Origin of the sequence: Microbacterium foliorum, from assembly GCF_003367705.1 — a bacterium.
In the GTDB taxonomy this organism is placed as follows: Bacteria; Actinomycetota; Actinomycetes; order Actinomycetales; family Microbacteriaceae; genus Microbacterium; species Microbacterium foliorum.
In genome coordinates this window covers 227,366-455,005 of record NZ_CP031425.1, presented here as the reverse complement: position 1 = coordinate 455,005, position 227,640 = coordinate 227,366, and the positions used below count along the sequence as shown (strand labels likewise).

Sequence of the window (227,640 nt, the reverse complement as noted above, 5' to 3'; positions counted from 1 at the left end):
GCTATTCTGAATGCTACTCTTACCGGCCTTCAGCCGGTGTCGTGAATGACTCGGGCTCTCGTTGCCCGCAGCTTAACTCGTGAGGGGGTCTCGCGCATGGGCCGTGGCCGTCAAAAGGCGAAACACACCAAGATCGCTCGCGAACTGAAGTCATTCAGTCCGTCGGTGAACTACTCGGCGCTCGAACGTGAGCTCGCGCACCCGAGTGACTCGGAAGACGCGTACGTCGACAAGTGGGCCGACGAGTACGCAGACGAAGACGAGGATGAACTAGAGAAGGCCTGATCGCCCCTCTGTTCGACTTCTCCCCCGCACGACCTGCGGGGGTTTCGTCGTACCCGGCGGTCGACGTTCTCGACACCTGAGAGAATCGGCGCATGCCCCGCGTCACCGCCCTCTACCGCCACCCCATCAAGGGTTTCACCGCCGAGTCCGTCGAGGAGCTGCAGGTGCAGTCCGACGGCAGGGTCGCCGGCGACCGCGTGCTCGCCTTCCGGTTCGCGGACGCTGCGACACCGGAACGGCGCGACGACGGTCTGGACCACTGGCCGAAGGCGCGGGGTCTCTCACTGCAGGACTTCCCCTCGGTGGCCGCGCTGCGCACCCGATACGACGACACCTCCGGTCGGGTGCGGATCGGACACGGCGGCGACCTGCTGGTCGAGGCCGGCCTCGATGCCGACGGTCGCACCGCGCTGGCCGAGGCCGTCACCGAGTTCGTCCTCGCCACCCCCGAGGGCCGCAAGCTCTCGCGCCCGGGTCGTCTGCCGCTGGTGCTCGTCGGTGACGGTGAGACGGCGCGTTTCCAGGACCGCGCTCGCGGCTTCATCTCGGTGCATGGACGAGCGAGCACCCTCGCACTGAGCGGCGCACTCGGGATCGACGTCGACGATCGCCGCTTCCGATCGAACATCGTGATCGACGGCGTCGACGCCTGGGAGGAGCTCGACTGGTCGGGCGAGGTGCGCATCGGCGAGGTGACGCTGCAGACGGAAGGACCCATCGTGCGGTGTCTCGCGACGCATGCGAACCCCGACACCGGCCTCCGCGACGCCAAGGTGCTCACGACCCTCACCGGCGCCCTCGCTCAGGAGGAGCCGACGCTGGGACGCCTGCTGCTTCCCGCGACGACAGAGGGCTCGGTCTCGTCCGGCACGATCAGGCTCGGCGACGACGTGCGTCTGCCCACCGTGCAGAGAACTCCCGCGACGGCCTGACCCCGCGACCCCCGGTCTGAGGTCCGATCGCGCGCGTCACCACCGCCCGTATCGGCGCTCCCAGTCCTCCTCGATCGTGCGTCGTCGACCGGCGACCCAGCCCGCGGGGATGACGGCGATCAGCACGCCGACCAGGACCCACAGAGGGATCACCCAGCTGTCGGTCACGTCATGCAGCAGGCCGATCAGCAGGGGGAACACGGCCGCCACGGCATACCCGATGCTCTGCACGAAACCGCTCAGCGCGACGGCGCTCTCGGGTGTGCGGGCACGGATGCTCAGCAGCACCAGCGCGACCGGGAACAGTGCCGGTGCGAGGCCGAACAGCACGACCCAGAGCGGGAGTCCGACGGTCGGGAAGAAGAGGAAACCGGCCAGGCCGATCAGTCCCGAGGTGATCGCGAAGAAGAACACCGGTCGCGTCGCCTGGAAGCGCACGATGAGGATCGGCACGATCAGCGAGCACGGCAGCCCCATCAGGCCGAACAGCGACAGCAGCAGCCCCGCGTTCGACGGCGAGACACCGCCCACATCGATCATGATGGTGGGCAACCACGAGAACGAGACGTAGGCCACGGTCGACGACGCCCCGAAGACGAGCGCGATAGACCAGGCCAGAGGCAGGCGCCACAGTCGACCGAACACCCGGGGGTTGGCGGGCGCTGTGCCGATCGGGCCGGTCGCCAGCGAGGCGGCGCGGGAATCGGCGTCGGCGTCCGTCTCCGCATCCGCATCCGTCTCCGCATCCGTCGACGTCGAATCAGCCGCCGAACCCGACACCGGCACGCGCGCGGCGGGACCGGCCGTGCGGTGCGCGAGCAGCATCGTCACCCACGGCACCAGCGCGATCGCGGCGAACACGCCCCACAGCCCCAGAGACACGCGCCAGCCCGCCGTGTCGGCGATCGGCACGGCGACGAGGGGTGGGACGAAGGTCGACACGGCCATCGTGGTCGAGTAGACCGTCATCATCAGCCCGAGGCGATCGGGGAAGTACTTCTTGACCAGCGGCGGCAGCAGCACGTTCCCCGAGCCGACGCCCGCGAACACCACGGCGGTGGCGGCGAGGAGCGACGTCGAATCGACCGCGAGGCTGCGCAGCAGCAGACCCGCCGCGATCAGTGCGATCGCGACGACCGCGACGCGTTCGAGACCGAAGCGACGCTCGAACAGCGGGGTGAGCAGACCGAACACGGCGAAGCACACCGGCGGAGCGGCCCCGATGAGACCGACGACGACCGACGAGACCGGGAAGTCCTCGGCGACATGGTCGATCACCGGCGACAGCGAGGCGACGGCCGATCGCAGCGAGAACGCGACGAGGACGATGCCGATCAGGGCGAGCGCGCGTCCACGCCACAGCGGCTGCGCACCCGAGGTCACGAGGTCTGCGACCCCTCCACCCACGCGAGGTACTCGTCGGAGACGGTGCCGGTGACGTACCGACCGTCGAAGCAGCTCATGTCGAGATCGTCGAGCACCGACCCCTCGGTGATCGCGGCCTTGAGGTCCTCGACCTCCTGGTAGACCAGGTGGTCGCAGCCCAGTTCGGCGGCGATCTCGGGAATGGTGCGGCCGTGCGCGATGAGCTCGTGGCGCGAGGGCATGTTGATGCCGTAGACGTGCGGATACCGCACGGGGGGCGCCGCCGAGGCGAACGTGACCGACGTGGCGCCGGCGTCCCTGGCCATCTGGATGATCTCCCGCGAGGTCGTGCCGCGCACGATCGAGTCGTCGATCAGCAGCACGTTCTTGCCCTGGAACTCCGTCGACATGGCGTTGAGCTTCTGCCGTACGCTCTTCTTGCGCACCGCCTGCCCGGGCATGATGAAGGTACGCCCCACATAGCGGTTCTTGTAGAAGCCCTCGCGGTATTCGATGCCCAGCTTGCGCGCGACCTCCATGGCCGCGGGACGCGAGGAATCGGGGATCGGCATGACCACGTCGATCTTGTCCATCGGGACGTGCTTCGCGATGGTGTCGGCCAGCTTGTCGCCCATGCGCAGCCGCGACTCGTAGACCGAGACGCCGTTCATGACCGAGTCGGGACGCGCGAGGTACACGTACTCGAACGCGCACGGCGCGAGCGTGGCGTCCTTCGCGCACTGGCGGCTGTGCAGCTCGCCCTCGTTCGTGATGAAGATCGCCTCACCGGGCTCGACCTCGCGCACGACCTCGTAGTCGGCGTTCTCGAGCACGAGCGATTCGCTGGCCACGACCCACTCGTCGCGGCCCTCCGCTCCGGCGACCGTCGACGGACGACGTCCGAGGATCAGCGGGCGGATGCCGAAGGGATCACGGAAGGCCAGCAGACCGTATCCGGCGATCACCGCGATCACCGCGTAGGCGCCCTCGATGCGCTCGTGCGTGCGCTCGACCGCCTCGAAGATCCGCTCGGAGTCGAGGTCGACCGTCGACGTGGTGTTCTGCAGCTCACCGGCGAGCACGTTGAGCAGCAGCTCGGTGTCGCTCGAGGAGTTGAGGTGACGGCGGTCGCGCTGGGCCATGTCGGCGGTGAGCTCACGGGTGTTGGTGAGGTTGCCGTTGTGGATGAGGATGATGCCGTACGGCGCGTTCACGTAGAACGGCTGCATCTCCTCCTCGTTCGACGCGGTGCCCTTGGTCGCGTAGCGCACGTGACCGAGTCCGACGTTGCCCAGCAGCGCGCGCATGTCGCGGGTGCGGAACGCCTCGCGGACCATGCCCTGCGCCTTCGCGTTGTGCATGACGCCGTTCGCCTCAGCGGTCGCGATGCCCGTCGCATCCTGGCCGCGGTGCTGCAGCAGCAGGAGTGCGTCGTAGATGTCCTGATTGACCGGGGCAGAGCCCACCATTCCGACGATGCCGCACATGGACTCTTACTTCGCTCCGTCCGCGTAGGCGCCGACCAGGCGCACCGCTCCACCGTCGACGCCCTTGGCGCCCTGTTCGAACTCGCCGTCCGGGCGGGCACCGAAGCCCACCGTGCCGACCTGCCAGGCGGGCATGCCCTCGGCCGCGAGGGCGGCGATCGCCGCGTCCTTCGCCTCCGCCGAGATGACCGCGAGGAAGCCGATGCCGAGATTCCACGTGCCCTCGGCCGACTCCAGCGTCGATCCCGCGATGTCGCTGAGCACCCGGAAGACGGGGCTCGGAGACCACGTGCTGCGATCGACCTCCGCCCAGCTCCCCTGCGGGAGCACGCGTGCGAGGTTGGCGGCGATGCCGCCGCCGGTCACATGGCTGAGCGCGTGGACCGCGCCGGTTCCTGAGCCTGTCGAAGGGCCCAGCTTCTCGATGAGACGCAGCAGGGGAAGCGTGTAGAGGCGGGTCGGCTCGAGCAGGGTCTCGCCCCATGTCATGCCGAAGTCGGCGGCGTTGTCGCCGTAGCCGATGCCCGCGTTCGTGACGATGTGACGCACGAGCGAGTAGCCGTTGGAGTGCAGACCGCTCGACGCGACCCCGAGGACCACGTCTCCGTCCTGCACGCGATCAGCGCCGAGGATCGCGTCGGCCTCGACGACACCCGTCGCCGCACCCGCGACGTCGTAGTCGCGGGGTCCGAGGAGCCCGGGGTGCTCGGCGGTCTCTCCGCCGACGAGCGCGGTGCCCGTCGCGGCGCACGCCTCGGCGATGCCGCGCACGATGTCGGCGATGCGCTGTGGGAACACCTTGCCGCAGGCGATGTAGTCGGTCATGAAGAGCGGCTTCGCTCCCACCACGACGATGTCGTCGACGACCATGCCGACCAGGTCCTGGCCGATCGTGTCGTGCTTGTCGATGGCCTGCGCGATGGCGACCTTGGTGCCGACGCCGTCGGTGCTCGTGGCGAGCAGCGGTCGGCGGAAGTCGCGCAGCGCGCTGGCGTCGAACAGGCCCGCGAATCCGCCCACACCGCCCAGCACTTCAGGGCCGTGCGTCGCGCGCACGGAAGACTTCATCAGCTCGACGGCGAGATCACCTGCAGCGGTGTCGACGCCGGCTTCGGAATAGGGATTGGTGGGGGAGGCAGCCACCCCTCCAGCCTAGCGCGCGGCAGGCGGCGGGTCTCACCAGGAGTCCTGGTGCGGATCCGGTCCCGTGCCGCGGCATCGTTCCGCGGCGGTCGGCAGGCGGATGCGCGAGCCATCCTCGATCGAGACTGCCGTGATGGCGCGAGCGTCTCCTACGATGGGGCCATGGCCGACAAGCCGCAGTGGTTGATCCGCGAGGACGCGAGCGTTCCCGTCCTCGTCGCGCTCGCGCTGCGGCAGTCACTCGGCATCCGGGTGCCCGACGACCTCCCGAGCCTGCGAGACCTGCCGGTGCGCGCACCGGACGCCGTCGAGGTCACACCGGCGCTCGAGAAGCAGTGGCGCGAGTACTGGGACATGACGATCGAGCCCCGGGCGCATCCGTCCGAGGTGCCGCTCGAGCTCATCGGCGGCTTCGACACGCTCGTCGCCCTGCCCGCATCCGGCGCGGAGGAGCTCGCGGCCGCGATCGCACCGCAGGCGGCATCCGCCCTGCACTTCGCCCGCGGGGCGCACGACAGGTACGTCGCCTCCATCCGCAGCTCGATGGGCAACCGCTCGACGGGCGGCTCCATCGGCGGAGAGGCGTACCGCGCCTACGCGAGCGCCATCGCCGAGTTCGAGCGCGACGTCGGCCGGCGCGCGCATTCGTTCGAGCTGAACGTGCAGGTGCTGCCGTTCTCGCAGCGGGGCATCTGGTGGGTCGGCGCCCTGACGGTCGCGGTGACCGACGGCCTGCGCCGGGACGTGGTGTCGTTCGACGCGGCGATCAGACCGATCATCGCCGAACTGGCCTGACCCGGGACGCGGGTGTCAGTCGCTCTCGATGATCGTCTCGTGCTCGACGTGCACGACCCGGTCGTGCCGACGCGCCGTGCGCTCCAGGATCAGGGCGACGACGCTGCCGAGCGCGAAGCCGATCGGCACCGTCCACAGCAGCAGGAAGCCGAACACCTGGCCGGGAGGGTAGACGACGTTGACCGCGTCGGACGGCTCATAGCTGCCCACCATCGTGAGGATGCCGGCGGCGATGATGCCGAGCACGACGCCGATGCCCATGAACACGCCGAAGCGCGGCACGCGGCGGACGGTCGCCTCGACCGTCTGGGGGGAATCGTGGGAGGCCATGAGTCCATTGTCCCACCGTTGGCGGCCGCGCGCGCCCGTCTGCCCGGCGGAATGCGGCTCCTCGCGGCGTCCGTCGCGGACGGGCCCCGGTGTCTGGTGGGCCTCAGGGTCGCAGCGGCAGCACGTCGGCGAGGTCGGCCCGCGTGCCCGAGGCGCTGACCCGGCCGGACGATGCGGCATCGACCCAGTGCTCGGCGCCCGTGGCGACCGCGATCCAGGTCGCGGCATCCATCTCGACGACGTTCGGCGGCGTGCCTCGCGTATGCCGCGGACCCTGGATCACCTGCACGGCACCGAACGGCGGCACCCGCACCTCGACGCTGTTCCCCGGGGCCTTCTCGTCGAGCAGCTGCAGCAGGTAGCGCACCGCCGTCGCCAGGGCCGTGCGCGCCGGCTTCTCGCCCGCGGCATCCGCTCGTCGCACCGTGTCGAGAGCCGCTCGGCCGTCGATGATGTCGATCTTCCTCGGGGGCATGCGCCCAGGCTACGCCGCGTTGCGCACGAACGAGCGGTCGATCGAGCCGTTCGACGCGCCGACCGCCGTGGCCGGCACGCACGGGAATATGCTCGAGGCGATGAGCGAGACCCCCGATCCCCTGCCCGGCGCGCGCGCCGAGCTGCTGGCCGCCGCCCGACGAGCGGATGCCTGGGCTCGCCCCTTCCCGCCGGTCGTCGGCCCCGCGCACCCGGCGTCGGTGTTGGTGCTGTTCGGCCGGCTCGACAGCATCCCGGCGCAGACCGACGAGCTGACCGTCGCCGCCGACCTCGATGTGCTGCTGCAGCGCCGCGCCGCCACGCTGTCGTCGCATCCGGGGCAGGTGTCGTTCCCCGGCGGCCGGCGTGAGGAGCAGGATGCGGATGCCGTGGCCACGGCCCTCCGCGAGGCCGAGGAGGAGACGGGTCTCGACCCCGCGGGCGTCGACGTGCTCGCGACGCTGACCGAGCTTCCGCTGGCGGCGAGCAATCACGTGGTGACCCCGGTGCTGGCATGGTGGCGTTCGCCGTCACGCGTTGCGGCGGTGGATCATGCCGAGACGGTCGACGTGTTCCGGGTGCCGGTGGCGCAGCTGCTCGACCCCGAGACCCGGTTCACCTCGACGCTGCACCGCCTGGGGCGCACCTGGAAGGGCCCCGCCTTCGACGTCGACGGGACGATCGTGTGGGGGTTCACCGCGATGGTGCTCGATGCGCTGTTCGACGCGACCGGGTGGACGCGGGAGTGGGACCGGTCGCTCGAGCGCCCGATCGACCTCTGAGTCCTCGTCTCTTCCTGTCTGAGCTCTTCCGTCTCATCTCTTCCCGTCTCATCTCTTTCACGTTCACAACTCAGCACGGATGTCGTCACCGCCCCGCGAAGGCGCCGCGCACCGGCCCCGGAAAGATCCTGTGCTGAGTCCTGCACGCGCTCGCATCCCGCCGAAACCCGCGCGCGAGCCTCGGTAGTCTGGATGGGTGAAGATCCTCGTCCTCGGTTCCGGTGCCCGTGAGCACGCGATCATCCTCGCTCTGCGAGCAGAGAAGGCGGAGCACGACGTCTTCGTCGCTCCCGGCAATGCAGGAATGGCGGACGACGCGATCCCTGTCACGCTCGACGTGCTCGACGGCGCCGCGGTGACCACGTTCGCCAACGAGCAGGCGATCGATCTCGTCGTCATCGGTCCAGAGGCCCCCCTCGTCGCCGGCGTCGCCGACGTGCTCCGCGCGCACGGGATCCCGGTGTTCGGCCCCGGAAAGGCGGCGGCTCAGCTCGAGGGATCGAAGTCGTTCGCGAAGCGGATCATGGATGCCGCGGGCGTGCCCACCGGTCGGGCGGTGCGCGCCACCACCACCGCGGAGGTCGAGTCGGCATTCGACGACCTCGGCGCCCCCTATGTGGTGAAGGCCGACGGTCTCGCGGCGGGCAAGGGCGTCATCGTCACGTCCGACCGAGGAGACGCGCGCGCCCACGCCGAGAACTATCTGCCCTCCGGCCCTGTGCTGATCGAGGAGTTCCTCTCCGGCCCCGAGGTGTCGCTGTTCTTCCTGAGCGACGGCGACACCGTGCGCGCGCTCAGCCCCGCCCAGGACTTCAAGCGGGCACTCGACGGCGACGAAGGCCCCAACACCGGTGGGATGGGCGCGTACTCTCCCCTCCCCTGGCTCGCCGAGGACTTCGGCAGCGAGCGGGCGTTCGTCGAGGAGGTCACCCGCGATGTGGCGCTGCCGGTGATCCGTCAGCTCGACAGCGAGGGCACCCCGTTCATCGGCCTGCTCTACGCGGGACTCATCCTCACCCCGGCCGGTGTGCGCGTGATCGAGTTCAACGCCCGCTTCGGCGACCCCGAGACGCAGATCGTGCTGCCGCGCCTCACGACCCCCCTGTCGGAACTGCTGTTCGCCGCGGCATCCGGCACTCTCGAAGACCAGCCCGAGCCGGTCTTCAGCGACGACGTCGCCATCACCGTCGTGCTCGCGAGCGAGGGATACCCCGACGCACCGCAGACCGGCCGCCCGATCGAGGGTCTGGCCGACGCCGCGGCGGTCGAGGGCGTGCGCCTCGTGCATGCTGCGACTGCGAGCCCGGACGCCCCCGGCGGATCCCTCATCGCGACCGGCGGTCGTGTGCTGAACGTCGTCGCCGTGGCGGCGGACTTCCCCACCGCCCGCGAGCGCGCGTACGAGGCCATCGGCCGGATCACGCTCGAGGGGTCGCACTTCCGCACCGACATCGCCGCCCGCGTCGCGGAGTAGCGTCGCCCGGCAGAACGGAGCCGACGAAGGCCCCGTCCGGGAAACCGGACGGGGCCTTCGACACAGAAGACGACTCAGAGCACCTTCGAGAGGAAGTCCTTCAGTCGCTCGTTCTTCGGGGCTCCGAACAGCTCGGCGGGCGTCGCCTCCTCGACGACGACTCCGTCGTCCATGAACACGGTGCGGCCGGAGACCTCGCGGGCGAAGCCCATCTCGTGCGTGACCAGCACCATCGTCATCCCGCCGGAGGCGAGGTCGCGGATCACCTGCAGCACCTCGCCGACCATCTCGGGGTCGAGCGCGCTGGTGGCCTCGTCGAAGAGCATGATCTCGGGGTCCATCGCGAGCGCACGGGCGATCGCCACGCGCTGCTTCTGTCCCCCGGAGAGGGATGCCGGCTTCGCATCCGCCTTCTCGGTCAGACCGACCCTCTCGAGCAGTGCCATCCCGCGCTCGCGGGCCTTCGCCTTCGTGACCTTGCCCAGCTCGATCGGGGCGAGCGTGATGTTCTCGAGAACCGTCATGTGCGGGAAGAGATTGAAGTGCTGGAACACCATGCCGATGCGCTGGCGCACCTCGTCGAGCTTGACGCTCTTGTCGGTGAGGTCGACGCCGTCGATGACGACCTTGCCCGACGTCGGCTCCTCGAGCTTGTTGAGGCAGCGCAGCAGCGTCGACTTGCCCGAACCCGACGGCCCGATGACGGCGACGACCTCGCCGTCCTCCACCGTGAGGTCGATGCCCTTGAGCACCTCGTTCTGGCCGAAGGACTTGTGCAGGTTCTGCACGGCGATCTTGCTCATGCGTTGAACTTCCTCTCGAGGCGGTTCGCGAGCAGCGTCAGCAGCGTGATCACGACGAAGTAGATGATGGCGACGATGGTCAGCACCTGCGCCGACAGGTACGTCGAGGCGATGATCTGACGCGACTGGAACGTCAGCTCGGCGAGGCCGATGACGCTGATCAGCGACGTGTCCTTGAGCGTGATGATGCCCTGGTTCACGAACGACGGGATCATGATGCGGAAGGCCTGCGGCAGCACGACCTTCTGCATGGTCTTCCAGTGGCCGAGGCCCAGCGAACGCGATGCCTCGTTCTGCCCGGGATCGACGGCCTGGATGCCGCCGCGGATGATCTCGGTCATGTAGGCGCCGGTGTTGAGGGACAGCGTGATCGCACCGGCGACGAACGGGTCGAACGTGAGCCCGGGGAACAGCTGCGGGACCGCGAAGAACACGAAGAAGGCCTGCACGAGGATCGGCGTTCCTCGGAACACGAACACGTAGGCGGTGGCGAGCCAGCGGAACGGCAGGAACTTCGAGATGCGCCCGAAGCCGAACACGATGCCGAGGATGAACGCGGCGACGAGGGCGACGAGCGTCGCGAGGATCGTGAGACCGAGACCGCTCATCAGCGCGGGCCAGTACTTGACCGCGACCGAGATGATGTCGGTCGGCTGCGTGGTCGCCTCTCCGTTGCTCAGGTACGTGTCGACGATCTCGTCGTACTCGCCCGAGGACTGGAGGTTCTCGAGGCCGGCGTTGAACATCTCGATCAGCTCGGGATTCATGCCCTTGTTGACGGCGAAGCCGTACTCTCCGCCGAGCTCGGGTTCGCCGATCAGGCGGAAGCCCGATCCCTGCTGGATGCCGTACGCGAGCACGGGGAAGTCTTCGAAGTAGCCGACCGCCTGGCCGGCCTTGACGGCGTCGACCATATCGGTCGTGTCGGAATAGGGCGTGATCCGGTAGCCGAACTCGTCCTGGTTGTCTTCGGCGAAGGTCTGACCCTGGGTGCCGGTCTTGACCGCGACGGCCTTGCCGTCGAGGTCGTCGAGCGACTGGATGTCACTGGCTTCGAGCACGCCGAGCTGGACGCCGCTGGTGAAGTAGGGGTCACTGAAATCGAACGTCTGCTGGCGGTCTTCGGTGATCGACATGCCCGCCATGACGCCGTCGACCTGGTTCGACTGCAGGGCCTGCAGAGCGGCGTCGAATCCGAGCTGGCGGATCTCGACCTCGAAGCCCTGATCCTCGGCGATCGCACGGAGCAGATCCATGTCGATGCCGACGAGGTCGCCGTTCTCATCGGTGAATTCGAACGGCGCGAACGTGGTGTCGGTGCCGATGACGTAGGTCTCGCCTGAGGTCTCGGCGGATGCCGCGGTCGCACCGCCGAGCAGCGCACCGACCGCGATGAACGCCGTGAGCGCCATCGCTCCGACGGTACGTCCGAGCGTGCGCAGGCGCGCGGACGCAGGAGAGGGATGTGGGATCACGACGGATGCTCCTCGGATCGGGTGGGCGGCAGGACACTGCCACCGGGATGGTCGTCGACGATCAACCCTAACCGGCGACCGCGTGGCGCCGCGTCCGAGGCCCCTCCGGCCGGCCCACCCGCTAGAGCGTGATCCAGTACCGGCGCACCGGGGTGTCGCCGTGCTCAGACACGACGCGGATGTCCTGCAGCACCCCGCCTGCGCTCTCGATCGCGCGGAAGGATCCGATGTTGTCGTCGTCGCAGGTCACCAAGACCCGTTCGAGCCCGATCTCGCGCGCCCGATCGAGGCCGAAGCGCAGCGCGGCCGAGGCATAGCCCTGACGTCGCCGGGACTCCCGCACCGAATAGCCGATGTGCCCACCCACCTCCCGCAGGTGGTCGTTCAGCTCGTGACGGAACGACAGGAACCCGACGACCTCGCCACCGTCGACGATCCAGTAGAGGTCGTTGTGCACCATGCCTTCGGGCAGCGACGCCGAGGTGTCGGCCCACAGCGACGACCTCTCGATCAAGGCGTCGAGCGTCGCCCGGTCAGGGGTGACCGGTGCCTGCAGACCCGATCCGTCGACATGACCGTCGCCGAACTCGGCGACGGTCGCAGCCCAGGAGTCGAACAGGTCTGCGGTGGGCCTGAGGAGCTCGATCGTCATGCCCGATGACATCACAGCGGGCACGACCGTCGCAAACCGGTCCATCGCGTTTCGTCTCGCTCGGCTCCGCCGTGTTCGCTCAACGGCCGGTCAGGGTGTCGACACTGGTCATTGAGCGAGCGAAGCGAGACGAAATGCGCCAGCCGAGCGGTGCGTCAGGCCGCAGGTTCGGGGGCCGCCGCGGGAGCGGATGCCGCCGCATCCGCTTTGTCGTAGCGGCCGAGGAACAGCGACGCGACGAGGGCGACGACCATCACGCAGGCGGGCAGCAGGATCGCCTGCGACATGCCGGCCGCGAAGCCCTCGGCGACCTGAGGGGGCAACGACCCGCCGCCGCTGATGCCCGACGGGGCGTCGGAGAGGCCCGGAAGGTTCGCCTCGAGACGCGACTGCATGAACGCGGCGATGGATGCCGATCCGATGACCGATCCGATGGTGCGGGTGGTGTTGTAGATGCCGGCACCGGCACCGGCCTGATGCCGGGGCAGCCTGCGCGTCGCGGTCGTCGCGAGCGGTCCCCACATGCCCGCGTTGCCGAGGCCCATCAGCGCCGAGGGCAGCAGGAACATCCAGATCGGAGTGTCCATGTTGATCAGTGCCGAGTACCAGACCAGGGCGACCCCCACGCAGAGCAGACCCGGGATGAGGATGATGCGCGGATCGACGCGATCGAGCATCTTGCCGGCGAACGGCGCGAGCACTCCCGACAGCACGGCCATCGGGATCAGCAGCAGTGCGGCCTCGGTCGGCGTGAGCTCTCGTGCCGTCTGCAGGAAGAACATCATCGGCAGCGACATGCTCGTCACCGTGAAGCCCACAGCGGCGATCGCGACGTTGGCGCCCGAGAAGTTGCGGTCGCGGAAGAGGTCGAGCGGAACCAGTGCCTCGCTGCGCGTGCGCGCCTGCTGCACGATGAACACCGCGAGCACGACGAGACCGGCGATGATGAGGCCCCACACCGAGATCGGCCCCCAGATGACGCCCCAGCCGAACTTCTCGCCCTCCTGGAGCCCGAAGACGATCAGGAACAGCGCGACCGCACTGAGGATCACGCCGAGGACGTCGAAGCGGTGCGGGGTGGTCTGCAGTCTCGGCACGAGGCGCCACGCGAGCACGAACGCGACGACGCCGACAGGGATGTTGACGAAGAAGATCCACTCCCAGCCGAAACCGTCGACGAGCAGACCGCCGAGGAGCGGTCCGACGAGTGTCGCGACACCGGCCGTCGCACCCCACAGGCCCATGGCGGCGCCGCGGCGCTCAGGCGGGAACGTGCGCGTGATCACGGCCATCGTCTGCGGCGTCATGAATGCGGCGCCGAGTCCCTGCACCGCACGTGCCGCGATCAGCATCTCGAGCGAGTTCGACAGTCCGCACCAGAGGGAGGCGAGGGTGAAGATCGCGAGGCCGATGAGGTAGATGTTCTTGGGCCCGAAGCGGTCGCCGAGACGTCCGGTGATCAGCAGCGGCACCGCGTAGGCGAGCAGGTAGGCGCTGGTGACCCATACGACGTTGTCGAGGTTGTTGGTCGTCGGGTCGAGCGCCGCCTTGATCGCGGGGTTCGCGACCGAGACGATCGTCGTGTCGACGAGGATCATGAAGAAGCCGATGACGAGGGCCCAGAGGGCGGGCCAGGGGCTCGCGGGGCGCTGTCCGGCGGCGAAGGTTCCCGTGTCGGGTCCTGTCGCCTGGCGGGATTCGGTCATTGCTGTGCAGCCTTTCGCTGAGCGAGGTAGCGGTCTGTGTTCTCGAAAGCCGTGGGCCCCCAGGGGAACTCCTCGGACTCGAGGCGTTCGAGGAGAGAGTCGGTCCAGCGCAGCTCTGCCTCGAGCAGTACTGCCTGGCGGTCGAATTCGACGAGGACCTGTTCGGGCACGCCCTTGGTGCGCGCGTCGACGAGTCCGTCTCGATGCGCCACGTACCCCTCGTCGAGGGCGTCGCGTCGGGAGTGGAGACGTTCGATGACGTCGGCCCGTTCGAGGTTGTGCGCCTCGGCGAGCGCGATGCGGAACTCGGCGGGCCGGTCGATGACCGAGAGCTCTCGACGCAGCCAGTCGACCAGGGCATCCGTCCCCGCATCCGTGAGCGTGTAGGTCGTGCGCTCGGGACGATTGCCGTCGCGGTCGATGCCGACCTCGTCGAGCAGGCCCTCCCGCTGCAGCCGACCGACCGTGTGATACAGCGTGCCGTTGGTGATGGTCAGCAGGCGCTCGTCGCGTCGGGAGCGCATCAGACGCACCATCTCATAGGGGTGCATGTCGCCCTCGCGCAGCAGTGCGAGCACCATCACCCCCATCGGGGTCAGCCGTTCCATCGGCCCCTCCCCAGATGGTTCCGTTCAAATAGTCCATGTGGACTATACGCCTCCGGCCGCCCCACGACAAGGCCGGGGATGCCGGGCGCGCACTCCTAGCGCAGGGCCGCCGCGAGCTGGGCAGGCGCGAGAGGCCGATCCGCATAGACCAGCCTGATCACCGAGGGGTCGGGGTTGCCGGCATCCGGCGCACGGTGCACCAGGTCGAGCCCGATCTTCTGCGCCACGTGCGCCGACCCATGATTGTGCTCGACCAGATAGGCGATGACCGGACGCTCAGGGGCGACGATGCGCGCCTGAGCGAGAGCGGCTCGCGCAAGCTCTGTCGCGTATCCGCGCCCATGGTGGTCGGCGGCGATCCGGTAGCCCACGTTCCATACGCCGCCGTCGAGCAGAGTGCAGCCGCCATTGCCGATCACCTCGCCGGTGTCACGCAGACGCACGACCCACGACCCGAGCCCCGCCCGCTCCCAGCTGCGCTCCCACCGCTGCATCATCCGGATCGTGGCCTCGGTGTCGGTATGACGCAGGCTCGGATAGTGCGTCCACACCCGGGGATCGCTCTGGATGCCGAATACCGCATCGAGATCCGCGGGCACGGCCCGCGAGAGCCGCAGTCGGTCGGTGAAGAGGTCGTCGGTCACAGGTCCACGCTAGGCGGCCCCACCGACACTCGGACTGTGCTCGGCCGCTCGCCTCAGCGGCTCAGCCTGCGCAGCGCCGTTCCCTTGTGCGCCGCGGTGTCACCGCTCTTCTCCGACTTCACGATGTAGGCGGGTTCGCCCTCGGACGCGGTGAAGCTCTGCCCGGCGAACCGGAAGTCCTTCGTCCGCTTCTCCTCGACAGTGCCCTGCGTGCGCCCCTGCGAGGTGTTCCAGCTCACCCGGTCCCCCGTGGAGAGATCCTTCGCCATGACTGCTCCGTTCGTCTTCCGTCGAGCCTCGCCCACGCCGCCCTGGCCACACCAGGGCTTGACACGGCATCCGCTCGCGCTCCGCGATAATGGGCGGGTGAGCACACCTTCGGAGAACAACGCGCAGACCATCCCCGGCTGGCGCCACATCTACTCGGGCAAGGTCCGCGACCTGTACGCCTCGGACGATGCCGCCGACACCCGCATCCTGGTGGTCGCGTCGGACCGCGTGAGCGCATTCGACGTCGTGCTCTCCCCCGGAATCCCCCACAAGGGCGCACTGCTGACGCGTCTGAGCCGCTGGTGGTTCAGCCAGCTGAGCGACGTGCCCAACCACCTCGCCGAGGGCGAGATCCCCGCGAGCGTCGCCGATCGGGCCATGCTCGCGCAGTCGCTGGAGATGCTGCCGGTCGAGTGCGTCGTGCGCGGCTACATCACCGGCTCCGGCTGGGCCGAGTACACCGAGAGCGGCACCGTGTGCGGCATCCCGCTGCCCGAGGGCCTGCAGAACGGCGACCGCCTGCCCGAGCCGCTGTTCACCCCGGCCTACAAGGCGCCGATGGGCGAGCACGACGAGAACATCACGTTCGAGCAGACCGTCGAGCTCGTCGGCGCCGACCGCGCGGCCGAGCTGCGCGACGTGTCGCTGTCGCTGTACACCCGCGCCGCCGCGATCGCCGAAGAGCGCGGCCTCGTGCTCGCCGACACCAAATTCGAGTTCGGCACCGATGCCGACGGCATCCTGCATCTGGCCGACGAGGTGCTCACGAGCGACTCCTCGCGGTATTGGGATGCCGAGGCGTGGCGCACCGGCTCGACGCCGACCGAGCGCATGGCGAGCTTCGACAAGCAGATCGTCCGCGACTGGCTCGCCGCCAACTGGGACAAGCAGGGAGAGCCGCCCGTGCTTCCCGACGACATCGTCGACCGCACGGCCGCCCGCTACCGCGAACTCATCGAGCGCCTCGGCGCCTGACCCTTCGTCTCGCTCCGCTCGCTCAGGGAGCGGGGGTCGACTCGCTCAGGGAGCGGGGGTCGACTCGCTCAGGGAGCGGGGTATGAACCGCGGCCCCCTGAGCGAGGAGCGCAGCGACGAGACGAAGGGTGCCCAACGACCGGGCGCATGAACCACGGCCCCCTGAGCGAGGAGCGCAGCGACGAGACGAAGGGCGCCCAACAACCGGGGGCATGAACCGCGCCCTTCGTCTCGCTCCGCTCGCTCAGGGAGCGGCGGTCAGACCGGGGGTCGACTCGCTCAGGGAGCGGGGGTCGACTCGCTCAGCGGCCGGGCGCATGAACCGCGGCCCCCTGAGCGAGGAGCGCAGCGACGAGACGAAGGGCGCCCAACAACCGGGCGCATGAACCGCGCCCTTCGTCTCGCTCCGCTCGCTCAGGGAGCGGCGGTCAGACCGGGGGTCGACTCGCTCAGGGAGCGGGGGTCGACTCGCTCAGCGGCCGGGCGCATGAACCGCGGCCCCCTGAGCGAGGAGCGCAGCGACGAGACGAAGGCTGCCCAACGACCGGGGGTCGACTCGCTCAGCGACCGGGCGCATGAACCGCGCCCTTCGTCTCGCTCCGCTCGCTCAGGGACCGGGGGTCGATTCGCTCAGGGAGCGGGGGTCAGAGCGAGGGCGCCACCCAGGGAACACACAGGAATGGGTAGTGTTGCTCCAGCACTCCCCTCCCCCGATCCTGAGGAGCCCGCATGCCCCTGTGGAAGATCCACGGCAACGGACGCACCGTCGAAGCCGGCGCCGTCGTCACCCCCGCTGAACGCCTGAACTGGCCCGCGACCATCGCCATCGGCGCGCAGCACGTCGTCGCGATGTTCGGCGCGACGTTCCTCGTGCCCACGTTGACCGGCTTCCCCGTCTCGACCACGCTGCTGTTCAGCGGTCTCGGCACCCTGCTCTTCCTCCTCATCACGAAGAACAGGCTGCCCAGCTACCTGGGGTCGTCGTTCGCCTTCATCGCACCGATCACCGCCGCGACGGCGTCGGGCAACTTCGGCTCGGCGCTCGCCGGCGTGGTGGCCGTCGGCATCCTGCTGACCGTCGTGGGTCTCGTCGTGCAGTTCGCGGGCCTGCGGTGGGTCGACGCGCTGATGCCGCCGGTCGTCGCCGGCGCGATCGTCGCCCTGATCGGCTTCAACCTCGCGCCGACCGCGTGGGGCAACTTCGCGCTCGACCCGGTCACGGCGACGATCACACTCGTCGCGATCATCGTGTTCGCCGTGCTCTTCCGCGGGTTCCTCGGCCGGATCTCGATCTTCCTCGGTGTCGCGGTCGGCTTCGTCTGGGCGGCGGTCAACGGGTCGTTCGACGTGCCCAACGCGCTGCGCGGAGGCAAGACCCCGAACGAGCTCATCGCGGATGCGCCCTGGGTCGGCCTGCCCCAGTTCCAGTTCCCCGACTTCGTCGAGCCCGGCACCTGGTCGACGATCGCGATGTTCCTGCCCGTGGTGCTCGTGCTCGTCGCCGAGAACATCGGCCACGTGCGCGGCGTCGCGAGCATGACCGAGGACCCGACCGTGAACAAGCAGACCGGGCGTGCGCTCATCGCCGACGGCGTCGCCACCACGATCGCCGGCGGGTTCGGCGGCTCGGGAACCACGACGTACGGCGAGAACATCGGCGTCATGGCTGCGACGCGCGTCTACTCGACGGCCGTCTACTGGGTGGCGGGCCTGTTCGCCATCCTGCTGGCGTTCTCGCCCAAGGTCGGCGAGGTGTTCAACTCGATCCCCGCCGGCGTGCTGGGTGGCGCGACCACCGCGCTCTACGGCCTGATCGGCATCATCGGCATCAAGATCTGGGTCGACAGCCGCGTCGACTTCTCACGCCCGGTCAACCAGTACACGGCTGCGGTCTCGCTCGTGATCGGCATCGCCGGGTTCTCGATGCAGCTCGGCGACTTCTCGTTCGGCGGGATCGTGCTGGGCACGGTCGCCGCCCTGCTGATCTACCACGTGGGCAACTTCATCGCCCGAGCGCGGCGCACGGGAGCCGACGACCCGCGTCCGCTCGAGGCCGTGGGACCCCTGGGCGGGGACCCCGCCTGACCGACGGTCGCGATCCCGGATGCTGCATGCCGCGGCATCCGGGATCTTCGCGTCTCAGGTGTCGGCACGCGCCGCGCGGGTGCGGGCGTCGGGGTTTCGCGGAGCGAGCCGGAGCGGCAGGGGAGCCTCCGGTTCCGGCAGACCGTAGAGACGGTGCATCCACCGCCGGGAGTCCTCGAGCGGAAACGTGTCGCCGTAGACGGCGTACTTGAGGAAGATGCCTTCGAGCGTCGTGCGCAGCATGATCTCTTCGAGAGGTGGGTCCGCTGCGCGCCGGTCGCGGAAGATCTGGCGCACGATGTCCTCCGACATGGAGGCCTGATCGGCGAACCTGCCCTCCGATTCCGCGAACAGTCGGTGCGTGTCGGGCTGAAGCTGCATGGCGAACACCGTCCGCTGCAGCGGCATGGCGTAGCCGGTCGCGGTGAGGGCTGCGTCGATGATCCCGGCGAGTCGGACGTCTGCCGGTCCCTCTGCCTGGGGCAACGCGAACAGTGTCTCGTACCAGCGATCGATCACGGCCGAGATCAGCTGCTGCTTGCCGCCGAAATGGTAGTTCATCAGGCCTTGGGCGACGCCCGCCCTCTGGGTGATCTCCGCGACGCTCGCGCCGTTCACTCCGCGTTCGGCGAAGAGTTCGATGGCGGCGGTCAACATGGACTCCCGCGCTCGTGCGCTCGCGCCGCGATTGTGCTCTTCGGACCGGGCCATGTCGCAATCACTTCCCCAGGATCGGGTCGCCTTCGGGTTGCGATCCGAACGCTATATATTACACTTTGAACAGACATTCAGCTTATGAGTCCCCCCAGACTCTCACAGTGAGGAGTGTAATGCCCCCCTTGCGGATCGCCACGGCGATCACGATGAACGCCTCGCCGCACTACTCCTCGACCGGCGACGACGCCGAGGGGATCGCGGTGGGCCTGATGCAGATCTGCACCTTGCCGTCAGGCCCGTGGAACGATCCGACAGCCCCCGGTCTGGGACGGGTGGAGCGCGAGATGATCGTCGAGCAGTGGGACGTCGGCTCGCGCGCGGACTGGCTCAGCATGATCGACTTCCTGAGCATCGAGCGGCGCCGTCGCCACGCGTGGATGCTCCATCTCTCGGCGCGCAACCAGCGGGCGGCCGCCCTCGGTCGTCCCCCGCGCACCCAGGAGTGGCTGGCCGGAATCGACCACGAGGGCGGGGACGTGACCGACGCGCGCCCCTTCGTCGCAGGCATCGAGCTGATCGAACGCGAGGTGCGCAGGTCGGTCGGGGAAGACCTCCTCGGCCCCGACCTGTTCGTGCGCACCCTCGACGGCTACGCGCTGGGACAGGCGGTCGCCATGACGACCTGGGGTGTCGCGCTCGGCTACGCCGACGTTCCCGAGGCGCGGCAGATCATCCGCCGCATCAGCAGAGAGGCGAGGCCGTCTTTCGAGTCGTGGGCAGACTTCGGCCTCAGCTACCTCGCCGGGCGGGTCATGCACTGGAGCGACGGCGCAGTGGACGAGGACGCGATCGCGAAGTTCGGCGACGGCTGGCGCGACCTCAAGATCGCGCTGAGCAGCCGGCGCGGTCCGTGGAACACCCTCCCCTGGTCGACGACTCAGGACCTCTCGAGCTCGCAGCGAATCAGCTGACGACACCGACCCGCGGATGCGGACCATGCCGGAGGGGCGTCGGGTCCGCATCCGTGTCGGAGGGTCACTGCGCATGCCGCAGGGCTACCGCACATCCCGCAGGGTCACCGCACCGACGCCGGGGCCTTCAGGACGAGGCGCGGACGACCAGCTCGGTCGGCAGGATCGTCGTATGCGTGGGATCGCTGCCGGCGAGCCGCGACAGCAGCACGCCCGCCATCGCCTCACCCTGCGCGTACATCGGCTGGCGCATGGTCGTCAACGGCGGGTCGGTGCTGATCGCGACCGAGGAGTCGTCGAAGCCGACGAGGGCGACATCGTCAGGCACGCGGATTCCGGCTGCCCGCAGCGCGGTCAGCGCCCCCCGGGCCATGAGGTCGCTGGCGACGAAGATCGCATCCGGACGCCCGACCGCGAGGATGCGGCGCGCCGCCTCCGCTCCGCTCGCCTCGCTGTAGTCGCCGGCCTCTTCGGCGAACGGGACGAGCCCGGCATCCGCCAGCGCGCTGCGGAAGCCCTGCACTCGATCGGCGGAGGAGACCATGGTGATCGGACCCGAGATCGTCGCGATGCGAGTGCGCCCGGTGTCGATCAGGTGCGTCGTCGCGACGCGCGCACCGGCCACGTTGTCGACGTCGACCACGTAGTCGCCCTCGCGCAGCCGCACCGGTCGGCCGCCCCAGACCACGGGCACGGCGTCGGCGACGCGCTCGATGAACGCGTCACTCGTGTGATGCGACACGATGAGCGCGCCGTCGACGCCGCCGTTGCGCACGAAGCTGGTCATCTTGTCGCCCGGATCGTCGCTCGCGATGAGAAGGTTCAGCAGGTAGTCGGAGCCGCGCAGGGCGCCCGTGATGCCCGCCACGATCGCCGCGAAGAACGGGTCGCCGAAGAAGCGCGTGGTGTCTTCGGGCACGATCAGCGCGATCGCGTGCGTCTGCTTCGACGCGAGGGAACGCGCCGCGCGGTTGGGCACGTAGCTGAGCTCCTGGATCGCGCGCTGCACGGCGAGCAGGGCCTCGGGACTGACAGCCGTCGACCCGTTGACGACACGCGACACGGTCGACCGGGACACCCCGGCGGTCGATGCCACCTCTTCGATGGTCGCTCGTGACGACACGACTCTCCCCTCCGCCGGCGGCCACGCCGAATGCTCCCGAACTCCGCCGCCCGGCGTCAGAGAGCGCGAGCGGCGATGATGCGAGCGTACTCCCGCCCGGAGTCCTTCACGCTCCGCTGCTGGGTGTCGTAGTCGACCCGCACGATGCCGAACCGCTTGTCGTACCCCCAGGCCCACTCGAAATTGTCGAACAGCGACCAGTAGAAGTAGCCCCGCACATCGACTCCGGCATCGACGGCGTCGAGCACGGCCGCGAGGTGCAGTCGCAGGAATTCGGTGCGGTCGTCGTCGTGCACGCGGGTCTCGCCGTCGGCGATCACGGCGACGTCGTCGTACGCGGCGCCGTTCTCGGTCAACGAGAGCGCGACGCCCGCGGGCTCCGCGTACTCGCTCCAGATGCGCTGCAGGAGGCGGGTGAGCCCCTCGGGCTGCACCTCCCAGTTCTGGGCCGTGCGCGGCAGCCCGCGCTCGACGGCATGGATGCCCTCGAACGACGGATAGGGGCTGCGCACCGCGCGCTCGGTGTCGGGCACGCTCTCGACGGCGGCGTGCTCGGGGGCGGCACCGGCGAGGAGGTCGCCGTGGTAGTAGTTGACGCCCTGCGTGTCGATGCGCTGCGCGATCGTCGCGAGGTCGCCGTCGTGCACGGCCTCGTCGAACCGCGCCACCGCCTCGGCGTCCACGACGCGGATGTCCTCGACGATGTCCGCCGGGTACTCTCCGCGGTAGATCGGATCGAGGAACCAGCGGTTGAACTGCCCGTCGACGCGGCGGGCGGCATCGACATCGGCCGGATTCGTCGGGTCTGCCGGGTCGGCGACCGTGTGGTTGAGGGTGATCCCGAGGTTCAGGCTCGCGTCGCGACCGCGCAGCTCGCGCACGGTCTCGCCGTGGGCGAGAAGCAGGTGGTGGGCCGAGAGCAGCCCCTCGGCGACACTGGTGTGACCCGGCGCATGCTCCCCTCCGGTGTAGGAGAGGAACGACGAGCACCACGGCTCGTTGAGGGTCGTCCACACGTTCACCCGGTCCCCGAGCGCATCGTGCATGGTTCCCGCGTACTCGAGGAAGCGCGAGACCGTGTCGCGGTTCGTCCAGCCGCCCACGTCCTGCAGCGCCTGCGGCATGTCCCAGTGGTACAGGGTCAGCCACGGCAGGATGTCGTTCGCGAGCAGCTCGTCGACGAGGCGCTCGTAGAAGTCGACGCCCTTGGCGTTGACGGCCCCGCCGTCGGGTCGCACCCGCGACCACGACGTCGAGAACCGGTAGGTCTGCAGCCCCAGGTCTTTCATGAGCGCGACGTCCTGCGGATGCCGGTGATAGTGGTCGCATGCCACATCGCCGTCATCACCGCCGATCACCGCACCGGGCACGCGGCAGAACGCGTCCCAGATCGATGCGGTGCGTCCGTCCTCGAACGCGGCCCCCTCGATCTGATACGCCGCGGTCGCGGCACCGAACAAGAAGTTCTGGGGAAAAGCACGGGTCACAGAGGTCATCCTTTCACCGCGCCCGCCATGATGCCACTGACCAGCTGCCGTCCGGCGACCACGAAGAGCACCAGGAGCGGAAGGGTCGCGAGCACCGCACCGGCGAGCACGATGGAGTAGTCGATGTAGTAGCCCGACTGCAGCTGGCTGAGGGCCGTCTGCAGAGTCGGGTTCGAGGGGGACAGCACGATCAGCGGCCACAGGTAGTCGGTCCAGGCGGTCATGAAGGTGAAGAGACCGAGGATCGCCATGGCCGGACGTGCGGCGGGGATCGCGACCGTGAGGAACGTGCGGAACTGATTCGCCCCGTCCATGCGCGCGGCCTCGATGAGCTCGTCGGGGATGACGTCGACGAGATACTGCCGCATGAAGAAGACGCCGAAGGCGGTGACGAGCGTGGGCACGATGACCGCACCGATCGATCCGGTCCAGCCGAGCTCGCGCATCAGCATGAACAGCGGGATGATGCCCAGCTGCGTCGGGATCGCCATCGTCGCGATCACGAAGATCATCAGTCCGTCGCGGCCCTTGAAACGCAGCTTCGCGAACGCATAGCCCGCGAGGGTCGAGAAGGTCACGACGGAGAGCGTGATGACGCTCGAGATCAGGAACGAGTTGCCGAGTGCGAGCCAGAACGGGATCGCGTCGAACACCTTGGCGGCATTCGCGAGGAAGTTGCCACCGGGTATCAGCGGCAGCGTCTCGCCACGGGTCGAGTTCGTGCCGCTCGCGACGACCAGCGACCACCAGAGCGGGTAGACGCTGCCGATGATGAAGGCGGCGAGGAGGCCGTAGGTGAGGAAGCCGGGTCGGCTGCCGATGCCGGCGGTTCCTCCCGCGACGGCGCGGCGGCGGCGGATCTTCTCCGGCACGCTGAGTGCCTGGGTGGCGGTCATCGCGCCCCCTCCTTGTCGGTCGAGCGGACGCGGCGGCGCGCGGCGCGGTTGCGGCGGTCGTCACCGGTGGAGATCCTGCGGGAGATCGCGAAGTTCAGCAGCCCGAAGGCCACGATCAGCAGGAACAGCAGGATCGCGACGGCCGAGGCCTTGCCCAGGTCGAGGCGGAAGAAGGCCAGCTCCCAGAGGAACAGGACCGTCGTCTGAAACTGTCTGTCGCTGCCGCCGATGCCGCCCGCGGTGGAGACGTCGAACAGCTTCGGCTCGGCGAAGATCTGCAGACCGCCGATCGTCGAGGTGATGATCACGAAGATCAGGGTCGGACGGATCGTCGGGATCGTGATCGAGAAGAAGCGCCGAGCGGAACCCGCACCGTCGATGGCCGCGGACTCGTAGAGCTCGCGCGGCACCGACTGCATGGCGGCGAGCAGGATCAGCGCGTTGTAGCCGGTCCACCGGAAGTTCACCATCACCGCGATCGCGATGTGCGACAGCGCGGTGTCCTCCTTCCACTGCTGATCGGCGATGCCGACGAGGTTCAGGAGGTTGTTGGCCAGTCCGTCGGCCTCGTTGAAGATGCTGGAGAAGATGAGCGCGACGGCAACGGGCGTGACCACGAAGGGGATGAGCACGCTCATGCGCCAGAACGTCGGTGTGCGCAGCCCTCGGTCGAGCAGGTAGGCGATGAAGAGGGCGACGGTGAGCTGAGGGATGGCGGAGAGCAGGAAGATGCTCAGGGTGTTGAAGATCGAGTTCCAGAACATCCCGTCGCCGAGGATCTTGACGAAGTTGCCGACGCCGACGAAGTCGCCCTGCCCCTTGAGCAGGTTCCAGTCGTGGACGGCGACCCAGATCGTGTAGAGCAGCGGGAAGAGTCCGACCAGCCCGAAGAGCAGGAAGAACGGAGAGATGTAGAAGTACGGGGACGCGCGCTGATCGAATCGTGAGACGCGGTGGCGCCAGGGGCGCTTCGACGCGGCATCCGTCTTCTGCTGCGGAGCGGATGCCGTCGACCGGCGCTCTTCAGTGAGGGTCATGAGAGTTTCCTGGTTCCGGAACCGGGGTCCCTGGGCATGTGGATGGAGGGGCGTCTCGTCCCGTTCGGCGCCGCCGAACGGAACGAGACGCCCCGTGGATCACTGGGTGACCAAGTCGTTCAGCAGTCCCAGCGCCTTGTCCCACGCGCCCTTCGTGTCGACCTCACCGAGGTCGAGGCTCTTCAGAGCGGGTCCGAAGACGTTCTCCTGGATGACCGAGTCCTCGGCGCCCTTGAACTGCGCGACCACGCCCTTGGCGCGCTCGGCGAGGATCGCACCGGTCGGAGCGTCGTTGAAGAACGGGTTCGGCGTCGCCTCGGCGGCGAGCGTCTCCTGCGCCTTCAGCGTCGAGGGGAAGTTGCCCGCGGCCGCGGACTGCTTCACCTGCTGCTCGGGCTGCGTCAGCCAGTCGGCGAGCTCGGCCGCGGCCTCCTGGTGCGTCGAGCTCTCCGGGATCGACAGGAACGCGCCACCCCAGTTGGCGGCTCCTCCGGGGAACACGTCGGCGAAGTCCCAGCCGGTCTCGGCGTCGCCGCCACCGGCCTCGACGGAGCCCTTGACGTTGCCCAGCATCCATCCGGGGCAGACGAACACCGCGAAGGTGCCGTCGACGAACGACTTTCCGCCGTTCCAGTCCCAGGCCTTCTGCGCGGCGGACTGGCCGCCCTCGGTCGCTGCGCCGAGCAGCGCGAAGCGCTCCTCGAGCTCGTCGTTGCCCTCGACGTTCAGCTTTCCGTCAGCGGTGTAGTACCCCTCGTCGAGCTGGTTGACCATGGCGTTCCAGACGAATCCGGAGTGGTCGTACCAGGCCTTGCCGGTCTTGGCCGTGTAGTCGGCGCCGACCTGGAAGAAGTTCTCCCAGTCGCCGTTGAGCAGTTCGGCGACGCCCTCGCGGTCGCTGGGGAGTCCGGCCGCCTCGAGAGCGGGGCCGTTGAAGCAGATGCCGCTCGGACCGATGTCGGTGCCGTAGCCGATGACGCGACCGTCGGCATCCGTACCCTGCGCGTACTTCCAGTCGACCCAGTCGGACTTGCGGTCTTCGATGCCGAAGTCGCGCAGGTCGACGAAGGTGTCGGAGACGTCCATGATGGCTCCGAGCCAGCCCTCTTCGATCGCGACGATGTCGCTGAGTCCGGAGCCGGCGGCGATCTTGGTGAAGGCGTCGGTGCGGGCGTTTCCGCCGGTGTCGATGTTGTTCGCCTCGATCGTGACGTTCGGGTGCGCCTTCTCGTACTCGTCGTAGAGGTCCTCGTAGCCGAAGGTGCCGAAGGTCGTGACGGTCAGGGTGACGTCCGCGTCGCTCGCTGCGCCGTCGCCTCCGTCGGCGGGGGCGCAGCCGGCGAGGGCGAGGGCGGCGACGGATGCTGCGGCAGCCGCCGTCAGGATCCGGGTGCGGGCACGTGTGTTCACAGTTCACTCCTTTGTGGTGGGTCGTGCGGGGGTGCAGGTGGTGCGACGGTGCGAGCGCTGACGATCTGTGGGAGCGCTCCCACGCTTGATGAGCGACTCTATGGGAGCGCTCCCACGAAAGTCAACCCCTCTTGTCGCGTACCCTTGTCCAGTGCCCGACACCGAACTCTCCCCCGCTCTCGTCCGCGCCGCATCGCTGATCCGCAGCATCCCGGACTACCCGGAGGCGGGGATCATCTTCCGCGACATCACGCCGCTGCTCGCCGATGCCGAGGCGCTGCAGGCGACGACCGAGGCGATCATCGCCCCGTTCGCCGGGCAGTTCGACGTCGTCGCCGGCATCGAGGCACGGGGGTTCATCCTCGCCGGAGCTGCGGCGATCGCAGCGGGTGTGGGACTCATCCCGATCCGCAAGGCGGGCAAGCTGCCCCGCCCCGCGGCATCCGTCGACTACGCCCTCGAGTACGGCACCGCGACGATCGAGATGCATGACGATCTGCCCGCCGGATCCCGCGTGCTGCTCATCGACGATGTCCTCGCCACGGGAGGCACCCTCGCCGCCGGCCGCCAGCTCGTCGAGCGCCTGGGCAGCCACGTCGTCGGCATCTCGGTGCTGTTCGAGATCGACGGACTGGGCGGTCGCGACGCCATCGGCGACCTGCACACCGTCTTCCACGCCTGACGACGCACCCCAGGGAATCCGGCGAGTCGCGAGCCGGTAGACTGGTCGCGCCCGTCCGCCCGCGACTTCCGGAGCCGTTCATGCCCACCATCGTCGTCGACGTCATGCCCAAGCCCGAACTGCTCGACCCGCAGGGGAAGGCCGTCTCCGGCGCCTTCGCCCGCCTGGGCGTCACGGGGTTCTCCGATGTCCGCATCGGCAAGCGCTTCGAGCTCACCGTCGAGGGCGAGGTCACCGACGAGGTTCTCGCCGAGGCCCGCCGCATCGCCGACGAGGTGCTCTCCAACTCCGTGATCGAAGACGTGGTCGGCATCGAGGTCGCTGAGTGAGCGTCCGTATCGGGGTCGTCACCTTCCCGGGGTCGCTCGACGATCGCGACGCGCAGCGCGCGGTCCGCATCGCGGGCGCCGAGCCCGTCGCCCTGTGGCACGGCTCCCACGACCTCGAGGGCGTGGATGCACTCGTCCTCCCCGGTGGCTTCAGCTACGGCGATTACCTGCGCGCCGGAGCGATCGCGGCCCTGTCGCCGATCATGTCCGAGGTCAAGGACGCCGCCGCCAAGGGGATGCCCGTGCTCGGCATCTGCAACGGCTTCCAGATGCTCGTCGAGGCGCACCTGCTGCCCGGCGGCCTGATCCGCAACGATCACCAGCACTTCGTGCGTCGCGACCAGAAGCTCACGGTCGAGAACTCCGACACGGCCTGGACCAACCGGTTCCGCACCGGCCAGGAGATCGTCATCCCGCTCAAGAACGCCGACGGCGGATACATCGCCGACGACGAGACGCTCGATCGCATCGAGGGCGAGGGGCTCGTGGCCTTCCGCTACGCGGGCGTCAACCCGAACGGCTCGCTGCGCGACATCGCCGGACTCACCAACGAGGCGGGCAACGTCGTCGGACTCATGCCGCACCCCGAGCACGCGACCGAGGCGGGATTCGGACCCGACACCTCGGTGGCCATGCGCTCCGGCATCGACGGAGTCGACTTCTTCGCGAGCGCGATCGCCGCCGTCGCCCGCGTCGCCGCCTGAGTACCGCCCGCGTCGATCCCGCCCCCGCCTCGTCCCTGCAGGCGGGGCCAGTTCCGCATCCGCCGCCCTGCAGCCGGGGCCAGTTCCGCATCCGCCGCCCAGCCGGGGCCACTCCCGCATCCGCCGCCCAGGCGGGGCCACTTCCGCACCCGCACGCACAGCCGGGGTCAATTCCGCACCCGAACTGCCCGAATCGGATGCGTTTCTGACCCCGCACACAGCCGAGGTCAATTCCGCACCCGCGCACAGCCGGGGTCACTTTCGCATCCGAATAAGCAACTTCACATGCCATTGTGACCCCGCACCGGGCCTGAATGCGTTTTCGACCCCGCACCGCGCGGAAGGTGCGACATCGACCCCGCAGCGCACCGGACGTCGGAACGACGCCCACACGCACCGAACCGGGCCACTTCCGCACCCGCGCCCCAGACGGGGCCACTTCCGCACCCGAACTGCCCGATTCCGATGCGGAACTGACCTCGCACCGCGCGGAAGGGGCAGCCCCCACCACTCAGTCGGTCGGCAGCGCGAACGGGTTGTCGCCGGCGGCGGCGAGCAGGTACCAGGCGGTCGCTCCGGTGTGCAGGCTCGCGTAATAGAGATCCCCGAGGCCCGAGTCGAGGCCGTCGGTGGATGTCGCGACGATGCCCTTGCCGTCGCCGTTCGCGGCGTCTCGCTGACCGAGGCGGATGCTGTCGAGCAGCGCCTCCGCTCGCCCGGCGTCGCCGTCTGCGCCGCGCAGTTTCAGGGCGAGCGCCAGATGCCCGCTGCCCTCGAACCACACCTTCGACACGTCGCTGTCGCTGATCGAGGGGCCCTGGTATTGACCGTCGGTGGCGACGAGGTGCGCGAGCGCCCAGTCCACGGCCGCGTCGTAGCGGGCATCACCGGTCGCGAGCGAGGTCCACGTCTGCGAGTCGAGTGGCACAGGCCGCGTGTTCACGGTGCTCCCGTCGAGCAGCGTCCCGGTGTCGACGTGACCGTCGCCGCTCTGCATGGCCGCCACGAAGTCGGCCGCGACCGCCGCACGGTCCGCCCAGATCTGATCGCCGGAGAGCTCCGCGAGCTGGGTGAAGAATCCCGCAATGTCGCTGTTGTGCTCGGTGGACTTCCACTCGAGCGAGGTGCCGTCCTCGAGCTGGCCGCCGGTGTACCCGTAGGGTGCGCGCACCATGTCGGCGGTGTTCGTCTGGATCCACTGCGCGGTGCGCAGCGCCCCGTCGAGATACCTCTGCTCGCCGGTCGCGTGGAACAGTCGGGTCAGGGCCATGCCCACCCACGCCTGGTTGCCGGTGAAAGAGCCGGGACCGGTGATCTCGACCCGCCCCTGGAGGATGCCGTGGGGCTCGTACGAGGCCCTGGTGCGCCCGTCGCCGATGGGGTCGTTCTCCTGCACGAACAGCAGCGCGTCGCCGATCGCCTGTGCGCGGCGGATGTCGTCGGGCAGGCCGCGAGCGGTGTATGCGATCACCACGAGTGCGTCGTCGTAGACGAACGAGGGGGTGAAGTCCCAGGTCGGCAGGTCGGTGAAGAATCCGCCCTCGTAGCTCCGTGGAAGACAGCGGCCCTCGCCGTCGCAGAACTGGTCGACGCGCGCGTCGAGGAACTCGTAGGCGAGCGAGACCGAGAGAGTGGGGTCGGGTGTTCCCGCGTCGGTCGACGGGTCCGCATCGGCGGAGGCGCCGATGCCCACGGACACGGCACCCGCCAGCACGACGGCGGCGACGAGAACCGTCGAGACCGTACGTCTCGCCGGACGGCGCAACGACCCGTGCATCGTGACTCCCTCGGTCGGAACAGCGGTCCGAGTGCGGGCCGCGCAGGCGACCAGGAGGTCACACTGAAAATGCTCGCATATCAGCGAGACGCACGGAAGTGGACGAAAGGCCAGTTTCTCGTTTCACCGGCGTGTCGCGTCACTTTTCCGAGCCATGTCGTCGCGACCTCCTCCGGCACGGTCCGCGTGCAGGATCGGGGCACGGATGCAGGGTCGAAAACCGTCACTCATCTCTGCATCCGCGCCCGGGTCCTGCAGACGGCTCGGGGCACGGATGCCGAGCGCCCAGACCCCTTCCCGACATCCGTGCCGAATCGATTCGATCTCAGCCCTGGTGCACCTGTAAGCGTTTGCACTACTCTGAGGTCATGGCACAGCTTGAGCAGATCGCAGCCCCCGGTTCCGAGTGGTGGCGCACCGCGGTCATCTATCAGATCTACCCCCGTTCGTTCGCCGACGCCTCGGGCGACGGCATCGGCGACCTGCCCGGCATCACCAGCCGACTCGACTCCCTCAAGGAGCTCGGCGTCGATGCGATCTGGCTGAGCCCCTTCATGACCAGCCCGCAGCGCGACGCCGGCTATGACGTCGCCGACTACCGTGACGTCGACCCCCTGTTCGGCACGCTCGACGACTTCGACACGATGCTGAACGAGGCGCACACCCGCGGCATCCGCGTCGTCGTCGACCTGGTCCCGAACCATTCATCGGCCCAGCACGCGTGGTTCCAGGAGGCGCTGAGGGCAGCCCCGGGCAGCCCCGAGCGGGCGCGCTACATCTTCCGCGACGGCAAGGGCGAGAACGGCGAGCTGCCCCCGAACAACTGGGAGTCGGTGTTCGGCGGCGGCATGTGGGAGCGCGTGACCGAGGCCGACGGCACCCCCGGCCAGTGGTACCTGCACATCTTCGACCCCACGCAGCCCGACTTCGACTGGAACAACGAAGAGGTGCGCGAGGAGTTCCGCTCCATCCTGCGCTTCTGGCTCGACCGCGGCGTCGACGGCTTCCGCGTCGACGTGGCCCACGGCATGATCAAGGCCGAAGGCCTCCCCGACTACACCCCGCCGGCCGACGCCGACTCGATGGGCGGCGGCGAAGCCGACGTCCCCTACTGGGGTCAGGACGGCGTGCACGACATCTACCGCGACTGGCACCGGGTGCTCGCCGAATACGACGGCGACCGTGCTCTCTGCGGCGAGGCGTGGATGCCCACGCTGACGCAGACCGCGCTGTGGGTGCGCCCCGACGAGATGCACCAGACGTTCAACTTCCCGTACCTGATGACGGAGTGGGACGCGAAGGCGCTCGGCGACGTCATCCGCGAGTCGCTCGACGCCTTCGGCGCGGTCGGCGCCCCCAGCACCTGGGTGCTGTCGAACCACGACGTGGTGCGTCACGCCTCCCGCCTCGCGCTCACCGACGAGAACCCGCAGGGTGACGGCATCGGCCCGAACACCCCGCACAAGCCCGACATCGCCACCGGCCTCGCCCGCGCCAGGGCCGCCACGACCGTGATGCTCGCGCTGCCCGGCTCCGCGTACATCTACCAGGGCGAGGAGCTGGGTCTGCCGGAGGCGATGGAGATCCCCGACGCGTTCCGTCAGGATCCGACCTGGTTCCGCACGAACGGCGAGCGCTACGGGCGTGACGGATGCCGCGTGCCGCTGCCGTGGGAGGCGGACGCTCCGGCCTTCGGCTTCAACGAGACCGGCGCCTCGTGGCTGCCGCAGCCCGCCGGCTGGGCCACCTACTCGCGCGATGTCGAAGAGGTCGACCCCGCGTCCACGCTCGCTCTCTACAAGCGGCTGCTCGCCGGACGCCGCGAGTACGGGTTCGGCAGCGGATCCCTCGTCTGGGAAGACGCAGGAGCGGATGCCGTGGCTTTCCGCCGCGGCACCGTGCACGTCCTCGCGAACCTCGGAACCGAGCCGGTCCCACTGCCGACCGATGCGTTCGTGCTCCTGCAGAGCCAGCCCTTCGACGGCGGATCCGTGCCGGTCGACACGGCCGTCTGGTACACCACGGCGTAACGCGGCATCCCGTTCCTGTCGCCGTTCGCGCAGCCCGGCACCGCCCGCGGCGCGAACGGCGACGGGAACGGCTCCGAGAGGAACCCCATGACGGGCATCGATGAGGTCGCCCGGCTCGCCGGCGTCTCGACGGCCACCGTCTCGCGCGCCCTGAGCGGTCGCGGGCACGTGTCGGAATCGGCGCGCCTGAGGGTGCAGGAGGCCGCCTCGGCGCTCGGCTACGTCGTCTCGTCCCGCGCCTCGAGCCTCGCCTCCGGGCGCACGCGCAACATCGGCGTCATCGTGCCCTTCCTCGACCGCTGGTTCTTCAGCACCGTGCTCTCGGGGATCTCGGCCGCGCTGATGCGTGAGGGCTACGACATCACGCTCTACAACATCACCGCCGACGAGGACATGCGTCGGCACGTGTTCGACACGTTCCTGCGCCGTCAGCGGGTCGACGCCGTGATCGCCGTGTCGATCGAGCTCGACGACGATGAGACCCGGCACCTGCTCGATCTGGGTCTGCCTGTCATCGTGATCGGCGGCCCGAGCTCCCCGCTCGACACCCTGACCGTCGACGATATGGCCGTCGCGCAGCTCGCGACCGAGCATCTGATCGCCCTCGGCCACCGCGACATCGCGCACATCGGCGCGAGCCCCGCGTTCGACCTCGACTTCCACATCCCGACGAACCGCCGGCGGGGTTTCGAACGGGCGATGGCCAACGCCGGCATCCCCCTGGACCCCGCGTTCTTCGAGCCGGCCGACTTCACCGTCGAGGGCGGGTACCGCGCCGCGAAGCAGCTGCTCGGCCGGCCGGGCCCGCGCCCGACGGCGGTGTTCGCGGCGTCCGACGAGATGGCGGTCGGCGCGATCCTCGCCGCGCGAGACCTGGGTGTCGCCGTGCCGGAAGACCTCTCGGTGGTCGGCATCGACGGCCACGAGCTCGGCGAGTTCTTCCGCCTGACGACGGTCGACCAGTTCCCCTTCCGTCAGGGCGAGCGCGCGGCGGAGGCTGTGCTCGCCACGCTCACCGACGGCGAAGCCGGCGGCATCCCCGCCGCGCTCCCCTTCGGGCTGAACGTGCGAGGGACGACAGCGCGGCGCGTGCAGCGAGAGAATCTCCCCGCTCAAGGCGGCATGCCGCCATACTGATGCGATGGACGCGCTCAACGATTTCGTGCTCTCTGCCGGCGATGGGCTGTGGACCTGGGTGGTGCTGCCGATCCTGGTTCTCCTCGGCCTGTACTTCACCCTGCGATCGGGCGTGGTGCAGTTCCGCCTGATCCCCGAGATGTTCCGGACCCTCACCGACCGCACCCCCCGCAAGGAGAACGGCGAGCCGCAGTCCGTCTCCGCGTTCCAGGCGTTCACGATCTCGGCGGCATCCCGCGTCGGCGTGGGCAACATCGCGGGCGTCGGCACCGCGATCGCCATCGGCGGTCCGGGCGCGATCTTCTGGATGTGGACGATGGCGTTCATCGGCGGGGCGTCGAGCTTCATCGAGTCGACGCTCGGCCAGGCCTTCAAGGTCCGCGACAAGGACGGCTTCCGCGGTGGCCCCGCGTACTACATGCAGCACGGATTGAAGGCGCGCTGGATGGGCATCCTCTTCGCCGTCATCCTGATCGTCTGCTTCCCCTTCGCGTTCAGCTCCCTGCAGGCGAACACGATCAGCGCCACGGTGTCATCGAGCTTCGGCGGCGAGGTGGGCTGGATCCCGTGGGTGGTCGGCATCGTCCTCGCCATCCTGACCGCACTCGTCGTCTTCGGGGGCATCCGTCGCATCGCCAGCGTCACGCAGGCGGTCGTGCCCGCCATGGCCCTGGGGTACCTGCTGCTGGGCCTCGTGATCGTCGGCCTGAACTTCGAGCGCCTCCCCGAGGTCTTCGGCTCCATCTACAGCCAGGCATTCGGATTCAACGAGGTCGTCGGCGCTGCACTCGGAACGATCATCATGACCGGCGTCAAGCGCGGCATGTTCTCGAACGAGGCCGGCCTCGGATCGGCGCCGAACGCCGGGGCGAGTGCGGCTGTCACGCACCCGGTCAAGCAGGGACTCGTCCAGACGCTCGGCGTCTACTTCGACACGTTCCTCGTCTGCTCGATCACGGCGTTCATCATCCTCGTCTCCACGCCGGACCTGGCTAACGCGACTCGCGGCATCGGCCTCACGCAGAACGCGATCGTGAGCAACCTCGGCGAGTGGTCGAACATCCTCCTCAGCATCATCATCTTCCTGCTGGCGTTCAGCTCGATCCTCGGCAACTACTACTACGGCGAATCGAACATCGAGTTCATCAGCGGCCGGCCGTGGATCCTCACGGCGTACCGCGTGCTCGTCGTCGCGATCATCTTCCTCGGATCGATCGCGTCGGCGGACATCATCTGGAACACGGCCGACGGGATCATGGGGCTCATGGCGATCGTGAACCTCGTCGCGATCGCGCTCCTCTCCGGCATCGCCTTCAAGCTGCTGCGCGACTACTCCGAACAGCGCCGCGCGGGTCTCGATCCGGTGTTCACCAGGGCGCGCCTGCCCGAGGTCACGGGCATCCAGTGCTGGGAGGACGAGCTCAGCGTCACCGGCCCGATCCCGGTGCAGGGCGAACAGCGCGCGCGACGCCGCTGACCCTGTCCACGGGGGCCGTCACTGACGGCCCCCGTGGACTCAGACGTCGAGCCGCTCCCGTCGGGCGAGTGCGCTCCGCCGCGCGAGGACGAGTCCGCCCACGATCGCCGCGATCAGAGACCCGAGGAGCACGCCGATCTTGACGTGCTCGTCGGCCACCGAACTGGCTCCGAACGCGAGCTCGCCGACCAGCAGCGAGACGGTGAAGCCGATCCCGGCGACGAAGGCCATGCCCGTGAGATCCGGCCACCGCAGCGACTCGTCGAGCCGCAGGGCGGGAATGCGGCTCAGCAGGAACGTCGTCACGAGGATGCCGATCGGCTTGCCCGCGACGAGTCCGACGATGATGCCGATCGCGATCGGATCGGTCAGCGCCGATCGCAGCCCGTCGAGGCCGCCGATCGTCACACCCGCGGCGAAGAAGGCGAACACCGGGACGGCGAACAGCGTCGCGACGACACCCCACCGATCGGCGAAGTGCGGCGCGAGGCCGTCGTAGAGGGGCTGGCCGTCGGCATCCTCGCCGGCCCGGACCCGCGCACGCTCTGTGGGCACGACCGGCACGACGAAACCGAGCAGCACGCCGGCGACGGTCGCGTGGATGCCCGCCGCGTGGATGCACACCCATACGGCGATGGCGAGCGGCAGCAGGATCCACCACGCGCGCACACCCTTCTGCACGAGGAACGCGAAACCGGCGAGAGGCAGCAGGGCGAGAGTGAGCCACGGAAGGCTGATCGTGTCGGTGTAGAACGTCGCGATGATGGTGATCGCGATCAGATCGTCGATGATGGCGAGTGTCAGCAGGAAGACCCGGAGCGCGGGGGGAAGGAACTTGCCGACGACGGCGATCACGGCGACGGCGAACGCGATGTCCGTCGCGGTCGGGATCGCCCAGCCGCGCAGTGCGTCGCCGTCACCCAGGTTGATCACGGCGAAGATGACCGCGGGCACGATGACACCGCCGACGGCGGCGGCGATCGGCAGCGCCGCCTGACGAGGATCACGCAGGCGCCCGGTGACGAACTCCTCCTTGAGCTCGAGGCCGACGACGAAGAAGAAGATCGCCAGCAGACCGTCGGCGGCCCAGGCGCCGACGCTGAGATCGAGGTGCAGCGCGGGGATGCCGAAGGTGAAGTCGCGCACGGACTCGTACCACGACACCGCCGGGGTGTTGGCGAGGATCAGGGCCGCGACGGTGGCGGCGAGCAGGAGCGATCCGCCGAGGACGTCACTGCGGGCGTTGGAGCGGATGCCCCGCCACAGCTCGTGCGGAGCGAGGCGCAGGCGGGGACGGACAGGAGAGATGGACACGGGAAGACCTCACGCGGAAGAAGGGGTGGATGGCGCAGGAGACCACCGCCCCGGATGAGGCGTGGTCTAGGCGCGTGGCGGCGGGCAGCCCGCGATCTCGCCGTGCGAGAGCGTGCCCCACACACTGGTCCAGCCGTTCGTGCCCGGGTGCATCACGACGCGCATCCATTCCTTCATCGGCGTCGCCGAGCGCAGCTCATGCGGAGCGCGCGCCGAACCGGCGATCGAGAGGAGGGCCACATGTCCAGCCTATCCGGGGTCGGCTGGATGCCGTCAGCATCTGCACGCGTCCTCGACCCCGCTCGCTCGCCTACCCTGGAGACATCATGACGACCACAGCCAAGCCCTCCGTCCTCTTCGTCTGCGTGCACAACGCCGGGCGCTCGCAGATGGCCGCCGGGTTCCTGCGCGAGATCGCCGGAGACCGCATCGAGGTGCGCTCAGCGGGATCCATGCCCGCCGACCGGATCAATCCGGTCGCGGTCTCGGCGATGGGCGAGCTCGGCATCGACATCACCGCCGAGCAGCCGAAAGTGCTCACGACCGAGGCCGTGCAGGCATCCGACGTGGTCATCACGATGGGATGCGGTGACGCCTGCCCGTTCTTCCCCGGCAAGCGGTATGAGGATTGGACGCTCGACGACCCGGCCGGTCAGGGCATCGAGTCCGTGCGACCGATCCGCGACGAGATCCGCCGCCGCATCGAGGCGCTCGCGGGCGAGCTGCTCGCCTGACGCCCCCGGCCCGGCACCGGCACCTGCTCCTGCTCCGGGCCCGGCACCGGCTCCGGCACGGATGGCTGAACATTCCCCGCCGGGCTGGCGGATGCCGCGGCATCCGTCAGCCCAGCGGGATTCCGTCAGCCGGATGAACGGCCAACGGGACGTCACGAGTGCAGGTCAGCGGGCGACGATGAGCCCCGCGGTCTTCTCCTGCACGGCCTGGAAGCGGCGCTGCACGTCGGCCCAGTTCACGAGCTCCCAGAACGCCTTGACGTAGTCGGCGCGCACGTTGAGGTAGTCGAGGTAGTACGCGTGCTCCCAGACGTCGAGCTGCAGCAGCGGGGTAACGCCGAGCGGCGCGTTGCCCTGCTGGTCGAACAGCTGGAAGATGACCGGACGAGCCCCGACGCTGTCCCAGGCGAGCACAGCCCAGCCCGAGCCCTGCACGCCGAGCGCGGTCGCGGTGAAGTGCGCGCGGAAGGCGTCGACCGACCCGAACGCGTCGGTCAGCGCAGCCTCCAGCTCGCCTTCGGGGTTCCCACCGCCGTCGGGCGAGAGGTTCTCCCAGAACACCGAGTGGTTGATGTGTCCGCCGAGGTTGAACGCGAGGTCCTTCTCGAGCTTGTTCACGGCGGCGAAGTCACCCGACTCGCGCGCGCCGGCCAGCTGCTCGAGGGCGGTGTTGGCGCCGGTCACATACGCCTGGTGGTGCTTGGAGTGGTGCAGCTCCATGATCTTGCCCGAGATGTGCGGGGCGAGGGCCGAGTAGTCGTAGGGCAGCTCGGGAAGCGTGTAGGGAGTGGTCATGGACATCCTTCTTTCATTTCGGTTCGGAACAGAGCCGGTCGCCTCGGACGCAGCCGCGGGCTATCAGTCGGGGTCCTGCGCAAGCGTGTGGAACCGGCGGTCCAGGTAGACGAGAGGGCGGCCGGGTCGTCCGAGCAGGACCTCGTCGATCTCGGCGACCACGACGGTCGACGATCCGACGGCGACGGTCGTCATGGTGTGGCCGCGCATGGCGGCCCTCGCCTCGCGCAGGTAGGGCTCGCCGGTGGGCAGCGCACCCCAGCCCTGCTCGGGCGTGAACCGCTCGGCGCCGCTCACGGCGAAGCTCTGCGCCAGAGCCGAGTGCTCGTCATCGATCAGGTGCACCACGAAGCTGCCTGCCGAGAGGATCGCCCCGGCGCTGCCGGTCGCCCGGGTCACCGAGAACACGATCGCGGCGGGGTCGACGGCGACGGAGGCGACGCTGGATGCCGTGAGGCCGACGGGCCCGTCGGGGGTCATGGCGGTGATGATGGCGACACCGGCCGGATGCGCGCGGAAGGCGGCCTTGAGTCCCTCCCCGACCTCGGAGGGCACGGGCGGGGACGGGCGATCGGTGTTCTCTGAGGTCACGATGCAACCGTACGACCTCAAGTAGGCTTGAGGTCAAATCGAAACGGGGGTCGACGTGAACACAGCATCGGATCCGGAACGCTCGACCCACGGCCCCGACGAGCCGCTGACGATCGGCGAGATGAGCAGACGCACGGGCGTCGCCCCCTCGGCCCTGCACTTCTACGAGGGCCTCGGGCTCATCGCGTCGACGCGCACGGCCGGCAACCAGCGTCGCTACGCGCGCCACATGCTGCGCCGGGTGTCACTCATCACGGTCGCGAAACGCCTCGGCATCCCCCTCTCCGACGTGCAGGACGCGTTCGCCGACGTCCCCCTCACGCAGACGCCCAGTCACGAGGACTGGCAGCGTGCATCGCGCCGATGGAAGCGCGAGCTCGAGAAGCGCCGCGAGGGCATCGAGCGGCTCGAGCGCGAGCTGACCGGATGCATCGGCTGCGGCTGCCTGTCGATGAAGGCGTGCGGGCTGCTCAACCCCGACGACGCGCTCGGCAGTCAGGGCGCGGGGCCACGGCGCCTGAGCGACGGGGACGCCTGAGCGCCCCCGTCGACGTTCAGGACACGGTGAACGCAGCGCTCAGCAGCACGTCGTCGCGTGAGCTCGGGCCGACCAGGAGGGCGAACTCCCCCGGCTCGACGAGGCGCGTGCCCGCGGCGTCGACGATCGAGCAGTCGGCCACGGGCACCTCGACCCGCACGGAGCGACTCTCGCCCGGCGCCAGATCGATCTGCCGGTAGGTCTTGAGCTCCTTGTCGGTCCAGCTCACGCTCGTCACGACGTCGCGCACGTACACCTGCACGGTCTCGCGCACCGGACGCGCACCGGTGTTCGTCACCGTCACATCGGCCGCGACGGTGTCGTCGAGTCCGAGGGCGTCCGTCGCGATGACGAGCTCCGAATAGTCGACCGTCGAGTACGACAGCCCCTCGCCGAACGCCCAGGCCGGGGACTGGGTGAGATCGGCATAGCGGTCGCCGTGCTGTCCGCGGATCTGGTTGTAGTAGGTCGGCTGCTGTCCGACATGACGTGCGAACGAGATCGGCAGGCGCCCAGACGGCTCGACGGCGCCGGTGATGACCTCGGCGAGCGCGCGACCGCCCTGCATGCCCGGATTCGCCGCCCAGATCACGGCCGCGGCGCCTGAGACCGAGGCCGGGAGCACGAGCGGCTTCGATGCGAGCAGAACGACGACGACCGGCGTTCCGGTGGCGATCAGCGCATCGAGCATCGCGTTCTGGCCGCCGATCAGCTCGAGGGTCGCGGTCGAGCGCCCCTCGCCGACGAGCTCGATGCGGTCGCCCACGACCGCGACCACGATGTCGGATGCCGCTGCGGCAGCCACCGCCTCGGCGATCAGCGCCTCGTTCGCCTCGGCCGGAACGACCACAGGCGGTCGGGGCTGCCCGTCAGGGAAGGTCGCACCGAGCGGATCATCCTCGAGGGTGAGGATGTCGGCGCCGCGGGCGTGGGTGACGGTCCATCCGTCGATGCCCGCGAGGCCGTCGAGCACGGTCGTGATCATCTCGCGCGGCTGACCGTCGAGCCACCCGGCCTGGCCCGATCCGCCGGCCCAGTCGCCGAGCTGCGTCTGCGCGTCGTCGGCGAGAGGTCCCACGACCGCCACCCTCAGTGGCGCTGCGGCGTCGAGCGGCAGCGTTCCGTCGTTCTCGAGCAGCACCAGCGATCGGCGGGCCGTCTCGAGGTTGAGGGCGGCGTGCGCGGGGCTGCCGACGACGGCATCCAGCCCGTCCTGCGGCAGGCGGGGGTCTTCGAAGAGGCCGAGCTCGAACTTCAGGGTGAGGATGCGGGCGACGGCGTCGTCGAACGCGTCCTCGGCCAGCATCCCGTTCGCGACGGCGTCGAGGGCTCCCTGGAAGAAGCCCGGCGTGTTCATGATCATGTCGTTGCCGGCGCGCACCGCCGCGGCGGACGCATGCACGTAGTCGGGCTGCACCTGCTGTTCCCACACCATGCGTCCGACGTTGTCCCAGTCGGTGATGAGGGTGCCCGTGTAGCCCCATTCGCCGCGCAGCACGTCGCTGAGCAGCCAGTCGTTGACCGTGATCGGCACGCCGTCGGTGGTCTGGTAGCCGAGCATGAACGTGCGGCATCCCTCGCGCGCGACCCGCTCGAAAGGCGGCAGGAACCACGATCGCAGCTTGCGTCGCGAGATGTCGGCCTCGCTGGCGTCGCGTCCGCCCTGGGTCTCGGAGTATCCGGCGAAGTGCTTGGCCGTGGCGAGGATCGCCGTCGGGTCGTCCAGACCCCGCCCCTGATAGCCGCGCACCATGGCGGAGGCGAGCTCCCCGATCAGGAACGGATCTTCGCCGAAGGTCTCGTCGATGCGTCCCCAGCGCAGGTCTCGCGCGATGCACAGCACCGGAGAGAACGTCCAGTGCACGCCGGTCGCCGCGACCTCGACCGCGGTGGCCCTGGCGACCTGCTCGACGAGGTCGGCATCCCACGTCGCCGCCATGCCGAGCTGGGTCGGGTAGATCGTCGCCCCTGGCCAGAACGAGTGGCCATGGATGCAGTCCTCCCCGACCAGCAGCGGGATGCGCAGCCGTGTCTGCGAGGCCAGTTCATTCGCCCGGACGATGCGTTCGGGCGAGGTGTGCAGGATCGACCCGACGTGGCGGCCGAGGACATGGTCGTCGAGGTCGTCGCGCGCATCGAGCTGCAGCATCTGCCCGACCTTCTCCTCGACCGTCATGCGGTCGAGGAGGTCGGCGACGCGGGCGGCGATCGGCAGTTCGGGGTCGAGATAGGGCAGGGATTCGGTCAGTGTCTGAGAGGTCATCACTTCTGAGTATTCGCGTTCTGGATCTTCGTCGTCTGAGAGGTCGCCGGGTCGGCGCCCGTGACGGGCACCTCGCGCACCGCAGTGACCGGGGCGTTCACGTCGAGCCCCTTCTTCTTCATGGCGCGGGCGCGCTCACCCGCCGACCGCAGCCTCGGGTTCACGTACTCGTCGATGCCGAAGTTGATCAGCGACAGCGCGACGCCGATGATCGCGATGCAGAGGCCCGCGGGCACGTACCACCACCACAGGCGGGGGAAGGCGCCGTTCTGCTGCGCCCAGAACAGGATCGTGCCCCAGTTCAGGTTGCTCACCGGGATCACGCCGATGAAGGCGAGGGTGGTGAGGCCGAGGATGGCCGCGGTGACCGTGCCGACGAAGCTCGATGCGATCAGCGCCATCAGGTTCGGCAGCATCTCGACCGTGATGATGCGATGCAGCGGCTCGCCGTTGGCCCGGGCCGCCTGGATGAAGTCGCGGTTGCGCAGCGACATCGTCTGCGCCCGCAGCACGCGCGCACCCCAGGCCCAGCCGGTGAGACCCAGCACCGCGGCGATCACGATGAGCGGCGGGTTCTCGAACTGCGAGGCGACGATGATGATCAGCGGGATGCCGGGGATCACCAGGAACACGTTCGTGAGCGCCGAGAGGGACTCGCTCTTCCATCCGCGCACGTAGCCGGCGATGACGCCGATCGTGATCGCGATGACCGTCGCGATGATCGCCGAGAGGAATCCGACGACCACCACGCCGCGCGTGCCGAAGATGAGCTGGCTGAGCACGTCCTCACCCATGTGCGTGGTGCCGAGCCAGTGGTCGAGCGAGGGCGCCTGGCGCAGCGCCGTGCGGTCCTTCTGCGTGGGGCCGTATGGCGCGAGCAGCGGGGCGAAGATCGCGACCAGCACGAAAACCCCGAGGATGATGAGTCCGGCGACCGACTTCGGATTGCGGAACATCGCGAACGCCTGCACCAGCTGCGTCCAGAAGGTCTTGCGCGGCGGTGCGACGACGCCGGGTGCGCGGAACGTCGCCGTCTCCGGCATCCCGGTGGGGATCGGGCGCCCGTCGGGAGCGGTGTTCTCGGTCGAGGTGGGAACGCTCATGTCAGGCCTCCGTCTGGCGCGTGCGCGGGTCGAGGTATGCGTAGACGATGTCGGCGAGGATGTTGGCGACCAGCACCGACAGCGTGATCACCAGGAACACCCCCTGCATCAGGGCGAAGTCCTTCGCATTGGTGGCGTCGAGCAGCAGCTTGCCGACGCCCGGGTAGCTGAAGACCATCTCCATCACGATCGTGCCGCCGACGATGAAGCCGATCGAGAGCGCGAAGCTCTGCACCTGAGGGAGCACCGCGTTGCGGGCGGCATATGCCCAGAGCACGCGTCGGTTGGGCATGCCCTTGGCCTGGGCGACGGTGATGTAGTCCTCGTCGAGCACGGTGAGCATCATGTTGCGCATGCCCAGCATCCAGCCTCCGAGCGACGCGATGATGATCGTCACCGCAGGCAGGGTGCCGTGCGTGATCACCTGGCCGATGAAGTCGAGGCTCCACTCGGGCGACTGCCCCTTGCCGTAGGCGTGCGACGAGGGGAACCACTTGAGGGTCGACGAGAAGATCGCGATCGCGATCAGCCCCAGCCAGAAGTACGGGATCGTGTTGAAGAACGTCGTGATCGGGATGAGCGCGTCGAGCCTGCTGCCGCGCTTCCAGCCCACGATCGCCCCGCCGACGGTGCCGAGCGCGAACGAGATGATGGTCGCGAGTCCGACCAGGCCGAGCGTCCAGGGAAGGGCCGAGCTGAGCACCTCGGCGACGGGGCGCAGCCCGTGCAGGGTCGAGATGCCGAGGTCGCCGCGGAACAGCATGGCCCAGTAGTCGATGTACTGCTGCCAGATCGACTTGTCGGTGTCGATGCCGAGCAGGATGCGCAGCGAATCGGCCGCCTCGGGACTGATGTTGCGGTTGCGGGCGAGGTAGGAGCTGACCGCATCGCCCTTCATGAACCGGGGCAGGAAGAAGTTGATCGTGATGGCGGCCCAGAGCGTGAACAGGTAGAAGCCCGCCCGCCCCGCGAAGAACCGCCAGGGCACGAGTACGCGTCCCTTCTCGGCGGTGGTCGCGGTCGTCCCGACCTCGAGAGCGTCGCGGTCCTGTTGCTCGAACTGCCCGAGCTCGGGCGATGCGGTGGTCACTGTGCACCTCCGTGCGTTCCGGCGGTCGCGAAGTGCGTGTCGGGATCCGGCGACGCCGCCCGCAGCTCTCGCGTGTAGGGGTCCTGCGGGTTGAGGATGACGTCGTCGGCGTCGCCGTACTCGACGACTCGACCCTGGTTGAGCACCATGATCTTGTCGCTGAAGTGCCGCGCGGTGGCGAGGTCGTGCGTGATGTAGAGCACGCCGAGACCCTCCTCGCGCTGCAGATCGGCGAGCAGGTTCAGCACCCCGAGGCGGATCGACACATCGAGCATCGACACCGGCTCGTCGGCGACGAGGAGCGCCGGGCGGGAGGCGAGTGCGCGGGCGATCGCCACACGCTGCCGCTGGCCGCCGGACAGCTCGTGCGGACGGCGGTCGATCACGGCATCCGCGTCGAGCCTGACCCGCTCCAGGAGTCTGCGCACCTCCGCCTCGGTCTGATCCTTGGGCACCACATCGTCGAGGCGGATCGGACGCTCCAGGTGGTACCGGATCGAGTGGTACGGGTTGAGCGAGGCGAACGGGTCCTGGAACACCATGCGCAGCTGCTGCCGGTAACGGCGCAGGCCCTTGCCACGCCGCGGGATCGGCGCGCCGTCGAGGCGGACCTCTCCGCTGGTCGGCGTCTCGAGCTGGGTGAGGATCTTCGCGATCGTCGACTTGCCGCTGCCGGACTGGCCGACGAGGCCGATCGTCTGCCCCGAGGTCAGGGTGAAGCTGACGTCGTCGAGCGCCTTCAGGCGTCCGGCGCCGCGGACGTTGTACGTCTTCGTGACATGGGCGAACTCGAGGGTCGTCATCGCGTCAGTACTCCTCGTGCGCCGGTGAGACGGGGGAACGACGACAGCAGCGTCTTCGTGTAATCGTTCTGCGGATCGGTCCAGATCTTCTCCGCCGAGGCCAGCTCGACGATCTCGCCCTCGCGCATGATCGCGATGCGATCGCTGATCTCGAGCAGCAGCGGAAGGTCGTGCGTGATGAAGATGACCGAGAAGCCGAACTCGTGGCGCAGCTGCGAGATCTGCGTGAGGATCTCGCGCTGCACCAGCACATCGAGAGCGGTGGTCGGCTCATCCATCACCATGAGCTGCGGGCGGAGAGCCAGCGCCATCGCGATCATCACGCGCTGGCGCATGCCGCCGGAGAGCTCATGGGGGAAGGAGCGGATGCGCTGGCGCCCCACCTTGACGATCTCGAGCAGCTCCTCGGCCTCCGCGCGACGCTGCCGGCGGGTCATGTCGGGGCGGTGGATCTCGAACACGTCCTCCAGCTGCGAGCCGATCGTCGCGACCGGATTGAGCGCGTTCATCGCGCCCTGGAAGACCATCGACACCTTGTCCCAGCGGAAGCGCTGCATCGCGTCGACGTCGAGCGCGTTGATGTCGACGTCGACGCCGGAGGCGTCGTGGAAGGTCACGCTGCCTCCGGAGATCACGGCCGGGGCGCGGAGCAGGCGCTGCACCCCGTAGGCGAGGGTGGTCTTGCCGCATCCGCTCTCACCGGCGAGACCGAGGATCTCGCCCCGCCGCAGTTCGAGGGTCACGTTCTTCACCGCCTCGACGGGCGGATCGACGTCGTACACGACCGAGAGGCCGCGCACGCTGAGAAGTGGTTCTGACATGGGGTCTTCCTTCGTCTGGGTCCTTCGTCTCGTCGCTCCGCTCCTCGCTCAGGAACCCGTGCCGGCCCGTAGCTTCCGCCCTGGTCGCGAGACCGAGCACCGCCCCCTGAGCGAGCGGAGCGAGACGAAGGGCGACTTGCCCGCCCCCTGAGCGAGCGGAGCGAGACGAAGGGCTACTTGCCCGCCCCCTGAGCGAGCGGAGCGAGACGAAGGGCGAACCGGGCGTGGGGCCCGGCCCGCTCAGGAGCCGGCACCGAGACACCGGCCCCTGAGCGAGCGGAGCGAGACGAAGGGCTACTCGGCCGGCTTCAGCTTGGTGAGGATCATCACGACGTTCTGCTGCGTCGGGTCGCCCGAGGCGTACGGGTCGTCCTCCGACGGCCACCCCACGTAGTTGCGCGTGTTGTACTCGCCCAGGAGCGGATGCGCACCGAGCGGGATCGCCGGGACCTGATCGACGAAGATCTGCTCCAGCGTGCTGATCGACGACGTGCGGACGTCGTCGGACGAGGCGTTCGCGTAGGCGTTCAGCGCCTCGGTCGCGACCGGGTCGTCGAAGCGTCCGAAGTTGAATCCGGCGATGCCCTCGGGCGAGATCCATCGCGGGTCCATGGTCGACGTGTAGAGGCCGTAGGCCGTGCCGCTGTCCTCGAGCCAGTGGATGATGGCCGAGAAGGTGCCTTCGTCGCGGGGTCCGGCCCAGCCGCCCCAGTCGGGCATGTCGATCTTGACCTCGGCGCCGATGGCCTCGGTGACGTCCTCGGCGATGAGCTCCTGGGCGGTGTTCCAGTCGCTCCACCCCGAGGGGACCGAGAGCGTGAACGAGACGGGCGTGCCGTCGGGGTCGATCAGCGCGTCGTCCTTCCAGGTGTATCCGGCGTCTTCGAGCAGACCGCGCGCCTTCTCGGCGTCGACGGAGTAGTCCTCGCCCTGGAACTCCGGCTGGATCTCGTCTTCGAGGATCGACGAGAGCCCGGTCACAGACCACACCGGCTCGCTGGCGCCCTCGCGGGCGATGTCGACGTAGGCGTCGCGGTCGATGACCCAGGCGAGCGCCTGGCGGAACACGACGTCGTCGAACGGCTTCTGCTGCAGGTTCATGAACAGCGTCGCCGACCCGGTCGTCGGCGCGACGAAGAACTTGTTGTGCTCGGGGTCGGCGTCGAGGAACTGCTCCTGGATCTGCGGGATGAACGCCTGCGCCCAGTCGGCCTCGCCCTGGGCGAGCGCCGTGGTCAGCGCGGTGTTGTCGCCGTACGAGACGTAGTGCAGCTCGGGGACCGCCAGGTCTCCGCCCCAGTAGTCGTCGCGGGCCTCGAGGGTGACCGACTCGGTCGACCAGTTCGACATCGCGTAGGGACCGGTGCCGACGAGATCGTCGCCCTTCACCGGATCGGTGGCGGGCTCGTCGAACTTCTCCCAGATGTGCTTCGGGACGATCGGCACGTGCAGTACGCGGGCCTGGTTCACGAACTTCGACTCGCCGAAGGTGAGGGTCACGGCGTCGCCGTCGACGGTCGCGCCCTCGAACTTGAGTCCCGCGGTGTCGAGTGCGGGCGTGGAGACCAGCTCGTACGTGAAGACGATGTCGTCGGCGGTGAAGGGCTCGCCGTCGCTCCAGGTGACGTCCTTGCGCGGCACGACCGTGACGGCGGTGAAGTCGTCGTTCCATTCGATGCTCTCGGCGAGCCACGGGGTGACCTCGCGGTCGCCGGTCTGGTTCACGAGGCCGAGCGTCTCGAAGATCACCTTGCCGTAGCCGTACTTCGAGGCCGAGGAATCGCCGACGTACGGGTTGTTGGACTCGGTGGTGATCGCCCCATCGGGCTTCGCGATGGTCAGCGCGGCCGAGCCGTCGCCACCACTGTCGTTCGTTCCTCCGGCAGCGCAGCCGGCGAGGGCCGAGACTCCCAGGGCGGAGATCGCCGCGGCAGCGATCAGGGATTTTCTGAGCTTCATTGCTTCTCCTTGGGCACGGGTCATTGTGCTGTGTGATCGTCGGCTGCGCAGGCATCCGACGAGTTAGCTTACTGACGAGAAAGTAAACTGGTGCGAGGTTACTCGTTGGTAAGTAGAGTTGGCAAGTACGATCCAGATCAGGCACCGGTGCAGGAGAGGAGTGACCATGGCGAAGGGATCCGCCGCACCCGCGAACGTGCGACCGGCCACGCGCGAGAAGCGCGAGCTGATCCTCAAGGCCGCCGTCGAGATCTTCGGCAACAAGGGGTCGACCAACGGCACCCTCGCCGATGTCGCCGAACAGGTGGGGATCACCCACGCGGGCGTGCTGCACCACTTCGGCTCGAAGCAGAACCTGCTGCTCGAGGTGCTCGCCTACCGAGATCAGGCCGACGTCGCCGAGCTCGCCGAGAAGCGCATCCCGCGGGGCCCCGAGCTCTTCCTGCACCTCGTCCGCACCGCGATCTCCAACGAGCTGCGCCCCGGGATCGTGCAGGCGTACACCGTGCTCTCGTCGGAGTCGGTCACCGACAACCACCCCGGCCGCGAGTACTTCGAAGAGCGCTACACGACCCTCCGCCGCGAGGTGACCGAGGCGTTCCACCTGCTCTGCGCACAGGAGGGCGTCGACGAGCCCGACACGATCGCGACGGGCGCGGCGAGCATCCTCGCGGTGATGGACGGCCTGCAGCTGCAGTGGCTCCTGCACCGCGACGTCGTCGACCTGGGCGGGGCGAGCGAGTTCGCGATCAGGGCGATCGTCAACGGCGTCATGCACCCCGGACCCGCACTGGAGTCGTACGTGCGCGAGTAGGCTCGGGGCCATGACGATCGACCTCGAAGCGCTCTACACCGACCTGCACCAGCATCCCGAGCTCTCGTTCCAGGAGACCCGCACCGCCGGCATCGCCGCCGGACACCTGCGGGATCTCGGGCTCGACGTGCACGAGGGCATCGGGGTCACCGGGGTGGTCGGCATCCTGCGCAACGGCGACGGCCCCGTCGTCTGGGTGCGCGCCGACATGGACGCTCTCCCGGTCGGCGAGGAGACCGGCCTCGCCTACGCCAGCACCGCGACCGGCATCGACCCCGCCGGGAACACCGTTCCCGTGATGCATGCGTGCGGGCACGACATGCACGTCACCGCCATGATCGGCGCCGTCGAGAAGCTCGTCGCCGAGCGTGATGAGTGGGCGGGCACCCTCGTCGTGCTGATCCAGCCGGCAGAGGAGTACGGTGCGGGCTCGCGCGCGATGCTCGACGGCGGACTCCTCGACATCGCGCCCACTCCCGACATCGTGCTCGGTCAGCACGTCACCCCGCTGCCCGCCGGCACGATCGGCGTGCGCCCCGGTACGCAGATGGCGGCATCCGACGGCCTCACCGTGACGCTGCACGGCCGAGGCGGACACGGATCCCGACCGCACTCCACGATCGATCCGATCGTGATGGCCGCGGCGACCGTCATGCGTCTGCAGACCGTCGCCTCTCGCGAGGTCGACCCGCGTGACGTCGCGGTCGTGACGGTCGGCTCGATTCACGCCGGACTCAAGAACAACATCATCCCCGCCGAGGCGAAGCTCGAACTCAGCCTGCGCTACCCGAACGACGAGATGCGCGACAGGGTGCTCGCGAGCGTCGAGCGCATCGTGCGGGCCGAGGCCGCGGCATCCGGAGCAGAGCGCGAGCCCGAGATCCGCACCGACCACACGCTGCCGCCCACGATCAACGACGCCGAGGCCACCGCTCGCGTGACCAGCGCGCTGCAGCGTGCGCTCGGCGAGGCGGCCGTCATAGACCCCGGCATGTTCACGGGCAGCGAGGACGTCTCGTGGTTCGCCCGCGACACGGGCGCCCCACTGGTGTTCTGGTTCTGGGGAGGCGTCGACCCGGTGAAGTTCGCGGCATCGGCGGCCGCGGGAACGCTCGACAAGGACATCCCGACCAACCACTCGCCGTTCTTCGCGCCGGAGATCCACCCGACGATCGAGGTCGGCGTGACCGCGCTGTCGTCGGCCGCGCGGGAGTTCCTCGCCTGAGGCTTCTCAATTCGTCGTTCGCAATTCAGCATGAACGGGCAGGAACGAGCCGATTTCGCGTGCCGAGCAGGCGGAACGCTCGTTCTCTGCTGAGTTGTGAACGCCGAGTCGCGCTGAGTCGTGAACGCCGAGTCGCGTTGAGTCGTGAACGCAGGAGCGCTGAGTCGTGAACGCGGGAGTGCTGAGACTCAGCCGCCGATGGCGTTCATGCCACGGGCCGGCTGCAGGAACGACGGATCGTTGATCGCGTGCCCCGGCAGCTTGCCGTGCACGCACGAGCGCAGCATGGCTCCGATCGCCGCGGCGCGCTGGGCGGGATCGGATGCCGCCGGTCCGCGGAGCGAGTCGATGAGGTCGTACTCGGCGTTGGAGAACAGGCAGTTGCGCAGCTGACCGTCGGCGGTGAGTCGCAGTCGGTCGCAGGCGCCGCAGAACGGAGCGGTGACCGAGGCGATGACGCCGACCTCGTGCGGTCCGCCGTCGATGCGCCACTTCTCGGCGGGTGCGCCGCCGCGGCCGGGAACGGGCTCGAGGCTCCACCGTGCGCTGAGCTTCTCGAGGATCTCCTCGCGCGTGACCATCGACGCGCGGTCCCACGTGTGCCCGGCGTCGAGCGGCATCTGCTCGATGAAGCGCAGCTGCGCGCCGACCTCCATCGCGAACGCGACCAGGTCGGGCAGCTCGTCGTCGTTCACGCCGCGCATCGCGACCGTGTTGAGCTTGAGGGGGCGGAGGTCGGATGCCGCCGCTGCCGCGATGCCCTCGAACACGTCGTCGATGCGATCCCGGCGTGTGAGGTCGGCGAAACGCTGCCGGTCGACCGTGTCGATGCTGATGTTCAGACGCGTGAGGCCCGCCTCGATCAGATCGGGGAGCTTCTTCGCGAGCGTGATGCCGTTCGTCGTCATCGCGACCTCGACGGGGCCCTCGTCCCCCTCGATGCGCGAGACCCGGCGCACGACGTCGATGATGTCGGCACGAAGCAGCGGCTCGCCGCCGGTGAGCCGGAACGTGCGGATGCCGAGCGAGGCAGCGACCTGCGCCACCTCGACGATCTCGTCGGTCGACAGGATGCTGGTGCGCGCGAGCCACTCGTTGCCCTGCTCGGGCATGCAGTAGGTGCAGCGCAGCGAACAGCGATCGGTGAGTGAGATGCGCAGATCGCGGTGCACACGACCGTGCGTGTCGACGAGTCCCTGCGACGCGGGCGCGGCGTCGGCGAGGACCGCGGCGCTCGGCGCCCGCATCCCGATGACGACCGGCACAGCCGTCATCGCCGTATCCCTCTCCCCGACATGTTCCGAGACTACCTGCGCCGCCGACACCGCGGCCCGTGCGGGCACGACGACCGGCATATTGCCAGGTCCGGGCGCCTCGAAAGGGACCACCTGGCTGACGATTCCCCGTCTGGCGGGTGCCGAGGCCGAATCCGATCAGCCACCCGGGATGCCGTCAGCCATCCGGCGCAGCGGCTGCGGACGTCAGCCATCCGGCGCAGCGGCTGCGGACTCAGGCGTCGCCTACGCCGACGCCGACGCCGACGCCGACGAACCGCACGAGCCCCGGGTCGACCCGCAACCGAATCCTGTCGCCGACCGCCAGGCCTGCGGCGGCATCCAGCGACAGGTCGACCTCCCCGGCGTCGGTGTGCACGCGCACGCCTCCCAGCGTGGGCTCGATGCGCGTCACCGCGGCCGTCCACGACTCCGCGCCTGCCTCGGCGACCCGCACATCTCCGGGACGGAAGACCGCGGCGAGCGCGGCACCGTCGGTCGCAGCGAGCGCACGCGACGCAGGATCCGCGCTCGTCAGCAGCACGTCACGGCTGCGCCACGCGCCCCCGCTCGCGACGCCCACCAGACGGTTTACTCCGGCGATCGAGGCGACGAATCCGGATGCCGGTGCGGCGAGCACCTCGCGCACCGCACCCGCCTGGGTGACGCGGCCCTCCTCGACGACGAGCAGCCGGTCGGCGAGCGCGACGGCATCCGCGGCATCATGCGTGACCGCGACGGTCGTGGTCGACACGAGCTGATCGCGCAGCATCCGCCTGATGTCGCCGGCGGTCTCGGGATCGAGGGCGACGAGCGGCTCATCGAGCAGCACGACGCGCGGCGATGCGGCGAGCGCCCGGGCGACGGCGACGCGCTGCTGCTCGCCTCCGGACAGCTCGTGCGGCATCCGCTCTGCGGAGCCCGGGAGACCCACGCGCGCAAGCCAGTCGTCGGCACCTGCGCGCGCCGCACGAACCTCGACGCCCGCCGCACGGGGTCCGAACGCCACGTTCTCGCGCACCGACAGATGGGGGAAGAGCCGGGGCTTCTGCCCGAGCAGCACGACACCGCGCCGCATCGGATCGGTCCGCACACGCGGAGCCGCGACCCTGTCGACCACGCGCCCCTCGACGGCGATCTCGCCGGCCCCCAGCGGCTCGAGTCCCGCGAGCGCCTGCAGCAGCGTCGACTTGCCCGCACCGCTCGGACCCATCACGGCGACCGTCTCGCCCGGCTCGACGTGCAGCGAGACGTCGACGGAGAAGTGCTCCCGAGGCACGACCACATGGGCGCGCAGGCCATCCGCCCTGCTCATCGCGCGGCTCCCGGACGCCAGCCCCGCACCAGCAGCAGCACGAGGATGGCGGTGGCGAGCAGCAGCAGCGCGAGGGCGACCGCCGCACCCTGGGTGACTCCCGCCCCGTTGAAGGCCGTGTAGATCGCCAGAGGCATGGTCTGGGTGACACCCGGGCGGTTGCCCGCGAACAGCGCGGTCGCACCGAACTCGCCGATGGCCCTGGCGAAGCACAGCACCAAGCCAGCCACTATCCCCGGCGCGGCGAGCGGCAGGGTGATGCGGCGCAGGATCGTCCAGCGGCCGGCACCGAGAGCGGCCGCGGTGCGCTCGTACTCGACACCCGAGGTGCGCACCGCCCCCTCGACCGCAAGCACCAGGAACGGCAGCGCCACGAAGGTCTGCGCAAGGATGACGGCCGTCGTGCTGAACGACAGTCCGAGCCCGCCGAGCCACCCCGCCCGTCCGAAGAGGTAGAGCAGGGCGATGCCGCCGACCATGGGCGGCAGGACGAGGGGAATGGTGACGGCAGCACGCAGCACCGCGGCGAGGCGCGGCCCCGAACGAGCGATCGTCAGCGCCAGGGGAACGCCGATCGCGATGCACAGCAGGGTGGCGACAAGGCCCGTCCCCAGGGAGAGCAGCAGCGCCGAGCGCGCGGCCTCCGACGTGACGTCGGCGATGAAGGTCGACCAGTCGACACGGGCGACCAGGGCCGCGAGCGGGAGGATGAGGAACGCGAGACCGATCAGGGCGGGGATGGCCAGGGCACGCGGCGCGTATCCGCGCGCTCCGGCGGCACTCACGGCGCTCCGAACCCGAAGTCAGCCAGGATGCGCTGACCCTCGTCCGACAGCACGAAGGCGACGAACGCCTGGGCGGCCGCAGAGTTCGGCGCCTCTGCCAGCGTCGCGATCGGATAGTGGTTGACGACCTCGTCGGCGCCCTCGGGCACGATCACCTCGACGTCGTCGCGGTCGACCACGTCGGTCGCGTACACGAGGCCCGCATCTGCTTCGCCGGCAGCGACCTTGGTGAGCACGGCGGTGACGTTCTGCTCGAGGCTCGCCGCGTCGACCGCGACGCCGGCGTTCGAGAGCAGCGTGGCGGATGCCGCCCCGCACGGCACCTCGGGGGCACAGAGCACGGTGGTGACGTCGGCCAGGTCGGCCAGGGTCTCGACGCCGCCGGGGTTGCCCGTCGGCACGGCGATCACGAGCGTGTTCGACGCGAACAGGGTCGGATCGACCGCGGCATCCTCAAGCTTCTCCATGTTGGCCTCGTCGGCCGAGGCGAACACGTCGGCGGGCGCCCCCTCGCGCAGCTGGGTGACCAGCGTGGAGGATCCGTCGTAGACACCGCTGAAATTCACGCCGGGGTTCGCCTCGGTGAACGCCGCGCCGATCTCGTCGAACGCGCCCGAGAGCGAGGCAGCCGCATAGACCGTGAGCTCTCCGTTCACAGTGCTCTCGCCGCTGCCGGATGCGCCATCGGTGGCGGTCGGCGACGGCGACTGCGCACCGGCCGCGCATCCCGTGAGGGCGAGAGCCGCGGCGGTCAGGGCGACCATGACGGTGCGGCGGAGACGGCGGCGCATGGGTCAGCCCCTCGGTACTTCGACGACGACGTTGGTCGCCTTCACGGATGCCGCAGCGAGCGAGCCCACCTCGAGGTGCAGTTCGCGGGCGGCCTCGGCCGACATGAGCGAGACGACGCGGTGGGGTCCGGACTGCAGGTCGACCTGCGCCATGACCCCGTCGATCTGCACACGGGTCACGATGCCGACGAAGCGATTGCGTGCGCTCGAGAGCGCATGGTTCGACTCCTGCGCCTCCTCGGCGAGCGCCACGGCGCGGGCGGCGAGCGCGTCGCCGGGAATCTCGGCGGGGATGGCGTCGGTCGTGGGCAGCAGTCCCTGATCGACCCAGCGCCGCACCGTGTCATCGCTCACGCCGAGCAGCTGCGCCGCGCGCGAGATCCGAAAGCTCTGCATGAGGCAGAGCGTACCGCAGATGCGGATGATAGGGCCGAAAAAAGACGTATTCGCGGAAGCCGCCGAGTCGCCACCGACGGGGCACTCGACGACCCCGTGCGCCATTCAGCACGAATACTCGAGACCGCCCGTGTTTCCGCGCGCCGACAGCGGTTCCAGGGCTTCGGTGCTGAATAGTGAACGTAGCCCCGCCCCGCACGTCCGGGCATAGCCTGGGGGCATGCAGCCGCTCGTCGCCCCCGCGCCCGCTCTCGACCCGGCCGAACTCGTGCGCACCGCCCGGCACGCGGTGCTCGCCGGCATCGGAGAGGAGGGGCAGCGCCGCCTCGCCGCCGCCCACGTCACCGTGGTCGGCGCCGGCGGCCTCGGCTCCCCCGCGCTCCTCGCCCTGGCGGCGGCCGGAGTGGGCAGCATCACCGTGATCGACGACGACATCGTCGAGCTCACGAATCTGCAGCGTCAGCTCGCCCACCGCGTCGAGGACATCGGCAGGCCCAAGACCACCTCGGCGGCACGCGCGATCACCGCGCTGTCGCCCGGGGCAGAGGTCGTGACCGCAGCCGAGCGGCTCGACTCCGAGAACGCCGAGCGTCTGTTCGCGGGGGCCGACATCGTGGTCGACACGAGCGACTCCTTCGCGACCCGACGCGATGTCGCCGCCGCGACCGAAGCCCTCGGCATCCCCCTCGTGTGGGGCGCCGTGCAGGAGTGGCACGCGCAGGCGACCGTGTTCTGGTCGGATCCGCCGACAGCGGCTCCGGTCGTCCTGACCGATCTCTTCCCGCTCGGCACCGAGGGCGAGCCGCCGAGCTGCGCACAGGTCGGCGTGCTCGGAGCCCTGTGCGTGCAGGTGGGCGGGATGCTGGCGGGCGAGGTCGTGAAGCTCATCACCGGCGCCGGCGAGCCGCTGCTCGGTCGCCTCGCGGTGATCGACGCCCTCACGGCGCGACAGCACGAGATCGCGATCCGTTCGGCGGTGGCGGCATGAGCGCCGCGAACGGCAGCCGCCGCACGGTCGAGGAGCAGCTCGCCCTGGTGCTCGAGGCCGTGCGCGTCCTCCCGGCCGAGACCCGTGCCGTGCGCGACGCCGCCCACCGCACCCTCGCGGAACCCGCGACGGCGGCCCACGACATCCCGCTCTTCGACAACTCGGCGATGGACGGCTTCGCGGTGCGCGCGGCCGACGTCGCCGCAGCATCCCCCGAGAACCCGGTGGTGCTGCGCGTGGTCGCCGATCTGCCCGCCGGGGTCTCCGACGACCCGCCGCTCGATGCCGGCGACGCCGCGCGGATCATGACCGGATCCCCCACGCCCACCGCCGCCGACGCGATCGTGCCGTTCGAGGACACCGCGGGAGGACTCGCCGACTCGCTCGGCGAGGTGCGAGTGCTGCGCGCCCCCGCGACGCCAGGAGCCTTCGTGCGCCGTCGCGGCGCCGACCTGCATGCGGGGGACGCCGTCGTGCTCGCCGGCGAGCGCCTCGGTGCGTTCCAGCTCGCCGCCGCCGTCGCCGCCGGCGTCGACACCGTCGCGGTGACGCGGGCGCCGCGCGTGGCCGTGGTCTCGACGGGCAGTGAACTGCTCTCGCCTGGTGAGCCCGCCACGCGCGGCCGCATTCCCGACTCGAACGGCCCCCTGCTCGAACTGCTCGTCGCGGATGCCGACGCCGAGGTCGTCCTCATGACGCGTGTCGCCGATGACGCCGACGCCGTGCGCGCCGTCACCGCGACCGCCGTCGAACGCGGCGCCGATGTGATCATCTTCACGGGCGGCGTCAGCGCCGGGGCCTACGAGCCGGTGCGGGGCGCCTTCGACGGACGGGGCGCCGTCGAGTTCGCGAGCGTCGCCATGCAGCCGGGCAAACCGCAGGCGTTCGGGGCGCTCGATTCCGGAACGCTCGTGTTCGGGCTGCCCGGCAACCCGGTCAGCGTCGCCGTCTCGTTCGAGGTGTTCGTGCGACCCGCTCTGCTCGCACTGCAGGGGCGCACCGAGATCCAGCGCGCCCGCGCATCCTTCACGGCGGATGCGGCGTGGACCACTCCCCCCGGACGCCGCCAGTACCTCCCCGCCGTCGTCGACCTCTCGACCCGCACGGTGCGTCCTGCGACCGCGGGCGGCTCGGGCTCGCACCTCGCCGGCGGCCTCGCCCGAGCGCACGCGTTCGCGATCGTGCCGGCCGAGGTCGAGGCCGTCGCCGTGGGCGACACGATCGATGTCATGCTGGTCGAATGAGCTTCACGCACCTCGACTCGTCCGGCCATGCGCACATGGTCGACGTGACCGGCAAGCAGCCGACCGTCCGCACCGCGACCGCGCGAGGATTCGTGCGCTGCAGCCCCGAGGTCATCGCAGCCCTGCGTGACGGCACCGCCCCCAAGGGCGACGTGCTCGCGGTCGCCCGCATCGCCGGCATCCAGGCGGCGAAGTCGACCGCGGCTCTGCTGCCGCTCGCCCACGTGATCGGGGTGCACCGGGCCGGCGTCGAGCTCGACATCGTCGACGACGGCGTGCACGTCGAGGCGACGGTCGGCACCGCCGACCGCACCGGCGTCGAGATGGAGGCCCTGACGGCCGTGTCGGTGAGCGCCCTGGCGATCGTCGACATGATCAAGGGGATGGACCGCTCGGTGGTCATCGAGGACGTGCGCATCGTCGCCAAGTCGGGCGGGCGCTCCGGCGACTGGCTGCGCGAGGGAGAGACCCGATGACCGCGACCAGGGTGCGCTACTTCGCCGCCGCCGCCGAGGCCGCGGGTGTCGACTCTGAGGAACGCGGCGAGCGCTCGCTGGCCGAGCTCCGCGCGGCGGTCATGGCCGAGCATCCGGCTCTCGCCGACATCCTGCCGCGCTGCGCGGTCATGGTCGACGGCGTGCGTCGCGACGACGACCATGCCCTCGACGACGCCCAGCTGATCGACGTGCTCCCGCCCTTCGCCGGCGGGTGATCCGAGAACGGCCGAGCACCGACCCGGCTCAGCCGCCGATGCCCTTCCACGACGTGGTGCCGTCGGACTCGACCTGACGCTTCCACACCGGCAACGACGTCTTGATGTCCTCGATGACCGCACGGCAGACGGCGAACGCCTCGGCACGGTGCTCGGCGGCGACGGCGATCACGACGGCCGCATCGCCCACATCGAGCCGGCCGATGCGGTGGCTCACGGCCACGACGACCCTGGCGTCGCCGACCGCATCGGCTGCGGCCTTCTGAGCGATCGTCTGCAGCGCCGTCTCGGCGTCGGGGTGCGAGCTGTACTCGAGCCCCACGACCGGGGTCTGGGCGTCGGGGTCGTTGTCGCGCACCCGTCCGATGAAGGTGGTGACCCCGCCGAGCGCCGGGTCGTCGACCGCGGCCAGGTGCGTGTCGACATCGAGGGGCTCGGCGGAGATGGCCGCGATCCGCACCTCGTTCACGAGTGGTCACCGCCCTCGACCTGGTCGACGACGTGTCTCGCGACGGTCAGCACCACGGGCACGCCGGATGCCACGGCCCGTGTGGATCCTGGCAGGTTCACGACAAGCGTCCCGGCCGGATCGACGACACCGGCCAACCCCCGCGAGAGAACGGAGAGCGGAGTGTCGGAGAGGCCGCTGCGCCGCAGCTCCTCGGCGATGCCGGGGACCTCGCGCGTGATCACGCGTCGGGTGCCCTCCGGCGTCTCGTCGCGGGGTCCGACCCCGGTTCCCCCGGTGGTCACGATCAGGCGCACGCCCCGCGCGACCGCACGCCGCAGTGCATCGGCCACGGATGTCTCGCCGTCGGCGATGACCTCGGCGTCGGGACAGTGCCAGCCCGCCTCGCGGAGCAGCCCGACGGCGATCGGACCGCCGCGGTCCTCACGCTCTCCCGAGAACGAGCGGTCCGAGACGGTGATCACACACGCGGGTAGCGACGTCATGGCTCCACGATAGGGGTTGGCCGAACCGGCCGCATCGGGATCAGTTCACCCGGACCAGCGAGCGCTGCCATCCCGACGAGCCGTTCGGCGCGATGGGCGCCCGCTCCTCGATCTGCGTGTCGCCGTTCTTGTTGATCGCGCGCACGGCCACGTAATGGGTGCCGGGGGTGGCATCCCACTCCATGAACCACTGCACCCAGGTGTTCTCATTGATCGGCGCCGACAGCGTCGCCGGCATCCAGTCGCCCTCGTCGATCTTCACCTCGACGCGCTCGATGCCCACGGTCTGCGCCCACGCGACGCCCGCGATCGGGATGCGTCCGGCATCGACCGCTTGCCCGACCTTCGGGGTGTCCACGCGCGAGGCGAACTTGATCGGGGCTTCGGCGCTGTACCCACGCGGCGTCCAGTAGGCCTCATCCTTCTCGAACGTCGTGATCTTGAGTTCGGTGAGCCACTTGGTCGCCGAGACGTAGCCGTAGAGCCCCGGCACCACCATGCGCACCGGGAAGCCGTGCTCGAGCGGCAGCGGTTCTCCGTTCATGCCGACCGCGAGGATCGCGTCGAGGTTGTCGTCGGTGAGAGCCGACAGCGGCGTGCTCGCCGTGTAGCCGTCGACGCTCTTCGAGAGCACCATGTCGGCACCGGACTTCACGCCGGCCTTCTTCAGCACGTCGCGCAGCGGTACTCCCAGCCACATCGCGTTGCCCACGAGTCCGCCACCGACCTCGTTCGAGACGCAGGTCATCGTGATCGCGTACTCGTCGAGACCCATGTCGAGGATGTCCTGGAAGCTCAGTTCGACGCGCTTGTCGACCATTCCATCGATGACGAGGCGCCAGGTGCTGGGGTCGATCGTCGGCACCGTCAGGGCGGTGTCGACCCGGTAGAAGTCCTTGTTCGGCGTGATCAGCTTCGTGAGTCCCGGGATGTCGAGCTCCGCGCCCTTCGGCACGGTGACCTTCGATTTCGGAGCGGGCAGCTTGAGTGCCTCGCGGATGGTCGCCACCGACCCGACGGTCATGCTGACCGTGCGCGAGGCGATGCCGACGATGACCGCCGAGACGCCGGCGATGCCGGCGAGCAGGAAGAACTGCCGACGGCCGAGGGCCTTCGAGGGCTTCGCATCGGTGGCGTCAGCCTCGGTCTTCTCGCCTTTACGATCGACGCCTTTACGGTCGACCATCGCGGCGGGAACGGCGGATGCCTTCCAGGCCGTGAGGCGGCGGATGAGCAGGACGATGATGATCGACCCGGCGATCGTGCCGAGCACCGGGGGCAGGAACGCGAGCGCGGTCACGCCGGCCCTGGTCACGATCGCCGCGGTGGAGAGCGCGCCCGCGACCACCAGGGCGATCACGCCGAGCGGGGGACGCAGCAACTGCAGGATGCCGGCGATCGCCGACGCGATCACCACCGCGAGACCGAGTCCTGCCAGCAGCGCGATCTTGTCGTACTCGCCGAAGGTCGCGATCGCGAACTCCTTGAACGGCTGCGGGACGATGTCGATCACGAACCCACCGACCGCGAGGATCGGGCTGGCCGCGCGCGCGAAGATCAGCGCGAAGAGTTCGGCGGCGGCCAGGAACACCAGTCCGCTGATGACGCCCGAGAGAGCGGCCCAGAAGAGGAATCTCTTGCCGCTGCGTCGCGGGGTCTGTGTGCCGCGCTGTTCCGCGGTGCTGCGCTGTGCCATGGTCTGCTCCTTCGCACCGAGGACGGTGTGGTCGTCGGTTGTTCGGAGCCGAGCCGGGAACGGATGGTGTCAGAGCGTGCGAGCGGTGACCGTATCGCGTCCCTGCGTCTGGCGAAGGGTGCGCAGGCAGCGGGAGCAGAGGATCTCGACCGTCCGCGGGTGATCCTCGGGGCAGACGCAGTCGATCGAGACGCGCCACTTCGCTCGGCGTCCGCACGCGGCGTACGCCTCGTCGTCACCGTGGTCGCACTCGCAGAGCTGACGCCCGCGGTCGAGGCCCGCGATCTCCTCGACGGTGCGGTCGACGTCGACGACTCGTTCGGTTGCGACGTCGGAGGCGTCGTGCGTTTTCACCACCTGCCGATTTTCCCAGGGTCGTGCGGCCGCGCGCAACACCGCCGCGCCCACATCGGTGCCTCCGGTGGCGGTTCACAACTCAGCACGAAAAGGACGGAACCCGCGAGACGGCGACGGGAACAGACAGTTGTGGGCAGCCCCTGCTGAATTGTGAGCGGGGTCCGCGGGTCAGACGCGCCCGAAAGACGCGGGTCAGACCTGCACGACGTGCGGCGGGGGCGGCGGCGCGAGCTGACGCTGCGGCACCCCGTGGGCCTCGCGGTGCAGACGCTCCATGCGGCTGTCCAGCTCGGCCGCGGCCTCGGCCGCGTCAGTGAGGCTGTCGACGAGATGCGAGGGCACCTGGTTCGAGAACTTGTAGTAGATCTTGTGCTCGAGGCTGGCCCAGAAGTCCATCGCGATCGTGCGGAACTGCACCTCGACGGGAACCGCGAGGGCTCCGGTCGACAGGAACACCGGCACCTCGATGATCGCGTGCAGGCTCTTGTACCCGTTGCTCTTCGGCGTCGCGATGTAGTCCTTGACGGTGCGCACGGTCACGTCGTCCTGCGCGGTCAGCAGATCGAACAGACGGTAGACGTCGGCCACGAAGCTGCAGGTGACGCGCACGCCGGCGATATCGGTGATCTCGGAGCGGATGCGGTCGAAGTCGGGTTCGGCGATGCCCTTGCGGGCGATCTTCTCGACGATGCTGTCGGGCGTCTTCAGCCGGCTCTTGACGTGCTCGATGGGGTTGTACGCGTGGTCGTGGGTGAACTCGTCACGGAGGATGGAGATCTTCGTCTCGACCTCCCGCATCCCGAACTCGTACTCACGCAGGAAGCGCTGGAACTCGTCGCGGAGCTCCCGAGTCTGCTGGATGGCGTCATCGGTGACCTGAAGGGACGTCATGCCTTCGACGTTACGCGCCGGTGATCGGAACGGGCTGTGCATCGTCGATGAGAAATCGCGTCGACCGCGGCCGCACGAGGGCTGAGGGGGCGAGCACCCGTGCACCCACGCGTAAGGATTCCGTGAGGGACGCTCGACACACCGTAGGGATTCCGTGAGGAACGCGTGAGGAAGGTGTTGGTGGGCGTAATGTCGCCGGACGTGTCAGATGAAACCAGGGACAACACCGACGCTCCCCCTCGCGTGAAGCGCATCCTCATCGGCGACCCGCTCACGAGCGAGCAGGTCGACGATCAGCTGCTGCCGAAGAAGATGGCGCTGCCGATCTTCGCGTCCGACGCGCTGAGCTCGGTCGCCTACGCGCCGCAGGAGCTCGTGATGATCCTGCTCATCGGCGGACTGACGTTCCTGTCGTTCACTCCGCTCGTCGCCGCCGCGGTCGTGGTGCTGCTGATCGTGGTGGTGCTGAGCTACCGCCAGCTGATCAAGGCGTACCCGTCGGGCGGCGGCGACTACGAGGTCGCGTCGAAGAACCTCGGCGAGATCCCCGGCGTCATCGTCGCGGCCGCTCTGCTCGTCGACTACGTCCTCACGGTCGCCGTGTCGGTGGCATCCGGTGTCGACAACATCATCTCGGCCGTCCCCGGTCTCGACCCGCTGCGGGTCGAACTCGCGGTCGGCTTCGTGATCCTGATCATCATCGTGAACCTGCGCGGGGTGCGCGAAGCCTCGCTCGTCTTCGCGATCCCGACGTACGTGTTCATCGCCTCGGTCGGATTCATGATCGTCACGGGACTCATCCGCACGTTCCTCGGCGACGCGCCGGTCGCGTCCAGCGCCGAGTTCGCGGTGCACTCCGAGAACCTCGGCCAGGCCGCGGTGATCCTGCTGATCCTGCGTGCCTTCTCGAGCGGATGCTCCGCCCTCACCGGCGTCGAAGCGGTCTCGAACGGCGTTCCCGCGTTCCGCACGCCCAAGGTCCGCAATGCGCAGTCGACCCTCGTGCTGATGGGGTCGATCGCCGCCTGCCTGTTCGCCGGCCTCACCGCGCTGGCCCTGATCACCGGCGTGCACTACGCCGAGAACCCCTGCGACCTGATCGGCTTCGACTGCTCGAACCCGCAGCCCAGCCTCATGGCGCAGATCGCGGCGGCGACCTTCGGCGGCGGCAGCATCCTCTTCTTCATCGTGCAGGCAGCGACCGCATGCGTGCTGCTGCTCGCCGCCAACACCGCGTTCAACGGGTTCCCGCTGCTCGGATCGGTGCTCGCCCGCGACGGCTACGCCCCCAAGTCGCTGAACACCCGCGGAGACCGCCTCGTGTTCTCGAACGGCATGATCGTGCTCGGCATCGCCGCGATCGTGGTGCTCGTGGTGTTCCAGGCACGACTGACCACGCTGATCCAGCTGTACATCATCGGCGTGTTCGTGTCGTTCTCGCTGGGCCAGATCGGCATGGTGCGGCACTGGCGGCGCGTGCTGCGAGGCCCCGCCGAGACCACGCCGGGAGCCGGGATCGACGGGGCTTCGGCATCCGATCGCCGTTCGGCCAAGGTGGGTCTGGTCATCAACTCGGTGGGTGCCGCGATGACGGTCGCGGTGCTGCTGATCGTGACGATCACGAAGTTCACGCACGGCGCGTACCTGGTGTTCCTCGCGATCCCGGTGCTGGCCTTCCTGATGATGGGCGTGAAGAGGTACTACCGCGACGTGGAGCACGAGATCGCGATCGACGACACCACGAAGTTCGGGGCGACGGGCGACCTGGCGATCGTGCTCGTCAACCGCCTGCAGAAGCCCGTCGTGAAGGCGATCGACTACGCCGTCGCCGCGAAGCACGGCAAGACCCTCGCCGTGCACGTGGCCGTGGCATCCGATGACGCAGCCCAGCTGCGAGAGGACTGGGCGGAGCACCACGTGCCGATCCCGCTCGTCATCGTCGAGTCGCCGTATCGGTCGTTCGCGCAGCCGGTGGCGCAGTTCATCAAGCACTACCGCGAGAAGAACGGATCGTCGGTCGTGACCGTCTACCTGCCGCAGTACATCGTGGGGCACTGGTGGGAATCGTTCCTGCACAACAGGCGTGCGCGCCGGATGGCGAACCAGCTGATGCTGGTGCACGGGGTGTCGGTGACGCTCGTGCCGTGGCTGCTCGACTCGTCAGAGCTCATCTACGGACGCCGCTCGCGGCCGCTGCCCGGACAGGAGCGCGCAGGCCGCCCGGTCGTCGTGACAGGACGCCGCGCGCACCGCCCCGAGGGACCGCCCGAGAACTGAGGCACGGCGCACAGCCGCTCAATAGGCTGGAGCGATGACCTCCACGCCGCACGCCGATGTCTGGCCCGTCCGCACCGAGCGTCTGCAGATCCGCCCGATGACCGCACCCGACATCGATGCGATGTGGGCGTGGAGGCAGCTGCCCGAGGTGAACCGCTGGCTGGGGCTCGCGCCCGACACGATCGAGGCGTTTCGCGAGCGGTACCGCGACCCCGAGCGCCTCGCGTCGATGCACCTCGCCGAACTGGTCGCGGAGAACGGTGAGGCGACGCCGATCGGTGACATCATGATCAGGATCGGCGACGGGTGGGGCCAGCTCGAGGTCGCCGACCGGGTCAAGGGCGTCGAGGCGGAGCTCGGCTGGGTGCTCGATCCGCAGCACACCGGACGCGGGTATGCGACCGAGGCGATCCGCGCGGTGATCGATGTCTGCTTCGGCCCGCTGGGTCTGCGACGCGTGCACGCCGGGTGCTTCGCCGACAACGAGCCGTCGTGGCGCCTGATGGAGCGCCTCGGCATGCGGCGCGAGGAGTTCAGCCGCAAGACCGCGCTGCACCGGTCGGGCGAGTGGCTCGACGGCCTGAACTACGGCATCCTCGCGGAAGAGTGGCCGGTCACGGGTTCCTGAACACGTCGTGGTCTCCGACCCGACGCCAGCGGATGCGGGGTTCGTCGTCGACAGTGACGATCTCGAACGTGGCTCGGCCGTCGGGCGAGGAGAACGACCAGGTCATCTCGAAGATGCCGGGCGCTGCGCGCATGGACTTCACTCGGAGTGACGCCGGCCAGGGCGTGGACGGATCTTTCGCGAAGGCATCGCAGGCCGGGATGAACTTCTCGCGCAGGACCGTGCGGAATTCAGCGAGATGCGCAGGTTTCAGCCTGCGGACATCACCGTCGAAGCTCGGGGTCGTCTCGAACTTCACTGCTCGGGCTCGAGGGCGTCGAGACTCTCGAGGAAGTCCTCTCCGCTGTCGAAAGCGGACACCCGCCCGGCCGCCACGTGCGCATCGACCTCGCGCTCTCGCTGCTGCCACCTCTCGGTCCAGAACCATGCCTGCTCCGCCGGCACAGGCACGGCGGCCCGCAACTCGACGACTCCGTCTGCGCGCTCGGTCACCTCGAGCTGGGTTCCGGGCTCGTTCAGACGCAGGCGTTCACGCACGCTCGCAGGCAAGGCGATGAGGCCGCGACTCTGCACGCCGACGTATCCATGGAACTCTGCGGTGGACATGTGTCCATGGTACTGCGAGGCCGATACACGGGGAAGCTGTTTTGCAGTATTACTGCATGCCACTTCTCGGAGGGGACCTGTCAGCCCGAGACGAGTGCGAGCACGAGCGTCCCGACCAGCACGGTCGGCACGGCCACGATCGCGCCCCAGAGCATGAGGCTCCCCCAGCGGATCTCGACACCGAGCGACACCACCCTGTGGTGCCACAACAGGGTGGCGAGCGACGCCCATGGCGTGATGAGCGGTCCGAGGTTCACTCCGATCAGCAATGCCATCAGAGCGACCGGATCACCCGCCGTCGGCTCGAGGATCAGATAGGCGGGCAGGTTGTTGACCCCGTTCGCCGCGAGCGCGCCGGCCGCCGAGAGGCGCAACAGCTCGCCGGGGGCATGGCCGCTCGTGGCCAGCACCGACAGGAAGTCGAGGAGGCCGTTGGCATGCGCCGCCTCGACCACGACGAACAGCGCGGTGGCGAGGCCGATCGCCTGCCAGGGCACGAGCGACAGGCGCAGCACGTGCCGGCGGCGGACACCGAACAGCACGATGAGGATGACGGCGGCCACGGTGGCGGGGATCCACACCTCGTGAGTGAGGGCGAGCAGCGGCATGAGCAGCAGCAGCGTCGCGGCAGCGCCCCAGAACAGCACGCGGTCGGAGGGCTGTCCGCCCGAGGGCACCCGGTAGGCGCCGAACAGGGTGCGTCGGTGGCGCAGGGTGAGGATCAGCACGGGCACGAGCACACCGACGAGCGTCGGCGCCCAGCTCAGCGCGAGGAACGACAACGGGTCATCGCCGATCGCGCGCGCGGCCAGCAGGTTGGTGAGGTTCGAGACGGGCAGGGCCAGGGATGCCGTGTTCGCCAGCCACACCGTGACGAGCGCGAAGGGCAGGGGCGGGATGCCGACGCTCTGCGCGAGCACGACGACCACCGGCGTCACGATCACCGCCGTGGTGTCGAGCGAGAGGAACACGGTGCTGATGACCGCGAGCACCACCACCGACACCCACAGCAGGATCACCCGGCCATGCCCCCAGCGCGCGAGGCGCTGCGCGACGACATCGAAGACCGCGGCGTCCCGTGCGAGTTCGGCGACGATCGTGATCGCGATGACGAAGCCGAGCACCGGCGCGATGCGGGCGCCGAGTGCCTCGGCATCCGTGGGAGGAAGGATGCCGGAGACGATGCACACCGCCGCCACGGCGATGAGCGCCAAGACGATGATCGTCCCCGTGCCGAGTCGGCGTCGCGTTGCACTCACTCGCTGAGTGTAGATCCGTCAGGGGGTGAGGCGCGGCATCCGCCACCTCGGCATGCGAAGGCCGTGAGCATCCCGCATGCATCGCGCTCACTGCCGTAGGGGAAGCGTGAGGATCGCACGATATCCCTCTGCACGGGAGTTGTATCGACTCTCGTGCTCGACATCATCTACATCGCGCTGACTCTCGCGCTGTTCGCCCTCGTCTCCTTGATCGCTGCGGGGGTGGAACGCCTGTGATCGTCTTCGAGATCATCGCCGCCGCCCTCGCCGTGGCCGCTGTCGTCTATCTCGTGGTCGCTCTCGTCTCCCCGGAGAAGTTCTGATGGGCGCCGGTATCTCGACAGGCGCCGAGCTCTGGTTCGGCATCCTGCAGGCGGCGGTCCTCATCGTGGCGCTGGTGCTGCTGTACCGCCCGGTCGGCGACTACATGGCCCGCGTCTTCAGCACGCCCCGCGACCTGAAGCTCGAGCGCGGCGTGTACCGCCTGATCGGCGTGAACCCCGAATCCGAGCAGACCTGGCGGGCCTACGCCCGCGGCGTCCTCGCCTTCTCGGCGGTAGGTCTGCTGCTCGTCTACGGTCTGCAGCGACTGCAGGCGTTCCTGCCCCAGTCGCTCGGGCTGCCGGCCGTGCCCGAAGGCCTCGCCTTCAACACCGCGGCGTCCTTCGTCGCGAACACCAACTGGCAGTCGTACTCGCCCGAGCAGACCATGGGCTACACGGTGCAGCTCGCCGGTCTCACGGTGCAGAACTTCGTCTCGGCGGCCGTGGGCCTCGCCGTCGCCGTCGCGCTCATCCGTGGATTCGCCCGCCGCGGGTCGACGACGATCGGCAACTTCTGGGTCGACCTGATCCGCGGACTCGGCCGCATCCTGCTGCCGATCGCCCTGCTCGCCGCGATCGCGCTGATCGCGGGCGGTGTCGTGCAGAACTTCGCCGGCTTCACCGATGTGACGACCGTCTCTGGCGGCACGCAGACCATCCCCGGCGGACCGGTCGCCTCGCAGGAGGCCATCAAGCTGCTCGGCACGAACGGCGGCGGCTTCTTCAACGCCAACTCCGCGCATCCCTTCGAGAACCCGACCGGGTGGACCAACCTGCTGCAGATCCTGCTGATCCTGGTGATCCCGTTCTCCCTCCCCCGGACGTTCGGCCGCATGATCGGCGACCACCGTCAGGGCTATGCGATCGCCGCCGTGATGGGCACGATCTTCCTCGTCTCGACTTTCGCGCTCTCGGCGCTCGAGCTCGCCGGCCGCGGTTCGGCACCCGAGCTCGCCGGCGCCGCGATGGAGGGCAAGGAGGTGCGCTTCGGCATCCTCGGCTCGACACTGTTCGGCAGCGCCAGCACGCTGACCTCGACCGGCGCGGTCAACTCGATGCACGACTCGTACACGGCACTCGGCGGCATGATGCCGATGCTCAACATGATGCTCGGCGAAGTCGCCCCCGGCGGTGTCGGCTCTGGCCTCTACGGCATGCTCGTGCTCGCGATCATTGCGGTGTTCGTCGGCGGACTGCTCGTCGGCCGCACCCCCGAGTACCTCGGCAAGCGCATCGGCCCGAAGGAGATCAAGCTCGCGAGCCTCTACATCCTCGTGACGCCCACCCTCGTGCTGGCCGGCACGGCGCTGAGCTTCGCGATACCCGGCATCCGCGCGGATGTCGAGGCGACCAGCATCCTGAACCCCGGCGTGCACGGCATGAGCGAGGTGCTCTATGCCTTCACCTCGGCGGCGAACAACAACGGATCCGCCTTCGCCGGCCTCACGGCGAACACCCCGTGGTTCAACACCGCGTTGGGCGTCGCGATGCTGCTCGGACGATTCCTCCCGATCGTGCTCGTGCTGGCTCTGGCCGGATCGTTCGCCGCACAGCAGCGCGTACCGGAGAACACCGGAACGCTGCCCACGCACCGACCGCAGTTCGTCGGCCTCCTCACCGCCGTCGCGGTCATCATCACCGCACTCACGTACTTCCCCGTGCTCGCACTGGGACCCCTCGCTGAAGGACTCGTCTGACATGACCCCCCACATCGATCCATCCGCCGACGCCCTTCGTCTCGCTCCGCTCGCTCAGGGGGCGGGAGGCGAGTCCCCTGCGCTCGCTCAGGGGGCGGAGGGTGAGTCCGACTCGCTCACTCAGGGGGCGGAGGGGCGGGACGACTCGGACGCCCTTCGTCTCGCTGCGCTCGCTCAGGGGGCGAAAGGCGAGTCCGCTGCGACCGCTCAGGGGGCGGAAGGGCGGGGCGAACCGCCGCGCTCGTTCGGCTGGGCGCAGCTGACGCAGGCGCTGCCCGGCGCGCTGCGCAAGCTCAACCCCGCCTCTCTCGTGCGCAACCCCGTGATGCTGCTCGTCTGGGTCGGCGCCGCGTTCACCACCGTGCTCGCGACCGCCGAGCCGTTCCTCGGCGGCCCGGCCGACTCGGGCGGAACCCCCGTGCCCGCGCCCTTCACCTGGGGCATCGCGATCTGGCTGTGGCTGACCGTGCTGTTCGCCAACGTCGCCGAGTCCGTTGCCGAGGGTCGCGGCAAAGCCCAGGCCGCGAGCCTGCGCAAGACCCGCACCAGCACCATGGCCCGAAGGGTGGTCGGCTACGACGCCGGTGCGGATGCCGCGGCCGAGTGCACCGAGACGGCGGAGGTCTCGTCGGCCGAGCTGCAGCGCGACGACGTCGTGATCGTCACGGCCGGCGACCTGATCCCGGGCGACGGCGACATCATCGCGGGCATCGCCACCGTCGACGAATCCGCCATCACCGGAGAGAGCGCCCCCGTCATCCGCGAATCCGGCGGCGACCGCAGCGCCGTCACCGGCGGCACCCGCGTGCTGTCGGATCGCATCGTCGTGCGCATCACCTCGAAGCCCGGCGAGACGTTCGTCGACCGCATGATCGCCCTCGTCGAGGGCGCCAGCCGTCAGCGCACGCCGAACGAGATCGCGCTGAACATCCTGCTCGCGAGCCTGTCCATCGTGTTCGTCGTCGTCGTTCTCGCGCTCAACCCGATCGCCTCGTACGCGGCATCGCCCGTCAGCATCCCGGTGCTGATCGCCCTGCTCGTGTGTCTGATCCCGACGACGATCGGCGCCCTGCTCTCGGCCATCGGCATCGCCGGCATGGACCGTCTCGTGCAGCGCAACGTGCTCGCGATGTCGGGCCGCGCGGTCGAGGCCGCGGGAGATGTCACGACCCTGCTGCTCGACAAGACCGGAACCATCACCTACGGCAACCGCCGCGCCCACGAGGTGCTGCGTCTCGGCGGTGTCGATCCCGACGAGCTGCTGCGCATCGCGGCCCTGTCGTCGCTCGCCGATCCGACCCCCGAGGGGGCATCGATCGTCGAGCTGGCGAAGAGCCACGGCATCCATGTCGAACAGCCGACGGATGCCGTCGTCGTGCCCTTCACCGCGCAGACCCGCATGTCGGGCCTCGACCTCGCCGACGGCACGCAGATCCGCAAGGGCGCAGGCTCCGCGATCAGCGCCTGGCTCGGACTCGACACGGATGCCGAGCTGGCCGGCCTCGTCGACGGCGTGGCCTCGAGCGGCGGCACCCCGCTTGTGGTCGCCGTGAAGCATGGCCCCGCTGCCGCTGCTGCCTCCTCGAACCGGATGGCTGAAGAGATCCCGGATGGCGGACCGGATGTCGTCATCCCGTCCGCCGACCGGGGAACCATCAGCCACCCTGCGGCAGCGGCGGGCGCCGGCGAGATCCTCGGCGTCGTCCACCTCAAGGACATCGTGAAGGACGGCCTGCGCGAGCGGTTCGAGGAGCTGCGCAGCATGGGCATCCGCACGGTCATGATCACGGGCGACAACCCGCTGACCGCCGCCGCGATCGCGAAGGAGGCGGGCGTCGACGACTTCCTCGCCGAGGCCACACCCGAGCAGAAGCTCGAGCTGATCAAGCGCGAGCAGCAGGGCGGCCGGCTCGTCGCCATGACCGGCGACGGCACCAACGACGCCCCCGCCCTCGCTCAGGCCGACGTCGGCGTCGCGATGAACACCGGCACGTCGGCCGCGAAGGAGGCCGGCAACATGGTCGACCTCGACTCGGATCCGACCAAGCTCATCGACATCGTGCGCATCGGCAAGCAGCTGCTCATCACCCGAGGGGCGCTCACGACGTTCTCGCTCGCGAACGACATCGCCAAGTACTTCGCCATCATCCCGGCGATGTTCATGGGCGTCTTCCCCGGGCTCGCGGCGCTGAACATCATGCAGCTGCATTCACCGGCATCCGCGGTCACCAGCGCCATCATCTTCAACGCGATCGTGATCGTCTTCCTCATTCCGCTGGCCCTCCGCGGCGTGAAGTACCGACCGGCGAGCGCCTCGCAGATCCTGCAGCGCAATCTGCTCGTCTACGGCCTCGGCGGGGTGATCGCGCCGTTCCTCGGCATCAAGCTGATCGACCTCGTCATCACCCTCATCCCCGGTTTCTGACCGCGTCCACGCCCTTCGTCTCGTCGCTTCGCTCCTCGCTCAGGATGCGGGCCTCCCGCGGACTCCGGTCCCTGAGCGAGCGAAGCGAGACGAAGGGCCCACACACACACTCTCGAAAGGCCACCATGTCCTCCTCCCGCACCACGGCACGCACCGTCGGGGTCGCCGTCCGCACGATGCTCGTGCTCACCCTCGTGCTCGGCGTCGGCTACACGCTCGTCGTCACCGGAATCGGCCAGCTGCTGCTGCCGTTCCAGGCGAACGGCTCCCCTCTGGCCGACGGAAAGGGCAGTTCGCTGATCGGTCAGTCCTTCACGGATGCCGACGGCGAGGCCCTGCCGCAGTACTTCCAGTCGCGCCCTTCCGCCGCCGGCGACGGTTACGACGGCGCGAGCTCCGGCGGCAGCAACCTCGGCCCTGAGAACCCCGACCTCGTCGCATCGATCGGCGAGCGCAGGGCGGCCATCGCTGCGCGCGACGGCGTCGCAGAGGCCGATGTGCCCGCCGACGCCGTGACCGCATCCGGCTCGGGCCTCGACCCGCACATCAGCGTCGCCTACGCCCTGCTGCAGGTGCCGCGGGTCGCCGCCGAACGCGGCCTCGACGAGCAGCAGGTGCGCGACCTCGTGGAGTCTAGGATTCAAGGGCGGGATCTGGGATTCCTCGGCGAAGAGCGCATCAACGTCGCCGAACTCAATCTCGCACTCGACGAGCAGGAGGGCTGATGACGGCAGAGCGGATGCCGCGACGCGGCCGACTCCGCGTGCTGCTCGGCGCCGCCCCCGGTGTCGGCAAGACCTTCGAGATGCTCGTCGAGGGGCGACGGCTGATCGACGAGGGACGCGACGTGGTGATCGCGATCGTCGAGACGCACGACCGTGCCGCGACGGCCGCGCAGACGATCGGCATCCCCGAGGTCCCTCGACGCACCGATCTGCACCGTGGGGTGCCGCTCAGCGAGATGGATCTGGAGGCGGTGCTCGCGCGTCGCCCCGAGATCGCCCTCGTCGACGAGCTCGCACACACCAACACCCCAGGATCCGCGCATCCGAAGCGGTGGCAGGACGTCGACGCGCTGCTCGACGCGGGCATCGACGTCGTCACGACCGTGAACGTGCAGCACATCGAATCGCTGAACGCGGTGGTCGAGAAGATCACCGGCATCGCGCAGCAGGAGACGATCCCGGATGCCGTGGTGCGCGCAGCCGATGAGATCGAGGTCGTCGACCTCGCACCCCAGTCGCTGCGTGACCGCCTCTCGGCCGGTCTCGTCTACCCCGCCGAACGCATCGACGCGGCCCTGTCGAACTACTTCCGGCTCGGGAACCTCACCGCTCTCCGCGAGCTCGCCCTGCTGTGGCTCGCCGACGAGGTCGACAGCGCCCTGCGCAGCTACCGCGCCGATCACGGGATCGAGGGCACCTGGCAGGCGCGCGAGCGCGTGGTCGTCGCCCTCACCGGAGGCACCGAGGGCGAGACGCTGCTGCGCCGCGGCGCTCGCATCGCCGCGCGGTCGGCCGGCGGCGAGCTGCTCGCCGTGCACGTCGCCACCCAAGACGGACTCCGCGACCAGACGCCGGGCGCCCTGGCCGCCCAGCGGGCCCTCGTCGAGTCGCTCGGCGGCAGCTTCCACCAGATCGTCGGCGACGACATCCCCGGCACGCTCGTCTCGTTCGCGCAGGGAGCGGATGCCACCCAGCTCGTCATCGGCGTCAGTCGCCGCGGTCGTGTCGCGGCCGCCCTCACCGGTCCGGGCATCGGCTCCGAGGTCATCCGCCGCTCGGGCGACATCGACGTGCACATCGTCACGCACGCCGCCGCAGGCGGTCGCGTCGCCCTGCCCCGCATCACCGGCGGTGCGCTCGGCTGGCGGCGTCAGGTGCTCGGGCTGGCGGTGGCCCTCGTGTTCGGTCCCCTGCTGTCGTGGCTGATGTTCACGTTCCGCAGCCCGGAATCGATCACCTCCGAGGTGCTCGCCTACCAGCTGCTCGTCGTCGTGGTCGCGCTGATCGGCGGCATCCGCCCCGCGGTCTTCGCGGCCGTGCTCTCGGGCATCACGCTGGATCTGCTGTTCGTCGCGCCGCTGTTCACCATCACGATCGCGCATCCGCTGCACGTGCTCGCCCTGGCCCTCTACGTCGTGATCGCGATCCTCGTCAGCATCATCGTCGACCAGGCCGCCCGTCGAGCCCGCACCGCCCAGCGCGCCGTCGCCGAGGCGGAGCTGCTCGCCGCGGTCGCCGGCAACGTGCTCCGAGGAGACAACGCCGTGCTCGCCCTGGTCAGTCGCACCCGCGAGGCGTTCGGTCTCAGCGGCGTCCGCCTGCTCGCCCCCGACGGCGAGGTGCTCGCGAGCGACGGCGAACCCGTGCCCGACGGTCGCGCGACGACCGTCCCGGTCGGCTCGGGCGGCTCGGCCCCCGCACTTCTCGAACTGCACGGGGAGCCGCTCGACACCCCCGCACGGCGGCTGCTCGACGCGATCGTCGCGCAGCTCGCCGCCGCGATCGAGCACACGGATCTTCGCGCCACCGCCCGAGAGGTCGCCGCCCTCGCCGAGACCGACCAGGTGCGAAGCGCCCTGCTCTCGGCGGTCAGCCACGATCTGCGCCGCCCGCTCGCGTCGGCCGTCGCGGCGATCGGCGGGCTGCGCGGGGCGCACGGCCTGTCGGCATCCGATCGCGACGAACTGCTCGCGACGGCCGACGAGAGCCTCGCCACCCTGTCGTCGCTCGTCACCGATCTGCTCGACGTCAGCCGCGTGCAGGCCGGGGTGCTCGCGGTGTCGAGCATGCCGCTCGACGTGGCCGGCCCCGTGCTCGCCGCGGTCGACGAGCTCGGCCTGGGCCCCGCAGACGTCGAGCTCGTGCTCGACGGCGAGCTGCCGGCGGTGTCGGCCGATCCGGTGCTGCTGCAGCGCGTGCTCGTGAACGTGATCGCGAACGCGCACCGCCACGCCCCCACCGACACCCGCGTGATCGTGTCGACGAGCTCGCTCGCCGACCGCGTCGAGATCCGCATCATCGACCGGGGGCGGGGCGTGCCGGCGGAACAGCGCGACCGCATCTTCCAGCCGTTCCAGCGGATGGGCGACACCGACAACACCACCGGTCTCGGGCTCGGCCTCGCCCTGTCGCGCGGTTTCGCCGAGGGCATGGGCGGTACTCTGACACCCGAGGACACCCCCGGCGGTGGACTCACCATGGTCGTCTCACTGCCGCGGGCAGAAGACCCCGATCCCCTGCAGGAGGAGACGGAGTGAAGCTCCTCATCGCCGACGACGATCCGCAGATGGTGCGCGCCCTGCGCATCACCCTCGCCGCGCACGGATACGAGGTGGTCGTCGCCGCCGACGGCGCCGCGGCGGTCGCGGTCGCCGCGCAGACGCACCCCGACCTGATCATGCTCGACCTGGGGATGCCGCGGCTCGACGGCATCGAGGTGATCCAGGCGCTGCGCGGATGGACGAACGTGCCCATCATCGTGGTGTCGGGTCGCACCGGATCCGCCGACAAGGTCGATGCGCTGGATGCCGGAGCCGACGACTTCGTCACCAAGCCCTTCCAGGTCGACGAGCTGCTCGCGCGTCTGCGCGCTCTGTCACGACGAGCCGTTCCGGTGGGCGGCGAATCGACCGTCGGATTCGGCGACGTCGTGGTCGACCTCGTGACGAAGACCGTGACGCGAGCCGGGTCGCGGGTGCATCTCACGCCGACGGAGTGGCGGATGCTCGAGCACCTCGCCCGGCATCCCGGCGCCCTCGTCACCCGCCAGGACCTGTTGAAGGAGATCTGGGGCAGCGAGCAGGTCTCGGACTCGGGCTACCTGCGCCTGTACATGTCGCAGCTGCGCAAGAAGCTCGAGGCGTCTCCGGGCAACCCGGTGCATCTGCTCACCGAGTCGGGCATGGGATACCGACTGGTGCTCTGACCTCGGTCTCGGCCTCGGAACCGGCTGCCGGATGCGGCGCTGACCTGGCGTGCGGCGCTGACATGGCGTGCGGCGCTGACCTGGCGTGCGGCGCTGTTCGGCGCCCGGCCGCTGTTCGGCGCCCGCCCGTGTTCAGGATTCAGCATGGAATCTCACCACGCGCGCAATCCGCCGTTGCAGACGCCCCGCTCAGAATTCTGTGCTGAATAGTGAACGCGGTCGGGGCGCGACCTACACCGCGACGTCGGCGCGAGGACGCCGCAGCAGTCCCCAGGCACCGGCGGCGACGAGCGCGACGGCGACGATGATCGCCGCGATTCCGGTGATCATGCTCTCGGGCTCGCCGGTGAAACGGCCGACCGCGAGCCAGCCGAGCCCCCACGCCGTCGCGAGGGCAGGGGCGATGCGCTTGGTGACGATCGCCGCGGTGACGCCGATCACGAGCACGACCACGAGCACGGCGACGGCCCAGATGTCGGCCTGATCGGCCCAGGCGACCGGAGCGATCTGCGTGAACCACGCGCTGGCGTTGGCGACGGTCGCGATCGTCACCCATCCGAAGTGCAGGCCGTTGGCTCCGTCGACGACGATGCGCTCCGGCCAGGTGCGGGCGCGGCTGCGGCCGAGGATCACGATCACCCGAGCGAGGGTTGCGAGCAGCAGGGCGATCACGAGAACGGTCAGCGGCAACGACAGGAACTGCGCCGTCACGAGCCAGAGTCCGTTGAGGATCATCGACGCGGCGATCCATCCGCCGACTGCTCGCTGGCGCTCATCCGCTCGCTGCGCGGGCAGCGCCTGCCACACCGTGTAGGCGATGAGACCGACGTAGATCAGCGACCAGATCGAGAACGCCGGGCCGGCCGGGGCGAGGTACGACCCCTGCGCCGAGAGAGCACCGTCTTGCAGCTCGCTGACCGAGGTGCCGCCGAACGCACCGGATCCGACGGCCGCCGCGATCAGCATGAAGGTGGCCGCGGCGATGATGACCGACTGACGCGTGATGTCCTGCATCCGGGATTCCATGTTCGAAACCTACGCGCGCGCGGGCCGATGCGCACGAGCCTTGACACTGCTCAACGAAAACGCTAGCCAAGCTAGACAAATTACATCCCGTGGCGGATACGCGTCGGGCGGAGAACACCCCGTAGGGCGGAGCTTTGCGCAGCATCCGTCCGCCCTACACCGAGAGTTCCGCCCCACGGCGCTCGGGTCAGGACGCTCGGGTCACGGCGCTCGGGTCAGGACGCTCGGGTGAGGGCACCCGGGTCAGGACGCCCAGGTCAAGGCACTCGGGTCAAGGCACCCAGGTCAGGCCGCGACAGCCGCGTCGATCAACACTTCGGCGGCATTGCGCGCCTGCACGGCGACCTGCGGATCTGCGGCGATGGCGGCGGTGCTCTGCGCCCCCTCGGCGAGGATCGACAACTGCGCGGCGAGCGACGCCGGGGCCCCGGCATCCACCACGAGCCCCGCCATGTACGCCTGGAACGAGGCCTTGTGGTCACGCACGATGCCGGCGACCTCGGGATTCGTGCCGCCGAGCTCGCCGAACGCGTTGATGAACGCACAGCCCCGGAAGTCGTCGGTGCAGAACCAGTCCTCGAGATAGCCGTAGACGGCGAGCAGGCGGGCGCGGGGGTCGGCGCCGGCATCGGCCACCGCCCCGGTCAGCCCCGCTTCCCACTCTGCATGCTTGCGCGCGAGGACCGCCGCGACGATGTCGGTCTTCGACGGGAAGAGCGCGTAGAGGCGGCGCAGCGAAACCCCTGCCGCCGTGCGCAGCTCGTCCATACCCACGGCTGCGTATCCCTTGCGGTAGTAGAGCTCGTCTGCCGCCGCAAGGATCTGTTCACGCACCGTCGAGTCGGTCATGGTCTCAGTGTACTTGACATGAGAACGACCGTTCTCTAGGTTGGAGACATCAGCCGAGAACGATCGTTCTCGTCGGAACCGGAAGGATCAGGATCATGGGCTACATCACCGTCGGACACGAGAACAGCACCCCGATCGAGCTCTACTACGAAGACCAGGGTTCGGGCCAGCCCGTCGTCCTGATCCACGGCTACCCGCTCGACGGACACAGCTGGGAGCGTCAGACGCGCGAACTGCTCGCCCAGGGCTACCGCGTCATCACCTACGACCGCCGCGGCTTCGGCCAGTCGTCGAAGGTCAACGAGGGCTACGACTACGACACCTTCGCCGCCGACCTCGACACCGTGCTCGAGACCCTCGACCTGCGCGACGTCGTTCTCGTCGGATTCTCGATGGGCACCGGCGAACTCGCCCGCTACGTCGCGAAGTACGGCCACGAGCGCGTGGCCAAGCTCGCCTTCCTCGCCTCGCTCGAGCCCTTCCTCGTGCAGCGCGACGACAACCCCGAGGGCGTGCCGCAGGAAGTCTTCGACGGCATCGCGGCCGCGGCCGAGGGCGACCGCTTCGCGTGGTTCACGCAGTTCTACAACGACTTCTACAACCTCGACGAGAACCTCGGATCCCGCATCAGCCAGGAGGCCGTCACCGGCAGCTGGAACGTCGCGATCACGAGCGCCCCCGTCGCCGCCTACGCCGTCGTCCCGAGCTGGATCGAGGACTTCCGCGGTGACGTCGAGGCCGTCGCCGCCGCCGGCAAGCCCACCTTGATCCTGCACGGCACGAAGGACAACATCCTGCCGATCGACGCCACCGCCCGCCGTTTCCACCAGGCCGTGCCCGCCGCGACCTACGTCGAGGTCGAGGGTGCACCGCACGGTCTGCTCTGGACGCACGCCGACGAGGTCAACGCCGCGCTGAAGGACTTCCTCAGCAAGTAGTCCTCCATTCGCCGACCGAGACGAAACGTGGCACCACCCTCCGGCCGTTGAGCGCGGAGACGAAACACGGCACCACCCTTCGCCCGTTGAGCGAGGAGACGAGACGCGGCACCACCCTCCGCCCGTTGAGCGAGGAGCGCAGCGACGAGACGAAACGCGGCACACGACCCCGAACAGACAGCGGACGCGTTTCGTCTCGCTCCGCTCGCTCAACGAACGGGACGTGGGGACGGGGCGCGTTTCGTCTCGCTCAACGAGCGGGACGTGGGGAGACGCGTTTCGTCTCGCTCCGCTCGCTCAACGAGCGGGACGTGGGGACGGGGCGCGTTTCGTCTCGCTCAACGAGCGGGGCGGGGGGACGGGGCGCGTTTCGTCTCGCTCCGCTCGCTCAACAAGCGGGACGTGGGGAGACGCGTTTCGTCTCGCTCCGCTCGCTCAACGAACGGGACGTGGGGACGGGGCGCGCTCCGCTCGCTCAACAAGCGGGGCGGGGGCGGGACGCGTTTCGTCTCGCTCCGCTCGCTCAACGAGCGGGACGTGGGGACGGGGCGCGCGCCGCTCGCTCAACGAACGGGACGTGGGACGGGGCGCGCTCAACGAGCGGGACACCACTCCTCGCCCGTTGAGCGAGGAGCGCAGCGACGAGACGAAACGCGCCGGGGCTGCGGTCGCCGTCAGCGCGTGACCGTCACCGTGAGCGTCCTGCTCTCGGTGCTGCCGGCGGCGTTGATGAACTCGACGCGGTACGCGTGCGTCCCGATCGAGCGCCCGTCGACCGCCACCGAGACCCGCTGCGCGGCGGGGGTGCCGGCGACCAGGCCGCCCTCCGTCAGCAGCACGCCGTCTTCGAAAAGGCGGTACGAGGTCGCGTTCGTCCCCCACCACATGTCGGCCGTGAGCGTGTACGAGCCGTCGCCGTCCCCGTTGTCGGCCGACAGCACGGGCATGCCCGGAGCTGCATCCCTCACGGTCACCGTCACGGGCTGCACTGCCGTCAGGCCCCGGGAGTTCACGAGTTCACCGGTGTACACGTACGTGCCGTTCTTCTTACCGGTCACGGCGACCTGGGCGGTCTGCGCGGCTGTCCCGCCGAAAGCCAGCGGCACGGTCTTGATCAGCGTGCCGTTCTCGAACACCCGCAGCGATGTGGCATTCGACCCCCACCACAGGTTCATCGTGATCGTGAAGTCGCCGTCGAGCAGACCGGTGTCGTGACCGTTGTCGTGCGACAGCACTCCGCGCGCCGGCGCCGCCGTCGCGGCATCCCGCACCACCAGGCCTGAGACCGCGGAATCCAGCGCATCAAGCGCCCCGTCGACCGCAGCAGCGCTCGGGCTCGACGCGGCCAGGACGATGTCGGCGCGGGCGATCGCACCGGGAATCGCGGCCGTCGAGGACTCGACGTATCCCGCCAGGTCGAGCGCCGCAGCCGCCTCGCGTCGCTCGCGCAGCAGCGAGGTGTCGGCGCCCGGAACCGGTGCACGCACGAGCTCGAGATCGTCGAGCGTGCCCCAGGCCCCCGCGGGCAGCGTCGCGGCGATGCGCACGACAGCCGTGCCGTCGGCTCCGATCTGCAGCGCGTCGGTGGTCGGCGTCGACCACACACGCCAGCCGTCGAACCCGAAGGCCGCGGCAGCACCGGCCGTCGACGGCGACGAGAGAGACAGAGACGCCCGCCCGTCGGCCCCCTCACCGTCGCCCTGCAGCGATGCGCGCGCCACGTACGACCCCGCCGGCAGCCCCGTGACGGTCTGCGACAGCTCGAACGAGTACGCGGATGCCGCGTAGAAGTGCGCCGAGTGGGTGCCGTTGCGCGGGTCGTCCCAGGCGCGCAGGGTCAGGCCCGATCCGGCCACACTCCACATGCCGGTGTCCACGTCCTCGAACCCGGGATTGTGCAGGAAGTTGCGCGCTGAGACGGTGACGGTGGCGGATGCCACGAGCCCCGCATCCGTCACACCCGCGATCGCGTACTCGCCGACGCCCTCGATGAACTCCGCAGCCGAAGACCACGTGACCGCCTGCTGCTCCGACGACCCGTCGTTGTAGAGCACGGTGACCTCGGCAGGCAGCTCGACGGCATCGCCCTCGGTCACCTGCAGCCCGACCGGCTGCACCGATTCGACGGCACGGGGAGCCTGAGCCCCGGTGCGCACGTACGAGAAGATGTTCAGCGCGTCTGATGCGGTGCCGTCGAATCCGAACAGCGCCTGGTTGTCCCACGCCGAGCCGCCGTACCAGTGCCCGGCGTCCTCCGGCTCGTACTCCCCTGCGAAACTCGACGCCCACCCCGATCCGTCGCGCTCCCACAGCATCCTGTTCTGCTCGATCTGCGCGGGAGCGCCGACCGGCAGCCATGCGGGCTCCCAGTAGTAGACGCCGATGCCGGCCTCGCCCACGTCGGCGACGGCCTGCACGACCGCCCGCACCGCGTCGGCCTGGCCCTGCACGCTCACCGGGTACTGCGTCGCCTCGGCGGGCAGGTCGATCACATTGCCGTGACCGTCTCCGTCGTCGAGGGTGAACGCCCACGAGGTCTCGGCGACCATGACCTTCTTGCCGTAGGTGTCGGCGACGTGCGAGAGCACGGCCGTGAGGTTCTCGGGCGTGCCATGCCAGAACGGGTAGTACGACGACGCGAACACGTCGTAGTCGACGTCGCGGCGATCGAGCTGGGCGGCGACGTCGGCGTAGAACCCGGCGCGCTCGGGATTGGTGAAGTGCAGGGCGACGAGAGTGTCGGGCGCCTCGGCGCGCACGGCGGCGGAGCCGGCCGAGAACACTTTCGCCATGTCGTCCCAGCCGCGCACACCGGCGACTCCGCCGTTGGTCTCGTTGCCCACCTGCACCATGCGCAGATCCACGCCCGCAGCGACCAGGCGTCGCGCGGCATCGCGGGTGAAGACCCCCACCTCGGCGGCGACCTGATCGGCGGTCATGCCTTGCCAGGCCTTGGGCGCCTGCTGCTTCGCCGGGTCGGCCCAGAAGTCCGAGTAGTGGAAGTCGACGAGCACGCCGAGACCGGCATCCGTCGCGCGCCGCGCGATCTCGATCGCGCGATCGACATCGACGTCCCCGCCGCCGTAGCCGTTGCCGTTCGCGTCGAACGGGTCGTTCCAGACCCGCACCCGCACGTCGGTGACTCCCGCCTCGACGAGGATCTCGAACAGGTCGCCCGGCGTGCCCTCGGCATCACGGAAGACCACGCCGGACGCTTCGAGCGACAGCACCGACGACACGTCGACGCCGCCGATGAAGTCGTCGGGCAGGTTCTCGACCCGGGGGACGGTGATCGCGGCCTCGACGGGCGCGGCCACCGAGACGGCCGTGGCTGCGGGGCCGGATGCCGACGCCGGCAGGCCGACGCCGAGCAGCGCGACGGCGGTGATCGTGCCGAGGGCGGTGGAGAGAAGGGAACGTGTGCGACGGTGCATGACGGCCTTTCGAGCAGTGCGACCCTGCGATGAGCTCAGGGACGGAGGGAGGATCAGCCCTTGACGGACCCTTGGGTGAGCCCGCCCACGATGTACTTCTGCAGCGAGAAGAACAGTGCGAGCACGGGAACGGCGGCGACGACGACACCGGCGGCGAACAGCCCCCAGCGCGAGGTCAGCTGGTTCGAGACCCACTGGTACATGCCGACGGCGAGGGTCCAGTTGTCCTCGGAGGTGAGGATGATCTTCGACAGGATGAAGTCGCCGAACGCCGCGAGGAACGCCAGCAACGCGACGACCGCGAGGATCGGCACGACCAGCGGCATGATGAGCCGCCAGAAGATCTGCGCGTGGCTCGCGCCGTCGATCTTCGCCGATTCGTCGATCTCGACGGGGATCGTGTTGAAGAAGCCGTACATGAGGAACGTGTTCGCTCCGAGTGCGCCACCCAGATACACGCAGATCAGCGCGATCTTCGAGTTGATGCCGAGGGCGGGTACGACGTCGCCGATCGTCTGCAGCATCAGGAAGATCGCGATGAAGGCGAGCGCCTGCGGGAACATCTGCAGCACGAGCAGCGTGGTGAGGCTGGCGCGTCGTCCGCTGAAGCGGAACCGCGAGAACGCGTACGCTCCGCAGGCCCCCATGAGCACAGACCCGACGGCGGTCACCCCGCCGATCAGCAGCGTGTTGCCGAACCACACCCAGTAGCGGCTCTCTCCCAGCGCGATGTAGTTCGCGGGATCGAAGGCGCTGAACAGGGCACTGGATGCCGCGAGGCTGCCGTTCGGGTTGAGCGATGCCGACAGCACGTACACGAGCGGGAACGCTGCGAAGAACAGCACCACGACGGCCAGGATGTACTTCCAGCCGACATCGCCCCACCAGCGACGCCGGCGCGCACCGGCGCGGGCCGCCTCGGCATCCTTCGACGAACCGGTCACGACGACTCTGGTCTCACTCATCACTGGTACTCCTCGAGCTTGCGGGTCTGTCGGAAGCTCAGTGCGGAGATGAGACCGACCACGATGAAGGCGATGATCGACAGCGCACTCGCGAGGCCGTAGTCGGCCGCACCCCCCGAGACGCCCGAGACGTCATAGATGGCGGAGACGAGGATGTCGGTCGAGCCCAGTGCGTAGGGCGCCCCGGCGATGGCCGGCCCGCCGTTGTTGAAGGTGTAGATCACGGTGAAGTTGTTGAACGCCACCGCGAACGAGGCGATCAGCAGCGGGGCCGTCGACACGAGCAGCAGCGGCAGCACGATCGCGCGGAAGCGCTGCAGCTTGTTCGCGCCGTCGATCTCGGCGGCCTCGAGCGTCTCGCCGGGCAGCGACTGCAGAGCGCCCGTGCACACGAGGAACCAGTACGGATAGCTGAGCCACACGTTGACGAAGATCACCGCACCGCGGGTGAGCCACGGGTCGCCGAGCCAGTTGATGTGCGAGCCGAAGAACAGCAGGTCGTTGATCACGCCGAACTCGGCGTTGAACATGCCGCGGAAGAGCAGTGCGGCCATGAATGCCGGGAACGCGTACGGGAGGATGAACAGCGCCCGCAGGAACCGTCTCCCCTTGACGCGGGGGTCGTTGTAGACGATCGCGAGGCCCAGGCCGACGGCGAAGCTGAGCACCACCGACAGGATGGCGAACGCGAAGGTCCACACCGTCACGCTCAACAGCGTGCCGGCGAGCCCCGAGTCGGTGAAGAGGGTGATGAAGTTCGCGAAGCCCACGTTCACCGACCAGCCGGTCGGCAGCGCTGTGCCGTCCTCGGCGACGAACGCGCCCAGATCTGTGGCGGTGTAGACGGTGCCCGACTGCGTGTCGGTGATCGTCTGCGCCTCGGCATCCCAGACCAGGGTCGGCTCGTACACCGAACCGGTGGAGCCCTCCCGCGTGCGGATCGAGCCGTCGTTCGGGTCGTCCGAGACGGGGACGCGGAGATCCTTGATGCTCGCCCCGAGGGTGGGGTCGGTGAGAACCGTCGCGCGGGGGACCACGGTCCATCCCGGTACGGTGCTCGGGGCGCCCGTGGCGCCGACCTCGGCCCCGGAGACGTCGGACAGCGGCTCCGTCGCGGATCCGACCTGCACGTCGCCGTCGTCATCGACGATCGCGAAGCCGAGCTCGCCACCGCGCTCGACGACCGAGAGAGGGTAGTCGGCGGACCCCTCGACGCGGCGCTCGCCCTGGATCAGAGCGGCCTCGACCGCCTGCTCCTGGGTGCCGACGTGACCGGTGCCGTAGTTGGTGAACGCGATGTAGGCCGTGTACCCGAAGATGAAGATCTGGAAGACGAGCAGGAAGATCAGCCCCGGCATCAGATACTTCAGCGGCAGCGCTCGACGGGTGAAATACACCCAGTCGGCGATGACCACCAGCAGCACGACGACGCCGAGGACGATCCACGACTCGGCGCTCCATGCCGAGATCGCCGTCATGATGCCGAAGGCGTTGACCAGCGCCATCAGGGCGAGCTTTATGAGGAACCCCCAGCCGAGGCCGCGGAAACGGCGGGCGTGGGAGTCGCGCGACGGCTTCAGCACGGGCGTGGGTGCGGGGGCGGAAGCCGGCGAGGGCGGTGCCTGGATCGTCATGTGTGCGTCCTGTCTGCGAATCTGTGGGGCCCTTCGTCTCGTCGCTGCGCTCCTCGCTCAGGAGACGGCCGCGAACAGAACCGGCTCCCGAGCGAAGGAGACGGCCGCGAACAGAACCGGCTCCTGAGCGAAGGAGACGGCCGCGAAGAGAACCGGCTCCCGAGCGAAGGAGACGGCCGCGAACTGAACCGGCTCCTGAGCGAAGGAGACGGCCGCGAACAGAACCGGCTCCTGAGCGAAGGAGACGGCCGCGAACAGAACCGGCTCCTGAGCGAGCGAAGCGAGACGAAGGGCCCCGGCAGGATCAACCGGCGAGAGTCGTCTCGAGGTCGCTGACCATGGTGTTCCACGTCGACGTGGGGTCGGCGCCGTTGATGATCTGCACCTGGGCGGCGTTCCAGAGATCCCACACCGAGCCCATCTCGGGGATCGACGGCATCGGCACGCCGCCCTGGGCGGAGGCGACGAATCCGGCGGTGATCGGGTCGGATGAGACCTCCTCGGCGAGGCTGGTCCACGCGGGGATGCGCGGGTCGGCCTCGTACAGCGCGCGCTGCGCGTCTTCCGTGCCGAGGTAGTTCACCAGGAACTCCTGCGCGAGGAGCGCGTTCTTGCTCTTGCTCGAGAGGTAGAAGCCCTGCACGCCGACGAACGGTGCGGCGGCTTCGCCTCCGGCCGAGGGGATCGGGTTCACGGCGACGTTGATCCCGTCGAAGGCGCTGATCGCCCACGGTCCCTGGATCGTGTACGGCGCCTTGCCCGAGGCGAACAGCTCGTTGTTGATGTCATAGTCGATCGTGGTCGAGATGTAGCCGGTGCCGTTCGATCCGTTGGCCCCGAGCCAGCTCGCGAAGGCCTCGCCGGGCGCTCCGCCCATGCCGACCTCGGTCGTGTACGAGCCGGTCTCGTCCTGCACGAAGACCGGGGCGCCGAACGAGGTCTGCAGCCCGTACATCGTGTATCCGTCGCCCGTCTCACCGGCGGTGTTGATGACCACCGGACGCTCGGTGCCTGCGGCCAGGCCCTTGGCGATCAGGTCGTCCCAGGTGGCGGGTGCGTCGGCGCCGACCAGGTCGACGTTCTGCACGAGGGCGATCGTCTCGAGCGAGTACGGCATGGCGTACAGCTGGCCGTCGTAGGTCATCGCGTCGAGGGCGACCTGCTCGAACTCCGACGACTTGTCGCCGAGGTCGATCGTGTCGACGACGCCGGCCGCGACCAGTGCGCCGAGCCAGTCGTGGGCGCCGACGGTGATGTCGGGACCTTCGCCGGTGGGGACCTGGGCGATGAAGTCGTTGCGGAGGTCCTCGAAGTTCTTCTGCACGAGGGTGACCTTGGCTCCGGTCTCCTCCTCGAAGGCCTCCGCGGCTGCGGTGATCGCGGCTTCGCGCTCGGCATCCGTCCAGATGACGAGTTCGGCCCCATCGCCGGTCGCGGCGTCGTCGCCGCCGTCGGGTGCGCCGGCCGAGCAGCCTGCGAGGACCACGGCCGCGGCGAGAGCGAGTGCGCCGACTCCGATGTGCTTGCGCATGCGTTTTCCTATCTGTTGTGGTCGACGATGCGCTTCGCGTCATCGCGACCGGTGGTTTTTCGGTGTGCGGTTGTGTTGTGGTCCCGCCCGCGCCCTGAGCGGGCGCAGCGAGACGTCGGGCGGTCAGTGGGAGGTGCGGATGACGGCGACGCCGCCGGCTGTGATCGTCAGGGTGCCCGAGACCTCGACGCCGGTGAGCAGCTCGACACCGGAGGCGTCGAGCTCGACGTCGTCGTCGCGGTGGTTGACGGCGATGCGGTAGTCGGCGTCGACGCCGTGACGCGTGATGACCTCCAGACCGTCCGGCGTGCCGGACGGGGCGATGCCGGCGTCGGCATAGACGTCGTGCAGAAGGGCGCGCATGCCCGCGGGGTCCAGTCGGGTGGCGACGTACCAGCCGGTTCCGGAGCCGTGACGGTGCCGCGTGATCGCGGGCTCGCCCTCACCGGGACCGCCCGAGAAGTTCGCGACGACCTCGGCACCTTCGAGAGCGAGATCCTCCTGCCAGACGTCGGCGACGATGCCCTCGTGGTCGACCCAGTCGAGTCCGTGACTCTCGCCTTCGCGCAGCGGCAGGAACTCCTCGACCGTGAGGCCGAGCGCCTCGCGCAGCGGAGCGACGAAGCCCCCCTCGTGCACGGCGTCGTTCTCGTCGACGATCGCCGAGAAGAACGACACCAGCAGCGTGCCGCCGCCGTGGACATACGCGGTGAGATTCGCGGCATCCGCAGTGCTGAGCAGGTACTGGGCGGGGGCGACGACAAGTCGATAGCCCGAGAGGTCCTGCCCCGGCAGCGCGAAATCGACCGTGATGCCGTCGCGCCAGAGCTGCTCGTAGAAGCGGCGCACCTGGGCGGCGTGCGTGACGTCTTCCGAGGGGCGCCACTCGAGATCCTGAGCCCAGAACGACTCGAAGTCCCAGAGGATCGCGACGTCGGCCTTCACCGTGCTGCCCTGCACCTCGTCGAGGCGGCCGAGTGCCGCGCCGAGGTCGACCACCTCGCGGAAGACCCGCGACTCGGTGCCGGCGTGCGGCAGCATCGCGGAGTGGAACTTCTCGGCACCCGAGCGTCCGGCGCGCCACTGGAAGAAGAGGATGCCGTCGGCTCCGCGCCCCAGATGCGTCAGCGAGTTGCGGGCCATCTCGCCGCGGCGCTTCGCGATGTTGCGGGGCTGCCAGTTGACGGCCGAGGTGGAGTGCTCCATCAGGATCCACGGCTTGCCGCCGCCCACCGAGCGGCTGAGGTCGGCCGCGATCGCGAGGCCGATGTGCGCGTCCTCGTCGGCCGCCCACAGGTAGTGGTCGTCCGAGACGATGTCGACCTCGCGGCCCCACGCCCACAGATCCGTCGTCCAGCTCTGGTTCGCCATGAAGTTGGTGGTGACCGGCTGGTCGGCGTGCGCCCGGATCGCGTCGCGCTCGGCGATGAAGCATGCACGCAGCTGGTGGTCGGTGAAGCGAGCGAAGTCGAGGCGCTGCGCCGGATTCACGACGCTCGGGGCGATCGCGGGAGCACCGACGTGCTCCCACGCCGAGTAGTGCTGGCCCCAGAAGGCGGTGCCCCAGGCGCTGTTCAGCGCCTGGGGCGTGCCGTACTTCTCCTGGAGCCAGAGACGGAAGGCGGCGACCGCATGCGGGGAGTAGTCCTCCCCCACGGGAACGCCGTATTCGTTGTGCACGTGCCAGAGCACGACGGACGGATGCTGCGCGTAGCGCGCCGCGAGAGCATCCGCGATGCGCACGATCGCCTCGCGATAGGCCGGCGACGAGTGCGAGGCCATGCCGCGGGACCCGAAGCCCATCGTGCGTCCCTCGCGGTCGATGACCCGCGCGTCGGGGTGGTTCGCGAAGAACCAGGCGGGCGGCGATGCGGTCGGTGTGCCGAGGTCGACGGCGATGCCGTTCTCGTGCAGCAGGTCGAGCAGCTCGTCGAGCCAGCCGAAGTCGAACTCCCCCTCGGCGACTTCGATGAGCGCCCACGAGAAGATGCCCACGCTGACCAGGTTCACGCCGGCCTCGCGCATCAGCACGACGTCCTCGCGCCAGGTCTCGGGCGACCACTGCTCGGGGTTGTAGTCGCCGCCGTAGGCGATTCCGCGCAGAGCGGGCCAGGCGTGGGGGGAGGTCATCGGCACTCCATCGGGTCGGTGCGGTCGTGGTGCATGTCCCGTGCTGCTGTCGCTCATTCGACTGGGACCGGTCTCAGCCTGTGACATGAACGTGACTGGGACCGGTCTCAGTTCTACCCCAGGTCTCCTCCCGATCACAACACCCGTTACCGAACTGAGACCGGTCCCAGTCCGGACTATCGCCGAAGCGGATGCTGTGGGTAGAGTCACAGGCGATGAGTGATGTCAGCGCCAAGCGCAAGCCGACGATCCGCCAGATCGCGGTGCAGGCCGGGGTGTCCCGCAGCACCGTGTCCCGCGTGATCAACGGCGGGCACTGGGTGTCCCCCGACGCCAGGCAGGCCGTCGAAGAGGCGATCCTCGCCACGGGGTACACCGCCAACCATCACGCCCGCAGCCTGGCGACCGGTCGTGCCGGATCGCTCGCGTTCCTGCTCACCGAACCCCAGCAGCTGCTGTTCGACGACCCGACCTTCGCGCTGCTGCTGCGCGGCGCCGCCGAAGCCCTCGCCCAGCGGGCGATGACCCTGGTGCTGCTCGTCGCCGGAACCCCCGCCGAGCGTGAGAGCGTCGCCCAGTTCCTCAGCGCCGGACACGTCGACGGCGTCATGCTGATCTCGTCACACGAATCCGATCCGCTGCTCGACCAGCTGATCGACGTCGGCATCCCCACCGTCTGCTGCGGCCTCCCCCTCGGACACGAACGCGACCTCTCGACGATCTCCGTCGACGAGATCGCCTCGGCACGCGCGATGGCCGCGCACCTCGTGGCGCAGGGTCACCGCCGGATCGGCATGATCGCCGGCCCCGACGACACCCCCGGAGGGCGCTACCGACTGGTCGGGTTCCGCGAGGAGCTCGGCGACCTCTACGACGAGGCGCTGGTCGAACGGGGCGACTACTCGTACGAGTCGGGACTGAACGCGATGACCCGGATGCTCGAGCACGACGTCGACGCCGTGTTCGCCGCCTCCGACCGGATGGCCGCAGGAGCCATCGCCGCCGCCCGCCGCGCCGGACGCCGCGTGCCCGAAGACATCGCGATCGCCGGCTTCGACGACTCGGGCCTCGCCGCCACCCACGAGCCGCCGATCACCACCATGCGTCAGCCCTGGGATCAGATCAGCGCGCAGATGGTCGCCGTGCTGCTCGAGGTCATCGCGGGAGCATCCCCACGATCCGTCATCCTCGACACCGAGCTCGTCGTGCGCGCGAGCGCGTAGGCCCGAGGCGATTCCACACGCAACACTCGCGCCCGAACTACGGCCGCTCGGCGACGATCGATGTCACGTCCTCCATCGCACGTACCCAGTTCGCGGTGCTCCGGCTTCGCAGCTCGATCAGATCGATGGTGCGTGTCAGATCGTCGAGCAGGTTTCGCGTGAAGACCGGCTCATGGTGCGCGAGACGGTTGCGCAGGTGACGGAGGACGTCAAGGTCTTGGTAGACCCGGTTGCGCAGGCTAGCCGCAGTCATGGTGGGCGCATAGGGGAAGACCGATGCAATGTGAGGCACCCAGATCCGGGTGTCGTTGCGTCCGGTGAAGAGCTTCTGCCAGAACACGAACTTGAGTTCCGCGATCACCTTCCCCGTGGTGGCGTTGCTGAGGCGCGTGGTTACCAGGTCGCGGCGTTGGTTGTATCTCCCAGTGGCGGGCAGGCTGGCCTCGAACGTGGGGTTCCAAGGCCAACTCGGGCCGTACAAGCGCTCAAGGACCTCTGCCGCCGCGTTGCGAGTGGCGATCTCGGCGAAGTGCGCCGGAAGCATAAACGCAGCGGACACGCGTGCGTTCCAGCCGTGCAGCTCGACAGCTCGCAGCGAGTCGCCACCGGCCGCAGCGACGTAGGTGGCGGATCGCGGAGCACTCAGGATCGCAAGAATCTCGACGTCGTCAGGCGGGCTGGCAGCGGCCATCCCTTGAATGTACAATGGGTTACACGAGTCGCGGGACTTGCGGGCTCACGCCTCCCCCCGCGGACATACGAAATCGAAGGCCCCGCCTATGGCGGGGCCTTCTTCGTGCAACGCTGGCGAGCTAGTCGGTGTCGCCGCTGCCGTCGGAGCTACGGCAAGCTGTCTCGAGGAACTTCTCAGCCCAGCAGGGGGAACCAGTGCCGGTCGCGCAGCGCGGATCCACCGCCGACCGCGACCCAGGAACCATCGATGACGGGAGCACCCTCCGACATCCACACGCCGAAGTGGGCGTGGGGCGTCGGCCAGGGGTAGTCGTCCTGGGGTGAGTCGACGACGTTTCGCACCGCGCCCGTGAACGTCAGGGGCTCCCGGGATCCGGTCACCTGCGCGGCGAGTTCGACGATCGCGCTCTCTCCGCACGGGTCGTCGGCGCCGACGATCCGATGCGGCAGATCGAGGCGACCGTCTTCGTGTCTCGGCACGCAGAAGACCCGGTCGTTCTGTCGCAGAAGCAGCCGGACGACGCTCATCGGACGAGGAGGGGTGCGGCGGCGAACGACCTCGGCCCTGCCGTGGCGGGGCAACCACGCGGCATCCGGTGTCATGTGGATGACGGTCTCATCGTCTGCGGTCACCCCGCGAGCGTAACCGCAGAATGCGGAGCGCGTGGCGCGCACGCGTGCGCAGCGCACGGCCTCTAGAGGGGCCGGTGGACATCCGCACGATGCGCGATGCGAAGCACGTATGCGACGTGGGCGTCTTCGTCGACTCGAACGACGACACGATAGGCGATCCCCACATACCCGCTGCGCTGACGTTCGAGTTCCGCCCCGAGCGGCGTCGTGACACGAAGAGGATTCTCCGTCGGCGACCCGTCGAGAAACCGCAAGACAGCGCCGGCGAACTTCGGCTCCAAGCGTTGCAGCGCGCGAAGTGCTGGACGGGTGACCTGGACGTCGTATGGTCGGGGGCTCACCGACGCGCCAGCTGCTCGCGCACCTCGTCGAGACTCAGCGTTCGCCCCTCGCGGATGTCTGCATCCGCCCTCTGCACTCCGTCACGACCCGTCCAGCACCCCGCGGAGCTTCGCTGCGAAGGCCTCGGGCTGGCCGGCATAGCCGAACTCGCCGCCCATGAACCCGCCGTGGTGACTGGGGAAGACCGTCGCCTGCTGCCCGAGCCGCTCGGCCAGGGCGATCGCGGTACGTCCGGTGTAGCCCTTCACCGACTCCTCGCCGACGGCGATGACCACCCTGGTCGGCGCCGCTTTCAGCGCATCGAGATCCGGCACATAGAGGGGAATCGCCCACGAGAGCTCGGACAGCAGTGGGTCGTCCCGTCTGCCGTCATCCTCGATCGGCATGCCGAACGCAGCGGGATCGGGCGCAGGCCGGGAGAGATACTCGTCGGTGACCTCGCCCTCCCACGATGTCATCGCGACGAAGGCCGCCATCCCGGCACCCCATCCGCGCTCCTGGTACGCCCGGGTATAGGCCACTCTGGCGCGATGCACTGCGTCGGCATCCGGCAGCACGCTGTCGATCGGCGGCTCGTGCGCGACCAGGGTCGCGATGTCGTGCGGGTGCGCGGTCACCAGAGCGAGCGCGGTCACCGCGCCGCCGCTGCTGGCGAGCATGTCGACGGGTCCGACACCGAGGGCCTCGATGATCGCATGGACGTCTTCCGCCTGGACCTCGGGCTCGTTCGTGGCCTTGCCGTCCTTGCGCACGCTGCGGCCGAGGCCTCGCGGGTCGTACGTCACGACCGTGCGGTCGTCGAACAGCGCCACCTGGGCCTGGAATCCGCTCGCGTCCATCGGCTGGCCGATCATCATCAGCGGAGCGCGACCATCGGCTGTCGGGAGCGGCCCGTGCACGTCGTAGACGAGGTCGACTTCGGGGAGATCGAGCGTGTGCTGCGTCATGGTGGTCTCCTCGCCCTCGAACCGTTCCAGGGGGATGCTACGCCGCGGCACTCCCCTGCGCCAGGGTCGGAGGAGCGGCGAGCGCTCGCGGCGAGCAGAGGTCGCGCGTCACGCGCTCGGGAAGCGCGGGTCGAGAGCGTAGTCCTGGCGCCGCAGCTCGAGCGCCGCTGCGACCTGGTCGGGAGCGTCGTCGCCGACGAGCACGCGAAGCCGTGGGTCGTCTGGTGCCGCGACTCGGGCGAGGATCACCCGTGCGGCATCCTCGGGTGTCGTGCCGCCGCTCGGCTCGCCTGCAGGCCAGGGAACGTCCGCGGTGCCGAACATCTCGATCCGCTGCTCGTCGTACGCACGCAGGGGCGTACTGAATCGCATGCTCGCACCGGCCCACTCCGTGTCGAGTGCGCCCGGCTGGATCAGCGAGACTCGGATGCCGAATCGCTCGACCTCTGCCGCCATCGCCTCGCTGAATGCGTCGAGGCCCCATTTCGTGGAGTTGTAGAGTCCGAGCATCGGCATGGTCCCGACGGCTCCCACTGTCGAGATCTGCACGATGTCTCCGCCACCCTGGCGACGCATGATCGGGACGACGGCCTGACTCAGCCAGAGGGGGCCGAGCAGGTTCGTGTCGACGATCGTCCGGACGTCCTCCTCCGATGCCTCTTCGAGCGCTCCGATCATGCCGTGACCCGCGTTGTTGACGAGCACGTCGATTCCTCCGAGCAGGTCGGCGGCACGCTGAACGGTCTCGTGCGCCGCTTCGCGGTCGCGAACGTCGAGGGTCATCACGGTCAGCCGGTCATGGTCAGGCAGCGCGTGGTCGCCCCTGACCGTCGCCACGACGGCGTGACCCGCGTCGAGGGCGGCAGTGGTGAGCGCTCGCCCGAGGCCCCGACTGCTGCCGGTGATGAACCATCTCTGCGGTGAAGTCATGGGAAGATCGTAGCGTGAACTGGACGCACCGTCTCGTTTGCTCGAGTATCGTTGTGAGCATGGCCCGTGAACGAACCCGCACCAAGGTCCACGCGGCTGCGCTCTCTCTGGCCGGCGAGCGTCCGGTGGCGGCGATCACGATGGAGGGGATCGCCGCACGAGCAGGAGTCAGCAAACAGACCCTCTATCGGTCATGGTCCTCGACGGGCGAGATCCTCTTCGACGCACTCCTGGCTCGCAGCCTCGACGAGAACGGCAGAGTCACCGTGCCGAACTCGGGTGATCTCGCCGTCGACCTCACGGCGCTCGCCACCGGCATGATCGATGAGCTGGCCGATCCCACGCAGGAGCGGCTGCTCAGAGCCCTCACCGCTGAGCTGCAGTCGGACGACGCCCTTGCCGCGCAGTTTCGAGCCGCGCTGCTCGAGCCGCAGCTGAGCGGGATCTCCGAGCGCCTGCGCCAGGCGAGCGTGCCGGCCCCGGAAGACGTGGCAGAGCTGTTCGTCGGACCGATCTTCCACCGCTGGTTGCTGCGCAGCCGATCGTTCGATGCGGAATGGGTCGCCGCTCATGTCGAGCGCGTCCTGCGAAGCGCCGGCGCGCGGTGACAGTCGGCGAAGACGGCCGCATCACTCGTAGGTCGTGAGGGCGAGGTCGATCAACGGCAGGCTGTCTCGAGACACGACCGTCGTGCAGACGACGTTCTCATCGACACGGAATCCGACCGCGTAGACGAGCGGATCGGTGTCGATCTGCACGCCCGGCCGACGCTCGCCGTCTACCGTGACGACGGCATCCCACACCGCCGATGGCTTCGCCTCCCACCCGCCGTCGCCGTCGCTCGGGCCGTCGGGGAGCCCGAGTTCTTCACGAAACCTGTTGCGCAGGACGTGGTCGGTGTGGTCGACGAGCTGCTGCGCGAGCGAATGGTGTTCGGGATCCGGCGATGCCTGCCAGCTGGTGCGCACCGCCTCCCACAGCATCGGGTACTTGAGGACCTGAGCCTGCTCGATCAGCCAGGCAGGGCGGCCCCAGGGCGGCTCCTCCTCCAGTGATCGTCGGGTCGCGGCATCCAGCTCGATCTCGTTGCGGGGGTCGGAGTGATCCTCCGGATGCCGCCACAGCGTGTAGCTGAACGACACCGACGACTCCGTCACGCCTGTCGGCCCGATGCTCTGCATGAATCCCGCGCCCGATATGCGCGTGAGCGCCGGCTGCGGGCGCAGCTGGAACACCGGGAAGGCGAGATCCCGGACGCGAGCTTCGGACTCGTCTCTCGGGTCCGGGGCGTCCATGGGCACTACTCCGGCGAACTCCATCCGCCCAGTCTGACCGCTGCCATGCTCGACGTCCAGAACTGGGAGCGCGACGTCCGTGCGGACGAGCAGCACGTCGGCAGCATCCGTACACTGGCCGGGTGGGCGACGAGGAGAATCCGGCGGCGTTGGTCGAGCACCAGCCCTCGTGGCCGCGGCGGGCCTCTCGCCTGCTGTCGGAGATCAGAGATGCCCTCGCCGGCTTGACCGGCGGCGAGACCGCAGCGCTCGACCACATCGGATCGACGGCCGTGCCGGGGTTGCCCGCGAAGCCGTTCCTCGACCTGCAGCTGCGCATCTCCCCTCTTCCCGGCGAAGCCGACCTCTGTGGCCGACTCGATCGGCTCGGCTTCGTGCGTGCTCGCGGTGCACGGCCCGACTCACCCGGGGTCGACCGTGACATCCCTCGAGGTTCCGCTCAGGCAGACCCCGCCGTATGGGAGAAGCTCCTGTTCTGGCACGAGGACGAACACGCGATCCTTCATGTGCGACGTGCGGACTCCCCGTGGGGTCTGTACACGATCTGGTTCCGAGACTGGCTGCGGGCCAGTCCCGAGGCCAGGCACCGCTACGAGACCGAGAAGCGGAGGCTCAGCGCCGAGCAGCGAGGCAAAGCCGACTACGACGATTACACGCGGGCGAAGACGGAGTTCTTTGACCAGGTGCAATCCGAGTTCGAAACGTGGTCGTCGAACCGGCCGTGACGGTGCCCAGCGTCAGCGCTGCGACGTGATCGGCACGAGACAGTCGACCTCACCTTCACGTCTGTAGGACTCGATGTGAGGCCTCTCGGCGTCGTGGTTCGCGAAAGCGAACAGCACGTCGAACGCATCCGAGATCTGTCCGTAGACTTCGGGGGCCTCACCGCGCAGTCGCAGACGGAGGTAGTCGCCGCCGGGAATCGTCGCCTCGTCGAGGCCCAGCGCATTCTCGCGGTCTCTGTCGAGCCGCACGGATGCCAGGCGGTACACGGCGTTGCCTCCGTAGACGAGGCCCATCATCCTGCGCCCTTGAAGCGAATCGAAAGCTCCCTCGAACGCGGGCCACGCCTCCTGCACCGCGTCGACCTCGAGGTCGATGTCGCGGCTGAGCGCGGGGGTGTCGACGAGCGTGACGACGTCGATGCGACCGAGTTCGTGTGTGACGGGATAGTCGTTCATGCACTCGTTTCTAGCAGGGTTCCCGGAGGCCTCAGCCGCGCATGGCGACGCCGCGGCGCCAGTAGCCCATGAAGGCCACCTGCCCGCGGTCGATGCCGAGGTCCTTGACCAGGTGGCGGCGCAGCGTCGTGACGACGCCGCTCTCGCCGGCGATCCAGAAGTAGCGCTCCGCGGGAGCATCCGTCGCGGCGATGTCCTCGCCGAGCCCCGAGTAGTCGGGCGTCTCCCAGAGCAGGTCTTCGGACTCGATGTCCTTCACGTCGATCTCGTCGGCGGCATCCGCGTCTCCGAGGTAGCCGAGCACGGCGGGGATCAGACGCACGCCGTGGGGTTCGCCGATGTCGCGCGGCAGCCAGCGCACCTCGACACCGACGGGGGCGTCGATGCGCAAGACATCGGCGGGCGAGGGAACCTCGATGAACGCGCAGCCGCGCAGGTCGCTCGGGGCGTCTTCGAGGATTCGGGCGATCGCCGGAGCGGCGGTCTCGTCACCCACGAGCACGACCGAGGAGGCCGAGCCCGGCTCGTACTCGGCTCCGCCGTGAGCTGCCGCGGCCACGCCTCGACGCGGCCCGACGAGGAACAGCTCCTGGCCCACCTCGGCCGCACTGGCCCACAGCGACGCGGGTCCGGTGAGCCCGGGAGCGAGGTGCAGCACGAAGTCGACATCGACCTCGGTGCCCGCGTCGGTCACGCGCAGCTCGCGCACCGAGTAGGTGCGCATGGATCCGCGCTCGCCCTCGGGAACCGCGAGGAAGGATCCCCACCAGTCGTCCGTGTCACGGTCGAGATCGGGCAGGATGCCGGATGCCGGCGGGAAGACCAGCTTGATCCGGGAGTCGAAGACGTCGCCCGGGGTGGCGAACTCGAACAGGTCGTCGCCTCCGAAGGTCACGCGCACGAAGTTCGGTGAGACCCGGGCGACGCCGCGCACCTCGGCACGCGCCAGCACGTAGGTGGGACGTTCGGTGGTGGTCTCAGCGGACATGATGCCTCCCGATAGGTGTGACCATCGGCTTCCCGGAGACCGGGTCCGTGGTGATCTGATTGGCGAGGTCGAAGACCTCTTCGACGAGCTGGGCCGTCACGACGTCCTGCGGAGCGCCGGTGGCGTGCACCCTGCCCTCCTTCATCGCGACGAGCTCGTCGGAATAGCGCGCGGCCAGGTTGAGGTCGTGCAGCACCATGACGATGGTGGTGCCGCGCGAGACGCTCAGGTCGGTGAGCAGGTCGAGCACCTCGACCTGGTGCGCGACGTCGAGGAACGTGGTCGGCTCGTCGAGGAGCAGGATGTCGGTCTCCTGCGCGAGCGCCATCGCGATCCAGACGCGCTGGCGCTGACCACCCGAGAGCTCATCGACACTGCGGTCGGCGAGATCCGTCGTGCCGGTCGCGGCCAGGGCATCCGCCACGACCTCGTAGTCGTGCGCGCTCCAGCGGGCCAGCATCTTCTGGTGCGGGTGCCGACCGCGACCGACCAGGTCGGCGACGGCGATCCCCTCGGGGGCGACCGGCGACTGCGGCAGGAGCCCGAGGATGCGTGCGACCTCCTTGGTCGGACGCGTGTGCACGGACGTGCCGTCGAGCACGATCTGCCCGGCCGTGGGCGACAGAAGTCGGGCGAGCGCACGCAGCAGCGTCGACTTGCCGCATCCGTTCGCTCCGACGATCGTCGTGATCTTGCCCGGAGCGATCGCGAGGTCGAGCCCGTCGATGATCGTGCGGTCGCCGTAGGCGAGGGTGACGGACTCCGCCGTCAGTGTGTGCGCCTCGGTCACAGGGAACCTCCCGAGCGGTTGGTGCGGATGAGCAGATAGATCAGATAGGGGGCGCCGAGCACGCCGGTGATGACGCCGACCGGGTAGCGGTCGCCGAACGCGAACTGCCCCAGCAGGTCGCCGCCCAGCACCAGCACCGCGCCGATGAACGCACTGGGCACCAGCAGGTTCGCACCGGGACCGGTGATGCGGGCGGCGATGGGTCCGGCCATGAAGGCGACGAACGCGATGGGACCGGTCGCCGCGGTGGCGAAGGCCAGCAGGGCGACCGCCCCGAGGATGTAGAGCAGGCGCGTGGTGTTGACCCGCACGCCGAGCCCGGAGGCCGAGTCGTCGCCCAGCTGCATCGCGCCGAGCGCGCGCCCCTGCAGCAGCATGAGCGGCACGATCACGAGAGACGCGATGGCCAGCGGCATCACTCGTTCCCAGGAGGCGTTGTTCAGGCTGCCGGTGAGCCACTGCATGGCGGTTTGGATGTCCCAGCTCGCCGCCCGCGACAGCACGTACGAGATCACGCTCTGCAGCATCGCGGCGACGCCGATCCCGATGAGGATCAGGCGGGTGCCGGCGAAGCCGTTCTTGATCGACAGCAGGTAGATGACCCCCGCGGTCACGATCGCGCCGGCGAGGGCGAACAGCGAGACGAGGGGCCCGTCGAGCGACAGCACGACGATGCCGACGACGGCCGCGGCACCCGCGCCGTTCGAGATGCCGATGATGTCGGGGGAGGCGAGCGGATTGCGCAGCAGGGTCTGGAACGACACACCCGCGATGCCGAACGCGAAGCCGGCGAGGATGCCGAGGATCGCCCGGGGCAGCCGCAGCTCGCCGACCGTGAACGATGCGCCGGGCACGGTGTCGCCGAGGATGACGCGGATCACCGCATCGAGCGGATAGAAGGTGTTGCCGATCATCAGCGCTGTCGTGAAGAGCGCGACCAGCAGAACGCCGAGCACGATCGTGGCGACGGAGTGACGACGATGGCGGGATCGACGCCCGGCGATGATCGCGTCGACCTGCGTGCGCGCGCGGTCGGCACCCGGGGTCATCGGGGAGGCGGGGCGGTCGATGGTGCTCACAGTTCACGCACCTTCTGGCGGCGGACGATCCAGATGAAGAACGGGGCGCCGATGATCGCGGTGATGATGCCGACCTGGATCTCCTCCGACGAGGGGGAGATCACGCGGCCGACGACGTCGCTCGCGAGCAGGAGCGCGGCTCCGGCGACGGCCGAGAATGGCAGCAGCCAGCGGTGGTCGGTGCCGATCAGCATCCGGCACACGTGCGGGATCACGAGGCCGACGAATCCGATCGGACCGGCGATCGCGGTGGCGGCTCCGGCGAGGATCACCGCGCCGACGGCCGACATCAGCCGCGTGCGGAACACGTGCTCGCCGAGCCCCTTCGCCATGTCGTCGCCGAGCGCGAGGGAGTTCATGCCGCGTGCGCTGAGGAAGCAGATCAGCGCCCCGAGCGCGAGCACGGGAGCGGTGATCGCGATGCGCGGCCATTCCGCGCCGCCGACTCCGCCGATCTGCCAGGACTGGAACGACTGCAGCAGGTCGACGCGGGGCAGCATGACCGCGCTGATGAGCGAGGCGAAGGCGGCAGAGGTCGCCGCGCCCGCGAGGGCGAGCTTGAGGGGGGTGGCACCGCCTCTGCCGAGCGACCCGACTGTGTAGACGAACACGGCGGCGAGGGCCGCGCCGACGATCGCCAATGCCATCTGGCTGTATGCGTCAGTGAGGCCGAGGAAGGCGAGTCCGATCACGACGGCCAGCGAGGCGCCGTTCGAGACGCCGAGGATGCCGGGGTCGGCGATGGGGTTGCGGGTGACCGCCTGCATGGTCGCGCCCGACAGTGCGAGGGCCGCGCCGACGAGGATCGCGAGCAGGGTGCGCGGGAGGCGCTTGATGATCGCGGCCTGGGCGAGCGTGTCATCCTGACCTGCGAGCGCGGCGAAGACGTCGTCGATGCTCACCGCGCGCACGCCGAAGCAGATCGACAGGACGCAGAGCACGAGCACGACGCCCACTCCGACGAGCAGCCAGAGCGAGCGCGCCCACGCCGGGCGCCGCAGGTGTGCGGTGCCCGGCATGGGGAGGGTGACAGCGGTCACGGGGATTCAGTGCGAGAAGGTGACGCCGAAGGTCACTTCGTGAACGGCGACGCCAGCAGGGCGAGGTAGTCCGACAGACCCCATTGGATCGACAGCGGCGACGGGTTCGCCGATGCGGCGAGCGGAGTCGAGTTCGGGAGGATGACGACGTTGCCGGCGGCGACGGCCGGGATCTTCGACAGCAGCAGGTCGCCCTGCAGCATCGCGAGCGTCGAGTCGTCACCATACGTGACGAAGACGTCCACGTCGTCGAACTTGTCGGCCTCTTCGGCGCTGACCAGAAGCGAGAACTCTTCGCTGTCCTCGTTGTCCTCGACGAGCTTCGGCAGCGGCAGACCGAGGTCGTCGTGCAGGTAGCCGGGGCGCGTGTCGACGGCGGTGTAGTAGCCGACCTGGCTGAGGTCGCCCGGCTCGAAGTAGGCGAACAGCACCTTCTTGCCCTTGAGTGCGGAGTTCTCCTCGAGCGCCTTCGCGGCGTCGGCGTGCAGCTCCTCGATCAGAGCGTCACCCTGCTCTTCGAGTCCGAGAGCCTTCGAGTTCATCTCGATCATCTCGTCGACCGGAGTGCCCCAGGCGACCTCGGGGTAGGCGACGACCGGGGCGATCTTCGAGAGGGTGTCGTACTCCTCCTGCGTCAGTCCGGAGTATGCCGCGAGGATGACGTCGGGGTTCGTGTCGGCCACGGCCTCGTAGTCGATGCCGTCGGACTCGTCGAACAGCACCGGCTCGTCGGCGCCGAGCTCGTCGAGCTTGTCCTCGACCCAGGGGAGGATGCCGTTGTCGTCGTCATCGCCCCAGGTCGCCTTGCTCATCCCGACCGGCACGATGCCGAGGGCCAGCGGAACCTCGTGGTTCGCCCAGGCGACCGTCGCGACGCGCTCGGGCTTCGACTCGATCGTGGTCTCGCCGTACACGTGCTCGATCGTCACGGGGAACGCGCTGTCGTCGGCGGGGTTGCCGCCCGCCGAGTCCGACGCGTTGTCGTTCGAGGAGGTCGCGCAGGCGGTGAGGCCGATGGCGAGTGCCGCGGCGACACCGGCGGCGAGGAGACGAGAGGTGCGCACAGGCATGCCCTTCGGGTTGGCGTGGGGGTGTGCGGCGCGAGTGCGCCGGGCTTTGGTAAGCCTCGCCTAATCTAACAGATTGTTAGGCAACCCTCATCTCGGTATTCCGTGGTCGCTCTCCTCCTTCGCGTCCGCGCCGGGCCCCGCTCGCCGCGGTTTCAGCGGCGCGCGGTAGGGGGGCGAGCTGGTCGAGCGGGCGAGCGGGGTGAGCGGGGTCGATTGCGCATCGCGCTGCTGTGCGCCGGTGAGCTGAGTCGAGCGGGGCCAGTTGCGCACTGCGCCGCTGAGCGGGGCCAGTTGCGCACCTCGAACGGGCAAATCGGATGCGGAACTGACCCCGCCCAGCATCCGGATGCTGAACTGACCCCGCACCGCGACCGGAGTCGAGCGGGATCGATCGGGGTCAGCTGCGCACCCCATCGGCGAGCGGCGAGCGGAGTCGAACGGGATCGATTGCGCACCGCGCTGCTGTGCGGGTTGGGCGGGGCCAATTGCGCACCGCGGGATCGAGCGGGGCCAGTTGCGCATCCCGCACAGCCGAATCGGATGCCGAACTGACCCCGCCCAGCATCCGGATGCCGAATTGACCCCGCACACCGCACCGCGCCGGACTGCACCGCACTGCACCGCACTGCACTGCGCTGGCGAGCCGGAGTCGAGCGGGCCAGCCGCACACCGCGCTGCTGTGCGGGTTGGGCGGGGTCAATCACGCACCGCGGGATCGAGCGGGGCCAGTTGCGCATCCCGCATAGCCGAATCGGATGCCGAACTGACCCCGCACAGGATCCGGATGCCGAACGGACCCCGCACAGGATCCGGATGCCGAATTGACCCCGCACAGCATCCGGATGCCGAACTGACCCCGCACCACACCAACACCCCGGGGCATAGAAAAACCGGCCGGATCCGTGAGGATCCGACCGGTTTCAGGAAGCCTATGCGCGCTCAGAGAGCGCGGATGTTCGCCGCCTGCATGCCCTTGGGGCCACGCTCAGCGTCGAATTCGACCTTCTGGTTCTCACGAAGCTCCTTGAAACCGGAGCCGGTGATTGCCGAGTAGTGGGCGAAAAGGTCGTCCGTGCCGTCATCGGGAGCGATGAAGCCGAAGCCCTTTTCTGCGTTGAACCATTTCACAGTGCCAGTGGCCATGTGTTTTCTACTTTCTGTTTTCAAAACGGCCGCTTACGCGACCCGCGCCGTGCCGGAACGTCCGACATACGCGCATGCTCAACGTATCACGGCTCCCTGGCCATCTGCCCTTAACCGCCGCTTCTGTTGCACGACAGCAGCCTCGGTGCGCGTTCCGACCTCGAGTTTGCGCAGCACGGCCGACACATGGACGCTGACGGTCTTCGCGCTGATGAAGAGCCTGTCGCCGATCTGGCGGTTGCTGAGACCCTCGGCGATGAGCTCCAGCACCTGCAGTTCCCTGGCGGTGAGCGTATCGAGCGGGTCATCGGACCGCCTGTACCCGGATGCCGTCGCGAGCCCCACCGCGAGCCCGGCCGCCGCGGAGAACTCCCCGACGACCCGCGCCAGGGGCACATGTCCGAGACGCTCCGCCTCATCCCGTGCCTGCGCCATCACCGCAGCGGCCTCGGCGCGCGCACCCGTGTCCACGAGCAGACGACCGAGCTCGAGCCGCGTGATGATGCGGAAGGTCACCGGCACGTCGTCGCCGTCGGCGAGGTCGACCGCCTCATGCAGGGCCGGGATCGACGGCGAGAGCAGTGATTCGAGGATGATCCCCCATCGGTCACCGAGAAGCTGCGGCGACTGCGCGAGCCAGGCTGCCCGCACCTGCTCCGCAGCATCGCGCACGTCGTCTCCGGCCGCCCGACGCTCGGCGATCAGCCACGCGGCCTCGAGCATGAGTCGGCGCTGGTGGAGGAAGACCGGTCCCTCGTCGGCGAGCATGGCCCTGATCTCCGCGAGCGCGTCGGCATGATCGGCACGAGCCTCCGCGACCGCGACGCGCATCATCACGCCGTCGTACCAGATCTGGCGTTCCACGCGACCGGTCTCCTCGAACGACGGCAGCCACTCACGCAGCAGATCGGCCGCGTCGTCGTATCGACCGCGCCACGACAGCACCCGCACGCGCGTCATCGTGGAATACATGTGCGAGATCCGGAGCGTCCGCTGGGAGAGCTCCCGAGCCAGCATGCCCTCGACGCGCTCGACCTCGCCGAGTTCGAGCAGCGGCACTGCCATGTTCTGGGTCATCAGCGCACCGGTCGTGCGCTCCACGCCGAACGCCCGTGCCGGAGCCAGCCCGTCTTCGGCGACGTGCACCGCATCACGGTAGCGTCCCAGAAGGCCGAGCAGATCGGAGTAGTTGACGCGATAGCGCATCTCCGCGTTGGTCCCGCGAGCGAGCCGAAGCGCCAGCGCGTACTCGCGGTGCCCGGCCTCGAGGTCGCCGAGGTGGGCACGCGCACCTCCGCGCACGTTCGCGGCGATCGACGCCTCGTCGTCGGATCCCGCGCGCACCGCCCGCTCCCCCGCCTCCGTGGCGAGCTCGATCGCCTCCTCGAGCCTCCCCGTGATCATGAGACGGCTCGCGAGCTGGTTGAGGATCGACGCACGCAGGCGGTCGTCATCGACCGCGCCGTCGAGGATGCCGAGAGACTGCTGCAGCAGCCCGATCGACCCCGCGCGCCCGAGGTTCATCAGATAGTAGGCCCGGTCACGCAGGAGGCGCGCGTGCATCCCCGCATCGATCAGAGCAGGATCGACCTCGGCGAGCGCGGCGTCGACCACCGCGAGCGCCCGCTCCCCATCACCGGCGTTGCGCAGCACCGAGGCGAGGGTGCGCAGCAGCTCGAACCGATCGAGATCGATGACATCCTCGGCGTCGGGCACTCGAACCCAGAGATCGAGGGCGAGTTCACCGAAGCGCGCGGCGCTGGCGAACGCGAACCGCGACTTGGCGTCGAGCATCGCGACGACGGCGGCGGCGAGCGCTCGGCGATCGTCCTGCGCGAGCTGCCAGTGGTACGCGAGTGCCGCGGCATCCGCTTCCTCGGCCCCCTGACCGCGCTCCTCGAGCGTCTCGGCGTACGACCTGTGCAACCTCGCACGCTCGCCAGGAAGAAGGTCGTCGTGCACGGCCTCGCGCAACAGCGCGTGGCGGAAGCGGTAGTCGTCGTCGACCACCACGAGGATGCCGCTGCGCGTGGCCTCGCGCATGGCATCGTCGAACCGGGCCTCAGGGAGCCCGGCGAGCCGCATCACGAGCGGATGCGGGAGCGGCCGCTCGGCACCCGACGCGACCTGCACGACCCGCTTCGCATCATCACCGAGCCGGTCGAACCGCGCGAGCAGCAGGTCGCGCAGGCTTCCGGGAATCGGACCGGTGGAGCATCCGGCGATCTCCTCGACGAAGAACGGCACCCCTTCGGCACGCTGGTGGATGCGATCGAGCGCGGCATCGGACAGCGGCGCCCCGACGATCCCCTCGGCGAGCTGCCTGACAGCCGACGGGTGGAGCCGGTCGAGCGAGATCCGTTCGAGAAGCCGCGCACGCGTGGACTCCCCGATGAACCGACTCACCGCATCACCGCGGCGGACGTCGTCGCTGCGACAGGTGATGACGAGGAGGATGCGCGCGCGGGTGAGCGCCCGCAGCAGGAACGAGAGGAGTGCGAGCGTGGATTCGTCGGCCCAGTGCAGATCTTCGACGACCAGGACCTGCGGTGCGCGCTCGGCCGCCGCCTCGATGAGCGAGGCGATCGCGTCACGCAGGCGATCGGGGCTCGTCTGCGAGCGCTCGGCGGGAGTGAGGTCCGGCAGGAGCATGCCCAGTGCCTCCGCTCCGGCGCCGAGCCCCTCGCGCACGCTCTCGGCGCCCATCTTCGCGACGATCGAGCGGAGGATGCCGGTGACCGGTCCGAACGGCGTGCGGGATACTCCGAGGTCGAGGCACCAGCCGACGTGCACATCGGCGCGTCCGTGCACCGCTGCGGAGAACTCGCGCAGCAGTCGGGACTTGCCGATGCCGGCCTCGCCCTCGACGAGCAACGCCGTCGGAGCACCCTCCAGAACGCGCTCGAAATTCCCGCGCATCGTCGCCAGCTCGGCGTCGCGGCCGACCATCGCTGAGCTCGGAACGGAAGGGGGCACGGATTCATCGTGCCATTCCCCTCCGACCTCGTGCCCGGTTCTGCCATCGGTCGACGAGGACGCGCGGCTCACCGCGCGGGTGCCGGCTCGCAGCCGGCGGCCGACGGACGGTCGATCGGGTTGTGACCGGCGGCGTCCGGGGTGCGGGACCCCGAGCTCACGCGGCCGGTCGACGTGCCGCGAGCGGAGCGGGCGACCCTCAGCATCCGCTGTCCGAGCCGACGGAGCGGCCCGGCCGCCCGGGGGACGATCTGGTCGGCGTGCTCGATGAGAAAGCGGCGGCGATCGGCGGCCTGCTGGATCTCGGCCTGCTGCGACTCTGTGACGGCGTAGGCGAGGTAGGGGTGCTCGTACATGACATCTCCTCTATCGGGATGTCTCCACACTCCGCTCTGAGGTACCCGTCCGGCATCGGGAGAATGCCCTATCTTCGCGAGCACGACGCCCGATCCGCACAGAACGAGGCCCGGACGGAGATGCGAGATCTCCGCCCGGGCCTCGGGTTGTGTCGCTCAGGCCTCGACGTCGCCGCGCCAGGCGCCGGTCTCGGCTCCGCGCTTCTCGATGAACTCCTTGAAGTTCTGCAGATCCTTCTTCACCGCGTGCGAGCCCGCGCCCACCAGCGAGCCGACCTTCTCGAGCAGCCCCTCCGGCTCCCAGTCGATCTGCACGGTCACGCGGGTCGTGAGCTCCTCGAGCTTGTGGAACGTCACGACGCCCGCATGCTCGGTGTCGCCGCCGACGCTGTTCCACGCGACGCGCTCGTCGGGGTGCTGCTCGGTGATCTCCGCGTCGAACTCGCGCGTCGCCCCGCCGACCTTCACGACCCAGTGGTTGTGGGTGTCGTCGATCTGCGTGATGGATTCGACCTCGTCGAGGAACTCCGGGAAGCTCTCGAACTGGGTCCACTGGTTGTACGCGATGTCGACCGGAACGTGGACGTCGGTGGTCTCGATGATCTGCACCATGGGATGCTCCTCTGCTGAGTCGTCGTTCGTGTTCTTCCATTCAGCGCGAACGCACCGTGAAAGGCGAAGGGGTTGACAGAGCGCCGGAAAAGAGGCGGTCGCCGAGTAGCGTTGACGGCATGCGCATCCACGCCGCGATCCGCGCCTCGAAGCGCTCACCCCTGCTGCAGGTGGTGAAATCCGCCGCGGCCACGATCGCCGCGTGGATGCTCGCAGGCTGGGTCGCGCCGGGCCAGCTCCCGGTGTTCGCCGCGATCGCCGCCCTGCTGGTCGTGCAGCCGAGCGTGAACCAGTCGCTGTCGAAGGCGCTGGAGCGCAGCATCGGCGTCATCGTCGGGGTGCTGATCGCCGTCGCGCTGGGGCTGCTGCTCGGGTCGCCCAGCTGGATCGTGCTGCTCGCCATCGTCGTGGCCATGCTCGTCGCCTGGGCGCTGAGGGCGACCCCGGGCACCGGCAACCAGGTCGCGATCTCCGCGATGCTCGTGCTCGCCCTGGGCTCGACCCCCGACTACGCGATCGCCCGCATCCTGGAGACCCTCATCGGCGTGGTCATCGGCATCGTCGTGAACGCCCTGATCGTGCCGCCCGTGCTCGTCGCGCCCGCCCGCCGAGATCTGGGCCTGCTCGGCAGCGAATTGGCCGCGAGCCTCGACCGGCTCGCCGACGCCCTTCCCGAGCCGCAGACCCCGGCGAAGCTGCAGGAGCTCATGCTCGAGGCCCGGCTGCTGCGTCCGATGAAGGACTCTGCGGAGGCCTCGATCGCGGCCGGCGAAGAATCCCTCACCCTGAATCCGCGGCGCTCGACCCACCGCGAGGAACTCGTCGAGATGCGCACGCTGCTCGAACGTCTCTCACCGATCGTCACCCAGACGATCGGCATGACCCGGGCCTACTTCGACCACTACGACGACTCGATCGGACAGGAGCCGGCGGTCGCGGCCATCGCCGAGCAGTTGCGACGGGCGGGTCACGATGTGCGGCTCGCGGTGCAGATCGCCGATGTCTCCCCCGAGCCCGAGGCGCTGACCTCGGCGATCCCCGCGCTCACGGCGCCGCTCGTGATCCGCCCGCCGTCGTCGATGCACTGGATCCTCATCGGCTCCCTCATGGAGGACCTCCGCCGCATCCGCGGCGAACTCGTCGAAGAGGAGTGAGCGCGGCGCGCGGGAGCGCGGGGACTCGTTCACAACTCAGCACAGAACTACGCCGCAGGCAGCTCCGCCGCCATTCCGGGGGTCGCTGCGGGATTCATGCTGAGTCGTGAACGGGAAACTCTCGGTCAGTCGGCGTCCGGCTCGTCGGCGAGCACGTCGGCATCGTCATCCGAGTCATCCGAGGCAGAACCGGACGGGACGACCGTGGGCGGCTCGCCCTTGTTGTCCTCGGTGCCGAGGTTGTCGTTCTCCTCCGCGCCGGGCGACGGCTCGCTGCTGATGTCGGTGCGGTCGGTGCGGATGTCGTCGGTGTCGCGGTTCACGGGCGTTCCTCTCGTCGGTGTTCGGTGTTCGGTGTTCGGTGTTCGGTGTGTGCAGGCGAGAGTACGGCCATGCGGCTCCCCGAGCCCGGGCCTTGACAAGCGACTCCGGGCCTATCCTGGTCGCATGTCAGAGACGACCGTCGCCGAAGCACTGGCCGAGCTGGCCACGCTCGAGGATCCGAAGATGCGCGCGGCGAACGAGAAGCGCGGCGATGACCACGGCATGAATCTCAGCCGACTGCGCACGCTGGCCAAGCGCATCAAGACCGATCATCCGCTCGCGACGGAGCTGTGGGCGACGGGCGAGACCGGTCCCCGGCTGCTCGCCCTGCTCGTCTGCACGCCGAAGCGGTTCACGGCCGACGAACTCGACGCGATGCTGCGCGAGACCCGCCCGCCGAAGGTCAACGACTGGTTCGTGAACTACGTCGCGAAGAAGTCGCCGCTCGCCGAAGAGCTGCGACTCCGCTGGTTCGACGATGCCGACCCGACGGTCGCCGCAGCGGCCTGGTCGCTGACGACGGTACGGGTGGCGAAGGATCCCGAGGGCCTCGACCTCGACCACCTGCTCGATCTGATCGAGCGTGATCTGAAGGACGCTCCCCGGCGACTCCAGTGGTCGATGAACGAGACTCTCGCGAACATCGGCATCTTCCACCCCGGGCTGCGCGCCAGGGCTCTCGAGATCGGCGAGCGCCTGCAGGTGCTCGCCGACTATCCGACGGCACCCGGCTGCACCTCGCCCTTCGCTCCCGCATGGATCGGCGAGATCGTGCGGCGACGCGAGGGCTGAGCATCCTCATCGATCGGCCTCGTACGCTGAGTGCATGAGCACGCACATCGCCGCACAGCCCGGCCAGATCGCCCCCATCGTCCTGTTCCCCGGTGACCCGCTGCGCGCGAAGTGGATCGCCGAGAACTTCCTCGACGACGCCGAGCTCTATTCCGAGACCCGCGGGATGCTGGGGTTCACCGGCACCTGGGAGGGACACCGCATCTCAGTGCAGGGCTCGGGCATGGGCCAGCCGTCGATGGCGATCTACGCGAGCGAGCTCTTCGAGGAGTACGACGTGCAGACCATCGTCCGCGTCGGCTCGTGCGGCGCCCTGACCGAGAAGCTGAAGGTGCGCGACATCGTCATCGCGAACGGCGCGTGCACGGACTCGGGCATCAACCGCGTGCGCTTCCACGGGCTCGACTACGCCCCCGTCGCGGACTTCGGCCTGCTGCGCGCCGCGGTCGAGGCGAGCGAGGCCGAGCCCTCGGACTCCGCCGTGCACGTGGGGCTGCTCTTCTCGAGCGACCAGTTCTACAGCACCCGCCCCGAGCTCACGGAGCCGTTCGTGCAGCACGGCGCACTGGGCGTCGAGATGGAGGCGGCCGGCCTGTACACCCTCGCCGCGTTCCACGGCCGTCGGGCGCTCGCGATCTGCACGGTCTCCGACCACATCGTCACCGGCGAGCAGACCACCGCGCAAGAGAGGGAGCAGACCTTCGGCGACATGATCAGGATCGCGCTGCGCGCCGCGACCTCGGTGTGAGCCGTTCGCGATTCAGCATGAGATCTCGCTGATCGCTCGAATCCGCGTCATCTCGGCGCATCTCTCGGTTCCGTGCTGAATACGGAACGAGTGTCGTGCGTGCCGGAGATGGGATGATCGACAGACCATGCCTGCGATCCTCGACCCGACCACACTCACCGACGGATCCGACGCGGATGCCGTCTACACGGCGTTCGTCGAATGGGCGGAGTCGACCGGGATCACCCTCTACCCGGCGCAGGATGAGGCCGTCATCGAGATCGTCTCGGGCCACAACCTGATCCTCTCCACCCCCACCGGCACCGGCAAGTCGCTGGTGGCGGTCGGCGCACACTACGCCGCCCTCGTCGAGGGTCGCCGCTCGTACTACACGGCGCCGATCAAGGCCCTGGTCAGCGAGAAGTTCTTCGCCCTGGTCGACGTGTTCGGCGCCACGAACGTCGGCATGATCACGGGCGACTCCTCGGTGAACCCCGATGCCCCGATCATCTGCTGCACGGCCGAGATCCTCGCCAACCTCGCCCTGCGTCACGGCACGGATGCCGCGGTGCATCAGGTCGTCATGGACGAGTTCCACTTCTACGCCGACCCCGACCGCGGGTGGGCCTGGCAGGTGCCGCTGCTCGAGCTTCCGCAGGCGCAGTTCATCCTGATGTCGGCGACGCTCGGCGATGTGTCTCAGCTCTCGAGCGACCTCACCCGCAGGACGGGCCGCGAGACGGCATCGGTCACCGGCGTCGAGCGCCCGGTCCCGCTGCACTACTTCTACGAGACGACGCCGATCCACGAGACGATCGACGACCTGCTCGGCACCGGCCAGGCGCCGATCTACATCGTGCACTTCTCGCAGGCCGCGGCGATGGAGCGTGCGCAGGCGCTGTCGAGCATCAAGGTCGCCACGCGGGAGCAACGCGACGAGATCGCGGCGCTGATCGGCGGATTCCGCTTCACGACCGCGTTCGGCAAGACACTGTCACGGTTCCTCCGCGCGGGCATCGGCGTGCACCATGCGGGCATGCTGCCGAAGTACCGCCGCCTGGTCGAGCAACTCGCGCAGCGTGGTCTGCTGCGCGTGATCTGCGGCACCGACACGCTCGGCGTCGGCATCAATGTACCGATCCGCACGGTGCTGCTCACCGCCCTGACCAAGTTCGACGGCACGCGGATGCGGCAGCTCAGCGCCCGGGAGTTCCACCAGATCGCCGGTCGGGCCGGACGCGCGGGCTTCGACACCGCCGGCACCGTCGTCGCGCAGGCGCCCGAGCACGAGTCCGAGAACGTGGCCGCGGTCAAGAAGGCCGGCGACGACCCGAAGAAGAAGCGCAAGATCGTGCGCAAGAAGGCGCCTGACGGCTTCGTCTCGTGGGGCGAGCCGTCGTTCCGCAAGCTGATCGATGCCGAGCCCGAGACCCTCACCTCGCACATGCAGATCACCAGCGCCATGCTGCTCAACGTGATCGGGCGCGGTGGCGACGTCTTCGGCAACGTGCGGGCCCTCGTCTACGAGAACCACGAGCCCCGCGCGCGCCAGCGCGAGCTGGCCATCCGTGCGATCGGCATCTACCGGACCCTGATCGAGTCGGGCGTCGTCGAGCAGACGGATGCCGGCGAGATCCGCCTCACGGTCGACCTGCAGCCCAACTTCGCCCTGAACCAGCCACTGTCGCCGTTCGCTCTCGCGGCGTTCGACCTGCTCGACCCGTCGGCAGGCTCAGGAACCGGCGAGGGGACGACGGGCGCCGGCACCGGGTCGTACACCCTCGACATGATCTCGATCGTGGAGTCGACGCTCGACGACCCCCGCGCGATCCTCAGCCAGCAGGAGTTCCAGGCGCGCGGAGAGGCCGTCGCCGCGATGAAGCGCGAGGGCATCGAGTACGACGAGCGCATGGAACTGCTCGAAGAGGTCACGTATCCGAAACCGCTCGACGAGCTGCTGAGCGCGGCGTTCGAGACGTTCAGCGCGGCGCAGCCGTGGATCCGCGATTTCGAGCTGCATCCGAAATCCGTGGTGCGCGACATGTACGAGCGAGCCATGTCGTTCGGGGAGTATGTCGCGTTCTACAAGATCGCCCGTTCGGAGGGCGTGGTGCTGCGCTACCTCTCCGACGCCTACCGCGCCGCGTCGCAGACGATCCCCGAAGAGGCGAAGGACGAGGACCTGCGCGACCTCATCGAGTGGCTCGGCGAACTCGTCCGCCAGGTCGACTCGAGCCTGCTCGACGAGTGGGAGACCCTTCGTCTCGCTCCGCTCGCTCAGGGGCCGGACGGTGCGCTCGCTCAGGGGCCGGGCGGTGCGCTCGCTCAGGGGCCAGGCGGTGCGCTCGCTCAGGGGCCGGACGGTGCGCTCGCTCAGGGGCCGGACGGTGCGCTCGCTCAGGGGCCGGACGGTCATGACGAGCCCATCGTCCCGCCGGCGCCCAAGAGGCTCACCACGAACGTGCGCGCCTTCCGCACCCTGGTGCGCAATGAGCTGTTCCGCCGGGTGCAGCTCGCCGCGCGCGAAGACGTGGATGCTCTCGCCGAGCTCGATCCGTCCTTCGGCGCCGCCGCCTGGTCCGACGCGCTCGACGGCTACTTCGCCGATCACGACGAGATCCTCACCGGAGCGAACGCCCGCAGCTCGCAGCTGCTGCTGCTGACGGCGGGCGCGACCGAGTGGAGCGTCCGGCAGATCCTCGACGACCCGGCGGGCGACCACGACTGGGGCATCTCTGCCACCGTCGACCTCGCCGAATCCGACGAGCAGGGCGTGGCGGTCGTGACGGTGACGGGCGTCGACCGCCTCTAGCAGAAGGACTCGAGGCCGCCCCAGCCGCCGACCCAGGCCTCGAGGCGCGGATCCGCTCGCAGAGCGTGCACGCCGACCGCCGACATCCGGACCGTCTCGAACCCGTGCTCGTCGCCCCAGCGTGCGGAGCGACGCGCCGCACGGCGTGACCTCAGCACGCCCAGCGACGAGCCGTCGTGAGCCTTGAGCTCGACCGACCCGACATCTCCCGTGCCGAGACGGCGCACCACGTCGGCGATCCACGCGGGATCGAGCACGATCACCGGACGTTCCAGCAGCCAGGTGACGCGAGCGTCGACGGCGGCGCTCGTGTCGTCTGCGCTCGCGACGACGATGCGAGGGTCCCCCTCCAGCACCTCGGGCACCGCGTCGAGAACGAGCCGGGCGCGCGGCAGGGCGCCCACCAGCGAGTCCGCCGCAATGAACAGCGCGGCGGCGGAATGGTCGCCGTGCACGCGGACGACGAGGTCCGGGTCGCCGGACCACAGTGCGCGCGGCGCCGACCCCTGCACCGGGATCGTCGCCTGCAGGCGCAGCGTCTGGGCGTTGGCCCGGTCCACCCCCGACCCGTCGCGATCCGCCCACTCCGGGCCGTCGTGCCACGCCACCGCGTCAGGAACGTGAGCGAACACCGCTCCCGCCTGCCACATGCGGTGCGCCCACTCCCAGTCCTCTCCCCCATATGAGGTGAATGACTCGTCGAAGCCCCCGACCTCGTCGAACAGGCGTCGCGAGCAGCCGATCACGGCGCCGATCATGAACCGGTACGACCGGTCGTCGGCGTCGAGCAGATCGCGGCTCCTCGCATACTCCTCCGCCAGCCAGGCGGGCTCGGCCAGTTCGCGCCCTCGCGCCGCCTCGACCACCGGGGCATCGACGGGCAGGCCGGAGAAGTCGGCATGGCGACGCCGCCCCACGGTCACCGCCTCGGGGAGCAGCGCGGGGAGCCGAGACAGCGCGCGGACGTACCCGGGTTCGGGAGCGGTGTCGGCGTCCACGAAGCACAGCACCTCGCCGCTGCTGGCCCGAACCCCGAGATTGCGCACTGCGGCGAGCCGGAACCCCCGGTCCTCCTGACGCACCAGGATCACGCCCTCGGGCACATCGACGGCGCCGGGCGACCCGTCGTCCGCCACGACGACCTCGAGCAGATGGCGAGGGTAGTCCTGGGCGGCGAGCGCGTGCAGGGTCCTGGCGAGTTCCTCGGACTGATCGAAGTGCGACACGATCACCGAGACGAGCGGCAGGGGGTCGGGGTGGCGGCCGTCTTCGGCATCCCACCGATTGCCGACGACCCGTCGCTGCGTCATCGCCGCCCCGGCGCCCAGAAGCGCAGGTAGGCGTCCGCGACGTCCGCTCGCGACAGCGCAAGCCGTGCGAGTCCGTGCCAGGTGGTGCGGGGCAGCCCGACGGCCCGGCGCACGGCCTCCGCGAGACCGGTCTCATCGACGGTCGAGAGCGTGCCCGGACGCAGCATCGCCATCTCGTCGATGTACCGGTTGCGCACGGCGATCGGCCGCCGTCCCCATCCGATCCAGGAGGCGAGCGAGCCCGATGCGGAGACGTGCCGATGCGCGATGACGGGCACCGCCACCGCGCGACCACGTCGGGCGATCTCGCGGTCGTCGAGCCAGCCGGTCACCTCGACCTCGACGCCGAGATCCGCCGCCCGTCGCACGAACGCATCGAGGTCGGCCGCGTGCCCGTCGGATGCGCGTCCGAGCACCGTCATCCTCGTCATCCCGGCGGTGGCGGCAGCCCGGGCTGCCTCGTCGTGTCCCTTGCCGGGGTAGAAGTAGCCGAGCACGCCCAGCGACCCGTCGGACGCCGGCTCGACGGCATCCGCCTGCAGTTCGACGGGCAGCGGGATCGCCGTCGCCGCCCCCGTCCACACCCCCTCCTCCCGCAGCAGCGCGCGCTCATGCGCGCTGTTCACCACCACGCCTGTCGCGGCCGCCGCGACGAGGGCGTAGGCCTCGCGTCTGCGGGGCCGATTCCGCTCGCCATCCGATTCCTGCGGCAGGTCGTGCAGGGTGACGCTGACCCGGAGCCTGCGGGCGAGGCCCTCGAAAGTGCGCGATGCCTCCTCGGGCGAATCGCCCCACAGACGATCGGTGAAGTGCGCGTGCACGGCGGTCCCCTCGGGCAGGCGCGCGAGCGCCGAGGGGTCGATGGTCCGGATCTCGTCGCTCTGCTCGATGACCGCCGTCGCGAGGTCCCTGGCGTACACGGCGACGCCGTGATCCCCCGGATGGACGAGCAGCAGCGGCGCGCCGCTCACGCCTCGCGCCAGACGGCGATGAGCGGAGCCAGACGTTCGACCGCGGCGGCGACGAACGCGGGATTGGCGGCGTACCAGGCCTCGTGGGCGTCACGCACCTCCGCGTCGTCGAGCACCTCGCCCTCGACGACCCATTCCGCTCGCGGCTCATCGGGCAGCGACCAGGCTTCGACCACCTCGGGGGCGAGCGGCGCGCGCACCGCGTCGAGCAGGGGACGCCCCGGATCCACCGGGCCCCCGTCGACCCCCAGCGCCTCGAGGACCCGGGCCCCGAGGGGCAGCCAGATCGCGTTGCCCGGATGGTTGACGGTGCGCGCGTGGTCGGCCGTCACGGCGTCGTACAGGTCGGCGACACGCACGTCGGCGGTGAGCTCGCGCGTGCGCAGCACGTCGACCGACGCACGGCCGATCTGCCGGACGGACGCCGGGGGCAGGGACACCGCGACGGGGATGCCGGCGACTGCCGCGAGCGTGCGGATGTCGTGATACGCGACGAGGGGCGGCTCCTGCTCGACACCGGGGACGCGGATCGCGGCCTGGAACGGGTGCAGTCCGGCGAAGCGCACCGGCGGCACCGTCAGCACGCGGGCGGCGGTCGCGGCGGCCACCTGCCGGGTGCCGAGCGGCAGGTCGTGGTAGTCGTCGCGCACCGGCTGGGTCACGACGGTGTGGGCGGACGCGACCAGCCTGTGCAGGCGCCCGGCGTCTTCGGCCGTCATCTCGTGCACCGGCGGCACCCGCACGAAGCGCCGCTCGGGGGCGTCCATCACGAGTCGCAGCGATTCCGCCTGGCAGTTGCCGAGCACCACCCCGAAACTCTCGGGCAGAGGACGCAGGCCGTAGAACTCCCCGTAGTGCATCCGGCGCCCTAGCACCGCCGACCCGGAGGGCGCAATGGTCGTGACGTCGGGGGGAGCAGGGTTCATTGTTCGAACGTATACCTCCCCCCTTTTCTGCCTCACCCCATTGCATTCCGGCGCCTCCGCCCCCGTCGACTCGTGCATTCAGAGCGCCCAGCCCTGCAAGGAAGACCTCCATCGGTACAATCACCTCCCCCATCCGCGTCGCCTCCATCCCTGCCGCGCACCCCTACATCCACGCGATCGCCGATCCGCAGCTCGTCCGCGTCCTCCCTGACCCCCCGGTGCCGGGAGCGCCCGCCGGGCAGTGGTGGCCGCCGGTCGCGATGACCCCCGGGTGGCTCGCCGCGCATGAGCGTGAGTATGACGTGCTGCACGTGCACTTCGGGCTCGAGTCCTTCTCGCCCGCCGAGGTGCGCGCCGGCCTCGACGCCGCCCGTCTGGCCGGCCGCCCCGTGATCTTCACGGTCCACGACCTCGACAACCCGCAGCTCGTCGACCAGGAGCCGTATCGCGAACTGCTCGACGTGATCATCCCCGCGGCCGACCGACTCGTGACGCTCACAGGCACGGCGGCGGCCGAGATCGATCGACGCTGGCATCGCCCGAGCCTGGTGGTGCCGCACCCGACACTCACCGACGGCACCGTCTCGCCGGCGCAGCGCACCGCCGACGGCATCCGCGTCGGCATGCACCTGCGCGATCTGCGTCCGAACATCGACGCCGAGCGGGCCGTCCGGGCGGTGGTCGACGCGGCGCGGCTGCTCGACGGATTCGAGAACCGTGCGCAGTTCGAGGTGCTGATGAACGAGCGGGTCCGCGATGACGAGGTCGCCGCGCGGGTGACCGCGGCCGCGCAGGACAGCGCGGCGGTGCAGGTGCGGCGCACCCCGTATCTCAGCGATGCCGACGTCGAGCAGTGGCTGAGCGGCCTCGACCTGTTCGTGCTCCCCTACCGACATGGCACCCACTCGGGATGGGTCGAGCTCTGCTACGACCTGGGGGTCCCTGTGGCGGGGACGGATGTCGGGCACATCCGCTCGCAGCATCCGTCGGAGTTCTCGGTCATCGATCTCGACGACCCCCGCACGCTCGCCGACGCGGTGGCGTTCGCCCGCGCGACAGCGGCCGTGTTCCCGGACGACGGCCGGCTCGCGCGGCGGCGCTCGGAGCGCCTCGCGGAACGACAGGCCGTGCGCGACGCCCATGCCCGCCTCTACTCGAGCGTGATGGCCGAGGTCTCGGCATGAGCGCGGTGCAGCGTCTCCGCGTGCTGGTCGTCGCGCCGGAGCGGCATCCGCTCCGCCAGCCGCACGCGGGCGGACTGGAGGCCGTCGTCTGGAACCGGGTGCGCTGGCTGCGCCGCCGAGGCCACGACGTCGAGCTGTGTGCGGCCGAGGGGTCGGACTTCCTGGGCGGCACGGCCGACTTCCTGCTGCCGAGCCCGCGGTGGGAGCGGGCGGGCGACGTCTCGGACTCCGACAACCCGGTCGGACACCGCCGGCGGATGACGGATGCGTTCGCGCGCGTGCGACGACGGCTCGCCGAGCCCCGCCGACGCGTCGACGTCGTCGACAACCACAGCCTGCACAGCGATCCGATCCTCTGGAGCCGCGATTCGGGTGTCCCGGTCGTGACGACCCTGCACACGCCGCCCCTCCCCGAGATGGTGAAGGCCGCTCGCTCGCTACCGGGCTCGGCACCGCACCGATTCCTCGCGGTGAGCCAGTACACGGCACGCGCGTGGTCGGCAGAGGGCGTCGACGCGTTCGTATTCCCCAACGGCGTCGACAGCAGCCACTGGCGTCGGGGCGCGGGCGGCGACGGCTGGGTCTGGTTCGGACGCATCGTCCCCGAGAAGGCCCCGCATCTCGCGATCGAGGCCGCCCGCCGCGCCGGCGCACGACTGCGGATCGCCGGACGCATCGGCGACCCCGAGTACTTCGCGCGCGAGGTGCAGCCCCGCCTCGGCGACGGCATCGAGTACCTGGGTGCACTGCGACAGCCCGAGCTCTGCGACCTGGTCGGCGCATCGTCGGTCGCACTGGTGACGCCCGTGTGGTCCGAACCGTTCGGGCTCGTGATGGCCGAGGCCCTGATGACCGGCACTCCCGTCGTCGCCTTCGATTCGGGCGGTGCGAGTGAGGTCCTGGCGGGACTCCCCGGATGCACGGTCGTGCCCGCCGGCGACGTGGACGCCCTCGCGCGGGCGGCCACCGTGCTCTCGCGCGGCTCGGAGTCCGCCACGACCCGTGACCACGTGCGCGCGGGGGCGGCGGCCCGCCACTCGGTCGCGAGACGGCACCGCGAGATCGAACGCGTGCTCTCGATGGCCGCGCAGGGTGCGGCACGCGCGGGAGATCCGATCAGGGCCGGCGAGACGGTCGGCGCCGACGAGACGGTCGGGGCGGTCGGCGCATGATCGGCTGGTACGTGCATCACCACGGATGGGGACATGTCACACGGATGCAGGCCATCCGCCCTCATCTCCTCGACGACGTGACGGTCTTCTCGAGCCTGCCGCGCCCCGGCACCCTCGACGAGCGTACAGCGTGGGTGCAGCTGCCCTCGGATTCCGGGCCGGTGACCGCGTCCGACGGGGTGCGCCGCGAGGCGCACGAGCTCGGAGATGTCACCGCAGGTGGTGCGCTGCACTGGGCGCCGATCGCCCACCCCGGTCATCAGCAGCGCCTGGCGACCATCGCCGAGTGGATCGCGCGCACCCCGGTGTCGGCGTTCGTCGTCGACGTCAGCGTCGAGGTCACCGCCTTCGTCCGGCTCCTCGGAGTGCCCACGGTCGTCTTCGCACAGCCGGGCGACCGTACCGATCCTCCGCATCGGCTCGGCTACGACCTCGCCGACCGGATCGTGGCTCCCTGGGCCGACGGCACGATCGACGCACGGGAGCTCGTCGATCGTGACGAGCAGGTGCGCCGCGTCGGCGCGATCTCCCGATACGACGGTCGCGACCGTGCGGGCGACCACGACGGCGATGCTCGGCGCGTGCTCTTCCTCAGCCGCACGCTCGATCCCGCACGGCTGGCAGAGACCATCGCTCGGCTGAGCGCGCGCGGTTGGATCGTCGAGACGGCCGGCGCCGGCGACGACGACCGCGTCGACGACGTGTGGCCGCTGCTGTGTCGGGCGACGGTGGTCGTGAGCGCCGCCGGTCAGAACGGCGTGGCCGACCTCGCGGCCGCGGGAGCGCGCGCGGTCGTACTCGCCCAGGACCGCCCGTTCGGAGAGCAGGAGCACACCGGCCGCGTGCTGCACGAGCAGAGCTACGCGTGCACGGGATGGGCGGACTCGTCGCCCGCGCAGGTCGTGGATCTCATCGAGCGGGCCGCCGCATCGACCCCCGACTGGAGCGGGTGGGGTGTGACGGGCGCGGCCGCGCGGGCCGCCGCCGCGATCGAGGAGGCGGCGTCATGACCACACGGATCGGCGTGATCACCCCGGCATCCGAGAACCGTCTCGCGCACCTGCACCGCCAGCGCCGGTTCCTACGCGAGGCGACGACACCGCAACTCGAGATCGTCCGGGTGGAGGCGTGGCTCGATCTCTCCGAACCGGCCGCCTTCGACGGTGCCCTGCACGTCCACGTGCCTCCGGGATCCGACGGCATGCGCGTCGGCGCCGCACGCAATGCGGCCGCCGAGAGGGCGCTGGCGGAGGGCGTCGACCTGCTCGTCTTCCTCGACGTGGACTGCCTTCCCGGGCCGAGCCTGCTCGAGCACTACGTGGAGGCCTCGCGCACCCACCCCGACGGGCTGCTCTGCGGACCGGTGACGTACCTCGAGAGCGTCCAGCGCCCGTCATCCCCCGACGATCTCGCCTCGGCCACGCGGCCGCATCCGGTGCGCCCGAGTCCCGCCGACGGAGTCATCGAGACGGCGTCCGCCGCGGAGTACGACCTCTTCTGGTCGCTGTCGTTCGCCCTCACGCCCACGACATGGCGACGTCTGGGCGGGTTCGACGAGCGCTACCAGGGCTACGGCGCGGAGGACACGGATCTCGGCCGTCGAGCGCGATCGCTCGGCATCCCGCTGCACTGGGTCGGCGGCGCGCATGCGTATCACCAGTGGCACCCGGCCGGCGCCCCGCCGTGGCGCCATCTCGACGACATCCTCCGCAACGGCGCGCTGTTCGCCGACCGCTGGGGCGAGTGGCCGATGGGCGGCTGGATCGACGAGTTCGTGCGGGCCGGAGCCGTCGAACCGCATGAGGGCGGCTACCGCCGCACGACAGCCTGACGGAGAGCCCCGACCTCATCGGCGGGCGATGTTCATCGGCGGGCTGGGTTCATCGGCGGGCGGGGCTCATCGGCGGGCGGGGCTCATCGGCGGGCGGGGTTCCGCAGGGTCGCCGGCGCGGCGGCCGGCGACGCACCGGGTTCCGCACGGTGGTGCCGGCGACGCGGTCAGCCCTGGGTCCTCGGGTCGGCGGTGGGGTCGTCGTACATCAGCGGGCAGCCGTTGGCGACGGCGGCGGGGCGCAGCTCGAAGTGCCAGCGCTCGTTCGCGTAGATCTGGCAGAGGCCGAACTCGGCGCCTCGCTGCGCCAGCCAGTCCTGCGCAGGGAGTGGTCCTAGATCGACGGCGTCTCCCGACACGTGCTCGGAGTTCTCGGGCGGCGCCACCCACCGAGCCGCTTCCTCCTCGGAGCCGTACTCGACCACCGCGTCCTGTCGAAGCACCTGCTGATAGGCCGCCGAGCGCCAGCCGCTGTTGACCTGCATCCGCACCCCGTCGAGCTCGGCGGCACTCGCGGCTGTACGCACCGCGGCGAGAAGGGCCGGGTCGAGGTTCGTCACGGCCGGCACCTCGTCGAACACCGACACCGCGTCCTCCTCGCGGATGACACCGTCGGCGTCGGTGAGCGAGTCGGCCGAGAGCTGCGGCGCGGCGGATGCCGAGTCCAGCGGCTGCTGACCGATCAGGATGACGGATGCGGTGATCGCGACGGCGACCAGTGCGCCGCAGAGCAGCAGGGCGAGGCGATGACGGCCGAGGGCGGAGCGTGTGTTCATGCGACTCAGTCAACGAGCGCGGCTGTTGCGACACCGTATGCCGTTTTGCATACGCTCGCGATATATCCGGATGCGTAAGCTCTGGACACATGGGAGTCCTGCCGTGCGCGTGCTGATCGTCGAGGACGAGCCCTACCTCGCGGAGGCCGTGCGAGACGGGCTGCGCCTCGAGGCGATCGCCGCCGACATCGCCGGCGACGGCGACACCGCCCTCGAACTGCTCAGCGTCAACTCCTACGACCTCGCGGTGCTCGACCGCGACATCCCCGGTCCCTCAGGAGACGACGTCGCCCGCTCGATCGTGGCGTCGGGCAGCGGCATCCCGATCCTCATGCTCACCGCGGCCGACCGCCTCGACGACAAGGCGACGGGCTTCGAGATCGGGGCCGACGACTATCTGACCAAGCCCTTCGAGCTGCGCGAGCTCGTCCTACGGCTGCGCGCCCTCGACCGCCGACGGCAGCGCGCCCGCCCTCCCGTGCTCGAGGTCGCCGGGCTGCGGCTCGACCCCTTCCGTCGCGAGGTCTTCCGCGACGGAAGGTACGTCGCCCTCACCCGCAAGCAGTTCGCCGTGCTCGAAGTGCTCGTCGATGCGGGCGGCGGCGTGGTCAGCGCCGAGCAGCTGCTCGAGCGCGCCTGGGACGAGAATGCCGACCCCTTCACCAACGCCGTGCGCATCACCGTCTCGTCGCTGCGCAAGCGGCTGGGCGAGCCCTGGCTGATCCTCACGGTGCCCGGCGTCGGCTATCGCATCGGGGCGGATGCCGATGGCTGACCCGATCCGCATGCCCAGGCGCCGCGGCACGAGCGCCCGCTGGAAGCTCACGCTGAGCTATGCGGCCGTCGTCGTGGTCTCCGCGGTCGGACTGCTCACGGCGGTGGCCCTCTATCTCCTGCGCTACGTGCCGGAGGTGGTGAGGACCGAGTCGTTCGTACCCAACCGCTCCGACCTCATCCGGGCGTTCATCCCGGCGGCGATCATCATGCTGCTCGTGCTGCTCGCCATCGGCCTGCTCGGAGGCTGGATGATCGCGGGGCGGATGCTGGCACCGCTCGACCGCATCGGACGCGCGGCGCAGCTCGCCGCGCAGGGATCGCTCTCGCACCGCGTCGCGCTCGAGGGACGGCGGGACGAGTTCCGCGATCTCGCCGACGTCTTCGACTCGATGCTGGAGCAGCTCGAGGCCCACATCGCCGAGCAGCAGCGGTTCGCCGCCAACGCCTCGCACGAGCTGCGCACGCCGCTCGCGATCTCGCAGACGATGCTCGAGGTCGCGCGCAATGCCCCCGAGCGCGATGTCGATGCGCTGATCGACCGACTGCACGAGGTCAACACGAGGGCGATCGAGCTGACCGAGGCCCTGCTGATGCTCAGCCGCGCCGAGCGGCGGATGTTCACCCGCGAGCCCCTCGAGCTGTCACTGCTCGCGGAGGAGTCCGCCGAGACGCTGCTCCCCCTCGCCGAGCGGCGCGGGGTGACGATCGATGTGAGCGGCGACACGGCGAACGTCCTCGGGTCACCGGCGCTGATGCAGCAGCTGATCACCAACCTCGTGCACAACGCGATCGTGCACAATCTGCGCGCCGACGGCACCGTGACCGTGCGCACGCACGCGCTGCCGGAGGCCGTCGCGCTGGTGGTCGAGAACACCGGGCAGGTGCTTCCCGCCCATCGGGTCGCGATCCTGGCGGAGCCCTTCCAGCGGGGCTCCGAGCGCACCCGCGACGACGATCACGGAGGCGTCGGGCTCGGGCTGGCCATCGTGCACCACATCGCGCAGGCGCACGACGGATCGCTCGTGCTCACGGCCCGCAGCGGCGGCGGGTTGAACGCGACGGTGTGGCTGCCGCATCCGCTGCCCGGTCCGCTCGCCTGAGCTCGGTCCATCCCGGTTCTGATCCCGACCCTGATCCTGGTCCCGATTCATCCCGGTTCTGATCCCGATCCTGATCCCGACCCTGATCCCGGTTCTTCCGACCGTCCTCGGCCTCCGACCGTCCTCGGTCGATCGATCGATGGTCCGGGTCTTGCGCCGAATGCAGGACCGAGGCACGGCTGCAGGATCAGACGCCGTGTTCCGTCCTGCATCCGTGCTCTGATCCTGCAGACGTACCAGCGCCAGGCCCCCGGATGCCGGGGTCAGGCGACCCGGTCGCGCAGAGCGGCGAGTTCGCGGCCGTAGACGCGAGCCGATTCCTCGGCGTTCTCCTTGAGCTCGCGGGCGGTGTCGGCGAAGGCGTCGAGAGCCGGGTTGACACCCACGAGGGTGAACGGACGCTCGACGACGCGCAGGTCGAGGCCCCAGACGTCCTCGAGCACGCGACGCAGCCATCCGGTCGAGTGGTCCCATCCCTCCTTGGGCGTTCCGGGAGCGTAGTTGCCGCCGAGCACGGTCACGAGGGTCGCCGGTTTGCCGCGCAGCGCCGTGCCCTGCGGGTCGATGCGCGGGTCGGTGTAGGCCAGGTCGAACCAGGTCTTGAAGTGCTGCGAGACCCCGTAGTTGTAGAGCGGCACGGCGAACAGCAGCGCGTCGGCGCCGATCAGCTCGTCGGCGAAGGTGGTGCCGAGGGCGCGCGCCTCGTTCTGAGCGGGAGTGCGCTGGGCCTCGTCGACGAAGCCGCCGGTCACGGCATCCGCCCAGGCCGTCGCCGGCACCGGGTCTGCGGCCAGGTCGCGGCGCGTGACCGTGGAGTCCGGGTGCGATGCGGTCCACTCGGCTTCGACGAGGTCAGCGAGCGAACGGCTGGCGGACGACGCGGGAAGGATGCTGGCATCCAGACGGAACAGGGACATGAGACTGCCTTTCGTTTGCGTAGTCACTCTGTTTTTCTTAGCGACTCGCGTTAACGTAGCACAGGTATGATGGTCGCATGGCCGAGATCGACGAAGAGCGTCACGTGTGCGACGCCGCCGTCACCCTGGCCTTCAGCGTGCTCGGCAAACGCTGGAACGGCATGATCGTCTCCTCGCTCGGCGGCGGCCCGTCGACCTTCGTCTCGCTGCGTCGCGGAGTCGCCGGCATCAGCGACACCGTGCTCTCCGACCGCCTCGCAGAGCTCGCCGATGCAGGCCTCGTCTCCCGCGCCGTCGACCCCGGACCGCCCGTCGCGGTCTCGTACGCCCTCACCGACAGCGGGCGCGGACTGCTGCCGATCCTCGACCAGCTCGGCACCTGGGCGTCGGAGAACCTCGAGATCCGCGGGCGATGACCCGCACTCAGGCACGATGACCCGCCCTCTCGCACGATGACCAGCACTCAGGCACGACGACCGCGCCGCGCCTGGTGGATCCTGATGGTGATCGGCGCTCTGGTTCTCGTCGGCGCTGCCGCGCTCGCGTTCAGCCCCGGTTTCCGCCTCGCGCCGCCCGTCGCCTTCGGCGACGAACTCACGGTCGACCTCACCGAGGGCGATCATGCGATCTACGTGACCCCGTCGGACCGGTGGAGCGACATCGAGTGCACCGGCACGTTACCCGGCGGCGGCGAGCTGATGCTGAGGCCGGACATGCTGCAGCAGGCGATCGCGGTCCCCGAAGCCTGGGATGCGCAGGGCAGCTTCTCGCTGGGCGTCGCCTCCCCCGGCACGATCACGTGCGACGGCCCGCTCGCCGACGGGCGGTTCACCGTCGGACCGGTGGTGTCGTTCTTCACGGTCGTCGGCGCGGTGCTGCTGGCCGTCCCCGGCATCCTCCTGGTGATCGCCGGCGCAGTCGTGGCGGTCGTGCAGGCACGGCGCCCGTGGGTCGCGCGCACCGAGCCCCCGCCCGGCTGACCGATTCCCGCCCGGCTGACCGATGCGACCCGTTCAGTCAGCCATCCGGGGATTCGTCAGCCAGACGGCCGCTTTCACACGGCCGCTTCCACACGGCCGCGTTCACCAGGGGCTGGGCTCGTAGTCCTTCAGGAAGACGCCGTGGATGTCGTCGCCCGCCTCGCCGCGCACGATCGGGTCGTACACGCGGGCAGCGCCGTCGACGAGGTCGAGCGGAGCATGGAAGCCCTCTTCGGCGAGGCGCACCTTCGTGTAGTGCGGGCGCTCGTCGGTGATCCAGCCCGTGTCGACGGCGGTCATCAGGATGCCGTCGGTCTCGAGCATCTCGCCGGCGCTCGTGCGCGTGAGCATGTTCAGCGCGGCCTTCGCCATGTTCGTGTGCGGATGCCCCGGCCCCTTGTACCGGCGCGAGAACTGGCCCTCCATGGCCGAGACGTTCACCACGTACTTGCGATGCGCCGACGACGCGGCCATCGACGCACGCAGCCGGCTGATGAGCAGGAACGGCGCCGTCGTGTTCGCGAGCTGCACCTCGAGCATCTCGAGGGGATCCACCTGATCGATCGACTGCACCCAGCTGTTCGTGCGGTTGACGTCGGGCACGAGTCCGCCGGCGTCGATCGCGGTGCCGTCGGCATGCTTCTCGAGCGACGACGACCCCGGGGCCATCGCGAGCCGGGCGAGGTCCTCGGCGGTCAGCGCCTGGCCGCCCTGCTCGGCGACTGTGCCGCCGAGGGCCGCCACCGACAGCAGCGGATGCGAGTCGACAGAGGCCTGCAGCGCCTGAGGATGCGGGTCGACGGTGTGCCCGAAGGTCTCCATCTCGGGCAGCGGTCCGTCGGGAAGCGGCTGCAGTTCGGCATCCGCCAGCAGGGAGTACGAGCCGGGCGAGCGGCGCACGGTCTGCGCGGCGTTGTTGATGAGGATGTCGAGGGGTCCCTGCGCCGCGACGGAGTCGGCGAGTCCGATGACCTGGGCGGGGTCGCGCAGATCGATGCCGACCACGCGCAGCCGGTGCAGCCAGTCGGCCGAGTCGGGCAGAGCCGAGAACCGGCGCACGGCGTCGCGCGGGAAGCGGGTGGTGATCGTCGTGTGCGCGCCGTCGCGCAGCAGCCGCAGCGCGATGTGCATGCCGATCTTGGCGCGCCCGCCGGTGAGCAGCGCTCGCTTGCCGGTGAGATCGGTGCGCGCGTTGCGCTTGCCGTGGCTGAAGCGCGCGCAGTCGGGGCAGAGCTGGTGGTAGAACGCGTCGACCACCGTGTACGGCTGCTTGCAGATGTAGCAGTTGCGGGGCTTGAGCAGCTCGCCCGCGATGGGGGCGTCGACGACGCTGGTGGCCAGGTCGTGCCCGCGGGTCTCGTCATCGATGCGGTCGGGCGCGCCGGTGGCGGTGCGGGCGACGACGGCCTTGTCGGCATCGGCGATGGCGTCGCGGATCTCCTTGCGGCGCACGCGCTTGACGGCTTTGAACATCGCGGCGGTCGCGTGACGCACGGCGACGAAGTCGGGGTGCTCGTTGTCGATCTCGTGAAGCTCCGAGAGGACCCGCAGCGTGGTGGCGAGGTCTTCGGGGTCGATGCCGGCACCCAGGTCGGAGGTGGCGTCGGGTGCGTCGGTCATTGTGCTGATTTTACGCGAGATCCCGGGGTCCGTTCCTGGGAGCCCGCGGCGGCTCGGCCGGTCGCCGTTCAGGACTCAGCATGGATGCTCAGGCTCGCCTGCCAACACTGCGGATCGGCGGGGTCGGCGAGGCCGGACCTGCCCGGGCGTGCTGAGTCCTGAACGGGGCGCTGCCGAGACTGTGCGGCCGTGGCGTGCGGTGAACGGCGCCCGCCGCGGCCGGATGCCGGGAATGCGGCCGCCGCAGGCGCATTCGACCTGCCGACGCACGCGTGGGTCGACTTCGGCGGAAGGCCCGGGATGCCCGCGCGAACGTCGGTCCCCCGGCGTAGGGTCTGACCATGAGCAGCCACATCGCATGCCCCGGAGTCGTCCCGTCCTACCTGCTCGCACGTCTGGCCGAGTCGGGCCGCTATCCCCGTGCCGCCGCCGCCGCGAGGCAGACGCTGACGGCGGGCAGACCCCCGTTCCGCGCCCGCATCGATCTGTCGATCGACGAGAACGGCGACCTGGTCGCCGAGCTCTCCGATGCCCCGAACCGCACGATCAGCGACGCGGGCAACACGCAGACGCTCCCCGGTGCGATCGTGCGCGGTGAAGACGACGAACCCGTCGCCGACGCCTCCGTCAACGAGGCGTTCGACGGACTCGGCGCCACGTTCGAGATGCTGCTCTCGGCCTTCGGCCGCAACTCGCTGAACGACGCCGGGGCTCCGCTCGATGCCACGGTGCACTACGGCACCGATTACGACAACGCCTTCTGGGACGGCGAGCGCATGGTCTTCGGCGACGGCGACGGCGAGGTGTTCGTGGGCTTCACCGCCTCGACCACCGTCATCGGGCACGAGCTCGCGCACGGCGTGGTGCAGTACACCGCGAACCTCGAGTACCAGGGCCAGCCCGGCGCGCTGAACGAGTCGATCGCCGACGTCTTCGGCGCCCTGACCGAGCAGTTCCTCCTGGAGCAGAGCGCGGGTGAGGCGACGTGGCTCATCGGCGCCGAGATCTTCACGGACGCCGTTCAGGGCAGCGCTCTGCGATCGATGATCGCGCCGGGCACCGCCTATGACGACGACGAGCTCGGCAAAGATCCGCAGCCCGATCACATGAGCGGGTTCGTGCGCACGACCGAAGACAACGGAGGGGTGCACATCAACTCCGGCATCCCGAACCGCGCCTTCGCCCTGTTCGCGATCGACCTCGGCGGCAACGCCTGGGAGGCGGCAGGCACCGTCTGGTACCGGGCGCTCACCGGGGGGCTCTCGAGCACCGCGACCTTCACCGAGTTCGCCGATGCGACGGTGGCCGCGGCATCCGCGATCGACGACGCCACGGGTGCCGCCGCTCGACGCGCGTGGACGACCGTGGGAGTCTATGCAGATGAGCGAGTCCCCTCCACCGACTGACGCGCAGGTCGTGGTCGCAGTCGTGCGCACGGGAGGCATCGCCGGCATGCGGCGGCAGTGGCGGGTCCAACCCGATCCCCCCGACGCCCACGACTGGATCGCGATGATCGAGAGCTGTCCCTGGGATGCCGACGACGACGCCACGGCGGGAGCCGACCGCTTCGTCTGGCTGATCCGCGCGCGCACGCCCTCAGACGAACGCGAGCGCGAGCGCGAACTCTCCGACTCGCAGCTCGACGGGCCGTGGCGGGAGCTCGTCGATGCCGTGCGCGCCGCATCCGGATGAGGCCACGAGGTACGCGTCGACAGCGGCCACACGCCGCGACGGCGAATCATGAATCGACACGAAGGGGACTCCATGCCGACGACCGAAGAGGCCGCACGCCTGCTGCAGATCTCACGCGACGCGTACGACCGGGGCGATGCTCTGCTGCACCTGCAGACCGAGGTCAGCCGCCTCACCGGCCAGGCGTCGTCGTGGGGCTCCGCTGAGAACGACTTCGTGAGCGACGAGCACGCCGGCTACTTCCTCGGCGAGGTGGAGCGGATCGGCTGGCGCCTCGAGCACACCGGCTACACCTTCGTGGAGTCCGGCGCGACGACCTCGGCGCGCATGCTGAGCACGGGAACCGGTGTCGTCAATCACGGCCATGTCGCGGGGTACTTCACCTTCCGTCGCGTCGTGTGACGCATCCACCCATCCGGGCAATCCGATGTGAATCTCGGCGTCGCACCGCGACTCGGGGTCAGAATGGGGCACATGGGACTTTTCCAGCAACGCCCCGAAGAGCAGGAGAACGAGTGGGCCCTGCCCTCTGAGCCTCTCGAGCGCCCGGAGTCCGAGGTGCTGCACGAGGCTCCGACCGTCGACCCGCTGTCGATCGGTCTGGGGCTGGGACCCGACGCCTCCGTGAGCTCGGTCGCGTTCCCCCTCGCGCCCCCGGCTCCTACGGCCTCCTCCATCGAGAACCGCGAGCCCGAGCCCGAGCCCGAACCCGAGCCCGAGGACGAGCCCGAGCCCGAAGATGAGCCCGAAGACGAGCCCGAACCCGACCAGGACTGAGTCAGCCCGCCCGCACGCGGAGTCAGTCGGCGTCGCGCGCGGCGCCGATGTCGACGCGTGTGCGGGGCAGCGCTTCGGGATGCTCCCTCTGCAGCCAGCCGATCATCTTCTCCCGCACCTCGCAGCGCAGTGCCCACTGATCACCCGAGTCCTTCGCCGACATCACGAGGCGCACGGTGACGAAGCCGCCCTGCGCCTCGGTGACCACCGCGTCGAGCGACCGGCCGTCCCAGGCCGGCGACGCCTCGACGACCCGTGCGAACTCGGCGCGCAGATCGTCCATCGGCACCCGCCAGTCGAGATCCAGGTAGACGGTGCCGAGGATCTTGTCGGATCGTCGCGTCCAGGTCTCGATCGGCGTCGTCGTGAAGTAGCTGCACGGCACGACCAGCCGCCGCTCGTCCCAGATGTAGACGACCACGTACGACAGATTGATCTCGCCGATGCGCCCCCACTCCCCCTGGATGACCACGACGTCGCCGACCTTGATGGCATCGGTGAACGCGACCTGCACGCCGGCGATCAGGTTGCCGAGGATGGATTGCGCGGCAAGGCCCGCGATGATGCTGACGATTCCGGCGGATGCGAGCAGGCTCGTGCCGACAGCCCGCATCTCGGGGAACGTGAACAGCACCGCGCCCAGCGCGAGAACGGCGATCGTCACCAGCACGAGGCGATGGATCACGAGCAGCTGGGTGCGCCGGCGACGCGCCTCGGGGCCGACGAGTGCGCTCTCCTCACGGTCGATGAGCCTCTCGAAGCCGAACGAGGCGGAGGCGGCGACGAGCCATGACCCCGTGAGGATCGTGGCGATCAGGAAGAGTCTCGAGACGGCCGGCCACCAGTCCTGCGCCGCGGGCTCGGTGACGGACAGGGCGATCCAGATCGCCGACACCGCCGCCGTCACGATCATCGCGTTGCGGACCCGTCGGGCGAGATCACGCACCCACGGCACTCGACGACCGATCAGGCCGGCGACCAGCGCCAGCGTCACGAGTGCGGCCGCGGCGGCGATGATCGCGATGCCGAGGGCCGCCGCCGTGCCGATCCAGGAATCCCAGGTGAAGTCGGAAGGCATCCGACCACACTATGCCGCGGCCCCGCGGGCCGCGAACAGAGCACGAGCGGGCGGTGTCGTCGGTCGCGGCTACGGTGGAGGGATGACGATCACCGCCGCCGCAGACGGTTCCGCCCTGGGCAATCCCGGCCCCAACGGCTGGGCCTGGTACATCGACGACGCCAACTGGGCGGCGGGAGGATCCCCGCACGGCACCAACAACCAGGGCGAGCTGCGGGCCGTGCTCGAGCTGCTGCAGGCGACGGCCGGCATCTCCGAGAAGCTGATGATCGAGTGCGACAGTCGCTACGTGATCGATTCGGTGACCAAGTGGATGCCGGGGTGGAAGCGCAAGGGCTGGCGCAAGTCCGACGGGGGTCCCGTGCTCAACCGCGACCTGCTCGAGGGCATCGACGAGGCGATCCTCGGACGCGACGTCGAGTTCTCGTGGGTCAAGGGCCACGCCGGCCACCCGCTCAACGAGGCGGCCGACGAGCGCGCGAACGCCGCCGCCAAGGCCTACCAGGCGAAGCAGGAGCCGCGCCGCGGGCCCGGCTTCACGATGGCGACCGATGCCGGCGCCGCGGCGGCGGCATCCGCGCCGATCGCGGCCGCCGCGACCCGCGATGCCGATGCTCCTGCGGTGTCGCCGACCATCACCACGACGGTCAGCGAGCCTCTCTGGGCCGAGGCATCCGACCTGCTCGACAGCCTGTACGCGCCCGTCGACGACCCGATCGAGGTGCGGCTGGCCCTGTCCAGCGATGAGCATGCGCGCCTGCGCGACCGCGCCGAGGCGCAGGGCATCACGCTCGAAGAGGCGCTGCGCCGTCTGATCTGACTGCCCGTCGGCCCAGCCGCTCGGGGCGAGCACCGAGCCCGACGAACCTGCCCGTCAGGCGCGACAGTGCCGGATGCCGCCTCAGCACGCGCAGCACCGGCGGCAGGGGCGCATCCGCATCGCTCGTCGACAGCAGCGGCCCCTGCAGTGCGCGCTGCACCGTCTGGGTCACGAGAGTCGGCCACGTGCGGCGGCGCTGGACGCGGCGGAGATCCGCGCGCCGAGGGCGGCCTCCGTGCGCCAGCGCGGGTCCGAGGATGCGGGCTGCGGCCACGGCGTCCTGGATGGCGAGGTTGATGCCGACCCCTCCCGCCGGTGACATCGCGTGGGCCGCGTCGCCGATGCACAGCATCCCGTCGACGTACCACCGGTGCAATCGCTCGAGCCGCACGCGCAGCAGGTGCACATCGTCGGTCCGGAGTCCCGCCGCCGAGGCGCCGAGGCGGGGCGAGATCGACATGAGCCGACGCGTCATGCGCGCGACATCCCGGTCGGTTCCGGTCCAGGAGCCCGCCGGGATCACGTGGGCGATCTGGAAGAAATCGCCGCGGTCGATGGTGATGATCATCCCGGCCCCGGCCTGGATGAAGGGATAGGCCTCGTCGGGCCCCTTCGGCAACCGGAACCACAGCACATCCATCGCCGCCGCCACCCCGCGCGGGGTGAGTCCCACCGCTTCCCGGATCTGCGAATCCCGTCCGGAGGCGTCGACGACGAGCCGAGCCCTGATCTCGATCGCTCCCTCGGCGTCGGCCCCGGTGACCCCGACGATCCGTCCTGCCTCGCGCACGACGTCGTGGATCCTGGTCGACCGCAGCAGCCGGAAACCCGGATGCCGGATCGCCGCCTCCGCGAGCAGGTCGAGGAAGTCCCACTGCGGCAGGAACGACATGACTCGGCGCGGGGTGGGCAGGTGCGAGAAGTCCGCGAGGGTGAGCTCGGTGCCGTGCCAGCTGAGGGTGACGCGATCCATGTCGGAGTGCGCGGTGGCGAGGAACTCATCGAGCAGCCCGAGATCGCCGAGCAGCTGCTGGGTCGAGGGGTGGATGGTGTCGCCGCGGAAGTCGCGGAGAAAGTCGGCGTGCTTCTCGACGACCGTGACGTCGAGCCCTTCCCGGGCGAGAATCAGCCCGAGCATCAGACCCGCCGGGCCGCCTCCGACGATGACGCAGTCGGTGTCGATACGTGTGCTCATGAGGTTGAGCATGCATCACCCGAGTGCGACGATACGAGAATGGTCAATAACCGGCGCGGACGTCCTTCCGGTGCCCCCATCGCTCGTCGCCTTCTCCTGGATGCGGCGCACCGGCACTTCGACGCGGGTGATCTCGCATCGATCTCCTCGCGAGATCTCGCCACGGAGGTGGGGGTCAGCCATACTCTGGTCAATTATCACTTCGGCTCGAGGAACGGACTGATCGCGGCCGCGATCGCCTTGCGTGCGGCCCCGCACGACGTCATCGCCCTCTCTCGCGACGACGACGGCCGACTCGACCTCGAGCGTCTCGCTCACGGTGTCCTGGCGGTGTGGGAGCACCCCGAGCACGGCGCTCGGCTCGCCGACCTCGCCCGCCGACTGGTCTCGGACTCCGGGGCGTCCGAGACGATCGGCGACTACCTCCAGAGTTCGGTCTTCGACCCGCTCGTCGACGAGGTGGGCCGTGCGCACGCCCGCCGGATGGCCACCGCCCTCATCGGGTTCCTGTTCGGTCGATACGTCATCGCGCTGCCGATCTTCACCCGGCTCTCGACGGAGGAGGCGGGTCGGCTGCTGTTCTCGATGCTCCGCTGAGCCGCGCCGCGTACACTCGCACCATGTCGAAGAAGAATGTCGCACGCACGGTCGGTCGGATCTTCCTCGGTTCCTTCCTCGTCTTCGCCGGCGTCTCGCATCTGACGTTCGCGCGGGACGAGTTCCAGGCGCAGGTGCCGGACTGGGTGCCGCTGGATCCCGACGTGACCGTTCTCGCGTCCGGCGTCGTCGAGGTCGGACTCGGCGCGGCTCTGCTCGTCGCGCGCAAGCGCCGCGGGCTGGTCGGCGTGGCCACGGCCCTGTTCTTCCTCGCCGTCTTCCCCGGCAACATCGCCCAGTGGCTGGAGCACCGCGATGCCTTCGGGCTCGACACCGACACCAAGCGCTTCGTGCGCCTGTTCTTCCAGCCGGTGCTGATCGCCCTGGCCCTGTGGTCGACGCGTCGCCCGCGCGCCCGGGGCGGCGATCGATCCGCTCCCTGACCGCGGAGCAGCGCACCGGCATAGCCGCGCATCGACGACACCGAAGACCGGTCGGTTCCTCGAGGAATCGACCGGTCTTCCAGCATTATGGGCGTCGGACCGCGAGCGCCTGCCTCCCGATGAGCCCTTCCCGCGTGTCGGCCGCGTTACAGGTGAAAACGAGGGTGAATCAGGCGCGTGAACTATGGATTCACTGAGAACCGGTCGCCCCGACATGTAGCTTGCAGAAAACTCGCCACCGTCGCGTGCGGGTATTTCATCGCAGTTCTCACACGGTCTCTTCGCCCCGTGTGAGTGGGAGAACCCACGTGTGAGCACCTGGGTGAGCAAAGGAAACCGATCACCATGGGTCGAACCCGTACTGATTCAACGCGCGGTCTTCTCCGCAGGTGGCGTGCGATCGCGATGGGCGCCTCGGGCCTCCTCGTCGGAGGGATGCTCGTCGCCGGAGGGGTTCTGAGCGCACCGCCCGCCGTGGCCGCGGTGAACGATCCGATCTCCTGCGGTCAGGTGTACGCGCTCGACCAGAGCCCCGACGCCAATGGCGAACACAGCATCTACAGCATGAACACCGCAACCGGGGCTCTGACGCGCAACAACACCCTGACGTACCCCGGCCTCCATAACGCTCTGGCGGTCGACGGCGACGCAGGACTGTTCTGGCTCGCCACACAGGCGGTGGGCCAGTCGACCGGCTACGTGACCAGCGTCACCGCGACGACCGGGGCGGTGACGAACTACCCCGTCACCCTCACCGGTCTTCCCGCGACCAGCGGCGGCATCGTCATGGGCGCCTTCAACGCCGCCACCGACATCTACTACTACGGCGCCGTCGCCGATTCGACGCTCTACATCTACGGTTTCAACCGCGCCACCGACACCGCGATCTCCGGGATCGTCGCCAGAGTCCCCCTGGGCGCGGGGAACAACGGTGACTTCGCCTTCGACAACGCCGGGCGTCTGTACATCGTCAGCGCGGGCCTGCTGCTCTCGGTGAACGAGACGATCCCCACGACCGGAACGGCGACCGGCGCACTGCTCACCACGACGAGCATCGCCTCGCCTCCTGCCGGGTCGCTCGGTTCGATGGCGTTCGGCGGCGACGGGCTGCTGTACCTCGCAGGCATCCCCGACGGCGGCACCGACCGGGTTCGCTACGCGGTCAACCCCAGCACCGGAGCGACGATCAACACGATGACGATGACGCCGACGACGAACACGGTCGCCGACTTCGGCTCCTGCGCGTCTCCGAACGTGATCCGCGTGGTCAAGGACCTCCCCGGCGGCCGTGTGGTCGCCGGCGACCAGTTCACCGTCTCGGTCACCGGTGGGGCGATCTCGCAGGGCAACACCGGCACGACTCAGGGGTCGGACTCGGGCGTCCAGGGCACTCCTGCCGAGGTCGCGGGTCCCGTGATCGGCACAGCCGGTCAGACCTACACGATCTCGGAGGCGGGCGTCGGCGGCACGATACTCAGCAACTACAGCAGCACCTGGACGTGTGTGGACTCCGTCAGCGGAAGACGACTCGGGCAAGGGAGCGGCCCGTCGGGCACGTTCGTCATGCCGAACAACGGCTTCGCAGGCTCCGACGTGCTCTGCACGTTCTCCAACGCGGCGACCCCGCCCGATCTGGCGATCACGAAGACCTCCGACGTGTCGGCAGATGCTCGACCGGGCGATGTCGTCACCTACACGGTGACGGCGACGAACACCGGCACGGGCGCCTACACCGACGCGAACCCCGCTGTGGTGTTCGACGACCTGTCGAACGTCATCGACGACGGCGCCTACGGCAACGATGCGGCGGCCAGCCGTCCGGGCACCCTGAACTACAGCAGCCCGCTGCTGTCGTGGCGCGGTGCCCTGGGCGTCGGTGAATCGGTGTCCCTGACCTACAGCGTGAAACTGGGCGCCTCCGGCAACGGCACGGTGCGCAACGTCGCCTGGCAGCCGAACGATCCGAACACCCCGGTCACGCCGGCGTGCGATCCCGCAGATGCTGCAGGCAACGACCCCGTCACCGGCGAGGCGTGTGCCGCGGTGACCGTGCTGCTTCCGCGCCTGACCATCGAGAAGTCAGCGGACCGCACCGAGCTGCCCGCTGTCGGCGAGACGGTGACGTACACCCTCACCGTCCGCAACCCCGGCCCCGGTGCGTACACGACCGCCGCGCCGGCGACCGCCACCGACGATCTCTCCAACGTGCTCGATGCCGCGGACTACAACGACGACGCCGCAGCGTCGACCGGCGCGGTCACGGTGACGAACAGCACACTGTCGTGGTCGGGAGCACTGGCGGCGGGCGCCGAAGCCACCATCACGTACTCCGTGACGTACACCGGCACGGGAGACATGAACCTCCGCAACCTGGCGTGCGTCCCCGTCGAGGACGTCGCTCCCGGTACACCCGCGTGCGACTTCGTGCAGATCCCCGGATCCGGACTCACCCAGTGGAAGCAGGTGCAGGCATCGGCGACGCCGACCGTCGCCGGCACGGTGCTCACCTACACCCTCTTCTTCAAGAACGACGGCACGGCCGCGGCGACGGTCGACGCCACGGATCACCTGATCCACGTGCTCGACGACGCGGACATCGCGAGCGAGCCGACCTCAGCGAATCTGACGGCCGTGCGCACCGACGACGAGATCGCCATCACCGGCAGCGTCGCCCCCGGCGCGACGTACACCGTGACCTACCAGGTCGTCGTCCGCGCCGACGGGCAGCGCGGAGACAGCGTGTCGACGAACTTCCTGCTGCCGACCGGCGAGTCCCCGCCGACGGACCCGGAGTGCGACCCGGCGGACCCCCAGCTCCCGAACTGCACCAGCACGCCGATCACCGGCATCAGCTACACGAAGAGCGTCGCCGCATCGGCGAGCCCTGTGCAGTCGGGAACGGAGCTCACGTACACCATCACGATCACGAACACCGGAGCGACGACGGCAGCGGTGAACCGGGACGACGATCTCAGCGACGTGCTGGATGACGCGACCCTGGTGGGGACCCCCGAATCGGACACCGACTCGGTCACGCTCGACGGACCCACCGACGGCATCCTCGAGCTGCGCGGCACCCTGCCCGCGGGCGAAACCGCAGAAGTCACCTACACGGTCGAGGTCAACCCGTCGGGTGAGCGTGGCGACAACCGGTCGGACAACTTCCTCGTGCCGCCGGGAACGACCCCGCCGGCGGAGTGCGACCCCGCGACCGAGCAGTGCACGACGACACCGATCGGCGGATACACCGTGTCGAAGACGGCGAGCGTCGAGACCGTCGCACCCGGCGGGGTGGTGACCTATTCGGTCACCGTCACCAACACCGGCTCGGTGGCCTACACGGACGACTCACCTGCCACCTTCTCGGATGATCTCTCGGCGGTTCTCGACGATGCGTCGTACAACGCAGACGTCTCGGCCGGAGGATCGGTCGTCGACGAGACGCTGACATGGTCCGGTGCGCTCGACGTGGGCGCCACGGTCACGGTGACCTATTCGGTCACGGTCGACGACCCGACGACGGGTGACGACACCCTGAAGAACCGGGTGACGCCGACTGGCCCCGGAGGCGAGTGCGACCCCGACGCCACGTGCGTCACCGAGACTCCGGTGTCCTCGTTCACCGTCGTGAAGGCCGCATCTGCCGACACGGCGATGCCCGGGTCGGTGCTCACGTACACGATCACCGTGACGAACACCGGAGCGGTGGCCTACACGGACGCGGCGCCGGCCTCGTTCTCCGACGATCTGTCCGCGGTCCTCGATGACGCGACGTACAACGACGATGCCTCCGCAGGCGCATCCCTCACCGGAACGACCCTGTCGTGGTCGGGCCCCGTCGGCATCGGCGAAACGGTCGACGTGACCTATTCGGTCACCGTGAACGACCCCATCACCGGCGACCAGAACCTCGCCAACACCGTCGTTCCCACCACTCCTGGCGGGTCCTGCGGAGAGGGCGGATGCGTCACCGCCACGCCGGTCGCATCGTTCACCGTCGCGAAGACGTCGAGCGCTGCCACGGCGATGCCCGGTGACACCGTCACGTACACCGTCACCGTGACCAACACGAGCGCGGTGCCCTACACGGACAGCGATCCGGCGTCGTTCCGCGACGACCTCTCCGCCGTGTTCGACGATGCGACGTACAACGATGACGCGACGAACGGCGCCACCCTGTCGGGCACGACGCTCGCGTGGTCCGGCCCGCTCGCTGCGGGGGCGACCCTCGACATCACCTACTCGGTCACGGTCGACAAGCCGGTGACGGGCGACTTCGTGCTCCGCAACGTCGTCACGCCGACCGGGCCAGGAGGCTCGTGCGTGACCGCCTGCGAGACGACGACGCCGATCGGCTCCCTCCGTGTGCAGAAGTCGACCGATGCCACCGCCGTCCTGCCCGGCGACGTGGTCGAATACACCGTCACCGTCACCAACACCGGACAGGTGGACTACACCGACGGGCAGCCGGCATCGTTCACCGACGATCTGTCGCAGGTGCTCGACGACGCCGCCTACAACGGCGACGCGGTGAGCACCAGCGGGGCCGGCGTCTCGTACGACGCGCCCACCCTCACCTGGTCCGGTCCCCTCGCCGTCGGAGCCACGATCACCGTGACGTACTCGGTCACCGTGAACGACCCGGCGACCGGCGACCAGACGCTCGAGAACGCCGTCGTCACGCCGCCCGGCATCGGCGGCAACTGCGAGCCGGGGTCCACGGACCCCGCGTGCATCGCGAACGTACCCTCGGGATCGTTCACGGTCTCGAAGTCCGCTCAGCCCGGAACGGCTCTGCCGGGCGACGTGGTGACGTACACCGTCACCGTCACGAACACGGGCGAGATCCCGTACACGACAGACGAGCCGGCGTCCTTCACAGACGACCTCTCCCGGGTGCTGGATGACGCCGCGTACAACGACGACGTCTCGGCGGGCGGCGCGATCGACGGAACGACACTCACGTGGTCGGGACCGCTGGCGGTCGGCGAGGTGCGACAGGTGACGTACTCCGTCACGGTCGACGACCCGGTGGCCGGGGACTTCACCCTTCGCAACGTGGTCGCCCCCTCCTCCCCCGGCGGAGGATGCGTCGAAGGAAAGTGCATCACCGTCACCCCCATCGCGTCCTACACGGTCGCCAAGCAGGCGAACGTGGACGATGTGGTGCTCGGAGGCACGGTCGACTACTCGATCACGGTGACCAACACCGGTCAGGTCGCCTACACCGACGACCAGAAGGCATCCTTCGCGGATGACCTGAGCGAGGTCCTCGACGATGCGACCTACAACGGAGACGCCACCGGCGGCGCGATCATCGACGGCGACACGCTGAGCTGGAGCGGTCCGTTGGCCGTCGGAGAGTCGGTGACGATCACCTACACGGTCACCGTCAATGCACCGGCGACCGGCGACGGGCACCTCCGCAACGCAGTGGTCCCCGACGGTCCGGGCGGCGGATGCGCGACCGGCGACGGGTGCATCACCGACACACCGGTGGCGTCGTTCCACGTGCGCAAGACGACGTCGACAGCGGTCGCCGTCGTCGGAGACACCGTCACGTTCACGATCGCCGTGACCAACACCGGACAGGTGGCGTACACGAAGGAGCGTCCGGCGACGTTCACGGACGATCTGAGCTCGACGCTGAAGATCGCGACGTTCAACGACGACGCGACCGGGTCCGCCGTCTACACGCGGCCGGTTCTCTCGTGGGCGGGCGCGCTGGCTCCGGGCGACACGGCGACGATCACCTACTCGGTCACGATCCGACAGGTGGGCGAGATCCTCAACGTCGTCGTCACTCCCGACGGATCCGGTGCGAACTGCATCCCCGGGTCGAGCGATCCCGACTGCCGCACCCAGACGACCGTCGTCCCTCCGGGGCTGGCGACCACCGGCATGACGCTCTGGGTGGCCCTGCCTCTCACGGGTCTGGTGCTGCTCCTCGTCGGATACGGTCTGATCCGTCGGCGCACCCGCGGGCGCGACGACGCGGAAGCCACTGAACCGGCATGACGGCGAGCGGGTCCGATGGCAGCGTGATGCCATCGGACCCGCTCGGCGGAAGATGAGCCCACCCCTCAGGGGTAGGCTGCGAGATCAGAGGACGAACGGGGCGACAACGTGGCGCTGAGGTCCGAGTCTTTGCACAGCACGATGCGTGGGTTGATCGACGCCGAGGCATGGGACGATCTGGTCGGCTTCGTCCAGAGCAACTGGACGGAACTCCTCGCTCAGGATCCGATGTCGGCCAGACAGGCCATCGAGGCGTTGCCCGACGCCGTGCTGATCGCCCATCCGCGCGCCTCTCTCGCGAAGGGCTACCTCGACCGCATCGCCCCGGGAGACCACGCGCACACGATGCGGTTCCGCAAGGCGACCCCCGCGGGACCACCGCGCGGCGTCTTCGATGAGCTCGTGCAGTTGAGCGTCCGCGCGACGGCGCGACGGGCCAGTGGCGAGTACGACGCCGCCGAGAAGATGGCCCGCGAGGCACGAGAACTCCTCGACGCCGCCGATTCCTCGGACCGCGAGCAGATGCAGCAGGCCCTGCCGGAGATGACCTACGCCTGGGGCTACGTGCGTGAGCTCGCAGGGGATCTCGACGGCGCCAGACGAGAGTTCGTCGACAGCTACGACATCGCCCTGATGATCGATGATCGGATGGGTCGAGCACGAGCGGCGGGGGCACTCGCGTGGGTCGACGCGCTCGCCGGCAGGAACACCGAGGCGCGTGCGTGGCTCGCCCGCCTGCCCGAGATCGGCGACGCGTGGTGGGCGGGACGCAGCGTGGTGCCCGCGCAGCTCGCGGAGGTCATGATCCTCATCGGCACCTTCGAGTTCGACGATGCACGACGGCTCCTCGCCCGGATAGACCTGCGCCCCGCCCGTGAACGCTGGCCGGCTCACAAGCTCCTCTGCGCTCTGCTGGTGGATTCGCATGTGGATGCGGTCACCATCCTCGCCGATATCGACACCGCCTCGTCTGCGATGCCCGATGAGCGCGCCGAGCGGGGCGAGGGCGCGGCGTTCCTCGCCATCGCCCGACACAGGCTGCTCTCGAAGATGGGATCGCAGTCCGCGGCACGCCTGGAGTTGAACGGCGCCGTCGTTCCTCCCTCCTCTCTGGGCGCGAAGATGATCGAACTCTGGAAGATCGCCGACGACGCCAGGTCCGGCCGCATCGAGCGCGTCGAGAGGGCCGCCACCGCTCTGACGCTGTTGCCGGCCGTGTCGCCCTGGGTCATGGTCGCGGCGCTCGCGCTGAAAGCCGGCGCGGAGTCCTCGCTCGGCGTGCCGACCGCGTCGAGGACGTGGGAGTCGGCGGTGGCGCTCGCCAACCGGGAGCGGCTCTACAGCGCGCTGGCTGTGGGAGACGGTCGCGAGATCCCGAGGCTCATGCAGAGCAGCTCCGAGTCCCTCCCTGAGGACATGTCCGCGCACATCCTCCGCACTGCCGGATCTCGGGTTCACGACCCGTTCCTCACGCTCACCCCGCGAGAGCACGTCGTGCTGGCCGCACGACTGCGCGGTCTGACGGTCGGAGAGACCGCGGAGGCCGTCTTCGTGTCCGTCAACACGGTGAAGACACAGCTCAGGACCGTGTACCGCAAGATCGGCGTCACCACCTTCTCGCAGTTGAAGCGCGCCGCCAGCGTGCACGGCTACGTGCCCGCCCTGCAGGACGACGGGGACTGAATCGTCCTGGCGCGCGCGGGGCGGCGATCGAGCCGCCCCATGACCCCGACTCCGACTCCGGAGAAGCGCACCAGGAACGCGGAAGACCGGCCGATCCCTCCAGGGAACCGACCGGTCTTCCGGCGTCTCACCCGTCAGACGGCGAGCAGCTCCCGCTCGAGGCGTGCGTACGACGTCTCCATGCCCTCGGCCATGCCGGTGGCGAGGATCATGTCGCGCGTCTCCTTGTCGGGGTACTCGATGTAGAGGGTGATGAGAGTCGCCCCGTCCTCCTCGTAGAGGTTCAGGTCGTTCAGCGTCTCGACCGGCATCCCGATCATCCGCTCGGTCTGCACCGACCGCCGCGGGGCGTCGATCAGCAGCGCCTCGCCCTCGAACCCGAACGGCTCTCCCTCGGTGTCGCCGACCGGCGCCCAGGAGGTGCGATAGCTCTGCCCCACCTCGGAGGCGACGGCGACCTCGGTCATTTCCCATCCGTCGGGCCCGAGCAGCCACTGCTTCATGAGGTCGGGCTCGTTGTGAGCGCGCCAGACCAGCTCGCGCGGGCCCTCGACGAGGCGGGTGATGCGCACGTGCACGTCGTCGAGGAGCGTGACCTGCGTGCCCTTGCCCTGCGCGTAGTCGCGGAGGTCCTGCAGCACGGCGTCCATCTGACTCATCGCCATGGTGGTGCCCTCGATCGCTCCCATCGCGATGAGCTGCTCGAGCGCCTCGGCCGACGCGAAGTGACTGGTGTTGACCATGCGCGTCCCCTCGGCGGTCTGCTCGAACGTGAACGTCATGCGCATCGAAGGCAGGTCGGGGTCGGGATGTCCGTCGTCGTCGGCGAACGCGTCGATGACCGCGAATCCGCGGGGTCGGTCGATCTCGAGGAACTCCCAGGTGCCTGCGGCCTTCTCGCCGCGGGGTCCGTGCATCGTGTAGTCGGCACGGCCGCCGACCGTCTGATCCCACGAGGTGAAGGTCGCGGGCCATCCGGGGGGACCCCAGAAGCGCTCGAGCTGACGGGGGTCGCTGTACACCTCCCACACCCGCTCGACGGGTGCCGCGAGGTCGGCGATGACCGTCATGGTGAGGTTCTCGGTGTCGGTGATGACGTCGGTGACAGGCATATCAGTCTCCTTCTCCAGTGGGCGTGCGGGTGCTGTCTTCGGTGGTCGGTCGATCTGCCGGCGCCTCGGCCAGCAGGTCGTCGAGCCGGGCGATGCGCGACCGCCACAGCTCTTCGTATCGGGCGAGGAGCGCCCTGGCGCGGGCGATCATCTCGGGGTTCGCGCGGACGAGCCGCTCGCGCCCCTCGGCGCGCTTGACGATGAGATCGGCGGCCTCGAGCACGGACACGTGCTTCTGCACCGCCGCGAACGACATGTCGTATTCGGAGGCGAGGGCCGAGACGGACTGCTCCCGCTCGATCGTCCGGCGCAGGATGTCGCGTCGGGTCGACGTCGCCAGTGCGTGGAACACACGGTCGACCTCCGCTTCGCTCAGATCTCTTTGTGCAACCATTTGGTTGTACGTTAGGCCTGCGCAGGAGGGATGTCAAGAAGTTCAGTTCACAGAAACAGCCGAGATCTGCGAGGTGCTGGGCTGGCGATACCGGGCGCTCACAGGACACGACGATCTGGCGTCCCCGGAGTGCCCCAGCGCGTCCAGCTCGGCCGCCAAGGAGAAATCTGGCAGCGATCCGCTCCGAGGCCCTTTTGCGGGCGTCGCTCGCAGTCGACCGTCTGAGGCCCGTTCACCTCGGATCGCGGTCTGCATTGTCCTCCGGTCGTTGCGTTATGCGAAGCCCCTCCATACAGGTGCGAGGCGGGTCGACGATGGCCTCGTTCAATCCCGAGGGCGTCTTTGGGAGCACGTCGCCCTCTTACCTGAAGGAGGAGAGATGGGCGTGAAAACAGCGGTCGCCGTCGGGGCGGCCAGCGTGGCCGTAGGGCTGGTGACCAGAGCGCTGGTCCGCGACAAGCACGATACGGACGGGGATGGCCGGCATCCAGAGGGCTGGAAGGCGGTCACGATCCTGGGGGGCGCCGCAGCCTTCAGTGAGAACGGCTATCCCGAGCCGTTGCAACGGCTCGCGGACGTGCTGGAGATCCGCCTGGACTCCGCACCTCCCGACAACGGATTCGAGGTGCATGCCCGCCTTCGCGACGGTGCGGACGCCAAGGCTGTCCTCGGCGACGAAGATCCGGATCAGGCGTTGCGAACGGCCCTGCGCGATACGAAGCAGCTGATAGAGACCGGCGAGATCCTGCGGGCGACTCCTCGACCGCACGGCCACCGCCCGACCACGCTGCTCGGCGCCGCCGTCGACAAAGCCGAGGACGACGCGAAGGGCGAGGGTGTGCTGTGAAGGCTCTGTGCTGGACCGGGGTGAACAAGCTTGCGGTCGAAAACCGTCGCCCTGTACGCCGTGATCGGGGCGCTGCTGTGCCTGTCGTGGCTCGTCTTCTTCTCGCATCTTGCGCGGCATCCCGACCTCACGAAAGAGGAGGTCGACGATGCGTACTTCGCGCGGGAGCGTCCCCGCGCCCTCATCGGCGTCGTTCTCTACCTCGCGGCAGGACTAGCTGGTGTTCTCATCCACCCGCTGGTGGCGTCGGTGATCTTCCTGCTACTGCCCGCCTTCTACGCACTGACGAGCCATGGGATCGACCAGCGGCCGGCCTTGCTTCACAGTGATGCCGACGATCACGACGTTCGAAGCGACAGGTCACCGGAGGGCAGCTGATCCTCGCGACCGCAGTTTCCGACAGTCCAGGAGTTCGAGACCCGGGCGTCCGACGGATCGCTCCCCCGAAGTCAGAAGCCGTGCACCGGCCTGGCGCTCGCCGGGGGCTCGCCGACCTCAGCGACGGTGTGACCGCTGCAGGGGATCGCGGTCACGCTGGCCCGCGCGACGCGAGACACGATGAACCATCGCATGGCGTCACGCAGCCGGCACCACCCGACGAGATACCACCGGCCGTTCGTCGAGGCGAACAGCACAGGCTCGACGTCGCGTGTGGTGGTGGCGCCATCCTGGGCGGTGTATCGGATGCGAACGACCCGCTGCTCGGTCATCGCTTCTTCGAGCGCCGACCTGGTGGCTCGTGAAGCGGTGGGAGGCACGTCGACCCAGATGCGCGCAGCCAATGCGTCGGCTCGCGCTCGGGTGCGGGGATCGAGCACGCCCAGGACCTTCTGGACGCCGGCCGCCGCCAGATCCGCGTACGGGGCATCAGGCGCCGCCGACACCGATGCCATGAGCGCCACCGCTTGAACGGGCGACAGGCTGACCGGCGGCAGCGATGCGCCCGCCGCCAATCCGTACCCACCGCCGGGCCCCGGGCGTGACCAGATCGGCGCACCGCTGCGTTCGAGCGCCTGAAGATCGCGCTTCACGGTGCGCACGGAGACCTCGAAGTCTCGCGCCAGACGCTCGGCGGAGTACCCCCTCGATCCACTCCTGTGCAACGCCTCGGAAAGCGCATGGAGTCGCTCTGCCCGCTTCATCGTCGAGTGCGCTGGTTATTCATGACATAGATAGTGACATACACCTGCCCGGAGAGGCCGAGAGAGTGAAGACATGACGACGACGAATCCGAACCTCAGTCCGATCACCATCCTCATCGCCGGGCACTGGTTGGGCGCCTGGGCGTGGGACGAGGTCCTCGAGGACCTGCACGCCTCCTCCTCCCGCACCGTCGCAGTGACGCTGCCCGGGCTCGACCGCGACGACCCGCACCGCTCATCCAAAACGCTCGACGACCAGGTACGGGCGATCCAAGACACGCTTGCGCGCTGTGATGTCTCCGCAACCCGGCCGGCGGTCGTCGTCGCCCACAGCGGGGCGAACGGTCCCGTCAGCCTCCTTCTCGACCGGCATCCCGAACTCGTTCGTCGAGTGGTGTGGGTCGACTCGGGGCCGATGGCATCCGGAAGCGCTTTCGCCCCCGATCTCCCGGACGACGTCGAGGACGTGCCGCTGCCGGCGTTCGACGTTCTCGCACAGCAGGCGAGCCTCGAGGGACTGAGCACCGAAGTCCTCGAGCGCTTCCGTGCCAGGGCTGTCCCCGAGCCCGGCCTCGTGCTCCGCGGGTCCGTCGAGCTGACGAACGACGCCCGCAACAGCATCCCGACCACACTGGTGTGCTGTTCGATCCCGAGCGCGCAGGTAGTGGAGCTGGCCCGGAACGGGCACCCGATGTTCGCCCCGGTCGCGGAGCTCGACACGGTCGACGTCATCGACCTCGCGACGGGCCACTGGCCGATGTGGAGCCGCCCTGGCGACCTGGCCGAGATCATTCGATCGGCGGTCGCACGACCAGGCGCCGTCGCTCAGACGACTGACTGACGGCGCGATGCGGCTGACCGACGGCGACCGGCCGTCGGTCAGCCGGTTCACGGCTCCGCGACGTCGGCTCGTGCCTCCTGCAGCGTTCCCCCGACGGCTGTCACGGTGTACGTGCGCAGCGACGCGACGGGGATCAGCGCCGTGAGCACCCTCTCGCCGTTCTGCGCGAACAGCTCGACCGACGACACCCGCTCATTCAGATCGTCGATCCAGAGGTCCCATCGGATCTCGTCGCGTCGCTCGAGAGCCATCGACGAAGACCCGCGAAAACCCGACGGCATCCCTGCGCCGGCACGAACGAGCTCGATGCGTCCGCTCGCACGGTCCTGACGGATCACGACCCCGTCGTCCGACGTCGAGTCGATGCGGAGTTCGACGCTCTGCGCATCGCCGAACGTCGCGGCGACGCTGATACGCACAGCCCCGGCACCTTCGGCGAGCGCGACGCCACCGGCCACACCGCTGAGGTCCGTGCTCCCACGGGGCTCGAGTGCGACCGCCGGCTGCTGCCGCAGACGCTCGACCCCCGCTTCATCACGAGTGAGCGAGAGCCGGCGCGGGAGAGTCATCGCACTGCGGTGCTCCTCGGAGTCGTCGGTGGGGATGCGACCGGCATACTTCCAGTTGTCCATCCAGGCGATGAGCGTCCGCTCCCCGCGGGAGAGGCCGTCGAACGTGACGCCGGCATAGCAGTCGGGCCCGAAATCGATCCACCCGTAGCGTTCGAGCTCGTCACGGGACTGACTCCCCTCCCTCAGCAGGGCGCGCGTCGGCACGGGGTGGGGAACGGAGGCGCGGAAGGTCGTGCCGTCGAAGTCACCGACGACATAGTGCGTCCCCGAACCACCCGCGATGCCGCCGGGGTTGAGGCTGATCAACAGCACCCAGCGCACGTCGTCGTCATCGCCGTCGACCGCGAGCGGGAACATGTCGGGGCATTCCCAGACACCGCCGACCGGTCCGGCCGGACCATACGACGAGAGGAACGTCCAGGTCTTCAGGTCGTCGGAGCGGTGGAACAGCACCTGACGGTCCTGCGCCTCGACCGCGACCATCACCCAGTATCCGTCCCCGCCGTCGTCATAGCGGAACACCTTCGGGTCGCGGAAGTCGCTCGTGCCGCGGTCGAGCACGGGATTGCCGTCGTACTTCGTCCAGACGTACCCGCCGTCGGTGCTGTATGCGAGCGCCTGCGCCTGATGCCCGGGCGCCGCAGCCGTGTACAACGCCACCAGCGGCGGCCGCTCGGCCGTGCCGAATCCCGAGGTGTTGCCGTGGTCGACCACGACGGAACCCGAGAAGATCTGCGCATCGTCGTCCCAGAGGATCGCCGGGTCGTGCTCGGTCCATCGCGCGAGGTCGGTGCTCGTCGCATGGCCCCAGCTGAGGTTGGCGTGCTCGACGCCGTGCGGGTTGTACTGGAAGTACAGGTGGTACAGGCCGTCGTGGAAGACGAGACCGTTGGGATCGTTCATCCAGTTGCTGCGCGGAGCGAAGTGCACGCGCGGTCTCGTGGTGCGGACCGGGGGAAGATCAGTGGGAGTCACCGGTGCAGTCGTCTTTCTCTGTGATGGGGCGTGCGTCACTTGCCGACGCCGGCTGTGAGTCCCTCGCGCAGCGGCTTCTGCCCGAAGAAGAACACCAGCAGCGCAGGGATCATCGAGAGGATCACGCCGGCGAGCACCGTCGAGATGCTGCCGGTGCCGAGGTTGCCCTGCAGAGTCACGAGACCGAGCGGCAACGTGAAGTTCTGATCGCTGATGGTCATGATGAGCGGCCGGAAGAACTCGTTCCAGTGATAGTTGAAGGCGAGGATGCCGACGATCGCGAGTGCCGGCGTCGCCAGCGGCAGGTACACGCCGAAGAACGTGCGCCAGGGGCCCGCGCCGTCGAGCTGCGCGGCTTCACCCAGTTCGGTCGGGATGCCCATGAAGTACTGGCGCATCAGGAACGTGCCGAAGGCGGTGGGCAAGGCGGGCACGATGAGCGCCAGGAGCGTATCGGCGAGACCCATGCCCCGCACCAGCATGAACACGGGCACGATCGTGACCTGCAGCGGAACCATCATCGTCGCGAGGATCAGGGCGAAGAGGATCTTCTTGCTGCGGAACTCGAACTTGGCGAAGACGTAGCCCGCCATCGCCGCAGAGAGCATCTGCCCGGCGGCGACGAGCATCACCACGAGCGCGCTGTTCCAGGCATACAGCCAGAGCGGGATCTTGGTGAAGACGTCGGCGAACGCTCCGAAGCCCACCGTGACCTCTTGCGTGACGCTGTCTGTGGGCGACAGCGCCGTGACGAGCGTCCAGACGACGGGTCCGAGAGTGAGGAAGGCGGCCACCCCGAGGATGACGAACTTGGCACCCGTGCCGAGGCTGTGGGCCCACGAGCGCTTCGTGATGATTGTCGTGGTCATGATGGCCTCACCCGTAGAAGACGAATCGGCGGCTCAGCCGGAACTGGATGGCCGTGACGAGCATGATGAGGAGGGTCAGCACGATTCCGATGGCGGAGGCGCCCCCGAAGTCGAGCTCCCGGAAGGCGGACTCGTAGATCACCATGACTGCCGTCCGGGTCTCATCACCGGGCCCGCCTCGCGAGAGCACCCACGGCTGATCGAAGATCTGCAGCGCGTTGATGATGGCCATGACCGATGCGACCAGCAGGGTCGGGCTCACCAGGGGCAGCGTGATCATTCGGAACTGCGTCCATCCGGCGGCGCCGTCGAGGGAGGATGCTTCGTAGACCTCGCTCGGGATCGCCGCGAGCCCCCCGATGAAGAGCAGGAACGTGAAGCCGAAGTTCTGCCACACGTAGACGAGCAGCACCACGACCTTCGCTCCGAACCCGGTCGTCAGCCACCCGACGTCGGCGATGCCGATCAGGTTGAGCGTCTGGTTCACGAGCCCGAACTCCTGGTTGAACAGGTACGCCATGATCAGGGAGACCGATGCGGCAGACAGGATCAGCGGGAAGAACAGCGACGACCGGAAGAAGGTGCGCAACCACGCCGGCATCTTCGACTGCACGAGGATGGCGAGCACCAGCGCGACCGTGAGCTGCAGGATGACCGCCACGACCACGAAGCCGATGGTGTTCAGGAAGGACACACGCACCGTCGGGTTCATCGCGAGATCGACGAAGTTGTCGACGCCGACGAACACGGGATCGGAGATGATGTCCCAGCGGAAGAAGGCCAGGACGAACGATCCGACGATCGGGACGAGGTTGAACAGCCCGAGGCCGATGACGGTGGGGGCCAGGAAGACCCAGATGATGGACCGGCCCGAGCGGGCGACGGTGCCGGTCTCACCGCGGGGTGCCGTCGGCACGGTCAGGGTTCGCGTGCTGCTCTCCGACATCATCGTCCTCCCAGCGCGATCTCGAGATCACGCTGCATCGTCTCCAGCCCGCGGCGGACGCCGGCAGGACCGTTCGTGATGGTCGACACCACGTTCTTCAGCAACGCCGACTCGACCGCCGCCTGCTGGGGAGGCGCCGGCATCGGGCCGGTGTCGGGGAACTTGTCGAGGGTGTCGTAGAAGACCTCCCAGTGGGCCGGGCCCACCCCCGCTCCGTACAGTTCGGCGTTGAGCGAGCGACGAGGAAGCGACGAGTCGGGCTTCGGGTGGGCGATCTTCATGCCCTCGACCGAGACGCAGTACTTGAGCCACTCCCAGGCCTCGTCCTTGCGCGGGGAGGTCTCCATGATCGCGTAGCCCCCCGCACCGAACTGGTGACGCTGCCCCGCCATCCGGGGGAAGTACGTCACGTCGTAGGCGTCGTTCGCGACGCCCGCCTCTTCGAGCCCGCTCACCCAGAATCCGCCCGCGGGGGTCATGCCGACCGAACCGCTGGAGAACAGCGAGACCAGCTCGTTGCCCCCGCCCTGGGCGGGATTCGCTGCGAGCCCCTCCGAGACCATGCTCTGCAGCACCGAGAAGCTCTCCTCGACGCTCTCGTTCAGCGCATCCGCCTGCCGCCACACGTATCCTCCGCTGCGTGCCGGCTGGTCGGGATAGAAGCGGTTCCAGAACCAGTCGCCTCCGCCGGCCTTCTCCTCGCGCAGGAAGCTGGTGTTGTTGACGTAGAGCCACGGAACGACTCCGCCCCACAGTCGGTTGTTCCAGAAGTACGGCAGGAACTGCCCCGGCGCGCTCTTCTTCATCGCCCGGGCGGTCGTGAAGAACTCATCCAGCGTCCAGTTGTCGGCGGGGCGCTCGAGCCCCGCGCGCTCCATCGCCTGGGTGCTGTAGAAGACGTTCGCCGCATTGAAGTTGTCGGGCATCTGGAACAGGCTGCCCTGGTACATGAACGCCTCGATCAGCGCCGGGTTCACATCGTCGAAGTACTCCTGCATCTCCGACGCGTCGCGGCGCACGAAGTCGTCGAGCGGATGCGCGAGCCGCGACGCGAAGAGCTGCGCGCCCTCGGTCGCCACCGTGACGACATCAGGAGGCGTACCCGCCGCGATCATCGTGAGGATCTTCGCGAAGTACTCGCTCCAGTCCTGTCCCTGGATGGCGACGATGCGCACCTCGATCCCGGGGTGTGCGCGCTGGAAGCCGTCGACCAGCGCCTGGCGGGCCACGGCATCCTGCGCGGTGCCGAAGAGAGCGACCGTCAGGACATCTTTTCCGCGCCCGGGAATGTCGGCTCCGGTGAGCCGAGGCCACGAGACCACGGTGCCGACGATGCCCAGGCCGATGGCACCGAACAGGGCTCTGCGAGTGAGATCAACCACGATGTTCTCTCCTGAGTGAGTGACTTCGCAGGCGGGAAGCAGTGCCCGAGCGAAGATGCTGAATTGATTCAGCAGGCCGAGGTTAGCATCGCGGATCGGGGGCTGCAAGTATTCTGCTAAATCAATTCAACGCACGCAGTTCCGGGGGAAGGCTCCCACTGCCTAAGCTGGAGATGTCACGACAGGAGGATGCCGGTGCCGAACAACGTCGATCGCAGGCCGACGCTCGCCGATGTCGCCGCGCTCTCAGGCATGTCGAAGACCGCGGTCAGCATGATCCTGAACGACCGACCGGGTTCGCGCCTCTCCGTCGACGCGGCCCGACGCGTCAGGGCCGCCGCCGAGGAGCTCGGCTATCGACCGAACCCGGCAGCGCAGAGCCTGCGCCTCGGCAAGACGAAGACGCTCGGCTTCATCTCGGACCAGATCACCGTGACCCGCTATGCCTCCGAGATGATCCGCGGCCTGCTCTCGGCGGCGAAAGAGCACGGCCACACCGTTCTCATCGCCGAGACCGAGGGCGACGACGCGACGATCTCGGACGAGATCCAGGCCATGATCGACCGTCGAGTCGACGGCATCCTGATCGGACTTCTGGGCGCGCGGATGATCGAGCTTCCGCCGATGCCCCAGGACGTCCTCGTCGTGATCGTGAACGGCACGTCGACGACCGGGCACCCCTCGGTGCTGCCGGACGAACGGACCGCCGGTCATGCGATGGCGCACCTGCTCACCGCCGCCGGGCACCGCCGCGTCGGCGTGATCGGGAACAATCCCCTGGCGGTCTCGTCTCCGCGGCATTCGGTCACCATCGGGCCGCGGTTCGACGGCATCCGCGCCGCTTTCGCCGAGGCGGGCGTGCATCCGACCATCGTCGACGTCCCCGAATGGAACCCCGACATCGGGTACACCAGAACGCTGCAGATGCTCGACGCGCATCCCGATCTCACAGCGATCCTGGCGGGCAACGACGGCGTGGCATTCGGCGCGTACCAGGCGATCGCGGAGCGCGGACTGAAGGTGCCCGACGACATCTCGGTCGCGTCGTTCGACGACGAAGAGCTGGCGAGCTTCCAACGACCGGGCCTCACGACCGCGCGGCTCCCCTATGACGTGATGGGGCGCACGGCCGTCGAGATGCTCCTCGGCGAGCGCCCTCTCGGCGCGGTGCTGATACCGATGCCGGTCATCGAGCGCGCCTCGATACGCCGGGTGGGCTGACGCCCAGCGGTAACCTCATTGCATGCCCTCCGCCACGCCCCGACGGCCCCCCTCGAGCAGCATGGGTCGCGGACTGGACGTCCTCGCAGCCGTCGCCGACCTCGCCCGTGATCTGCGGCCGGCCACCGTCAGCGGGATCGCCGAGGCCCTCGGTCGCGAGCGTTCGCAGGTGTCGCGCACCCTGGCATCTCTGCACCGCTCGGGGCTCGTGAGAAGGAACGCCGACCGCTCGTTCACCCTCGCCTGGGGCTGGTACGCCGCCGCGCAGGAGCTGAGCGCGCAGCGTCTTCGCACCCACGGCCAGGTGGTGCTCGACGAGCTGTCGTCGCACCTCGGCGAGGCCGCGTTCCTCAGCGTCCTGCAGGGAGATGCGACGCTCACGACGTTGGAGAGCCTGCCCGCCGACTCCCGGATGATCGGATCCTGGATCGGTCGCGCGTACCCGGCGTACTGCAGCGACGCCGGGCGCGCGACGCTGTGGGACGCCCCCGCCGAAGAGATCCGCACCGTCTTCGGCTCGACCGAGTTCTCAGCGCAGGGCCCGAACACCCCCGCCTCGATCGACGACTTCCTCTCGCGGCTCGACGACGATCGTCGGCGCGGCTTCACGATCGTCGACCAGGAAGCCGAGCCCGGCCTCTACTCGGTCGCCGCTCCCGTCTGGGACCACCGCGGCGAGGTCGTCGCCGCGGTGCAGGTGATCGGAACGCGCGAGGCGATGCAGGAGCGCACCGCGGCGTGCGGCGACGCCTGCGCCCGAGCAGCCGCACAGCTCTCGCGGGAGCTCGGCGCCCCCGCCTCCGTCTGCGCCTGAGGGTTACTCCGCGCCGGCCGCCGCACTGAGCTCACCGGCGAACTGGGTGAGCAGCGCGCGCGTGTCGCGCGTGGGACCCTTGCGCCGATGCCTGCCGCGAACCGCCAGTGACGCGATGACCTCGCCCCTGCGGCGGATCGGCAGAGCGAACTCGTCGATGCCCTCGTCGTACTCCTCCGCCGCGGCGATGAGCGCGTCTGCGCGGTCCCTCTCCAGCAGTGCACGCACGTCGTCCGTCGATCGGGCGGCCGTCGGGCCGCCCACACCGACGAACTGCACATCGTCGAGCAGCTGCTCGAGCTGCTCGGCAGTGTGGTCCCAGAGCAGCGCTCTGCCCGCACCGGTGCACCAGATGGGCGTCACGAGCCCTTCCCGGAGGGAACGATCGACCCCGTCGGCCGACCTCTCGCACCTCAGCAGCACGCCCCGCGGTCCGTCGGCGATCGTGATCAGCGCATTGACGCCGAGTCTCGAGGCGAGCGCCCGCAGAGCGGCCCGCGAGGCCCGCAACCAGGGCGCGTTGAGAACGGCAGCGGTGCGGAAGAACTCCGGCCCGGCCGCAAACAGGGCATCATCGTCGCGACTGAGGAGCTCCCGTGCGCGCAGCTCCTGCGTGAGCCGCGAGACCCGGCTGCGCTCGATCCCGGTGGCCTCCGCCAGACGGGAGGCGTTGAGCCCGGGACGAGCGCGGCGCTCCTGGGATACCGCGGCGTCGAGAAGCTTCAGACCCTGCACGAGAGAGGATGAGGCCGTCATCGTTCCTCCTTCGTGCGGGTCGAGATCACGGCAATCCTATCCGCCGGCGGCGACCGGACGACGCGGCAGGAGCCGCCCCCAGGCGACGTAGAGATCGGCAGCGATCTGACCGTGCGACCGCGCGACATCGGCCGGGGAGATCACCTCGTCGCCTTGCCGGCCGAACAGCACCACCTCGTCTCCCGGCGCTGCACGAGGGATGCTCGAGACATCGACGAGGAAGCTGTTCATCGCGATCCGATCCACGATGGGCGCGCGTCGTCCTCGCACCAGCACCTCGCCGGTGCCGCTCAGACTGCGGTGGAAGCCGTCGGCGTAGCCCAGAGGGATCACGGCCAGGCGCGCATCGTGGTCGAGGCGGTGCCATCGGTCGTATCCGACCGTGCTTCCGGCCGGGTAGACGTTGATCGCCGCGATCCGCGACACGACCCGCATGGCAGGCCGCAGTGCGCCCCCGACCGTGTCGGAGTCGCCGTACAGCCCCGCCCCGATGCGCACGAGGTCGAACCGCGACTCGGGCACAGTGAGTGCCGCGAACGTGGTGGCGCAGTGCCGCGCGATCCGCGCACCCGCGTGTCTCCCCGCGAGCACCTCCCGGGTCTCGTCATCGAATCGTGCCGTGCCGTCGGTCACGTCCGTCACGTCCTCGCACGGGAAGTGCGCGCACAGGCCGACGACATCCACCCACGGATCAGCGAGCACGGCGGCCACGGCATCCGCTCCCCCGTCCTCACCGAGGTCGATCCCGTCGCGACCCAGCCGCGTCGAGTTGAGAGACAGGTGCGCGCGCACCCGGACGCCGCGCGCTGCGGCGATCGCGCTCACGATCCGCGCGTGCTCGACTCCACCGATCCACTCCTCGACATCGAGCCGGATGCCGTCATCGATCTCGTCCCGGCCGGCGGGGCGCACGCGCATCAGACGTCCGGAGAATCCTGCGGCGCGGACGGCAGCCGCATCGTCGTTCGAGGCGACCCCGATGAGCGCGATGCCCTCGGCGATGAGCAGCGGTACGACCAGGTCGATCCCGTGGCCGTAGGCGTCGGCCTTCACGACCGCGCAGAACTCGACCTTCTCGCCGAGCTCTGCGCGGATGGTGACGACGTTGTGGGCGATGGCGCTCTCATCGATCTCCACCCACCCCGCCGCGGATGCGGAAGTCGTCACGCCTCGACGGATTCGGCCTCGTGATCGTGCGAGACCTCACGCGCGCCCCTGCGGCCGTGACGCCACCAGAAGTACAGGTAGCAGGCCCCGACGAAGGGGATGCCGAAGTAGAGAGCGGCCACCTGGTTCGGGTCGAATGCGATCGCGACGATCGAGATGAGCAGCAGCGAGAAGGCGACGATGGGCAGGGCCGGATAGAGCGGCGTGCGGTACGCCAGATCCTGCACTCGGCCCCCCTCGCGCACGAATCTGCGGCGGTGGAAGAACTGCGACGCGACGATCGACATCCACACCGCGACGACCGCGAACCCGGCGATCGACACCAGAACCAGATAGACCGTTCCGGCTGCCATCACGCTGGTGAGCAGCGAGACCAGGCCGATGAGGATGCTGACGCTCAGGGCGATGAGAGGCACCCCGCGCCGGGTGAGGCGGGTGAACGCCTTCGGAGCGTGACCCTCCTCGGCGAGTGAGAACAGCATCCTCGCGCAGGAGAAGAGTCCGCTGTTGCCCGCCGAGAGGAGCGCCGTGATGATGACGAAGTTCATGATGTCGGCGGCGTAGGGGACCCCGACGTACTGGAAGACGTCGACGAACGGGCTGCTGGTGACGCTGGCCTGGTCGTAGGGAAGGATCGCGGCGATGACCGCGATCGCTCCGACGAAGAGCACCACGAGTCTCAGCACCGTCGAGCGCAGCGCGCGCGGGATGTTCTTGGCGGGATCCTTGGTCTCGCCGGCGGCGACACCGATCAGCTCCGAACCGCTGAACGCGTAGAAGACGGCGAGGGCGGTGACGATCACGCCGCTGAATCCGTTCGGGAAGAGTCCACCGGGAGTCTCGAAGTTGCTGAAGAGCAGTGCCGGCGGATGCTCGGGCGACAGCGGCGTGAACCCGAAGATCGCCGCAGCGCCGAGCACGATGAGGCCCACGATCGCGACGACCTTGACCAGCGAGAACCAGAACTCGGCCTCACCGAACACGCGAGCCGAGATCGCGTTGAGCAGGAACAGGACCGCGGCGAAGATGAGGCACCACAGCCACACCGGAACCCCGGGGAACCAGCGCTGCATGAGAATGCCGGAGGCGGTGAACTCCGACCCGAGCGCGACGACCCAGCACAGCCAGTAGAGCCAGGCGGTCGTGAAGCCGGTCGCGGGCCCGATCGACCGGGATGCGTAGATGTGGAACGCTCCGGAGACGGGGTAGGCGACGGCGAGTTCGCCGAGGCACGCCATGACGAGATACACGACGAACGCGCCGATCAGGTACGCGATGATCGCGCCGAGCGGACCCGCCTGCGAGATCGTGTAGCCGGAGCTGAGGAAGAGGCCGGAGCCGATGACTCCGCCCAGCGCGATCATGATGAGGTGTCGGGCGTCCATCGTCCGCTGCAGACGCCGAAGAGGCACTTGGGTCGCCGTCGTGTGGGGCAGGACGTTGGGGAGGGACTTCTCCCCGGGAAGAGGCGTCATCGGAACTCTCAATCGGATTGTATGTGCATCATAGCCACAGCGATGTGTAAATGAAGCAATATGTGGGTGTCTGCGGGGACACTATCCCCTTCGAGAACGGCGCCACAAGAGCCGAACCCCGGAATCTCTCCTGCAGACGCCAGCTCCGACAATCCGGCCGGGACGCTGACATTCCGCCAGGGTCCCCTGCGGTTCTGACAGGCGCGCACCGACACCGCCCGCGCTGAGGATGGACTCGTGTCGGTCGGCGATGACGCCTGCGACAGCCCACGGAAAGAAGGAGAACCCCGGTGACTCACCACGACCTCGCCCTCATCGGCTTCGGAGGCGTCAACCGCGCCCTCGCCGAGATCATCCGCGACCGGGGCTCCGACCTCGCCGACGATCTCGGTTTCACCCTGAGAGTCGTGGCGATCACGGATCTTCGGTTCGGCTCCCTCATGCAGGCGGACGGCATCGACCTCGCGGCGGTGCTCGCGATGACGGGGGACGCCACCTTCGCCGGGATGCCGGGAGGAGACGCGGATCCTCGCAACGACCACGTCATCCGCACCACGACGGCGGGCATCATCGTCGAGGCGACCTACACGAACCCGATCGACGGCGAGCCCGCGATCTCGCACGTTCGCGCCGCCCTCGAGAGCGGCAAGAGCGTCACGACCACCAACAAGGGCCCGGTCGCGCTCGCGAGCACCGAGCTCAATCGTCTGGCCGAGGCGAACGGTGTGCGATTCGAGTACGAAGGATCGGTGATGAGCGGCACACCCGTGCTGCGGCTGGCGCAGCAGACCCTCCAGGGCCTCCGCATCACCCGCATCCAGGGGATCCTCAACGGCACGAGCAATTTCGTGCTCGGTCAGATGGAGTCGGGCAAGTCTCTCGAGGATGCCGTGGCCGAGGCGCAGGCGCTCGGCTATGCGGAGGCCGACCCCACCGCCGACATCGAAGGATCCGACGTGCAGCTGAAGGTGGTGATCCTCGCCAACGAGCTGCTCGGTGCCGAGATCACGACCGCCGACGTCTCTCGCGTCGGCATCAGCGGGATCACCGCGAGCGACGTGATCGCCGCAGCGGCGGCCGGCGAGCACTGGAAGCTCCTCGGCACGATCTCGCGCGACGAGTCGGGCGCCGTGACGGCATCCGTCGAGCCCCTCTCGCTGGGCGCCGACCACCCCCTCGCGGGGATCTCGGGTGCGACCAACGCGATCGCGTTCACGACCGACCTGCTCGGCACCGTCACGATGTCGGGCCCCGGCGCCGGCCGCCTCGAGACGGCCTACGCGCTGCTGTCGGACATCATCGCGATCGACGCCCAGCAGGCCGCGCTCGTCGGAGCAGCGCGATGAGCGCGCCCACCATCGAGGCCCCCGCGGCTCAGGCGCCTCTGCTGGAGGTGCTCGATCCCTACAACGGAGAGGTCATCGCCCACCTCGCGCAGCATTCGGTCGATGACGTCGAGGAGATCATGGCGAGGGCGCGGCTCGGCGCCTCGCTCTCGCGCGATCTGTCGCGGTTCACTCGGCACCAGGTGCTCGATCGCGCAGCGCGGATCCTCGAGGCGCGGGCAGAGGAGGCGGCGACGCTGATCGTCCGCGAAGCGGGGAAGACGATCGCTCAGGCGCGCAAGGAGGTGATGCGCGCCGTGACCACGATCTCGCTGTCGGCCGACACCGCACGCTCCTTCGACGGCGAGGTCATCCCCTTCGATGCGTATGAGGGCTCCGCGAACCGTCGCGGCTGGTACACACGGGAGCCGCTCGGAGTGATCCTCGCGATCACGCCGTACAACGACGCGCTCAACCTCGTCGCCCACAAGATCGGCCCGGCGATCGCCGGCGGCAACGCCGTGATCCTCAAGCCGTCGCAGTTCACGCCCCTGACCGCGCGCTTCCTCGTCGAGGTGCTGCAGGAGGCCGGACTCCCCGACGAGATCATCACGGTCGTCCATGGAGACCGGCAGGTGGCACAGGCGCTCGTCGCCGTGCGCGACATCCGCATGGTGTCGTTCACCGGAGGATTCGCCACGGGCGAGGCGATCGCCCGCACCGCCGGCCTCAAGAAGCTGGCGATGGAGTTGGGGGGCAACGCCCCCGTGCTGGTGTTCGCGGATGCCGACATCTCGGCCGCCGTCGAGGCCTGCGTGTCCGGCGCCTTCTGGGCTGCGGGGCAGAACTGCGTCGGCGCCCAGCGCATCCTCATCGAGCGCTCGGTGTACGCCGAGTTCCGCGACCGTTTCGCCGCTCGCACCTCGATGCTCCGGGCGGGAGACCCTGCCAGTCCGAAGACCGACGTGGGTCCGATGATCTCGGTCGCTGCGGCGACGCATGCTGAGCGCGTGGTCGACGATGCCGTGCGGTCGGGGGCTCGTGTGCTGGCCGGTCACCGGCGAGAGGGGTCGGTGTACTGGCCGACCGCACTCGAGAACGTCTCGCCCACGTGCGAGGTCTGGAGGGAGGAGGCGTTCGCCCCCGTCGTGATCCTGACGCCATTCGACACCGAGGACGACGCCGTCGCCGAGGCGAACAGCATCGAGTACGCGCTCCATGCAGCGGCGTTCACGTCGGACATCACCCGCGCGCTGCGGGTCGCCGACGCGCTCGACGCGGGCGGGGTCATGATCAACGACTCGTCCGACTACCGCATCGACAGCATGCCGTTCGGCGGCTCGAAGTACGGGAGCATGGGCCGCGAAGGGGTGCGCTTCGCATACGAGGAGATGACCCAGCCGAAGGTCACCTGCATCACCACCTGAGATCTCCTCGCGAAGGGGCAGGGGTCCGCGGGGGATGCCCTGCCCCTCCGCGAGGTCAGAACCGATCGACCACCCGCGTCAACGACACCGCGGTCACGGTGTTCGAGACGCCGGGCAGCGCGGCGAGCGTCTCCCAGATCTCGCCGATCCGATCCATCGACTCGGCCTCCAGCGTGACGAGCAGATCGAAGTCGCCCGAGAGCACGTCGCATCGGCGCACCTCGGGGATCTGAGCGATCTCGGACACGACGCCACCCCCGCGCATCCGGTCACTGCGGTAGACCATCACGACGGCTGACACCGCGGATCCGCCGGCGCGTCCGGCGACGACCGTGTAGCCCCCGATCATGCCCTGTCGTTCCATGCGCTCGATGCGCTGCTTGACCGCGTTCCGTGACAGATGCACCTGGGCCGCGAGTGCCACCAGAGGGATGCGGGCGTTCTCGGTGAGTGCCGCGAGGATGAGGCGATCGATCTGATCGAGGTGGAGTCGCTCCATCGTGACCTCCCGGAAGTGGCGCTGGTTGTGCACTATCAGCAATTGCGCATGTCTATTATGCACCTTATTGTGGTGTTGGCGCCGAAGCCCGGTGCGCATCAAAGGAGTCACCATGAGCCCTCGCCCCGACCGCAAGGATCCGCACACGCTGTCCGACCTCAGCCTGGCCGTGCACGCGGGCAATGTGCTCGATTCGACTCTGGCGCTGCGCACGCCTCTCGTGATGGCGAACTCCTATCAGCTGCCCGATGATCCGAGCGAGATCAGCTGGTCGGCCACGGCACCAGGCCTCTACACCCGCAACACCGGAGTCAACCAGGCGGCCCTCGAGCAGAAGCTGGCCGCGCTCGACGGCGCAGAGGACGCGGTCGCCCTCGCCTCGGGGGTCGCCGCACTGCATGCGGTCTTCTTCACCCACGTGCGCGTCGGCGACCACGTCGTCGTGAGCGATGTCGTGTACGAGGCCACCTGGCGGCTGTGGACCGAGCTGCTGCCACGACGGTACGGCCTCGAAGCGACGTTCGTCGACATCACCGACCTCGACGCCGTACGGGCCGCGATGCGTCCGGAGACGCGGCTCGTGTGCATCGAGGCGATAGCGAACCCGACCACGAAGGTCGCCGACGTGAGCGCGGTCGCCGAGATCGCCCACGCCGCGGGCGCCATCCTGATGGTGGATTCCACTTTCTCGCCACCGCCGTTCTACCGCCCCATCCGCGACGGCGCCGACCTGGTCGTGCACTCCCTCACCAAGTACCTCAACGGTCACGGCGACGCCATGGGAGGCTCCGTCTCGGGGCGTCGCGAGCTGATCGAGCCGATCAAGGCCGACGCCATGGTCGACGTCGGCGGCATCATCTCGCCGTTCAACGCCTGGCAGATCCAGCGCGGCACCGTCACCCTGCCGCTGCGCCTTCGCCAGCACTTCTCATCGGCGCTGCGGATCGCCGAGATGCTCGAGGCGGATCCGCGAGTGGAGTACATCTACTATCCCGGTCTCGAATCGCACCCCGACCACGCTCTCGCCGCACGCCAGTTCGGCGGGCGTGGCTTCGGGGGGATGATGGCCTTCGCCGTCGCCGGTTCCCCCGATGTGCAGAACCGGTTCGTCGCGAACCTCCGATTGATCACGTCCGGATTCTCGCTCGGTCATGATGATTCGCTCATCGTGCACACAGGCACCGACGGCGGCCGGGTGGCCACCTACCCGGCACCGTTCCGAGAGTTCGGGCACCTCCGTCTCTCTGTCGGCCTCGAGGACACCGACGACCTGGTCGCCGACCTCTCCGAAGCCCTGGAACTGACGTTCGGACGCGACTCGCGATAGCGAGGATCGCGTCCGAACGTCAGGCGTGGCGACGCCGGACACAGAGCATCGCGTTGCCGCATCTCCCCTCTGGGAGTGCATCCAGCGTCATCTCACTCCGTTCCCGGCAGGTGCTTCTCCGTTCCCGGCAGGTGCTTGCGTCAGTCGAAGGCCGGGGTGACCACCTTGCAGGTGACAGGCTCCCCCGGCGCCTCGGAGGTCGCCGTCGCGATCTCGCGCGTCCCGTCGATCATCACGCGACACGTGGCTATCGAGCCGGACGGCGGGGTCGCGCTCACCCGTGCGTCATCCCCGGCGAGCACGATCACCTCCCGCTCCCAGAGAGCCCCCTCCCCGCCAGAGGAGGCAAGAGCTGTCTGGGACCCCAGATCGGTCACCTCCGGAGACGCGCCTCGTTTTTCCGCGCCTTCGACTGCGACCTCGGTGAGCTCGACATCCTGGGGCCGGTCCACAACCACCTGATAGGTGACCGACCAGGCGTCACCGAAGCTCTGGTTCACGACGCTGCAGGCGGTGAGGGGGAGCAGCGTGATCGCGGCAGCAGCCGCGGCTAGGAACGGGCGGAGGAGGTTGCGCCGAGATGTACTCATACTTCAACCCTCACTCACCGCCGTCGTCCCGCGCGTCAGCCTGCCGGGGCATCCGGGTCATACCCGCGGATGATTTCACCCCCTCGCCTACAGAGCCACCGGACGCCGCCGGGTACCGTCTAGACCATGTCCACGTTCCTCACCGTCGTTCTCGCAGTGACGGGAATCGTGCTCGCGACTCGCGACCCGCGGCGACTGCTGCCGGGTGTCCTGCTCACGATCGCCAGCACGTCCCTGCTCCTCTCGATCGTGGACCTCCTGGTCGGCACAGGCGCGGTGCTGATTCCGCTTCCCGACCAGATCCGCGACATCACCTGGGCGCTGCTGCTTCTGCTCGTCCCCGTGCTCGCCAGCATCGGCCTCGGCTGCACGTTGGTCGCGAACGGGATCGTCATGATGAGACGAGAGGGAGGGTCGCTCGCCAACCGGCTGTCCCTGCTCGCAGGCGTCGGAGTGCTCGGCCTGCTTGCGGTGGGCGTCATCGCGGTACGGACCGACTGGGTCGAGTTGGCGGTCGGCCTCGTGTTCCTCATCGGCCCGGTCGGCTACATCGGGATGGGATTCGTCGCCTATCTCTGCTGGTCCGCTGTCTACTCCCGCCTCGCGCGACGGGCTCCAGCCCCTTCCGCAGTGATCGCTCTGGGGTCGGGGCTGCGGTCAGATGGAAGCGTTCCGCCCCTGCTCGCGCAGCGAGTGCGGTTAGGGGTCACCACCCTGCAACGCTTTCCCGACGCCGTCCTGGTGCTCTCCGGGGGACAGGGCGACGATGAGCCGCGCAGCGAGGCCGCCGCGATGCGCGAGTTCGCCGCATCGATCGGCGCCCCACCCGAGCGCATGCTCGTCGAGAGCGCCTCCCGCACCACAGAACAGAACCTCACGCTCACGCGAGAGCTCCTCGCAGACCGTGGCATCACCGGCCCCGTGCTGGCCGTCACGAGCGACTATCACGCCTTCCGTGCAGCCACGCTGCTTCGCACCCTCGGCATCACGGGGCATGCGATCGGCGCCCGCACCGCCCGGTACTACCTCCCCAGCGCGTTGCTCAGGGAGTACCTCGCCCTGCTGCGCGACCACCGACTGCTGAACACGATCGCACTCGCGACGCTCATGGCGCCACTTCTCGCGGCCATTCTCCTCTCGTTCGTCCGCTTCTGAACCAGGCCCACCGCTGACGGGATCCCGGGGCTGTCGCCGCAGCTCATCGCCCTCGCACGTCACCGCCCGTCGTCGCCGGTCTCCCTGGCGAAGAGCAGCAGCTCGGGAAGACTCGTCGCGAAGTAGTCCGTCGAGCCGTCGTCGCGGCGGGCGGCCGGCGGTGTGTACTGCGCCCTGGCCTCGCCCAGCGACGCCGGCGGGTCGGCGCGCGCGAGGCCGAGCGCGTCGTGCGTGGCATCCCACGCGGCGAGCGCCTGCCCCTCTCCCCCCTCCCACGGGCGGAAGCGACGCTCGAGGAGGATGCGGTGGGCGCGCTCGGCCTCGCCCTCGGCCACCAGCAGCCGGATGTACTCGATCGTGAAGTCGTCGCGGGTCAGCACCAGATCCTCCACGGAGCGCAGGCGGTCGAGTCGCTGCGCGGTGGGGCGCCCCACGCGGGCCGCGAGCTGATCCTGCTCGTAACGGAGTCGGGCGTCGCGCGGCGCGGCGGCGATCGCGCGCTCGTACAGCTCCTGCGCGCGAGCATCGTCATGACTGATGTTGTAGGCGGCGAGCGCGGCGTTGCGCAGGAGCACGGCATCCGCGCGACCGAGGGCGATCGCCCGCTCCCCGTGCGCAGTCGCCGCGTGACGCCGGCCGTGCGCGTACAGCAGCATGCCGAGCAGCGAGTGGGCGACCGCGTCGTCCGGGTCGACCGCCAGCGCCGCCTCCAGGGCGTCGAGCGCGTCGAGCCCGAACGGGAACGCCCAGGTCAGGTCGGCCTCGCGAGCGCGGCGACGTTCGTCGGCGGCCCGGGTGTCGTCACCCCGGCTGCGGTGGATCTGCGCGGCGAGGTAGTGGGCGATCGGGCGCACGTTGCCGCCCGCGGTCACGGGCAGTGCCACGGCATCCCCGAGAACACGCAGTGCGTCGTCGAGAGCGCCCGCGTCGCGCAGGTCCAGAGCGACATCGAGCATCAGCCCCGCATCGGATGCGATCTGGCGGCCGGCCAGCACCCGCAGGGTCGCGTCGAGCGGATCGGCGACCAGGGCGTCGGCGACGAGCGCATCGGCCGCGGCGTGCTCTCCCGCCCGCCGCTGGAGGATGGCCCGCAGCGCGATCCTGCGGGTGTCGTGGCCGACGATGCCGTCGAGGGTGTCGAGCACGCGCAGCGCCGCGCGGTTCTGCTGACGCGAGGCGAGTGATCGGGCGAGGGCGAGCCCGGACGCCGCCGCCCAGGTTCCGTCCCACCCGGCCTTGCCGAAGGCCTGCTCGGCCTCGATGCGGCGATCGAGTCGGCGCAGGATCAGGCCCCGCAGGTGGAACGCCTCGGCATCGGCCGGATTCGCGTTGCGGCGGGTGAGCCGAGCCAGCGCCCGGTCGACACGATCGAGCGCGCGACCGTAGTCGCCGGCGCGGTAGTCGCGGTCGGCGAGGGCGAGATTGGTGCGCACATCACCGGGATCCCGCTGCAGGGCGGCGTTCCAGTAGCCCGATGCCGAACGTGTGGGGTGTCGATACTGACTCAGGTGCAGACCGGTCAGATACAGCTCCTCGACGGAGTCGATGTCGTCGGGGAGCGGCGGCTCCTCGGCAACCCACGGCTCCTCGGCCGCGGCGATCGACGGGGTCCAGCGCACGAGCACCTGCCCGGAGGCGCCGAGCAGTTCCACCCTGAGGTCGTCTCCCTCGTCGAGTCCGTCCGGGCTCTCGGCCGCGACCGTGAGCGGCACCCCGGGCACGAGATCGTGTGTCCGCGAGGCGAGCACCGCGTCGCCGCGGAGGATGCGCGCGGTGGCCCCCGCCTGCTGTGCGGTCACCGCGAACGAGGCCTCGATCTCTCCCTCGCGGTCGACGTGCACCGCGGCATCCGGTGTCGCCTGGTGCGCGACGCCGATGCCCGGGATCGGGTACCAGTACTGCGTGAAGACCTTCGTCTCGCCGGGGAGGATCCAGGTGAAGTCGGGCTGATTGTCGGTGTAGACGCCCGCCATGAGCTCGACGTACGGCCCGTCGCCGTCGGTCAGCTGCGCGTCCCAGGCGTGCCCGAAGGGCGCATCCCCCCAGGTCCACTGCTTCTTGCCCGGCGACACCCGCCGCTCGGCCCAGTGCACGAACCCGGCCCCGGCGGCATGGTCGTACCCGCCGAAGAAGTCCTGGGCACTGTCGACGATCATGTACGACGTCGGCACCGGGATGTTGCGATACCAGTCGATGCGATCGGCACCGGGATGCTCGGCGGCCAGCCCCGGGTAGTCCACCCCGTAGTACTCGCGATCGGCGGCGGGGAACCGCGTCAGCGCGCGACGCGCGTGGTCCGCGACGTAGCCCACGTCCTCCGGGAAGAACGACTGGTAGTCGTCGTGCACGCGCGCGGCGACGTTCGCCCACCACAGGAACGACTGCCGCTCGTCCGTGCGGTTGTGCAGGCGCACGGCGAGCTCGACCACCGAGCTGTGCGCGCGCAGGCGCACACCGTGCTGCGCCGACATGCGGGCGAACGGGTCGTGATCGTGACACCACACCGTCACCGTGCCGTCTTCGCCGACCTCGATCGAGGTCTCCACCGGCAGGTAGGTGGCGGGGCGATGGTGCTGCGGCCAGTTGAACTCGACGCCGCCCGAGATCCAGGGCCCGGCGAGACCGACGAGTGCCGGCTTGATGACGTTGTTGCGGTAGAAGAAGTCGTAGTCGCTCGTCTTGTCATAGCCCACATGGATGCGACCGCCGAGCTCGGGCAGCACCACCAGCCGCACGTACTCGTTCTCGAGGTGCACGGCATCCCACTCGCGGACCACCGCCTCGTCGGCGACGCCCTCGGTGAAGGGCAGCGGATACACCCGACCGCTCGACCCCTGATAGACGCGCTGATCGAGGTACATCGGATACACGCTCGGCGCATCCGCCTCGTATGTGCGGATCGCGAGCGGCTGCCGCCAGGCCACCGCCTCGCCGCGATCGAGCGCGGCGAGCAGCTCGGCAGGCGGCTCGGGGAGCACGAGCTTCTCGTGATCCGCGTGTGCGGAGGTCGGTTCCTCGATCATCGTCGGCCTCCTCGTCATGACCCTCGGCGGGTCACCTCCGACGCTACGAAGGCGGCGCGGGCGGAGCTATGGTGAGATCGAGGAACATCATGGACGAAACAGTGATTCGACCCGAGCCGAGCGGACGGCCCGACGGCTTCCGCAATCAGCGACTGTGCGTCGTGCCGCGACCCCAGGTCGAGGCGGCGCTCTCGCGAGCCGTCACCCGCAGGCTCCTGGTGACCGACGCGGGGTACTTCCCCACCGCGTCCGGCCATCGCCGGGTTCGCGCGCGGGGTGCCACCGAGACCATCGTGATCCTCTGCGTCGCAGGCTCAGGGACGGTGCGCCTCGGCGACGAGGAGCATCCGATGACGCCCGGCGCCTGCGTGACCATCCCCGCGGGGGTACCGCACGACTACCGGGCGTCGCTCGACGATCCATGGACGATCTGGTGGATGCACGTGCGGGGCACCGACGTGCCCGAGCTCACCGGTCCCCTGCTCGGCATCCCCCGCCCGCTCACCCGGCTGCGCGCCGTCGACGGTGCCGTCGCTCTCTTCGACGAGCTCGTCGGCCACCTCGAACGACGCGTGTCACCCGCACAGCTGCTCGCGGCCTCGGGGGTGGCGTGGCACCTGCTCACGCGCCTGGCCGCCGACAGCATCCTCCCCGCGGAGGGATCACCTCTGGAGCGCGCCATGCGGTTCCTCGAGACCCGCGTCGACAGCAACATCCCGGTCGCAGAGCTCGCCGGCATGGTCGGGCTGTCCTCGTCGCACCTGAGCGCGATGTTCCGGCGCGCGACCGGAGGGGGCCCTGGCGCATTCCACACCGCCGTCAAGATGGCGCGAGCGCGCACTCTGCTCGACACGACGTCGTCGACCGTGACCGAGGTCGCCGCGGCGGTCGGATACAGCGACCCGCTCTACTTCTCCCGGCACTTCCGCCGCGTGCACGGCATGAACCCCACGACCTACCGCGCCCAGCACAAGGGGTGACGCGCGCTCAGCGGAAGGATGCGGTCGCGGTGCGACGCACCACCGCCGAACGGATCTCCAGTACATCCTCGCCGCCGACCGGCCGCACCCGCGGGTCGACGTAGACCGGGGAGTCCGCCGCCCAGGCGAACGCGCGGAGGGTCAGCGGCTGTGCGGCGAGCGCCTCGCGGTGCGGCGTGAGGTCGATCTCGAACGGGCGTCCGTACCAGAACTGGTCGGCGATCAGGCTGTCGCCGATCATGACCCGCATCACATCTCCCGTCCAGTCGAGGGTCAGCACCGACCGCTCGCCGTCGCCGGTCTCGAGCGCGCTTCTCGGCACGTGCACCTCGACCGTGGCGGCATCCGCGAAGTCGTCGTCGGCGGGTGCCGAGAATCTGCCGGCGGGCCCCCCGGTGCGCAGCGGCACGGTCGGTCGTTCGCTGAAGGCCGGCACGTCGAGAGGCACGGGGGCAGCCCCGCCCACGACCGCCCGGCGCGAGAAGACGGATCCTTCCGCGGCGAGCGGTTCGAGATCACGACCTCGCAGGGCGGGGAAGGCCCCGAGGGCACCGGCGCGGTCACCGAGCACGGCGGTGAAGCCGTCGTCGTCGAACCATCCGCCGCCCGCCCACAGGATCACGGTGTCGCGGCCGGCGACATCGCCGCGCCACACGCTCTCGGCGGTGGCCCTGTCGAGGAACACCAGGGTCGTGTCGCCGATCCCGACCTCGCAGTCGAGCCCCGGGGGCACGGACGGGACGGCATGCACCACGCCGTCCTGCAGGCGGACCTCGGCGCCCGAGATCGCGACGGCATCCACCCCTTCCACCTGCAGTTCGACGTCGATCCCCTCGCTCGCCGCGAACAGCACGACGGTGCGGTCGCCGTCGGTGATCTGCGTGATCGGCTGCGCGGTGACGGTGAGCGCGGGAACGTCCGGATACATCTGACGCAGCGGCCAGACGGCGAAGGCGCCGGCGGGCACCGTGATCGGCGCGGTCGGGACGGTGATCGCGTGATCGCCGAGGCGCACGTCGAAGTGCACGTCGTCGAGGTCGGGGAGTGCGGCGACCGCGGGCTGATGGTTGTTCAGGAACAGGAATCCGCGGTCGCCGTCGCTGCGCACCGCCCAACGCGGGCCGCCGTCGACCCGCGCGGGAATCGTCGTCGCGGCGGGAGCGAGAGCCGCGCCGAAGGCGTCGAGGAGCAGGTGCTGCTGCCGCAGCGCGTGGAAGTGCGGGCGCTGCGCCCCCACGGTGCCCAGCGGTGCGAAGAAGTCGTAGTCGCGCACCGGCACGTCGTTCGGGTAGCCGGTCGCCTGCGACTCCTGCGTCGACGACAGCTCGCCGAGCACCTGCAGGCCGCCGTGGTACATGTAGTAGCCCTGCCACGCGGATCCGCTGCCCACCTTGGTCAGGGCGAGGGCGGCCACGTCGTCGGGGTCGACGAGCGGACGCCGGTGGTAGGCCACCGCCATGCCGCCGCCGAGCTCGCAGGTCACGAACGGCCAGGGATCGTCGGTGCCGAGACCGGCATCCGGATCCGCCTCGGCCGCCGTGCCGCGCAGATCCGCCACGCGCAGATCCGCACCCCGCACATCCGCACCCCGCACATCCGCACCGACGCTGAGGTCGTCGCGGACCGTGCTGTAGGTGAAGTGCATCTCTCCGAAGTCCGGCCACCCCGTGTCCGACTCCTCCCAGAAGCCGTCGGAGTATCCGGCGTAGACCGGCAGGACGCGGCCTCGCGGCAGCTGCGCTCCGCCCCACCCGGTCGCGGTCCACAGACTCGCCCGCATCCCGACCTCCTCTGCGAGGGCGCGCAGGGTCGCCAGGTGCGGCCCGTCGTCGTAGAGCTCGTTGTCGACCTGGATGCCGATGATCGGCCCCTCGGGATTCTCCGACGTGTGGAGGAGGCCGCGCACCTGCTCCTCGATGCCGCCGTACCACCGCCGCGTGACAGCGAGGTAGGCCGGGTCGTCGGAGCGGTGCCCGATCGGCAGCGCCTGCAGCCAGTCCGGGAAGCCGCCGTTGCGGGTCTCGCCGTGCGCCCACGGACCGATCCGCAGCATCACCCTGAGCCCCACCCTGTCGGCCGTCTCGATGAACCGACGCAGGTCTCGCCGCCCGTCCCACCGCAGCTCGCCGCGGATCTCCTCGTGCACGATCCACAGCACGTAGGTGGCGAGCACGGAGATGCCGCCGGCCTTCATCTTGCGCAGCTCCCGCTCCCAGTTCTCGGGCAGGTCGCGGCTGAAGTGGTACTCCCCCATCACCGGGATCCACGGCTCACCGTTCCGCGTCACGAAGCGCGAGGTCAGCTGGAGGCGCTCCACGGTCGTGTCGTCGTCACCCATCTCGAGCGGTGCGGGCACCACGGCCGGGGACGCCGAGACGGCGACGGTGAACGGTGCGGGCGGCGTCTGCGGGGCGTCGTCGAACGTGGTCATCCCCTCGACGATAGGACGTCGGCCCCGTGCGATCCATGACGATCCGATGCCGCGCCTGGACGAAGCGCCGGGAGTGCGGTTCGGCCGCGTCACCCGACGAGCGGACCGCCGACCTTCCAGTACCCGAGGAACGACACCCGTTCCTTCGAGATGCCTGCCTCGGCGGTGAGAAGGCGGCGCACCCGGGCGGTGGCCCCCGACTCCCCCGCGATCCAGGCGTAGAAGGCCGGATCGGCGCGCACGCTCTCACCGTGCTCGTCGCTCCAGCGCGCCACCGCCCGCTCCAGCTCGGAGCTGTCGCCGGACGTACGGCGGATGAGTCGGATGTCGGCGCGAGCACCGGCATCCGCCGAGACGATGTCGTCGGCCGGGTCCGCGCACTCGAGGATCACGTCGACGCGGTGCGCCTCGCCGAGCGTCTGCAGGATCCCGCGCACGGCGGGGAAGGCGGTCTCGTCGGCGACGAGCAGCAACCGGGTCGCCTCACCGGGATGCCAGTGCAGTCCGTACCCCGTCCAGCCCATCCGTCGATCCGGCCCCGTGATCACCACGCGGTCGCCGGGTACCGCCCGTGCCGCCCACTGCGATGCGGGGCCCGCGGGCTCGTGCAGGAAGAAGTCCACGTCGAGCTCGCGCACCTGCGCCCGGATCCCGGCAGGGGTGTAGGTGCGCAGCACGTTGCGCTCACCTTCGGGCAGGCTCTTCCAGCGGGTGTACCAGTCGGACGGATGCGGGGTGGGCTCGTCGAGCAGACCGAAGTCCGCGAGCGAGCCGTCGGCCATCGGCAGCACCAGCTTGATGCGCTGGTCGGTGCCCCAGCTCGCGAAGTGCTCCAGAGCGTCGCCGGTGAAGGTGATCCGGATGAACCCCGGGCTCAGTCGACGCGTCTCACGCACCTCCACAGGAAAGGCGCTGTAGGCCCACGGGCGTTCGGCGTTCATCCGGCATCCTTCCTCGCGGGCACGCGGAGCGGGACGACCATCGGCCCTCCGGTGACCGGATCGTCGATGACGATGTTCTCGAGCCCGAACACCTCGCGCACCCGCTCGCTCGTGATGACCTCGGCGGGAGCACCCTCGGCGACGATCCGACCGGCCCGCATCGCGATGATGTGCGAGGCGTACCGCGCCGCATGGTTCAGATCGTGCAGCACGGCGACGATCGTGCGCCCGTGGTCGTTCAGCTCGGCGAACAGCTCCATGAGCTCGACCTGGTGCGCCACGTCGAGGAAGGTCGTGGGCTCGTCGAGCAGCAGCAGGTCGGTCTCCTGGGCGAGGACCATCGCCACCCAGACCCGCTGCCGCTGACCGCCGGACAGCTCGTCGACGGATCTCGCCGCGAGGTCGGTCGTGCCGGTGGCCGCGAGCGCGCGACGCACCGCGTCTTCGTCGGCCTCGGACCACTGCCGGAACAGGCTCTGGTGCGGGTACCGTCCCCGGGCGACGAGGTCGGTCACGGTGATGCCGTCGGGAGCGCTCGCGCTCTGCGGCAGCAGCCCCAGCCGACGCGCCACCTCTTTCGCCGGGTACGAGGCGATGGCGCGCCCGTCGAGCACGATCTCGCCCGCCGCGGGCGCGAGCAGTCGTGAGAGGCCACGCAGCAGCGTCGACTTTCCGCAGGCGTTCGCCCCGATGATCACGGTGAACGAGCCGTCGGGGATCGCCACGCTCACATCGTGCACGATGGGGGATCCGTCGTACGCGAGCGTGATCCCGTCGGCGTGCAGGCGGGAGTCCGGGTCGGGGTGGGCGCGAGGGCTGTCGAGGTCAGGCACGGCGGCGGATCTCCAGGATGATCATGAGGACGAGGTAGGCGCCACCCACCGACACGGTGACGACGCCGACGGGGAGCGTGACGGGCAGCACGTGCTGCGCGACGAGGTCGGAGGCGAGCACGAGCACGCTGCCGACGAGAGCGGCGAGTCCGAGCGACAGATGCGGCGTGCGCGCCACGAGGCGGGCGATCTGCGGAGCGGCCAGGGCGACGAACGCGATCGGACCACCGACGGTGGTGGCCGCCGCGACGAGGACCACGCCGATCAGCAGCGCCAGGGTGCGCACCAGCGCGGGGCGGGATCCGGTCGCCGAGGCGACATCGTCGCCGAGGTCGAGCTGGCGCAGGCGCGGCGGAAGGAGCGCGGCCGCGACCACGAACGGCACGGCGCAGAGCACCGCCGCGCCCAGGCCCGCAGCGGTCACCCCGTTGAGCGATCCCGCGCCCCACGCCGAGGCGAACATCGCCGTGTCGAGTTCGATCTGCAGCAGCATCCAGGTGTTCAGCGAGGCGAGCATCGCCGAGACGCCGATGCCCACGATGATGAGCCGGAACCCCTGCACGCCGCCTCGCACGGCGAGCAGCCAGATCACCGCGGCGGCGGCCAGCCCTCCGCACAGCGCCCCGATCGTGCGGGCCGGCAGGCTGGACGAGACGAAGACCAGGGCGAGCAGCATGCCGGTGAACGCGCCGTTCGACAGTCCGAGGATGTCGGGGCTCGCGAGCGGATTGCGGGTGACGGTCTGGAAGAGCGCACCGGCGATCGCGAGCAGGGCGCCCACCGCGATGGCCGCCAGGGCCCGCGGCATCCGCCAGTCCCAGACGACCGTGCGGTCGATCGGCTCCCCGCCTCCGAGCAGGATGCGCACCACCTCGTCGGGCGCGAGCGGGAACGACCCCAGTCCCAGGGACAGGACGAACAGCGCGGCGAGGACGAGCAGCGAGATCGCGGCGACCAGCAGGCTGCGCACCCGGACAGGCAGCGCCACCGGGCCGATCCGCACGAGAACGCGGCGGGGGGCTCTGAGGGGAGACGGATGGGAGGACGGCGTGCGGAGGGACGGCCGGCGGAGGACGGTCACAGTGCACGCGCCTTCCCGCGTCGGGCGAGGGCGATCAGCACCGGCGCGCCCACCAGTGCGGTGACGATGCCGACGGGCACCTCCGCCGGCGCGATGATCACTCGCCCCAGAACGTCGGAGAGCAGCACCACCACGGGAGCGAGCACCGCGGACAGCGCGATGATGAGTCGCTGATCCACCCCGAACGTCCACCGGATCACGTGCGGCACCATCAGCCCGACGAACGAGATCGGCCCGGCGATCGCGGTCGCGGCGCCGGCCAGCACGGTGACCGCCACGATCACGCCGATGCGGATGCCGACGACGTTGGCGCCCTGGGAGCGCGCGACGTCGTCGCCGAGCCCCACCGCGTTCAGGCCCGCCGCCAGCACGAGAGCGATCAGCAGCGCGACGACCACGAAGGGGAGCACCGCGACGAGGTCGTCGAGCCCGCTGCCGAGCAGCGAGCCCGCGTTCCAGCTGCGCATCGCGTCGAACGCGTCGGGGTCGCTCAGCGTGAGGCCGGTGGTGATGCCCGACAGCACGGCCCCGAGGGCCACTCCCGCCAGGGTGAGCCGCACAGGGTCGGCCGCGCCGCGGCCGGCCGACCCGACGAGGTAGACGGCGACCGTCACCACGAGCGCTCCGAGGAACGCCAGCCAGATGAACTCGGAGGCATCGCGGAGCCCGAGGAATGCCACCCCGAGCGCGACCGCCACCGCTGCTCCCGCATTGACGCCCAGGATGCCGGGGTCCGCGAGCGGGTTGCGGGTGAAGGCCTGCACGAGCGCGCCGGCGACGCCCAGAGCGGCTCCCGCGACGAGGCCGACCGCGGTGCGGGGGATGCGCAGCTCGAACAGCACGAAGTTCGTCTCAGTGGTGCCGCGACCGGCCATCGCGTCGAACACCGCGGCGGGCGAGAGCGGATTCGCCCCCACGGTGAGCGAGAGCAGCACGGCCAGCACGAGAGCGCCGCACAGGACGATCGTGCCTGTCGCTGCCCGTGCCGCCCGTCGCGGCAGCGGGGCCGCGGTCGGTCCCGCTGCGGAGACCGCGGTCACCGGTTCGCTTCGAGGTACTTCTCGATGTCGTCGAGCACGGCCTGCGCGCCCTTCGGTCCGACGCCCGAGACCCAGTAGGCGGTGTCGACGAGCGTCACCCGGCCGAAGGCGTCCGCGTTCTGGGTGAGCGCGGCGGGGATCGCCGACTCGTCGTCGACGTCGGCCGCGGTCACGAAGACGTTGTCGGCCGCGGCGTCGACGATGTTCTCGGGCGAGATGTCGGCCTGCAGGCCGTCGGCCCAGTCCTGATCCGGGATCGTGTAGCCGACGCACTCGAGCAGGCTGCCCGCGAACGACACCGGGCCGTACAGGCTGAGGGTCGTCTCGTCGCGCGGACGGATCAGCTGCGCCGTCTCGCCGTCGACCGCGTACTCGTCGCTGAGGCTCTCGCACCTCTCGTCGACGGCGGTCAGCAGGTCGGCCACCTCGTCGTCGCGGTTCAGCGCCTCGCCGATGAGCTGCGCGTTCTCGCGCCACGGGTCGGCCTGGGTCTCGATGAAGACCGTGGGGGCGATGGCCGAGAGCTGCTCGTAGAGCGCCGAGTGGCGGGCCTCCGTGCCGAGGATCAGGTCGGGTTTGAGCGCGGCGATGGCCTCGAGGTCGGGCTCGGGCACGGTGCCGACGCTCTCGACGCCGTCGACACCGAGGTAGGCCGGGGTGCTCGCGACGTTCGAGGCGACCGCCGCGCCGACCGGCGTGATGCCGACCGCCACCGCGGTGTCGAGTTCCAGCGGCTCCAGGGTCACGACGCGCTCGACGTCGTCGGGCACCTCGGTGGTTCCGCGTGCGTGCTCGACGGTATGCGTGCCGGCCGGCTCAGTGGGGGCGGCGGCATCGGCGGGGGCCGCGTCGGGGGCGGAGCATCCGGTGAGCACGAGGAGGGCTGTCGCCGAGACGGCGAGGGCGGACAACAGGGGGCGACGGAGGCGTGCGGGCACGACGAAGACCTTTCGGGGATCTGCGGACGAGGCGGGGGAGCCGGTTAGGTAAGGCTAACAAACCTGCATCCGTGAAGAGAACTCGGTATCCGGAAAATCCATTCACGCGCATCCATCTGGGTCGGAAGGAGGCGTACCCTGGAAAGGAGGACGGACCGTCCGAGAAGATCTCCCGGCACCGCGACCGTCCAGGAGAGGAGCCACCCGTGGCTCAGTACGACGTCTCGAACCGCTCGGCGATCGTGACGGGAGCAGGAAGCGGAATCGGTCGCTCGACCGCTCTGCTGCTCGCCCGCAACGGCGCATCCGTCGTCGTGAACGACCTGAACGCGGAGAACGCGACCGCTGTCGTCGAGGAGATCCGTGCCGCCGGCGGCATCGCCGAGGCCTCCGTCGGCGACGCCACCGACGTCGAGTGGATCGCGTCCTCGGTCGAGCTCGCGAACTCGCTCGCCCCGCTGCGCATCGGCGTCAACAACGCCGGCATCGGCGGAGCATCCGCCCCCACGGCCGAGTACGACGACGCCGCGTGGGACAAGGTCATCTCGATCAACCTCAACGCCGTGTTCCGCAACATGAAGGCGCAGATCCCGTCGATCCTCGCCAACGGCGGCGGCTCGGTCGTGAACATCGCGTCGATCCTCGGCAGCGTCGGATTCGCGGGCTCCCCCGCCTACGTCGCGGCCAAGCACGCGGTGGTCGGCATGACCAAGTCGGCCGCCCTCGAGTACTCCGCGCACGGCGTGCGCGTGAACTCGGTGGGTCCCGGATTCATCGACACCCCGCTGCTCGCGACCATGGGCGACGAGGCGAAGGAGTTCCTCGTCAGCAAGCACCCGATCGGACGCCTCGGCCAGGCCGACGAGGTCGCCAACCTCATCGCGTTCCTCGCGAGCGACGCCGCCAGCTTCATCACCGGCAGCTACCACCTCGTCGACGGCGGCTACACCGCCCTCTGAGTTCCGGATGCCGGGTGCCAGATTCGGGGTGCCCGGTGCCGGTGCCGGGCATCTCCGGGTGCCAGGTGCCGGGTACCTCCGGCCGAATGCAGGATGCCGGCACGGATGCAGGATCACACCGGCCACCCGGCCCTGCATCCGTGCCCGGCTCCTGCATCCGGCACCTGCATCCGGCACCAGGAACGACACGTCAGCGGCCCGGATCCAGGCCATCCGGGATCACCGTGACGTTCGCGCCGCCAGGGCTCCGGCGAGCAGCACGGCGACCATGGCCGCCGCAGGCGCGACGATCAGTCCGGCCCGCAGGCTCTGCGTGTCGGCGATGAATCCGACGACCGGCGGCGAGAACAGGAATCCCAGTCGCAGCAGCCACGACACGATCGTCAGCCCTGCCCCCGGCCGCAGACCCGGCAGCTCATCGGCCGCGTGCATGGCGGCGGGGATGAGGGTCGCGACCCCGAAGCCGATCGCCGCGAAGCCCGCGATGGTGCCGGGGACGCTGGGGAAGATCAGCGCGAGGGTCATGCCGCCCGCCGCGATCAGTCCGCCCACGACCGCCACGGCGCGCTGACCGAAGCGGTCGGTCAGCCCGTCGCCCAGAATCCGCCCGATGAACTGCGCACCCACGAGGGCGATGAAGCCGAGCGGCGCGATCGCGGCGGCGGCGCCGAGCGACTCCGAGAGATAGAGCGTCGCCCAGGAATTGCCCGCATCCTCGGCGATCGCCCCGGCCATGGCGATCAGGGTCAGCGCGATCACCATCAGTACGATTCGCGGGCTGACACCCCGGCGCACCGTCGACGCGGCCTCAGCGGGTGCGGCCACGGCCAGAGCCTCAGACGCCTCATCGTGTCCGGGCAGGCAGAACCGCAGTGCTGTGAGCGCCACCGCCGCGAACACCGCGGTCGAGATTCCCAGATGCACGCCCAGAGGGAGTTGCAGCGCGATCGCCGCCGCGGCCATGCCTCCTCCGACCACCGCGCCGATCGACCAGATCGCGTGGAACGAATTGATGATCGACCGACCGTATCGACGCTGCACGCGCAGGCCATGCGCGTTCTGCGCCACGTCGGTGATCGCATCGAACGCGCCCCCGCACAGCAGGGCGACCGCGAACAGGATGCCGGTGGGCGACAGCGCCGCGGCGAACAGCCCGAGGGCTGTCGCGATGGTGTCGAACACCGCGATGCGTGCGGAACCGAACCGGCGGATGAGCACCGCGGAGAGAAGGCCGGCGGCGATCGCTCCTGCCGGGAATGCGGCGATCGCGAATCCGTAGCCGACGTTGTCGAGCTCGAGCGCCGTCTTGATCTCGGGGTACCGCGGGAGGATGTTGGCGAACAGCGCCCCATTGGTGAAGAACAGCGCCGAGACGGCGATGCGCGCTCGCGCCGTGGCGCGATCGGGCGCGGCGGATCGAATCGATTCGACAGTCGTCATGTCGACGACGTTACACGCTCCGGCAGACCGCCGAGTTCACCGAGATGCGCTTCGCCGCGAACGACCCGGACACTCCGACATCCGCGTCACCGAGCGGCACCGGCGGGACGTGCTCCGCCCCCGTCATGCTCCTATCGCGTGCAGGGACCGTCGCGTCGACACCGCGGAGGCGAACTCCTCGCGCGTGAGGTCGAGTCCGCCCGCCGACCCCGCGGCGTGCATCATCGCCGTGACCATGTCGCGGTCGATCGCGCACGGCCGATCCATCGCGATCCGGAGCGGGATGGAGGCGTGCACCCACAGCGTCTCGATCACGCCGTCAGCCATCTCCAGGGTCAGGGGGAACGACTCGTTCCGCCGCAGCTTGGTCATCGCCACCATGCGCAGATGAGTGAGCGTCTGATCGTCGATCTCGATGCGCTCGGCCGTGTTCCCGTATGTCAAGTAGCCCATGATCTCTCCTTCACGCGAAGACTTCGCATGATAGATAGATTACTAGGTTACCTAGCTAAACGGAAGTCGGACTCACGGGATCTCGCCGATCTCCTCGATCAGACGACGCAGAAAGCGACCCACCACTTCGGTCTGCTCGGGGGTGAACTCGCTCGCGATCGCCTCGACCCGCTGAGTGAGCTCATCGGCGGGCGAGTGGAGGTCGCGCAGCGAGGCACGGAGGACCTTCGAACGGGCGTCGTCGGGATGCGGCGCGACCACGATCTGCCCGCGCTCCTGCAGGCGACGCAGCAGGCTCGTGATCGCTGCGGTGCTCACGTTCAGATGGGCGGCGAGTCCGCCGGGCGTCGCCGGCGCATCGTCCGGGGCGTCGACGATGTAGCGCATCGCCTCGCGGTCCGTGTCATTGGGTGCGCGGACCGCCGCGAGTCGCCGCGCGAGCTGTGCTTCCGCACGGCGGAGTTCATCGACACGGGCGACGAGGTCGGTCTTCGCCGTGCGGACGTGGATATTCATCTTCATGCGACACCCCCTGTCAAACTTCCATGCTACTACTCGAAAGCCACGTAACCAGGTGAGCTAGCTATATATCTGTACGCACTATCTCGGCGCGGGTGCCAAGATAGAGGCCTGCGCCGATCAGGCTCTGAGCACCGACGAGGAGGTGGCGTGATGGAGAACTCCGACGAGTTCACCCGTTCCGGTTACTGGTATCCGGACGCCGAATCCGCCAGCACTGTCGACGTGCTGAACCTGCTGCGTCGCTACAGGTCGGCCGAGACGGCCATGCGTGCGCGCACGCGCATCTCTATGAAGATGAACGAGACCGACCTGGTCGCCCTGAGATTCCTGCTGCGTGAGCAGCGCGCCGGACGCATCGTGCGCCCGATCGACATCGCTCGCATGCTCGACATCTCCACCGCGTCCACGACGACTCTGATCGACCGACTCGAGAAGGGCGGGCACGCCCGACGCGAGCCGCACCCGACCGATCGACGCGCCGGCGTCGTCGTCCCCACCGTCAGCAGCGACGACGAGGTGCGCGACACCCTCGGCGCCATGCACCGTCGGATGCTCGCCCTCGTCGACGAGATGAGCGACCGCGAGCGCGCCGTCGTGACACGATTCCTCGCCGGCATGACCTCGGCGATCGAAGAGGCGAGCGACCTCGACCAGGAGCTGCGCGACGTCATCCGTTCGCACGAGGAGTCGGAATCGGAGTCGGGCGAGTAGCCCGACTCCGACTCGGACTCAGGCCTTCTCGGCCGCCGTCTCGCCCTCGACGTCCGCGTCGGCGAGACGCTCGGGGAACAGCTCGTCCAGATCGAGATCGGGGTTGTCCTCCTGCGTCTCGACCAGCTCGACGGCCTCTTCGTGAGACTGCACGCTCGGCATGGCGCCCGGCAGCGGGCGCCGCGCCGATTCCTTCAGCACGACGACGGCGATGAAGCCGGCGATCGACGTTCCGATCACATAGAAGGCCGGCGCGAGCGACGACCCCGTCATCTGCACCAGGGCCTCCATGACCACCGGAGCGGTACCTGCGAACAGGGCGACGGCCAGGTTGTAGGAGATGCCCATACCGCCGTACCGCGATGACGTCGGGAAGAGCGCGGGCAGCGACGACGCGAGGTTCGCCACGTAGAAGGTGACCGGGAAGGCCAGCAGCGCCAGGCCGAGCAGCGTCGACCAGATCTCGCCGTGCATCATGAACAGGAACGCGGGAACAGCCAGGACGATCGCCGAGATCGAGCCGACGAACAGCACCTTCTTGCGACCGATGCGGTCGGACAGCTTGCCGGTGAGCGGGATGCACAGGGCCATCGCGACCAGCACGGGCAGCGTCAGCAGGGTGCCGTGCACCTCGTCGTACCCGAGGGTTCCGGTCAGGTAGGTCGGCATGTACGACGTCAGCGCGTAGCCGACCGTGTTCGCGGCGGCGACGAGCACGAACGCCGTCAGGAGCTCGCGCCAGTACGCGCGGATCAGCGCGAGCACGCCCTTCGGCGCATCCGCCGCGGCCTGTGCTTCGTCGGATGCGCGCGCAGAGGCATCCTGCGCCTCCTGGAAGGCGGGGGTGTCCTCGATCTTGAGGCGGAAGTAGATCGCGATGAGTCCCAGCGGCAGTGCCACGAGGAACGGGATGCGCCAGGCGAAGCCCTGCATGGTCTCGGCCGAGAGGGTGAGCTGGAGGATCGAGACGAAGGCGGCGCCGATCGCGAAGCCCATGTACGAGCCGAGGTCGAGGAGCGAGGCGTAGAAGCCGCGCCGCTTGTCGGGCGCGTACTCGGTGATGAACGTGGTGGCACCGGCGTACTCGCCGCCCGTCGAGAAGCCCTGGGCGAGCTTGAGCACGATCAGCAGGATCGGCGCCCAGACGCCGATGACCGAGAAATCGGGCAGCACGCCGATGAGGAAGGTCGCTGCGGCCATCATGATCAGGGTGAACGCGAGCACGCGCTGACGACCCAGGCGATCGCCGAGCTGGCCGAGCACGATGCCGCCGAGCGGACGGGCGACGAAGGTCACCGCGAAGACGCCGAGCGAGAAGAGCGACTGGGCCCCCGCGGAGGCATCGGGCAGGAACGCGCGTCCGATGATGACGGCGAGATAGCCGTACACGCCGATGTCGTACCACTCCATGAGGTTGCCGACCACGGTGCCGGCCACGGCGCGGCGCAGCATCGGGCGGTCGACCACGGTGACGTCCTCGACGGTGAGGCGCCGCGGTTCGTTCTTCACCGGTCGCAGTCGACGGACGAGTCGCTGCCACAGGGTCGGGACCTGGTTCTTCAAGGGATCGGACATGCCGTCAATCATCTCTCTCGTGGTGGCCGGTCCGGGTATTCGGGCCCGGACATGAAGCGGGGAGGCGACTTTCGCCGCCTCCCCGCTCGGTGCAGAGCGTTCTCAGTTGAGAGCGTCCTTGACGTTCTCGCCGGCCTTCTTGACGTTGGCCTTGGCCTGCTCGGCGCGACCCTCGGCCTCGAGCTTCTCGTTGTCGGTCACCTTGCCGACGGTCTCCTTCGCCTTGCCGGCGAGGTCCTGAGCGGCGTTCTTGATCTTGTCATCGAGTCCCATGGGGGATCCTTTCTCTTCTCTGCGGTGGTCTTCTGCGGTGTTTCTGCAGCGTGCTTCTGCGGTGTGCTTCTGCGGTGGTCCTCTGGGGGAGTCAGAGCGGGAGGGCGAACGTGGCCGCCATCATGAGCGGCATCGTCGCCGCGGCGATCAGCGCGACCAATGCCGCGGCACGCCAAGCCCCATGGCGTGCCGCGGCAGTCAGGGGCGCGCGTCCGACACCGGTCGCGCGCCCCACAGCCTCGCTGGCGGGTAACGGTGCGAGGCTGACCGCCGTCGAGAGCGCAGACGATGCGTCGAACGAAGCTGGGGAGACGCGGGTGGGGGAATTCATTGCCCTGGACATGTGATCACCTTCCTCGCGCTAAAGATTACTAGGTGAACTAGTGATTTGTCACCCTAGCGATATTTCTCCCGGACCGGCCTACTCTCGAAACATGACGGAGCTCACCCAGCCCACCGGGCACGAAGAGGCGCTGCGCGCCCTCCCCCACGACGACGGAGACGCCCCGCGCGCCCTCGTCCTCGGCGCCACCGGATACATCGGCGGACGCCTCACCCCACGCCTGCTCAACGCCGGCTACCGCGTGCGGGTCCTCGCCCGCGACGCCGCACGCGCCGCATCGTTCCCCTGGGGTTCCGAGTCCGAGATCGTCGAGGGTTCGGCCGACGATGCGGATGCCGTCGCCGCGGCCATGGCAGACGTCGACGTCGTCTACTACCTGATCCACTCCATGAGCGCCGGAAAGGGGTTCGAGGAGAGCGACGAGCTCGCGGCGACGACGGTGGCGGATGCCGCGGCGAAGGCCGGCGTGCGGCGCATCGTCTATCTGGGCGGCCTCCACCCCGAGGATGCGAAGCTGTCCCCGCACCTGCGCTCGCGCGTGCGGGTCGGCGAGATCTTCCTCGAATCCGGTGTGCCGACGCTGGTGCTGCAGGCCGGCGTCGTGATCGGGTCGGGATCGGCGTCGTTCGAGATGATCCGGCACCTGACCGACGTGCTGCCCTACATGCCGGCACCGAAGTGGGTGCGCAACCGCATCCAGCCCATCGCCGTGCGCGACGTGCTGCACTATCTGCTCGGCGCCGCCCGCGTCGACGACGACGTGAACACCGCGGTCGACATCGGCGGCCCCGACGTGCTGCGCTACGGCCAGATGATGAACGGCTACGCGCTCGAAGCGGGGCTGCGGCAGCGGGCCATCGCAGCTCTGCCTGTGCTCACCCCCGGGCTGGCATCGCACTGGGTGAACCTGGTGACGCCGGTGCCCCGGTCTATCGCCCGCCCCCTGGTCGCGTCGCTGCAGAACGAGTGCATCGTGAAGGACCACGCGATCGACGACCTCATCCCCCGTCCCGACAGCGGGCTGACCCCGTATCGCACGGCCGTGTCGCTCGCGCTGGGTCGCGTCGACGCCGACACGATCGAGACGAGCTGGCAGGATGCCGAGGTGACGGGCGCGCCGAGCGATCCGCTGCCCAGCGATCCCGAATGGGCAGGCCGCACGGTGTTCACCGACACACGCAAGCTGAAGACGGCTGCCCCCGTCGACGGGCTGTGGCGCGTGATCATCGGCATCGGCGGGTCGAACGGATGGTACTCGTCGAAGTTCCTGTGGGCCGTGCGCGGCTGGATGGACCGGCTCGTCGGAGGTGTCGGGCTGCGCCGCGGACGTCGAAGCAAGGTCGAGGCGCGGGTCGGCGACGCGATCGACTTCTGGCGTGTCGAGGCCGTCGAGGAGCCGGGGCGCGCGACCGAGTCGTCGCCCGCCAGCGGCGGTCTGCTGCGACTGCGCGCCGAGATGAAGGTGCCGGGCGAGGCGTGGCTCGAGCTTCGGGCACTGCCCGACGGCGACGGATCGCGCTACGAGCAGCGTGCCGTCTTCTTCCCTCGCGGACTCCTCGGCCGGATGTACTGGCTCGGCGTGCTGCCCTTCCACGGGTTCATCTTCGCCGGGATGGCGGCCCGCATCACCGACGCCGCCGCGGTGCCCGTCGAGCCCGTCGCGGCGGACTGACCCGGTCGTCCCCGGCAGGCGGGGTCGATTCCGCATCGCGCCGGCAGCCGGGGTCGATTCCGCACCGCAAACAGCCGATTCGGATGCACAACTGACCCCGCACCGAGCCGAAACCGTGGGGGAGGGTAGACGTCGCATCCGGAAACACGTGCGAGGCCCGTTCTGCATCCCCGATCCAGCCGGGGTCGATTCCGCACCGCGCCCTCTGCCGGGGTCGATTCCGCACCGCGCTGGCAGCCGGGGTCGATTCCGCACCGCAAACAGCCGATTCGGATGCGAAACTGACCCCGCACCGAGCCGAAACCGTGCGCGGGGTCAGTTACGCACCTGGCGTCAAGAGGGGCGTTCGGCGAGTCCGGCCGGATCGGCTCCCGGGTCGGCATCGGAACCAGCACCCGCACCAGCACCAGAACCAGAACCAGCACCGGCACCAGCACCAGAACCAGAATCAGCACCAGCACCAGCACCAGAAGCGGATCCCGCATCCCCTGCGGCGAGGGCGCCGGCATCCGGGATGATGTCGATCGACTCCGTGGCCGTCGCATAGACCTCAGCGAGGCTGTCGTCGACCTCGGCCTCGTCGATCCAGGCGAGATCGTCTTCGGAGTGGTCGTATTCGACGGGCACGAGGGCGAAGTCGTCGCCGTACTCCTCGAGGCCCGCCATGACGCTGTGGCGCACGGCCATGCGGGCGTAGCGGTCGCGCAGGATGAGGGGATCGCGCCGCAGGTCCTTCATGAACGCGACCATCATGAACGCCATGATCACCGCGAACGGCAGTGCGGCGATGATCGTCACGTTCTGCAGCGATCGCAGGCCTGCGCCCTCTTCGCCGGTGACGAGCAGCACGGCGGCGATGACGCCGACCAGCACACCCCAGACGACCGCGACCCAGCGAGACGGTTCGGGCCGCCCCTGCTGAGACAGCGTGCCCATGACCAGGGATGCGGAGTCCGCCCCCGTGATGAAGAAGATCGAGATCAGCAGGATGAGCACGATGCTGGTGATCAGCGGGAACGGCAGGTTCTCGAGCACTCCGAAGAGCACTTCCTCGGGCGGATCGACCGTGAGGTTCGCGCCGTCCATCTGCTGCTGGATGGCGGTCGTGCCGAAGATCGCGAACCAGATGAGCGAGATGACGGCGGGCACGACGATGACGACCGACACGAACTGGCGCAGCGACCGGCCGCGCGAGATCTTGGCGATGAACATGCCGACGAACGGCGACCACGAGATCCACCACGCCCAGTAGAAGATCGTCCAGCTCGACAGGAACGCCTGCGCCTCGTCGCCCTGCGAGGCCGAGCGGGCGACCATCTCGGGCAGGTCGCCGAGGAACTGCACGGCGACCGAGGGGATGACGTTGAGGATCAGCAGCGTCGGACCGACGAAGAACACGAAGAAGGCGAGCAGCAGCGCGACGACCGCGTTGATGTTCGACAGCGCGCGGATGCCCTTGGAGACACCCGACACCGCCGAAGCGATGAAGCAGGCGGTGAGCACGGCGATCGCGGCGATGAGCACGCCGTTGCCGAGCTCGCCGATACCACTGACGATCTCGACGCCGTGGCCGATCTGCAGGGCGCCGAGGCCGAGCGAGGCGGCGGTGCCGAACAGGGTGACAATGATCGAGAAGATGTCGATCGTGCGGCCGAGCGGCCCGGTGGTGCGGCCCTCGCCGAGCAGCGGGGCGAAGATCGACGAGATCAGCGGAGTGCGACCGCGGCGGAAGGCACCGTAGGCGATCGCGCCACCGACCAGGGCATAGAACGCCCAGGCCTGCGGCCCCCAGTGGTAGAGCACCTGCGCCTGCGCCGTGTGCATCGCCTCGAGAGTGTTGGCCTCGACGGTGCCTGGCGGGGGGCTCTCGAAGAAGGTGAGCGGCTCGGCCGCTCCCCAGAAAACGAGGCCGATGCCCATGCCGGCGGCGAACAGCATCGAGATCCACGAGAACATCGAGAACTCGGGCTCTTCGTCGTCGCGTCCGAGGGGGATCCGGCCGTATCGGCTGAAGCCCACGAACAGCATGAAGACGAGGATGACGGTGGCGATCGTCGTGAAGAAGAAGCCGAAGTACTCGACCACCCACGCGAGGACCGTCGAGGTGGTGCCCGCGAGGTTGTCGCCGGCGAAGACGCCCCAGGCGATGAAGGCGACGGTGAAGGCAGCCGCCGATCCGAAGACGAGCGGATCGGTGCGGTAGGTGCGGCCCGTCTCCTCGACCGATACGCCGGGGATGAGGGCGGGGTGCACGCTGGGTGGTGGAGGTACGGCCGCTATGTCGCGCACGATCTTGCGTGCGGTCTCGGCTGCTCTCACGGTGCCCGTCGTCGGCGTGCTCGCCGTCGCGTGGGCGTCGGAACTCTCAGATGACTCATCGTTCGGTGTGCCCATGAGAATCGATTCTCCCATGCCCGGGCTGCAAGCACCGGCCCGCCCGGCGGCCTCCGCACGGGGTCCGCGCTCTGTCAGCACGGGGTCAGCGCTCTGTCAGCGCGGTGCGCGGCGCCCCACACCCGCGAAGACCGAGTGCAGCAGTGGCAGCCCCGAGACGCAGATCAGCGTGATGCCGAGCGGAGCGATCGAGGGGACGAGCAGCGCTCCCCCGACCAGCATCGCCGCGAACAGCACTCCTGAGCCGATACGGCGGGCGATGCCCTCGAGCCGGTCGAGACGCCTCTCCAGACGCGAAGTGTCGAAGGTGACGTTGCCGTCGTCGACGCGCGTGATGATCGCGTCGATCTTCTTCGGCAGACCGTAGGTGACCGCCATGGTCTCCATCGCCTGCTGTGCCATCTCCTGCATCAGGTTGCCCGATTCGTCGCGCAGCAGGCGCCCGGCGTACGGCTCGGCGGCATCCCACACGTTGAACGTGGGATCCAGGCTCGAGCACATGCCCGAGGTGAGCGAGACCGCACGGATCAGCAGCAGCATGTTCTCGGGGAGCTGCAGGGGCAGCGAGCGCACCATGTCGCCGAATTCGTCGGCGAAGTCCGCGAACTCACGCGGATCGACGGTGCTCAGCTCGGCGAAGCCCATGCCGCCGAAGCGGGCGAACAGCGCACGCAGCGCACGCTCGAGCTCGGCGGTGTCGGCAGAGGGCAGCAGCACGCCGATCTCCTGCGCGGCGGCGACGAGACCCTTGCTGTCGCGACCGGCGACCGCGATGAGCAGGGTGCGCAGGCCCGCGCGCAGGTTGTCGGGCACCTCGGCCATCATCCCGAAGTCGATGAAGGTGAGGCGGAAGTTCCGGCCCGCCCGCTCGGTCTCGGAGCCTTCCGATGGCACGGGCGTCACGAAGATGTTGCCGGGGTGCGGGTCGGCATGGACGAAGCTGTGGGTGAACACCTGGTCGAACATGACCTCGGCGAACACGTCGGCGACCTCGGACGGATCGATGCCGGCCGCCCGCAGCGCCTCGACGTCGTTGATCTTGATCGCCGTCACATCGGAGAGGGTGAGCACGCGCCTGGTCGAGCGCTCCCACACGATCTCGGGGGCGCCGATGCGCGCATCGCCGGCGAAGTTCTCGCGGAACCGCTCGGCGCTGGCCGCCTCGTGCAGGTAGTCGATCTCTTCGAGGCTCGTGACCGCGAACTCCTCGATGAGCCCCGGGGCGTCGACACGGTCTGCGACCAGTCGCACGCGGGTGAGCCAGCGCGCGACTCGACGCAGCACCGCGAGGTCGACGGCGACGATCTCGTCGATGCCGGGTCGCTGCACCTTGACGACCACGTGCCCGAGACCGGTGTCGGCGGCATCCTGTGCGGTCAGGCGCGCACGATGCGCCTGACCGAGGGATGCTGCGGCCACGGGCGTCTCATCGAACCATGCGAACGCCTGGGTGAGCGGGCGTCCGAGCTCGGCTTCGGCCGCCCGTCGGATGTCGGCGAACGGCACGGCCGGGACCTCGTCCTGCAGCCCTTCGAGCTCTTTCGTGATCTCCGGCGGCAGCACGTCGAGGCGCGAGGACATGAACTGCCCGACCTTGATCATCAGGCCGCCGAGCTCGACCGCGAGCACGTGGAATCGCCTCGCGAAGCGCTGCATCCGCGACGAGCGGGTGCGCTCGGCGACCGAGCGCAGCCCGAGGCGCGGCAGGATGAGCTCGAACCACCAGATCTTGACGAGCTCGCGCGCCGCGAACGACAGGATGCGGCGGTACCGGGCACGGTGGGCGCCGTGCGCCGCAGCATCCGTCATATGTCGTCCCTGGTTCGTGTGCGATCAGTCCTGAGCGAGGATCGAGTACAGCCTACGGCGGGCCTCGTCGAGGATCTCGACCGCCTGCTGCACCTGCTCGGTGCTGCCGCTGCGTCCGACGGCCGCCGCGGCGGCGGCCAGATCGACGCCCGCCTTCGGCAGTGCCGAGTATCGCGGGTTGTCGTGCAGATTCTCGCCCTTGTGCTGCGGCTCCCACGGAGCGCGGGTCTCGGTGTGCTCGGATGCGACTGCACGGCCGGCCTCGGTGAGCGAGTACGTCTTGCGACCGTTCTGCTCATCGGCCTCGATCAGGCCCTCATCGGCGAGCAGCTGCAACGTCGGGTAGACGGAGCCGGCGCTGGGCTTCCAGGATCCACCGCTGCGATCGGCGATCTCGGTGATGATCTGGTAGCCGTGCATGGGCCGCTCGGCGAGGAGCGAGAGCACGGCGGTGCGGACGTCGCCCTTGGCCATGCGGGAGCCGCCGCTGGGGCGCTGCTCGAACGACTTGCGGAGCTGGTCCATGGCATCGAAGATCGCGGATGCGGGTCCGCCGGGGCCCGCGCCGAAGCCGGATCCGCCGAACGGGTTCGAGGGGAATGCGTTGTTCATGGTGACCTCCCGGGTGTGGTGAGCGATAGTCAACGATATATCGTTAACCCTGTGTGCGGGGTGGGAATTCCCGGCCTCCAGCACGGCGTCTTCCTGTGCGCAAGGGCCATGCACCGCGCAGGTGGGGGTGGTTTACTACCTTCGATGTCGAATTCTGCTGCCGCCGCGCCCGCACCCGCCCCTCTGCGCGTCAGCGTGGTCGTTCCCGTCTTCAAGCCGGGCGCATCGTTCGACGATCTGATCGCCTCGCTCGACCGGCAGACTCTCGACCACTCCCGGTTCGAGGTGCTGCTGTGCGACGACGGTTCGGGCGAGGAGACCGCCGCGCGGCTGGTCGAGATCGCGCGCGACCGCCCGTACATCCGCGTGGCTTACCTCGCTCCCTCCGGGTGGCCGGGCACCCCGCGCAACCACGGCATCGACGATGCGCGCGGCACCTACATCCAGTTCGTCGATCAGGACGACTGGCTCTACGACGGCGCGCTCGAGGCGCTGTGCGACTATGCCGATCTGCACGGGTCCGATGTGATCCTCGGCAAGGAGATGGGCATCGGTCGCCGACTGCCCGCCCGCATCTTCCGCAAGGACATCCCGAATGCCCGCCTCGGCGATGACCCGCTGCTCGAGATGCTCACCCCGCACAAGATGTTCCGCACGGCTTTCCTGCGCGAGAAGGGCATCCGCTTCCCCGACGGCAAGGTGCGGCTCGAAGACCACCTGTTCGTGATGCGCGCGTACTTCGAGGCCTCGAAGATCTCGATCCTCGCGAGTCGGCCGTGCTACGCCTGGGTGAAGCATCCGGGCAGTGCGAGCGCAGCGCGGATCGACCCCGAGTCGTATTACCCGCACCTCGAAGCCGTTCTCGATCTGGTCGAGCGCTACACCGAACCCGGTCGTCTTCGCGATCGTCTGCTGCGGCACTGGTTCCGCGGCAAGGTCCTGAAGCGTCTCACCGGCCGGCAGATGGTCCGCTACCCCGACGACTATCGCGAACGCCTGCTCGACGTGGTCGCTCCCCTCGCCGAGCGGCGATTCGGCCCGGGAGTCGACGCAGGCCTGTCGTTCCCGAACCGCATCCGCGCCGCCCTGCTGCGGGCCGATCGTCGGGCAGACCTGCTGACGTACGCCCGCTTCGAGGACGAGATGGAGTGTCGCGCCACCGTCACCTCAGCGCGCTGGTCGCGCGGAGGCGGCCTGCATCTGACGCTCGCGGTGTCGATCACACACGACGGTCGGGATGCACTGGTGTTCGAGCCGGGCACCGGCATGCTCACGTCGCTGCCCCTGGCTGTGGACGGTCTGCCGACCGCCCTGCTCGAGGCGAAGAAGGAACTGCAGAACGATCGGGTCGGACTGGTTCTGCGCGACCCGGCGGCGGGTGTCGAGCGACACATCTCGGGCACGCATCCGCGCAAGCTCGATGCCGTGAAGGTCGCGCTCGACCCGCTCAAGGTGTTCGACCGGGACGACCGATCGACCGGTGCGCCGTTGTTCGTGGCGGTGCGCCGAGCCGGCTGGACCTTCGATGTGCCCCTCACTGCGGATGCGGCGACGCTCGCCGCGGCCGGACGCTCGCCGCTGCTCGCCGGGCGCACCTGCACCCCGGTTGTCGGCCCCGACGGCGGCGTGGAGCTGCGCCGCCAGTGGCCGGGTGGCCGCCTCAAGGATCTCGCCGGTCGCGCCGCACGCCGCCTGCGGAGCGGATCGCCGAAGAAGTAACGCGCGCTCAGTACGGATCGGGATCGGGTCGGGCACGGGATCGGGGTCGGGGTCGCCGCGCGCTCAGCGGGCGAGCGTGAGCACCTCGGCGCCGGCATCCGTGATCGCGATCGTGTGCTCGGTGTGGGCGGTGCGGCAACCCGTCGCGCTGCGCAGGGTCCATCCGTCGGCGTCGGTCACCAGCACATCGGTGTCGGCCATGACCCACGGCTCGATCGCGAGCAGCAGGCCGGGGCGCAGTCGATAGCCGCGACCGGCACGGCCGTCGTTGGCGATGTGCGGATCCTGATGCATGGTCGATCCGATGCCGTGGCCGCCGAACTCGAGGTTGATCGGGTATCCGGCCGTGCTGAGCACCGCGCCGATCGCCTGCGAGAGATCGCCGATGCGAGCGCCGGGGCGGGCCACGGCTATGGCGGCGGCGAGCGCGCGTTCGGTCGTGTCGATCATCGCCAGGTCTGCGGATGCCGCCGTGGTTCCCACCACGAAGCTGATCGCGGCATCGGCGGAGATCCCGCGCAGGGTCACCGCGAGGTCGAGGGTGAGCAGATCTCCGTCGAGCAGGGCGTAGTCGTGCGGCATACCGTGCAGCACCGCGTCGTTCACGGCGGTGCAGAGATAGTGTCCGAAGGGCCCACGGCCGAACGAGGGGGCATAGTCGACGTAGCATGACGTCGCCCCGGCATTCTCGATCATGCGCTTCGTCCACCGGTCGAGCTCGAGCAGATTCACCCCCACGCGCGCCCGCACCTTCAGCGCCTGCAGGATGCGGCCGACCAGCACGCCGGCATCCCGCGCGCGGCCCAGCTGGTCGCTGTCGAGGATCTCGATCATGGTGGTCTCCGATTCCTGTAGGTCCAATAACTATCCCGGTAATACTATCCCGGTATTAGAATCGGCACATGATGGTTCGGATGCCCCTCACTCCCGCCGAGGTCGAGCGCGGCGAGCGCCTGGGAGCCCTGCTGCGGCGCGCGCGCGGCGAGCGCTCTATGCTGAGCGTCGCCCTCGACGCCGGCGTGTCTCCCGAGACGCTGCGCAAGATCGAGTCGGGCCGCGTGGCCACCCCGGCGTTCTCGACGATCGCGGCGATCGCGGGTGTACTGCACCTGTCGCTCGACGCGGTGTGGGCCGAGGTGGAGCCCGCCGTGCCTGCCACCGTGCCTGCCACCGTGCATGCCCCCGGTCACGCGCAGATCGCGTCCTGAGATGGCGAATGCGCTGATCACCGGCGGCTCCCGCGGCATCGGGCGGGCGATCGCACAGGTGCTCGCGCGCCGCGGGGACCACGTGGTTGTGCACTACGGACGGGATCGCGCCGCCGCCGAAGAGACCCTGTCGTCGCTCGAGGGCTCGGGTCACGCCATCGTGGGCGGCGATCTCGGCACCCCGGCCGAGGCGCAGCGGGTGGTGATGGAGGCTATCGCGGCACTCGGCTCGCTCGACATCCTCGTGAACAACGCGGCCGTGGCCCCGAGTGCGGCGAACGCGCACCGCGCCGACGACGTGCCCTATGCGCAGTGGCAGCAGGCGTGGTCGGAGATGGCGGCCGTGAACCTGTTCGGCGCCTCGAATGTCACGCTGCTCGTCGCCCAGCATCTGATCGAGCGCGGAAGCGGCGGGTCGATCGTGAACGTCGGTTCGCGCGGTGCGTCTCGCGGCGAGGCCGATCATCCCGCGTACGCGGCGACCAAGGCGGGGCTGCAGGCTTTCGGCCAGTCGATGGCGCTCACGCTCGCACCGCACGGCATCTCGGTGACCTCGGTCGCCCCGGGCATGGTCGCGACCGAGCGCCAGTCGGCCACGCTGACGGGCCCGGAGGGCGACAGCATCCGCAGTCAGAGTCCGTTCGGGCGCGTCGGCACGCCCGAGGAGATCGCGGATGCGGTCGCCTATCTCACCTCGCCCACCGCGGTGTGGGCCTCGGGCACCGTGCTCGACCTCAACGGGGCGTCGTACTTCCGCTGAGCGCCCCGCTTCGCGCCGACGTCCCACCCCCGCTGACACCGCATGCCCGCAGGCCGGCACGCCCGCACGCCCGCATGCCCGAACGCCCACTGGTAACGCACGACCGCATGCCCGGCCCGCACCGTCACCGCGTGCCCGCACCGCGCTCATGCCGCCATATCGAATCGCGCGCGGCCCCCGAGCCGGGGTCTGCACTCCGGGTCGACGTATTCGGGCGGAATGAACCACACCTTGCCCGCGACCCCCTCTCCATCGATACGGATCTCCCACCCGTTGTCGTGGATCCGATGGTGACACGTCTCGCAGAGCAGTACTCCGTTCGACAGATCGGTCGGACCGTGATCCCTGCTCCACCATCGGAGGTGATGCGCTTTGGTCATCTGCGGAGGAAGCCCGCACATCGCGCACCCTCCGTCCCTCTCGACCAACGCGAGGCGTTGCGCTCGAGTGAAGAGCCGCTTCTCTCGTCCCCAGTCCAGGATCTCGCTGCCGCCGCCGAGAACGCACGGGATCACGCCGCCGTTCGCGGCCATCCTCCGCGCCGCGCCGACGCTGACCTTCTGGTCGAGACCGTCGATCGTGGCGCAGCCCGTGCCGGACTGCAGATCGTCGAGCGTGATACGCACGACCACCGTGGCGCCGGCGAGAGGCAAGCTCTCACCCTCGCATCCGAGTACGTGCGCACAGAAGAGTGCGAGAGCGTCGATCTGGAGCATCGGCACCGTGCGGCGGTCGACATAGGGAGCATCGGCATCGGGAGCATTCGCGTCGGGAGCATCCTTGCGGGCAGCGAAAGCCGCGGTGACGTACCCGCGAATCGCGGCGACGATCGGCGCCGCGGTCTCGATGTCGATTCGGGCGTCGAGATGCAGCATCCCGTCTCTCTCGAACATGGTCAGCGACCGACGACGTCGCATCTCTTCGCCCTTCGGCTCCAGTCCGTCGGGGTCCAGCCATGCATCGGCGCGAGTGACCAGCCTGCGGACATCGTCGAGCGAGAGCCCTGTCGCCTTGTCTGTCAGAATCCGCTCGGCCTCGGCGATGCGGTCGGTTCCCGCCGAGATCCGACAGCGCTCCAGCAGCGCGACGATCAGCCCGGCCGCCTGCACTCCCAGCCGACCGGCCGTGAGCGCCTCGCCGAGCGCGGGGTATCGAGCCGGCAGCCGAGAGCCCCGTAGATCGGTGCGCGAGGCGGTTGCCTCACCGACGGCGACGAGACGCGTCGCTTCGACGCGGGACACTCCCGTCGTCGCCGCGATCATCGTCTCCGCGGAACGGAATCCCTGCTGCTTCGCGAGCCCGCCGGCACCCAGCTCACTGCGCGACTCCTGAGAGATGACCGCAGCGACGTCCGCATGGACGGCATCGAGAAGCCGCCTCAGCTCACCTGTCGCGGAATGCACCGCGGTCAGACGGTCGCGGGACAGGTCCGCGGCATCGTCTGCGTCAGCCCACAGCCCATCGAGGCGGGACATCGCCTGATGGAGAGCGGACAACTTCGACATACCTCGATTTTACCGCGTCAGATGCCGAGTTTCGAAGTTATGTTCTAGTGGATTCCAAGGTGCCGGCATGCTCGTTGCGCCTACTCGCGCCGGCATGCCGCCACGCAGCACGCACATGCCCAAGCGTCACGCGTCACGCGTCACGCGTCACGCGGCGACGACGCCACCTCCGGCCACTCAAAGCGACGCCGCTACACGGCCGCGCATGCCGACTCAGCCGCACAGCCGCACAGCTCACCACAGCCCGCAGCCCACGTCGCGCAGCCCACCGCCCACGTCCCACAGCCCACCAAAGCCCACGGCCCACACACAGCCCACGGCTCACGCAACCCCATGCGCCAACCCCGGACCGGACCACCCTGGACCGGACCACCCCGGACCACCCCTGACTACCCCTGACCGGACTACCCCCGCAGCACCGATTCCAACAGTCCGGGGAACAGCGCCTCCAGGTCGTCGCGTCGCAGCGTCAGCATCCGCCGCCGACCGTGCGGCTCATTGCGGATCACCCCCGCTTCGCGGAGAACCTTCATGAAGTGCGACTTCGTCGACTTGGGGAGGTTCGGATCGGTGGCGTGGCAGGCGGCCATGTCGAGCGGTCCGTCGGCGAGCTGTCGGGTGATGGCCAGGCGCTCGGGGTCGCTGAGGGCGAAGAGCACGTCCGTGAGCTGAATCTCGGAGCGGTCCGGATGCGGGAGGTCGCCTGGCATGGTTCGAGAATAGTTGAACAATCGCGCGAGGGCGAGTACGCTCCGATAGTTCGATGATTGTCGAACTCAACGACGTCGCGTCCCAGACCCGACCCACCGCGCGGAGCACCCATGACCACCACGTCACCGACCGCCGCTGTCGAGCCGGCGGTCTCCGGCATCCGACGCCCCCGATTCGGCTTCGTCCTGGCGATCGTGACCCAGATCGCGATGATGATGGGGGCGAGCGCACCCTCGCCGTTCTATCCGGTGCTCGCGGCCGAGATCGGGTTCGACGCGATCGTCATCAGCGCCGTCTTCGCCGTGTACGCGGTCGCGCTGCTGCTCGCGCTGCTCTCAGCGGGCTCGCTGTCGGACCACGTCGGGCGGCGCCCCGTCGTGATCGGCGGTCTGCTGCTGCTCGCCGCCAGCATGGTCCTCTTCTGGCACGCCGATACGGTCGCCACCCTCGTACTCGCGCGCATCCTGCAGGGGGGCGCCAGCGGTGTGCTCATCGCCGCCCTCTCTGCCGCCGCCCTCGATCTCGCCCCCGGTGGGCGCTCTCGGGTCGCCGCCCTCTGGAACGCCCTCAGCCCCGGCATCGGACTCGCCCTCGGCGCGCTGCTCGCCGGCATCGCCCTCGATCTGACCGGGCAGCCGCTGCTCGACGTGTTCGCTCCGCTGACCCTGGCCTATCTCGTACTCGCGGCACTGTTCCTGCTCGCCCCCGAGACCGCACCGCTGCGTCCCGGCGCCTGGGGGTCGCTGCGCTTCCGACTGTCGGTGCCCGTCGCAATCCGCGCGGACTTCTGGCGCGGAGCCCCCGCGGTCATCGCGGGGTGGGCGACGGGCGGACTCTTCCTCTCTCTCGGCGCGAACATCGTGCGCGCCGAGCTCGGCGGAGAGGCCCATGTGTGGCAGGGCCTCGCCGTCGCGATGCTCGCCGGCGTCGGCGCGATCACCGCGTTCCTCCTGCGCACGCGCTCCCCGCGCACCTCGGTCGTCTTCGGCACGGCCGCGCTCGCGACCGGCACCGCTCTGTCGCTCGTGGCGCTGAGCCTGGCATCGCTGCCTTTCTACCTCGCCGCCACCGCGATCACGGGCATGGGCTTCGGCACCGCGTTCTCTGGGGTCGTCGCCTCGTTGGCTCCCCGCATCCCTGCCACCGACCGCGCTGACACCTTCGCCGTGATCTACGTACTGGCGTATCTCGCCTTCGGCGTTCCCGCGGTCATCGCGGGGATGCTGGTCGGACTGTTCGGCCTCGGCGTCGTGTGCGTCGGCTACGGGATCGTCGTGATCGCACTCGCCGTCATCGCCCTGGTGCTGCGACTGCGCCAGCCGGAGTGACGACCGCACCTCGCCAGCCGGAGTGACGACCGCACCTCGCCGCAGCGCGTGACGAGATCACCGCCCCCGCAGCGCGATGCCGGAACAGGACGCTACAGGTCGTATCGATCCTCGGGGACTCCGCCGAGGAGCGCGTGACGGGCCACCTCTCTCATCGCCGCGGTGATCGTCCCGTACGCGTCCGTCGCGGAGAGGAGCGCGATGCTCTCGACGACCCGCCCGACTCCACCGTCATCGCGCGCTCCCCGCAGTCCCTCCCACGGTGTTCCTCCGCCATCGAGGTCGACCCGCGCATCGGATTCGGCGAAGGCTCGGGACCCCTCGACGACGAGATTCGGAAGGTCGTCGACGTGCGCCGCCGTCCCATCGGCGATCGCGAGCAGCACGAGCGCTTCCTCGGCCCGCGACCGAGTCGACCGCAGATCTCGCCACCCGCCGTCGCCGGCCGCGACCATCGCGGCGAGTGCCTGCAACGTCAGCGGAGAGGCGACGCGCAGCGTGCGGGCGCGAGCTGTCGCGACCACCTTTCCCTTGAAGCGTCGGATCAGCTTCGCGCGCCGGGCGAATGAGACCAGCGCCTGCCCTCGTGATCGCACCTCGTCGGGCGTCCCGTTCCACCCGAGCGAGCGCACGACTCGGTCGCTCTCAGCCTCCGGCAGCCACCCGCTCTCGGCATCCTGCACCGCGCCCATCGTTCCGAGCAGGTCGAGAAGCCGGGTGAGAGATGCGAGCACCGACTCCGCATCGCCGTAGTCCGGGGCCGCGGACCGCAGCAGGTCGGTTCGGTCGATGTGCGCGAGCAGAGCCAGTCGCCGCGCGGGCGTCACCGCCGAGGCGAGCGTCTTGATCGACGACGGCGACGGCAGATGCGGATCGTCGAACCACAGACCGCCGTCGTCGAAGAACGGCTGCACCACACCGTGTCGGCGCAGCAGTTCGCGGTTCACGTCGTCTTCACGAAACGGCGCCTCGCCGGTCAACCATCCGCTCGACCGCTCATCAGCCGAGGAAGCCGCGACACCCGGCGGCTCCATCGCGGACGGCAGCGAGGTGACCGACAGCCATGGTGTGCCGATCGGCGGCGTCTCGATGGAGCGGATGCCGATCACCGGGTCGTGAGGGAGCCCCGGAATCTCGTCGGCTCCGGGCCTCGAAGGCCACGGATACGCGTAGGCCTCGTCGTGGTGGCAGCGGTCGAGGCCGTCGTGCTCGGAACTCTCGTGAGGTTCGAGCCCGACGCTCAGCCGATACGCCTCGACGATCCAGTGATGCGGCGACCCGGTCGGCAGATCGATCGCCCGATCGAGCTCGGGTCGGCCGTCGACCGTGAGCTCGACGCGCATGAAGGTGGGCATTCGGACAGGGATCTGAATCGTCATGCGAGCGAGGCTATGAACCGGGCCCGACACAGGGAGACACGCGCCGCACGACCTGTGGACGAGATCGAGAACGGGGTCTGGGTGGAGAAGAGGTCGCGCCCAGATGGCGCCGCCACCAAGCAGTGATTGACCAATCACTCTCACCCGCGTACAGTCATTCCCATGACCCCGCGCAGCCCGATCCTCTCGACGGCCGACATCCGACGCCCGCTGGTCGCGGCGGCGGCGCTGGTCGAGTTCGCCCGCGGTGGGTACTTCCGCACCACCGTGGCAGACGTGGCCCGCGAGGCGAAGATCTCTCCGGCGTACGTGTTCAAGCTCTACCCGCGCAAGGAGCAGCTGTTCGTCGCGGCGCTCGAGACCTGCTTCGAGCGGATCATCGACGCCCTCGAGGCGGGTGCCGATGCCGCCGGATCCCCCCGCCCCGACGACCTGCTCGACGCGATGGGCGAGGCGTATGCCGACCTCATCCGCGATCGGTCGCTGCTCATGCTCCAGGTGCACGCGCAGTCCGCCGCAGAGACCCCCGAGATCGGCGACGCACTCCGCGCCGGGCTCGCGAAGGTGACGGAGTTCGTGCGACACCGGTCGGCGGGAAGCGACGACGCCGTGCAGCGCTTCATCGCCTACGGGCAGCTCTGCCACCTGATCGTCACCGCGCGGGTCGACGAGAGCAGCGCGCCGTGGGCGAAGATCGTCGCGCACGGCATCCGTCACCCCGAGTGAGACGCACCGCATGATCGCGGTTCTTCCATTTCTTCGGGAGTGAGTGAACAGTCACTCTCCCGCCGCCAACCCGACAGATCCCTTACACAGAGAGACGAGACCATCATGAGAATCACCACCCCCGCCCCCGCACCGAGCAGCAGCACCAGCACCAGCACCAGCACCAGCACCAGCACCAGCACCAGCACCAGCACCAGCACCAGCACCAGCACCAGCAGCACCATCAGCAGACGCAGCAGACGCTGGTTCGCCCTCAGCATCCTCGCGCTGGCGCAGTTCCTCGTGGTGCTCGACGCCTCGATCGTCAACATCGCGCTGCCGGTGCTCGGCGAGCAGCTCGCCATGGGCACCGCCGCGCTCGCCTGGGTGATCACCGCGTACGTCCTCGCATTCGGCGGCCTTCTGCTGCTCGGCGGCCGACTCGCCGACCGCTACGGCCACCGCCGGATCTTCCTCATCGGCACGGCGGGATTCGTCGCCGCCTCCGCGCTGGCCGGCCTGTCGCTCTCGAGCGAGATGCTGCTCGCCGCACGCGCCCTGCAAGGGGTGTCGGCGGCACTGCTCGCACCGTCGGCGCTGGCCCTGCTGACCCAGCTGTTCCCCGATTCCCGCGACCGCTCGAAGGCGCTGGGCGTGTGGGGCGGCGTCGCCGGCATCGGATCGGCCGCGGGCGTGCTGCTGGGCGGCGTGCTCACCGCCACCTTCGGGTGGCAGTCGGTGTTCTTCGTGAACGTGCCGGTCGGCGCGATCGTGCTCGTCGCCGTTCCGCTGCTGATCTCCCGCGACACGGACTCTGCGGCGCCGAGACTCGACCTCTGGGGTGCGGCCACCATCACCGGCGCCCTCGTCGCGGTGGTCGGTGCGCTCAGCGCGGTCGAGCAGGTCGGCATCCTGCATCCGCTCCCCCTCGCGCTGCTCCTGGCCGCACTGGTGCTCGGCGCGGTGTTCGTCGCGATCGAGCGACGCGCCGCGTCGCCACTGGTGCCCCTGGGCGTGTTCCGCAATCGCAACCTCTCGATCGGCAACGTCGTCGTGCTGCTCGTCGGTGCCGGGATGGTCGCGCTGTTCTTCGCCCTCTCGGTCTACATGCAGGCCGCACTCGGATACGACGCACTGACCGCAGGACTCTCGCAGCTGCCGCTCGCCGGAGCGCTCGTCGTGGTCGCCGGCATCGTCCCGACTCTCGTGCAGCGCCTCGGGCTGAAGGCGACGCTCATCGGGTCGCTGCTCGTCTTGGCCGCAGGCCTCGTGTGGCTGTCGTTCGCGCCCGCGGATGCCGGGTTCGTCGCGCAGCTGCTCGGCCCCACCCTGCTCATCGGCGTGGGCCTCGGCGGCGCGTTCGTCACGGCGACGCAGCTGTCGGTCGACGGGGTCGACGGCGGAGAGGCCGGACTCGCCGGCGGTCTCGTGAACACCGGTCAGCAGATCGGCGGCGCTCTCGGACTCGCGGTGCTCGGCACCCTCGCCGGACTGCGGACCGAGGCCTTGACCGCGGCCGGAGCCTCCGCACCTGAGGCTCTGACCGGCGGCTTCGCCTGGCTGTTCCTCGGCGCCGCAACCGTCACGGCGGTCGGCGCCGTCGTCGCGGGATTCGCACGCACGGAGTGACGGCCGGCGGTGAACGGATGCCGGGCGGCGACGAGCCCCCGGCATCCGCCGTACCCTGGAGTGTCCGGCCCGCCTCCGGCCGACTTTCTGGAGCATCCCATGTCTGCACTCACGGTCGATGATCGCGCCCGCTATCGGGCCAAGCCCTCCGTCCTCGACGCGCTGAAGAACCCGCGGATGCTGACGCGCGAGGTGCTGGCCGGTCTCGTCGTGGGACTCGCCCTGATCCCCGAGGCGATCGCGTTCTCGGTGATCGCGGGCGTCGACCCGAAGGTCGGCCTGTTCTCGTCGTTCATCATGGCCGTGTCGATCGCGTTCCTCGGCGGGCGCCCGGCGATGGTGACCGCCGCGACCGGAGCCGTCGCTCTCGTGATCGCCCCCGTCGCGCCGACGTACGGGATGGACTACTTCATCGCGACGGTGATCCTGGCGGGCGTCTTCCAGGTGATCCTCGGTGTGCTGGGGGTCGCGAAGCTCATGCGGTTCATCCCCCGCAGCGTCATGGTCGGCTTCGTGAACGCGCTCGCGATCTTCGTGTTCAGCTCACAGTTCCCGCAGCTGATCGACGTGCCGTGGCTGGTGTACCCCTTGGTCGCGCTGGGAATCCTGGTCATGATCGTGATGCCGAGGATCACCAGGATCGTGCCGGCGCCGCTCGTGTCGGTGATCATCGTGACCGGCGTGGTGCTGACGATGGGACTCACGGTGCCGACCGTCGGCGATCAGGGCGAGCTCCCCCGCAGCCTGCCGTCACTGTTCCTGCCCGACATCCCGTTCACCTGGGAGACGTTCACGATCATCGCGCCGTTCGCGCTCGGGGTCGCGCTGGTCGGGCTCATGGAGTCGCTGCTCACCGCCAAGCTCGTCGACGAGATCACCGACACGCACTCGAACAAGACCCGCGAGTCGTGGGCGCAGGGCGTCGCGAACATGCTGTCGGGGTTCTTCGGCGGCATGGGCGGATGCGCGGTGATCGGTCAGACGATGATCGGCGTGAAGGCATCCGGCGCCCGCACGCGCATCTCGACGTTCTGTGCCGGGATCTTCCTGTTCCTGCTGGTGGTCGTGTTCGGCGACTTCGTCGGCACGATCCCGATGGCGGCCCTCGTCGCCGTGATGATCATGGTGGCGATCGGAGCGTTCGACTGGCACAGCGTCACGCCGTCGACCCTGAAGCGGATGCCGAAGAGCGAGACGTTCGTGATGGTGGCGACCGTCGTGCTCGTGCTGCTGACGCACAACCTCGCGATCGGCGTGGTGGGCGGCGTGCTGGTCGCCTCGGTGCTGTTCGTGCGCAGGGTCGCGCACTTCGTGTCGGTGGCGCGGACGGTCGCCGGCGACACGGTGACCTACACGGTGACCGGCGAGCTGTTCTTCGCCTCGAGCAACGACCTGACGACGCTGTTCTCGTACCCTTCCGACCCGCACTCTGTCGTTGTCGATCTGTCCGGATCGCACATCTGGGACGCGTCGACCGTCGCCGCCCTCGATGCGATCGAGACGAAGTACGCGGCCCTCGGCAAGACCGTCGAGATCGTCGGGATGAACGAGAGCAGTCAGCGGATGCGCGGACGGTTGAGCGGCGGGTTCGAGTAGACCCTGGCGCTCGCGATGAGTGCAAGTACAATTGCACTCATCGCGAGAGGTGCCACGAGGGCACTTCGGAGAAGAGTCAGCCCATGCCAGACATCCGCATCCCCTCTCCCGCCCCGGTCGGACTCACGACCCATGGCGTGCGCCGCCCGTTGCTGGTCTCGCCGGTCATCGAGCAGGGGCTCCTGCACGACTGGCATGCGCGCAACCGGCAGGTCACGCTGCCGCATGGGATCGCGATGCTCGAGGAGTACGGCACCCTCGACAACGTGCGACGCCTCACCGGCGAGTCGGATGCCGAGTTCCGCGGAATGCTCTTCGCCGACTCCGACATCTACAAGACGCTCGAGGCGGCGGCCTGGGAACTCGGTCGCGAAGACGATGACGGCATCCGCGCATTCTTCGACCGGACCGTCGCGCTCATCGAGCGGGCGCAGCAGGACGACGGGTACCTCGACTCCGCATATCTCGGTCGTGACGACCGACAGCCCTGGACGGACTTCGCCCAGGGACACGAGCTGTACTGCCTCGGCCACCTGATCCAGGCGGCGGTCGGGGCGCATCGGGCGCTCGGCGACGACCGCCTGCTGCGCGTCGCCGAGCGATTCACCGACCACGTCGTGGCCCGCATGGGCGGCGACGATGCGGTGGAGTACTGCGGACATCCGCTGATCGAGGCGGCGCTGGTCGAGCTGTACCGCACCACGGGCTCCACGGCGGCGCTCGACCTGGCCGCCTCCTTCATCCGCCGACGCGGTTCCGGGTTCCTCGGCGGGGTGATGTTCGGCGCCCCCTACTATCAGGACGAGCAGCCGGCCCTGCAGGCCACCAGGATGCGGGGGCACGCGGTGCGCGCGCTCTACCTGAACCAGGGCATCACCGACCTGTACCTCGAGACCGGCGAGACGGAGATGCTCGACGCGATGCGCACCCAGTGGGATGACATGGTCTCACGCCGCTCGTACATCACCGGCGGCACCGGCGCCCGGCACGAGGACGAGGCGTTCGGCGACGCCTTCGAGCTGCCGCCCGACCGCGCGTACGCCGAGACCTGCGCCGGGGTGGCTCTCTTCGGATGGGCCTGGCGCATGTACCTGGCGACCGGAGATGCCTCCTGCATGGATGTCGCCGAGACCGCCCTCTACAACGTCGTCGCCGCGGGCATCTCGACCCGCGGCGACTCGTTCACCTACGTCAATCCGCTGCAGGTGCGCGACGAGCATCTGTACGGCGGCGATGCCCCGGCCGGCCGACGCCGGTGGTTCAGCTGCGCCTGCTGCCCGCCCAACCTCATGCGCACGTTCGCGACGCTCGAGAGTCACCTCGGCGCCGAGCGTCCCGACGGGCTGGACATCGTGCTCTATGCGTCGGCTACCCTGCACGCGTACGGCGCGACGGTGATCATCGACACCGCGTACCCCGCCGACGGCCACGTGCGCATCAGCGTCGACGGAGATGCCGCCGAGGGATGCCGTCGACTGGCCCTGCGCGCACCGGGCTGGGTGGCCGGGCGCCCGCTGACCCTGCGCCGCGGCGGCGCAGCGGTCGGGGCGGTCGGTGCGGTCGGTGCAGTCGATGCGGTCGATGCGGTCGATGCGGTCGGTGCGGGCGATGCAGTCGATGCAGTCGATGCGGTCGTCGAAGACGGGTGGATCGTCGTCGAGGACGCGCTCGTCGATGGAACCGTGCTCGAGCTGGTGCTGCCGGTCGAGATCGACGTCATCCATCCGCATCCGCGCATCGACGCCGTGCGCGGAACCGTGGCCGTGCGCCGAGGGCCGGTCGTCTACTGCGCAGTCGGTGACGTCGACGGCCTGGTCGTCGACGTCGAGGACCTCGCGGCACGGGCTGGTGAGGCTGCCGGTGCAGGTGCACGTGCGGGTGCCGGTGCGGGTGCCGGTACAGGTGCAGTGACTGGTGACGGTGCAGGTGCAGGTGCAGGTGCAGGTGCAGGTGCAGGTGCAGGTGCAGGTGCAGGTGAGGGTGAGGTCGAATCACCGGGCTGGCTCGGCCCTCGCCTGACGATCGACGCCCACCGGATGTCGTCAGAACCGCGGCCGCTGTACACCCGCGGGGGTGGCGAGCCGGCATCCGCACCGAGCAGCGTCGAGCTGCGTCCGTTCGCCGAGTACGACGGCGGCGTCTCGATGCGGGTCTGGATGCCGACCTCGACGACCTGAGCGCGACGCCACCCGGCGCTGCGCGCGTGCAGGCATCGACGCGGGCGCGTTGCAGGGCCGATAAGACACCGGAATCGCCCCTGCGGGATGCGAAAGTGACCCCGCCCTCGCCAGCGATGCGCAAGTGACCCCGCCCGCGAGAACGGGAACGCCGCAAACACTGCGGGGTCAAAAGCACACCGGAAAAGGCCCGACGAGATGCGAAAGTGACCCCGGCCAGGGCCAGCGATGCGAAAGTGACCCCGGCCAGGGCCAGCAATATGCAAGTCGCCCGGACGAGGGGACGAGAACACCGCAAAACGCCGCGGGGTCAAAAGCACACCGGAAACGGCCCGACGAGATGCGAAAGTGACCCCGGCCAGGGCCAGCAATATGCAAGTCGCCCGGACGAGGGGACGAGAACACCGCAAAACGCCGCGGGGTCAAAAGCACACCGGAAACGGCCCGACGAGATGCGAAAGTGACCCCGGCCAGGGCCAGCGATGCGCAAGTGACCCCGCCCGCGAGAACGGGAACGCCGCAAAACGCTGCGGGGTCAAAAGCACACCGGAAGAGGCCCGACGAGATGCGAAGGTGACCCCGGCCAGGGCCAGCGATGCGCAAGTGACCCCGGCCAGGGCCAGGGCCAGCGATATGCAAGTGGCCCGGACGAGAGAGGAACGCCGCAACGCTACGGGGTCAAAAGCACACCGAAAACGGCCCGACGAGATGCGAAAGTGACCCCGGCCAGGGCCAGCGATGCGAAAGTGACCCCGGACGAGGGAGGGGAACGCCGGATCGCGATGCGAGGTCAAAAGCGCACCGGCTCCTGGTGCGGGGTCAAAAGCGCCCCGGAAACGGCTCTATGCGATGCGAAAGTGACCCCGGCCAGGGCCAGCGATGCGAAAGTGACCCCGGACGCGGGACAAGATGCGAAAGTGACCCCGGACGCGGGACAAGATGCGAAAGTGACCCCGGCCGCGTCAGGGCAGGATCAGGATGCCGTCGACGCGCCGCACGATGCCGAGGGGATTGCTCTCTTTGAGCGCATCCGGCAGCAGCCCCTCGGGCACGTTCTGGTAGGCGACGGGACGCAGGAAGCGCGTGATCGCGGCCATGCCCACCGATGTCGTGCCGACCGCTGTCGTGGCGGGGTACGGTCCGCCGTGCTGCTGCGCCCAGGTCACCGAGACACCGGTCGGCCACTGGTTCCAGAGCACACGCCCGGCCCGCTCCGACAGCTTGGGGAGCAGGTCGACGGCGATCTCGTCGTCATCCTCTCCGATGATCGTGGCCGTCAGCTGCCCCTCGAGCAGATCGGCGAACTCGAGCAGCTCGCTCTCGTCGTCGTACGTCACGACGAGCGCCGCGGGTCCGAACATCTCGCTCATCAGGGTGTCCATGTCGGCACGCAGCGTCTCGCTCGACGCGGTGAACAGCACGGCCGACGGCGCCTGCGCGTCCGACGCATCGTCCGGCGCTGCCGCGAGCGTGCGCACACCGTCGACGGCGCGGGTCGAGGCGACCGAGTCACGGAAGCCGCTCTCGATGCCGCCGTTCAGCAACGGGGTCGCCGCGGGCAGCTGCTGCGCCTCGAGCTCTGCGACGATCGCCGACCCCGCGGGCGCGAAGAGCACTCCCGGCTTGGTGCACAGCTGTCCGGCGCTGCCGGTGACCGAGGCGACGAAGTCGCGGGCGATCCCGGCGGCATCGCGCTCAGCCGCGCGCTTCGTGACGAACGCGGGGTTCGTGCTGCCGAGCTCGCCGTAGAACGGAATGGGCTCGGGGCGCGATGCGGCGATGTCGAAGAGCGCGCGTCCTCCCCTGACCGATCCGGTGAAGGCGGCGGCCTTGACCCCGGGCGCGCGCAGCGCATGCACACCCGCCTCGGTGCCGTGGATCGTCTGGAAGAGGCCCTCGGGCGCACCCGCAGCGGCGAGAGCCGCCACCACGACATCGGTGGTCGCGTCGGAGAGCTCGGGGTGCCCGGGGTGGGCTTTGAGCACCACGGCGTTGCCTGCGGCGAGCGCACTCGCGGTGTCACCTCCGGCCACGGAGAACGCGAAGGGGAAGTTGCTCGCCGCGAACACGAGCGTCGTGCCGATGGGCTCGAGCTGACGACGCAGGTCGGGACGCGGGGCACCCATCGGCCATTCGGCGTCGGCGTGGTCGATGCGCGCGTCGAGCCAGAGCCCCTCGGGCAGCATCTCGGCGAACATGCGCAGCTGGAAGCTGGTGCGACGCAGCTCGCCCCGCAGGCGCGCCTCGGCGAGGTGGGTCTCGCGCTGCGCGAGCGGGATCAGCTCGTCGGCGTGCTGGTCGAGAGCATCCGCCACGGCGTCGAGCGCCTGCGCCCGATCGGCGATGCTGACGCGCTTCCACTGTTCGGACGCGCGGCCCGCGCGCTCGATGATCTGGTCGACGCGGTCGTCGGATGTGGCGTGCAAGGTCATGACTCCTCCTGGTTCGGGTGGTGCGGCACGAGCGAGGCGAGGTCGCCCAGCGAGACGGGCACGCCCACCTGTCGATTGGTCAAGGATTCGAGGGCTGCGGCATCGACGTCGCCGCCGGTGCCGGCATCGACGTCGCGGCCGGTGCCGGTCGCGACGAGCTTCGAGAGGGCGAATCCGCACACCCTCCCCTGGCAGAGCCCCATGCCGGGACGCGCGGTGACCCGCACGTCGCGCGCGTCGTCGGCGCGCAGCGCATCGACGGCGTCGGTCACCTCGGCCGCGGTGACCTCTTCGCAGCGGCAGATGTGGGTCTCGGGGGTCAGCCACTGGTCCCAGGCGGCGGGAACGGGGCTGGCTCGGTGCATGCCGATCGCGAAGCGGCGGCCGCGCTGCAGACGTCGACGGTGCCGTGCCGTCGTCCGGGCGTCGGTGGGCACGCCGAGGTCGCGTGCGACGGCGGATCCGGCGAGCTCGCCCTCGGCGCACGATGCGATGGCTCCGCCGATGCCGGTGACCTCTCCTGCGGCGAAGACGAGCGGATCGGAGGCGCGCAGGTCGTCGTCGACATCGATCACGAGCGATCCGTCGACGTCGATGCGGGTGCGCAGCCCGAGCCCCACGGCGAGTTCGAGCTGCGGGGTGAAGCCCCAGCCGAATGCGACGAGGTCGGCGGTGACGGTGCGCGACGAACCGGGGCGGATGCGGCCTTCGCCGTCGACGCGCGACAACTCGACCTCGCTCACGCGCCCGTCGCCGCGGACGGCACTGACCACGGTGCGCGTGCGGAACGGCACGCGATGGCGCAGGAAGGTGGCGGCGTAGCCGACGCCCTCCCACAGCTTGCCCGGTTCCTGCAGCGCGCGCAGCGGCGTCGCCGCCCAGCGCGTGAGCGCATTGGCGTCGACCACCTCGACGACCTCGACTCCGGCTTCGGCGAGCCCGGCGGCGACCGAGAGCAGGAACGGCCCGGTGCCGGCGACCACCGCACGGCGCCCGGCGCGCACCTGGTTCGCCTTCAGCATCGCCTGCACGCCGCCGGCCGCCATCACCCCGGGCAGCGTCCACCCGGGCACGGGCAGCTGCCGGTCGTACGCTCCGGTCGCGATCACGAGTCGCCGCGCCCACGTGGTGCGCTCGGCATGCGGCAGGGTATCGGTGCCGGTCACCGCGCTCGTGCGCAGGGCGACCCGATCGCCGTAGCCGTCGGTGCGCCACACCTGCCGCCCTGCCAGGTGCCGGAGGCGGCCCGATGCCACGGCGGCCGAGAGCCGATCGCGCAGGTCGGTGTAGTGACGCCAGTGGTGATGGCCGGTGCTCTCGGGTGCCGCGAAGGCGTCGCGATGGCGCTCATCGGGATGCCGCCAGTACTGACCGCCGGTCTGGCGCCCGGCGTCGATCAGCACGACGTGCAGCCCGTGCTCCGCGGCGACGACCGCCGCGCTCAGCCCGGCAGGACCGGCACCGACGACAGCGACGTCGGCGGGCGCGGCCTCGGACGTCGGGGGGATGCGCTCAGCCATGCGAGTCCTCCGGATGCGACGCCGAGTCCTCCGGCGCTCCCGCCTCCACGGAATCGGGAACGGAACCGGAAGCGGGAACGGAACCGGAACCGGAATCGGGAACGGAACCGGAACCGGAACCCGGAACCGGAACCGGAGCGGGAACCGACAGCGTCAGCGGCAACGGCTCGTCGGGATCGGCGCTGCGCACGTCCTGTCCCTCGCACGCCTCGACGAGGCAGGCGCGCTGGCTGCGTGCGCCGTCGACCGTGACGAGGCAGTCGAAGCACACGCCGATGCCGCAGAAGAGCCCTCGGGGGGCGTGGTCTCGGCGGGTCGTGCGCCACGAGACGATCCCCGCGTCCGCGAGGGCGGCACCGACCGTCTGCCCCGGAGTGAAGGGCACGGGGGTGCCGTCGAACTGCAGGCTGGTGCGGGTCATGCGGCGACGAGCCCTTCGAGTCGGTCGGGGCGGAAGGCGGTCAGGTCGAGATCGGTCGCCTGCGACCGCAGCGCCTGCGACAGCAGCTTGCCCGTGCCGACCGAGAGGCCGACTCCGGCGCCCTCGTGCCCGGCCGCGTGCCACAGGCCCGGCAGTCGCGCATCCTCGCCGATCGCCGGCAGATGGTCGGGGCAGTACGGGCGGAATCCGGAGTAGGCGCGCTGCACGCCCACATCGCGCAGCGCCGGGAACAGACCGAGCCCGCTCGCGGCGATGCGTGCGACGGCCTCGGCCGAGAACGACCGGTCGAACCCGACGCGTTCGCGGCTGGCGCCGAGCAGGATCGTGCCGCTCGGGGTGCCCTCGACGACCGGCGAGACCTGCAGCCCGGCATCCGAGCTCGCGACATCGCCGACGTACTCCGCGGCGTAGACCTTGTGGTGCACCGTGATCGGCACCGGCTCGGTGACCAGCACGAAGCCGCGTCGGGGCAGCACCGGAAGGTGCACGCCGGCGAGGGCGGCGAGCTCACCGCTCCACGGCCCTGCGCAGTTCACGACGGCCCCGGCCGAGATGCGGCCGATCGAGGTGTCGACCCCCACGGCACGGCCGTGGTCGGTGAGGATGCCGTGCACCGCCGTTCTGGTGTGCAGCTCGGCGCCGTGCGCGATGGCGAGGCGCAGAAGGTGATGGGTGGCCAGCAGCGGCTGCACCTGCGCGTCGTCGGGGTAGAAGGCGCCGCCGACGAGAGCGGGGTTGATGTAGGGCTCGACCTCGCGCAGTCCGGGGTTGCCGTCGATGATCTCGGCGCGGATGCCGAGCTCGCGCTGATGCCCGACGAGTGCGGTCAGGCCCGCCATGCTCGCGGCGCTGCCGGCGACGACGAGGCCGCCCTTGGACTCGAACTCCCACAGGGCCGCATGCTCGGCGAGGTCTTCGCGCCACACCCGCTGCGAATACAGCGACAGTTCGAGCTCGGGGCCGACCTCCTTGTCGGAGACGAGGATGTTCCCCTCGCACCGACTGCTCGTGCCCGAGGCGATCGACCCGCGCTCGACCACGATCGTCCGCAGGCCCGCGGCCGCGGCGAAGAACGCCGTCGCGGCACCGACGACTCCCGCCCCGACGATGACGACGTCAGCGCGCGCTGTCGATGAGCCCACTAGCCGTTCGCCTCCGCGGGGTGGGGCTCGCCCACCGTGTGACCCGACCAGTCGCCCTTCACGTGCTCGATGTGCGAGAACACGAGGTCGCGCGCTCGCACCGCATCCCGCGCTTCGATGGCATCCATGATCGTGTGGTGCTCCTTCGCGGAGCCGGTGAGGTGCCCGCGTTCGTAGAGCTCCGCGAGCCCGAACAGTCGGGTCTGCGAGCGCAGCGACTGGATCAGCTGCGTGAGACGGGCGTTGCCGGCGTACCGCAGGATCGCCAGGTGGAAGTCGCTGTCTGCGCTCAGGTATTCGACGAGGTCGCCGCGGTCGGCCGCGGCGACGATGTCATCGGCCTTGCCGCGGAGCTCGGCGAACGCGCTCTCGGGGATCAGCGGGGTCGCCTTCTCGACGGCCGGCGGCTCGAGGAAGAGGCGCAGCTCGGTGACTTCGGCGAGGTCGTGCGATGACACCTCGGTCACGCGGAAGCCGCGGTTGGGCATCGCGACGACGAGCCCCTCGCGCACCAGGTCGAGCATGGCCTCGCGGATGGGTGTCGCCGACGTGCCGAACTCCTCGCCGAGGCTCGGGGCCGAATAGACGCGTCCGGGCTGCATCTCGCCGCTGATGATGGCCGAGCGCAGCGCACGGGTGACCGTGTCGCGAACACTGGGCTGCTTGCTGAGCCGCACGAGGCTGCGGGTGTCAGTTCCGGACATCTGTGTTCCCTCTCCGAGGCGATGCATCAGCGCGGTGCGCCGACCTCAGGATCCGCGCCACCACGGCGAGATCCTCCCAGCTCATGCCGACGCCGGTGTAGACGGCCGGTCGAGCCTCGCGGCGCACGAATGCGCCCGCGACCAACTCTCGCAGATTCGTCACGGGCTGCGCATCCGCCTCCCAGTGCGCGAGGTCGCGTGCCTGCAGCAGGTTGCCGTTCTCACGCAGCGCGGATGCCCGGGCCTCGACCACCAGATCGGCGTCGGTGACCAGATCGGCGCCCAGTTCCCGGCGGTCGGCGCCGTGCGAGCCGACGGCCGCGACGACGGCGTGGTCGTCGACGTCGGCGCGGCCGAGCACCGGCACGCTCGACGAGGTGGCCGCGATGACGACATCGGCGGCGCGCACGTCTTCGAGGCCACCGGATACCGCGGCGATGCCGTCGGCCCGGAGTCGCTCGACCAGATCGGCGATGCGCTCGGGGGTGCGGCCCACGATGCTCACCTCGCCGACCGGCATCAGGTCGACGAGCGTGCGGACATGCGCCTCGGCCTGCGGCCCCGATCCGAGCACCGCGAGCGACTCGATGCCGCCTCTCGGGCCCCGCGGGTCGGCCTGCAGCATGCCCCGGACCGCGACCGCCGTGACCGCCGGGGTGCGCAGGGTGGTCAGATGGGCGCCCTCGAGGATCGCGAGGGGACTCAGCGTCGCCGCGTCGAAGACGAGGTACCACGCCTGGATCTTGGGCAGACCCCGCGCGGTGTTGTGCGGGGCGATCGTCACGACCTTGATGCCCGCGTGCTCGGGCGACTGCGTCGGCATCAGCAGGAACTCGCCGCTGTCGAGCGGGCTGAACAGCCGTGGAGCGTCGGCCTCGATGTCGACCCCGTCGCGCAGCGCCGACGTGATGGCGTCGACCGTACCGCGGCGGTCGATCGCCGCATCGATCTCGTCGACGCCGATCACGGGAACCGACGTCACAGCACGAACCCCCGGGGGAACGGATCGCTGGGGTCGAGCATGTACTGCGCGGTGCCCGTCACCCACGCGCGGCCGGTGATCGTCGGGATGACGGCGGGGATGCCGGCGACCTCGGTCGTCTCGACGAGGCGGCCGGTGAAGCTCGTGCCGATGAACGACTCGTTGACGAAGTCCTGGTCGAGCGGCAGCTCGCCCCGTGCGTGCAGCTGAGCCATGCGCGCGCTCGTGCCGGTGCCGCAGGGCGAGCGGTCGAACCACCCGGGGTGGATGGCCATCGCGTGCCGCGAGTGCACCGCGGTCGACCCGGGGGCCTTCAGGTAGACGTGGTGGCAGCCGCGGATGGTCGGGTCGACCGGGTGCACCGGTTCGCCCGCCGCCTCGATCGCGTCCATGATGGCGAGTCCCGCCGCGAGCAGCTCGTCCTTGTGCGCGCGGTCGAAGGGCAGCCCGATCTGCTCGAGCGAGACGATCGCGTAGAAGTTGCCGCCGAAGGCGAGGTCGTACTCGACGGCGCCGAGCCCGGGCACGTCGACGACCTGGTCGAGCGCGACGACGAATGACGGCACGTTGCGCAGGGTGACGCTGTCGGCGTGCCCGTCGGACACGTGCACGTCGGCGATCACGAGACCTGCCGGGGTGTCGAGCCGGATCGTGGTGACCGGCTCGACGACCGGCACCATGCCCGTCTCGACGAGCACGGTCGCCACGCCGATCGTGCCGTGCCCGCACATGGGCAGGCAGCCCGACACCTCGATGTAGAGCACGCCGAAGTCGGCGTCGGGTCGCGTCGGCGGCTGCAGGATCGCGCCGCTCATCGCACTGTGACCGCGGGGCTCGTTCATCAGCAGCAGGCGCAGGTCATCGCTGTTCGCCATGAACCACTGCCGGCGCTCCTCCATCGTCGACCCCGGCATCACTCCGACGCCGCCGACGATCACGCGCGTCGGCATCCCCTCGGTGTGGGAGTCGACGGCGTGGAAGACGCGTTGTGCTCGCATGGATGTGTCTCCGGATCAGCGGTAGCCCTTGGCCAGAACGGCCTCGGTGTCGGCGATGATACGCGTGCGGACGTCGTCCGGCAGCGGCAGACGGGGCGGGCGGGTCGTGATGCCGGCCGGTGCGACCCCGGCGACCTCCTGCGACAGCTTGATCGCCTGCACGAACCAGGTCTTCGAGTCCCAGCGCAGCAGCGGGTGCAGATCGCGGTACATCTCGTGCGCCTTGGCCCAGCTGGCCGGGTCGCCCGAGGTCGACAGGTTGTAGAGCTCGACGGTGGATGCCGGGATCGCGTTCGGGTAGCCGGCGACCCAGCCGACCGCGCCGTTGATGCCGAGCTCGAGCACGACGTCGTCGGATCCGATCGAGATGTCGAGGCCCGGCGCGAGCTCGCGGATCGCGTACGCGTTGCGCACGTCGCCCGAGAATTCCTTGACCGAGACGATGAGTCCCTCGTCGAACAGGCGCGCGAGCAGCTCGGGGCGCAGGTCGATCTTCGTGTCGATGGGGTTGTTGTACGCGAGGATCGGCAGGCCCACGGCCGCGACGCGACGGTAGTGGTCGACGACCTCGTCGTCGCTCGCGCGGTAGGCGTTCGGGGGCAGCAGCATGACGGCGGGTGCGCCGTGCTCGGCGGCGTGCTCGGTGAAGCGCACGCTCTCCATCGCTCCGTATGCGCCGACACCGGGGATCACGGCCACGCCCTCGGGCGACGCCTCGACGGCGGTGAGGTAGACGCGCTTGCGCTCCTCCTCCGTGAGGGTCTGGTACTCACCGAGCGAGCCGTTCGGGATGATCCCCGTCACGCCGTTGTCGGTGGTGAAGCGGATGTGCTCGGCGTAGGCGTCGTAGTTGACGGAGAAGTCCGGATTGATCGGCAGCGTGGTCGCGAGGTTGACACCGTGCCACGGCTTCTTTTCGGTCATGAGTCAGAACTCCTGTGCTGTCGGCGCCCCTCGGCACCAGAGTGATGGATTAGTACAATTGCAATGTTAGTGGGCCGGAACTGTCCTGTCCACGAAACGGTCCGATCGGTCACGATCCGTCGCCCCTCGCCGGCAGAATCAGCGTCTGACGGCGCTCTTCGTTGCCCGCGCGGTCGGTCGCCGCGAACTCGACGACCTGCTCCTCGTCGCTGAGCGCACGCACGAACGCCTCCTGGAACGTCGCCCAGAAGGTGCCCGGCCCCTCCCACTGGATGCGCTCGACACCCGACACGTCGTCGGTCGCCGTGAGGGTGATCTCGACGCTGGACCCGAGACGGCGCACGGTCGCGCGAGAGACGGGGGCGCCGGTGTCGACCGCGAAGTCGCGAGCCGCATGTCCCGTCGCACCCGCAGCATCCGTCGCGCGTGCCCTGACCTGATGCACGCCGTCGCCCGGCAGCGGGAAGGGGCCGGTGTAGGGACTCCATGCCCCGTCGGCCAGCGACACCTCGACCTGCAGGCCGCCGGATCCGGCGAGATCGTCGGCCACGACGGTGACCGTCGGCAGCTCGGTGAACCAGCCCGACGGCGCCGGGATGATGTCGGTCGCGATCGCGAGCGACGGCGCGAGAGAAGCCTCGGCGAGCGCGCGCGGAATGCTCCACTCGACCACGGGGATGCCGTCGGCGTCGGCGCTCTCAAGCCACGTCACCCCGGCGGCGTCGGTGTCGCGCACCGCGCCGCGGGGGTGCCCGCCGAGACCGTCGACATCGGCGGCCGCGGCGGCCTCGAGCACCCGGATCAGCTCGGTCTGCGCGAGGAGTCCGTCACGACGCGCGGCGCTCGCGGTCTCGCCGACCCGGTCGAGGAACGCGGCGCGGGTCCGCGGCGCCGGCTCGCGCCAGACGTCGTCGAGCAGCGACGAACCGTCCTGCCGCAGGCGCACCGGCACGTCGGTCGCGGCCCCGACGAACGCGATGTCGGCCCCCGACGCCCGCACATACATGTGGTACCGGTCGTCGCTGCCGGTCCAGACGGGCTCGAAGCGCACCCCGGCGATGCGCACCGCACCGTCGGCGCGCAGCGCGGCCTCGACATCGGCGGCGGATTCGGCGTCGTCGGCACGCAGCGACCCGTCGAGGCGCCGTCGCTGCGTGAGCGGAAGGTCGAGGGTGGTGGTCGCATCCGACCGCGCGACCAGCACCGACGGGCCGAACTCGATCGACTGCAGCACCGCGTCATCGGGTGTCGGCACGGCCCGCAACGATGCGCGCGTCTCGACGCGCAGCACATCGCCGGACGTCCAGCGGCGGCGCACGACCAGGTGCCCGTCTTCGACCGGAGCCGAGATCTTCTCGTCGCCGACCCTGAGGGTCGGGATGCCGATCGCCCACTCGGGCACACGGATGCGCAGGGTCAGGGGTGTGCCGTCGACGAACTGGTCGTCGCCGACGATGCGCAGCTCGGTCGTGCCGCCGAAGGGCTGCGTCGTCAGCATCCGCACCGTCACGTGCTGCTCGCGCCAGTCGAGCGCGGCCGACACGAAGAGCTCGACCCAGAGCTCGTCGTCGGCACCGGCATCCGTCTCCGCCGCGGTGAAGAAGACGGTGTCCTGATACTTCACGTGGTTCTCGAGCCCGGTTCCTCCGCAGCAGGTGCCGATGTTGTCGAACTCGGCGACCGCCCCGGGATTCACCGGGAACATGTACGCGACCTCGGGGCTCGTGTCGGAGTCGACGTCGCGGCGGGAGGCAAGGATGTGATTCAGCATCCCGCGCTCGTAGTAGGCCAGGAACCGTGCGTCGCGGGTGAGGGCGAACAGCTGCCGCGCGATCTTCAGCAGGTTGTAGGTGGCGCAGGTCTCGGCATTGCGATGCCCGATGTCGCCCGCGACGGTGTCGGGTGCACCCCACAGCTCGCTCTCGCCGGTGCCGCCGTGCGCGAACGTGCGACCGGGCACGATCTGATCCCAGAGGCCGAGCACGGCGTCGAGGTAGCGGCGCTCGCCGGTGAGGTCGTATTCGTGCAGGTATCCCAGCAGCTGCGGCAGGTGCTGGTTCGCGTGCATGTCGGTGAGCACGTCGCGGCGGTCGGCGCCGGCCGCGAGCAGGTCGTCCTGGTCGAACAGCCGCGCGACCTCGAGGAAGAGCGGCTCGTCGGCGACGACGCTCAACCGCGCCATCGTCTCGTTCATGCCGCCGTACTCTCCGGCGATGTACAGCGACCACATGCGCTGGATCCGGTCGTGGTCGAGTCGGGTCAGGCGGTGCGCCACCCAGTGGCCCATCGAGACGGCGATGTCGCGCGCCTCGATGCTGCCGGTCAGCTCGTAGGCGTCGAGCAGGCCCGCCATGATCTTGTGCGTCGTGTAGTACGGCGCCCAGATCTCGCCGTACGGCGCGTAGTCCTCGAGTCGCGAGAACTGCCATTCGCCGTAGGCGGCGAGAAAGCCGGGGTGCGAGAACCGGCCGGTGGCGGCGAGGGCGCGCTGCACCTCGCCGAGCCCTGCGACGAACTCGTCGACCTTGGCGCGCAGCGTCTCGTCGCGCTCCCCCGCGTAGGCGAGCGAGAGCATCGACAGGAAGTGACCGGCGTAGTGCCCGCGCAGCAGGTTCGCGGTCTGCGCGCTCTCCCGCCCGGGGTAGTCGTGCTCGCCCCACGCCTGCTCGCGCGGGTGGCCGAAGTCCTCCCAGTTGCCGGGAGCCAGGGCACCCCGGGTGTCGAGACCGGCGTTCGCGCGGAAGACGGCCAGCAGACGATCCACCGGATACACGCGCGCCAGGTGCAGCATCTGGTCGCGGGCTCGCGCGAAGACGCTGTCGTCGCCGAGGCGCACGCGATCGAGGGGAAAGGGCCGCAGCCGTGCGGACGAGAGGATGCCGGACGAACCCGTCGCGGCCCCGGCACGGTCGGCCCGCCCTTCGACGCGGTCGGTCGCCGCACCCCAGGCCATCGCGTTGCCCCGGATCATCGCGACGCCCACTGGCGCCGCGTCCACTCCTCGATGCCCGCGGCATCGATGGGAAGGGCGTCGGAGAGCACGTCGGATCCGCTGGGGGTCACCAGGATGTCGTCTTCGAGGCGCACGCCGATGCCACGCAGCTCGGGCGGCAGCGTCAGGTCGTGCGCGTGGAAGTACAGACCGGGCTCGACCGTCATCACGACGCCCGGCTCGAGGTCGGCGCCCATGTAGTCCTCGTAGTGCGCCTGGCTGCAGTCGTGCACATCGAGCCCGAGGTGGTGGCCGATGCCGCACGCGAGGTAGCGACGGTGCTGCTGGCCCTGCGGCGACAGTGCCTCGTCGACAGAGACCGGCAGCAGACCCCAGTCGTGCAGCCCCTGCGCGACGACCTGCATCGAGGCGAAGTGGAAGTCGAGGTAGGCGGTGCCCGGTCGGATCTGCGCGAGACCCGCGCGATGCGCCTTCTCGACGAGGTCGTGCACCTCGCGCTGCGCCGCGCTGAACGACCCCTGGGCCGGCACCGTGCGCGTGACGTCGGCGGTGTAGAGCGAGCGGGCCTCGACACCCATGTCGAGCAGCAGCGCCTGGTCGGGATGGATCGGTCCGTCGCAGCGCACCCAGTGCAGGATCGGCGCGTGCGCGCCCGAGCCGACGATCGTCGAGTATCCGGGACCGTTGCCGTGCGTGCGGGCGTGCCGGTCGAAGGTGCCCTGCAGCCAGCGCTCGCCGAGACCGTCCGAGATCGCGCGCGGGATCTCGGCGACCACCGCGGCGAAGCCCGAGACCGTCGCGTCGATCGCCAGCCGCAGCTGACCGATCTCCCAGTCGTCCTTCACCATGCGCAGGCGCGAGAGCGTGCGCTCGAGATCGGCCGAGACCTCGAGGTCGTGCGCGGCGGCCAGAGCCCCGGCCGAGCGGGCGGCGAGCGCACCGCGCAGATCCGCGGCGCGGGCGGGCAGCGCCTCGAGGGGCTCGACCGTCACCTGCAGCTCGTCCGCCCATTCCGCGAGCCCGGCCGACGGGCCGACCCAGAGCTCGCCGTGCAGCGCATCGCTGTAGAACCCGTCGTCGCCGGGGCGGAAGGGTGCGGGCATGTAGAGCACGGCATCGTGACCGCCGGGGCGCGCCCACATCACGAGGGTGGCCTCTTCGGTCTGACATCCGGTCGCCCAGACGAAGCTGCTGTCGGCACGGAATCCGTAGGAGGAGTCGTCGTTGCGCACCGGGGCGATTCCCGAGCTCAGCACGAGGGTCGCGTCCGGCATCGCGGCGCTCAGCCGTGCGCGATGAGCGGCCGCGGCCTGCGCGCTGCCCTGCGGCAGGTCGGGACGCGTCGGGACGTCGTCCCACCCCTGCGCGATGAACTCGCGGAAGGCGGGGATCTGCGCCAGCCGCGGGTAGCGGGTTCCCGCATACGGCGGGCGTGCTCCGGTGGTCGTGTCGGTCATGCGCGCTCTCCTCCGCGGTCTCTGACGAGTTCTCTCAGGCGCGTCAACGTGCGGCCCGATCCGATCCCGTCGTGTTCGTATTCGTTCGTCACCCAGTACTGCGAGGCGCCGACGCCCTTCAGCGTCTCGAGCTGCAGACCCGCGTCGACGTACATGTCGTCGAAGTAGACGACCGCGGCCACCGGCACCTCGTTGCTCTGCAGAGCGGCACGGTCGTAGAGGGGCGACCAGTCGGTCTTCTCGGCGAGCCGGTCGACCGCGGCGCGGAAGCCGCGCAGCAGTCGCACCTCGTCGAACATCCAGGGGAATGCCATCTCGCCGGTGAACAGCAGCGGCCGGCGCGTCTCGTCGAACTGCGGGCGCCGCTCGCGCTCGGCCTGCGCCGCCCACGCGGTCGCTCCGCTCTGCTCATCGCCGTAGATCGATTCCTGCAGGGTCCAGAACAGGGGGTTGCCGGCGCTCGACGACAGCGTCATCACGTCCTGCAGGAACGCCGTCGACAGCTGCCCTGGGCGCACGAAGGCCTTCTCGACCAGCCAGTGCAGACGCTCGAACCCCGGCTTCATGCCGAAGTCGATGCCCAGGGACTGAAAACGACGCACCGTCAGCAGGTCGCCGTCGGGCAGGCGCACGTCGCCCTCCGCCAGCCGGTCGGCGATCCGCGCGACGGCGGCCTCGTCGTCGGGAAAACGGCGGTAGAACTCGGCCGTCTTGGTCTCGACCCGCTCGAACGTGCGGCGGTAGACCTCGCTCGCCCGCGGCGGCATGCCGGGCACTCCGCCGCACACGTAGCTCGCCGTCAGCCCCTCGGGGGCGAACGACAGGTAGGTCATGGTGATCCAGCCGCCGAAGCTCTGCGCGAGAGTCGCCCAGCGGCGGCCGTCGTAGAGGTCGGTGCGCACGTGCTCGAGGTCGCGCACGATCGAATCCGCACGGAAGCAGGCCAGGTACGCGCCGCCCGCATCGCCGCGCTCGGCGACGATCGCGGCATCCAGCGGCGTGCTGAGTCCCGTGCCCCGCTGGTCGACGAGCACCACGCGGTAATCGCGCAGCGCCTCGTCGATCCAGCCGTCACGACCGAGCGGCCGGGGGTTGGCGCCGCCGGGTCCGCCCTGCAGATAGGTGAGCAGCGGACGATCGGCGGTGTCGGCCTCGGGGTCGACGAGCTCGCGCACGAACAGCTCGATGGTCTCGCCGTCGGGGGCATTCCAGTCGAGCGGCACCGTCGTGCGGTACTCGCGGACGCAGATGCCGGGCAGCATGTACTGCGTCGTCGGGGTTCGGGTCATCGGGGGTCCTCCGTGTCGGGCGTGGCGGGCACGGCATCCGGCGCCGCCTCCGTCGCGCGGCCCGCACGCGCGGCCTCGGCCGTGCGGCGCCGCGCATCCCACTCGGGGTTGATGCGCGGCACGGCCTTCAGCAGCGTCTTGGTGTACTCGTGCTCCGGACGCTCGAAGATCGCGTCGCGCATGCCCGTCTCTACGATCGCGCCCTGCGACATCACGGCCACCCGGGTGGCGATCTGGCGCACCACGGCCAGGTCGTGCGCGATGAAGAGGTAGCCGAAGCCCTCATCCGACTGCAGGTCGCGCAGCAGGTTGATGACCTGCGCCTGCACCGATACGTCGAGCGCCGACACCGCCTCGTCGCAGATGACGAGTTTCGGCCGCACGGCCAGGGCCCTGGCGATGCCGATGCGCTGCGCCTGGCCGCCTGAGAACTGCGCGGCGTAGCGCTCGGAGTGCATCGGGTCGAGGCCGACGCGCTCCATCAGCTCGCGGGTGAAGGCGCGCGCGCCGCCGGGGATCTTGCGCCCCTGATAGACGAGCGGGGCCGTCACCAGGCGTTCGACCGTGTGCTTGGGGTTCAGCGACGAGTACGGATCCTGGAAGATCACCTGCACGGCACCGCGGAACTCCCGCAGCTCGCCGCCCTTGGCGCGGGTCACGTCGGCGCCCTCGAACTCGAGCTTTCCGCTGGTGGCGTCCATCAGACGGGCGACGAGTCGCGCGGTCGTCGACTTGCCCGAGCCCGACTCGCCGACCACGGCGAGCGTCTCGCCGCGGTGCACCTCGAGCGAGACCTCGTCGACCGCGCGGAACGTCTTCGCCCTGCCCAGGGGGCCGGCGGATCCGGTCGCGAACTCCTTCACCAGATCGGTGCCGCGGAACAGCGGCGTCTCGGTGGTCATCGTGTGCTCCTCCCGGTGCCCGGCACCGCGCTGTCGTGGGGCAGCGTGATCTCGGTGGTGCGCAGCACCCCGATCTCGTCGTCGATGCGCGGCACCGCATCGAGCAGCCGTCGCGTGTAGTCGGCCTGCGGGTCGCTGAAGACCTGCTCGACCGCCCCGCGTTCGACGGTCTCGCCCGCGCGCATCACGACGATCTGGTCGGTGACCTCGCTCACCACGGCGAGGTCGTGGGTGATCAGGATGAGTCCTGCCCCGGTCTCGCCGCGGATCTCGTCGAGCAGATCCAGGATCTGCGCCTGCACCGTCACATCCAGCGCGGTGGTCGGCTCGTCGGCGATGATCAGGTCGGGTTCCATGCTCAGCGCCATCGCGATCATGATGCGCTGGCGCATGCCGCCCGAGAACTGGTGCGGGTAGTGGTCGACGCGGCGGGCGGCGTCGCGGATGTGCACGCGTTCCATCGCCTCGATCGCGACCGCCCGCGCCTGCCGCCGCGAGACGCCGCTGCGGTGCGAGAGGTAGGCCTCGGCGATCTGCGTGCCGACCCGGTAGTACGGGTTCAGCGATGACAGCGGATCCTGGAAGATCATCGCGATCCGATCGCCGCGGATCCGGCGCTTCTCCCGTTCGGACATGCCGAGCAGCTCGGCGCCGTCGAAGCGCACCGACCCGGTGGCCGTGCCGCCCTTGGGCAGCAGGCCCATGATCGCGAGGCTCGTCATCGACTTGCCCGATCCCGATTCGCCGACGATGCCGAGCGCACCGCCCCGCGGCACGTCGAACTCGAGGTTCTTCACGACGTTCACAGGGCCCTGCGCGGTGCGGAACGAGACGGTGAGGTCGCGCACCGACAGCAGCGGGCCGCTGCCCCTGCCGCTCTCGGGTGCGGAGCCGCTCTCGGGTGCGGAGCCGCTCTCGGGCGAGGTGTTCTCGGTGCCGCTCATGCGGATGCCCCCGTTCTGACGCGCGGATCGATGGCGGTGTACAGCAGGTCGACGACCATGTTGCCGATGATCACGAAGAACGCCGACAGCAGGGTGACGGCCATGATGACCGGCTGGTCGTTGGCGGTGATCGAGTCGGCGGTGAGCTTGCCGACACCGTTGAGGCCGAACACGGTCTCGGTGATCACGGCGCCGCCGAGCAGGCCCGCGACATCCATCCCGAAGATCGTGACGATCGGGGTCAGTGCCGGGCGCAGCGCGTGGCGACGCCAGACGAGTCCCGGCTGCAGACCCTTCGCCCGCGCGGTGCGCACGAAGTTCTCCTGCAGGGTGTCGATCACGTTGGCCCGCGTGAGGCGCGTGTAGACCGCCGCGTAGCCGACGGCGAGCACGATCCACGGGAGGATGAAGTTGAGGAACCACTGGCCCGGATCATCCGCGAACGCCACGGCCTGCGGGAACGGCAGCCAGCCGAGCGCCACCACGAAGATGAACTGCAGGGCGAGGGCGAGCACATAGTTCGGGATCGACATCGAGCCGAGCGTGAGACCGGCGAAGAAGCGGTCGAGGAACTTGCCCTCCTTCACCGCGCTGAGCACACCGGCGACCACACCGCCGAGCAGCCAGAGCACCGCCGCGCCGATCGCGATCGTCGCGGTGATGGGCAGTCGCTGCACGATCATGTCGCCGACGAGCTGGCTGGTCTGGAACGAGTAGCCCAGGCACGGCGCCGCGCACTCGACGGCGGCACCGGCCACCTCGAAGGTGCGGCCGGTGAACAGACCGCCGACGTAGCCCCAGAACTGGGTCCAGAACGGCTGGTCGAGTCCGAGGTTCACGCGGATCTGATCGATGCGCTCGGGGGTGCAGTTCTTGCCGCAGATCTGCACGGCGGGGTCGGCCGAGAGCAGGAAGAAGATCGCGTAGGTGAACAGGGTCACCAGGAACAGCACGATGATCATGCCGAGCAGGCGGGAGCCGACGATGCGGATCATGAGCGGGCCTCCCCACTGGTGGCGATGGTGCGGATGCGGTCGCCCAGCGTCGTGAACGAGAGCACCAGGAGGAAGAGGAACGCCCCGGGGATCACGAAGTACATCGGGTCGACGGCGTACCACGGGGTCGCGGCGGCGATCATCTGGCCCCAGCTCGGCGTCGGGGGGACCACCCCGACGCCGAGGAACGACAGCCCCGCCTCGGTGCCGATGTAGCCGGGGACCGCGAGGGTGGCCATCACGATGATGGTGGACTGCAGGTTGGGCAGGATCTCGCGGAAGATGATCCGCACGCTGGTCGCACCCGACGCCTTGGCGGCCTCGACGAACTCGCGCTCCTTGAGCGAGAGGGTCTGCGACCGCACGATGCGGGCGAGATACGGCCATCCGAACAGCGAGATGACGACCACGAGGAGGAAGACGCGGTTGTCGGCGGGGAGCGCCGAGAGGATCGCGATCATGAAGATGAGGGCGGGGAACGCCATCAGGAACTCCATGACGCGCGAGATGACGAGGTCGATGAGCCCGCCGAAGTAGCCGGCCAGCAGGCCCATCACGACGCCGATCACCGTGGTGAGCAGCGTCGCCGAGAGGGCGACGGTCATCGAGACGCGGGCGCCGTAGGCGATACGGGCGAAGATGTCGCGGCCGCTGCCGGGCTCGACGCCGAACCAGTGCTCGGCGCTGATGCCGCCGAAGGGTCCGATCGGGATCGCCCCGAGGTTGGGGTCGATGGCCGACTGGTCGAACTTGTACGGCCCCCATCCGCTCAGCATCGTCAGCAGCGGCGCGAAGATCGCCATCAGGATGATGAGCAGGATGTAGGCGCTGGAGAGCATGGCTCCCCAGTCGGTCAGGAACGCGCGGAGCAGCCGCCGGCCAGAGGCCGGGGGTGACTCCAGTGTCGTGTCGAGACTGGAGTCACCCGCCGGCGTGGCTTCGGACTCGAGCGATGTCGAGCTGAAGGTCATGCTCAGCCCTTCGAGGGGTCCTTGAGACCGATGATCGTCAGGTCCGTCAGGCTGGTGCTCGGGTAGTAGCCGGCGATGTTCTCACCGGGAAGGAAGATGCCCTTGCTGAACACGAGCGGCGCCACGGGCGAGAGCCCCATGATCTGCTCGTCGAGGTCGCCCCAGGCGGTCTTCGCCTCGTCGACGTCGGTCATCGCGGTGATCTCGTCGATGCGGTCGTTGATGGCCGGGTCGTTGATCTGGGCGAGGTTGGAGTTGCCCTTCTCGAAGATGTTCCGTCCGTCGAACAGCGGCGGGATGATCGTGCTGGCGCTCGAGGCCCAGTCCGGGCACCATCCGGTGATCGCGGCGTCGTTCTGCTGCGAGGGGGTGCCGATCGTCTCGTAGTAGATCGAGGTGTCGATGACGTTGAGGTTCACCGTGATGCCGAGCGGCTCGAGAGCCTGCTGGATCGCCTCGGCCTGACCCTGCATGAGCGGCTGCGAGCGGATGTCGAGGGTGAACTCGAATCCGTCCGAGAGCCCCGCCTTGTCGAGCAGCTCCTGCGCCTTCTCGGTGTCGCCCTTGTCGCCGTCGCTCTTCCAGAGGTTGAAGTCCTTGAAGCTCGAGACCACGGGCGGGATGATCGTGTACGCCGGGTCGGCGAGCTGCGTGCCGCCCGAGGCGTTGACGAGTGCCGAGCGGTCGATCGCCCAGTTGATCGCGGTGCGCACGTCGGCGTTGTCGAACGGCGCCTTGGTGGTGTTCATCGACATGTAAGTGGTGCAGAAGGCGTCGGCGGTGATCGCGCGGTCCTTCAGCTGCGGCGTCTGCAGACGAGGCAGGCTCGCCGCGCTGACCGTGCCGGCGATCGCGTTCTGATCGTCGCTCTGACCGGCGATCATGCGCTCGTCGATCGTGGCGGGGTCGATGCCGATCTCGAACTCCCAGGAGTCGGGGTAGGCCTTGCGCACATCATCCGTCTTGTCGTCCCAGTACTCGTTGCGCTCGAGCACGATCGAGCTGCCGGGGGTGTACTCGGCGAGCGTGTACGGGCCCGAGGCGATGACGTCCTTGATGAACTCGTCGCCGGCGCCGGTGCCCTCGGGGAAGGGGACGGCGTTGGGCTGCGCGAGCACGTTGTCGAACTCGGGGAACGGCTTCTTCAGGTGGAAGACGATGGTCTTGTCGTCGGGCGTCTCGATCGTGGGCAGGTCGCCCGTGATGTACGGGCCCTGGTATCCCTCGGGGGCGTCGATGACCTGACGCAGGTAGGGCGAGCCGATGCCGACCTGGGGGTCCCACGAACGTGAGATGCCGAACTTCATCGTCTCGGACGTGATGGGGGTGCCGTCGTCGAAGAAGATGTCGTCCTTGAGCGTGTACGTCCAGGTCAGGCCGTCGTCCGACGCCTCGCCGAGCTTCTCGGCGAGGTCGGGCACGATCTTGTTCGGGTCGTCGGCGTCACCGGCGGCCTGCATGGTGAGGCCGCGGTAGATGAGGCGGTAGAACGCATTGACGCCGCCGTCGAAACCACGGGACGGGTCGAGGTACGAGAAGTCGGCGTTCTGGAGCATGTGCACCGTGCCGCCCTTCTCGGGGGTGCCACCCGTGCCGGCCTGAGAAGGATCGGAGTCGCCTCCCCCGGCAGAGCAGCCGGTGATGAGCAGAGCGGATGCGGCGGCCGCGGCGATGAATGCGGGAAGCCTCTTCGATGTGGTCACAGGACCAGACCTTTCTGTCGTTAGCGCCATTGCGAATGGTTTCTATAGAACCCCATGACAGTGCAATGTACAACTGTACTGGTCAGACTTTTCTAGCCGAGGATCGCAGGGAGTGGCGATCTTGTAACAGGATCGTCACGTGGGGAGATGCGGATCTGTGACTGAGTTTCGCCTCTGACCTGGGGTAGATCAAGCCTCACCGAGGCGCATCGGGCGTGGCCCTGTCACGTTCAGTGAAAGCGCCCACGGCCCGGCTCCTCGTTTGATGATCTCCCGGACGATCCGCTCTTCATGCCGCAGGAACAGAGCAGCCTGCTCGTCCGGTCGCATGTCTTGCTTGGCGCCTATCCACACAGAACGGATTCCATGCTCGCGGTAGGCCGCCAACTCGGCGGGCCGAGTGCGGATGCGTCTGTCACGTGTCACGACGATGAATCCCAGGGCACCGACGATCGGCATCCACTCGAGATCGAGAGAACCGAGCGGCACTTCAGGCAGATCCGGATGCCCGGGAGACAGAAAGTCCTTGCGCCCGGAACGCCGAAGCACCTTCGCCAAACCCAGCGTGTTCTCGTCCGCGAAATACACCGGCGAGAACGGAGTCATCAGGCTGCTCGGTCGCTGCCGACGATGAGTTCGAAGCGCAATGCTTCGTCGACCTGGTCGAGAGTCAGGTCGTAGAGGTCGGCGAGCTCGTCGCGCGAGCTGCCTGCCTTGTAATCTCCGGCGAGGATCTCCGTGCGCACGTTGCGCACCGCAGGCTGGCCGAAGGTACGCGCCGGATCCATGACCACGAACGGAGTGCGCGGGTCGGGTCGGATGCTGCCTGCGGCGCCGTCCACGTACTGCACAGCGTCGCTGAATCGTTCGGTCGCTGCGGTGAGCATGCTCTGCCCGTTGCGCACGACGACGAGTTGGAGGGATCGGTCCAGCCCGACCTGTTCCTGAACGATCTGCACGAGCTCTCGCCCTTCGACTTCGAGGAACGGCTGCGCGAGCGCGAGTGGGTAACGGCCGAACCGCTCTCGAAGCTGTTCGATCGCGGGACGCAGTTTCTGAACAGTGACGTCGCGGCTTCGGAACTCGGCGAGGAGTCGGGCTTCGACCATCTCGCCCCAGGTGACGACCTCGGCTCCTGTCGAGGCTTCACGAAGGATCGGCTCGTAGAACTTCCCCGCCCTGGTGTACCCGTCGAGCCAGCGTCGAGCGGTCCCCCCGTGCAGACCGACGAGACGATCGACATCCGAGTAGGAATAGATCGCCCTGTCGAGCATCGAAGTGGTCATGGCGTCAATCATGACAGTCCCGTGCTCCGGGTCGCGGATTGCGCGAGAATACGCACTGTTCTCCGCACGCTCACCTCGCTGACGCCGACAGAGTGCCGGTCCCGTCGCGCATCCAGGTGAGGTTCGAGCTGTCACGGAACCGCATGCCGGCGATGGTGCGCTTCTTCGACTTCGTCACAGGCCGGATCTCTTCGTCGAACGAGCGGAGTCTCGACGCGAACTCCCAGGCGTACGCCTCGGAACTCTCTTCGAGGTAGTACGCCCCCGGAGGTAGGATCGTCAGCTCGATCGGACGGCGCTCGGCCCCGCTCGCACCGGTCACTCTCACCGTGACGTCGTAGATCGCCTGCTGCGAGGAGTTCACGACGACGGCGCCGTATGCCTTCGCCTCGTCGTCGACGATGCGCGAGGCAACCCACGCGAAGACCTGGCTGGCCTGGGTCTGCCTCTCTCGAGCGGCAGAGCTCTCGTCGCGCTTCGCTTCGACGGCGAACAGCCGCCCCGCGTGCTTGGCGCCGAGGATCGCTGCGACGAGCGCACCGATTGCGGTGAGGGCGGTGATGACATCTGCGAGAGATCCGAGTTGCACGGGACGACGGTATCCACCCGTGAGCCCGTCGACGTAGCGGACGCGCTGTCGCGAGACGCAGTACTCCGGCATACCTCCACCCACGCACGCGGCAGGTGCGGCCCGGAACTGTTCACCTTCACGCGCTCGTCTGTTCACTTTGACGACCTATCTTGAGTGCGGTCGCGCGAACGCGGCTAAGAAAAAGCCGAACTGTTGTAAGAACCGCACAATGCCGGGGTAAAGTCGTTCCAGACATACCTCGATGACGAGAAAGGGCGACCATGGTCGACATCCGAAAGAAGCGCTGGTCTCTGCTGGGAATCGCTGCGGTGGCGGCCGTGACCCTGACCGGATGCGCGGGCGGCAGCACCGACGCCGAAGGCGGCTCGGGCGATGGCGGATCGGATGCGACGCTCATCGTCTACACGAACTCCAACAGCGACGGCCGCGGCGAGTGGATCACCGAGAAGGCCGCGGATGCCGGCATCGACATCGAGATCGTGGGCCTCGGCGGCGCCGACCTCACCAACCGCATCATCGCCGAGAAGAACAACCCCGTCGGCGATGTCGTGTTCGGTCTGAACAACATGTTCTTCGAGCAGCTCAAGTCCGAAGAGGCGATCACCGCCTACGAGCCGAAGTGGAGCGGTGAGGTCCCCGCCGACGCGGGCGACCCGGCCGACGGCGTCTTCTGGCCCCTCGTCGAGCAGGCCATCGTCACCGTCTACGACGAGAACAAGATCACCGACGCCCCCTCCGACGAGGAGGACCTCTGGACCGACGAGAAGTACGCGGGCCGCTACGAGGTCAACCCGGCACTCGGCCAGGCGACCCCGCAGCTCGTGCTCGCCAGCATCCTTTCGCGTCACCTCGACGAAGACGGCGACCTCGGCGTCAGCGACGAGGGCTGGGATCTGGTGAAGTCGTACTACGAGAACGGCTCGCCCGCGGTCGAGGGCACCGACCTCTACGCCCGCATCACGCGTGACGAGATCGACTACGGCGTGATCCCGTCGAGCGGCATCGCAGCCCGCGACGAGGAGTACGGCACGAAGACCGGCATGATCGTTCCCGACTACGGCGTGCCGTACGTCACCGAGCAGATCGCGCAGATCAACGGATCCGGCAACGAGGAGAAGGCTCAGGAGTTCATCGACTGGTTCGGCAGCGCCGAGGTGCAGGGCGAGTTCGCCACCGAGTTCAACTCGATGCCCGTCAACGAGGGCGCGGTCGACAAGGCCAACCCCGAGGTCGTCGAGCTCATGGGCACCCTCGACCGTCAGGACATCGACTTCGGCTTCGTGAGCGAGAACCTCGGCGCGTGGGTCGAGAAGGTCACGCTCGAGTACATCGGCTGAGCGACAGCCTCCGAGAATCACGAACACGACCGGAAAACACACATGATCCGTTTCGAAGATGTCGAGGTCGCATTCGGCGATCACCGTGCGGTCTCGCACCTCGATCTGGAGATCCAGGAGGGTGAGTTCTTCACCCTCCTGGGTCCGTCCGGATGCGGCAAGACCACGGCCCTGCGCTCCCTCGCCGGGTTCGTCGAGCCGACCGGCGGACGCATCCTGATCGGCGGGCGCGACGTCACGCGCGTGCCGAGCGAGAAGCGCGGCGTGGGGATGGTGTTCCAGAACTACGCGCTGTTCCCCAGCATGAACGTGCGCGAGAACATCGCGTTCGGCCTCTCGATCCAGAAGACGTCGAAGGCCGAGCAGCGCCGCCGCGTCGACGAGATCGCCGACCGCACCGGCCTTGCGCTCTCGCAGCTCGAGAAGAACGTGTCGGAGCTCTCGGGCGGGCAGCAGCAGCGCGTGGCGATCGCCCGCGCGCTGGCGCTGACCCCCAGCATCCTGCTGCTCGACGAGCCGCTGTCGAACCTCGACGCCAAGCTGCGCGTGCAGCTGCGCGAGCAGCTGAAGGACCTGCAGCACGAGGTCGGCGTGACCACCGTCTACGTCACGCACGACCAGGAGGAGGCGCTCACCCTCAGCGATCGCATCGCCGTGCTGGATGCCGGCACGCTGCAGCAGGTGGGCACCCCCGAGGAGATCTACGACCGCAGCGCGACGCCGTTCGTCTGCCGCTTCATCGGCGAGAACAACCGCCTCAGCCCCGCGCAGATCACGAGCCTCGGCGGCGGACTCGACGCCACGGCCGAGAGCTATGTGCGGCCCGAGAAGCTGCACCTCGCCGAAGCGGGCGATGCGTCCGCGGCATCCGCGTCGCTCGACGGGACCATCGTCGACCGCACGTACCACGGCAGCCACAGCGTCTACACGGTCAACGCCGAAGATGCTCCGCTGCGCGTGAGCGTGCCCGCCGCGGCGAGCGCCCGCCAGTGGAACCCGGGCGACGCCGTGCGCGTCGACATCGACCCGCGCTGGATCCTGCAGTACCCGGCGGCGTGACATGTCGGATGCGCAGAAGCCCCAGAACCCCACGAGCTCTCACAACCACACAGACCCCGCGGTCCCGCCCTCCGCAGCCGTGACCGGAGATGCCGGCTCCCTGACGACCCACGCGGTCGTCGAGGGTCAGACGGCGGGACCGCGGCCCCGCAAGCGCGGACGTCCCGGCAGCGTGACGGCGATGCTGCGCTCCCCGCTCGCGTGGATCACGGGCATCATCGTGATCTGGTTCGCCGCCGCGTTCCTCGTACTGCCGAACGCCGCCCTGCTCGGGGTCACGTTCTTCCCCGACGGGCAGTTCAGCATCCGCGCCGTCGAGAAGCTGTTCGGCAGCGAGCGTGCGCTGAAGACGCTCGGCAACAGCTTCCTGCTCGCGATCACCCTGTCGATCACCGTGAACGTGGTCGGTGTGTTCATCGTGCTGGTGACGAAGTACTTCCAGGTGCGCGGCGCGAAGATCCTCTGGCTCGGCTACGCCACGACGCTCATCTACGGCGGCATCGTGCTGGCCGCCGGATACAACTTCATCTACGGCCGGTTCGGGTTCTTCACGAACATGATGGTCAACGTCTGGCCCGACATGGACCGCGACTGGTTCTCGGGGTACTTCGCCGTGGTCTTCGTGATGACGTTCGCGACCACGACGAACCACATGCTGTTCCTCTCCTCGTCGCTCGGCAAGGTCGACTACGCGTCGATCGAGGCCGCCAAGCTCATGGGCGCCTCGACCTGGACGATCCTGCGCCGCATCGTGCTGCCGGTGATGAAGCCGATGCTCTTCGCGGTCACGGTGCTCACGTTCCTCATCGGGCTCGGGGCGCTGACCGCTCCGCTCGTGCTCGGCGGACCCGACTTCCAGACCGTCGCGCCGCTGATCATCGACCTCTCGCGCAGCCCTATCACGCGTGACATCGCGGCTCTGCTGGCGATCGTGCTCGGCATCGCGACGATCATCCTGCTGGCGATCATGAACCGCTTCGAGAAGTCGGGCGTGTACTTCTCGGTCGCGAAGGTGGCGACGCCGATCCAGAAGCAGAAGATCCGCAACCCGTTCGCGAACAGCGTGGTGCACGTCATCGCGTACCTGCTGTGGGTGATCTACCTGATCCCGGTCGTGCTGATCGTGATCTTCTCGTTCGTCGATGCGCGCAGCATCCTCGCCGGGTCCATCACCCTCGACAGCTTCACGCTCGACAACTACATCACCGTGTTCTCGAGCGCCGAGGCGATCCGTCCGTTCATCGTCAGCGTGGTCTACAGCGCGCTCGCCTCGCTCATCGTGGTCGGCGGTCTGCTGTTCGTGGCGCGGATGCTGCAGAAGCACCGCAACCTGCTGACCACCGCGATCGAGTACGTGCTGCACATCCCGTGGATCCTGCCGATCGTGCTGATCGCGCTCGCCCTCGTGACCGCCTTCGACGAGCCGCGGGCGATCGTGGGCGGCATCGTGCTCACCGGCACGCCGATCCTGCTGCTCGTCGCGTACATCTGCGTGAAGATCCCGTTCACGCTGCGCCTGCTCAAGGCCGGGTTCGCGTCGGTGCCCGACTCGCTCGAAGACGCCTCGCGCATCCTCGGGGCGAAGTCGTTGACGACGTTCCGCCGGGTGCTGATCCCGCTGGTGCTGCCGACCGCGGCAGCGATCACGGCGCTGAACTTCAACAGCCTGCTCGACGACTACGACGCGGCGATCTTCCTCTACCACCCGCTGTTCAAGCCGCTCGGTGTGGCGATTCAAGAGAGCACGCGCGGCGAGAACAATCTCGACGCGATGCCGATCACGTTCGTCTATACAGTGCTGCTGATGATCATCATGGGTGTCACCATGTATCTCGTGTATGGACGAGGTTCGCGCGCAGGAGCGCCCCGCAAGGTTCGCGCGACGAAGAAGGCGCGCGCGTGAGTTCGTCGTCGTCGTCTCTGTCTTCGGAGCCTGGCGGGCCGGGGCTGCGCGTCACGGTCAGTGATGTGGCCGCGGCGGCCGGGGTCTCCCGGGCGACCGCGACCAGGGCGCTGAAGGGCGAGGGGCGCTTCGCTCCCGAGACGCAGGAGCGGATCCTCGCCGAGGCCGAGCGCCTCGGATACGTGCGCAACACGATGGCCGCCGAGCTCGCCGCCGGGCGCACCGGCACCGTCGGGCTGATGCTGCGCGATGCGAGCAACCCCGCGTATGGGCTGCTGTTCTCGCGGCTGCAGGACGAGGCGCACCGGCGCGGACTCGATCTCGTGACCGTGACGATCGGCGCCGACGAGCAGGGAGCCGAGCAGGTCAATGCGCTGCACCGGCTGCTCGGCATGCGCGTGGCGGGGCTCATCGTCGCGACCGGTGGCATCACGGCCGCGCAGCTCGAGCCGTTCGCCGACCAGGTGCCGATCGTGCGCGCGGGTCGGGTCGAGACGGCGACGGGGATCCATACCGCGCACTACGACGATCCCTCGCATGGAACGATGCTGGCTTCTCATGTCCTGTCGCTCGGGCACCGGAACGTGGTCGTGCTCTCGGGCGCTTCTGATGTGTCGTTCGCCGAGCATCTACGGGCGTCGGCGATGCGCGAGACATTGGTCGCCGGCGGGGCGTCGGTCACGCTGCTGTCTGCGGGCGCCGCCCCGACCGAGGGGGTCGACGAGGCGCTGGCCGCCGTGCGCGATGGCGCCACGGCCGTGATGTGTGCGTCGGACTATCGCCAGCTCGCGGTCATGCGCGCGTCGCGTGCTGCGGGGCTGTCGGTGCCCGGCGATGTGAGCGTCACGGGGTGCGACGGCATCCTTCCCGGTGCCGACCTGCTGGGGCTGACCACGCTGCGCATTCCGGTCGAAGCCGTTGCCGCTGCGGCCGTGGAGACGATGCAGCGGCTGCTGAGTCCCGATGCTGATTCCGATTCCGACTCCGATTCTGAATCCACCGTCAGGCAGGCGTTCGTCGGAACGCTGGTGCCCGGCACGACGGCCGCGGCCGTCTGACTTTCTGTATCTGTACGCCGTCTCACTGGAAGAGAAATGATCCTCACCGAACACTCTCGCCCATCGCACACCTTTGTGCACATCTCCGATACGCACCTTCCCGGTGAACGCTCGCCGCTCTACGGCAGCGGGGCGGATGCCGATGCGAACCTCGCTTCTGTGCTGGACCGGTTGGTGTCTTCGGGGTTGCGGCCGGATGCGTTGCTGTTCACCGGCGATCTCGCCGATCGGGGCGATGCGTCGTCGTATCGGCGGTTGCGGGAGATGGTCGAGCCGGCGGTAGAGGCGCTGGGCTGCGAGGTCGTGTGGGCCATGGGCAACCACGACGAGCGTGCGGCGATGCGGGCGGAGCTGGGGCTTGCGGGCAGGCCGTCGGATGCCGTGATCGAGGTGCGATGGTTCGGGGGGATGCGGGTCATCGTGCTGGATTCGACGGTTCCCGGGGAGCACTGGGGCCGAGTGGATGCGACGCAGCGGGCGTGGCTGGCCGCGGAGCTGTCGAGACCAGCGCCGGAGGGTTCGCTGCTGCTGATCCATCACCCGCCGCTGCCGACGGTGCTCGACCTCGCGGTCACGGTCGAGCTGCGCGAGCAGGTCGCGTTGGCCGAGGTTCTGCGTGGTTCGGATGTGCGCGGGATCCTCTCGGGCCACGTGCACCACCCGTCATTCGGCACGTTCGCCGGGATCCCGGTGGCGGCGGCTTCATCGAGCGCGTACGGCCAGGATCTTGCTCAGCCCGTCGGTGCCACCCGAGGGCAGGATGCTGCACAGGGCTACAACCTCGTGCACGTCTACGACGGAACGATCGTGCACTCGGTCGTCGGCCTCGAGGTCGGCGCGGACGTCGGCGAGCCGGTCGCGGCGGACGAGGCCGGGCGGCGGATCGCCCACCGCGGCATCTCCTGGCGCTCCCCCGCCCCCGCCCGTTGAGCGCCGCCCTCACCCCCGCCCGTTGAGCGAGCGAAGCGAGACGAAACGCGCTCCGTCCTCAACAGAGCCCCGCCCGTCAACCGAGCGAAGCGCCACCCCGTCCGTTGAGCGAGCGAAGCGAGACGAAACGCGCCCCAGCTGATCCAGCGCCAACGCCCTCACCCCTCGAACACCGCCCGAACCTCGGCGAGCGACCGCCCATAAACGAGCTCGGCGACGCGCGCCGCAAGGTCGGAGGTGACCTGCACGACGGTCGCCCCCTGAGACGTCCATCTCCCGCCGCGCTGCGTGAGGTCCAGGCCGGGGAGCACTTCCGCGTCCGGCAGCTCGGGGCGGCCTGCGGCGGCGCGAGCGGCAGCTCCCAGCATCCCGACGAGCCATGCTTCGCCGAGCGCGTGCGGACGGATCGACGCGCGCGGACCGCCTGGGCCGACGAAGACCTGGAGCATGGTGTCCGCGCGGCGCACCGTCCAGGTGTCGCCGCGGTACGTGAAGGTGCAGGCGATGTCGACGTGCAGGGTGACCTGGGCGCCGTAGCTCTCGATGGCCGCGATGCTCTCGGCGCTCAGCAGCTTCGCCGCGATTTCCCGCTCGCGGCGCCGGAGTTCGGTGGCGTACTTCTCGCGCGCGATCGGTGCGTACTCCGCTTCGAGGTCGTAGCGGTGCGCGGGAGCGCCCTGCGCGAGACGGTCGAACAGCCATGCCGGATCGATCTGCACGAAGTACCGGAAGTAGATGTCGGCGGGCCCGTGGTCGAGCGCGCGGTCAGTCACGAGCATCCGCACGCCGTGATCGACAGACCACACGGCGGCCACCTCACCATCGACCACGACCACCCACGACCAGCCTTCCGCTCTGATCTCGGGCGAGCTCTTCTCGATGGCCGCGCTGAGCATCGTGCCATGGGGAACGGACAACGTCCCTGCGTGCGAGACGACGTCGTCGCCCATGGCGACGCTGTCGCGGTCGACTCGGAGTTCGATCATGCACCGCTCCCGTCCGCGCCCACCGGCCACGTCCAGTCGATCTCGACCTCCTGCACCTGCTTCGCCATACGACGCCGTCGTGACGCGGCGCGCTTCGTGTTCGCGTTGGTCCGGTCTGGCCATCGCCAGTCGGCCGGGAACATATGCAGGGAGAGCGTCGTCGCGCCCGCGGCCTGCGGATCGGCGGCACGCACGAGCGTGAAGGCGTAGTCGCTGACCCTCCACACAGCGCGCGGAAGGGTGATCCGCGGGTCGCGGCTCAGCCTCGCGCCATACCCGTCGTCGGGGTCGAGAGGTGATTCGGCGTGGAATCCGCCGCCGCCGAAGTAGTGCACGAAGTCCATCTCGAGTGATCGATGGAGCGCGGTCATCTTCTCCTCCGCGTCGTCGGAGCCGTCGGAACGCGCGAGTGGGAAGATGGTCAGCAGGCCGTTCTCGACTGCCCACGGACTGATCTCGCGCCACTCTACGTCGATACGGATCCGTCCGTCTTCTCCGCGCCGTTCTCCACGCCGGAACCGGCCCACCTCCTCGACGATCGCGAGACCGTCCCCGAGTTGCACAAAGCTCTCCATGTACCCAGCATGCCGTGGCCGGCGACGGACCGCCCGTTGGGCGATCCACTCCCCCGTCCGTTGAGCGATCCACTTCACACTCGCCCACTGCGCGCGGAGCGCAACCCCCGTCCGTTGAGCGAGCGAAGCGAGACGAAACGCCAACCCCGCCCGCCCGTTGAGCGCGGAGCGCTAACCCCGCCCGTTGAGCGAGCGCAGCGAGACGAAACGCCTCAGCGGCTGACGGCGATGTCGACGACGTACGCGGCACAGGAGCCGGAGTCCTCGTCGCACTCGTCGTATGGGCTCCCGCTGACCACGACGGAGGCCGCTCCGTCAGCAAAGGACTCGGGCACGGTGATCTCGGTCGAGAAGCTCCCGTCTCGCTCAACCGGAACGTCGACGTGGTCAGACTGCTCGCCCGATGACGAGACCACGGCGATCGAGTACGAAGCTCCATTCTCGTAACCGAGATCGCACTCGGCCGCCGCACTGCGGACCGTCAGAGATCCGCCCGGGGCGACATCTACGGACGAGACATCCAAAGGAGCAGGCAGGCACCGGTCGGGGTCGGGCGCGCACGCGGTCAGTGTGGTCGCGGACAGCATGGCGATCGACGCCGCCAGGCCGAGCAGGAGCACCCTCGACACCGGACGATTCCTTCGAGCCTTCACCCGGAGACCTCCTCGTCGACAAGAACGTTCGCCGCCTGCAACACCGAGCGAAGGCCAAACACACCCTCGAAGAGGTGAGTCGGCATCCCGAGCCGCTCGGCCCCGGCGAGCTTGCTGGCCGAGTCATCGGTGAAGAACACCTCGTGCGGGGCGAGCCGCATCGCATCGAGGACGTGCTGGAACGCCCGAGCATCGGGCTTCGTCCAGCCGATCTCTGCAGAGTTGAAGACAGCGTCGAAGTGGGCGTCAAGGTTCATCTCGGCGGCTTCGGCCCGGATCGTGTCCGTGCCGTTCGTGAGGATGGCGGTGCGGATGCCGTTCGCTCGCAGTTCGTCGGCGAGGTCGAGAACCTCTTCATCAGCCTGGAACGGCTGGCTGCCCCACTCCTCGGCGGCTGCGGCGTTGCCGAGATCCCCGCCGATCCGCTCGACCCAGTCGCGGCGCGAGATCCTTCCCGTCGTCACCTCTTCGAGACGGTGTGGAGCGAAGGCGATGGCCTCGATAGAACCTGGTTCGAGTTCGTGCGTCCGCTCGATCCTCGCGACGTTCTCGGGGTCGAAGTGACGGACGACTCCGTCGAGGTCGAAGAGCACGGCGCGGATGGGAGGCATCGGATCACGATAGCTGTCCGCGGAATCACTCACGACATCCCGTAGTTGGAGCAAAGCCGCGCCGTACCTGTCGACCGCCGAACACCAGTCTTTACAGAGCCTTTCTCGTTCTCACTGTTAGGAGTGACGCAAAAGGCCCCGGCCCGGTTGAGCACAGGGCCGGAGCCTTTCACCTAGGGACGACCTACGGCTGGATGAATGCCTCATCGGCAAGGATGCCGGGCTGCACCCGCACGAGGAACGTCTCCCCGTCTGCCACGAGGAACGCCTGCGAACCGGAGGCCGACGCACCGGTGTACAACTCATCGAGGCCCATGCCGTTACCGAGCACGACCAAGGCGTCGTAACTGTTGACGACGTTCCCGGTTGAGGTGACGAGGTCGAGCATCACCTCGGCCGCGTAGCTGGAGTCAGATCCCTTGTACGTAACGGTGTAGTCGACGATCACGTAGTGCGAGCCTGCCGGAGCCGGCTCGTTGAACTGGTTCGCCTCGGACACCACTGCGTTTCCATCAGGGTTCACCGAGGTGACAACAACACTCCACTCGCTGTTACTGATCTCAGTACCCACTGGGGCCGGGTTATCGCGGGACCCCTGAGCGGCCTGGGCAGGTGCCTCTTCGGCGGG

Annotated in this window: 210 protein-coding genes (1 of these 210 running past the window's edge); 82 read left to right on the top strand and 128 right to left on the bottom strand. The window is 69.3% G+C overall.

Annotated elements, in window-relative coordinates:
- The first annotated feature begins 96 nt into the window (after positions 1 to 96).
- Together DXT68_RS02170 and DXT68_RS02165 are read left to right on the top strand one after the other, a co-directional pair.
- Positions 97 to 285: a DUF3073 domain-containing protein gene (locus tag DXT68_RS02170; RefSeq protein WP_045254362.1), complete on the top strand. Its 189-nt coding sequence runs from the start codon at positions 97 to 99 to the stop codon at positions 283 to 285.
- Positions 286 to 377: 92 nt separating this feature from the next.
- The gene (locus tag DXT68_RS02165; protein WP_045254363.1) at positions 378 to 1,217 is read left to right on the top strand and encodes an MOSC domain-containing protein; all 840 of its coding nucleotides are present in this window, start codon (positions 378 to 380) and stop codon (positions 1,215 to 1,217) included.
- A gap of 36 nt (positions 1,218 to 1,253) precedes the next feature.
- On the opposite strand, the gene DXT68_RS02160 is transcribed toward DXT68_RS02165, so the two are convergent.
- The 3 genes from DXT68_RS02160 to purM are packed head-to-tail and all read right to left on the bottom strand — an operon-like array spanning position 1,254 to position 5,212.
- On the bottom strand, positions 1,254 to 2,624 hold the full coding sequence (locus DXT68_RS02160; RefSeq protein WP_244268191.1) for an MFS transporter: 1,371 nt from the start codon (positions 2,622 to 2,624) through the stop codon (positions 1,254 to 1,256).
- Positions 2,597 to 4,069, bottom strand: coding sequence for an amidophosphoribosyltransferase (gene purF / locus DXT68_RS02155; RefSeq protein WP_045254364.1), 1,473 nt, complete (start codon positions 4,067 to 4,069; stop codon positions 2,597 to 2,599). The genes DXT68_RS02160 and purF overlap by 28 nt, the downstream gene beginning before the upstream one ends.
- Positions 4,070 to 4,075: 6 nt before the next feature.
- A complete protein-coding gene (gene purM, locus DXT68_RS02150; protein ID WP_045254365.1) occupies positions 4,076 to 5,212 on the bottom strand; it encodes a phosphoribosylformylglycinamidine cyclo-ligase in 1,137 nt (378 codons plus the stop codon).
- Positions 5,213 to 5,374: 162 nt separating this feature from the next.
- On the opposite strand from purM, the gene DXT68_RS02145 reads away from it, so the two are divergent.
- Positions 5,375 to 6,007, top strand: a complete 633-nt coding sequence (locus DXT68_RS02145; RefSeq protein ID WP_045254484.1) for a hypothetical protein — start codon at positions 5,375 to 5,377, stop codon at positions 6,005 to 6,007.
- A gap of 15 nt (positions 6,008 to 6,022) precedes the next feature.
- On the opposite strand, the gene DXT68_RS02140 is transcribed toward DXT68_RS02145, so the two are convergent.
- The gene (locus DXT68_RS02140; protein ID WP_045254366.1) at positions 6,023 to 6,337 is read right to left on the bottom strand and encodes a hypothetical protein; all 315 of its coding nucleotides are present in this window, start codon (positions 6,335 to 6,337) and stop codon (positions 6,023 to 6,025) included.
- Positions 6,338 to 6,440: 103 nt separating this feature from the next.
- Complete coding sequence (locus DXT68_RS02135) at positions 6,441 to 6,812, bottom strand: sterol carrier family protein (RefSeq protein WP_045254367.1); 372 nt, start codon at positions 6,810 to 6,812, stop codon at positions 6,441 to 6,443.
- Positions 6,813 to 6,912: 100 nt separating this feature from the next.
- On the opposite strand from DXT68_RS02135, the gene DXT68_RS02130 reads away from it, so the two are divergent.
- On the top strand, positions 6,913 to 7,593 hold the full coding sequence (locus DXT68_RS02130) for an NUDIX hydrolase (protein WP_045254485.1): 681 nt from the start codon (positions 6,913 to 6,915) through the stop codon (positions 7,591 to 7,593).
- A 196-nt stretch (positions 7,594 to 7,789) separates the two neighbouring features.
- The gene (gene purD / locus DXT68_RS02125) at positions 7,790 to 9,067 is read left to right on the top strand and encodes a phosphoribosylamine--glycine ligase (RefSeq protein ID WP_045254368.1); all 1,278 of its coding nucleotides are present in this window, start codon (positions 7,790 to 7,792) and stop codon (positions 9,065 to 9,067) included.
- 74 nt (positions 9,068 to 9,141) lie between these two features.
- Here purD and DXT68_RS02120 read toward each other — a convergent pair whose 3' ends face one another.
- From DXT68_RS02120 to DXT68_RS02090, 7 genes are all read right to left on the bottom strand, one after another.
- Positions 9,142 to 9,870, bottom strand: coding sequence for an amino acid ABC transporter ATP-binding protein (locus DXT68_RS02120; RefSeq protein WP_045254369.1), 729 nt, complete (start codon positions 9,868 to 9,870; stop codon positions 9,142 to 9,144).
- Complete coding sequence (locus tag DXT68_RS02115) at positions 9,867 to 11,345, bottom strand: amino acid ABC transporter substrate-binding protein/permease (RefSeq protein WP_115760439.1); 1,479 nt, start codon at positions 11,343 to 11,345, stop codon at positions 9,867 to 9,869. The genes DXT68_RS02120 and DXT68_RS02115 overlap by 4 nt, the downstream gene beginning before the upstream one ends.
- A 121-nt stretch (positions 11,346 to 11,466) precedes the next feature.
- On the bottom strand, positions 11,467 to 12,042 hold the full coding sequence (locus DXT68_RS02110; protein ID WP_244268192.1) for a GNAT family N-acetyltransferase: 576 nt from the start codon (positions 12,040 to 12,042) through the stop codon (positions 11,467 to 11,469).
- A gap of 110 nt (positions 12,043 to 12,152) precedes the next feature.
- Positions 12,153 to 13,703, bottom strand: coding sequence for a DHA2 family efflux MFS transporter permease subunit (locus DXT68_RS02105; RefSeq protein WP_045254370.1), 1,551 nt, complete (start codon positions 13,701 to 13,703; stop codon positions 12,153 to 12,155).
- Positions 13,700 to 14,311, bottom strand: a complete 612-nt coding sequence (locus DXT68_RS02100; protein WP_045254371.1) for a PadR family transcriptional regulator — start codon at positions 14,309 to 14,311, stop codon at positions 13,700 to 13,702. The genes DXT68_RS02105 and DXT68_RS02100 overlap by 4 nt, the downstream gene beginning before the upstream one ends.
- Positions 14,312 to 14,406: 95 nt before the next feature.
- Positions 14,407 to 14,955, bottom strand: coding sequence for a GNAT family N-acetyltransferase (locus DXT68_RS02095; RefSeq protein ID WP_045254372.1), 549 nt, complete (start codon positions 14,953 to 14,955; stop codon positions 14,407 to 14,409).
- 53 nt (positions 14,956 to 15,008) lie between these two features.
- Positions 15,009 to 15,224, bottom strand: a complete 216-nt coding sequence (locus tag DXT68_RS02090) for a hypervirulence associated TUDOR domain-containing protein (RefSeq protein WP_045254373.1) — start codon at positions 15,222 to 15,224, stop codon at positions 15,009 to 15,011.
- Between the two features lie 97 nt (positions 15,225 to 15,321).
- Between DXT68_RS02090 and DXT68_RS02085 the strand changes: the two genes are divergently transcribed.
- Both DXT68_RS02085 and DXT68_RS02080 read left to right on the top strand, forming a co-directional pair.
- Complete coding sequence (locus DXT68_RS02085) at positions 15,322 to 16,200, top strand: phosphoribosylaminoimidazolesuccinocarboxamide synthase (protein WP_045254374.1); 879 nt, start codon at positions 15,322 to 15,324, stop codon at positions 16,198 to 16,200.
- 729 nt (positions 16,201 to 16,929) lie between these two features.
- Positions 16,930 to 18,285 (top strand): uracil-xanthine permease family protein, encoded by a 1,356-nt coding sequence (locus DXT68_RS02080; RefSeq protein ID WP_045254375.1) that lies wholly within the window; start codon positions 16,930 to 16,932, stop codon positions 18,283 to 18,285.
- A gap of 54 nt (positions 18,286 to 18,339) precedes the next feature.
- On the opposite strand, the gene DXT68_RS02075 is transcribed toward DXT68_RS02080, so the two are convergent.
- Positions 18,340 to 18,996 (bottom strand): TetR/AcrR family transcriptional regulator, encoded by a 657-nt coding sequence (locus DXT68_RS02075; RefSeq protein ID WP_045254376.1) that lies wholly within the window; start codon positions 18,994 to 18,996, stop codon positions 18,340 to 18,342.
- Positions 18,997 to 19,115: 119 nt separating this feature from the next.
- Here DXT68_RS02075 and DXT68_RS02070 point away from each other — a divergent pair, with 119 nt between their 5' ends.
- Entirely contained in the window at positions 19,116 to 19,913 is a 798-nt protein-coding gene (locus tag DXT68_RS02070) for a DUF1266 domain-containing protein (protein WP_045254377.1), read from the top strand.
- A gap of 127 nt (positions 19,914 to 20,040) precedes the next feature.
- On the opposite strand, the gene DXT68_RS02065 is transcribed toward DXT68_RS02070, so the two are convergent.
- The 5 genes from DXT68_RS02065 to DXT68_RS02045 all read right to left on the bottom strand — a co-directional run bounded on the left by DXT68_RS02065 (position 20,041) and on the right by DXT68_RS02045 (position 25,866).
- Positions 20,041 to 21,036: a LacI family DNA-binding transcriptional regulator gene (locus DXT68_RS02065; protein ID WP_045254378.1), complete on the bottom strand. Its 996-nt coding sequence runs from the start codon at positions 21,034 to 21,036 to the stop codon at positions 20,041 to 20,043.
- A gap of 56 nt (positions 21,037 to 21,092) precedes the next feature.
- Positions 21,093 to 22,532, bottom strand: coding sequence for a GH1 family beta-glucosidase (locus DXT68_RS02060; RefSeq protein ID WP_045254379.1), 1,440 nt, complete (start codon positions 22,530 to 22,532; stop codon positions 21,093 to 21,095).
- Complete coding sequence (locus DXT68_RS02055) at positions 22,529 to 23,419, bottom strand: carbohydrate ABC transporter permease (protein ID WP_045254380.1); 891 nt, start codon at positions 23,417 to 23,419, stop codon at positions 22,529 to 22,531. The genes DXT68_RS02060 and DXT68_RS02055 overlap by 4 nt, the downstream gene beginning before the upstream one ends.
- Positions 23,416 to 24,456 carry a carbohydrate ABC transporter permease gene (locus tag DXT68_RS02050; protein WP_045254381.1) on the bottom strand — a complete coding sequence of 347 codons (1,041 nt, stop codon included), beginning with the start codon at positions 24,454 to 24,456 and terminating at the stop codon, positions 23,416 to 23,418. The genes DXT68_RS02055 and DXT68_RS02050 overlap by 4 nt, the downstream gene beginning before the upstream one ends.
- Positions 24,457 to 24,555: 99 nt before the next feature.
- A complete protein-coding gene (locus tag DXT68_RS02045) occupies positions 24,556 to 25,866 on the bottom strand; it encodes an ABC transporter substrate-binding protein (RefSeq protein WP_045254382.1) in 1,311 nt (436 codons plus the stop codon).
- Between the two features lie 151 nt (positions 25,867 to 26,017).
- On the opposite strand from DXT68_RS02045, the gene DXT68_RS02040 reads away from it, so the two are divergent.
- From DXT68_RS02040 to purQ, 3 genes are all read left to right on the top strand, one after another.
- Positions 26,018 to 26,548: an adenine phosphoribosyltransferase gene (locus tag DXT68_RS02040; RefSeq protein WP_045254383.1), complete on the top strand. Its 531-nt coding sequence runs from the start codon at positions 26,018 to 26,020 to the stop codon at positions 26,546 to 26,548.
- Positions 26,549 to 26,628: 80 nt separating this feature from the next.
- Positions 26,629 to 26,877, top strand: a complete 249-nt coding sequence (gene purS / locus DXT68_RS02035; protein WP_045254384.1) for a phosphoribosylformylglycinamidine synthase subunit PurS — start codon at positions 26,629 to 26,631, stop codon at positions 26,875 to 26,877.
- Positions 26,874 to 27,581 (top strand): phosphoribosylformylglycinamidine synthase subunit PurQ, encoded by a 708-nt coding sequence (purQ, locus tag DXT68_RS02030; RefSeq protein WP_045254385.1) that lies wholly within the window; start codon positions 26,874 to 26,876, stop codon positions 27,579 to 27,581. Before purS ends, purQ begins: the two co-directional genes overlap by 4 nt.
- A gap of 511 nt (positions 27,582 to 28,092) precedes the next feature.
- Here purQ and DXT68_RS02025 read toward each other — a convergent pair.
- Positions 28,093 to 29,358: a hypothetical protein gene (locus DXT68_RS02025; RefSeq protein ID WP_045254386.1), complete on the bottom strand. Its 1,266-nt coding sequence runs from the start codon at positions 29,356 to 29,358 to the stop codon at positions 28,093 to 28,095.
- 368 nt (positions 29,359 to 29,726) lie between these two features.
- Between DXT68_RS02025 and DXT68_RS02020 the strand changes: the two genes are divergently transcribed.
- From DXT68_RS02020 to DXT68_RS02010, 3 genes are all read left to right on the top strand, one after another.
- A complete protein-coding gene (locus DXT68_RS02020; RefSeq protein WP_045254387.1) occupies positions 29,727 to 31,388 on the top strand; it encodes a glycoside hydrolase family 13 protein in 1,662 nt (553 codons plus the stop codon).
- Positions 31,389 to 31,475: 87 nt separating this feature from the next.
- On the top strand, positions 31,476 to 32,525 hold the full coding sequence (locus DXT68_RS02015; RefSeq protein ID WP_045254388.1) for a LacI family DNA-binding transcriptional regulator: 1,050 nt from the start codon (positions 31,476 to 31,478) through the stop codon (positions 32,523 to 32,525).
- A gap of 4 nt (positions 32,526 to 32,529) precedes the next feature.
- Positions 32,530 to 34,002 (top strand): alanine/glycine:cation symporter family protein, encoded by a 1,473-nt coding sequence (locus DXT68_RS02010; protein WP_045254389.1) that lies wholly within the window; start codon positions 32,530 to 32,532, stop codon positions 34,000 to 34,002.
- Positions 34,003 to 34,041: 39 nt separating this feature from the next.
- On the opposite strand, the gene nhaA is transcribed toward DXT68_RS02010, so the two are convergent.
- Both nhaA and DXT68_RS17055 read right to left on the bottom strand, forming a co-directional pair.
- A complete protein-coding gene (gene nhaA, locus DXT68_RS02005) occupies positions 34,042 to 35,316 on the bottom strand; it encodes a Na+/H+ antiporter NhaA (RefSeq protein ID WP_082068942.1) in 1,275 nt (424 codons plus the stop codon).
- Between the two features lie 66 nt (positions 35,317 to 35,382).
- Positions 35,383 to 35,556 (bottom strand): hypothetical protein, encoded by a 174-nt coding sequence (locus tag DXT68_RS17055; RefSeq protein ID WP_167541598.1) that lies wholly within the window; start codon positions 35,554 to 35,556, stop codon positions 35,383 to 35,385.
- Positions 35,557 to 35,642: 86 nt separating this feature from the next.
- Between DXT68_RS17055 and DXT68_RS02000 the strand changes: the two genes are divergently transcribed.
- On the top strand, positions 35,643 to 36,050 hold the full coding sequence (locus DXT68_RS02000) for an arsenate reductase ArsC (RefSeq protein ID WP_045254390.1): 408 nt from the start codon (positions 35,643 to 35,645) through the stop codon (positions 36,048 to 36,050).
- A 165-nt stretch (positions 36,051 to 36,215) separates the two neighbouring features.
- On the opposite strand, the gene DXT68_RS01995 is transcribed toward DXT68_RS02000, so the two are convergent.
- Positions 36,216 to 36,845 carry a superoxide dismutase gene (locus DXT68_RS01995; protein ID WP_045254391.1) on the bottom strand — a complete coding sequence of 210 codons (630 nt, stop codon included), beginning with the start codon at positions 36,843 to 36,845 and terminating at the stop codon, positions 36,216 to 36,218.
- A gap of 63 nt (positions 36,846 to 36,908) precedes the next feature.
- Entirely contained in the window at positions 36,909 to 37,400 is a 492-nt protein-coding gene (locus DXT68_RS01990) for a flavin reductase family protein (protein WP_045254489.1), read from the bottom strand.
- A 91-nt stretch (positions 37,401 to 37,491) separates the two neighbouring features.
- Here DXT68_RS01990 and soxR point away from each other — a divergent pair, with 91 nt between their 5' ends.
- On the top strand, positions 37,492 to 37,974 hold the full coding sequence (soxR, locus tag DXT68_RS01985; protein ID WP_279625479.1) for a redox-sensitive transcriptional activator SoxR: 483 nt from the start codon (positions 37,492 to 37,494) through the stop codon (positions 37,972 to 37,974).
- A 16-nt stretch (positions 37,975 to 37,990) separates the two neighbouring features.
- Here the strand turns inward: soxR and DXT68_RS01980 are convergent, their stop codons facing one another.
- The 6 genes from DXT68_RS01980 to DXT68_RS01955 all read right to left on the bottom strand — a co-directional run bounded on the left by DXT68_RS01980 (position 37,991) and on the right by DXT68_RS01955 (position 46,013).
- On the bottom strand, positions 37,991 to 40,237 hold the full coding sequence (locus DXT68_RS01980; RefSeq protein ID WP_045254392.1) for an exo-beta-d-1,3/1,6-glucosidase: 2,247 nt from the start codon (positions 40,235 to 40,237) through the stop codon (positions 37,991 to 37,993).
- Positions 40,237 to 41,340 carry an ABC transporter permease gene (locus DXT68_RS01975; RefSeq protein ID WP_174233185.1) on the bottom strand — a complete coding sequence of 368 codons (1,104 nt, stop codon included), beginning with the start codon at positions 41,338 to 41,340 and terminating at the stop codon, positions 40,237 to 40,239. The genes DXT68_RS01980 and DXT68_RS01975 overlap by 1 nt, the downstream gene beginning before the upstream one ends.
- 1 nt (position 41,341) lies before the next feature.
- Complete coding sequence (locus DXT68_RS01970; protein WP_045254393.1) at positions 41,342 to 42,430, bottom strand: ABC transporter permease; 1,089 nt, start codon at positions 42,428 to 42,430, stop codon at positions 41,342 to 41,344.
- On the bottom strand, positions 42,427 to 43,233 hold the full coding sequence (locus DXT68_RS01965; RefSeq protein ID WP_045254394.1) for an ABC transporter ATP-binding protein: 807 nt from the start codon (positions 43,231 to 43,233) through the stop codon (positions 42,427 to 42,429). The genes DXT68_RS01970 and DXT68_RS01965 overlap by 4 nt, the downstream gene beginning before the upstream one ends.
- The gene (locus DXT68_RS01960) at positions 43,230 to 44,054 is read right to left on the bottom strand and encodes an ABC transporter ATP-binding protein (RefSeq protein ID WP_045254395.1); all 825 of its coding nucleotides are present in this window, start codon (positions 44,052 to 44,054) and stop codon (positions 43,230 to 43,232) included. Before DXT68_RS01960 ends, DXT68_RS01965 begins: the two co-directional genes overlap by 4 nt.
- A gap of 294 nt (positions 44,055 to 44,348) precedes the next feature.
- On the bottom strand, positions 44,349 to 46,013 hold the full coding sequence (locus DXT68_RS01955; protein ID WP_045254396.1) for an ABC transporter substrate-binding protein: 1,665 nt from the start codon (positions 46,011 to 46,013) through the stop codon (positions 44,349 to 44,351).
- Between the two features lie 166 nt (positions 46,014 to 46,179).
- Here DXT68_RS01955 and DXT68_RS01950 point away from each other — a divergent pair, with 166 nt between their 5' ends.
- Together DXT68_RS01950 and DXT68_RS01945 are read left to right on the top strand one after the other, a co-directional pair.
- A complete protein-coding gene (locus tag DXT68_RS01950) occupies positions 46,180 to 46,827 on the top strand; it encodes a TetR/AcrR family transcriptional regulator (RefSeq protein ID WP_045254397.1) in 648 nt (215 codons plus the stop codon).
- Between the two features lie 10 nt (positions 46,828 to 46,837).
- Complete coding sequence (locus tag DXT68_RS01945) at positions 46,838 to 48,052, top strand: amidohydrolase (RefSeq protein WP_045254398.1); 1,215 nt, start codon at positions 46,838 to 46,840, stop codon at positions 48,050 to 48,052.
- Positions 48,053 to 48,240: 188 nt separating this feature from the next.
- Here the strand turns inward: DXT68_RS01945 and moaA are convergent, their stop codons facing one another.
- The 5 genes from moaA to DXT68_RS01920 all read right to left on the bottom strand — a co-directional run bounded on the left by moaA (position 48,241) and on the right by DXT68_RS01920 (position 52,613).
- The gene (moaA, locus tag DXT68_RS01940) at positions 48,241 to 49,326 is read right to left on the bottom strand and encodes a GTP 3',8-cyclase MoaA (protein ID WP_045254399.1); all 1,086 of its coding nucleotides are present in this window, start codon (positions 49,324 to 49,326) and stop codon (positions 48,241 to 48,243) included.
- A 235-nt stretch (positions 49,327 to 49,561) separates the two neighbouring features.
- The gene (locus tag DXT68_RS01935; protein WP_052677741.1) at positions 49,562 to 50,641 is read right to left on the bottom strand and encodes a sulfate/molybdate ABC transporter ATP-binding protein; all 1,080 of its coding nucleotides are present in this window, start codon (positions 50,639 to 50,641) and stop codon (positions 49,562 to 49,564) included.
- Positions 50,638 to 51,426: a molybdate ABC transporter permease subunit gene (gene modB / locus DXT68_RS01930; protein ID WP_045254400.1), complete on the bottom strand. Its 789-nt coding sequence runs from the start codon at positions 51,424 to 51,426 to the stop codon at positions 50,638 to 50,640. The genes DXT68_RS01935 and modB overlap by 4 nt, the downstream gene beginning before the upstream one ends.
- A complete protein-coding gene (gene modA, locus DXT68_RS01925; protein WP_045254401.1) occupies positions 51,423 to 52,217 on the bottom strand; it encodes a molybdate ABC transporter substrate-binding protein in 795 nt (264 codons plus the stop codon). The genes modB and modA overlap by 4 nt, the downstream gene beginning before the upstream one ends.
- 3 nt (positions 52,218 to 52,220) lie before the next feature.
- Entirely contained in the window at positions 52,221 to 52,613 is a 393-nt protein-coding gene (locus DXT68_RS01920; protein ID WP_045254402.1) for a TOBE domain-containing protein, read from the bottom strand.
- Between the two features lie 220 nt (positions 52,614 to 52,833).
- On the opposite strand from DXT68_RS01920, the gene DXT68_RS01915 reads away from it, so the two are divergent.
- The 4 genes from DXT68_RS01915 to DXT68_RS01900 are packed head-to-tail and all read left to right on the top strand — an operon-like array spanning position 52,834 to position 55,557.
- Positions 52,834 to 53,601 carry a HesA/MoeB/ThiF family protein gene (locus DXT68_RS01915; protein WP_045254403.1) on the top strand — a complete coding sequence of 256 codons (768 nt, stop codon included), beginning with the start codon at positions 52,834 to 52,836 and terminating at the stop codon, positions 53,599 to 53,601.
- Positions 53,598 to 54,845: a molybdopterin molybdotransferase MoeA gene (locus tag DXT68_RS01910; RefSeq protein WP_045254404.1), complete on the top strand. Its 1,248-nt coding sequence runs from the start codon at positions 53,598 to 53,600 to the stop codon at positions 54,843 to 54,845. Before DXT68_RS01915 ends, DXT68_RS01910 begins: the two co-directional genes overlap by 4 nt.
- A complete protein-coding gene (gene moaC / locus DXT68_RS01905; protein WP_045254405.1) occupies positions 54,842 to 55,321 on the top strand; it encodes a cyclic pyranopterin monophosphate synthase MoaC in 480 nt (159 codons plus the stop codon). The genes DXT68_RS01910 and moaC overlap by 4 nt, the downstream gene beginning before the upstream one ends.
- Complete coding sequence (locus DXT68_RS01900; protein WP_045254406.1) at positions 55,318 to 55,557, top strand: MoaD/ThiS family protein; 240 nt, start codon at positions 55,318 to 55,320, stop codon at positions 55,555 to 55,557. The genes moaC and DXT68_RS01900 overlap by 4 nt, the downstream gene beginning before the upstream one ends.
- A 28-nt stretch (positions 55,558 to 55,585) precedes the next feature.
- Here DXT68_RS01900 and DXT68_RS01895 read toward each other — a convergent pair whose 3' ends face one another.
- The 5 genes from DXT68_RS01895 to DXT68_RS01875 all read right to left on the bottom strand — a co-directional run bounded on the left by DXT68_RS01895 (position 55,586) and on the right by DXT68_RS01875 (position 59,455).
- A complete protein-coding gene (locus DXT68_RS01895) occupies positions 55,586 to 56,026 on the bottom strand; it encodes a molybdenum cofactor biosynthesis protein MoaE (RefSeq protein ID WP_045254407.1) in 441 nt (146 codons plus the stop codon).
- Entirely contained in the window at positions 56,023 to 56,511 is a 489-nt protein-coding gene (locus tag DXT68_RS01890; RefSeq protein ID WP_045254408.1) for a MogA/MoaB family molybdenum cofactor biosynthesis protein, read from the bottom strand. The genes DXT68_RS01895 and DXT68_RS01890 overlap by 4 nt, the downstream gene beginning before the upstream one ends.
- Positions 56,512 to 56,551: 40 nt before the next feature.
- Positions 56,552 to 58,207, bottom strand: a complete 1,656-nt coding sequence (locus tag DXT68_RS01885; protein ID WP_045254409.1) for a molybdopterin-dependent oxidoreductase — start codon at positions 58,205 to 58,207, stop codon at positions 56,552 to 56,554.
- Positions 58,208 to 58,276: 69 nt separating this feature from the next.
- Entirely contained in the window at positions 58,277 to 58,564 is a 288-nt protein-coding gene (locus DXT68_RS01880; RefSeq protein WP_045254410.1) for a hypothetical protein, read from the bottom strand.
- 192 nt (positions 58,565 to 58,756) lie between these two features.
- The gene (locus DXT68_RS01875; RefSeq protein ID WP_045254411.1) at positions 58,757 to 59,455 is read right to left on the bottom strand and encodes a GTP pyrophosphokinase; all 699 of its coding nucleotides are present in this window, start codon (positions 59,453 to 59,455) and stop codon (positions 58,757 to 58,759) included.
- Positions 59,456 to 59,644: 189 nt separating this feature from the next.
- Between DXT68_RS01875 and DXT68_RS01870 the strand changes: the two genes are divergently transcribed.
- Together DXT68_RS01870 and DXT68_RS01865 are read left to right on the top strand one after the other, a co-directional pair.
- Entirely contained in the window at positions 59,645 to 61,732 is a 2,088-nt protein-coding gene (locus tag DXT68_RS01870; RefSeq protein WP_045254412.1) for an APC family permease, read from the top strand.
- 34 nt (positions 61,733 to 61,766) lie between these two features.
- The gene (locus DXT68_RS01865; RefSeq protein ID WP_045254413.1) at positions 61,767 to 62,360 is read left to right on the top strand and encodes a GNAT family N-acetyltransferase; all 594 of its coding nucleotides are present in this window, start codon (positions 61,767 to 61,769) and stop codon (positions 62,358 to 62,360) included.
- Here the strand turns inward: DXT68_RS01865 and DXT68_RS01860 are convergent.
- The 3 genes from DXT68_RS01860 to DXT68_RS01850 all read right to left on the bottom strand — a co-directional run bounded on the left by DXT68_RS01860 (position 62,347) and on the right by DXT68_RS01850 (position 64,225).
- Positions 62,347 to 62,658 (bottom strand): hypothetical protein, encoded by a 312-nt coding sequence (locus tag DXT68_RS01860; RefSeq protein WP_045254414.1) that lies wholly within the window; start codon positions 62,656 to 62,658, stop codon positions 62,347 to 62,349. The two genes, DXT68_RS01865 and DXT68_RS01860, sit on opposite strands and share 14 nt — an antisense overlap.
- Complete coding sequence (locus tag DXT68_RS01855; protein ID WP_045254415.1) at positions 62,655 to 62,966, bottom strand: AbrB/MazE/SpoVT family DNA-binding domain-containing protein; 312 nt, start codon at positions 62,964 to 62,966, stop codon at positions 62,655 to 62,657. Before DXT68_RS01855 ends, DXT68_RS01860 begins: the two co-directional genes overlap by 4 nt.
- A gap of 80 nt (positions 62,967 to 63,046) precedes the next feature.
- Entirely contained in the window at positions 63,047 to 64,225 is a 1,179-nt protein-coding gene (locus DXT68_RS01850) for an SLC13 family permease (protein ID WP_045254416.1), read from the bottom strand.
- Positions 64,226 to 64,458: 233 nt separating this feature from the next.
- Here DXT68_RS01850 and DXT68_RS01845 point away from each other — a divergent pair, with 233 nt between their 5' ends.
- The 6 genes from DXT68_RS01845 (at position 64,459) to DXT68_RS01820 (ending at position 72,600) form a co-directional block, all read left to right on the top strand.
- Positions 64,459 to 64,548, top strand: coding sequence for a potassium-transporting ATPase subunit F (locus tag DXT68_RS01845; protein WP_045254417.1), 90 nt, complete (start codon positions 64,459 to 64,461; stop codon positions 64,546 to 64,548).
- Complete coding sequence (gene kdpA / locus DXT68_RS01840; protein WP_045254418.1) at positions 64,548 to 66,245, top strand: potassium-transporting ATPase subunit KdpA; 1,698 nt, start codon at positions 64,548 to 64,550, stop codon at positions 66,243 to 66,245. Before DXT68_RS01845 ends, kdpA begins: the two co-directional genes overlap by 1 nt.
- A gap of 1 nt (position 66,246) precedes the next feature.
- Positions 66,247 to 68,670 carry a potassium-transporting ATPase subunit KdpB gene (gene kdpB / locus DXT68_RS01835; protein WP_244268193.1) on the top strand — a complete coding sequence of 808 codons (2,424 nt, stop codon included), beginning with the start codon at positions 66,247 to 66,249 and terminating at the stop codon, positions 68,668 to 68,670.
- 125 nt (positions 68,671 to 68,795) lie between these two features.
- Complete coding sequence (gene kdpC, locus DXT68_RS01830) at positions 68,796 to 69,395, top strand: potassium-transporting ATPase subunit KdpC (protein ID WP_045254419.1); 600 nt, start codon at positions 68,796 to 68,798, stop codon at positions 69,393 to 69,395.
- A 14-nt stretch (positions 69,396 to 69,409) separates the two neighbouring features.
- Positions 69,410 to 71,932 carry an ATP-binding protein gene (locus DXT68_RS01825; protein WP_045254494.1) on the top strand — a complete coding sequence of 841 codons (2,523 nt, stop codon included), beginning with the start codon at positions 69,410 to 69,412 and terminating at the stop codon, positions 71,930 to 71,932.
- Entirely contained in the window at positions 71,929 to 72,600 is a 672-nt protein-coding gene (locus DXT68_RS01820; RefSeq protein ID WP_045254420.1) for a response regulator, read from the top strand. Before DXT68_RS01825 ends, DXT68_RS01820 begins: the two co-directional genes overlap by 4 nt.
- A 231-nt stretch (positions 72,601 to 72,831) precedes the next feature.
- Here the strand turns inward: DXT68_RS01820 and DXT68_RS01815 are convergent, their stop codons facing one another.
- Both DXT68_RS01815 and DXT68_RS01810 read right to left on the bottom strand, forming a co-directional pair.
- Positions 72,832 to 73,626, bottom strand: coding sequence for a TspO-related membrane protein (locus DXT68_RS01815; RefSeq protein WP_045254421.1), 795 nt, complete (start codon positions 73,624 to 73,626; stop codon positions 72,832 to 72,834).
- A gap of 285 nt (positions 73,627 to 73,911) precedes the next feature.
- A complete protein-coding gene (locus tag DXT68_RS01810; RefSeq protein WP_045254422.1) occupies positions 73,912 to 74,475 on the bottom strand; it encodes a TetR/AcrR family transcriptional regulator in 564 nt (187 codons plus the stop codon).
- Between the two features lie 95 nt (positions 74,476 to 74,570).
- Here DXT68_RS01810 and DXT68_RS01805 point away from each other — a divergent pair, with 95 nt between their 5' ends.
- Positions 74,571 to 75,413: an alpha/beta fold hydrolase gene (locus tag DXT68_RS01805; protein WP_045254423.1), complete on the top strand. Its 843-nt coding sequence runs from the start codon at positions 74,571 to 74,573 to the stop codon at positions 75,411 to 75,413.
- A 674-nt stretch (positions 75,414 to 76,087) separates the two neighbouring features.
- Here the strand turns inward: DXT68_RS01805 and DXT68_RS01800 are convergent.
- From DXT68_RS01800 to DXT68_RS01775, 5 genes are all read right to left on the bottom strand, one after another.
- A complete protein-coding gene (locus DXT68_RS01800; RefSeq protein ID WP_045254424.1) occupies positions 76,088 to 78,847 on the bottom strand; it encodes a glycosyl hydrolase 53 family protein in 2,760 nt (919 codons plus the stop codon).
- 53 nt (positions 78,848 to 78,900) lie between these two features.
- The gene (locus tag DXT68_RS01795) at positions 78,901 to 79,812 is read right to left on the bottom strand and encodes a sugar ABC transporter permease (protein WP_045254425.1); all 912 of its coding nucleotides are present in this window, start codon (positions 79,810 to 79,812) and stop codon (positions 78,901 to 78,903) included.
- Complete coding sequence (locus DXT68_RS01790; protein WP_045254426.1) at positions 79,812 to 81,446, bottom strand: ABC transporter permease subunit; 1,635 nt, start codon at positions 81,444 to 81,446, stop codon at positions 79,812 to 79,814. The genes DXT68_RS01795 and DXT68_RS01790 overlap by 1 nt, the downstream gene beginning before the upstream one ends.
- A 304-nt stretch (positions 81,447 to 81,750) precedes the next feature.
- Positions 81,751 to 82,977, bottom strand: a complete 1,227-nt coding sequence (locus tag DXT68_RS01780) for a sugar ABC transporter substrate-binding protein (protein ID WP_045254428.1) — start codon at positions 82,975 to 82,977, stop codon at positions 81,751 to 81,753.
- A gap of 123 nt (positions 82,978 to 83,100) precedes the next feature.
- Positions 83,101 to 85,107: a beta-galactosidase gene (locus DXT68_RS01775; RefSeq protein ID WP_045254429.1), complete on the bottom strand. Its 2,007-nt coding sequence runs from the start codon at positions 85,105 to 85,107 to the stop codon at positions 83,101 to 83,103.
- Between the two features lie 215 nt (positions 85,108 to 85,322).
- On the opposite strand from DXT68_RS01775, the gene DXT68_RS01770 reads away from it, so the two are divergent.
- Positions 85,323 to 86,330: a LacI family DNA-binding transcriptional regulator gene (locus tag DXT68_RS01770; protein ID WP_115760437.1), complete on the top strand. Its 1,008-nt coding sequence runs from the start codon at positions 85,323 to 85,325 to the stop codon at positions 86,328 to 86,330.
- A gap of 37 nt (positions 86,331 to 86,367) precedes the next feature.
- On the opposite strand, the gene DXT68_RS01765 is transcribed toward DXT68_RS01770, so the two are convergent.
- The 4 genes from DXT68_RS01765 to DXT68_RS01745 all read right to left on the bottom strand — a co-directional run bounded on the left by DXT68_RS01765 (position 86,368) and on the right by DXT68_RS01745 (position 89,875).
- Positions 86,368 to 87,021: a hypothetical protein gene (locus DXT68_RS01765; RefSeq protein ID WP_045254431.1), complete on the bottom strand. Its 654-nt coding sequence runs from the start codon at positions 87,019 to 87,021 to the stop codon at positions 86,368 to 86,370.
- Positions 87,022 to 87,197: 176 nt separating this feature from the next.
- On the bottom strand, positions 87,198 to 87,656 hold the full coding sequence (locus tag DXT68_RS01760; RefSeq protein WP_045254495.1) for a hypothetical protein: 459 nt from the start codon (positions 87,654 to 87,656) through the stop codon (positions 87,198 to 87,200).
- Positions 87,657 to 88,078: 422 nt separating this feature from the next.
- Entirely contained in the window at positions 88,079 to 88,945 is an 867-nt protein-coding gene (locus tag DXT68_RS01750) for an alpha/beta fold hydrolase (RefSeq protein WP_045254433.1), read from the bottom strand.
- A gap of 108 nt (positions 88,946 to 89,053) precedes the next feature.
- A complete protein-coding gene (locus tag DXT68_RS01745) occupies positions 89,054 to 89,875 on the bottom strand; it encodes an SDR family NAD(P)-dependent oxidoreductase (protein WP_045254434.1) in 822 nt (273 codons plus the stop codon).
- Positions 89,876 to 89,934: 59 nt separating this feature from the next.
- Here DXT68_RS01745 and DXT68_RS01740 point away from each other — a divergent pair, with 59 nt between their 5' ends.
- Entirely contained in the window at positions 89,935 to 90,483 is a 549-nt protein-coding gene (locus DXT68_RS01740; protein WP_045254496.1) for a TetR/AcrR family transcriptional regulator, read from the top strand.
- A gap of 21 nt (positions 90,484 to 90,504) precedes the next feature.
- Here DXT68_RS01740 and DXT68_RS01735 read toward each other — a convergent pair whose 3' ends face one another.
- Positions 90,505 to 91,194, bottom strand: coding sequence for a hypothetical protein (locus DXT68_RS01735; RefSeq protein WP_045254497.1), 690 nt, complete (start codon positions 91,192 to 91,194; stop codon positions 90,505 to 90,507).
- A 98-nt stretch (positions 91,195 to 91,292) separates the two neighbouring features.
- Here DXT68_RS01735 and DXT68_RS01730 point away from each other — a divergent pair, with 98 nt between their 5' ends.
- Positions 91,293 to 91,895, top strand: coding sequence for a GrpB family protein (locus DXT68_RS01730; RefSeq protein WP_052677743.1), 603 nt, complete (start codon positions 91,293 to 91,295; stop codon positions 91,893 to 91,895).
- Positions 91,896 to 91,907: 12 nt separating this feature from the next.
- On the opposite strand, the gene DXT68_RS01725 is transcribed toward DXT68_RS01730, so the two are convergent.
- The 10 genes from DXT68_RS01725 to DXT68_RS01680 form a co-directional block, all read right to left on the bottom strand.
- Positions 91,908 to 92,351, bottom strand: a complete 444-nt coding sequence (locus tag DXT68_RS01725; RefSeq protein WP_045254435.1) for a hypothetical protein — start codon at positions 92,349 to 92,351, stop codon at positions 91,908 to 91,910.
- A 31-nt stretch (positions 92,352 to 92,382) separates the two neighbouring features.
- Positions 92,383 to 93,339: a siderophore-interacting protein gene (locus tag DXT68_RS01720; RefSeq protein WP_045254436.1), complete on the bottom strand. Its 957-nt coding sequence runs from the start codon at positions 93,337 to 93,339 to the stop codon at positions 92,383 to 92,385.
- Positions 93,329 to 94,129 carry an ABC transporter ATP-binding protein gene (locus tag DXT68_RS01715; protein ID WP_045254437.1) on the bottom strand — a complete coding sequence of 267 codons (801 nt, stop codon included), beginning with the start codon at positions 94,127 to 94,129 and terminating at the stop codon, positions 93,329 to 93,331. The genes DXT68_RS01720 and DXT68_RS01715 overlap by 11 nt, the downstream gene beginning before the upstream one ends.
- Entirely contained in the window at positions 94,126 to 95,178 is a 1,053-nt protein-coding gene (locus DXT68_RS01710; RefSeq protein WP_045254499.1) for a FecCD family ABC transporter permease, read from the bottom strand. The genes DXT68_RS01715 and DXT68_RS01710 overlap by 4 nt, the downstream gene beginning before the upstream one ends.
- Positions 95,179 to 95,204: 26 nt before the next feature.
- Positions 95,205 to 96,227 carry a FecCD family ABC transporter permease gene (locus DXT68_RS01705; protein ID WP_045254500.1) on the bottom strand — a complete coding sequence of 341 codons (1,023 nt, stop codon included), beginning with the start codon at positions 96,225 to 96,227 and terminating at the stop codon, positions 95,205 to 95,207.
- 53 nt (positions 96,228 to 96,280) lie between these two features.
- A complete protein-coding gene (locus tag DXT68_RS01700) occupies positions 96,281 to 97,312 on the bottom strand; it encodes an iron-siderophore ABC transporter substrate-binding protein (RefSeq protein ID WP_045254501.1) in 1,032 nt (343 codons plus the stop codon).
- A 945-nt stretch (positions 97,313 to 98,257) separates the two neighbouring features.
- Positions 98,258 to 98,461, bottom strand: a complete 204-nt coding sequence (locus DXT68_RS01695; RefSeq protein WP_042538190.1) for a cold-shock protein — start codon at positions 98,459 to 98,461, stop codon at positions 98,258 to 98,260.
- Positions 98,462 to 98,539: 78 nt separating this feature from the next.
- Positions 98,540 to 101,437 carry a helix-turn-helix transcriptional regulator gene (locus tag DXT68_RS01690; protein ID WP_156149301.1) on the bottom strand — a complete coding sequence of 966 codons (2,898 nt, stop codon included), beginning with the start codon at positions 101,435 to 101,437 and terminating at the stop codon, positions 98,540 to 98,542.
- Between the two features lie 68 nt (positions 101,438 to 101,505).
- Positions 101,506 to 101,793 (bottom strand): hypothetical protein, encoded by a 288-nt coding sequence (locus tag DXT68_RS01685; protein WP_045254439.1) that lies wholly within the window; start codon positions 101,791 to 101,793, stop codon positions 101,506 to 101,508.
- 156 nt (positions 101,794 to 101,949) lie between these two features.
- Positions 101,950 to 102,405 carry an SRPBCC family protein gene (locus DXT68_RS01680; RefSeq protein WP_045254440.1) on the bottom strand — a complete coding sequence of 152 codons (456 nt, stop codon included), beginning with the start codon at positions 102,403 to 102,405 and terminating at the stop codon, positions 101,950 to 101,952.
- 119 nt (positions 102,406 to 102,524) lie between these two features.
- Here DXT68_RS01680 and DXT68_RS01675 point away from each other — a divergent pair, with 119 nt between their 5' ends.
- A complete protein-coding gene (locus tag DXT68_RS01675; RefSeq protein ID WP_045254441.1) occupies positions 102,525 to 103,559 on the top strand; it encodes an FUSC family protein in 1,035 nt (344 codons plus the stop codon).
- Between the two features lie 125 nt (positions 103,560 to 103,684).
- Here DXT68_RS01675 and DXT68_RS01670 read toward each other — a convergent pair whose 3' ends face one another.
- Positions 103,685 to 103,882, bottom strand: coding sequence for a hypothetical protein (locus tag DXT68_RS01670; protein WP_045254442.1), 198 nt, complete (start codon positions 103,880 to 103,882; stop codon positions 103,685 to 103,687).
- Positions 103,883 to 104,006: 124 nt separating this feature from the next.
- Here DXT68_RS01670 and DXT68_RS01665 point away from each other — a divergent pair, with 124 nt between their 5' ends.
- The 3 genes from DXT68_RS01665 to DXT68_RS01655 all read left to right on the top strand — a co-directional run bounded on the left by DXT68_RS01665 (position 104,007) and on the right by DXT68_RS01655 (position 108,214).
- On the top strand, positions 104,007 to 104,675 hold the full coding sequence (locus DXT68_RS01665) for a DNA alkylation repair protein (protein ID WP_045254443.1): 669 nt from the start codon (positions 104,007 to 104,009) through the stop codon (positions 104,673 to 104,675).
- Positions 104,676 to 104,709: 34 nt separating this feature from the next.
- Complete coding sequence (gene deoD, locus DXT68_RS01660; RefSeq protein ID WP_045254444.1) at positions 104,710 to 105,423, top strand: purine-nucleoside phosphorylase; 714 nt, start codon at positions 104,710 to 104,712, stop codon at positions 105,421 to 105,423.
- Between the two features lie 127 nt (positions 105,424 to 105,550).
- A complete protein-coding gene (locus DXT68_RS01655; RefSeq protein WP_045254445.1) occupies positions 105,551 to 108,214 on the top strand; it encodes a DEAD/DEAH box helicase in 2,664 nt (887 codons plus the stop codon).
- Here DXT68_RS01655 and DXT68_RS01650 read toward each other — a convergent pair.
- Genes DXT68_RS01650 through DXT68_RS01640 form a run of 3 tightly spaced genes read right to left on the bottom strand, consistent with a single transcriptional unit; the run spans position 108,211 to position 111,421 of the window.
- A complete protein-coding gene (locus DXT68_RS01650; protein WP_045254446.1) occupies positions 108,211 to 109,524 on the bottom strand; it encodes a glycosyltransferase family 2 protein in 1,314 nt (437 codons plus the stop codon). The genes DXT68_RS01655 and DXT68_RS01650 overlap by 4 nt on opposite strands.
- Complete coding sequence (locus DXT68_RS01645) at positions 109,521 to 110,495, bottom strand: hypothetical protein (RefSeq protein WP_052677744.1); 975 nt, start codon at positions 110,493 to 110,495, stop codon at positions 109,521 to 109,523. Before DXT68_RS01645 ends, DXT68_RS01650 begins: the two co-directional genes overlap by 4 nt.
- Positions 110,492 to 111,421, bottom strand: a complete 930-nt coding sequence (locus tag DXT68_RS01640) for a WcbI family polysaccharide biosynthesis putative acetyltransferase (RefSeq protein ID WP_045254447.1) — start codon at positions 111,419 to 111,421, stop codon at positions 110,492 to 110,494. Before DXT68_RS01640 ends, DXT68_RS01645 begins: the two co-directional genes overlap by 4 nt.
- Between DXT68_RS01640 and DXT68_RS01635 the strand changes: the two genes are divergently transcribed.
- The 4 genes from DXT68_RS01635 to DXT68_RS01620 are packed head-to-tail and all read left to right on the top strand — an operon-like array spanning position 111,421 to position 115,608.
- Entirely contained in the window at positions 111,421 to 112,605 is a 1,185-nt protein-coding gene (locus DXT68_RS01635) for a glycosyltransferase (protein ID WP_082068946.1), read from the top strand. The genes DXT68_RS01640 and DXT68_RS01635 overlap by 1 nt on opposite strands.
- A complete protein-coding gene (locus DXT68_RS01630; RefSeq protein WP_052677746.1) occupies positions 112,602 to 113,777 on the top strand; it encodes a glycosyltransferase in 1,176 nt (391 codons plus the stop codon). Before DXT68_RS01635 ends, DXT68_RS01630 begins: the two co-directional genes overlap by 4 nt.
- Positions 113,774 to 114,787 carry a hypothetical protein gene (locus DXT68_RS01625; RefSeq protein WP_045254448.1) on the top strand — a complete coding sequence of 338 codons (1,014 nt, stop codon included), beginning with the start codon at positions 113,774 to 113,776 and terminating at the stop codon, positions 114,785 to 114,787. Before DXT68_RS01630 ends, DXT68_RS01625 begins: the two co-directional genes overlap by 4 nt.
- Entirely contained in the window at positions 114,784 to 115,608 is an 825-nt protein-coding gene (locus DXT68_RS01620) for a galactosyltransferase-related protein (RefSeq protein WP_045254449.1), read from the top strand. The genes DXT68_RS01625 and DXT68_RS01620 overlap by 4 nt, the downstream gene beginning before the upstream one ends.
- A gap of 167 nt (positions 115,609 to 115,775) precedes the next feature.
- Here the strand turns inward: DXT68_RS01620 and DXT68_RS01615 are convergent, their stop codons facing one another.
- The gene (locus DXT68_RS01615; RefSeq protein WP_045254450.1) at positions 115,776 to 116,384 is read right to left on the bottom strand and encodes a M15 family metallopeptidase; all 609 of its coding nucleotides are present in this window, start codon (positions 116,382 to 116,384) and stop codon (positions 115,776 to 115,778) included.
- 103 nt (positions 116,385 to 116,487) lie between these two features.
- Between DXT68_RS01615 and DXT68_RS01610 the strand changes: the two genes are divergently transcribed.
- Positions 116,488 to 117,159 (top strand): response regulator transcription factor, encoded by a 672-nt coding sequence (locus DXT68_RS01610; protein WP_045254451.1) that lies wholly within the window; start codon positions 116,488 to 116,490, stop codon positions 117,157 to 117,159.
- Positions 117,146 to 118,261, top strand: coding sequence for a sensor histidine kinase (locus DXT68_RS01605; protein ID WP_373372452.1), 1,116 nt, complete (start codon positions 117,146 to 117,148; stop codon positions 118,259 to 118,261). The genes DXT68_RS01610 and DXT68_RS01605 overlap by 14 nt, the downstream gene beginning before the upstream one ends.
- Positions 118,262 to 118,524: 263 nt before the next feature.
- Here the strand turns inward: DXT68_RS01605 and DXT68_RS01600 are convergent, their stop codons facing one another.
- Complete coding sequence (locus tag DXT68_RS01600) at positions 118,525 to 119,178, bottom strand: FMN-dependent NADH-azoreductase (protein ID WP_045254452.1); 654 nt, start codon at positions 119,176 to 119,178, stop codon at positions 118,525 to 118,527.
- Positions 119,179 to 119,255: 77 nt separating this feature from the next.
- Between DXT68_RS01600 and DXT68_RS01595 the strand changes: the two genes are divergently transcribed.
- Together DXT68_RS01595 and DXT68_RS01590 are read left to right on the top strand one after the other, a co-directional pair.
- Positions 119,256 to 119,594 (top strand): winged helix-turn-helix transcriptional regulator, encoded by a 339-nt coding sequence (locus DXT68_RS01595; protein WP_045254453.1) that lies wholly within the window; start codon positions 119,256 to 119,258, stop codon positions 119,592 to 119,594.
- 36 nt (positions 119,595 to 119,630) lie between these two features.
- On the top strand, positions 119,631 to 120,158 hold the full coding sequence (locus DXT68_RS01590; protein ID WP_115760435.1) for a hypothetical protein: 528 nt from the start codon (positions 119,631 to 119,633) through the stop codon (positions 120,156 to 120,158).
- A gap of 102 nt (positions 120,159 to 120,260) precedes the next feature.
- Here DXT68_RS01590 and DXT68_RS01585 read toward each other — a convergent pair whose 3' ends face one another.
- Positions 120,261 to 121,778 carry an SDR family NAD(P)-dependent oxidoreductase gene (locus DXT68_RS01585; RefSeq protein WP_045254455.1) on the bottom strand — a complete coding sequence of 506 codons (1,518 nt, stop codon included), beginning with the start codon at positions 121,776 to 121,778 and terminating at the stop codon, positions 120,261 to 120,263.
- Between the two features lie 341 nt (positions 121,779 to 122,119).
- Here DXT68_RS01585 and DXT68_RS01580 point away from each other — a divergent pair, with 341 nt between their 5' ends.
- From DXT68_RS01580 to DXT68_RS17130, 4 genes are all read left to right on the top strand, one after another.
- Positions 122,120 to 123,184: a M4 family metallopeptidase gene (locus DXT68_RS01580; protein ID WP_045254456.1), complete on the top strand. Its 1,065-nt coding sequence runs from the start codon at positions 122,120 to 122,122 to the stop codon at positions 123,182 to 123,184.
- The gene (locus DXT68_RS01575; RefSeq protein WP_045254506.1) at positions 123,159 to 123,470 is read left to right on the top strand and encodes a protealysin inhibitor emfourin; all 312 of its coding nucleotides are present in this window, start codon (positions 123,159 to 123,161) and stop codon (positions 123,468 to 123,470) included. Before DXT68_RS01580 ends, DXT68_RS01575 begins: the two co-directional genes overlap by 26 nt.
- 72 nt (positions 123,471 to 123,542) lie before the next feature.
- The gene (locus DXT68_RS01570) at positions 123,543 to 123,872 is read left to right on the top strand and encodes a hypothetical protein (RefSeq protein ID WP_045254457.1); all 330 of its coding nucleotides are present in this window, start codon (positions 123,543 to 123,545) and stop codon (positions 123,870 to 123,872) included.
- A gap of 72 nt (positions 123,873 to 123,944) precedes the next feature.
- A complete protein-coding gene (locus tag DXT68_RS17130) occupies positions 123,945 to 124,247 on the top strand; it encodes a hypothetical protein (RefSeq protein WP_045254458.1) in 303 nt (100 codons plus the stop codon).
- A gap of 22 nt (positions 124,248 to 124,269) precedes the next feature.
- Here the strand turns inward: DXT68_RS17130 and DXT68_RS01555 are convergent, their stop codons facing one another.
- Complete coding sequence (locus DXT68_RS01555) at positions 124,270 to 125,325, bottom strand: mechanosensitive ion channel family protein (protein ID WP_045254459.1); 1,056 nt, start codon at positions 125,323 to 125,325, stop codon at positions 124,270 to 124,272.
- An 82-nt stretch (positions 125,326 to 125,407) separates the two neighbouring features.
- Between DXT68_RS01555 and DXT68_RS01550 the strand changes: the two genes are divergently transcribed.
- Positions 125,408 to 126,145: a ribonuclease H family protein gene (locus DXT68_RS01550; protein ID WP_045254460.1), complete on the top strand. Its 738-nt coding sequence runs from the start codon at positions 125,408 to 125,410 to the stop codon at positions 126,143 to 126,145.
- Here the strand turns inward: DXT68_RS01550 and DXT68_RS01545 are convergent.
- Entirely contained in the window at positions 126,111 to 127,340 is a 1,230-nt protein-coding gene (locus DXT68_RS01545; RefSeq protein WP_045254507.1) for an FAD-dependent oxidoreductase, read from the bottom strand. The two genes, DXT68_RS01550 and DXT68_RS01545, sit on opposite strands and share 35 nt — an antisense overlap.
- 39 nt (positions 127,341 to 127,379) lie before the next feature.
- Between DXT68_RS01545 and DXT68_RS01540 the strand changes: the two genes are divergently transcribed.
- The 4 genes from DXT68_RS01540 (at position 127,380) to DXT68_RS17175 (ending at position 136,081) form a co-directional block, all read left to right on the top strand.
- On the top strand, positions 127,380 to 127,937 hold the full coding sequence (locus tag DXT68_RS01540) for a TetR/AcrR family transcriptional regulator (protein ID WP_052677748.1): 558 nt from the start codon (positions 127,380 to 127,382) through the stop codon (positions 127,935 to 127,937).
- 23 nt (positions 127,938 to 127,960) lie between these two features.
- The gene (locus DXT68_RS01535; protein ID WP_045254461.1) at positions 127,961 to 128,380 is read left to right on the top strand and encodes a DoxX family protein; all 420 of its coding nucleotides are present in this window, start codon (positions 127,961 to 127,963) and stop codon (positions 128,378 to 128,380) included.
- 405 nt (positions 128,381 to 128,785) lie between these two features.
- Complete coding sequence (locus DXT68_RS01530; RefSeq protein ID WP_052677749.1) at positions 128,786 to 134,398, top strand: DUF7927 domain-containing protein; 5,613 nt, start codon at positions 128,786 to 128,788, stop codon at positions 134,396 to 134,398.
- Between the two features lie 150 nt (positions 134,399 to 134,548).
- The gene (locus DXT68_RS17175; RefSeq protein ID WP_045254462.1) at positions 134,549 to 136,081 is read left to right on the top strand and encodes a helix-turn-helix transcriptional regulator; all 1,533 of its coding nucleotides are present in this window, start codon (positions 134,549 to 134,551) and stop codon (positions 136,079 to 136,081) included.
- A 134-nt stretch (positions 136,082 to 136,215) separates the two neighbouring features.
- On the opposite strand, the gene DXT68_RS01520 is transcribed toward DXT68_RS17175, so the two are convergent.
- Both DXT68_RS01520 and DXT68_RS01515 read right to left on the bottom strand, forming a co-directional pair.
- Positions 136,216 to 137,193: an SRPBCC family protein gene (locus DXT68_RS01520; RefSeq protein ID WP_045254463.1), complete on the bottom strand. Its 978-nt coding sequence runs from the start codon at positions 137,191 to 137,193 to the stop codon at positions 136,216 to 136,218.
- Position 137,194: 1 nt separating this feature from the next.
- Positions 137,195 to 137,587: an ArsR/SmtB family transcription factor gene (locus tag DXT68_RS01515; protein WP_045254464.1), complete on the bottom strand. Its 393-nt coding sequence runs from the start codon at positions 137,585 to 137,587 to the stop codon at positions 137,195 to 137,197.
- Between the two features lie 379 nt (positions 137,588 to 137,966).
- Here DXT68_RS01515 and DXT68_RS01510 point away from each other — a divergent pair, with 379 nt between their 5' ends.
- Positions 137,967 to 138,434 carry a hypothetical protein gene (locus tag DXT68_RS01510; protein WP_052677750.1) on the top strand — a complete coding sequence of 156 codons (468 nt, stop codon included), beginning with the start codon at positions 137,967 to 137,969 and terminating at the stop codon, positions 138,432 to 138,434.
- Positions 138,435 to 138,494: 60 nt separating this feature from the next.
- Positions 138,495 to 138,812 (top strand): hypothetical protein, encoded by a 318-nt coding sequence (locus DXT68_RS01505; protein ID WP_244268194.1) that lies wholly within the window; start codon positions 138,495 to 138,497, stop codon positions 138,810 to 138,812.
- A gap of 71 nt (positions 138,813 to 138,883) precedes the next feature.
- On the opposite strand, the gene DXT68_RS01500 is transcribed toward DXT68_RS01505, so the two are convergent.
- Positions 138,884 to 139,576: a helix-turn-helix transcriptional regulator gene (locus DXT68_RS01500; RefSeq protein ID WP_045254465.1), complete on the bottom strand. Its 693-nt coding sequence runs from the start codon at positions 139,574 to 139,576 to the stop codon at positions 138,884 to 138,886.
- A gap of 73 nt (positions 139,577 to 139,649) precedes the next feature.
- Here DXT68_RS01500 and DXT68_RS01495 point away from each other — a divergent pair, with 73 nt between their 5' ends.
- Complete coding sequence (locus DXT68_RS01495; protein WP_045254466.1) at positions 139,650 to 140,417, top strand: alpha/beta fold hydrolase; 768 nt, start codon at positions 139,650 to 139,652, stop codon at positions 140,415 to 140,417.
- 47 nt (positions 140,418 to 140,464) lie between these two features.
- On the opposite strand, the gene DXT68_RS01490 is transcribed toward DXT68_RS01495, so the two are convergent.
- From DXT68_RS01490 to DXT68_RS01475, 4 genes are read right to left on the bottom strand one after another with little or no spacing between them, the layout of a single operon-like run.
- Positions 140,465 to 141,964 (bottom strand): glycoside hydrolase family 32 protein, encoded by a 1,500-nt coding sequence (locus DXT68_RS01490; RefSeq protein ID WP_045254467.1) that lies wholly within the window; start codon positions 141,962 to 141,964, stop codon positions 140,465 to 140,467.
- A 35-nt stretch (positions 141,965 to 141,999) separates the two neighbouring features.
- Entirely contained in the window at positions 142,000 to 142,833 is an 834-nt protein-coding gene (locus DXT68_RS01485; protein WP_045254468.1) for a carbohydrate ABC transporter permease, read from the bottom strand.
- A gap of 7 nt (positions 142,834 to 142,840) precedes the next feature.
- Complete coding sequence (locus DXT68_RS01480; protein ID WP_174233184.1) at positions 142,841 to 143,779, bottom strand: carbohydrate ABC transporter permease; 939 nt, start codon at positions 143,777 to 143,779, stop codon at positions 142,841 to 142,843.
- The gene (locus DXT68_RS01475) at positions 143,779 to 145,161 is read right to left on the bottom strand and encodes an ABC transporter substrate-binding protein (protein WP_052677752.1); all 1,383 of its coding nucleotides are present in this window, start codon (positions 145,159 to 145,161) and stop codon (positions 143,779 to 143,781) included. Before DXT68_RS01475 ends, DXT68_RS01480 begins: the two co-directional genes overlap by 1 nt.
- 195 nt (positions 145,162 to 145,356) lie before the next feature.
- Here DXT68_RS01475 and DXT68_RS01470 point away from each other — a divergent pair, with 195 nt between their 5' ends.
- Both DXT68_RS01470 and DXT68_RS01465 read left to right on the top strand, forming a co-directional pair.
- Entirely contained in the window at positions 145,357 to 146,382 is a 1,026-nt protein-coding gene (locus DXT68_RS01470) for a LacI family DNA-binding transcriptional regulator (protein ID WP_115760537.1), read from the top strand.
- A gap of 22 nt (positions 146,383 to 146,404) precedes the next feature.
- Positions 146,405 to 147,196, top strand: coding sequence for an IclR family transcriptional regulator (locus DXT68_RS01465; protein WP_052677753.1), 792 nt, complete (start codon positions 146,405 to 146,407; stop codon positions 147,194 to 147,196).
- Positions 147,197 to 147,199: 3 nt separating this feature from the next.
- Here the strand turns inward: DXT68_RS01465 and DXT68_RS01460 are convergent, their stop codons facing one another.
- Genes DXT68_RS01460 through DXT68_RS01450 form a run of 3 tightly spaced genes read right to left on the bottom strand, consistent with a single transcriptional unit; the run spans position 147,200 to position 150,594 of the window.
- On the bottom strand, positions 147,200 to 147,952 hold the full coding sequence (locus DXT68_RS01460; protein ID WP_045254471.1) for an IclR family transcriptional regulator domain-containing protein: 753 nt from the start codon (positions 147,950 to 147,952) through the stop codon (positions 147,200 to 147,202).
- A 36-nt stretch (positions 147,953 to 147,988) separates the two neighbouring features.
- Positions 147,989 to 149,119 (bottom strand): alanine racemase, encoded by a 1,131-nt coding sequence (gene alr, locus DXT68_RS01455; RefSeq protein ID WP_052677754.1) that lies wholly within the window; start codon positions 149,117 to 149,119, stop codon positions 147,989 to 147,991.
- Positions 149,116 to 150,594 (bottom strand): amino acid permease, encoded by a 1,479-nt coding sequence (locus tag DXT68_RS01450; RefSeq protein ID WP_082068949.1) that lies wholly within the window; start codon positions 150,592 to 150,594, stop codon positions 149,116 to 149,118. The genes alr and DXT68_RS01450 overlap by 4 nt, the downstream gene beginning before the upstream one ends.
- A 290-nt stretch (positions 150,595 to 150,884) precedes the next feature.
- On the opposite strand from DXT68_RS01450, the gene DXT68_RS01445 reads away from it, so the two are divergent.
- Together DXT68_RS01445 and DXT68_RS01440 are read left to right on the top strand one after the other, a co-directional pair.
- Positions 150,885 to 151,940, top strand: a complete 1,056-nt coding sequence (locus DXT68_RS01445) for a homoserine dehydrogenase (RefSeq protein ID WP_045254473.1) — start codon at positions 150,885 to 150,887, stop codon at positions 151,938 to 151,940.
- The gene (locus tag DXT68_RS01440; RefSeq protein ID WP_045254474.1) at positions 151,937 to 153,346 is read left to right on the top strand and encodes an aldehyde dehydrogenase family protein; all 1,410 of its coding nucleotides are present in this window, start codon (positions 151,937 to 151,939) and stop codon (positions 153,344 to 153,346) included. Before DXT68_RS01445 ends, DXT68_RS01440 begins: the two co-directional genes overlap by 4 nt.
- A 55-nt stretch (positions 153,347 to 153,401) precedes the next feature.
- Here the strand turns inward: DXT68_RS01440 and DXT68_RS01435 are convergent, their stop codons facing one another.
- Positions 153,402 to 153,845, bottom strand: coding sequence for an Lrp/AsnC family transcriptional regulator (locus tag DXT68_RS01435; protein ID WP_045254475.1), 444 nt, complete (start codon positions 153,843 to 153,845; stop codon positions 153,402 to 153,404).
- A gap of 112 nt (positions 153,846 to 153,957) precedes the next feature.
- Between DXT68_RS01435 and DXT68_RS01430 the strand changes: the two genes are divergently transcribed.
- A complete protein-coding gene (locus DXT68_RS01430) occupies positions 153,958 to 155,172 on the top strand; it encodes a trans-sulfuration enzyme family protein (RefSeq protein ID WP_045254476.1) in 1,215 nt (404 codons plus the stop codon).
- A gap of 140 nt (positions 155,173 to 155,312) precedes the next feature.
- Here DXT68_RS01430 and DXT68_RS01425 read toward each other — a convergent pair whose 3' ends face one another.
- Positions 155,313 to 155,762 (bottom strand): hypothetical protein, encoded by a 450-nt coding sequence (locus DXT68_RS01425; RefSeq protein WP_052677755.1) that lies wholly within the window; start codon positions 155,760 to 155,762, stop codon positions 155,313 to 155,315.
- 126 nt (positions 155,763 to 155,888) lie between these two features.
- Between DXT68_RS01425 and DXT68_RS01420 the strand changes: the two genes are divergently transcribed.
- Positions 155,889 to 156,917 (top strand): YdcF family protein, encoded by a 1,029-nt coding sequence (locus DXT68_RS01420; RefSeq protein WP_045254477.1) that lies wholly within the window; start codon positions 155,889 to 155,891, stop codon positions 156,915 to 156,917.
- Positions 156,918 to 156,976: 59 nt separating this feature from the next.
- On the opposite strand, the gene DXT68_RS01415 is transcribed toward DXT68_RS01420, so the two are convergent.
- The gene (locus tag DXT68_RS01415; RefSeq protein ID WP_082068950.1) at positions 156,977 to 159,940 is read right to left on the bottom strand and encodes a DUF5107 domain-containing protein; all 2,964 of its coding nucleotides are present in this window, start codon (positions 159,938 to 159,940) and stop codon (positions 156,977 to 156,979) included.
- An 89-nt stretch (positions 159,941 to 160,029) separates the two neighbouring features.
- Between DXT68_RS01415 and DXT68_RS01410 the strand changes: the two genes are divergently transcribed.
- Entirely contained in the window at positions 160,030 to 160,920 is an 891-nt protein-coding gene (locus DXT68_RS01410) for a helix-turn-helix domain-containing protein (RefSeq protein WP_045254517.1), read from the top strand.
- A gap of 7 nt (positions 160,921 to 160,927) precedes the next feature.
- Here DXT68_RS01410 and DXT68_RS01405 read toward each other — a convergent pair whose 3' ends face one another.
- The 6 genes from DXT68_RS01405 to DXT68_RS01380 all read right to left on the bottom strand — a co-directional run bounded on the left by DXT68_RS01405 (position 160,928) and on the right by DXT68_RS01380 (position 168,184).
- Entirely contained in the window at positions 160,928 to 163,351 is a 2,424-nt protein-coding gene (locus DXT68_RS01405) for a beta-galactosidase (protein WP_052677756.1), read from the bottom strand.
- Positions 163,352 to 163,440: 89 nt separating this feature from the next.
- Positions 163,441 to 164,292 carry a siderophore-interacting protein gene (locus DXT68_RS01400; protein ID WP_045254478.1) on the bottom strand — a complete coding sequence of 284 codons (852 nt, stop codon included), beginning with the start codon at positions 164,290 to 164,292 and terminating at the stop codon, positions 163,441 to 163,443.
- On the bottom strand, positions 164,289 to 165,125 hold the full coding sequence (locus tag DXT68_RS01395) for an ABC transporter ATP-binding protein (protein ID WP_045254479.1): 837 nt from the start codon (positions 165,123 to 165,125) through the stop codon (positions 164,289 to 164,291). The genes DXT68_RS01400 and DXT68_RS01395 overlap by 4 nt, the downstream gene beginning before the upstream one ends.
- Positions 165,118 to 166,113: a FecCD family ABC transporter permease gene (locus DXT68_RS01390; protein ID WP_244268195.1), complete on the bottom strand. Its 996-nt coding sequence runs from the start codon at positions 166,111 to 166,113 to the stop codon at positions 165,118 to 165,120. Before DXT68_RS01390 ends, DXT68_RS01395 begins: the two co-directional genes overlap by 8 nt.
- Before the next feature lie 89 nt (positions 166,114 to 166,202).
- Positions 166,203 to 167,246: a FecCD family ABC transporter permease gene (locus tag DXT68_RS01385; RefSeq protein ID WP_244268196.1), complete on the bottom strand. Its 1,044-nt coding sequence runs from the start codon at positions 167,244 to 167,246 to the stop codon at positions 166,203 to 166,205.
- The gene (locus DXT68_RS01380; RefSeq protein WP_174233183.1) at positions 167,243 to 168,184 is read right to left on the bottom strand and encodes an ABC transporter substrate-binding protein; all 942 of its coding nucleotides are present in this window, start codon (positions 168,182 to 168,184) and stop codon (positions 167,243 to 167,245) included. Before DXT68_RS01380 ends, DXT68_RS01385 begins: the two co-directional genes overlap by 4 nt.
- Positions 168,185 to 168,390: 206 nt before the next feature.
- Here DXT68_RS01380 and DXT68_RS01375 point away from each other — a divergent pair, with 206 nt between their 5' ends.
- Positions 168,391 to 169,143: an SDR family NAD(P)-dependent oxidoreductase gene (locus DXT68_RS01375; RefSeq protein ID WP_045253100.1), complete on the top strand. Its 753-nt coding sequence runs from the start codon at positions 168,391 to 168,393 to the stop codon at positions 169,141 to 169,143.
- Between the two features lie 219 nt (positions 169,144 to 169,362).
- Here DXT68_RS01375 and DXT68_RS01370 read toward each other — a convergent pair whose 3' ends face one another.
- The 3 genes from DXT68_RS01370 to DXT68_RS01360 form a co-directional block, all read right to left on the bottom strand.
- Positions 169,363 to 170,583 (bottom strand): MFS transporter, encoded by a 1,221-nt coding sequence (locus DXT68_RS01370; RefSeq protein WP_045253099.1) that lies wholly within the window; start codon positions 170,581 to 170,583, stop codon positions 169,363 to 169,365.
- 123 nt (positions 170,584 to 170,706) lie between these two features.
- Positions 170,707 to 171,036: a DUF7882 family protein gene (locus tag DXT68_RS01365; protein ID WP_045253098.1), complete on the bottom strand. Its 330-nt coding sequence runs from the start codon at positions 171,034 to 171,036 to the stop codon at positions 170,707 to 170,709.
- A gap of 72 nt (positions 171,037 to 171,108) precedes the next feature.
- Entirely contained in the window at positions 171,109 to 171,558 is a 450-nt protein-coding gene (locus tag DXT68_RS01360; RefSeq protein WP_230111798.1) for a MarR family winged helix-turn-helix transcriptional regulator, read from the bottom strand.
- Between the two features lie 150 nt (positions 171,559 to 171,708).
- Here DXT68_RS01360 and DXT68_RS01355 point away from each other — a divergent pair, with 150 nt between their 5' ends.
- Complete coding sequence (locus DXT68_RS01355; RefSeq protein ID WP_045253097.1) at positions 171,709 to 172,269, top strand: MarR family winged helix-turn-helix transcriptional regulator; 561 nt, start codon at positions 171,709 to 171,711, stop codon at positions 172,267 to 172,269.
- 18 nt (positions 172,270 to 172,287) lie between these two features.
- Here DXT68_RS01355 and DXT68_RS01350 read toward each other — a convergent pair whose 3' ends face one another.
- Positions 172,288 to 173,844 (bottom strand): MFS transporter, encoded by a 1,557-nt coding sequence (locus tag DXT68_RS01350; protein WP_045253096.1) that lies wholly within the window; start codon positions 173,842 to 173,844, stop codon positions 172,288 to 172,290.
- Positions 173,845 to 173,946: 102 nt separating this feature from the next.
- Positions 173,947 to 174,117, bottom strand: a complete 171-nt coding sequence (locus DXT68_RS01345) for a CsbD family protein (protein WP_082068826.1) — start codon at positions 174,115 to 174,117, stop codon at positions 173,947 to 173,949.
- A 110-nt stretch (positions 174,118 to 174,227) separates the two neighbouring features.
- Here DXT68_RS01345 and DXT68_RS16875 point away from each other — a divergent pair, with 110 nt between their 5' ends.
- Complete coding sequence (locus DXT68_RS16875) at positions 174,228 to 174,464, top strand: hypothetical protein (protein ID WP_156149246.1); 237 nt, start codon at positions 174,228 to 174,230, stop codon at positions 174,462 to 174,464.
- 87 nt (positions 174,465 to 174,551) lie between these two features.
- Positions 174,552 to 176,132 carry an SDR family oxidoreductase gene (locus DXT68_RS01335; RefSeq protein WP_045253094.1) on the top strand — a complete coding sequence of 527 codons (1,581 nt, stop codon included), beginning with the start codon at positions 174,552 to 174,554 and terminating at the stop codon, positions 176,130 to 176,132.
- Positions 176,133 to 176,465: 333 nt separating this feature from the next.
- Here DXT68_RS01335 and DXT68_RS01330 read toward each other — a convergent pair whose 3' ends face one another.
- The 3 genes from DXT68_RS01330 to DXT68_RS01320 all read right to left on the bottom strand — a co-directional run bounded on the left by DXT68_RS01330 (position 176,466) and on the right by DXT68_RS01320 (position 180,947).
- A complete protein-coding gene (locus tag DXT68_RS01330) occupies positions 176,466 to 178,526 on the bottom strand; it encodes a BCCT family transporter (RefSeq protein ID WP_082068825.1) in 2,061 nt (686 codons plus the stop codon).
- Between the two features lie 96 nt (positions 178,527 to 178,622).
- Positions 178,623 to 180,335: an ABC1 kinase family protein gene (locus tag DXT68_RS01325; RefSeq protein ID WP_045253093.1), complete on the bottom strand. Its 1,713-nt coding sequence runs from the start codon at positions 180,333 to 180,335 to the stop codon at positions 178,623 to 178,625.
- A gap of 24 nt (positions 180,336 to 180,359) precedes the next feature.
- Positions 180,360 to 180,947: a PadR family transcriptional regulator gene (locus tag DXT68_RS01320; protein WP_045253092.1), complete on the bottom strand. Its 588-nt coding sequence runs from the start codon at positions 180,945 to 180,947 to the stop codon at positions 180,360 to 180,362.
- 144 nt (positions 180,948 to 181,091) lie between these two features.
- Here DXT68_RS01320 and DXT68_RS01315 point away from each other — a divergent pair, with 144 nt between their 5' ends.
- On the top strand, positions 181,092 to 182,666 hold the full coding sequence (locus DXT68_RS01315; protein WP_052677628.1) for a glycosyltransferase family 2 protein: 1,575 nt from the start codon (positions 181,092 to 181,094) through the stop codon (positions 182,664 to 182,666).
- Positions 182,667 to 182,729: 63 nt separating this feature from the next.
- On the opposite strand, the gene map is transcribed toward DXT68_RS01315, so the two are convergent.
- Positions 182,730 to 183,500 carry a type I methionyl aminopeptidase gene (gene map, locus DXT68_RS01310; protein WP_045253091.1) on the bottom strand — a complete coding sequence of 257 codons (771 nt, stop codon included), beginning with the start codon at positions 183,498 to 183,500 and terminating at the stop codon, positions 182,730 to 182,732.
- 71 nt (positions 183,501 to 183,571) lie between these two features.
- Between map and DXT68_RS01305 the strand changes: the two genes are divergently transcribed.
- Together DXT68_RS01305 and DXT68_RS01300 are read left to right on the top strand one after the other, a co-directional pair.
- The gene (locus tag DXT68_RS01305) at positions 183,572 to 183,874 is read left to right on the top strand and encodes a helix-turn-helix domain-containing protein (protein WP_045253110.1); all 303 of its coding nucleotides are present in this window, start codon (positions 183,572 to 183,574) and stop codon (positions 183,872 to 183,874) included.
- Between the two features lies 1 nt (position 183,875).
- A complete protein-coding gene (locus DXT68_RS01300; protein WP_045253090.1) occupies positions 183,876 to 184,634 on the top strand; it encodes an SDR family NAD(P)-dependent oxidoreductase in 759 nt (252 codons plus the stop codon).
- 146 nt (positions 184,635 to 184,780) lie between these two features.
- Here the strand turns inward: DXT68_RS01300 and DXT68_RS01295 are convergent, their stop codons facing one another.
- Together DXT68_RS01295 and DXT68_RS01290 are read right to left on the bottom strand one after the other, a co-directional pair.
- Positions 184,781 to 186,139: an HNH endonuclease signature motif containing protein gene (locus DXT68_RS01295; RefSeq protein ID WP_045253089.1), complete on the bottom strand. Its 1,359-nt coding sequence runs from the start codon at positions 186,137 to 186,139 to the stop codon at positions 184,781 to 184,783.
- A gap of 404 nt (positions 186,140 to 186,543) precedes the next feature.
- The gene (locus tag DXT68_RS01290) at positions 186,544 to 186,849 is read right to left on the bottom strand and encodes an ArsR/SmtB family transcription factor (protein ID WP_045253088.1); all 306 of its coding nucleotides are present in this window, start codon (positions 186,847 to 186,849) and stop codon (positions 186,544 to 186,546) included.
- A 111-nt stretch (positions 186,850 to 186,960) separates the two neighbouring features.
- Between DXT68_RS01290 and DXT68_RS01285 the strand changes: the two genes are divergently transcribed.
- On the top strand, positions 186,961 to 188,178 hold the full coding sequence (locus tag DXT68_RS01285; RefSeq protein WP_052677627.1) for an MFS transporter: 1,218 nt from the start codon (positions 186,961 to 186,963) through the stop codon (positions 188,176 to 188,178).
- Positions 188,179 to 188,270: 92 nt separating this feature from the next.
- On the opposite strand, the gene DXT68_RS01280 is transcribed toward DXT68_RS01285, so the two are convergent.
- Positions 188,271 to 189,557 carry a hypothetical protein gene (locus DXT68_RS01280; RefSeq protein ID WP_156149245.1) on the bottom strand — a complete coding sequence of 429 codons (1,287 nt, stop codon included), beginning with the start codon at positions 189,555 to 189,557 and terminating at the stop codon, positions 188,271 to 188,273.
- 162 nt (positions 189,558 to 189,719) lie between these two features.
- Between DXT68_RS01280 and DXT68_RS01275 the strand changes: the two genes are divergently transcribed.
- The 4 genes from DXT68_RS01275 (at position 189,720) to DXT68_RS01260 (ending at position 195,664) form a co-directional block, all read left to right on the top strand.
- On the top strand, positions 189,720 to 190,283 hold the full coding sequence (locus tag DXT68_RS01275) for a TetR/AcrR family transcriptional regulator (RefSeq protein WP_045253086.1): 564 nt from the start codon (positions 189,720 to 189,722) through the stop codon (positions 190,281 to 190,283).
- 105 nt (positions 190,284 to 190,388) lie between these two features.
- The gene (locus DXT68_RS01270; protein WP_082068823.1) at positions 190,389 to 191,891 is read left to right on the top strand and encodes an MFS transporter; all 1,503 of its coding nucleotides are present in this window, start codon (positions 190,389 to 190,391) and stop codon (positions 191,889 to 191,891) included.
- 99 nt (positions 191,892 to 191,990) lie between these two features.
- Complete coding sequence (locus tag DXT68_RS01265) at positions 191,991 to 193,487, top strand: SulP family inorganic anion transporter (RefSeq protein ID WP_045253085.1); 1,497 nt, start codon at positions 191,991 to 191,993, stop codon at positions 193,485 to 193,487.
- A gap of 83 nt (positions 193,488 to 193,570) precedes the next feature.
- Positions 193,571 to 195,664, top strand: coding sequence for a glycoside hydrolase family 127 protein (locus DXT68_RS01260; RefSeq protein ID WP_052677626.1), 2,094 nt, complete (start codon positions 193,571 to 193,573; stop codon positions 195,662 to 195,664).
- A gap of 962 nt (positions 195,665 to 196,626) precedes the next feature.
- On the opposite strand, the gene DXT68_RS01255 is transcribed toward DXT68_RS01260, so the two are convergent.
- The 19 genes from DXT68_RS01255 to DXT68_RS01165 all read right to left on the bottom strand — a co-directional run bounded on the left by DXT68_RS01255 (position 196,627) and on the right by DXT68_RS01165 (position 217,969).
- Complete coding sequence (locus tag DXT68_RS01255) at positions 196,627 to 198,096, bottom strand: aldehyde dehydrogenase (NADP(+)) (protein ID WP_045253084.1); 1,470 nt, start codon at positions 198,094 to 198,096, stop codon at positions 196,627 to 196,629.
- Entirely contained in the window at positions 198,093 to 199,616 is a 1,524-nt protein-coding gene (locus DXT68_RS01250; protein WP_045253083.1) for an NAD(P)/FAD-dependent oxidoreductase, read from the bottom strand. Before DXT68_RS01250 ends, DXT68_RS01255 begins: the two co-directional genes overlap by 4 nt.
- A complete protein-coding gene (locus tag DXT68_RS17365) occupies positions 199,609 to 200,037 on the bottom strand; it encodes a (2Fe-2S)-binding protein (protein ID WP_082068822.1) in 429 nt (142 codons plus the stop codon). The genes DXT68_RS01250 and DXT68_RS17365 overlap by 8 nt, the downstream gene beginning before the upstream one ends.
- Complete coding sequence (locus DXT68_RS01240) at positions 200,034 to 201,200, bottom strand: NAD(P)/FAD-dependent oxidoreductase (RefSeq protein ID WP_045253082.1); 1,167 nt, start codon at positions 201,198 to 201,200, stop codon at positions 200,034 to 200,036. The genes DXT68_RS17365 and DXT68_RS01240 overlap by 4 nt, the downstream gene beginning before the upstream one ends.
- A complete protein-coding gene (locus tag DXT68_RS01235) occupies positions 201,200 to 201,904 on the bottom strand; it encodes a GntR family transcriptional regulator (protein WP_115760434.1) in 705 nt (234 codons plus the stop codon). Before DXT68_RS01235 ends, DXT68_RS01240 begins: the two co-directional genes overlap by 1 nt.
- Positions 201,891 to 202,886, bottom strand: coding sequence for an ornithine cyclodeaminase family protein (locus tag DXT68_RS01230; RefSeq protein ID WP_045253080.1), 996 nt, complete (start codon positions 202,884 to 202,886; stop codon positions 201,891 to 201,893). The genes DXT68_RS01235 and DXT68_RS01230 overlap by 14 nt, the downstream gene beginning before the upstream one ends.
- On the bottom strand, positions 202,883 to 203,884 hold the full coding sequence (locus tag DXT68_RS01225; protein ID WP_045253079.1) for a proline racemase family protein: 1,002 nt from the start codon (positions 203,882 to 203,884) through the stop codon (positions 202,883 to 202,885). The genes DXT68_RS01230 and DXT68_RS01225 overlap by 4 nt, the downstream gene beginning before the upstream one ends.
- A 15-nt stretch (positions 203,885 to 203,899) precedes the next feature.
- A complete protein-coding gene (locus tag DXT68_RS01220; protein ID WP_045253078.1) occupies positions 203,900 to 204,808 on the bottom strand; it encodes a dihydrodipicolinate synthase family protein in 909 nt (302 codons plus the stop codon).
- A 109-nt stretch (positions 204,809 to 204,917) separates the two neighbouring features.
- Positions 204,918 to 207,806: a beta-L-arabinofuranosidase domain-containing protein gene (locus DXT68_RS01215; RefSeq protein ID WP_244918553.1), complete on the bottom strand. Its 2,889-nt coding sequence runs from the start codon at positions 207,804 to 207,806 to the stop codon at positions 204,918 to 204,920.
- Positions 207,776 to 209,218 (bottom strand): aminopeptidase P family protein, encoded by a 1,443-nt coding sequence (locus tag DXT68_RS01210; protein WP_045253077.1) that lies wholly within the window; start codon positions 209,216 to 209,218, stop codon positions 207,776 to 207,778. The genes DXT68_RS01215 and DXT68_RS01210 overlap by 31 nt, the downstream gene beginning before the upstream one ends.
- A complete protein-coding gene (locus DXT68_RS01205; RefSeq protein WP_045253076.1) occupies positions 209,215 to 210,507 on the bottom strand; it encodes an alpha/beta fold hydrolase in 1,293 nt (430 codons plus the stop codon). The genes DXT68_RS01210 and DXT68_RS01205 overlap by 4 nt, the downstream gene beginning before the upstream one ends.
- Positions 210,504 to 211,409, bottom strand: a complete 906-nt coding sequence (locus tag DXT68_RS01200; protein ID WP_045253075.1) for an ATP-binding cassette domain-containing protein — start codon at positions 211,407 to 211,409, stop codon at positions 210,504 to 210,506. Before DXT68_RS01200 ends, DXT68_RS01205 begins: the two co-directional genes overlap by 4 nt.
- Positions 211,406 to 212,353 carry an ABC transporter ATP-binding protein gene (locus DXT68_RS01195; RefSeq protein ID WP_052677625.1) on the bottom strand — a complete coding sequence of 316 codons (948 nt, stop codon included), beginning with the start codon at positions 212,351 to 212,353 and terminating at the stop codon, positions 211,406 to 211,408. Before DXT68_RS01195 ends, DXT68_RS01200 begins: the two co-directional genes overlap by 4 nt.
- A complete protein-coding gene (locus tag DXT68_RS01190; protein ID WP_045253074.1) occupies positions 212,350 to 213,348 on the bottom strand; it encodes an ABC transporter permease in 999 nt (332 codons plus the stop codon). Before DXT68_RS01190 ends, DXT68_RS01195 begins: the two co-directional genes overlap by 4 nt.
- Positions 213,345 to 214,319, bottom strand: coding sequence for an ABC transporter permease (locus DXT68_RS01185; protein WP_045253073.1), 975 nt, complete (start codon positions 214,317 to 214,319; stop codon positions 213,345 to 213,347). The genes DXT68_RS01190 and DXT68_RS01185 overlap by 4 nt, the downstream gene beginning before the upstream one ends.
- 2 nt (positions 214,320 to 214,321) lie before the next feature.
- Positions 214,322 to 216,022, bottom strand: coding sequence for an ABC transporter substrate-binding protein (locus DXT68_RS01180; protein WP_244268130.1), 1,701 nt, complete (start codon positions 216,020 to 216,022; stop codon positions 214,322 to 214,324).
- A gap of 189 nt (positions 216,023 to 216,211) precedes the next feature.
- The gene (locus tag DXT68_RS01175; RefSeq protein WP_052677624.1) at positions 216,212 to 216,628 is read right to left on the bottom strand and encodes a PIN-like domain-containing protein; all 417 of its coding nucleotides are present in this window, start codon (positions 216,626 to 216,628) and stop codon (positions 216,212 to 216,214) included.
- On the bottom strand, positions 216,628 to 217,308 hold the full coding sequence (locus tag DXT68_RS01170) for a DUF433 domain-containing protein (RefSeq protein WP_052677623.1): 681 nt from the start codon (positions 217,306 to 217,308) through the stop codon (positions 216,628 to 216,630). Before DXT68_RS01170 ends, DXT68_RS01175 begins: the two co-directional genes overlap by 1 nt.
- Before the next feature lie 70 nt (positions 217,309 to 217,378).
- On the bottom strand, positions 217,379 to 217,969 hold the full coding sequence (locus tag DXT68_RS01165) for a hypothetical protein (RefSeq protein WP_045253070.1): 591 nt from the start codon (positions 217,967 to 217,969) through the stop codon (positions 217,379 to 217,381).
- Positions 217,970 to 218,160: 191 nt separating this feature from the next.
- Between DXT68_RS01165 and DXT68_RS01160 the strand changes: the two genes are divergently transcribed.
- The 5 genes from DXT68_RS01160 (at position 218,161) to DXT68_RS01140 (ending at position 224,187) form a co-directional block, all read left to right on the top strand.
- Positions 218,161 to 219,237, top strand: coding sequence for an extracellular solute-binding protein (locus DXT68_RS01160; protein ID WP_045253069.1), 1,077 nt, complete (start codon positions 218,161 to 218,163; stop codon positions 219,235 to 219,237).
- A 42-nt stretch (positions 219,238 to 219,279) separates the two neighbouring features.
- Positions 219,280 to 220,296, top strand: a complete 1,017-nt coding sequence (locus tag DXT68_RS01155) for an ABC transporter ATP-binding protein (protein WP_045253068.1) — start codon at positions 219,280 to 219,282, stop codon at positions 220,294 to 220,296.
- Positions 220,297 to 220,477: 181 nt separating this feature from the next.
- Positions 220,478 to 222,199: an ABC transporter permease gene (locus DXT68_RS01150; protein WP_045253102.1), complete on the top strand. Its 1,722-nt coding sequence runs from the start codon at positions 220,478 to 220,480 to the stop codon at positions 222,197 to 222,199.
- Positions 222,196 to 223,257 carry a LacI family DNA-binding transcriptional regulator gene (locus DXT68_RS01145; RefSeq protein ID WP_082068820.1) on the top strand — a complete coding sequence of 354 codons (1,062 nt, stop codon included), beginning with the start codon at positions 222,196 to 222,198 and terminating at the stop codon, positions 223,255 to 223,257. The genes DXT68_RS01150 and DXT68_RS01145 overlap by 4 nt, the downstream gene beginning before the upstream one ends.
- A gap of 75 nt (positions 223,258 to 223,332) precedes the next feature.
- Positions 223,333 to 224,187: a metallophosphoesterase gene (locus DXT68_RS01140; RefSeq protein WP_244268127.1), complete on the top strand. Its 855-nt coding sequence runs from the start codon at positions 223,333 to 223,335 to the stop codon at positions 224,185 to 224,187.
- Between the two features lie 158 nt (positions 224,188 to 224,345).
- On the opposite strand, the gene DXT68_RS01135 is transcribed toward DXT68_RS01140, so the two are convergent.
- The 5 genes from DXT68_RS01135 to DXT68_RS01115 form a co-directional block, all read right to left on the bottom strand.
- Positions 224,346 to 225,173 (bottom strand): hypothetical protein, encoded by an 828-nt coding sequence (locus DXT68_RS01135; protein ID WP_045252773.1) that lies wholly within the window; start codon positions 225,171 to 225,173, stop codon positions 224,346 to 224,348.
- Entirely contained in the window at positions 225,170 to 225,748 is a 579-nt protein-coding gene (locus DXT68_RS01130) for a hypothetical protein (RefSeq protein ID WP_156149232.1), read from the bottom strand. The genes DXT68_RS01135 and DXT68_RS01130 overlap by 4 nt, the downstream gene beginning before the upstream one ends.
- Positions 225,749 to 225,960: 212 nt before the next feature.
- A complete protein-coding gene (locus DXT68_RS01125; RefSeq protein WP_045252775.1) occupies positions 225,961 to 226,377 on the bottom strand; it encodes a hypothetical protein in 417 nt (138 codons plus the stop codon).
- 20 nt (positions 226,378 to 226,397) lie between these two features.
- Positions 226,398 to 227,012, bottom strand: a complete 615-nt coding sequence (locus DXT68_RS01120) for an HAD family hydrolase (protein ID WP_045252776.1) — start codon at positions 227,010 to 227,012, stop codon at positions 226,398 to 226,400.
- Between the two features lie 184 nt (positions 227,013 to 227,196).
- On the bottom strand, positions 227,197 to 227,640 hold the end of the coding sequence (locus tag DXT68_RS01115; RefSeq protein WP_052677585.1) for a DUF2510 domain-containing protein. 483 nt of this gene lie beyond the right edge of the window; 444 of the gene's 927 nt are visible here — the last part of the coding sequence; its start codon lies off the right edge, out of view — the gene reads right to left on this strand; its stop codon occupies positions 227,197 to 227,199.

Bases quoted from the DNA above. Each gene is read 5' to 3' on its own strand.
- DXT68_RS02170 (WP_045254362.1), top strand. From the start codon at position 97: ATGGGCCGTGGCCGTCAAAAGGCGAAACACACCAAGATCGCTCGCGAA.
- DXT68_RS02165 (WP_045254363.1), top strand. From the start codon at position 378: ATGCCCCGCGTCACCGCCCTCTACCGCCACCCCATCAAGGGTTTCACC.
- purF (WP_045254364.1), bottom strand. From the start codon at position 4,069: ATGTGCGGCATCGTCGGAATGGTGGGCTCTGCCCCGGTCAATCAGGAC.
- DXT68_RS02145 (WP_045254484.1), top strand. From the start codon at position 5,375: ATGGCCGACAAGCCGCAGTGGTTGATCCGCGAGGACGCGAGCGTTCCC.
- DXT68_RS02140 (WP_045254366.1), bottom strand. From the start codon at position 6,337: ATGGCCTCCCACGATTCCCCCCAGACGGTCGAGGCGACCGTCCGCCGC.
- DXT68_RS02135 (WP_045254367.1), bottom strand. From the start codon at position 6,812: ATGCCCCCGAGGAAGATCGACATCATCGACGGCCGAGCGGCTCTCGAC.
- DXT68_RS02130 (WP_045254485.1), top strand. From the start codon at position 6,913: ATGAGCGAGACCCCCGATCCCCTGCCCGGCGCGCGCGCCGAGCTGCTG.
- DXT68_RS02120 (WP_045254369.1), bottom strand. From the start codon at position 9,870: ATGAGCAAGATCGCCGTGCAGAACCTGCACAAGTCCTTCGGCCAGAAC.
- DXT68_RS02110 (WP_244268192.1), bottom strand. From the start codon at position 12,042: ATGGACCGGTTTGCGACGGTCGTGCCCGCTGTGATGTCATCGGGCATG.
- DXT68_RS02105 (WP_045254370.1), bottom strand. From the start codon at position 13,703: ATGACCGAATCCCGCCAGGCGACAGGACCCGACACGGGAACCTTCGCC.
- DXT68_RS02100 (WP_045254371.1), bottom strand. From the start codon at position 14,311: ATGGAACGGCTGACCCCGATGGGGGTGATGGTGCTCGCACTGCTGCGC.
- DXT68_RS02090 (WP_045254373.1), bottom strand. From the start codon at position 15,224: ATGGCGAAGGATCTCTCCACGGGGGACCGGGTGAGCTGGAACACCTCG.
- DXT68_RS02080 (WP_045254375.1), top strand. From the start codon at position 16,930: ATGCCCCTGTGGAAGATCCACGGCAACGGACGCACCGTCGAAGCCGGC.
- DXT68_RS02075 (WP_045254376.1), bottom strand. From the start codon at position 18,996: ATGGCCCGGTCCGAAGAGCACAATCGCGGCGCGAGCGCACGAGCGCGG.
- DXT68_RS02070 (WP_045254377.1), top strand. From the start codon at position 19,116: ATGCCCCCCTTGCGGATCGCCACGGCGATCACGATGAACGCCTCGCCG.
- DXT68_RS02060 (WP_045254379.1), bottom strand. From the start codon at position 22,532: ATGACCTCTGTGACCCGTGCTTTTCCCCAGAACTTCTTGTTCGGTGCC.
- DXT68_RS02055 (WP_045254380.1), bottom strand. From the start codon at position 23,419: ATGACCGCCACCCAGGCACTCAGCGTGCCGGAGAAGATCCGCCGCCGC.
- DXT68_RS02050 (WP_045254381.1), bottom strand. From the start codon at position 24,456: ATGACCCTCACTGAAGAGCGCCGGTCGACGGCATCCGCTCCGCAGCAG.
- purS (WP_045254384.1), top strand. From the start codon at position 26,629: ATGCCCACCATCGTCGTCGACGTCATGCCCAAGCCCGAACTGCTCGAC.
- DXT68_RS02025 (WP_045254386.1), bottom strand. From the start codon at position 29,358: ATGCACGGGTCGTTGCGCCGTCCGGCGAGACGTACGGTCTCGACGGTT.
- DXT68_RS02020 (WP_045254387.1), top strand. From the start codon at position 29,727: ATGGCACAGCTTGAGCAGATCGCAGCCCCCGGTTCCGAGTGGTGGCGC.
- DXT68_RS02015 (WP_045254388.1), top strand. From the start codon at position 31,476: ATGACGGGCATCGATGAGGTCGCCCGGCTCGCCGGCGTCTCGACGGCC.
- DXT68_RS02010 (WP_045254389.1), top strand. From the start codon at position 32,530: ATGGACGCGCTCAACGATTTCGTGCTCTCTGCCGGCGATGGGCTGTGG.
- DXT68_RS02000 (WP_045254390.1), top strand. From the start codon at position 35,643: ATGACGACCACAGCCAAGCCCTCCGTCCTCTTCGTCTGCGTGCACAAC.
- DXT68_RS01995 (WP_045254391.1), bottom strand. From the start codon at position 36,845: ATGACCACTCCCTACACGCTTCCCGAGCTGCCCTACGACTACTCGGCC.
- DXT68_RS01980 (WP_045254392.1), bottom strand. From the start codon at position 40,237: ATGACCTCTCAGACACTGACCGAATCCCTGCCCTATCTCGACCCCGAA.
- DXT68_RS01975 (WP_174233185.1), bottom strand. From the start codon at position 41,340: ATGAGCGTTCCCACCTCGACCGAGAACACCGCTCCCGACGGGCGCCCG.
- DXT68_RS01965 (WP_045254394.1), bottom strand. From the start codon at position 43,233: ATGACGACCCTCGAGTTCGCCCATGTCACGAAGACGTACAACGTCCGC.
- DXT68_RS01960 (WP_045254395.1), bottom strand. From the start codon at position 44,054: ATGTCAGAACCACTTCTCAGCGTGCGCGGCCTCTCGGTCGTGTACGAC.
- DXT68_RS01955 (WP_045254396.1), bottom strand. From the start codon at position 46,013: ATGAAGCTCAGAAAATCCCTGATCGCTGCCGCGGCGATCTCCGCCCTG.
- DXT68_RS01950 (WP_045254397.1), top strand. From the start codon at position 46,180: ATGGCGAAGGGATCCGCCGCACCCGCGAACGTGCGACCGGCCACGCGC.
- DXT68_RS01945 (WP_045254398.1), top strand. From the start codon at position 46,838: ATGACGATCGACCTCGAAGCGCTCTACACCGACCTGCACCAGCATCCC.
- moaA (WP_045254399.1), bottom strand. From the start codon at position 49,326: ATGACGGCTGTGCCGGTCGTCATCGGGATGCGGGCGCCGAGCGCCGCG.
- DXT68_RS01935 (WP_052677741.1), bottom strand. From the start codon at position 50,641: ATGAGCAGGGCGGATGGCCTGCGCGCCCATGTGGTCGTGCCTCGGGAG.
- modA (WP_045254401.1), bottom strand. From the start codon at position 52,217: ATGCGCCGCCGTCTCCGCCGCACCGTCATGGTCGCCCTGACCGCCGCG.
- DXT68_RS01920 (WP_045254402.1), bottom strand. From the start codon at position 52,613: ATGCAGAGCTTTCGGATCTCGCGCGCGGCGCAGCTGCTCGGCGTGAGC.
- DXT68_RS01915 (WP_045254403.1), top strand. From the start codon at position 52,834: ATGCAGCCGCTCGTCGCCCCCGCGCCCGCTCTCGACCCGGCCGAACTC.
- DXT68_RS01910 (WP_045254404.1), top strand. From the start codon at position 53,598: ATGAGCGCCGCGAACGGCAGCCGCCGCACGGTCGAGGAGCAGCTCGCC.
- moaC (WP_045254405.1), top strand. From the start codon at position 54,842: ATGAGCTTCACGCACCTCGACTCGTCCGGCCATGCGCACATGGTCGAC.
- DXT68_RS01900 (WP_045254406.1), top strand. From the start codon at position 55,318: ATGACCGCGACCAGGGTGCGCTACTTCGCCGCCGCCGCCGAGGCCGCG.
- DXT68_RS01890 (WP_045254408.1), bottom strand. From the start codon at position 56,511: ATGACGTCGCTACCCGCGTGTGTGATCACCGTCTCGGACCGCTCGTTC.
- DXT68_RS01885 (WP_045254409.1), bottom strand. From the start codon at position 58,207: ATGGCACAGCGCAGCACCGCGGAACAGCGCGGCACACAGACCCCGCGA.
- DXT68_RS01875 (WP_045254411.1), bottom strand. From the start codon at position 59,455: ATGACGTCCCTTCAGGTCACCGATGACGCCATCCAGCAGACTCGGGAG.
- DXT68_RS01870 (WP_045254412.1), top strand. From the start codon at position 59,645: ATGTCGCCGGACGTGTCAGATGAAACCAGGGACAACACCGACGCTCCC.
- DXT68_RS01865 (WP_045254413.1), top strand. From the start codon at position 61,767: ATGACCTCCACGCCGCACGCCGATGTCTGGCCCGTCCGCACCGAGCGT.
- DXT68_RS01855 (WP_045254415.1), bottom strand. From the start codon at position 62,966: ATGTCCACCGCAGAGTTCCATGGATACGTCGGCGTGCAGAGTCGCGGC.
- kdpA (WP_045254418.1), top strand. From the start codon at position 64,548: ATGGGCGCCGGTATCTCGACAGGCGCCGAGCTCTGGTTCGGCATCCTG.
- kdpB (WP_244268193.1), top strand. From the start codon at position 66,247: ATGACCCCCCACATCGATCCATCCGCCGACGCCCTTCGTCTCGCTCCG.
- kdpC (WP_045254419.1), top strand. From the start codon at position 68,796: ATGTCCTCCTCCCGCACCACGGCACGCACCGTCGGGGTCGCCGTCCGC.
- DXT68_RS01825 (WP_045254494.1), top strand. From the start codon at position 69,410: ATGCCGCGACGCGGCCGACTCCGCGTGCTGCTCGGCGCCGCCCCCGGT.
- DXT68_RS01815 (WP_045254421.1), bottom strand. From the start codon at position 73,626: ATGGAATCCCGGATGCAGGACATCACGCGTCAGTCGGTCATCATCGCC.
- DXT68_RS01810 (WP_045254422.1), bottom strand. From the start codon at position 74,475: ATGACCGACTCGACGGTGCGTGAACAGATCCTTGCGGCGGCAGACGAG.
- DXT68_RS01805 (WP_045254423.1), top strand. From the start codon at position 74,571: ATGGGCTACATCACCGTCGGACACGAGAACAGCACCCCGATCGAGCTC.
- DXT68_RS01800 (WP_045254424.1), bottom strand. From the start codon at position 78,847: ATGCACCGTCGCACACGTTCCCTTCTCTCCACCGCCCTCGGCACGATC.
- DXT68_RS01795 (WP_045254425.1), bottom strand. From the start codon at position 79,812: ATGAGTGAGACCAGAGTCGTCGTGACCGGTTCGTCGAAGGATGCCGAG.
- DXT68_RS01790 (WP_045254426.1), bottom strand. From the start codon at position 81,446: ATGACGATCCAGGCACCGCCCTCGCCGGCTTCCGCCCCCGCACCCACG.
- DXT68_RS01780 (WP_045254428.1), bottom strand. From the start codon at position 82,977: ATGCGCAAGCACATCGGAGTCGGCGCACTCGCTCTCGCCGCGGCCGTG.
- DXT68_RS01775 (WP_045254429.1), bottom strand. From the start codon at position 85,107: ATGACCTCCCCCCACGCCTGGCCCGCTCTGCGCGGAATCGCCTACGGC.
- DXT68_RS01770 (WP_115760437.1), top strand. From the start codon at position 85,323: ATGAGTGATGTCAGCGCCAAGCGCAAGCCGACGATCCGCCAGATCGCG.
- DXT68_RS01765 (WP_045254431.1), bottom strand. From the start codon at position 87,021: ATGGCCGCTGCCAGCCCGCCTGACGACGTCGAGATTCTTGCGATCCTG.
- DXT68_RS01750 (WP_045254433.1), bottom strand. From the start codon at position 88,945: ATGACGCAGCACACGCTCGATCTCCCCGAAGTCGACCTCGTCTACGAC.
- DXT68_RS01745 (WP_045254434.1), bottom strand. From the start codon at position 89,875: ATGACTTCACCGCAGAGATGGTTCATCACCGGCAGCAGTCGGGGCCTC.
- DXT68_RS01740 (WP_045254496.1), top strand. From the start codon at position 89,935: ATGGCCCGTGAACGAACCCGCACCAAGGTCCACGCGGCTGCGCTCTCT.
- DXT68_RS01735 (WP_045254497.1), bottom strand. From the start codon at position 91,194: ATGGAGTTCGCCGGAGTAGTGCCCATGGACGCCCCGGACCCGAGAGAC.
- DXT68_RS01725 (WP_045254435.1), bottom strand. From the start codon at position 92,351: ATGAACGACTATCCCGTCACACACGAACTCGGTCGCATCGACGTCGTC.
- DXT68_RS01720 (WP_045254436.1), bottom strand. From the start codon at position 93,339: ATGTCCGCTGAGACCACCACCGAACGTCCCACCTACGTGCTGGCGCGT.
- DXT68_RS01710 (WP_045254499.1), bottom strand. From the start codon at position 95,178: ATGACCCCGGGTGCCGACCGCGCGCGCACGCAGGTCGACGCGATCATC.
- DXT68_RS01705 (WP_045254500.1), bottom strand. From the start codon at position 96,227: ATGCCGGGCACCGCACACCTGCGGCGCCCGGCGTGGGCGCGCTCGCTC.
- DXT68_RS01695 (WP_042538190.1), bottom strand. From the start codon at position 98,461: ATGGCCACTGGCACTGTGAAATGGTTCAACGCAGAAAAGGGCTTCGGC.
- DXT68_RS01685 (WP_045254439.1), bottom strand. From the start codon at position 101,793: ATGTACGAGCACCCCTACCTCGCCTACGCCGTCACAGAGTCGCAGCAG.
- DXT68_RS01680 (WP_045254440.1), bottom strand. From the start codon at position 102,405: ATGGTGCAGATCATCGAGACCACCGACGTCCACGTTCCGGTCGACATC.
- DXT68_RS01675 (WP_045254441.1), top strand. From the start codon at position 102,525: ATGCGCATCCACGCCGCGATCCGCGCCTCGAAGCGCTCACCCCTGCTG.
- DXT68_RS01665 (WP_045254443.1), top strand. From the start codon at position 104,007: ATGTCAGAGACGACCGTCGCCGAAGCACTGGCCGAGCTGGCCACGCTC.
- deoD (WP_045254444.1), top strand. From the start codon at position 104,710: ATGAGCACGCACATCGCCGCACAGCCCGGCCAGATCGCCCCCATCGTC.
- DXT68_RS01655 (WP_045254445.1), top strand. From the start codon at position 105,551: ATGCCTGCGATCCTCGACCCGACCACACTCACCGACGGATCCGACGCG.
- DXT68_RS01650 (WP_045254446.1), bottom strand. From the start codon at position 109,524: ATGACGCAGCGACGGGTCGTCGGCAATCGGTGGGATGCCGAAGACGGC.
- DXT68_RS01640 (WP_045254447.1), bottom strand. From the start codon at position 111,421: ATGAACCCTGCTCCCCCCGACGTCACGACCATTGCGCCCTCCGGGTCG.
- DXT68_RS01630 (WP_052677746.1), top strand. From the start codon at position 112,602: ATGAGCGCGGTGCAGCGTCTCCGCGTGCTGGTCGTCGCGCCGGAGCGG.
- DXT68_RS01625 (WP_045254448.1), top strand. From the start codon at position 113,774: ATGATCGGCTGGTACGTGCATCACCACGGATGGGGACATGTCACACGG.
- DXT68_RS01620 (WP_045254449.1), top strand. From the start codon at position 114,784: ATGACCACACGGATCGGCGTGATCACCCCGGCATCCGAGAACCGTCTC.
- DXT68_RS01615 (WP_045254450.1), bottom strand. From the start codon at position 116,384: ATGAACACACGCTCCGCCCTCGGCCGTCATCGCCTCGCCCTGCTGCTC.
- DXT68_RS01605 (WP_373372452.1), top strand. From the start codon at position 117,146: ATGCCGATGGCTGACCCGATCCGCATGCCCAGGCGCCGCGGCACGAGC.
- DXT68_RS01600 (WP_045254452.1), bottom strand. From the start codon at position 119,178: ATGTCCCTGTTCCGTCTGGATGCCAGCATCCTTCCCGCGTCGTCCGCC.
- DXT68_RS01595 (WP_045254453.1), top strand. From the start codon at position 119,256: ATGGCCGAGATCGACGAAGAGCGTCACGTGTGCGACGCCGCCGTCACC.
- DXT68_RS01590 (WP_115760435.1), top strand. From the start codon at position 119,631: ATGACCAGCACTCAGGCACGACGACCGCGCCGCGCCTGGTGGATCCTG.
- DXT68_RS01585 (WP_045254455.1), bottom strand. From the start codon at position 121,778: ATGACCGACGCACCCGACGCCACCTCCGACCTGGGTGCCGGCATCGAC.
- DXT68_RS01580 (WP_045254456.1), top strand. From the start codon at position 122,120: ATGAGCAGCCACATCGCATGCCCCGGAGTCGTCCCGTCCTACCTGCTC.
- DXT68_RS01575 (WP_045254506.1), top strand. From the start codon at position 123,159: ATGAGCGAGTCCCCTCCACCGACTGACGCGCAGGTCGTGGTCGCAGTC.
- DXT68_RS01570 (WP_045254457.1), top strand. From the start codon at position 123,543: ATGCCGACGACCGAAGAGGCCGCACGCCTGCTGCAGATCTCACGCGAC.
- DXT68_RS17130 (WP_045254458.1), top strand. From the start codon at position 123,945: ATGGGACTTTTCCAGCAACGCCCCGAAGAGCAGGAGAACGAGTGGGCC.
- DXT68_RS01555 (WP_045254459.1), bottom strand. From the start codon at position 125,325: ATGCCTTCCGACTTCACCTGGGATTCCTGGATCGGCACGGCGGCGGCC.
- DXT68_RS01550 (WP_045254460.1), top strand. From the start codon at position 125,408: ATGACGATCACCGCCGCCGCAGACGGTTCCGCCCTGGGCAATCCCGGC.
- DXT68_RS01545 (WP_045254507.1), bottom strand. From the start codon at position 127,340: ATGAGCACACGTATCGACACCGACTGCGTCATCGTCGGAGGCGGCCCG.
- DXT68_RS01540 (WP_052677748.1), top strand. From the start codon at position 127,380: ATGGTCAATAACCGGCGCGGACGTCCTTCCGGTGCCCCCATCGCTCGT.
- DXT68_RS01535 (WP_045254461.1), top strand. From the start codon at position 127,961: ATGTCGAAGAAGAATGTCGCACGCACGGTCGGTCGGATCTTCCTCGGT.
- DXT68_RS01530 (WP_052677749.1), top strand. From the start codon at position 128,786: ATGGGCGCCTCGGGCCTCCTCGTCGGAGGGATGCTCGTCGCCGGAGGG.
- DXT68_RS01520 (WP_045254463.1), bottom strand. From the start codon at position 137,193: ATGCCTGTCACCGACGTCATCACCGACACCGAGAACCTCACCATGACG.
- DXT68_RS01515 (WP_045254464.1), bottom strand. From the start codon at position 137,587: ATGGTTGCACAAAGAGATCTGAGCGAAGCGGAGGTCGACCGTGTGTTC.
- DXT68_RS01510 (WP_052677750.1), top strand. From the start codon at position 137,967: ATGGGCGTGAAAACAGCGGTCGCCGTCGGGGCGGCCAGCGTGGCCGTA.
- DXT68_RS01500 (WP_045254465.1), bottom strand. From the start codon at position 139,576: ATGAAGCGGGCAGAGCGACTCCATGCGCTTTCCGAGGCGTTGCACAGG.
- DXT68_RS01495 (WP_045254466.1), top strand. From the start codon at position 139,650: ATGACGACGACGAATCCGAACCTCAGTCCGATCACCATCCTCATCGCC.
- DXT68_RS01485 (WP_045254468.1), bottom strand. From the start codon at position 142,833: ATGACCACGACAATCATCACGAAGCGCTCGTGGGCCCACAGCCTCGGC.
- DXT68_RS01480 (WP_174233184.1), bottom strand. From the start codon at position 143,779: ATGTCGGAGAGCAGCACGCGAACCCTGACCGTGCCGACGGCACCCCGC.
- DXT68_RS01465 (WP_052677753.1), top strand. From the start codon at position 146,405: ATGCCCTCCGCCACGCCCCGACGGCCCCCCTCGAGCAGCATGGGTCGC.
- DXT68_RS01460 (WP_045254471.1), bottom strand. From the start codon at position 147,952: ATGACGGCCTCATCCTCTCTCGTGCAGGGTCTGAAGCTTCTCGACGCC.
- DXT68_RS01450 (WP_082068949.1), bottom strand. From the start codon at position 150,594: ATGACGCCTCTTCCCGGGGAGAAGTCCCTCCCCAACGTCCTGCCCCAC.
- DXT68_RS01440 (WP_045254474.1), top strand. From the start codon at position 151,937: ATGAGCGCGCCCACCATCGAGGCCCCCGCGGCTCAGGCGCCTCTGCTG.
- DXT68_RS01435 (WP_045254475.1), bottom strand. From the start codon at position 153,845: ATGGAGCGACTCCACCTCGATCAGATCGATCGCCTCATCCTCGCGGCA.
- DXT68_RS01430 (WP_045254476.1), top strand. From the start codon at position 153,958: ATGAGCCCTCGCCCCGACCGCAAGGATCCGCACACGCTGTCCGACCTC.
- DXT68_RS01425 (WP_052677755.1), bottom strand. From the start codon at position 155,762: ATGAGTACATCTCGGCGCAACCTCCTCCGCCCGTTCCTAGCCGCGGCT.
- DXT68_RS01420 (WP_045254477.1), top strand. From the start codon at position 155,889: ATGTCCACGTTCCTCACCGTCGTTCTCGCAGTGACGGGAATCGTGCTC.
- DXT68_RS01415 (WP_082068950.1), bottom strand. From the start codon at position 159,940: ATGATCGAGGAACCGACCTCCGCACACGCGGATCACGAGAAGCTCGTG.
- DXT68_RS01410 (WP_045254517.1), top strand. From the start codon at position 160,030: ATGGACGAAACAGTGATTCGACCCGAGCCGAGCGGACGGCCCGACGGC.
- DXT68_RS01405 (WP_052677756.1), bottom strand. From the start codon at position 163,351: ATGACCACGTTCGACGACGCCCCGCAGACGCCGCCCGCACCGTTCACC.
- DXT68_RS01400 (WP_045254478.1), bottom strand. From the start codon at position 164,292: ATGAACGCCGAACGCCCGTGGGCCTACAGCGCCTTTCCTGTGGAGGTG.
- DXT68_RS01370 (WP_045253099.1), bottom strand. From the start codon at position 170,583: ATGACGACTGTCGAATCGATTCGATCCGCCGCGCCCGATCGCGCCACG.
- DXT68_RS01365 (WP_045253098.1), bottom strand. From the start codon at position 171,036: ATGGGCTACTTGACATACGGGAACACGGCCGAGCGCATCGAGATCGAC.
- DXT68_RS01360 (WP_230111798.1), bottom strand. From the start codon at position 171,558: ATGAAGATGAATATCCACGTCCGCACGGCGAAGACCGACCTCGTCGCC.
- DXT68_RS01355 (WP_045253097.1), top strand. From the start codon at position 171,709: ATGGAGAACTCCGACGAGTTCACCCGTTCCGGTTACTGGTATCCGGAC.
- DXT68_RS01350 (WP_045253096.1), bottom strand. From the start codon at position 173,844: ATGTCCGATCCCTTGAAGAACCAGGTCCCGACCCTGTGGCAGCGACTC.
- DXT68_RS01345 (WP_082068826.1), bottom strand. From the start codon at position 174,117: ATGGGACTCGATGACAAGATCAAGAACGCCGCTCAGGACCTCGCCGGC.
- DXT68_RS01335 (WP_045253094.1), top strand. From the start codon at position 174,552: ATGACGGAGCTCACCCAGCCCACCGGGCACGAAGAGGCGCTGCGCGCC.
- DXT68_RS01330 (WP_082068825.1), bottom strand. From the start codon at position 178,526: ATGGGCACACCGAACGATGAGTCATCTGAGAGTTCCGACGCCCACGCG.
- DXT68_RS01325 (WP_045253093.1), bottom strand. From the start codon at position 180,335: ATGACGGATGCTGCGGCGCACGGCGCCCACCGTGCCCGGTACCGCCGC.
- DXT68_RS01320 (WP_045253092.1), bottom strand. From the start codon at position 180,947: ATGAACAACGCATTCCCCTCGAACCCGTTCGGCGGATCCGGCTTCGGC.
- DXT68_RS01315 (WP_052677628.1), top strand. From the start codon at position 181,092: ATGTCGAATTCTGCTGCCGCCGCGCCCGCACCCGCCCCTCTGCGCGTC.
- map (WP_045253091.1), bottom strand. From the start codon at position 183,500: ATGATCGAGATCCTCGACAGCGACCAGCTGGGCCGCGCGCGGGATGCC.
- DXT68_RS01305 (WP_045253110.1), top strand. From the start codon at position 183,572: ATGGTTCGGATGCCCCTCACTCCCGCCGAGGTCGAGCGCGGCGAGCGC.
- DXT68_RS01300 (WP_045253090.1), top strand. From the start codon at position 183,876: ATGGCGAATGCGCTGATCACCGGCGGCTCCCGCGGCATCGGGCGGGCG.
- DXT68_RS01295 (WP_045253089.1), bottom strand. From the start codon at position 186,139: ATGTCGAAGTTGTCCGCTCTCCATCAGGCGATGTCCCGCCTCGATGGG.
- DXT68_RS01290 (WP_045253088.1), bottom strand. From the start codon at position 186,849: ATGCCAGGCGACCTCCCGCATCCGGACCGCTCCGAGATTCAGCTCACG.
- DXT68_RS01285 (WP_052677627.1), top strand. From the start codon at position 186,961: ATGACCACCACGTCACCGACCGCCGCTGTCGAGCCGGCGGTCTCCGGC.
- DXT68_RS01280 (WP_156149245.1), bottom strand. From the start codon at position 189,557: ATGACGATTCAGATCCCTGTCCGAATGCCCACCTTCATGCGCGTCGAG.
- DXT68_RS01275 (WP_045253086.1), top strand. From the start codon at position 189,720: ATGACCCCGCGCAGCCCGATCCTCTCGACGGCCGACATCCGACGCCCG.
- DXT68_RS01270 (WP_082068823.1), top strand. From the start codon at position 190,389: ATGAGAATCACCACCCCCGCCCCCGCACCGAGCAGCAGCACCAGCACC.
- DXT68_RS01265 (WP_045253085.1), top strand. From the start codon at position 191,991: ATGTCTGCACTCACGGTCGATGATCGCGCCCGCTATCGGGCCAAGCCC.
- DXT68_RS01260 (WP_052677626.1), top strand. From the start codon at position 193,571: ATGCCAGACATCCGCATCCCCTCTCCCGCCCCGGTCGGACTCACGACC.
- DXT68_RS01255 (WP_045253084.1), bottom strand. From the start codon at position 198,096: ATGACCTTGCACGCCACATCCGACGACCGCGTCGACCAGATCATCGAG.
- DXT68_RS01250 (WP_045253083.1), bottom strand. From the start codon at position 199,616: ATGGCTGAGCGCATCCCCCCGACGTCCGAGGCCGCGCCCGCCGACGTC.
- DXT68_RS17365 (WP_082068822.1), bottom strand. From the start codon at position 200,037: ATGACCCGCACCAGCCTGCAGTTCGACGGCACCCCCGTGCCCTTCACT.
- DXT68_RS01235 (WP_115760434.1), bottom strand. From the start codon at position 201,904: ATGTCCGGAACTGACACCCGCAGCCTCGTGCGGCTCAGCAAGCAGCCC.
- DXT68_RS01225 (WP_045253079.1), bottom strand. From the start codon at position 203,884: ATGCGAGCACAACGCGTCTTCCACGCCGTCGACTCCCACACCGAGGGG.
- DXT68_RS01220 (WP_045253078.1), bottom strand. From the start codon at position 204,808: ATGACCGAAAAGAAGCCGTGGCACGGTGTCAACCTCGCGACCACGCTG.
- DXT68_RS01210 (WP_045253077.1), bottom strand. From the start codon at position 209,218: ATGACCGACACGACCACCGGAGCACGCCCGCCGTATGCGGGAACCCGC.
- DXT68_RS01205 (WP_045253076.1), bottom strand. From the start codon at position 210,507: ATGACCCGAACCCCGACGACGCAGTACATGCTGCCCGGCATCTGCGTC.
- DXT68_RS01200 (WP_045253075.1), bottom strand. From the start codon at position 211,409: ATGACCACCGAGACGCCGCTGTTCCGCGGCACCGATCTGGTGAAGGAG.
- DXT68_RS01195 (WP_052677625.1), bottom strand. From the start codon at position 212,353: ATGAGCGGCACCGAGAACACCTCGCCCGAGAGCGGCTCCGCACCCGAG.
- DXT68_RS01190 (WP_045253074.1), bottom strand. From the start codon at position 213,348: ATGATCCGCATCGTCGGCTCCCGCCTGCTCGGCATGATCATCGTGCTG.
- DXT68_RS01185 (WP_045253073.1), bottom strand. From the start codon at position 214,319: ATGACCTTCAGCTCGACATCGCTCGAGTCCGAAGCCACGCCGGCGGGT.
- DXT68_RS01175 (WP_052677624.1), bottom strand. From the start codon at position 216,628: ATGACTCCGTTCTCGCCGGTGTATTTCGCGGACGAGAACACGCTGGGT.
- DXT68_RS01170 (WP_052677623.1), bottom strand. From the start codon at position 217,308: ATGACCACTTCGATGCTCGACAGGGCGATCTATTCCTACTCGGATGTC.
- DXT68_RS01165 (WP_045253070.1), bottom strand. From the start codon at position 217,969: ATGCCGGAGTACTGCGTCTCGCGACAGCGCGTCCGCTACGTCGACGGG.
- DXT68_RS01160 (WP_045253069.1), top strand. From the start codon at position 218,161: ATGGTCGACATCCGAAAGAAGCGCTGGTCTCTGCTGGGAATCGCTGCG.
- DXT68_RS01155 (WP_045253068.1), top strand. From the start codon at position 219,280: ATGATCCGTTTCGAAGATGTCGAGGTCGCATTCGGCGATCACCGTGCG.
- DXT68_RS01150 (WP_045253102.1), top strand. From the start codon at position 220,478: ATGCTGCGCTCCCCGCTCGCGTGGATCACGGGCATCATCGTGATCTGG.
- DXT68_RS01135 (WP_045252773.1), bottom strand. From the start codon at position 225,173: ATGATCGAACTCCGAGTCGACCGCGACAGCGTCGCCATGGGCGACGAC.
- DXT68_RS01130 (WP_156149232.1), bottom strand. From the start codon at position 225,748: ATGGAGAGCTTTGTGCAACTCGGGGACGGTCTCGCGATCGTCGAGGAG.
- DXT68_RS01120 (WP_045252776.1), bottom strand. From the start codon at position 227,012: ATGCCTCCCATCCGCGCCGTGCTCTTCGACCTCGACGGAGTCGTCCGT.